Source organism: Bacteroidia bacterium, assembly GCA_041391665.1.
In the GTDB taxonomy this organism is placed as follows: domain Bacteria; phylum Bacteroidota; class Bacteroidia; order J057; family J057; genus JAGQVA01.
Genome location: JAWKNO010000003.1, coordinates 1,557,129 through 1,787,814, shown reverse-complemented (window position 1 = coordinate 1,787,814; position 230,686 = coordinate 1,557,129). Strand labels below are relative to the sequence as shown.

General features: G+C 46.1%; 195 protein-coding genes and 3 tRNA genes (1 of these 198 running past the window's edge). 105 read left to right on the top strand and 93 right to left on the bottom strand.

Annotated elements, in window-relative coordinates:
* Together R3D00_30050 and R3D00_30045 are read right to left on the bottom strand one after the other, a co-directional pair.
* On the bottom strand, positions 1 to 548 hold the 5' end (the start) of the coding sequence (locus tag R3D00_30050; protein ID MEZ4777457.1) for a TonB-dependent receptor. Its footprint begins 2,494 nt before the window's first position; 548 of the gene's 3,042 nt are visible here — the first part of the coding sequence; the start codon lies at positions 546 to 548; its stop codon lies off the left edge, out of view.
* A 44-nt stretch (positions 549 to 592) separates the two neighbouring features.
* Positions 593 to 2,653 (bottom strand): T9SS type A sorting domain-containing protein, encoded by a 2,061-nt coding sequence (locus R3D00_30045; GenBank protein MEZ4777456.1) that lies wholly within the window; start codon positions 2,651 to 2,653, stop codon positions 593 to 595.
* A 218-nt stretch (positions 2,654 to 2,871) separates the two neighbouring features.
* Here R3D00_30045 and R3D00_30040 point away from each other — a divergent pair, with 218 nt between their 5' ends.
* Together R3D00_30040 and R3D00_30035 are read left to right on the top strand one after the other, a co-directional pair.
* Positions 2,872 to 5,760: a two-component regulator propeller domain-containing protein gene (locus tag R3D00_30040; protein MEZ4777455.1), complete on the top strand. Its 2,889-nt coding sequence runs from the start codon at positions 2,872 to 2,874 to the stop codon at positions 5,758 to 5,760.
* Positions 5,761 to 5,978: 218 nt separating this feature from the next.
* The gene (locus tag R3D00_30035; GenBank protein MEZ4777454.1) at positions 5,979 to 8,636 is read left to right on the top strand and encodes a T9SS type A sorting domain-containing protein; all 2,658 of its coding nucleotides are present in this window, start codon (positions 5,979 to 5,981) and stop codon (positions 8,634 to 8,636) included.
* Between the two features lie 16 nt (positions 8,637 to 8,652).
* Here the strand turns inward: R3D00_30035 and R3D00_30030 are convergent, their stop codons facing one another.
* Positions 8,653 to 10,170 carry an agmatine deiminase family protein gene (locus R3D00_30030; protein ID MEZ4777453.1) on the bottom strand — a complete coding sequence of 506 codons (1,518 nt, stop codon included), beginning with the start codon at positions 10,168 to 10,170 and terminating at the stop codon, positions 8,653 to 8,655.
* Positions 10,171 to 10,351: 181 nt separating this feature from the next.
* Here R3D00_30030 and R3D00_30025 point away from each other — a divergent pair, with 181 nt between their 5' ends.
* From R3D00_30025 to R3D00_29995, 7 genes are all read left to right on the top strand, one after another.
* Complete coding sequence (locus R3D00_30025) at positions 10,352 to 11,116, top strand: geranylgeranylglyceryl/heptaprenylglyceryl phosphate synthase (GenBank protein MEZ4777452.1); 765 nt, start codon at positions 10,352 to 10,354, stop codon at positions 11,114 to 11,116.
* Between the two features lie 48 nt (positions 11,117 to 11,164).
* Positions 11,165 to 11,593 carry a hypothetical protein gene (locus tag R3D00_30020; GenBank protein ID MEZ4777451.1) on the top strand — a complete coding sequence of 143 codons (429 nt, stop codon included), beginning with the start codon at positions 11,165 to 11,167 and terminating at the stop codon, positions 11,591 to 11,593.
* Between the two features lie 50 nt (positions 11,594 to 11,643).
* Positions 11,644 to 12,255 carry a fumarylacetoacetate hydrolase family protein gene (locus R3D00_30015; GenBank protein MEZ4777450.1) on the top strand — a complete coding sequence of 204 codons (612 nt, stop codon included), beginning with the start codon at positions 11,644 to 11,646 and terminating at the stop codon, positions 12,253 to 12,255.
* Entirely contained in the window at positions 12,245 to 14,200 is a 1,956-nt protein-coding gene (locus R3D00_30010) for a M23 family metallopeptidase (protein MEZ4777449.1), read from the top strand. Before R3D00_30015 ends, R3D00_30010 begins: the two co-directional genes overlap by 11 nt.
* An 18-nt stretch (positions 14,201 to 14,218) precedes the next feature.
* Positions 14,219 to 15,475, top strand: coding sequence for a kynureninase (gene kynU, locus R3D00_30005; GenBank protein ID MEZ4777448.1), 1,257 nt, complete (start codon positions 14,219 to 14,221; stop codon positions 15,473 to 15,475).
* A 211-nt stretch (positions 15,476 to 15,686) separates the two neighbouring features.
* A complete protein-coding gene (locus R3D00_30000; protein ID MEZ4777447.1) occupies positions 15,687 to 16,793 on the top strand; it encodes a hypothetical protein in 1,107 nt (368 codons plus the stop codon).
* A gap of 34 nt (positions 16,794 to 16,827) precedes the next feature.
* The gene (locus R3D00_29995) at positions 16,828 to 17,733 is read left to right on the top strand and encodes an EamA family transporter (protein MEZ4777446.1); all 906 of its coding nucleotides are present in this window, start codon (positions 16,828 to 16,830) and stop codon (positions 17,731 to 17,733) included.
* On the opposite strand, the gene R3D00_29990 is transcribed toward R3D00_29995, so the two are convergent.
* Positions 17,708 to 20,476 carry a hypothetical protein gene (locus tag R3D00_29990; GenBank protein MEZ4777445.1) on the bottom strand — a complete coding sequence of 923 codons (2,769 nt, stop codon included), beginning with the start codon at positions 20,474 to 20,476 and terminating at the stop codon, positions 17,708 to 17,710. The two genes, R3D00_29995 and R3D00_29990, sit on opposite strands and share 26 nt — an antisense overlap.
* Positions 20,477 to 20,679: 203 nt before the next feature.
* Between R3D00_29990 and R3D00_29985 the strand changes: the two genes are divergently transcribed.
* Positions 20,680 to 21,960, top strand: a complete 1,281-nt coding sequence (locus R3D00_29985; protein ID MEZ4777444.1) for a metallophosphoesterase — start codon at positions 20,680 to 20,682, stop codon at positions 21,958 to 21,960.
* Here R3D00_29985 and R3D00_29980 read toward each other — a convergent pair.
* Both R3D00_29980 and R3D00_29975 read right to left on the bottom strand, forming a co-directional pair.
* Positions 21,957 to 22,535 carry a Uma2 family endonuclease gene (locus tag R3D00_29980; GenBank protein MEZ4777443.1) on the bottom strand — a complete coding sequence of 193 codons (579 nt, stop codon included), beginning with the start codon at positions 22,533 to 22,535 and terminating at the stop codon, positions 21,957 to 21,959. The genes R3D00_29985 and R3D00_29980 overlap by 4 nt on opposite strands.
* A 75-nt stretch (positions 22,536 to 22,610) precedes the next feature.
* A complete protein-coding gene (locus R3D00_29975; GenBank protein MEZ4777442.1) occupies positions 22,611 to 23,174 on the bottom strand; it encodes a hypothetical protein in 564 nt (187 codons plus the stop codon).
* A 146-nt stretch (positions 23,175 to 23,320) separates the two neighbouring features.
* Between R3D00_29975 and R3D00_29970 the strand changes: the two genes are divergently transcribed.
* Positions 23,321 to 23,404, top strand: a tRNA-Leu gene (locus tag R3D00_29970).
* Positions 23,405 to 23,463: 59 nt separating this feature from the next.
* Here the strand turns inward: R3D00_29970 and R3D00_29965 are convergent.
* Positions 23,464 to 25,068, bottom strand: a complete 1,605-nt coding sequence (locus R3D00_29965; protein MEZ4777441.1) for a M1 family aminopeptidase — start codon at positions 25,066 to 25,068, stop codon at positions 23,464 to 23,466.
* 18 nt (positions 25,069 to 25,086) lie between these two features.
* On the bottom strand, positions 25,087 to 26,400 hold the full coding sequence (murF, locus tag R3D00_29960) for a UDP-N-acetylmuramoyl-tripeptide--D-alanyl-D-alanine ligase (protein MEZ4777440.1): 1,314 nt from the start codon (positions 26,398 to 26,400) through the stop codon (positions 25,087 to 25,089).
* Positions 26,401 to 26,466: 66 nt separating this feature from the next.
* Between murF and R3D00_29955 the strand changes: the two genes are divergently transcribed.
* Positions 26,467 to 28,731, top strand: coding sequence for an FG-GAP-like repeat-containing protein (locus tag R3D00_29955; protein ID MEZ4777439.1), 2,265 nt, complete (start codon positions 26,467 to 26,469; stop codon positions 28,729 to 28,731).
* Between the two features lie 13 nt (positions 28,732 to 28,744).
* Here the strand turns inward: R3D00_29955 and R3D00_29950 are convergent, their stop codons facing one another.
* From R3D00_29950 to R3D00_29910, 9 genes are all read right to left on the bottom strand, one after another.
* Entirely contained in the window at positions 28,745 to 29,416 is a 672-nt protein-coding gene (locus R3D00_29950) for a hypothetical protein (protein MEZ4777438.1), read from the bottom strand.
* Positions 29,417 to 29,458: 42 nt separating this feature from the next.
* Positions 29,459 to 29,701 carry a hypothetical protein gene (locus tag R3D00_29945; protein MEZ4777437.1) on the bottom strand — a complete coding sequence of 81 codons (243 nt, stop codon included), beginning with the start codon at positions 29,699 to 29,701 and terminating at the stop codon, positions 29,459 to 29,461.
* A 21-nt stretch (positions 29,702 to 29,722) separates the two neighbouring features.
* The gene (locus R3D00_29940; GenBank protein MEZ4777436.1) at positions 29,723 to 31,015 is read right to left on the bottom strand and encodes a hypothetical protein; all 1,293 of its coding nucleotides are present in this window, start codon (positions 31,013 to 31,015) and stop codon (positions 29,723 to 29,725) included.
* Positions 31,012 to 31,635 (bottom strand): DUF4178 domain-containing protein, encoded by a 624-nt coding sequence (locus tag R3D00_29935; protein MEZ4777435.1) that lies wholly within the window; start codon positions 31,633 to 31,635, stop codon positions 31,012 to 31,014. The genes R3D00_29940 and R3D00_29935 overlap by 4 nt, the downstream gene beginning before the upstream one ends.
* Positions 31,636 to 31,721: 86 nt before the next feature.
* The gene (gene ispF, locus R3D00_29930) at positions 31,722 to 32,213 is read right to left on the bottom strand and encodes a 2-C-methyl-D-erythritol 2,4-cyclodiphosphate synthase (GenBank protein MEZ4777434.1); all 492 of its coding nucleotides are present in this window, start codon (positions 32,211 to 32,213) and stop codon (positions 31,722 to 31,724) included.
* 67 nt (positions 32,214 to 32,280) lie between these two features.
* Positions 32,281 to 32,715 (bottom strand): DUF4143 domain-containing protein, encoded by a 435-nt coding sequence (locus R3D00_29925; protein MEZ4777433.1) that lies wholly within the window; start codon positions 32,713 to 32,715, stop codon positions 32,281 to 32,283.
* A gap of 242 nt (positions 32,716 to 32,957) precedes the next feature.
* Positions 32,958 to 33,563 carry an HAD-IB family hydrolase gene (locus R3D00_29920; protein MEZ4777432.1) on the bottom strand — a complete coding sequence of 202 codons (606 nt, stop codon included), beginning with the start codon at positions 33,561 to 33,563 and terminating at the stop codon, positions 32,958 to 32,960.
* Entirely contained in the window at positions 33,556 to 34,509 is a 954-nt protein-coding gene (locus tag R3D00_29915; protein ID MEZ4777431.1) for a PfkB family carbohydrate kinase, read from the bottom strand. Before R3D00_29915 ends, R3D00_29920 begins: the two co-directional genes overlap by 8 nt.
* An 11-nt stretch (positions 34,510 to 34,520) precedes the next feature.
* Entirely contained in the window at positions 34,521 to 36,137 is a 1,617-nt protein-coding gene (locus R3D00_29910; protein ID MEZ4777430.1) for a sodium:solute symporter family protein, read from the bottom strand.
* Between the two features lie 80 nt (positions 36,138 to 36,217).
* On the opposite strand from R3D00_29910, the gene R3D00_29905 reads away from it, so the two are divergent.
* The gene (locus R3D00_29905) at positions 36,218 to 36,910 is read left to right on the top strand and encodes a CDP-alcohol phosphatidyltransferase family protein (GenBank protein MEZ4777429.1); all 693 of its coding nucleotides are present in this window, start codon (positions 36,218 to 36,220) and stop codon (positions 36,908 to 36,910) included.
* Positions 36,911 to 36,927: 17 nt separating this feature from the next.
* Here the strand turns inward: R3D00_29905 and R3D00_29900 are convergent, their stop codons facing one another.
* Positions 36,928 to 38,238 carry a hypothetical protein gene (locus R3D00_29900; GenBank protein MEZ4777428.1) on the bottom strand — a complete coding sequence of 437 codons (1,311 nt, stop codon included), beginning with the start codon at positions 38,236 to 38,238 and terminating at the stop codon, positions 36,928 to 36,930.
* Between the two features lie 209 nt (positions 38,239 to 38,447).
* Here R3D00_29900 and R3D00_29895 point away from each other — a divergent pair, with 209 nt between their 5' ends.
* From R3D00_29895 to R3D00_29885, 3 genes are all read left to right on the top strand, one after another.
* A complete protein-coding gene (locus R3D00_29895; protein ID MEZ4777427.1) occupies positions 38,448 to 39,269 on the top strand; it encodes a hypothetical protein in 822 nt (273 codons plus the stop codon).
* Between the two features lie 29 nt (positions 39,270 to 39,298).
* Complete coding sequence (locus tag R3D00_29890; protein ID MEZ4777426.1) at positions 39,299 to 40,105, top strand: hypothetical protein; 807 nt, start codon at positions 39,299 to 39,301, stop codon at positions 40,103 to 40,105.
* Positions 40,106 to 40,208: 103 nt separating this feature from the next.
* Positions 40,209 to 42,554: a TonB-dependent receptor gene (locus tag R3D00_29885; GenBank protein MEZ4777425.1), complete on the top strand. Its 2,346-nt coding sequence runs from the start codon at positions 40,209 to 40,211 to the stop codon at positions 42,552 to 42,554.
* Positions 42,555 to 42,561: 7 nt separating this feature from the next.
* Here the strand turns inward: R3D00_29885 and R3D00_29880 are convergent, their stop codons facing one another.
* Positions 42,562 to 43,257 carry an NAD-dependent deacylase gene (locus tag R3D00_29880; GenBank protein ID MEZ4777424.1) on the bottom strand — a complete coding sequence of 232 codons (696 nt, stop codon included), beginning with the start codon at positions 43,255 to 43,257 and terminating at the stop codon, positions 42,562 to 42,564.
* A gap of 160 nt (positions 43,258 to 43,417) precedes the next feature.
* Between R3D00_29880 and R3D00_29875 the strand changes: the two genes are divergently transcribed.
* The 4 genes from R3D00_29875 to R3D00_29860 all read left to right on the top strand — a co-directional run bounded on the left by R3D00_29875 (position 43,418) and on the right by R3D00_29860 (position 44,746).
* Positions 43,418 to 43,720 (top strand): SCP2 sterol-binding domain-containing protein, encoded by a 303-nt coding sequence (locus tag R3D00_29875; GenBank protein MEZ4777423.1) that lies wholly within the window; start codon positions 43,418 to 43,420, stop codon positions 43,718 to 43,720.
* Positions 43,721 to 43,849: 129 nt separating this feature from the next.
* Positions 43,850 to 43,940, top strand: a tRNA-Ser gene (locus R3D00_29870).
* Positions 43,941 to 43,981: 41 nt separating this feature from the next.
* Entirely contained in the window at positions 43,982 to 44,224 is a 243-nt protein-coding gene (locus R3D00_29865) for a GIY-YIG nuclease family protein (protein MEZ4777422.1), read from the top strand.
* 324 nt (positions 44,225 to 44,548) lie between these two features.
* Positions 44,549 to 44,746: a hypothetical protein gene (locus R3D00_29860; protein MEZ4777421.1), complete on the top strand. Its 198-nt coding sequence runs from the start codon at positions 44,549 to 44,551 to the stop codon at positions 44,744 to 44,746.
* Between the two features lie 122 nt (positions 44,747 to 44,868).
* Here R3D00_29860 and R3D00_29855 read toward each other — a convergent pair whose 3' ends face one another.
* Complete coding sequence (locus R3D00_29855) at positions 44,869 to 46,347, bottom strand: hypothetical protein (GenBank protein MEZ4777420.1); 1,479 nt, start codon at positions 46,345 to 46,347, stop codon at positions 44,869 to 44,871.
* Between the two features lie 95 nt (positions 46,348 to 46,442).
* Between R3D00_29855 and R3D00_29850 the strand changes: the two genes are divergently transcribed.
* The 4 genes from R3D00_29850 (at position 46,443) to R3D00_29835 (ending at position 49,651) form a co-directional block, all read left to right on the top strand.
* On the top strand, positions 46,443 to 46,799 hold the full coding sequence (locus R3D00_29850) for a nucleotidyltransferase domain-containing protein (protein MEZ4777419.1): 357 nt from the start codon (positions 46,443 to 46,445) through the stop codon (positions 46,797 to 46,799).
* A gap of 89 nt (positions 46,800 to 46,888) precedes the next feature.
* A complete protein-coding gene (locus R3D00_29845; GenBank protein ID MEZ4777418.1) occupies positions 46,889 to 47,863 on the top strand; it encodes an SDR family oxidoreductase in 975 nt (324 codons plus the stop codon).
* Positions 47,864 to 47,874: 11 nt separating this feature from the next.
* Complete coding sequence (locus R3D00_29840; GenBank protein MEZ4777417.1) at positions 47,875 to 48,846, top strand: sugar phosphate isomerase/epimerase family protein; 972 nt, start codon at positions 47,875 to 47,877, stop codon at positions 48,844 to 48,846.
* 34 nt (positions 48,847 to 48,880) lie between these two features.
* Positions 48,881 to 49,651, top strand: coding sequence for a ThuA domain-containing protein (locus R3D00_29835; protein ID MEZ4777416.1), 771 nt, complete (start codon positions 48,881 to 48,883; stop codon positions 49,649 to 49,651).
* 455 nt (positions 49,652 to 50,106) lie between these two features.
* On the opposite strand, the gene R3D00_29830 is transcribed toward R3D00_29835, so the two are convergent.
* Both R3D00_29830 and R3D00_29825 read right to left on the bottom strand, forming a co-directional pair.
* Positions 50,107 to 50,682, bottom strand: coding sequence for a gluconate 2-dehydrogenase subunit 3 family protein (locus tag R3D00_29830; GenBank protein ID MEZ4777415.1), 576 nt, complete (start codon positions 50,680 to 50,682; stop codon positions 50,107 to 50,109).
* 18 nt (positions 50,683 to 50,700) lie between these two features.
* Positions 50,701 to 52,380: a GMC family oxidoreductase gene (locus tag R3D00_29825; GenBank protein MEZ4777414.1), complete on the bottom strand. Its 1,680-nt coding sequence runs from the start codon at positions 52,378 to 52,380 to the stop codon at positions 50,701 to 50,703.
* A 111-nt stretch (positions 52,381 to 52,491) separates the two neighbouring features.
* On the opposite strand from R3D00_29825, the gene R3D00_29820 reads away from it, so the two are divergent.
* From R3D00_29820 to odhB, 3 genes are all read left to right on the top strand, one after another.
* On the top strand, positions 52,492 to 53,589 hold the full coding sequence (locus R3D00_29820; GenBank protein MEZ4777413.1) for a mannonate dehydratase: 1,098 nt from the start codon (positions 52,492 to 52,494) through the stop codon (positions 53,587 to 53,589).
* Positions 53,590 to 53,601: 12 nt separating this feature from the next.
* On the top strand, positions 53,602 to 54,066 hold the full coding sequence (locus tag R3D00_29815) for a VanZ family protein (GenBank protein ID MEZ4777412.1): 465 nt from the start codon (positions 53,602 to 53,604) through the stop codon (positions 54,064 to 54,066).
* A 65-nt stretch (positions 54,067 to 54,131) separates the two neighbouring features.
* Positions 54,132 to 55,382, top strand: coding sequence for a 2-oxoglutarate dehydrogenase complex dihydrolipoyllysine-residue succinyltransferase (gene odhB, locus R3D00_29810; GenBank protein ID MEZ4777411.1), 1,251 nt, complete (start codon positions 54,132 to 54,134; stop codon positions 55,380 to 55,382).
* Here odhB and R3D00_29805 read toward each other — a convergent pair whose 3' ends face one another.
* Both R3D00_29805 and dnaG read right to left on the bottom strand, forming a co-directional pair.
* Positions 55,383 to 57,827: a zinc-dependent metalloprotease gene (locus R3D00_29805; protein MEZ4777410.1), complete on the bottom strand. Its 2,445-nt coding sequence runs from the start codon at positions 57,825 to 57,827 to the stop codon at positions 55,383 to 55,385.
* Between the two features lie 40 nt (positions 57,828 to 57,867).
* Positions 57,868 to 59,874: a DNA primase gene (gene dnaG, locus R3D00_29800; protein ID MEZ4777409.1), complete on the bottom strand. Its 2,007-nt coding sequence runs from the start codon at positions 59,872 to 59,874 to the stop codon at positions 57,868 to 57,870.
* 120 nt (positions 59,875 to 59,994) lie between these two features.
* Here dnaG and R3D00_29795 point away from each other — a divergent pair, with 120 nt between their 5' ends.
* On the top strand, positions 59,995 to 60,318 hold the full coding sequence (locus R3D00_29795; GenBank protein ID MEZ4777408.1) for a hypothetical protein: 324 nt from the start codon (positions 59,995 to 59,997) through the stop codon (positions 60,316 to 60,318).
* An 8-nt stretch (positions 60,319 to 60,326) separates the two neighbouring features.
* Complete coding sequence (locus R3D00_29790) at positions 60,327 to 61,004, top strand: ElyC/SanA/YdcF family protein (GenBank protein ID MEZ4777407.1); 678 nt, start codon at positions 60,327 to 60,329, stop codon at positions 61,002 to 61,004.
* 8 nt (positions 61,005 to 61,012) lie between these two features.
* Here R3D00_29790 and R3D00_29785 read toward each other — a convergent pair whose 3' ends face one another.
* From R3D00_29785 to R3D00_29770, 4 genes are read right to left on the bottom strand one after another with little or no spacing between them, the layout of a single operon-like run.
* Positions 61,013 to 62,263: a TlpA disulfide reductase family protein gene (locus R3D00_29785; GenBank protein ID MEZ4777406.1), complete on the bottom strand. Its 1,251-nt coding sequence runs from the start codon at positions 62,261 to 62,263 to the stop codon at positions 61,013 to 61,015.
* 49 nt (positions 62,264 to 62,312) lie between these two features.
* The gene (gene purD, locus R3D00_29780) at positions 62,313 to 63,578 is read right to left on the bottom strand and encodes a phosphoribosylamine--glycine ligase (protein ID MEZ4777405.1); all 1,266 of its coding nucleotides are present in this window, start codon (positions 63,576 to 63,578) and stop codon (positions 62,313 to 62,315) included.
* A complete protein-coding gene (locus tag R3D00_29775; GenBank protein ID MEZ4777404.1) occupies positions 63,578 to 64,714 on the bottom strand; it encodes a T9SS type A sorting domain-containing protein in 1,137 nt (378 codons plus the stop codon). Before R3D00_29775 ends, purD begins: the two co-directional genes overlap by 1 nt.
* Before the next feature lie 36 nt (positions 64,715 to 64,750).
* Complete coding sequence (locus tag R3D00_29770; protein MEZ4777403.1) at positions 64,751 to 66,850, bottom strand: PAS domain S-box protein; 2,100 nt, start codon at positions 66,848 to 66,850, stop codon at positions 64,751 to 64,753.
* Positions 66,851 to 67,059: 209 nt separating this feature from the next.
* On the opposite strand from R3D00_29770, the gene R3D00_29765 reads away from it, so the two are divergent.
* The gene (locus R3D00_29765; protein MEZ4777402.1) at positions 67,060 to 67,557 is read left to right on the top strand and encodes a hypothetical protein; all 498 of its coding nucleotides are present in this window, start codon (positions 67,060 to 67,062) and stop codon (positions 67,555 to 67,557) included.
* 22 nt (positions 67,558 to 67,579) lie between these two features.
* Positions 67,580 to 68,584, top strand: a complete 1,005-nt coding sequence (yiaK, locus tag R3D00_29760; GenBank protein ID MEZ4777401.1) for a 3-dehydro-L-gulonate 2-dehydrogenase — start codon at positions 67,580 to 67,582, stop codon at positions 68,582 to 68,584.
* Positions 68,585 to 68,639: 55 nt separating this feature from the next.
* On the opposite strand, the gene R3D00_29755 is transcribed toward yiaK, so the two are convergent.
* From R3D00_29755 to R3D00_29745, 3 genes are all read right to left on the bottom strand, one after another.
* Positions 68,640 to 69,221: a YceI family protein gene (locus R3D00_29755; protein ID MEZ4777400.1), complete on the bottom strand. Its 582-nt coding sequence runs from the start codon at positions 69,219 to 69,221 to the stop codon at positions 68,640 to 68,642.
* Positions 69,222 to 69,299: 78 nt separating this feature from the next.
* On the bottom strand, positions 69,300 to 70,184 hold the full coding sequence (locus R3D00_29750) for an aldose 1-epimerase family protein (GenBank protein ID MEZ4777399.1): 885 nt from the start codon (positions 70,182 to 70,184) through the stop codon (positions 69,300 to 69,302).
* A gap of 32 nt (positions 70,185 to 70,216) precedes the next feature.
* Complete coding sequence (locus R3D00_29745) at positions 70,217 to 71,011, bottom strand: SDR family oxidoreductase (GenBank protein MEZ4777398.1); 795 nt, start codon at positions 71,009 to 71,011, stop codon at positions 70,217 to 70,219.
* Positions 71,012 to 71,182: 171 nt separating this feature from the next.
* On the opposite strand from R3D00_29745, the gene R3D00_29740 reads away from it, so the two are divergent.
* Positions 71,183 to 71,635 carry an Hsp20/alpha crystallin family protein gene (locus tag R3D00_29740; GenBank protein ID MEZ4777397.1) on the top strand — a complete coding sequence of 151 codons (453 nt, stop codon included), beginning with the start codon at positions 71,183 to 71,185 and terminating at the stop codon, positions 71,633 to 71,635.
* A 21-nt stretch (positions 71,636 to 71,656) separates the two neighbouring features.
* On the top strand, positions 71,657 to 73,546 hold the full coding sequence (gene dnaK / locus R3D00_29735; GenBank protein ID MEZ4777396.1) for a molecular chaperone DnaK: 1,890 nt from the start codon (positions 71,657 to 71,659) through the stop codon (positions 73,544 to 73,546).
* A 54-nt stretch (positions 73,547 to 73,600) separates the two neighbouring features.
* Here the strand turns inward: dnaK and R3D00_29730 are convergent, their stop codons facing one another.
* Positions 73,601 to 74,638 (bottom strand): LacI family DNA-binding transcriptional regulator, encoded by a 1,038-nt coding sequence (locus R3D00_29730; protein MEZ4777395.1) that lies wholly within the window; start codon positions 74,636 to 74,638, stop codon positions 73,601 to 73,603.
* A gap of 149 nt (positions 74,639 to 74,787) precedes the next feature.
* Between R3D00_29730 and R3D00_29725 the strand changes: the two genes are divergently transcribed.
* A complete protein-coding gene (locus tag R3D00_29725) occupies positions 74,788 to 75,603 on the top strand; it encodes an SDR family oxidoreductase (GenBank protein MEZ4777394.1) in 816 nt (271 codons plus the stop codon).
* A gap of 33 nt (positions 75,604 to 75,636) precedes the next feature.
* Positions 75,637 to 76,839 (top strand): mannonate dehydratase, encoded by a 1,203-nt coding sequence (uxuA, locus tag R3D00_29720; GenBank protein ID MEZ4777393.1) that lies wholly within the window; start codon positions 75,637 to 75,639, stop codon positions 76,837 to 76,839.
* Here the strand turns inward: uxuA and R3D00_29715 are convergent.
* Complete coding sequence (locus tag R3D00_29715; GenBank protein MEZ4777392.1) at positions 76,810 to 77,319, bottom strand: hypothetical protein; 510 nt, start codon at positions 77,317 to 77,319, stop codon at positions 76,810 to 76,812. The genes uxuA and R3D00_29715 overlap by 30 nt on opposite strands.
* Positions 77,320 to 77,344: 25 nt before the next feature.
* Between R3D00_29715 and R3D00_29710 the strand changes: the two genes are divergently transcribed.
* Together R3D00_29710 and R3D00_29705 are read left to right on the top strand one after the other, a co-directional pair.
* Positions 77,345 to 78,763, top strand: coding sequence for a DUF1080 domain-containing protein (locus R3D00_29710; GenBank protein MEZ4777391.1), 1,419 nt, complete (start codon positions 77,345 to 77,347; stop codon positions 78,761 to 78,763).
* Positions 78,763 to 79,797, top strand: coding sequence for a sugar kinase (locus R3D00_29705; protein MEZ4777390.1), 1,035 nt, complete (start codon positions 78,763 to 78,765; stop codon positions 79,795 to 79,797). The genes R3D00_29710 and R3D00_29705 overlap by 1 nt, the downstream gene beginning before the upstream one ends.
* Positions 79,798 to 79,891: 94 nt before the next feature.
* Here R3D00_29705 and R3D00_29700 read toward each other — a convergent pair whose 3' ends face one another.
* Positions 79,892 to 80,116, bottom strand: a complete 225-nt coding sequence (locus tag R3D00_29700) for a hypothetical protein (GenBank protein ID MEZ4777389.1) — start codon at positions 80,114 to 80,116, stop codon at positions 79,892 to 79,894.
* 299 nt (positions 80,117 to 80,415) lie between these two features.
* Here R3D00_29700 and R3D00_29695 point away from each other — a divergent pair, with 299 nt between their 5' ends.
* From R3D00_29695 to R3D00_29665, 7 genes are all read left to right on the top strand, one after another.
* Complete coding sequence (locus R3D00_29695; GenBank protein ID MEZ4777388.1) at positions 80,416 to 84,618, top strand: two-component regulator propeller domain-containing protein; 4,203 nt, start codon at positions 80,416 to 80,418, stop codon at positions 84,616 to 84,618.
* Between the two features lie 197 nt (positions 84,619 to 84,815).
* Positions 84,816 to 86,057: a hypothetical protein gene (locus R3D00_29690; GenBank protein MEZ4777387.1), complete on the top strand. Its 1,242-nt coding sequence runs from the start codon at positions 84,816 to 84,818 to the stop codon at positions 86,055 to 86,057.
* 140 nt (positions 86,058 to 86,197) lie between these two features.
* Positions 86,198 to 86,626: a DUF3421 domain-containing protein gene (locus tag R3D00_29685; protein MEZ4777386.1), complete on the top strand. Its 429-nt coding sequence runs from the start codon at positions 86,198 to 86,200 to the stop codon at positions 86,624 to 86,626.
* 234 nt (positions 86,627 to 86,860) lie between these two features.
* Positions 86,861 to 87,478, top strand: coding sequence for a hypothetical protein (locus R3D00_29680; protein ID MEZ4777385.1), 618 nt, complete (start codon positions 86,861 to 86,863; stop codon positions 87,476 to 87,478).
* A 13-nt stretch (positions 87,479 to 87,491) separates the two neighbouring features.
* Entirely contained in the window at positions 87,492 to 88,430 is a 939-nt protein-coding gene (locus R3D00_29675) for a fatty acid desaturase family protein (GenBank protein ID MEZ4777384.1), read from the top strand.
* Between the two features lie 128 nt (positions 88,431 to 88,558).
* Positions 88,559 to 89,011 (top strand): hypothetical protein, encoded by a 453-nt coding sequence (locus R3D00_29670; GenBank protein MEZ4777383.1) that lies wholly within the window; start codon positions 88,559 to 88,561, stop codon positions 89,009 to 89,011.
* A gap of 242 nt (positions 89,012 to 89,253) precedes the next feature.
* The gene (locus R3D00_29665; protein MEZ4777382.1) at positions 89,254 to 89,925 is read left to right on the top strand and encodes a bifunctional 4-hydroxy-2-oxoglutarate aldolase/2-dehydro-3-deoxy-phosphogluconate aldolase; all 672 of its coding nucleotides are present in this window, start codon (positions 89,254 to 89,256) and stop codon (positions 89,923 to 89,925) included.
* Positions 89,926 to 89,964: 39 nt separating this feature from the next.
* Here R3D00_29665 and R3D00_29660 read toward each other — a convergent pair whose 3' ends face one another.
* Genes R3D00_29660 through R3D00_29645 form a run of 4 tightly spaced genes read right to left on the bottom strand, consistent with a single transcriptional unit; the run spans position 89,965 to position 91,874 of the window.
* Positions 89,965 to 90,351, bottom strand: coding sequence for a RidA family protein (locus tag R3D00_29660; protein ID MEZ4777381.1), 387 nt, complete (start codon positions 90,349 to 90,351; stop codon positions 89,965 to 89,967).
* 18 nt (positions 90,352 to 90,369) lie between these two features.
* A complete protein-coding gene (locus R3D00_29655) occupies positions 90,370 to 90,684 on the bottom strand; it encodes a YbjQ family protein (GenBank protein MEZ4777380.1) in 315 nt (104 codons plus the stop codon).
* 20 nt (positions 90,685 to 90,704) lie between these two features.
* A complete protein-coding gene (locus tag R3D00_29650; GenBank protein MEZ4777379.1) occupies positions 90,705 to 91,088 on the bottom strand; it encodes a diacylglycerol kinase family protein in 384 nt (127 codons plus the stop codon).
* 33 nt (positions 91,089 to 91,121) lie between these two features.
* The gene (locus R3D00_29645; protein ID MEZ4777378.1) at positions 91,122 to 91,874 is read right to left on the bottom strand and encodes a HisA/HisF-related TIM barrel protein; all 753 of its coding nucleotides are present in this window, start codon (positions 91,872 to 91,874) and stop codon (positions 91,122 to 91,124) included.
* A 70-nt stretch (positions 91,875 to 91,944) separates the two neighbouring features.
* Here R3D00_29645 and R3D00_29640 point away from each other — a divergent pair, with 70 nt between their 5' ends.
* A complete protein-coding gene (locus R3D00_29640) occupies positions 91,945 to 93,066 on the top strand; it encodes a mandelate racemase/muconate lactonizing enzyme family protein (GenBank protein ID MEZ4777377.1) in 1,122 nt (373 codons plus the stop codon).
* 8 nt (positions 93,067 to 93,074) lie between these two features.
* Here the strand turns inward: R3D00_29640 and R3D00_29635 are convergent, their stop codons facing one another.
* Positions 93,075 to 95,453 carry a gliding motility-associated C-terminal domain-containing protein gene (locus R3D00_29635; GenBank protein MEZ4777376.1) on the bottom strand — a complete coding sequence of 793 codons (2,379 nt, stop codon included), beginning with the start codon at positions 95,451 to 95,453 and terminating at the stop codon, positions 93,075 to 93,077.
* Positions 95,454 to 95,647: 194 nt separating this feature from the next.
* On the opposite strand from R3D00_29635, the gene recJ reads away from it, so the two are divergent.
* From recJ to R3D00_29615, 4 genes are all read left to right on the top strand, one after another.
* Complete coding sequence (recJ, locus tag R3D00_29630; protein ID MEZ4777375.1) at positions 95,648 to 97,387, top strand: single-stranded-DNA-specific exonuclease RecJ; 1,740 nt, start codon at positions 95,648 to 95,650, stop codon at positions 97,385 to 97,387.
* A gap of 25 nt (positions 97,388 to 97,412) precedes the next feature.
* On the top strand, positions 97,413 to 100,001 hold the full coding sequence (locus tag R3D00_29625; protein ID MEZ4777374.1) for a T9SS type A sorting domain-containing protein: 2,589 nt from the start codon (positions 97,413 to 97,415) through the stop codon (positions 99,999 to 100,001).
* Positions 100,002 to 100,087: 86 nt separating this feature from the next.
* Positions 100,088 to 100,816 (top strand): LPS export ABC transporter ATP-binding protein, encoded by a 729-nt coding sequence (gene lptB / locus R3D00_29620; GenBank protein ID MEZ4777373.1) that lies wholly within the window; start codon positions 100,088 to 100,090, stop codon positions 100,814 to 100,816.
* The gene (locus tag R3D00_29615) at positions 100,816 to 102,345 is read left to right on the top strand and encodes a GH3 auxin-responsive promoter family protein (protein MEZ4777372.1); all 1,530 of its coding nucleotides are present in this window, start codon (positions 100,816 to 100,818) and stop codon (positions 102,343 to 102,345) included. The genes lptB and R3D00_29615 overlap by 1 nt, the downstream gene beginning before the upstream one ends.
* 3 nt (positions 102,346 to 102,348) lie before the next feature.
* Here the strand turns inward: R3D00_29615 and R3D00_29610 are convergent, their stop codons facing one another.
* The gene (locus tag R3D00_29610) at positions 102,349 to 102,999 is read right to left on the bottom strand and encodes a phosphatidylserine decarboxylase family protein (protein ID MEZ4777371.1); all 651 of its coding nucleotides are present in this window, start codon (positions 102,997 to 102,999) and stop codon (positions 102,349 to 102,351) included.
* Between the two features lie 60 nt (positions 103,000 to 103,059).
* Here R3D00_29610 and mce point away from each other — a divergent pair, with 60 nt between their 5' ends.
* The 3 genes from mce (at position 103,060) to R3D00_29595 (ending at position 107,839) form a co-directional block, all read left to right on the top strand.
* Positions 103,060 to 103,467 carry a methylmalonyl-CoA epimerase gene (gene mce / locus R3D00_29605; protein MEZ4777370.1) on the top strand — a complete coding sequence of 136 codons (408 nt, stop codon included), beginning with the start codon at positions 103,060 to 103,062 and terminating at the stop codon, positions 103,465 to 103,467.
* A 175-nt stretch (positions 103,468 to 103,642) separates the two neighbouring features.
* Entirely contained in the window at positions 103,643 to 106,741 is a 3,099-nt protein-coding gene (locus tag R3D00_29600) for an SLBB domain-containing protein (protein ID MEZ4777369.1), read from the top strand.
* A 21-nt stretch (positions 106,742 to 106,762) separates the two neighbouring features.
* On the top strand, positions 106,763 to 107,839 hold the full coding sequence (locus R3D00_29595) for a hypothetical protein (GenBank protein ID MEZ4777368.1): 1,077 nt from the start codon (positions 106,763 to 106,765) through the stop codon (positions 107,837 to 107,839).
* Here R3D00_29595 and R3D00_29590 read toward each other — a convergent pair.
* From R3D00_29590 to R3D00_29560, 7 genes are all read right to left on the bottom strand, one after another.
* A complete protein-coding gene (locus tag R3D00_29590) occupies positions 107,836 to 109,089 on the bottom strand; it encodes a hypothetical protein (GenBank protein ID MEZ4777367.1) in 1,254 nt (417 codons plus the stop codon). The genes R3D00_29595 and R3D00_29590 overlap by 4 nt on opposite strands.
* A gap of 11 nt (positions 109,090 to 109,100) precedes the next feature.
* Positions 109,101 to 109,646 (bottom strand): sigma-70 family RNA polymerase sigma factor, encoded by a 546-nt coding sequence (locus R3D00_29585; GenBank protein ID MEZ4777366.1) that lies wholly within the window; start codon positions 109,644 to 109,646, stop codon positions 109,101 to 109,103.
* Positions 109,647 to 109,807: 161 nt separating this feature from the next.
* Positions 109,808 to 114,247 carry a PKD domain-containing protein gene (locus R3D00_29580; GenBank protein ID MEZ4777365.1) on the bottom strand — a complete coding sequence of 1,480 codons (4,440 nt, stop codon included), beginning with the start codon at positions 114,245 to 114,247 and terminating at the stop codon, positions 109,808 to 109,810.
* Between the two features lie 9 nt (positions 114,248 to 114,256).
* Positions 114,257 to 114,793 (bottom strand): hypothetical protein, encoded by a 537-nt coding sequence (locus R3D00_29575; protein ID MEZ4777364.1) that lies wholly within the window; start codon positions 114,791 to 114,793, stop codon positions 114,257 to 114,259.
* Positions 114,794 to 114,949: 156 nt separating this feature from the next.
* On the bottom strand, positions 114,950 to 116,539 hold the full coding sequence (rny, locus tag R3D00_29570) for a ribonuclease Y (protein MEZ4777363.1): 1,590 nt from the start codon (positions 116,537 to 116,539) through the stop codon (positions 114,950 to 114,952).
* Positions 116,540 to 116,635: 96 nt separating this feature from the next.
* Positions 116,636 to 116,938, bottom strand: a complete 303-nt coding sequence (locus R3D00_29565; GenBank protein MEZ4777362.1) for a cell division protein ZapA — start codon at positions 116,936 to 116,938, stop codon at positions 116,636 to 116,638.
* 26 nt (positions 116,939 to 116,964) lie between these two features.
* Positions 116,965 to 117,252 (bottom strand): hypothetical protein, encoded by a 288-nt coding sequence (locus tag R3D00_29560; GenBank protein ID MEZ4777361.1) that lies wholly within the window; start codon positions 117,250 to 117,252, stop codon positions 116,965 to 116,967.
* Positions 117,253 to 117,757: 505 nt separating this feature from the next.
* On the opposite strand from R3D00_29560, the gene R3D00_29555 reads away from it, so the two are divergent.
* The gene (locus R3D00_29555) at positions 117,758 to 120,016 is read left to right on the top strand and encodes an aconitate hydratase (GenBank protein MEZ4777360.1); all 2,259 of its coding nucleotides are present in this window, start codon (positions 117,758 to 117,760) and stop codon (positions 120,014 to 120,016) included.
* A gap of 68 nt (positions 120,017 to 120,084) precedes the next feature.
* On the opposite strand, the gene R3D00_29550 is transcribed toward R3D00_29555, so the two are convergent.
* Together R3D00_29550 and R3D00_29545 are read right to left on the bottom strand one after the other, a co-directional pair.
* Entirely contained in the window at positions 120,085 to 120,651 is a 567-nt protein-coding gene (locus R3D00_29550) for a DUF3109 family protein (protein MEZ4777359.1), read from the bottom strand.
* A 53-nt stretch (positions 120,652 to 120,704) separates the two neighbouring features.
* The gene (locus R3D00_29545; protein ID MEZ4777358.1) at positions 120,705 to 121,796 is read right to left on the bottom strand and encodes a DNA alkylation repair protein; all 1,092 of its coding nucleotides are present in this window, start codon (positions 121,794 to 121,796) and stop codon (positions 120,705 to 120,707) included.
* Between the two features lie 67 nt (positions 121,797 to 121,863).
* Between R3D00_29545 and R3D00_29540 the strand changes: the two genes are divergently transcribed.
* Positions 121,864 to 122,718 carry a glycosyltransferase gene (locus R3D00_29540; GenBank protein ID MEZ4777357.1) on the top strand — a complete coding sequence of 285 codons (855 nt, stop codon included), beginning with the start codon at positions 121,864 to 121,866 and terminating at the stop codon, positions 122,716 to 122,718.
* 7 nt (positions 122,719 to 122,725) lie between these two features.
* On the opposite strand, the gene R3D00_29535 is transcribed toward R3D00_29540, so the two are convergent.
* Positions 122,726 to 123,715: a hypothetical protein gene (locus tag R3D00_29535; GenBank protein ID MEZ4777356.1), complete on the bottom strand. Its 990-nt coding sequence runs from the start codon at positions 123,713 to 123,715 to the stop codon at positions 122,726 to 122,728.
* 131 nt (positions 123,716 to 123,846) lie between these two features.
* Here R3D00_29535 and R3D00_29530 point away from each other — a divergent pair, with 131 nt between their 5' ends.
* From R3D00_29530 to R3D00_29500, 7 genes are all read left to right on the top strand, one after another.
* Positions 123,847 to 125,712 carry a DNA topoisomerase IV subunit B gene (locus R3D00_29530; protein ID MEZ4777355.1) on the top strand — a complete coding sequence of 622 codons (1,866 nt, stop codon included), beginning with the start codon at positions 123,847 to 123,849 and terminating at the stop codon, positions 125,710 to 125,712.
* Positions 125,713 to 125,728: 16 nt separating this feature from the next.
* Positions 125,729 to 126,619 (top strand): MBL fold metallo-hydrolase, encoded by an 891-nt coding sequence (locus R3D00_29525; GenBank protein MEZ4777354.1) that lies wholly within the window; start codon positions 125,729 to 125,731, stop codon positions 126,617 to 126,619.
* 211 nt (positions 126,620 to 126,830) lie between these two features.
* The gene (locus tag R3D00_29520; GenBank protein MEZ4777353.1) at positions 126,831 to 127,208 is read left to right on the top strand and encodes a hypothetical protein; all 378 of its coding nucleotides are present in this window, start codon (positions 126,831 to 126,833) and stop codon (positions 127,206 to 127,208) included.
* A 119-nt stretch (positions 127,209 to 127,327) separates the two neighbouring features.
* Positions 127,328 to 128,047: a glycosyltransferase family 2 protein gene (locus tag R3D00_29515; GenBank protein ID MEZ4777352.1), complete on the top strand. Its 720-nt coding sequence runs from the start codon at positions 127,328 to 127,330 to the stop codon at positions 128,045 to 128,047.
* The gene (locus tag R3D00_29510; protein MEZ4777351.1) at positions 128,044 to 128,808 is read left to right on the top strand and encodes a class I SAM-dependent methyltransferase; all 765 of its coding nucleotides are present in this window, start codon (positions 128,044 to 128,046) and stop codon (positions 128,806 to 128,808) included. The genes R3D00_29515 and R3D00_29510 overlap by 4 nt, the downstream gene beginning before the upstream one ends.
* A 49-nt stretch (positions 128,809 to 128,857) precedes the next feature.
* A complete protein-coding gene (locus R3D00_29505; protein ID MEZ4777350.1) occupies positions 128,858 to 130,441 on the top strand; it encodes an AAA family ATPase in 1,584 nt (527 codons plus the stop codon).
* Positions 130,419 to 132,071: a VWA domain-containing protein gene (locus R3D00_29500; protein ID MEZ4777349.1), complete on the top strand. Its 1,653-nt coding sequence runs from the start codon at positions 130,419 to 130,421 to the stop codon at positions 132,069 to 132,071. The genes R3D00_29505 and R3D00_29500 overlap by 23 nt, the downstream gene beginning before the upstream one ends.
* 3 nt (positions 132,072 to 132,074) lie before the next feature.
* Here the strand turns inward: R3D00_29500 and R3D00_29495 are convergent, their stop codons facing one another.
* Together R3D00_29495 and R3D00_29490 are read right to left on the bottom strand one after the other, a co-directional pair.
* Complete coding sequence (locus R3D00_29495; GenBank protein ID MEZ4777348.1) at positions 132,075 to 133,070, bottom strand: 2-hydroxyacid dehydrogenase; 996 nt, start codon at positions 133,068 to 133,070, stop codon at positions 132,075 to 132,077.
* Between the two features lie 9 nt (positions 133,071 to 133,079).
* Positions 133,080 to 134,993, bottom strand: a complete 1,914-nt coding sequence (locus R3D00_29490) for a carboxypeptidase-like regulatory domain-containing protein (GenBank protein MEZ4777347.1) — start codon at positions 134,991 to 134,993, stop codon at positions 133,080 to 133,082.
* 59 nt (positions 134,994 to 135,052) lie between these two features.
* On the opposite strand from R3D00_29490, the gene R3D00_29485 reads away from it, so the two are divergent.
* Complete coding sequence (locus tag R3D00_29485; protein ID MEZ4777346.1) at positions 135,053 to 137,077, top strand: carboxy terminal-processing peptidase; 2,025 nt, start codon at positions 135,053 to 135,055, stop codon at positions 137,075 to 137,077.
* 141 nt (positions 137,078 to 137,218) lie between these two features.
* On the opposite strand, the gene rlmB is transcribed toward R3D00_29485, so the two are convergent.
* Positions 137,219 to 137,974 (bottom strand): 23S rRNA (guanosine(2251)-2'-O)-methyltransferase RlmB, encoded by a 756-nt coding sequence (gene rlmB / locus R3D00_29480; GenBank protein ID MEZ4777345.1) that lies wholly within the window; start codon positions 137,972 to 137,974, stop codon positions 137,219 to 137,221.
* Positions 137,975 to 141,004 (bottom strand): DUF2723 domain-containing protein, encoded by a 3,030-nt coding sequence (locus tag R3D00_29475; protein ID MEZ4777344.1) that lies wholly within the window; start codon positions 141,002 to 141,004, stop codon positions 137,975 to 137,977.
* 126 nt (positions 141,005 to 141,130) lie between these two features.
* Here R3D00_29475 and bcp point away from each other — a divergent pair, with 126 nt between their 5' ends.
* Genes bcp through R3D00_29460 form a run of 3 tightly spaced genes read left to right on the top strand, consistent with a single transcriptional unit; the run spans position 141,131 to position 143,765 of the window.
* Entirely contained in the window at positions 141,131 to 141,607 is a 477-nt protein-coding gene (bcp, locus tag R3D00_29470; protein MEZ4777343.1) for a thioredoxin-dependent thiol peroxidase, read from the top strand.
* 20 nt (positions 141,608 to 141,627) lie between these two features.
* Positions 141,628 to 142,698 (top strand): DUF1611 domain-containing protein, encoded by a 1,071-nt coding sequence (locus R3D00_29465; GenBank protein MEZ4777342.1) that lies wholly within the window; start codon positions 141,628 to 141,630, stop codon positions 142,696 to 142,698.
* The gene (locus tag R3D00_29460; GenBank protein MEZ4777341.1) at positions 142,695 to 143,765 is read left to right on the top strand and encodes a dipeptide epimerase; all 1,071 of its coding nucleotides are present in this window, start codon (positions 142,695 to 142,697) and stop codon (positions 143,763 to 143,765) included. The genes R3D00_29465 and R3D00_29460 overlap by 4 nt, the downstream gene beginning before the upstream one ends.
* Here R3D00_29460 and blaOXA read toward each other — a convergent pair.
* Positions 143,762 to 144,568, bottom strand: coding sequence for a class D beta-lactamase (gene blaOXA, locus R3D00_29455; protein MEZ4777340.1), 807 nt, complete (start codon positions 144,566 to 144,568; stop codon positions 143,762 to 143,764). The genes R3D00_29460 and blaOXA overlap by 4 nt on opposite strands.
* A gap of 263 nt (positions 144,569 to 144,831) precedes the next feature.
* Here blaOXA and R3D00_29450 point away from each other — a divergent pair, with 263 nt between their 5' ends.
* The 9 genes from R3D00_29450 (at position 144,832) to R3D00_29410 (ending at position 154,431) form a co-directional block, all read left to right on the top strand.
* Positions 144,832 to 148,677 carry a PKD domain-containing protein gene (locus tag R3D00_29450; GenBank protein MEZ4777339.1) on the top strand — a complete coding sequence of 1,282 codons (3,846 nt, stop codon included), beginning with the start codon at positions 144,832 to 144,834 and terminating at the stop codon, positions 148,675 to 148,677.
* Positions 148,678 to 148,867: 190 nt separating this feature from the next.
* A complete protein-coding gene (locus tag R3D00_29445) occupies positions 148,868 to 149,230 on the top strand; it encodes a hypothetical protein (protein MEZ4777338.1) in 363 nt (120 codons plus the stop codon).
* Positions 149,227 to 149,886 carry a hypothetical protein gene (locus R3D00_29440; GenBank protein MEZ4777337.1) on the top strand — a complete coding sequence of 220 codons (660 nt, stop codon included), beginning with the start codon at positions 149,227 to 149,229 and terminating at the stop codon, positions 149,884 to 149,886. The genes R3D00_29445 and R3D00_29440 overlap by 4 nt, the downstream gene beginning before the upstream one ends.
* A 232-nt stretch (positions 149,887 to 150,118) precedes the next feature.
* Entirely contained in the window at positions 150,119 to 150,667 is a 549-nt protein-coding gene (locus tag R3D00_29435; protein MEZ4777336.1) for a hypothetical protein, read from the top strand.
* 321 nt (positions 150,668 to 150,988) lie between these two features.
* Entirely contained in the window at positions 150,989 to 151,195 is a 207-nt protein-coding gene (locus tag R3D00_29430; protein MEZ4777335.1) for a hypothetical protein, read from the top strand.
* A 284-nt stretch (positions 151,196 to 151,479) separates the two neighbouring features.
* Positions 151,480 to 152,352: a M91 family zinc metallopeptidase gene (locus R3D00_29425; protein ID MEZ4777334.1), complete on the top strand. Its 873-nt coding sequence runs from the start codon at positions 151,480 to 151,482 to the stop codon at positions 152,350 to 152,352.
* A gap of 15 nt (positions 152,353 to 152,367) precedes the next feature.
* Complete coding sequence (locus R3D00_29420; protein MEZ4777333.1) at positions 152,368 to 152,808, top strand: hypothetical protein; 441 nt, start codon at positions 152,368 to 152,370, stop codon at positions 152,806 to 152,808.
* 196 nt (positions 152,809 to 153,004) lie between these two features.
* Positions 153,005 to 153,886: an RHS repeat-associated core domain-containing protein gene (locus R3D00_29415; protein ID MEZ4777332.1), complete on the top strand. Its 882-nt coding sequence runs from the start codon at positions 153,005 to 153,007 to the stop codon at positions 153,884 to 153,886.
* A 20-nt stretch (positions 153,887 to 153,906) separates the two neighbouring features.
* The gene (locus tag R3D00_29410) at positions 153,907 to 154,431 is read left to right on the top strand and encodes a hypothetical protein (GenBank protein MEZ4777331.1); all 525 of its coding nucleotides are present in this window, start codon (positions 153,907 to 153,909) and stop codon (positions 154,429 to 154,431) included.
* Between the two features lie 597 nt (positions 154,432 to 155,028).
* On the opposite strand, the gene R3D00_29405 is transcribed toward R3D00_29410, so the two are convergent.
* Positions 155,029 to 155,292 (bottom strand): hypothetical protein, encoded by a 264-nt coding sequence (locus tag R3D00_29405; GenBank protein MEZ4777330.1) that lies wholly within the window; start codon positions 155,290 to 155,292, stop codon positions 155,029 to 155,031.
* A 370-nt stretch (positions 155,293 to 155,662) separates the two neighbouring features.
* Here R3D00_29405 and R3D00_29400 point away from each other — a divergent pair, with 370 nt between their 5' ends.
* The 3 genes from R3D00_29400 to R3D00_29390 are packed head-to-tail and all read left to right on the top strand — an operon-like array spanning position 155,663 to position 157,417.
* A complete protein-coding gene (locus R3D00_29400) occupies positions 155,663 to 156,331 on the top strand; it encodes a hypothetical protein (GenBank protein MEZ4777329.1) in 669 nt (222 codons plus the stop codon).
* An 8-nt stretch (positions 156,332 to 156,339) separates the two neighbouring features.
* Complete coding sequence (locus R3D00_29395) at positions 156,340 to 156,864, top strand: hypothetical protein (GenBank protein ID MEZ4777328.1); 525 nt, start codon at positions 156,340 to 156,342, stop codon at positions 156,862 to 156,864.
* Positions 156,854 to 157,417, top strand: a complete 564-nt coding sequence (locus tag R3D00_29390; protein ID MEZ4777327.1) for a hypothetical protein — start codon at positions 156,854 to 156,856, stop codon at positions 157,415 to 157,417. Before R3D00_29395 ends, R3D00_29390 begins: the two co-directional genes overlap by 11 nt.
* Before the next feature lie 417 nt (positions 157,418 to 157,834).
* On the opposite strand, the gene R3D00_29385 is transcribed toward R3D00_29390, so the two are convergent.
* Positions 157,835 to 159,256, bottom strand: a complete 1,422-nt coding sequence (locus R3D00_29385) for a sulfatase (GenBank protein MEZ4777326.1) — start codon at positions 159,254 to 159,256, stop codon at positions 157,835 to 157,837.
* Positions 159,257 to 159,279: 23 nt separating this feature from the next.
* Positions 159,280 to 160,446 carry a pyridoxal phosphate-dependent aminotransferase gene (locus R3D00_29380; protein ID MEZ4777325.1) on the bottom strand — a complete coding sequence of 389 codons (1,167 nt, stop codon included), beginning with the start codon at positions 160,444 to 160,446 and terminating at the stop codon, positions 159,280 to 159,282.
* A gap of 141 nt (positions 160,447 to 160,587) precedes the next feature.
* Between R3D00_29380 and R3D00_29375 the strand changes: the two genes are divergently transcribed.
* From R3D00_29375 to R3D00_29365, 3 genes are read left to right on the top strand one after another with little or no spacing between them, the layout of a single operon-like run.
* Positions 160,588 to 161,148, top strand: a complete 561-nt coding sequence (locus tag R3D00_29375; GenBank protein ID MEZ4777324.1) for an RNA polymerase sigma factor — start codon at positions 160,588 to 160,590, stop codon at positions 161,146 to 161,148.
* A gap of 14 nt (positions 161,149 to 161,162) precedes the next feature.
* Positions 161,163 to 161,960 (top strand): hypothetical protein, encoded by a 798-nt coding sequence (locus R3D00_29370; protein MEZ4777323.1) that lies wholly within the window; start codon positions 161,163 to 161,165, stop codon positions 161,958 to 161,960.
* A 3-nt stretch (positions 161,961 to 161,963) separates the two neighbouring features.
* Positions 161,964 to 162,887, top strand: coding sequence for an outer membrane beta-barrel protein (locus R3D00_29365; GenBank protein MEZ4777322.1), 924 nt, complete (start codon positions 161,964 to 161,966; stop codon positions 162,885 to 162,887).
* 44 nt (positions 162,888 to 162,931) lie between these two features.
* On the opposite strand, the gene R3D00_29360 is transcribed toward R3D00_29365, so the two are convergent.
* From R3D00_29360 to surE, 5 genes are all read right to left on the bottom strand, one after another.
* Positions 162,932 to 164,146 (bottom strand): glycosyltransferase, encoded by a 1,215-nt coding sequence (locus tag R3D00_29360; GenBank protein ID MEZ4777321.1) that lies wholly within the window; start codon positions 164,144 to 164,146, stop codon positions 162,932 to 162,934.
* Between the two features lie 12 nt (positions 164,147 to 164,158).
* Positions 164,159 to 167,407: a hypothetical protein gene (locus tag R3D00_29355; protein MEZ4777320.1), complete on the bottom strand. Its 3,249-nt coding sequence runs from the start codon at positions 167,405 to 167,407 to the stop codon at positions 164,159 to 164,161.
* Positions 167,408 to 167,554: 147 nt separating this feature from the next.
* Positions 167,555 to 168,616 (bottom strand): FAD-binding oxidoreductase, encoded by a 1,062-nt coding sequence (locus tag R3D00_29350; GenBank protein ID MEZ4777319.1) that lies wholly within the window; start codon positions 168,614 to 168,616, stop codon positions 167,555 to 167,557.
* A 1-nt stretch (position 168,617) separates the two neighbouring features.
* The gene (lpxB, locus tag R3D00_29345; protein MEZ4777318.1) at positions 168,618 to 169,700 is read right to left on the bottom strand and encodes a lipid-A-disaccharide synthase; all 1,083 of its coding nucleotides are present in this window, start codon (positions 169,698 to 169,700) and stop codon (positions 168,618 to 168,620) included.
* A 4-nt stretch (positions 169,701 to 169,704) separates the two neighbouring features.
* Positions 169,705 to 170,475 (bottom strand): 5'/3'-nucleotidase SurE, encoded by a 771-nt coding sequence (gene surE, locus R3D00_29340; protein ID MEZ4777317.1) that lies wholly within the window; start codon positions 170,473 to 170,475, stop codon positions 169,705 to 169,707.
* Between the two features lie 140 nt (positions 170,476 to 170,615).
* On the opposite strand from surE, the gene R3D00_29335 reads away from it, so the two are divergent.
* A complete protein-coding gene (locus R3D00_29335; protein ID MEZ4777316.1) occupies positions 170,616 to 171,044 on the top strand; it encodes a phage tail protein in 429 nt (142 codons plus the stop codon).
* Positions 171,045 to 171,094: 50 nt separating this feature from the next.
* Here the strand turns inward: R3D00_29335 and R3D00_29330 are convergent, their stop codons facing one another.
* The 5 genes from R3D00_29330 to R3D00_29310 form a co-directional block, all read right to left on the bottom strand.
* Positions 171,095 to 171,238, bottom strand: a complete 144-nt coding sequence (locus R3D00_29330; protein ID MEZ4777315.1) for a hypothetical protein — start codon at positions 171,236 to 171,238, stop codon at positions 171,095 to 171,097.
* A gap of 40 nt (positions 171,239 to 171,278) precedes the next feature.
* A complete protein-coding gene (locus R3D00_29325; protein MEZ4777314.1) occupies positions 171,279 to 171,425 on the bottom strand; it encodes a hypothetical protein in 147 nt (48 codons plus the stop codon).
* 184 nt (positions 171,426 to 171,609) lie between these two features.
* Positions 171,610 to 172,785: an acetyl-CoA C-acyltransferase gene (locus R3D00_29320; GenBank protein MEZ4777313.1), complete on the bottom strand. Its 1,176-nt coding sequence runs from the start codon at positions 172,783 to 172,785 to the stop codon at positions 171,610 to 171,612.
* Between the two features lie 13 nt (positions 172,786 to 172,798).
* Positions 172,799 to 175,252 carry a 3-hydroxyacyl-CoA dehydrogenase NAD-binding domain-containing protein gene (locus tag R3D00_29315; protein MEZ4777312.1) on the bottom strand — a complete coding sequence of 818 codons (2,454 nt, stop codon included), beginning with the start codon at positions 175,250 to 175,252 and terminating at the stop codon, positions 172,799 to 172,801.
* Positions 175,239 to 175,700: a MarR family transcriptional regulator gene (locus tag R3D00_29310; protein MEZ4777311.1), complete on the bottom strand. Its 462-nt coding sequence runs from the start codon at positions 175,698 to 175,700 to the stop codon at positions 175,239 to 175,241. Before R3D00_29310 ends, R3D00_29315 begins: the two co-directional genes overlap by 14 nt.
* A 173-nt stretch (positions 175,701 to 175,873) precedes the next feature.
* Here R3D00_29310 and R3D00_29305 point away from each other — a divergent pair, with 173 nt between their 5' ends.
* Positions 175,874 to 176,356 (top strand): hypothetical protein, encoded by a 483-nt coding sequence (locus tag R3D00_29305; protein MEZ4777310.1) that lies wholly within the window; start codon positions 175,874 to 175,876, stop codon positions 176,354 to 176,356.
* A 70-nt stretch (positions 176,357 to 176,426) separates the two neighbouring features.
* Here the strand turns inward: R3D00_29305 and R3D00_29300 are convergent, their stop codons facing one another.
* Together R3D00_29300 and R3D00_29295 are read right to left on the bottom strand one after the other, a co-directional pair.
* Positions 176,427 to 178,277: a metallophosphoesterase gene (locus tag R3D00_29300; protein MEZ4777309.1), complete on the bottom strand. Its 1,851-nt coding sequence runs from the start codon at positions 178,275 to 178,277 to the stop codon at positions 176,427 to 176,429.
* A gap of 96 nt (positions 178,278 to 178,373) precedes the next feature.
* The gene (locus tag R3D00_29295; GenBank protein ID MEZ4777308.1) at positions 178,374 to 180,095 is read right to left on the bottom strand and encodes a beta-xylosidase; all 1,722 of its coding nucleotides are present in this window, start codon (positions 180,093 to 180,095) and stop codon (positions 178,374 to 178,376) included.
* A 218-nt stretch (positions 180,096 to 180,313) separates the two neighbouring features.
* Here R3D00_29295 and R3D00_29290 point away from each other — a divergent pair, with 218 nt between their 5' ends.
* The 5 genes from R3D00_29290 to R3D00_29270 all read left to right on the top strand — a co-directional run bounded on the left by R3D00_29290 (position 180,314) and on the right by R3D00_29270 (position 185,299).
* Positions 180,314 to 180,799 (top strand): hypothetical protein, encoded by a 486-nt coding sequence (locus tag R3D00_29290; protein MEZ4777307.1) that lies wholly within the window; start codon positions 180,314 to 180,316, stop codon positions 180,797 to 180,799.
* Between the two features lie 172 nt (positions 180,800 to 180,971).
* Positions 180,972 to 181,604, top strand: a complete 633-nt coding sequence (locus tag R3D00_29285) for a hypothetical protein (GenBank protein ID MEZ4777306.1) — start codon at positions 180,972 to 180,974, stop codon at positions 181,602 to 181,604.
* Between the two features lie 62 nt (positions 181,605 to 181,666).
* Positions 181,667 to 182,005 carry a hypothetical protein gene (locus tag R3D00_29280; GenBank protein MEZ4777305.1) on the top strand — a complete coding sequence of 113 codons (339 nt, stop codon included), beginning with the start codon at positions 181,667 to 181,669 and terminating at the stop codon, positions 182,003 to 182,005.
* 300 nt (positions 182,006 to 182,305) lie between these two features.
* Positions 182,306 to 184,810, top strand: a complete 2,505-nt coding sequence (locus tag R3D00_29275) for a glycoside hydrolase family 2 TIM barrel-domain containing protein (protein MEZ4777304.1) — start codon at positions 182,306 to 182,308, stop codon at positions 184,808 to 184,810.
* 48 nt (positions 184,811 to 184,858) lie between these two features.
* The gene (locus tag R3D00_29270) at positions 184,859 to 185,299 is read left to right on the top strand and encodes a DinB family protein (GenBank protein MEZ4777303.1); all 441 of its coding nucleotides are present in this window, start codon (positions 184,859 to 184,861) and stop codon (positions 185,297 to 185,299) included.
* A gap of 31 nt (positions 185,300 to 185,330) precedes the next feature.
* On the opposite strand, the gene R3D00_29265 is transcribed toward R3D00_29270, so the two are convergent.
* From R3D00_29265 to R3D00_29240, 6 genes are all read right to left on the bottom strand, one after another.
* A complete protein-coding gene (locus tag R3D00_29265; protein MEZ4777302.1) occupies positions 185,331 to 187,163 on the bottom strand; it encodes a pyruvate kinase in 1,833 nt (610 codons plus the stop codon).
* 36 nt (positions 187,164 to 187,199) lie between these two features.
* Positions 187,200 to 187,745, bottom strand: a complete 546-nt coding sequence (locus R3D00_29260; protein ID MEZ4777301.1) for an HD domain-containing protein — start codon at positions 187,743 to 187,745, stop codon at positions 187,200 to 187,202.
* Between the two features lie 29 nt (positions 187,746 to 187,774).
* Positions 187,775 to 188,134, bottom strand: a complete 360-nt coding sequence (locus R3D00_29255; protein ID MEZ4777300.1) for a hypothetical protein — start codon at positions 188,132 to 188,134, stop codon at positions 187,775 to 187,777.
* Between the two features lie 61 nt (positions 188,135 to 188,195).
* Positions 188,196 to 189,407, bottom strand: a complete 1,212-nt coding sequence (locus R3D00_29250) for a PAS domain-containing sensor histidine kinase (GenBank protein MEZ4777299.1) — start codon at positions 189,405 to 189,407, stop codon at positions 188,196 to 188,198.
* A gap of 56 nt (positions 189,408 to 189,463) precedes the next feature.
* Positions 189,464 to 190,114, bottom strand: coding sequence for a bifunctional 4-hydroxy-2-oxoglutarate aldolase/2-dehydro-3-deoxy-phosphogluconate aldolase (locus R3D00_29245; protein MEZ4777298.1), 651 nt, complete (start codon positions 190,112 to 190,114; stop codon positions 189,464 to 189,466).
* Between the two features lie 33 nt (positions 190,115 to 190,147).
* Positions 190,148 to 190,900 (bottom strand): methyltransferase, encoded by a 753-nt coding sequence (locus R3D00_29240; GenBank protein MEZ4777297.1) that lies wholly within the window; start codon positions 190,898 to 190,900, stop codon positions 190,148 to 190,150.
* Between the two features lie 35 nt (positions 190,901 to 190,935).
* On the opposite strand from R3D00_29240, the gene R3D00_29235 reads away from it, so the two are divergent.
* Positions 190,936 to 191,616 carry a hypothetical protein gene (locus R3D00_29235; GenBank protein MEZ4777296.1) on the top strand — a complete coding sequence of 227 codons (681 nt, stop codon included), beginning with the start codon at positions 190,936 to 190,938 and terminating at the stop codon, positions 191,614 to 191,616.
* A gap of 113 nt (positions 191,617 to 191,729) precedes the next feature.
* Here R3D00_29235 and R3D00_29230 read toward each other — a convergent pair whose 3' ends face one another.
* Complete coding sequence (locus R3D00_29230; protein MEZ4777295.1) at positions 191,730 to 192,545, bottom strand: DUF6089 family protein; 816 nt, start codon at positions 192,543 to 192,545, stop codon at positions 191,730 to 191,732.
* Positions 192,546 to 192,738: 193 nt separating this feature from the next.
* Here R3D00_29230 and R3D00_29225 point away from each other — a divergent pair, with 193 nt between their 5' ends.
* Positions 192,739 to 193,182, top strand: a complete 444-nt coding sequence (locus tag R3D00_29225; protein ID MEZ4777294.1) for an Hsp20/alpha crystallin family protein — start codon at positions 192,739 to 192,741, stop codon at positions 193,180 to 193,182.
* A gap of 203 nt (positions 193,183 to 193,385) precedes the next feature.
* On the top strand, positions 193,386 to 194,360 hold the full coding sequence (locus R3D00_29220; GenBank protein MEZ4777293.1) for a hypothetical protein: 975 nt from the start codon (positions 193,386 to 193,388) through the stop codon (positions 194,358 to 194,360).
* Between the two features lies 1 nt (position 194,361).
* On the opposite strand, the gene pyrF is transcribed toward R3D00_29220, so the two are convergent.
* Complete coding sequence (pyrF, locus tag R3D00_29215; GenBank protein ID MEZ4777292.1) at positions 194,362 to 195,174, bottom strand: orotidine-5'-phosphate decarboxylase; 813 nt, start codon at positions 195,172 to 195,174, stop codon at positions 194,362 to 194,364.
* A 72-nt stretch (positions 195,175 to 195,246) separates the two neighbouring features.
* On the opposite strand from pyrF, the gene R3D00_29210 reads away from it, so the two are divergent.
* Positions 195,247 to 196,815, top strand: a complete 1,569-nt coding sequence (locus R3D00_29210) for a hypothetical protein (protein ID MEZ4777291.1) — start codon at positions 195,247 to 195,249, stop codon at positions 196,813 to 196,815.
* On the opposite strand, the gene R3D00_29205 is transcribed toward R3D00_29210, so the two are convergent.
* From R3D00_29205 to R3D00_29170, 8 genes are read right to left on the bottom strand one after another with little or no spacing between them, the layout of a single operon-like run.
* Positions 196,788 to 197,414, bottom strand: coding sequence for a DUF4276 family protein (locus tag R3D00_29205; protein MEZ4777290.1), 627 nt, complete (start codon positions 197,412 to 197,414; stop codon positions 196,788 to 196,790). The two genes, R3D00_29210 and R3D00_29205, sit on opposite strands and share 28 nt — an antisense overlap.
* Positions 197,411 to 198,664, bottom strand: coding sequence for an AAA family ATPase (locus R3D00_29200; GenBank protein MEZ4777289.1), 1,254 nt, complete (start codon positions 198,662 to 198,664; stop codon positions 197,411 to 197,413). Before R3D00_29200 ends, R3D00_29205 begins: the two co-directional genes overlap by 4 nt.
* Positions 198,665 to 198,691: 27 nt before the next feature.
* Positions 198,692 to 201,505, bottom strand: coding sequence for a TonB-dependent receptor (locus R3D00_29195; protein MEZ4777288.1), 2,814 nt, complete (start codon positions 201,503 to 201,505; stop codon positions 198,692 to 198,694).
* 31 nt (positions 201,506 to 201,536) lie between these two features.
* Positions 201,537 to 202,871: a DUF58 domain-containing protein gene (locus R3D00_29190; protein MEZ4777287.1), complete on the bottom strand. Its 1,335-nt coding sequence runs from the start codon at positions 202,869 to 202,871 to the stop codon at positions 201,537 to 201,539.
* Between the two features lie 21 nt (positions 202,872 to 202,892).
* The gene (locus R3D00_29185) at positions 202,893 to 203,867 is read right to left on the bottom strand and encodes a MoxR family ATPase (protein MEZ4777286.1); all 975 of its coding nucleotides are present in this window, start codon (positions 203,865 to 203,867) and stop codon (positions 202,893 to 202,895) included.
* 29 nt (positions 203,868 to 203,896) lie between these two features.
* On the bottom strand, positions 203,897 to 205,120 hold the full coding sequence (locus R3D00_29180; protein ID MEZ4777285.1) for a DUF4350 domain-containing protein: 1,224 nt from the start codon (positions 205,118 to 205,120) through the stop codon (positions 203,897 to 203,899).
* A complete protein-coding gene (locus tag R3D00_29175; GenBank protein MEZ4777284.1) occupies positions 205,117 to 205,794 on the bottom strand; it encodes a DUF4129 domain-containing protein in 678 nt (225 codons plus the stop codon). Before R3D00_29175 ends, R3D00_29180 begins: the two co-directional genes overlap by 4 nt.
* A complete protein-coding gene (locus R3D00_29170) occupies positions 205,794 to 206,759 on the bottom strand; it encodes a stage II sporulation protein M (protein MEZ4777283.1) in 966 nt (321 codons plus the stop codon). The genes R3D00_29175 and R3D00_29170 overlap by 1 nt, the downstream gene beginning before the upstream one ends.
* A gap of 80 nt (positions 206,760 to 206,839) precedes the next feature.
* Here R3D00_29170 and R3D00_29165 point away from each other — a divergent pair, with 80 nt between their 5' ends.
* From R3D00_29165 to R3D00_29155, 3 genes are all read left to right on the top strand, one after another.
* Entirely contained in the window at positions 206,840 to 207,586 is a 747-nt protein-coding gene (locus tag R3D00_29165; GenBank protein ID MEZ4777282.1) for an RDD family protein, read from the top strand.
* A 253-nt stretch (positions 207,587 to 207,839) separates the two neighbouring features.
* Positions 207,840 to 208,703 (top strand): hypothetical protein, encoded by an 864-nt coding sequence (locus R3D00_29160; GenBank protein ID MEZ4777281.1) that lies wholly within the window; start codon positions 207,840 to 207,842, stop codon positions 208,701 to 208,703.
* A gap of 130 nt (positions 208,704 to 208,833) precedes the next feature.
* The gene (locus tag R3D00_29155) at positions 208,834 to 209,571 is read left to right on the top strand and encodes a phosphatase PAP2 family protein (protein MEZ4777280.1); all 738 of its coding nucleotides are present in this window, start codon (positions 208,834 to 208,836) and stop codon (positions 209,569 to 209,571) included.
* Here R3D00_29155 and R3D00_29150 read toward each other — a convergent pair whose 3' ends face one another.
* Complete coding sequence (locus tag R3D00_29150; GenBank protein ID MEZ4777279.1) at positions 209,572 to 211,230, bottom strand: T9SS type A sorting domain-containing protein; 1,659 nt, start codon at positions 211,228 to 211,230, stop codon at positions 209,572 to 209,574. It abuts the gene before it with no gap.
* Positions 211,231 to 211,411: 181 nt separating this feature from the next.
* Here R3D00_29150 and R3D00_29145 point away from each other — a divergent pair, with 181 nt between their 5' ends.
* Positions 211,412 to 212,191 carry a DUF547 domain-containing protein gene (locus tag R3D00_29145; GenBank protein ID MEZ4777278.1) on the top strand — a complete coding sequence of 260 codons (780 nt, stop codon included), beginning with the start codon at positions 211,412 to 211,414 and terminating at the stop codon, positions 212,189 to 212,191.
* A gap of 57 nt (positions 212,192 to 212,248) precedes the next feature.
* Here R3D00_29145 and R3D00_29140 read toward each other — a convergent pair whose 3' ends face one another.
* Positions 212,249 to 213,544 carry a replication-associated recombination protein A gene (locus R3D00_29140; protein MEZ4777277.1) on the bottom strand — a complete coding sequence of 432 codons (1,296 nt, stop codon included), beginning with the start codon at positions 213,542 to 213,544 and terminating at the stop codon, positions 212,249 to 212,251.
* Between the two features lie 100 nt (positions 213,545 to 213,644).
* Here R3D00_29140 and gcvT point away from each other — a divergent pair, with 100 nt between their 5' ends.
* The 5 genes from gcvT to R3D00_29115 all read left to right on the top strand — a co-directional run bounded on the left by gcvT (position 213,645) and on the right by R3D00_29115 (position 220,762).
* Positions 213,645 to 214,730, top strand: a complete 1,086-nt coding sequence (gcvT, locus tag R3D00_29135; GenBank protein ID MEZ4777276.1) for a glycine cleavage system aminomethyltransferase GcvT — start codon at positions 213,645 to 213,647, stop codon at positions 214,728 to 214,730.
* Positions 214,731 to 214,901: 171 nt separating this feature from the next.
* Positions 214,902 to 217,961, top strand: a complete 3,060-nt coding sequence (locus tag R3D00_29130; protein ID MEZ4777275.1) for a serine hydrolase — start codon at positions 214,902 to 214,904, stop codon at positions 217,959 to 217,961.
* An 86-nt stretch (positions 217,962 to 218,047) separates the two neighbouring features.
* Complete coding sequence (locus tag R3D00_29125) at positions 218,048 to 219,583, top strand: glycosyltransferase family 39 protein (protein MEZ4777274.1); 1,536 nt, start codon at positions 218,048 to 218,050, stop codon at positions 219,581 to 219,583.
* Between the two features lie 47 nt (positions 219,584 to 219,630).
* Positions 219,631 to 220,368: a hypothetical protein gene (locus R3D00_29120; protein ID MEZ4777273.1), complete on the top strand. Its 738-nt coding sequence runs from the start codon at positions 219,631 to 219,633 to the stop codon at positions 220,366 to 220,368.
* Positions 220,369 to 220,489: 121 nt separating this feature from the next.
* Complete coding sequence (locus R3D00_29115; protein MEZ4777272.1) at positions 220,490 to 220,762, top strand: hypothetical protein; 273 nt, start codon at positions 220,490 to 220,492, stop codon at positions 220,760 to 220,762.
* 233 nt (positions 220,763 to 220,995) lie between these two features.
* Here the strand turns inward: R3D00_29115 and R3D00_29110 are convergent, their stop codons facing one another.
* The 5 genes from R3D00_29110 to R3D00_29090 form a co-directional block, all read right to left on the bottom strand.
* Positions 220,996 to 221,301: a type II toxin-antitoxin system RelE/ParE family toxin gene (locus R3D00_29110; protein ID MEZ4777271.1), complete on the bottom strand. Its 306-nt coding sequence runs from the start codon at positions 221,299 to 221,301 to the stop codon at positions 220,996 to 220,998.
* Complete coding sequence (locus tag R3D00_29105; protein ID MEZ4777270.1) at positions 221,274 to 221,576, bottom strand: hypothetical protein; 303 nt, start codon at positions 221,574 to 221,576, stop codon at positions 221,274 to 221,276. Before R3D00_29105 ends, R3D00_29110 begins: the two co-directional genes overlap by 28 nt.
* Positions 221,577 to 221,626: 50 nt before the next feature.
* Entirely contained in the window at positions 221,627 to 223,897 is a 2,271-nt protein-coding gene (locus R3D00_29100) for a hypothetical protein (protein MEZ4777269.1), read from the bottom strand.
* Between the two features lie 239 nt (positions 223,898 to 224,136).
* Positions 224,137 to 225,519 carry a class II fumarate hydratase gene (gene fumC, locus R3D00_29095; GenBank protein MEZ4777268.1) on the bottom strand — a complete coding sequence of 461 codons (1,383 nt, stop codon included), beginning with the start codon at positions 225,517 to 225,519 and terminating at the stop codon, positions 224,137 to 224,139.
* 10 nt (positions 225,520 to 225,529) lie between these two features.
* On the bottom strand, positions 225,530 to 225,979 hold the full coding sequence (locus R3D00_29090; GenBank protein MEZ4777267.1) for a hypothetical protein: 450 nt from the start codon (positions 225,977 to 225,979) through the stop codon (positions 225,530 to 225,532).
* 96 nt (positions 225,980 to 226,075) lie between these two features.
* Here R3D00_29090 and R3D00_29085 point away from each other — a divergent pair, with 96 nt between their 5' ends.
* The 5 genes from R3D00_29085 to R3D00_29065 all read left to right on the top strand — a co-directional run bounded on the left by R3D00_29085 (position 226,076) and on the right by R3D00_29065 (position 230,447).
* Positions 226,076 to 226,537, top strand: coding sequence for a regulatory protein RecX (locus tag R3D00_29085; GenBank protein MEZ4777266.1), 462 nt, complete (start codon positions 226,076 to 226,078; stop codon positions 226,535 to 226,537).
* Positions 226,530 to 228,437, top strand: a complete 1,908-nt coding sequence (locus R3D00_29080; protein MEZ4777265.1) for a tetratricopeptide repeat protein — start codon at positions 226,530 to 226,532, stop codon at positions 228,435 to 228,437. Before R3D00_29085 ends, R3D00_29080 begins: the two co-directional genes overlap by 8 nt.
* 168 nt (positions 228,438 to 228,605) lie before the next feature.
* Positions 228,606 to 229,445 carry a translation elongation factor Ts gene (gene tsf / locus R3D00_29075; GenBank protein ID MEZ4777264.1) on the top strand — a complete coding sequence of 280 codons (840 nt, stop codon included), beginning with the start codon at positions 228,606 to 228,608 and terminating at the stop codon, positions 229,443 to 229,445.
* A gap of 132 nt (positions 229,446 to 229,577) precedes the next feature.
* Positions 229,578 to 230,294, top strand: coding sequence for a UMP kinase (gene pyrH / locus R3D00_29070; protein ID MEZ4777263.1), 717 nt, complete (start codon positions 229,578 to 229,580; stop codon positions 230,292 to 230,294).
* Between the two features lie 80 nt (positions 230,295 to 230,374).
* Positions 230,375 to 230,447, top strand: a tRNA-Phe gene (locus R3D00_29065).
* Positions 230,448 to 230,686: the final 239 nt, after the last annotated feature.

The following is a 230,686-nucleotide window of genomic DNA, read 5'->3' as shown; positions in this document are numbered from 1 at the left end:
CCATCCACTACGTACAATGGTTCACTGTCGCCAATGGTTCCAGTACCTCTGATTCGTACGGAAAGTGCGCTGCCCGGAGATCCGGAGTTTTGAGACACCTGGATACCCGCTGCACGACCCTGAAGGGCCTGCTCAATTCGCAGGTTGGGAAGCTCTGTGAGTTCTCCGGCATTGATCGTAGATACAGAACCCGAGATCGTACTTCGTTTTTGGGTACCATATCCGATCACCACTACTTCATCCATCAAGGCGACATTGATTCCCAATTCGACATCAATAACTGTACTTTCGCCAACAATCACTTCCTGCGAAGCAAGTGTCACATAGGAAAAGATGAGGGTTACACCTTTTTCCGGAACATTTATGCGGTAGTTGCCATTATCGTCTGTCAGGGCTCCTATGGCGGTATTTTTTACCCGGACGGTGGCACCGGCAATGCCTGCGCCATCCTCACCCGAGGTCACCTGTCCGGTGATGGTAATGTCCTGCGCGAGCAGAACATTACCAATCATCAGTCCGAACAGGAGAAAAAGACTGAACTGTTTCATCAAAATTTTTTGTAGCAATTAGTATATCAGCAAAGAGGAAGAAACTATTGTCTTACCACTTTTTTGTAAGCGTACTTAGTACCAATCTGAACATGGATGAAGTACATGCCACTGGCCAACGCACTCATATCGAGGTCGTAGGTGCTTTCTGTACCACGGATATTCAGGTTGAATAATACTTGTCCTGATGTATTGATGACTTTGACCATACGATCCTGACGCAGGCTTTCTGTGAAAGTGAGTTTGGTAGAGTGATCAACCAATGAAGGAGCTGCTGTGAAAAGATCTTCGGCAAAATCGTAGTCTTTCAGACCAGTTGTACATGCTGTGTTATCAGAACAAACAGCAAAGCAGGTGTTCATCGTTGTATCCTGAGTTACTGGATTGAGCCAACGGTCATTGAAGTTTTCAGGACGGGCACAGCTTTGGCCTGAAATATCTTCTTTACAGCTGAAGTCAGGACAGTTGCCATTAGCAAATGAGTAGTAACCTGAGAAACCTTTGTTACGCTCGAAGGTAATAGAGTAAACACCGTCATTGTCGTTGTCATTCATTCTGAAACGGCCACCCGGAGCACCAAACTCAGCACCACCTACGAGATAAACACCTCCTGAGTCAGCATTAGCTGTTCCCAGACCAAGATTGATGGTGATCATCGCAGCTTCTCCACATGCATAACAGCTGTTGAAACATACGGTATCCATTTCCATGTTTCCTGAAATCACTGCACCGCGGTTGACAAATTGTCCGGATGGATCTCTTACTGTACATCCAGCTTTTTCTGTGCCGTTGAATTCTTCCTGACCGGCCCAGTTGTCATAGGTAAATTTGTACTCGATCGTACCTGTAGGAATGGTGAGGGTTGTTGACCATACGCCATCGTTATCGGGATCACTCAGTGGGTTTGCATCGCCAGACCATGCGTTGAAAGTACCGCTGACATAAGGCTGGGTAAAACCAGTTACGTTGTTCATGTCCACGGTGAATGTTACATCAGCAGAGGTTGGCAGCGAAGAAGTTTTCAGACAGAAATCGTCGAGGTAAGTCGTATCAGCCGTAGGCGAATTAGAACCCAGATCTACAAAGAAAGTAATTCTGGCGTAAGTAAAACCGGAAGCTGCGCTAAAAGGAGCTTCAACAGAAGCCAGGCTGGTGTTGAAACAGAGTTCTTCCCAGTCTCCGACAACCGTGTTTGGTACAGTAAGCGCCCAGTTAGCACCGCCATTTGGGGAGTTTTCAAGCTTCATAGTTACACTACCGATATGGGTCATGTGCACTTTTACACAGATTTCTCCACCATTTGCAAAGTTGAGAGGAGTAGCCGGGTCGGGATTGGAAAATGCACCCGCCCAGGTCTGTGAGTTTTCGGGTTTGATATACTGAAGCACAGTATCGCTGGCATTACCTGCAGTTGGGTTGGGGTTAGCAACCACTGAAGTCAATGAGCCATCAAGGGTACTGCCGAAGTACTGGAAAGTTGTTCCGGTAGCGGGAGTTTCGAAGTCAAAAATGGAGTTACAAGTCTGCTCAGTAGTAGTAAGCGTCATATCATCCATATAGAATACCAGGGTATCTACGCCGTTTCCAGCTGTGCCTAGTCCGAAGAAAACAGTTACTGTAGGGAAAACATTTCCTGCGGCGATCTGGTTAGGGCCTGCTTCGGAAGCCATATTCAGGTCAAAGCAAATGGTTTCCCATGCGCCGGTACCTGAAGGGGTCTGTGTTTGCTCCCAGTTTGCAGTCGTTCCGGAGTTCTCCAGTTTGAGTGTCATGGGATAAAGAGAATCCATGTACACGGTTACACATACCTGATCATAGGTAACACCATCTACAGATACGGTAGGGTTAGGATTGGAGAAAGCACCGGCCCATGTCTGTGCGTCCTGGGGCTTTTTAAACTTGACCACATTGGCACTGGTATTAAGCCCTGATGGATCGGGGTTAGCTGTTGCGCCGGTCAGAGAGCCGTCCAGAGCGCTACCGAAATACTGGAAAGTTGTACTTGTTGCACCTGATTCGAAGTCAAGCATTACCTGCTGTGCAAACAGGTTGCTGCTGGCAATAAAAAGTGCCATCAGCGAAAATAGAAGTAATCGCTTTTTCATAATGTGAATGGTTTTGATTAGTTAGATTCGTTTAATTCAAATTTATCAATCAAAAAACCCACTTGTATCATTAACTACTACACCATAGTTACGACACTTAAAAAAAACACTACACCACGGTTACGACACGGGTTTTTTCTGCTTCATGATTTCTACGCCATTACTACATCTACTATTATTATTATTATATTACCTCCTTATTATCAACGGATTATTATATGCTCTTGCGCACCTGGCTATACTTCATGATTTTTGGCATGACTTTGAGTGCTTCTGCTCAGAAAAATAACCTGGGTACTCCATTTATTATCAATCATCTAAAAGATGAGTACAAAGCTGCCACTCAAAACTGGTATATAGACCAGAGTCCTTCAGGTATTATGTACTTTGCCAACAATGAAGGACTGCTCAGTTATGATGGTACGCGCTGGATGTGTGTGCCATTACCCAACCGAACCATCGTCAGGTCTATTGCAATTGATTCGTCAGGGAATATTTATGTAGGTGGCCAGGACGAAATGGGGGTTTTTCGACCGGATGTTAAAGGAGATATGGTATTTCACTCTTTGAAGAACCTGATCCCCGAACCATATCGCAGTTTTGAGGATGTCTGGGATATCATTTTGGATGGACCAACTGTGATTTTCCGCACTAATTATCATTTATATCAGCTTTCTTCCGGCACATGTAAGGTGCTTTCTGCCCAGACTACTTTTAGTTCACTTTTTAAGGTGGGCGATAAAATTTTTGTTCAGGATGAAGGGGGCTTATTTCTGCTGGAAAATGGCGCTCTATCTGCGTTGAAAGGCACAGAATTGCTTTCTCCATTGACTGTTAAGGGGATTGTTCCTACAGAAACAGGCGATATGCTGATTGTTACTCTGAAGCAAGGTATTTTTCTCCTCAAAGAAGATAGGCTTACGCGTTGGGAGACAAAAACACATGCGTTTATCGGCTCGGGGAGAATGCACGCTGCAGCCCTTCTGCCTGATGGAAAAATTGCGATTGGAACCTCTCAAAACGGGCTTATCATTCTCGATTCTTTTGGCAACCCGCTGTATCAGATCGACAAAAGAAACGGACTTCAAAACAACAATGTGCTTAGCCTGTTTCCCGACAAAGCGGGCAATCTATGGCTGGGGCTCAACAATGGGATTGACTTTATTGAAACCAGTTCCCCGTTTTCTTCGATTTATCCCGACGCAAACCTGAGAGATGCCGGGTATTCCGTCAGTATTCACGGCGATAATATTTTCTTTGGTACAAACAACGGCCTTTACCAGGCCAGTTGGCAGCCCTACACCGATCCCTTTCAGTCGGGGCGATATCATAGGGTAGAAAATACTTCCGGACAAGTATGGGGAACGGTTTCTGTTGATGACAATCTGTTGATGGCGCACCATGAAGGCGCTTTTTCTATTCTCAACAATCAGGCTCGCCGGATTTCACCGCCTGCTTCAGGCGGAGCCTGGACATTTTTGAGGCTCAACCGATTTCCCGGATATCTTATCGGTGGTACTTACAATGGGGTCAGTCTCTATCAAAACCGCAATGGGAACTGGGAATTTGTGAAAAAACTTGACGGTTTGGATGAATCCTGCCGGATTATGGCGCAGGATAATGATGGCAATATCTGGGTTTCTCATCCTTATAGAGGAATTTACCGCCTGAGCTTTCCAAACCGCCCGGACTCTATGACGGTGCGATTTTATCAGTCCGGAGATGGACTCCCGTCTGATAATTTTAATCAGGTCTCCCGCGTAAGAGGGCAGGTGATGTTTGGTACAGCCAAAGGCGTATATGACTATAACCCCCTCACTGAGCGCTTTACGCCCAACCAGGCTTTTGCCAATGTCCTGGGCTCTGAATGGATAAAACTGTTGAAGGAGGATAAAGAAGGAAATATTTGGTTTGTCGTAAACCATGAGGTAGGCATAATACACGTGGAGCAAAAAGGTGTGGAAACTCGCCTCCGCCGGCAGGATTTCCCTGAGTTGCGCGACAGACTCGTAAAGGGGCACGAGTTTTTGTATCCATATGACCGGCAGAATGTATTTTTTGCTGCTGAAAGCGGTTTCCTTCATTACAATCCGGAGGCCCCCGTTTTTCCCGATACCAATCTTAAAGTGCTGCTCCGCTCCTGCTATCTTATGCAGGAAAAAGACAGCCTGTTTTTTGGCGGAACTTTTTCAGTAAATGGGTTACCCGTCGATACACAACCAGATTCCCAAAAACCAGTGTTTAACTACCGGGAAAATGCTTTTCGTTTTACTTTTTCTTCCCCAATGTTTCTTGAGTCGGGGGGAATTGAGTATCGGTTTTATCTGGAGGGGCTCGAAAAAGAATGGGGTATATGGACGACAAAAACGGAAAAAGAATATACCAACCTGAGCCCGGGTGTCTATCATTTTCATCTTCAGGCCCGGAATACGCATGGCATTATAAGCGAAATTTTAACCTATACATTGACCATATCCCCCCCATGGTATGCATCTCCTACTGCACAGGGCTTATATTTTCTCGCGGTGGCCATGTTGCTCGTAGGCTTGCTATTAATTCCCCGCATCCGCTTTAAACGGGAAACACAAAAACTGCAGGGTATCATGAAGCAACAGGAAGCAGAGCAGGAAGCGCAGATTTCCCGCCTCAATAATGAAAGACTGGAAGAAGACGTAAGGCATAAAAACCAGGAACTGGCATCCGCTACCATGCACCTCGTACAGAAAAACGATATTCTTTTTAAAATCCGGGGAGAACTGGAAGAAATATCCTCCATTTCTAAAGATATTTCTGCCCGTAAAAAAATCAATGAATTGTTGGGTTTAATCCACTATGACCGGCAAATTGATCAGGATTGGGAGCAGTTTGCCTTTCACTTCGATCAGGTTCACCGTGATTTTTTGAAAAGATTAGGAGAAGAATTTCCCCAACTTAGTCCCACTGACCACAGGTTGTGTGCATATCTCAGAATGAATCTTTCCTCCAAAGAAATCGCGCCGCTGATGAATATTTCCGTCAGAGGCGTCGAAACCGGTCGTTACCGGCTGAGAAAAAAAATGGAACTGGACCACGACATCAACCTGAATGAATTTATGATGAAGTTCTGATATAATAATAAGATGCGGAGATTGGCAAATTTTTTATTAAAAAATGTACAAAATATAATATTTACGGATTGATGTAATATAATTACTGGTTACTGATTTTAACTTTGGCGATCGGGTGGGATTTTTGTATTGTCCTTAAATAACTATTAAACCACCCGATTATGTTTTGCGACAGGAATAAGCTGTTGCTCTTGGTCGTCTTCATATTACCGTCTTTCTTGTACAGTGCTCTATCGTCTCAAATCTATTTTGAGGAAAATCTCGGTCAGTTTGGGCCCGAAATCCGCTATCAGTCTTTTGTCAACGGCATACAGGTGCGTTTTTTACCTACCGGTATTAGCTATGCTATGATCCGGGAAGTAGAAAATGAATCGGAGGAAACCTATGAAAAACACGAAAACTACCGATGGGCAGGCGAGCAGGAGTTTGACCATGAGGCGCTTGTATGGAATACCCGGTTTGTCGGTATATCGGACCAGACTCATATTGCGGGTATAGAGCAGATGGCAGGGGAAATCAACTACTTTAAAGGCGATGATCCCGGAAAATGGGTGACAAATGCTCACCGTTTCAGTGAAATCCGCTATAACTCGATATATGAAGGCATCGATCTTCGCTATTATGGGACAGATCAGCATCAGATCAAATACGATTTTATACTTCAGCCTTATGCAGATGTGGGCCAGATAAAAATGGTTGCCGAAGGAATTACGGGAATAGAAATCAATGCTGCAGGCGAATGTATCATACACACTTTGTGGGGCACAGTTACGGATGCCGCACCTTTTGCCTGGCAAAAGATCAATGGAAAAGATATAAAAGTTGATGTCCGTTATCAAAAAATTGACCCGACAACGATAGGTTTTCAGATAACCGGCGCCTATAACCCGGCGGTTTCATTGGTAATTGATCCGCTCACGCTCAACTGGAGTACATTTTTACATGCAAGTACTTCCGATGATTATGTCATTGCTGTGGACAGAGACAGTGCCAACTATGTATATATGACCGGCTACACCAAATCGCTGGCTTTTCCGATTACCCCGGGTGTTTATCAGAATATCTATCACGGGGGAATAGATTGTTTTGTTACCAAAATGGATCCCAATGGCACTGCACTTGTCTTTTCTACCTATGTGGGCGGTTCTGACTGGGAGCTTCCTTATGCCATTGGCGTTACAGCCAATAAGGAGCCGGTCATTGCCGGGTTTATGAATTCCAACAATTATCCGGTCACGCCAGGTGCGCTTCAGCTCTCGTCCGGGGGCGGGTTATCCGAAGGGTTCGTAACCAAACTTTCCGCCAATGGGAGCGCGGTGATTTACTCTTCCTATTTTGGCGGAGAGGACCGCGACTATATCTACGATATGGTGCTCGGGCCGGCAGGAGAAGCCTATGTGACGGGTTATACCCTTTCCAACGATTTTCCGCTGACTTATGGCTCATACAGCAATGTCATAGGAGGTTATGGCGATATATTTGTAGCCAAACTCAATACCAGCGGCAGTGCGCTGAGTTATTCTACCCTGATATCGGGTGCCAGTTATGATATCGCCAACACGATTGCTGTAAACAGTGCAGGGGAAGTTTTTGTGGGAGGAAATACAGGGTCTGACAATCTGCCTGCCACCAGTGGCGTTTTTCAGAGCACAGGCAATTTTTCCGGGCCGGGAATGCCAGAGGATGCATTTGTATTAAAACTATCTGCCGATGGCTCTGCATTAAAATACCTGACATATCTCGGGGGAAGTGACAGCGATGTGATCTACGGCCTTGACATCAACGACAATGGGGAAGTATTTGCCACAGGTGTCACCTTTTCCGCCAATTTTCCTGTCTCACAAAGTGCATATCAGGGCAGCCCTTCTCCCGGCTTCGGGATGGGAGACCTGTTTGTCACCCGGCTGAATGCTGCTGGTTCGGCACTCATTTACAGTACCTACCTGGGAGGTTCTGATGTGGATTTTTGCAAAGCTATTCGCATCAATGACGCCAATGAAGCCCATATTCTTGGAGCTACACGTTCTCCGGATTTTCCTGTTACCTCCGGTTCTGCCGGGTATAACGCCATGTATGACGTTACGCTTTCTGTGCTGAGCTCAGACGGTAGCAGCCTGTTGCACTCAGCCTTATACGGGGGGAGCTACAATGAGTACCCCCGAGCCTCGGGAGGTTTGTACCTCAATGGAAATAAGATGACGATAGGTGTCACCACTCACAGCCCTAATATGCCTATGACTGCGGGTACCTATCAGGGGGTAAAAACCAATGGTACTTCCGATGCACCATGGATTGCAACGGTAGAGGTCGGTACGGTTTTACCGGTGGCGATGCGTAATCTCTCGGTCATTTGGCAACCCGAACGGAAAAATACTGATATTCGCTGGCAGGCAGAAGATGCCGGAAATTCTCATACTTTCTTCATCGAAAGGAAAACCGAAACGGGTTACTGGACAGAGATCGGCAGGAAAAGCGGAAATACCGGACCTCATGTGCAGTATGATTTTGAAGACTTTGATGCTGCAAACCTGCCCGGTCAGTTGTTGTATTACCGGATCAGTTATCAGACCGATGAAGGTAACAGATATTATTCGGGAATTGCCCAGGTGCTGATCCCTTCTGAAAGCCCTGTCAGCCTTTCTCTATTTCCCAACCCGGCAAGTGATCTGTTGAAAGTGACATGGACTTTTTCACCTGATCTTGTGGCACATCTCGAAATTGTAACCATGTCGGGGCAGACCGTGTACAGAAGTGCTGGGATAAATATGGGAAGCCGGCGCCAGATAGACATATCGGGCTGGTCGAAAGGTATTTATTATGTAAAAATGACTGTGCCCGGTCATTCTCCGGTGGTAGAAAAACTGGTGGTGGATTAACCCTTTTCGGCAGAAATCACCGGACAGACGGATCAAGTACCGGATCGGGGCGCTGGCGGATTAAAAACTTCCACCAACCGGCAGGCGCAGGAAGAGGACGCGAGACTTGTTTGCCTGAGACAGACTCTGCCTGTATATAGTAATAGAGGGTAGTGCCCGGGGGATAGGCAGGGATAAAGGCTGTCCAGATATTTTCTTCCGGAATGGTTTCCCGCATTTCTACAGGCTGGAATCCCGAAAGGGTATCAGAAGTAAAAAATACCTGAGCGGAACGAATACCAGAACGGTGGCGTATGACGGCATTTACCTGATAGGGTTCACGGGTTGCATAACGGTCGCGCAACTGTCTGTGCTGGATCAGCAGGGGATCCCTTACGCCAATTCCCCGCGTGATACAATGCAAAGCCCCTCCCGAGCGAATGATCTGATCACAGTTGATGCCTACGATTCGATATCCTGGCAATATCTGTCTGTAGATGCGCAGTGCGGTGGTGTCAAGGGATTCGCCATACACAGGAACCAGCACCGTTTTATTGATAAAAACGGCATTGGTATAAGTGCGGTAGCTGGCCCACCAACTGTCGGGATATTCGCCTTGATGTGGGGGCATCGGAATGCGCACCAGCTCGTAAGGAAAACCAAAGCCGGAGGAGTGCCCGGAAATGAGATCCCGAAGGTTCTCTTCAATCTTTGGGCCATCTGCTACTCCGGGCGGATATTGGCCTACCAGCAGCGTTTCCTCATTCAGTAGTTTCATGTGCATATCAATATGGTGGATGCCATCGTATGGCAGGACGTCCATTTTGATATAGCGGTTAATACCCATGAATCTGCGCATCACTTCATTTACCTCAGCCTCAGTTTTGGAGGAAAGGTTAAATTTTCCCTCGACAGAATTTTCCTCCAGTACCAGGCGTGAAGAAAAACCTGTACCCATGCCGTCAGTCATAAAGTTTCCGCCAATATTTACCAGGTCAAATGGCGGGCGGGTAGTGGAAAAAAGAGGTTTATTGAGGTAGCGCGACAAAAAGGAAGGAATATGATCGTCATCCGGCCTCGGGCGGTTGTATATCCAGTCCATGAGCCATAACGAATCAACCCCCTGAGCATAGACCGAGCTGGCTCCGTAGTCGCGAATCCAGACACTGTTGACGCGGGATTTTAGCAAAATCACCCCTTCTGTAGAGACATCACCCGCTTCGAGATAAGCTCTGATACCCGTTGTGTCCTGGCATAAAATGATGACTTTGCACTCTTCCCTTCCGTAGCGGACAACTTCCCGTAACGTCGGCAAATACTGAACCCACGAAATGACGAGGTATTCAATTTCCTCCCACTCGGCCATTGTCCTGACAGGAAATTCCGGCGGGGTGGAAATTCCTCCTGTGTTTTTGGTACGGGAATGCAAATACCTGCGGATGAAGGATTTTTCCTTTGGTGCAAAACCCCGTGGCAGGTCTGTAACCTGAGCGTAAGTATCTGGCCCAAAAATAAGGATAAAACAGAGGAGAAATAATGCAGGTAAGCGGTGCATAATGGCATACTTAACAGCTAAATGTACGATTTTTTGCGAAAAGCAGCTATCAAATCTTTACCATGTGCGAAGACCAATGTGTTAGAATATGGACTAAAAACCCCTTCGCTTAAGGTAAATTTTCTTAACTTCGCAACAAAACCAAACCCGGATTCAGGAAAGGTTTTGGACAAAATAACGGATGAACTCTACCCTTATTCACCAACTTCAGGAACTGAAAACCTTTGGCCGGAAAGCCTTTGCGATTTTGATTGACCCTGACAAAGCGGGTGGCAACCATTTAGATAAAATTCTGGATCGTGTGGAAGCCGCAGGCGCAGATTTAATTTTTGTAGGAGGAAGTCTGGTAATGGGTGGAGAAATCCATGCGCTCGTACCGCAGATCAAGTCCCGCACGAATATTCCGGTTGTCTTATTTCCGGGGAGTTTGTATCAGATCGTACCCGAAGCAGACGGTATTCTTTTCCTCTCTCTCATCAGTGGCCGAAATGCCGACCTGCTGATAGGCAAACATGTGGAGGCTGCCCCCATTCTGCGTCAGACACGGCTGGAAATTCTTCCTACCGGCTATATGCTGATTGACGCCGGAAAGGCTACCACCGCCAATTATATCAGTAACACCTTTCCTATTCCCTCAGACAAACACGATATCGCAGCCTGCACAGCCCTGGCAGGTGAAATGCTTGGACTGAAAATGATCTATATGGATGGCGGCAGTGGGGCACAAAGGACCATTTCCCCCGATATGGTTCGTGCTGTCGCAAAAAGCATCAATATCCCTCTGCTGATCGGAGGTGGCATACGCAAACCCGAAGATGCCGGCAAAATTTGGGAAGCCGGGGCAGATATGATCGTCATCGGCCACGCCGTGGAATCTGATCCTGACGGAGACCTCATTGCCCGTATTGCCGCAGTAAAAGACCAACTCAATTTAAAATATAGTTAATCCTGAAATTCAGTATCAACATTTGCCCGGATTTCCTAATTTTACCCTATGAAGAAGTATCTGATCCTTACATCCCTGGTCTTCGCCGGAATATTATCCATTACCGGTTGTGGACCGCAGGCACCCGCCGAAGCTGAAATTCGCGCCATGATTGTCGGTACCTATTGTGAAGGCGATTATCGTCTGGAACTGACTGACAGTACCTACATGAACCGCAAGTTTGTCAAAAGTCCGCTACGCAGCGGGATGGTTCGGGAAGCCTGTAATGGCACTTATACCCTCGTTTATGAAAATGAAAGCTGGATCCTCCGCTTTGAAGCTGACGACTCCCCCGGCAACTCTCTGTTTAATGACTGCAAACAGGATATCGTCGTATGGAATAAAACCGATCAATTTCTTATTGGTACAGAACCCGTCACACTCACAGACCTTTTTGACCAGGTTGTTCTTACAAAGGATGCCTGTGATGATTTGTAAAATGCGTATTTGACCTGCTACCCCATTTGACCCCTATAGAAACCAGAGTTATGAAAATTATTTGTGTTGGAAGAAACTACCGGGAACATGCCCTTGAACTCAACAACCCGGTTCCGGAATCTCCGATGATTTTTTTTAAGCCTGATACCGCAGTATTGCGCGACAATAAAGATTTTTATTACCCAGACTTTACCAAAGATCTTCACTTTGAATGTGAACTGGTTTTCCGTATCGGTCGGGAAGGAAAACACATTCAGGAAAAATATGTACCTTCTTATATTGATGGTATAGGACTGGGGATTGATATGACCGCCAGAGATCTTCAGGCAGAAATTAAGAAAAAAAGCTGGCCATGGACTCTGGCCAAAGGCTTTAATGATTCGGCGCCTGTATCTGAGTTTCTGTCTCCGGAAGAGTTTTCCGATTTTCAGGATATTCACTTTACCTGTGCCATCAATGGTGAAACCCGCCAAACCGGCCACTCTGCCGATATGATCTATTCTGTAGCCACGCTGATTTCCTATATCACTCAGTTTATTACGCTCAAGAAGGGTGATCTGGTATTTACCGGTACGCCTGCCGGTGTCGGTGCGCTCGCCGTTGGCGACCGGATTGAAGGTTACCTTGAAGGAAAAAAATTGCTGGATTTTAATGTCAAATAACCGCTCCAGACTGTTAACTTCGCTCTTCGGCATACTCGCCGTTGTTCTTTTGGCCGCCATTCCCGCAGAATCCTACCGCTACCCGATGGATGGCTATTATGCGCTGGCTGGTACTTTTGGGGAGCTGCGGCCCGATCATTTCCACTCGGGAATTGATATAAAAACGTTCGGCAAAACCGGCGTTCCTATCCATGCTGTTCAGGATGGGTATGTGTACCGTATCAAGGTCAGCCCTTTTGGCTTTGGTAAAGCGGTTTACCTCAGACATCCCGACGGCCGCTATAGTGTATATGGCCACCTCTCCCGGTTTAGCGATGAACTGGAAGCATATACCCTCCGCCAGCAATATGCTTCCGAGCAGTTTTCTCAGGAAATTTATCTCACCAGTACTGACTTTCCAGTCAAAGAAGGGGACATCATCGCATTCAGCGGGAATACCGGATCTTCTGCCGGCCCACACCTGCACTTCGAAATTCGCGATAAGGAGGAGAGAATTCTAAATCCGCTTATTTACTATAAAAATCTCATTAAAGATTCCCAAAAGCCTGTTGTTCAGGAAATCGCCATCGAGCCGCTGGATATCAATGCCCGGGTCAACGGCGAATTCCGGAAAGTAAAGCTGATTCCTACAGGCACGGACGGCAACTATCAACTCTCCGGCCCTGTGTACATCTCCGGCCGTGCCGGCATCGAGTACCGCGCGTATGATCTGCTCGATGCCGCTTCCAATCACTGTGGCATTAACCTGGCCCGCCTGTATCTGGATGACCGGATGATCTACGAATTTGACCTTCGCCAGTTTTCTTTTGATGATAAAAGGTATATCAACCTCCATATGGATTATGCCAATTACAAAGAGAAAAAGGAAAGGCTGGAAAAAAGTTATGTAGAACCCAATAATCATTTTGAGGCATATACGCCCATTCCCCAACAGGGCATCATCGAACTTACCGACGACCGGCCGCACAATTTCCGGCTGGAACTGGCCGATGTACATGGCAATACAAGCACCGTAACGGGTAAGCTGATACGATCAGTTGCCGGCGACCCGTTTCCTCCTGCGCCGGCCTTTTACCCTGTCCCCAAAGTGAGTTATGAGATCAGGCGGAATGTCATGGTGCTGACCGCCTCCCGTGCGCACAAATCTTTCATGGATGGCCTGAATTACCGGGATGCTTTTGGTGATCAAAAAAAGGTCAAACCAGCTTATATGAAAGGTTCCTCCATGGTTTTCCTGCTTCCGCTGGCCAGATTTGATTATCCTGTGGAAATGTGGGACAATGAAGGCGTATGGAACCAGAAATTTAATCTGGTGGAAGAAATTACACAGGAAAATAATAACCTCGTCGAATTTGAGGAATTGCAGTTGTTTTTCCCTTACGAGGCTGTTTTTGACCGGGTACATCTGGAAGTAGTCAAAAAACCTGCGCTTCCGGGTATGTACAGCGATATTTATCAGGTTGGAAATGAAAATATTCCGCTAAATAAATCCTATCTGGTTTCTTTCAGGCCCAAAGCTGCCGCATCCCGTGACCACCTGATCGTCGCACAGCGGATCCGAGGTGAATGGAAATATGCCGGAAATACATTAGGGGAAGATGCGAATGTGTATGCAGCAATGTCTGAATTTGGCGAATTTTGCCTGATGGCCGACAATGTTTTGCCTACACTGGAACCTATCGATTTTGCCGATAATGTAAAAATCCCTGCTTCCCAGCAGAAAATCAATATCAGGGTTGACGATGATTTTTCCGGAATCGACCACTACGAGATACGGGTTACACTCGACGGGCAGTGGAAATTGTTTGAATACAATTATAAAAACAATACCATTACCTGGGATCTGAAAAAAGATCGTCCCGCGCCGGGAACATATATTCTTTTGGCAAAAGCCAAAGACAAAGCAAATAATATTGTTCAAAAATCGTGGAGGGTGTTATTTTAGCACAAACTACCTCCATGTATGCATTTTGAAAATTCTTTATCCTTTGCCCGTGAGCGCGACACGATGGATCCGCTTCGCTCCTATCGCGACAGATTTCACCTTCCGCGCCGCCCCAATGGTGAGCCATTTATCTACTTCTGCGGCAATTCTCTCGGGCTTCAGCCCAAGTCTGTTTCATCCTATATCGCAACTGAACTCGAAGACTGGGCAAATTTGGGTGTAGAAGGGCATTTTCATGCACGAAATCCATGGATGCCCTATCACGAATTTCTTACCGCATCGACTGCACGGCTGGTCGGGGCAAATCCTGAAGAGGTGGTGGTGATGAATAGTCTTTCTGTCAACCTCCATCTGATGATGGCTTCCTTTTACAGACCCGATAGCGGGAGGTTCAAAATATTGATTGAGGCCGACGCATTTCCTTCAGACATTTATGCGGTAGAATCGCAGATCAGATTCCACGGATATAATCCCAAAGACGCACTGATCAAACTTCGACCGAGGGAGGGAGAATATTGTCTTCGCACAGAGGATATCGAAAAAGAAATCGGCCGGGCAGGCGAATGGCTTTCACTGGTTCTTATGGGCGGCGTCAACTATTACACCGGGCAGGCATTTGATATGGAAAGGATTACTGCCGCCGGCCATGAAGCAGGAGCATTTGTCGGGTTTGACCTGGCACATGCCGCAGGAAATCTGGAGCTAAAACTCCACGACTGGGAGGTAGATTTTGCCTGCTGGTGTTCTTACAAATATCTAAACTCAGGTCCGGGTGGTGTGGGAGGATGTTTTATTCATAAAAATCATTTCCGCGACAGGAGTATGCCGCGTTTAGCCGGATGGTGGGGACACAATAAGGAAACCCGCTTTAAAATGGGGCCCGACTTTCAGCCGATTCCTACAGCCGAAGGCTGGCAACTGAGCAATGCGCCCGTGCTTGCTATGGCTTCGCTGCGCGCATCCATGGAAATTTTTGATGAAGCCGGTATCCCGGCGCTTCGCGAAAAGTCGCGCCAGCTGACAGACTATCTGGAATTTGTACTGGCAGATGCAGAAAATTTTGGCATAAAAATCATCACGCCTTCCAACCCTCAGGAGCGGGGTTGCCAGCTTTCCCTGCTTACGGGACACAACGGAAGAGAACTGTTTGACCGGATTACCCAGGAGGGCGTAATCTGCGACTGGCGGGAACCCAATGTCATTCGGCTTGCGCCTGTGCCGCTGTACAATACTTTTGAAGAAGTGTGGCACTTTGCCCGTTTACTCCTCAGGTAATATTCCGGTGAGGACACAACAAAGGCCGATGTTTTTTTTTATTATTTCCAACATGGGCCGCCTTTTAAAGCCCGAAAAGGCTCTTTTTGAGGTTGCGGGGCACAATTTTGACAATTGATCTTGTGTCAAAAAACAGGAATAATCAATTAGTAAAATATATTTTTCATGATGAATTTGCCTTTTCGAAATAAATAACGAAATGAGGCCTTGCATGAATAATATTTCTACATCTACCCGCTACTGGCTTGAGATATGGACGGAGGAGAGCAACTATAAAGAGGTCAACCGGGTCAAGGGAAATAAAAACCCTGGCGAACCCCGGTCTATTTTGCGTTTGTATGAAACCACCCAGCCTGACGAACCGCAGTGGTTTGAGGTCAATACCTTCCTCGATATTCTGGACGACAAGTATGAGGATCTGGAAAGAGCGGGAATTCGCAGGAACCAGATTTCTATCTGGATCAACTGCCAGTCAGAGGACAACGAATGCCGGATTTCGCTCGACCCTCTGACTATTCTTCGCCTGGGGCAGGAAGGTATCCGGCTTTGCGTCACGTGTGATCAGGATGAAATGGGAGGGTTGACAAACGAAGATTATCCCCAGCCATTCATTTCCCGTCTGGTGGAAATCAGCGAAATCCATATTGAAAATGAGGCGGAGGATACAATTGATTCGGGATTGGCGAGCACAGAGGTGATGGTTTGTTTTGATGACGGAACCGTATGGAAGGCAAACTATCTTTCTGTTCGTCAGATCACTCTTCTGATAGCCGCTGCACGAAATCATACAGAAAACAATCAGAGTCGCTATTTTTGGCTCCCTAATATGGTCATTGTCGGTGAATTGAGCCGCGACGAAATCGAGCGATCTGTCATTCACCTGCTGCGACTCGGAAAATTTGAACAGGCATTTGCGGTGGAAGAAGGGCTGGGCGAAACAGAGCCGGAAGAAATTGTAACAGAGTTAAGCATGATTCACGAATCGGGTTTTATGCTCAATATTGAAGAAATTCTCGATATGCATGAACCCTATATTATGTCCTCCTGCAACTTTTGGGCAGTAAAGAAAATCCAGACCACCAGTCAGCCTTCTTCGGACAACATCACCTATTTTCTCAATTTACTGGAGGGAAAATACAGCGCGCTCGCCAATGCGGGGATTCAGCGACGTGACATAGCGATCAACTGGAGTTATCGTTATGGTGAGCACTGTAATCTGGAATTTCCTTCCGAAGTGCTGGAAAGATTAGGGAAAAACGGGATCACCCTCAACCTGTATCTTCGCCGGGCGGCAAAGGTTGTCGTGCGGGAAGTGTAAAAGGCATTGTAGAAAATCATACATTTGCCGCGTTATGATCAACAACGAGCGTGGCCGCGCATATCTGCTTTTGCATATTGCCATTGTCCTGTATGGGTTTACAGGTATTCTGGGCAGGCTGATTCAGCTTGAGGGAGTTGTATTGGTCTGGTACCGGATGGTGATCACCCTGATCAGCCTCTGCCTGTTTCCCGGACTGATAAAAAAGGCCGTTTCCCTGCCTAAAGCTACTATTCTGAAAATCACCGGATTGGGTGTTTTGCTTTCCATTCACTGGGTGACTTTCTTTGATGGTATTCGTTTTTCAAATGTGAGTATCACGCTGAGTTGTCTGGCTTCCACTGCATTTTTTACGTCTATTTTTGAGCCGTTGGTATTCAAGCGCCGCATTCAATGGAGGGAAATGCTGCTGGGGGCAATTGTGATTGTGGGGTTTGTGTTTATGTTTAATGCTACGGGTGGAAAATACCTTTTTGGAATGGGCATTTCTATACTTTCCGCAGTGATCGTGGCACTGGTGGGGGTGGGAAATAAAGTGCTGGTTTCAAAAGAAGATCCGCTCTCAATCACGCTGCTGGAATTTGCCGGTGGGGTGTTGGGCTTGACGCTGATGTTGCCGGTGTACCTGTATTTTCTGCCGGAAACCGTCCTTATTCCCCGGACGATAGATCTGTTTTACCTGATCATATTGGCTTTGTTGTGTACTACGCTTGCCTATAATCTGAATATGTACGCCATACGGCATATTTCGGCTTATACTTCGGCGTTGTCTATTAATCTGGAGCCTATCTATGCGATGATTATGGCCTGGTTGATTTTCCGGGAGGATAAAGAGCTTAGCCCCGGATTTTACGCAGGTGCGGCCATTATTTTACTTTCTGTTTTTCTCAATGCCTGGTACGAATGGCAAATGGCTAGTTCCCGCCGGAAGCTTGTTTGATCCGCTGCTCGCGTAGATCGAGATTTTTTTCCCGCTCCAGCAAATCCTGATATTTTTTCTCCTGAACGGCAAGGTCTGCCATTCGTTGTTTTATATAGGATTCGCGTTGTTCGGTAAGCCGGGCGCGTTCTTCCAGGCGAATTTCCAGCTTTTTGAGTTCGGCTTCCCTTGCTTCTATACTGTTGATCCGGGAAATATTCACCTGCTCCATAGCCGCCAGTTTTTTCTTCTCCTGGTTGATGCGAAGAATCTCATTCTGCAAAGAATCCCGCGCCATTTTTTCAGTCGCTTTTTCCTTTTGAGCAGCCAGCTGATATTCGACAAGTTTGGATTCTGCCTGATTGAGTCGCTGGCGATAAACCAGCATACTGTCTGTCCAGCTTACCTTTGAAACTTCCTTTATGGAGCGATCCAGTGAATCGCGAACCGAAGAAAGCCGGGCAATATCAGATAACTGACTGCGAATTTCTGTTTCCAGTTGCTGCTGTTGTGCTACGGTCTGGTCGAGATAAGAAAAGCTGGAAGAGAGCTGATATTTCAGACTTTGGTTTTTGACGAGTAGTTCGGCGATACGACTTTCGGCATCTTCCAGTTCTCGGGTGAGGGTAATGACTTCTTTGCCTACCGACATGTCTCTCTTGCGGCGTTTCAGCCGGTCGTTTTGAGCCAGCAATTTTTCTGCTTCAGCTTTTGCCAGGATGATCTGTTGTTCCAGGCTGTTTTCATTTTCCGCCGAATGTTCAATGGTAAACTCCATTTGCTCGCGGAGTTTGTTATTGTCGTAGGAAATTTCCTCGATTTGTTGCTGGTACGCTTCAATACGTCGGGCTTCTGCGATTGCCTGCGCCTGTAGCTGGGCCTGATTGGCGGAGATCTCAGCCTCTGCGGAGTCCAGTGCGTTTTTCAGGCTGGCTGTCAGTTGGTTCGACTCATTGATTTTCTCATTCAATAAGTTTTTTTCTGCTTCATGTGCGAGCTGGTGCGCCTGGTTTTCGTTCGCCAATTCCTGCAACTGTGCTTCCAGTTCCTGCTGTTTTTGTTTTGCTTCCTCAAGTTCTCTGGCGCGTTCTTCTGCCAGTAATTTATATTCCCAGACTCTGCTGTCTTTTTCCTGAATTTTGGTTTCCAGCACGGTTACCTGCGAGCGCTGATAGGCGATATTTGAGGCAAGTGAATCGCGGCGTATACGCTCTTTCTTTGCAATTTCGGCGCGCAGTAGCATCAGCGTGTCAGCCAGTGCATTATTTTGTTCACTTTTGTATTTGGCTTCTGCCTGGGCGGTATTAAACTTCAACTGATCCAGTTGTTGTTTATTTTTCATAGCTTCTACCACTTTGTGAATGGAGTCGTTTTGAACTTTCAGCTTGGTTATTTCTTCATTACTGGTTGCCATTTCCACTTCCGGGCAATCTTCTGTTACCTTTTGGATCACAATTTCCGGTTGCCTCTGTTTCAGCGAACTGAGCGAATCATTGAGCGCTTGTTTTTCCTTTCTCAGCCGGCTGTTTTCTTCATTAAGCAGCGCGATTTCGTTTGCATCTGCTACGACTTCTGTTTTTCCGGCTTCTTCCAGTGATTTTTCGAGACTGACAATATATTTTCTCTGGCGAATCGTTTCAGCCAGGAGGGAATCTTCTTCAATTCGGGCAAGTCCTGCTTCTATGCGTAGGTAGCGGATTTGTTTTTCGAGCTCAGCAACTGCGGAATTATTATCTGCCGGAGTGTTCGTTTTGGGTGTTTTTACACTATCCTGAAGCGCACGCATTTTCATTTCCATCTGGCGAATTTGCGCGGCATAGCGGCTGTTGGCTTCCCGGAGAGAATCAGATTTATCTTTTTCTTCTCTGTGTCTGCTTGCGTATTCCGTATGTAACTGATCCATGGTCTGCTTCAGGGAAGCAATTTCTTTCTCCAGGTTGGCGACAGCTCCGAGATCGATGATTTCAGGCGCAGCAGCCGGAGCAGGTTTGGGTGATTGAGATAAACGTGCAGTGGGGGAAGCCGGAGAAGCATCTGCCAGCGGCGGTGTTACAGGTTCCTGCGGTGGCTCAGGCCGGTCGTACCGGGGAAAAACAATCCGGTAAACCTGGGTTTCGATCCCTGTATTGTTTTTTATAAAGGATTGGTGGTTGGTGCGCCAGTTATCCATCTGCTGGAAAGCCTTTGTCTCTTTCATATTGTAAAAGAGCGTGGCTATTGCTGCATGTTCGGTGAGGAAGATCATGTTGCGGTGAAGGGCGCCAATAAGCTCCGGTTCATCATCAATAATACCTTTCTGGCTTAAAATTTTTTCGATAGTCTCTGTATGTTCCCGCACCCAGATCAGATTGCCCAAAAGCTGGGTTACCAGTTCGGGGTGACGGCGGAAATACTGGGGTTTGGCATCTGCAAAATAAGGGTATTTCTGATTGAGCACTTTGAGTTGGAGCGATTCCTGTTCGGCGCGGAATGCCTGGGCTTCGCCCATAAAGAGCCGCATTTCTTTGCGGTCAAGGGCGCCGCTTCCATCCCGGTCTGCTTCCCGGAAATTGGCCTCATCGAGAAACCATCCCAATTCGCGTGAAAATGGCTGCAATTCGCCGTGCACGACCTGATCATTGACGTCGCGGTCAACTGCCTGGAACATATGCTCCATATACCAGTCGGTGACCGTCTCCTGTGACGGCGCGCCCTGTGCGCTGGCTTTCTGAGAGAAAGCCAGAATCATTAAAGCAAGTGGAAAAGCGTAAATCTTCGGGTTCATGCTACGCCAGGTAAACCCTGGAAACAACCAGGAGACAAAGATAAAATATAATAACAAAACTTGTTTGCCAACAGTTATATTTCCTGTACATGCGGATTTCATCAAAAAATCTGCCGAAATCTTCTCAGCGTATAAAATATTCTCCCGCCAAGTCAGTCACTACAACAAAACCATCCTGTTGTTTTTAGATAAGCAATCTTTTTATGAATAAACTTCTCGTCATTCCTTTGCTGGCGCTCATTCTTCTGACTATCGATTATTACGTGTTTCAGGGAATCAAAACCGCGACGCAGGGATTTTCCGATACAACCCGCTACTATTTGCACGCTGCTTACTGGGGTATAACTGCCCTCACGATGATCGGGCTGTTTGTCTATCATTTTGTGGATCCTTACTGGCTGGGGAGAAATGTGCGTACAGCGATCATGGTCGGTATTTTTACCAACTATGTCTCCAAGTTTGTCATGATATTTTTCCTGTTAATTGACGAAATCTGGCGGGTGATCCAGTGGATATATTACAAAATAGCAGGAACAACTCCCGCACCCGTTACGGATGTCGCACCGCCCGCTCCTGTATCGGATGTGCCGGTGATCTCCCGATCTGAATTTCTGGCCAAAGCAGGCGTGATTGCTGCTACTGTGCCAATTGCGGGTATTTCGTGGGGGATTATCAGTGGTGCGCATGACTATCGGGTCAGAAAAAAAACCATTTTCCTGCCCAATCTTCCCAAATCCTTTGACGGAATCAGCATTGGCCAGATCAGCGATATTCATTCAGGCAGTTTCTGGAACCGCACGGCCGTAAAAGGAGGGGTGGAAACCTTGATGAAAGAAAAACCAGATGTGATTCTTTTCACCGGAGACCTGGTCAACAATCAGGCTGACGAGATGCGGGATTATATTGAGGTATTTAATAAAGTCTCCGCCCCGCTTGGTGTGTATTCCACTCTGGGCAATCATGACTACGGCGATTACGTTTCCTGGCCCAGTGCACAGGCCAAAGTCAAAAATCTTCAGACCCTGATGGAGATTCACCGGGCGATGGGTTGGGATATTTTGATGAATGAACACCGTATTTTGAAAGAAGGTGATGATAAAATTGCGATTCTGGGCATTGAAAACTGGGGGGCAAAAGCCCGATTTCCAAAGTATGGAAAAATGACAGAGGCGTACCGGGGCACAGAAAGTATTCCTGTCAAAGTTCTGCTCTCACACGATCCGAGCCATTGGCGGGCAGAAGTCATTCCCCAATACCCTGACATAGATCTGACCTTTTCGGGTCATACGCATGGGATGCAGTTTGGCGTTGAAATCGGCGATTTTAAATGGAGTCCGGTTCAATATGTTTATGAAGAATGGGCGGATCTTTACCGGCACGAAAACCAGTATTTGTATGTAAACCGGGGGTTTGGGTATCTCGGTTTTCCCGGTCGAATAGGCATACCGCCGGAGATTACTGTGATCGAGTTGAAGCGGGGTTAAGCACTTTCTATAATCACAGCGATATTGACGTTGGCAGATGGCAGGACTTCAAATTCTTTATTCCATGGGAAAATCTGCCAGTCCTCTCCCTGAGTTGCAACCATGATTTTCTGGGTATCAGTAAATATCCATATGACTTTTTCTACACCAAAACTCAGGAGTTGGTCCGTCTTTTCCTGGTAATATCCCAATGGATTCTGAATCTCATCCATCTCGGCTTTGGTATCAATCTCGATGACTACTTTGGGAGGTATTTCGAGGTATTTGTTTTCGATAGGAATATTGGCCAATTGATCCTTTTCATAGATCGCTATATCTGCAGCCCTCCATGATTTTTTACTGAATTTAAGGCCAATTTCATTGGAAAGTATCCGAAATTTTGCTGGGTCAAGCAACTGGCTCAACAAAATAATCAGTTGTGTACTGATAAGCGCCTGTAAATAACTGCTACCCATAATTTCATCAAGGTTTTTTGTTCCTTTCAGATAATCCTTGTAACCCCGGTAATAAACCGGTATTCCGTTTACCATTTCGTAAACGAGAACTTCTGAGATATCATTTACTGCGCTTTTCATTCAATCCAGTTTTCTATCTACAATTTAGAAAATAACCGGGAGATCGTAAAGCAATTTGAATATTTTGGCAATTCGCTATTCCCAGCCGCGATCCCCTTCGACGATCGGTTCCATGGCTCTTACCTGCCAGCGGCGGTCGCCGCCGACTTTGTATTTGTCTCTGCCGATATACCTGACAATCAGGCCGCTGAATAGTATTCCCGTGGCAATCAACAGACTCTGTGGGTCGGGCATGTCATTTTCCAGCAGGGTGTTGATACTCGTACCTCCGATCAATACTCCGCCAGATACCATGGCTGTGGCAGAGTACATATTTTTGAAATATTGCCAGTAGGTTTTTTCGGTGTTGTAAACCACCCCGATCTCCCGAATGGGCACATAGTCTTTGTAGGTGGTATTGGTTTCGTCACCGGAGTTGGCATATTTCACCGTTTTGATCAGCACCAGCATAGAGTCGTCCACGCTTTCGATAATGCCGTAGTATTTTGCGTCGCCATCTCTTCCCTGAAAACGTATATAGTCGCCGGGAAAATACTTGATCCTTTTGAGCTTATTGACATTCTCCAATGCCAGTATTTTCTGGCTGTATCCTGTGAAGGCTACCAGGAAAAACGAACATACAAGTATCAGTTTTTTCATCGGTGGCGGGTTTGGTTAGGTAAAAGTAACGATTTATTCCCTACCCTGTTAAAACAACGCGCAGATGGTCACAATTCATACCCGAAATTGAAAAAATTCTTGCTCAGTTCAGGTTTTTAGTCATATATTTGCAAACCCTGAAAAAAGCGGATGTGGCGGAATTGGTAGACGCGCTAGATTCAGGTTCTAGTGGGAGTAATCCTGTGGAGGTTCGAGTCCTCTCATCCGCACAAAAACCAAGGCTGTCTGTTCTGACAGCCTTTTTTGTTTTCCGATTTTTTCTGATTGTTTATTTCCCGACTTCAAACAGCAGCTTCACACCGGGGTCCAAAACGACTTTCGCTGGTTGGGTTTTTACACTTAGTTCGAATGTTTCCTGCTTCTTTGATACGGATATTTTTACTATTTCGGGTGTATCATTTCCTTCATATAACAAACCGATCTCAAGTGGAAAAACAAATGGCGCTGCGGCCTGTGTCTGGTTTATCGTTACGACTAGTTTTTTCTTTTTGGTATCGTATTTCCACCCTGTTTCCAGCTTCGGATTTCCGGCGCGGAACAGCCACTGGTCAAAAAATGGTTTTAATTCTTTTCCCGAAACCTCTTCCATTACCTTCCTGAAGTCATCTGTCAGCGCATTGTTCAGTTTGTACTTGTCGTAATAGGTGCGAATCCCCTTGTGAAAGGCTTCATCGCCTACTTCTTGTCTCAGCATATGCAAAACCCATCCGCCTTTTTCATAGGAGTTTACATTGAGCAGGTGATTGAGATTGGTGATATTTTCGTTGACGATGGGAACGTTGGGCCCGCTTTGAAAAATGGTTTCTCTGTCAACCGCCATGCCTTCTGCCAGTTTCTTCTCCCCATAAGCGGCTTCCATGTACAGGTGTTTCAGGTAGGTGGCAAATCCCTCACTGAGCCAGATATGGTACCAACTCGCTTCTGAGGCTGAATTTCCAAACCACTGGTGGGCAATTTCATGTGCAATCAGTTCTTCCGATGTGCGCTCACCGGTAATGGAATTTTCTGCATAAAAAATATTGGATGCGTTTTCCATTCCGCCGTAACGGGTGGTGGATTGTACGTTGGCGAGTTTTTCGTAGGGGTAAGGCCCGATATATTCATCCATAAAGGTCAACACCTTCATCGCGAGCGTATAGTCATAAAAGCCTGCTTCGCGGTTTTGGGGGTAAACCCAACTTGAAACGGGTATATGGTGGAGGTCTCCGATATATTGGACCGCAAACTCCGCTGCACCAAAAACCATTACTTTGGTTGGAAGGGGCACATTGCTTTCCCAGCGGGTAAGGCGGGTGCCATCGCCCAGATCGGTCTCTTCTTTCAGTGCGCCATTGGCGATGACCTGATATTTTTGCGGAGCGATGATCTCAAAGGAAACCAAGGCTTTATCCAGCGGATGATCGACTACCGGCAGCCAGTTGTGTGCGCGGTTGGGCCAGTTGTCTCCAAAAAAAGTTTTATTCCCGTACAGATTTTCAGAGATGATGAGCCCGTCAGCGGGAATGCCTTCGTATTGGATGACAAATGTTTTTACACTACCGGCCGCGGGTGATGTCGCCAGCTGAATCTCGATACGGTTCATCCGATGGGTAAAAGCGACTTCCTGCGAATCAAGCCTGATTGTGGTTACTTTCATGCCCTTTTTGACCGTAGCCGAAGATTGATTGACCAGGTCGAGGGAGAATGTCTCAATGCCCTCCTTTGTAAACCGAACCGCTATCGTGGCTTTGCCTTTGATTTCGGCGTTTTGATCATTGATTTCCAGTCTGAAAACGTATTGTTGTACGTCAATGGCCGGATCGGGAAAGGGCTGGGCAAACGCGGCTGCAACCAGCGATACCCCAATTATACAGAATACCAGAATTCGTTTCATAATCTAAAGATAGGCAAATCAGATATCTCCTGCCAATCGCTCCAAAGCCATTCCGCGTGAACCTTTCAGCAGAACCAGCTTAGCTGTTTTGACCGCAGTTACAACGGCTTCTTTTGCTTCATCTACACCTGGAAACCATTGTTTCGGTCCATTTACCTTAGCAATGGTATGTTTCATCAGCGGGCCAATGCCAATTGTCAATGCTGGTGAAAACTGATTGACAAACTGTCCCAGTTCTTCGTGGAGGGGGATCTCATTTTCTCCCAGCTCAAACATATCGCCGAGAATAAGTACCACATGATCTTGCTGAATGGAAAACAGATTGGAAATCGCCGCCCGCATCGAGGAAGGATTTGCATTATAGGCGTCGAGCCAGATTTTGTAAGTTTCGCGTTCGACGATCTGGCTCCGGTTGTTGGAGGGAATATAGGCTTCCAGCCCATCGCAGATATTGGTTTTGCTTATACCCAGGGTATCTGCTACCGCTACGGCCGCGAGGATGTTCATACAGTTGTGAAGCCCTGTGATTTTGGCATGAATAAGCCAGGGTTCCGGGTTATTTTTTTTCCATACTTCCACGGTCATTTGATGGAGGGAGTGCTCCCGGAGCTTATAAAAGTAGTCAGAAGATTCTGTACCAAAGGTTACTTTGGCATCAATACCCGCCGCAACTGTTTTTACCCGCTCGTCGGTTTCGTTGAGGAAAATAGTTCCCCCATACTGGCGGATATAGTCAAACATTTCTCCCTTTGTTTTCTGTACACCATTGATGCTCAGAAATCGCTCCAGATGGGCATAGCCTATATTGGTAATCATCCCATGGGTAGGTTCGGCAATTTCCACCAGTTCTTTTATATCTCCGGGCTGATTGGCCCCCATTTCTACTATCGCGATTTCTGTGTCGCGGGGCATCCCAAGGAGGGTGAGCGGTACGCCGATGTGATTGTTGAAATTTCCGGAAGTGGCCCACGTTTTTTTCCCCTTTGAGATGGCTGCATAAACCAGTTCTTTACTGGTGGTTTTGCCATTGGTACCGGTAATCGCCAAAACCGGAATATCAAAGCTGCGACGCCAGGCCCGGGCCAGATCCTGTAAAGTTTTCAGTGAATGGTCAGTGAGTAGGTAACGATCATCGCCCGGCACAGCATAATCGGGATTATCGATGACAGCTTTGACTGCTCCTTTTTCAAGTGCCGCAGCAGCATAGGAATTGCCGTCAAATTTCTCTCCGCGGAGCGCAAAGAAAATATCGCCAGGCTGCACTTTCCGTGTATCGGTGGTTACGGAAGGGTATTTATGAAATAATGTAAGTAGTTCTGTGATCTCAATCATAGATGCGAAGTTAGGGCTTTGAGTAATTTGCTTGTAATTCTTTTGTATTTTTAACACAAAAACAAGATGCAGCTTCTTCGATTTTTCCTTTTTTCCACGGCCATTGTTATGCCATTGTGTTTTCAGGCACAAAATTATCATCTGAGTAATGGGATTTCTGTAAAAGATGAAGCCGGCAAAAGCCTGAAGTATGCCTGGGGTGGTGGAAATAATAATACACAATTTGCCAATGTTGATCTGAACTTTGACGGGAAAAAGGATCTTGTCGTATTCAACCGGGACGGCGAAAAATTTACTACCTACCTCAATACCGGAAACGTGGGGGAAGTTCGCTACGATTATGCACCCGCCTATGAATCGCGGTTTGACAGTTGCCATTGTACCCAGTGGATGTTACTGGCAGACTACAACGGCGATGGAAGGGAAGATGTTTTTTGCGGAGCAGGTTCCGGCGAAAATATTGCGGTGTATAAGAATATCATTTACGGCGGGGATTCTATTGGTTTTGAACTCGCCTATGACCGGCTAAAATCCCTTTCCAATAACCTTCAAACTCTCTATCAGGACCGCACAGATATTCCTGCGATTGTGGATGTGGATTTTGATGGAGATCTTGACGTTATCGGGACGCAGTCTGGCTTTAACCTTGTTGCCCTGCACCGCAACCGCGCAATGGAAGATTTTGGTACACTCGATACAATGGTTTTTGTCAAAGAATCATTCTGCTGGGGGCATTTTATTGAAAGCAATTCTACCAATCAGTTGACGGTCGCGGACACGACCTTCTGTCCTCGTGGCGGAGATGGCGGAGGTGTAGGGGGATCCCGGCATTCGGGTACAACCCTGCTGGTACTCGATACCGATGCCGACTCTCTGGTGGATTGTCTTATTGGAGATGTTTCCTATTCTACCGCAGCCCTGCTGAAAAATGGCGGTGAAATTGACCATGCGTTTATGACCTCGGTGGAGTACGATTATCCGCAGTCAGATTCTTCCATTGATGTGCAGATGTTTCCCGCATTTTTTCACCTGGACCTCAACAACGATCAGATCCGCGATCTGGTCATTACGCCTAATGAACCTACAGTAGGTGAAAACATCAACGGTTCGGTAGTCTATCTCAATGAGGGACTGGACAATTTTGTGGACTTCCGGTTTGAAGAACGCGGATTTATCACCGGCGACCATCTCGATGTGGGAGAAAAAGCGGCTCCTGCCTTTTTTGACTATAACAACGACGGGCTGATGGATTTTGTAGTTGGCGGAGGCCTGACGATTTACAAATTTCAGGATACTTTTAAGATGGAGATTCAGTTTCATCTTTACGAAAATATCGGTACGCCTGAAGTACCCGCCTTTAAACTCAAAAACCGCGATTATCTGGGGTTAAACAGCCTTACGCAGCAGATTTATTTTGCGGCGCCTGCTTTTGGCGACCTGGATGGTGACGGCGACAAAGATCTGGTTTTGGGAAATTCCCTTGGGACTTTGGTGTACTTTCAGAATGTGGCTTCACCGGGCACTCCCGCCAATTTTCAGCTTGCTGCAGACCCGTTTATTCGCACGATCGATGGTGATTCCATTGATGTTGGATCGCTGAGCGGGCCGACTTTTTATGATATCGACAAAGATAAAGACCTTGACCTGTTTGTCGGCAATGCTTTCGGGCAGATATATTTTTACCAGAATAATGGCGATTCTACCTCCATGCAGTTGAGTCTGGTCACCAAAGAATGGGGAAAAATCAAGGAGGCCAATTCATTTGGCTCGTTTTTCTCAGGTGCAGCGAAGCCCTTTTTTATCAATATCGATGATGATAGTGATGACGAATTGCTGGTCGGAGCAGAAGCCGGTAAGGTGTCGATATATGAAAATTTTTCCAATGCGCTGACTGATACGGTATATCGGACCGGCTATCTCAGCGACTATCAGTTTGGCTGGTATTCAGCCCCTGCCGGGGCAGTTCTTGACACTTCGGGCAAAAACACGCTGCTCATTGGCAATGAGCGCGGGGGCATTATGCTGGCTACCCGAAGACCTGACACGATGCAGTCCGTCGCGATCGGCCGCGAACTGAACCGAGAAACCATAAAGGTGTACCCGAATCCTACTGCGGGTGTCATAGAAGTGGTGTGGGACAGCAGGTATGCGGTTACGGGTCAGTCTGAAATCACCCTATTCACGGCGATGGGGCAGAAAGTGGGCGAAATGCGGGGAATGGGCAGCCAGTTTCAGCTCGATCTTTCGGGCCAGGCTCCGGGTGTGTATTTTCTTCGGATCAGCAGCGAAGCGCATGTTGGACTGGTAAAAGTTGTTTTGGCGGGGAATTGATAACTTCCGCCATTTACCACAACAACACTCCGATCCCGATATTAATGGAAAAGCCAAATATTCCCCGGAGGCGGGTAGTGGAAACGTCTTTCAGGTGTTGCTCCTGGTCGGATTGCCGTTGATTGTCCAGGGCTTTAAACAGCCAGGCGCTATGCAATCCCCAATGGTAGGTAATGTGATTTGCCAGGACATGCTGGGTTCCGAAAGTGATGGCTACAATAAGGTCATCTGACCTGCCGAGGTCTGTGCGCGCATCTGAATAAAACAACCGGTCAAGGTCCACCATGCGGTAGCGGGTGTACAGAAACTCCAGCTTCTGGTAGGGACCAATCGGCGCGATATTTCCCCGCTGGCGGAATGTATAGGATTTTAGGAAAAGGCCCGTGTCTGATCCATCTATTCTCATGAGCCCATAACTTCCCCTGAAGTGGTAGTCGGTTTGTGTCTGATAGCCGTTAAAAACTCCCCCAACAGAAAATCTTCGGGAAAGTACGTATTCGCCAGAAACGCCCATCCGGTAATTGAAACGGAAGGGATAGGATTCATCTAAGACCAGAAAAAGGTTGGGGAATGAATAGGTGTCGAAAGAGAGAATCGCCCGCTTTCCCACATACCCTGGCGGCTGAGCCGAAAGGGAACCACCATACAGAATAGCCAGGAGCAAAAATAACAGCAAATACCGCATCCGGTTTATGGTTCATGAGCCAGGGTATCTCTGGACCGGCAATTATTTGCCGCTGCCAAAACTGCCGCCACGGGTGCCGCTCATGAGGTAATAACTTCTGAAAGTTGTACTCAGGCAGTCTCCGTTTCGGTTTCTATAATAATCAGGGCAATTGTCCCGAATCTCCTTCATGGTTTGTTTGTCTTTCAGGGAACCAACGCCCCAACCGACGGAGGAGGCTGCATAAGTTGCAATGCCAAATCCGCCGAAAATCAATATGATCAATATTTTTGTCAGGCCACTCATAGCTGCATTTTTTTGAGAGTTTCAGGAGCCTTTGCGTGAATAAGCAATAAACAACGGTATGAAAAGAATAATCAGCGCGATAATAAAATACCGGCTGAGTAAAATCCCCTGCTTCATTTCCACCCGAATCGTACCTGTGGGTGGCAGGACAGTATCTTCCACATTTTTGTAAAGCTCCAGGCGATAGGTTCCTGGTTCTTTAAGGCGAAATACTTTCGAAGCCGAAAGTTCTTTTTCAGTCCAGCTTTCTCCGTCTTCGTATCCGGCATAATAGTAAAAATCGCCCTCCAGGGTATTGATCGCCCCCGAATCAGCGTCCATAACATAGGCGAAGGCGTAAAATTCGCTGTTTTGGGTCATCTCCGGCACGTTTAGTTCCAGGCTGAAAAGCCCGCCTTCGCTGACGATAATATCTTTGGTAGCTACGGGAGTATTGGAATTCAATTGCTGAATTTCAAACGATTCCTCATATATGGTTTTTCCACTACCCATAAACGAGTAGAGCAGGAAAAGCAGCAATACCAGCCAGGTGCCGCCGATGACCTGAAACACGTACCGCCAGTTCCCTTCGGTAACTTTCAGCTTCTCGATTTCTTCATTATTGCTGAAAGCTTCGAGAAGTTTGCGGCGTGAAATGGGCACTTCCCTGAAAAATTCAATTTCTTTGATCGACTGTGCATCGTCGGCCATTCGCCATTCGACACTATATTCGATGCCTCTGTCGCGATACATCGCAAACCGAAGCTGGTCGCCGGTGGTGATTTTGTAGTTGGACTCCCCTTCAAAATGAATGACTTCTGCATTTCCATATTCCCGCACGATCTGAGGAGATTGCTGGCGGAAAAAACTCATTTTCAGATTGGAAGGGAGCAGACCGGGCGTTTCGGGGACGATTTCTTCAGAAATGAGGTACCCCTCTTTATCTTCAATGAGATAAAAGTACGTCCGGTTGGCGTCGATCATCAGCCATTCGTCAAATATCCAGACTTCATTGGAATAGCCGGTTTCACCCTCTTCCGCCCAGTATTCTTTGTACTTCATGCGGAGGCGCGTGCGGGCGATGACCTGATAGGTTTTTCCGTTGAAATTCCCGATCATGCCGAGGCGGATGAAGGACATGGGCGCGTAGCGGTCGGGTTTACCGAGGGCGGTCAGGATTTGGTGTTCTTCAGAATTTACATCCAGCACGGATCCGCAGTACTGGCAGGCAATATTTTTTGCGCGGGGATTGATGACACTGAGCGAAGCGCCACAACCGGTGCAGTTAAACTGTTTAACTGTCGCAAGTTTTTCCTGGGTGGTGATTGCTGTCATAAGGCCATTTCCTCCAAACTAAATATCTTTCCCGAAAAAAGCACTTTTTCATCGGGGAGAAGTTCTACACTGATAATTTTGCCATTCCATACTCCATCGACGAAGTCGGCGGGTTCGCCAGGGATGATTCTGAATGGCAGTTCTCCTTCGCCGCCATTGATAGTTGCCTGGCTTTTGGAGGTGATAAATACCGGTTCCCAGTTTCCGCAGAAATCATTCCATTCACCTACCGTCATATCTTCCAGCAGGAGTGTGTCGCTGATGCGTTTTTCTTTTTGGAAAAGCGTGAAACTGCCGTCATCTTCCTGAATCCAGCCCTCGCTGCCATCGTCCATATATTGAATATACCATTCGTCCCAAAACCCGTCTTCATAGTCAATCCTGATTTTACCCAGAACCATAAACTCTCTCCCCCGAATGTTGCCGGTCTGGCCGATAGCCAGCACAGAACCGTAATCAATGAGGAGATGTTGTTCTCCGGCAGCCTGAAGGGTATTTGCATTGAGATGACTGGTCTGTCCACAGTGATTGCAGAACAGTGTCCTGGAGCCGGCGTGTTTTTGTTTTACCGGTGCGCCACAGGAAGGGCATGTAAATTCTCTTTCAAACATAGTTGTCATGAGGAAAGGTTTCCTGACAAAAGATTATGCTAATCTGTAAAAGGTTGTTAAAAATACATTTGAATCAGGCCACTTCCAAATGAGAGTTAATCCTCCATCTGAGCAAAAAGCAGTACTACTGCCTGTGCGATCATGCTTTCCTCCCTTCCTGGGGCGTCCATTTTTTCGTTTGTCGTGGCTTTGATGGAAATATTATCAATGGAGGTTTCCAGAATTTCCGCAATAATTTTTTGCATGGCGGGGACGTGCGGGTTGATTTTGGGTTTTTCGGCAATGATTGTGCAGTCCATATTTCCAAGCAAATAACCTTTTTCTTTGACGAGTCGGTAAGCGTCTTCGAGAAATATCCGGCTGTCAGCATTTTTATAGCGGGGATCTGTATCGGGAAAATGGAAACCAATGTCGCGAAGGTTTAATGCGCCGAGCATTGCGTCGCAAATGGCATGTAAGAGCACATCTGCGTCAGAGTGCCCAAGCAGTCCTTTGGTATGGGCGATTTCGACGCCGCCGAGAATGAGTTTTCTCCCTTCAGTCAATTGATGGGTATCGTAGCCAAAGCCAATTCTGATTGGATTCATGACAAATGTATTTTCACAAAACTAGAGAAAAATACGACAGACCACGCTATGGTTCGTTAGGCGAATTTTATTTTTCAGTTATCCATTCCAGGTAGTTTTCCGGGTTGATCACCTTAAATTCCGCATTTTCGTACTCTTTTGCCCAAGCTCCCGGAGTTTTTACTTTTTTATCAGGATTCCATTTGAATTCATACCCGTACAACTTGCCCCCTCTTTCTTCCACCCAATCAATCTCTTGTTGGTCGTAGGTTCTCCAGAAAAAATTGTTTACAATCATTTGTGAATAATGCTGGAATTTTATCCTTTCACCTATAATATAATTCTCCCAGAGGGTTCCTATATCATTTCTAGATTCCAGCGGATTTACATTGGCTATCAATAAGTTTCGAAGGCCATTATCATAAAAATACCATTTGCTATTCTTCGTTACTTCTTTTCGTAGATTCCTACTTTTCCATAACTTGAGCCAACAGGACGGTTTTACCCACCCTTCGGGGTCCAAGTAGAACGACTACTTTATTGGAAACAAGGCTTTTGACGATTTGAGGTTCTATTTCCCGCTTTATTATATCCATTTGCGTCAATTAATTGACTCAATTTACGTTTTTTAAGTCAATAATTAAACGGAAATATTCTTTTTGGGGGCTAACGGTTTGCAATTTTCTGAAGGGCGGTGGTAGTAACCCCCAGAAAAAAGAGAGGGGTGCGGTCCGTGTTTGATAATTCCGCTACGATTTACACCCCTTACGAAAAATGTCGGTAGAACCCTTCGTCTGCCCATGCGAGCATGGGTTTGTCTCCGGAAGTGTCGCCGTAGGCGTATTTTTTTTCAGGAGATGTACCTGCCAGTATTTCTTCAATCCTACGCACTTTCTCCCATCCTTTGCAATTGACTCCGCGTATTTTTCCGTAAAAAATGCCTTCGGTTATTTCCGGCATTGTGGGAATCAATATAAACCCCTCTTTCTCTGCCCAGGCCCTTACCCAGAAGCTGAGTGAGGCGGTAACCAGAAAACAAACATGCCCTTCGGCCTGGTGCCAACGGATACGTGCCATGGCTTCTTTTCGAAGCATGGAAGGTATTTTTTCGGATGCAAACCGTTTTCCGGCTTCCCAAAGGTCTTTTGCCGGCATTCCCCCTAAAAAAAACTTTAGCAAAATTTCCTTTGCACGCTTTTCCGAAAGAATTTTCAGTTTGTAAGAAATAAGTACTGGCAGCAAAAAAGCCATTCCCTTCCAATAGAATACGTCGCCCCTTACAAATCTGATAAATTCCAGCATGGAATCCTTTCGGGTGATTGTCCCGTCAAAATCAAAAGCTGCAACAATATACCCACGTGAATCAGGCACTTTGATCGAGGAAATCGCTCAGGTCGCGGGGGATAATTTCAAAATTGGCGAGTTGGACAAACTTGTTGACGCGGTTGTTGATCTCTGTTTGGGTGAGTTGCTGTAATCTTTCTGGCCCAAATTTTTCCACACAGAAACTTGCCATAGCACTGCCGTAGATAATGGCCCGCTTCATATTGTCAAAGCTGACGCTGCCGGAGCGGGCAAGATGGCCGATAAAACCACCGGCAAACGTATCTCCTGCACCTGTCGGGTCAAATACCTCTTCCAAAGGCAGGCCGGGTGCAGAAAAAATATCATGCCCATGAAAGAGCAGCGCACCGTGTTCCCCTTTTTTGATGACGAGGTAAGACGGGCCGAAAGACATAATTTTATGAGCGGCTTTGACGAGCGAGTATTCTCCGGAAAGTTGCCGGGCTTCTTCGTCATTGATCACCAGGACATCAATCAGTCTGAGGGTTTCCATCAGGCTGTCGAGGGCGATATTCATCCAGAAGTTCATCGTGTCCATGACAATGAGCCGGGGCCGCTTGTTGAGGCGTTCGATAACCTGGCGTTGCACATCGGGAGAGAGGTTGCCCAGCATAAGAAACTCACAGTCCTGATATTCATCGGGGATCACCGGATCAAACGTGCCCAGGACATTGAGCTCTGTCGCGAGGGTATCACGGGTATTCATATCGTTGTGATAGCGTCCGGCCCAGAAGAATGATTTTTCGTCAGTTTTTACCTGCACGCCCCGAAGATCTACTCCGTGGTCGCTCATCATCTTCATATCTGCTTCCAGGAAATCATATCCCACCACAGAAACCGCTTTTACCTTATTGGAGAAATAGGAAGCTGCAAGAGATATATAAGTGGCGGCACCACCCAGGATTTTATCTGTTTTGCCAAAAGGCGTTTCAATCGCATCAAAGGCCATGGACCCAACTACAACAAGACTCATATCAATATTGGTTACACGTTTGAATCAGGCGACAAAGGTATTGGATTTTTTACCATGGACAGCACTTTTGCCGGGTATTTTTTCTGAGTAATTCGGGAAATAACGATAATCGTAATCAATCCGCTGATCATGGAGAGCGTTCGGAAGGGAAATAAAACCATTCCATCTTCGATCATGGGGTAAGGTAAAATCACGGGTAACCCAAGTGTGGGATCCCCTCCGCCAAATCTTAAAAATGCTGCGACAGCAAATCCGGCTACAGCACCCGGGGTATTGGCTTTGGGATCAAACATGGCGCATACCAGCGCCGGAAACAAGAGACAATACACAAAATCGCTGCAAAGCGACCATAAGGCATAGACAGAGTCCACTTTCAGTGAAAGTATGGTTGCAGATACCCCGACAATATAGATCGTGCGGCGAATGATTTTTTTCAGATCAACGGCTGAAAGATCGGGTTTGATCAGCGGTTTGTAAACATTCCAGGCGGCCAGTGAGCTCGCCGAGAGAATCGATGAATCAATCGAAGACATTACCGCTGCAGCAACGGTGGCAAGACCAACCAGTGCCATGATCGGTGTCGTCAGATTTTGGAATACGTAAGGCAGGGTTGCCGCTCCGCTTTCCGGGCCGGAAAGCCCCAGCGCAGCCCAGTCTGTCGTGCCGCCGATCATACCAATAATTGCTGCGGGAACAGCGACAATGAGACAAATTGCCCCAGCCAGAATAGACAGCCACATAGCTGCAGATTCGCTTTTTGTAGCGAGTACCCGTTGAAAATAAACCTGCCAGGGGATTCCTCCCAACATCAGCAGCAAGGCAAAATCCCACCAGTTCCAGTAGTAGTTGCCCATACTGGCATGATCTGGAATCGGATAGGCGGCGGCACCGTGTTTGGCCAGGTATGTTTCCCAAAGGGTTTCCATCCCTCCCGCGTGAAGAATGATCACCGGTAATACTACAAAAAGCCCCACAATCAGCATAAAAAGCTGTAAGACATCGGTATATGCTACAGAGCGCAAACCGCCAAGGGTGGTATAAATAATCGCCACCGCCGCCGAAACGATGATCGATACCTCTATACTTAACCCCAGAATAATAGAGAACGTTGTGCCTAATGCCGTGAGAATGGCGGCTGTCCAGAAAATTTCGCCAGAGACGGCGGGGAGAAAAAACAGCGCCGTGGCTTTGGTGCCATACCGCTGACTTAGCGGGTCAAGCATGGTCTGGAACTGAAACCTCCGCATCTTTCTGGCAAAAAATATTCCGCCGATGATCAGACTCATCGCATATCCCCAGGGTGCCTGCACCCAAACCAGCCCGTTTACCGCTGCATACTCAGCAGTTCCGTTGATATAACCTCCGTCAATCCAGGTGGCAGCCATAGTCATGATGGCGACCCAAAGGGGAAGTTTCCGGCCCGCCAGCAAAAATGAATCGGGGCCGTCGCCGGGTTTTTCTTTTCCTGCCCATATTCCGACTGCAAAAATCAGGAAGTAAAAAATCATTACTACTACCAGCCCCAGCCAGTTAAAATTGGCCCTGAAATAAGTCGCCACTCCCACACCTGCGCAGATGATCACGGCAATTCCAATAATCCATTTTCTCTTAAAATACTGAGTTGGCATAAATATTTCGGTTTTTTGTAACTTGCCTGCACAAGGCTTACAAATTGTCAGACACATTTAAAAAAATAATCGCCTGGGGTGTGCATATTTTCACATCTCTGGGGCTCGTTTCGGGGTTTATGGCACTAATTGCAACCGGTGAAAAAAACTGGCAGGAAGCGTATGCATGGCTTTTTCTTTGTTTTATCATCGATGGCGTTGACGGTACATTTGCCCGTAAATTTAATGTAAAGAATGTTTTGCCCTATATGGATGGCAAAAGTATTGATTTTGTGATTGACTTTGCGACGTATGCGATTATTCCTGCCTACTTCTTTTATCAGGCTGAAATGGTACCGGCAAATTGGATGTACCCGTGCCTGGCGATTATTTTGATTGTATCGGCCATTTACTACGGAAAAGAGGGGATGGTTGCCGACAACCAGTATTTTGTGGGATTTCCGGTTTTATGGAATGCGGTAGTTTTTTACGCATTTTTTGTCTTCCACAATCATCCTGCACTGACAACGGGGATGGTAATATTTTTCGGGATTCTGCATTTTGTTCCCATCAAATTTGCTTATCCCAGCCGTAGTCGTAAATATTTTTTCCTGCATCTGTTGGTTTCCGTGGCGTGGTTTGTCTCCGGAGGCATCATTTTATATGCCTATCCCGATCGATCTGTAGTCGGAGAATGGGTTGCGATTGCTGCTGCTGTGTATTTTGGTGTGATTGCCGTATTGGACACCTGGGGCAAAAAAAAACCGTCGGAGACCATGCCGCCGACGGTTTAGCAAAGAAAATAGTATTGCTAGCGTACTACAGCAATTGTGCTGAGTAGTTTGATGTTTTTAGGATCAGCATAATCATACTGGGCGATTCCATCTTTACCCACCATGATCAGTACACCTTCATTGGGGATTACGTCATATCCTTCCATTGAAGGGAAATTGGCCAGTTGGTTGTTGCCTACTTTTTCAGGATTGGAGGCATCAAATACTCTGAGGCCGGATGCTCCGTCTGCGATAAACAGCATGTCCCCATCAAGTCCAAGTCCTGCAGGTGCTGTCATCGGGAAAGATTGTACCAAAAATGGCAATCTTGGCTCAGAGATATTCACCACATCCAGCTGGTTGGCAAATCCATCACCACAAGGATTGTCATCGCCTCCACGGAGGGTGACATAGGCATATCCGTCTTTCGCAGTTACAGGATCACACGCTGTTACGTGCTGAAAGTTGGAGAGGTAATTAGGCCTTACCGGATCAGCAGCGTCATAAATCATCATACTGTTGGTAGATCCGATCATCAGAAGATTATCCATACTGAAAATCATTTCGGCTTCACCCCCCCAGAGATTTTCCAGGTCAAGGGTATTCATCCGTGAAGGACTTTCACATACAGATGCATTGTATACAACCATCTGGGTAGGGGTAACAACATACATGTAGTCATCTTTCACCGCAAAGCGGGACATAGAGCCGCCTTTACCAGGTGTAGCAGGATTAATGGTGCGGGAGGTCGAACCGTTCATCGAAGCGATAGTGGAGGCATTCGCCTGATTGTCTTCCCAGATTGGGGGTACACCGGTTTCGCAGTTGTACTTTTCTGTAACCACTTCCTGAATCCACTCGACCACTACGCCTTTATTGGCATCGGCTGTATAACCGCGGTAGAAAACGATATGAGGCAGCGCGTTTTCGATGCGATTGATCAGTTGGGGTTGTGCGGGATTGTTCATGTCAAATACCAGCAAATCTGTACTGGAGTCTACATATAGTTTGTCGCAATTGAAAGCGATGTCGTAGTTGCCGGGAACATTGATAAAGGCGAGTGCAACGGGGCTTTCAGGGTTTTTGTTGTCAAAGATATGTACACCTTTTGCGACTTCGGATACAAACAGGTAGTTGTCCTTAACGTAAATTTTTCCGGGGTTTTGTACTGCATGGGGGGCTTCAACAGAAACAGCATTTCTGAAGGCTTCAGGAGACATGTACACGGGGGAGTATTTGCTGTAGGTGTATTCGAGATCACACTTGTCTTTGATACATCCCTGAAGGGAGAGAGACGCCAGCAATACTAATGCTGTGAAGGCTCTCATAATGTTCGTGCTGATTGTCATAGGTTAAAAATTAATTGGATAAATTGTAAGCAGCGATTTTGATTAAGCAGACGTCTGTTGAAATGAAAACGCTGCCAAATCATTAGAAATTCTTTATTATTCCCAAAGTAAACATTTTCAGTTCGCCTAAAAAATGGTATTTTTTTTACCTCAGCAAGACTTCTGTTATTCTGTTATGTTTGTCTGACGCTATCTCTAACTAAAACGATATGAATCAATTCCTCTGTTTCCGATATCTTTTTCTGATGGTGGTATTACTTGCAGGAGTTATCTCTCCTGTCAGTGCCCAGCGATTTTATGAAGAGGATGTGATTTACCTGAAAAACGGGAGCATTATCCGAGGACAGATTTCCGGGCAGGTAGTCGGTGGAATGGTTACCATCGATCTTATTGGCGGGACTACCCTGTCTTACTCTTCAGATGAAATTGAAAAAATCACCCGTGAACCGGCCAAATATACCTATGTCAAACTCAAACTTAGAAATATCTACCGCCCCATAACTTTTCGCGATCATCGACTTTATGGTATGCTTTCCTTTGGAATGGGGTTTAGCAGTGGCCGATGGGGACCCGAAGGGGTGCCTACCATCCAAATCCGTACAGGTTACCATTTTCACCGGCTGCTGAATGTGGGGGTAGGTACTGGTATTGATGTGTATGGCCGGGGTACAGTTACACCTTTTTTCCTGGATGTTCACGGCGAATTGTTTGAAAAACGAGTCTCTCCCCACTATTTTGTAAATGCAGGATATGGCAGAGGGACTTTCCCCAACTGGGGTACCCGGGTCTTTGAAGGAGGGTTAATGGGCCATGCCGGACTTGGCGTCAAACTCAATACCCGCTCCCGCAATGAATGGTTTTTTACTATCGGATATAAATTCCAACACACTTATATGGAATTTGAAGACTGGGACATTATATGGCGAACCTGGGACTGGAATAATGGCGCACCTAATGTAGTTGATGCTCCGATTGTCAAAGGAACTACCCTGTATCAGAAAATTGTGTGGCAAATCACCTGGGGATTCTGATGAAATTGTTTGTCCAGAAACTGAATTCAATGAAGAATTACAGCCTTATGAAAAATATCGTATCGTTTCTTTTCAAATTGGTTTTTGTCCTGATCGTGCTTACCCCATTTTCGGAGGTGAAAGCGCAGTCTTACCATATGGAAAATGTCATTTATCTGAAAAATGGCAGTGAAATCCGTGGTTGGATCCTTGAGCAGATACCGGGAGAATATGTCAAAATCGAACTGGTTGGGGGTAGTATCCTGGTCTACCAGCAAGATGAAATTGAAAAAATCACCAGTGAACCCACACAGTACGCCCAGATCATCCGGAGAGTCAATCGCAAACGTGCAGGCATCCAGTACCGGGACCGTGGGTTGTATAATTTTGTAACCACAGGTTATATCATCAACGAAGGGAGATGGACGCAAAACCAACTGGATTTTTCTTTTTATTACCGTGCAGGTTATCGGTTTAATCAATATCTGGGCGTTGGACTGGGTACGGGTATCGACGAATATCAAACCGGGATAATTATACCGATAATGGCAGAGGTAACCGGTGATTTTCTCCACCGCCGACAGACACCTTTTTATCTTGCGCAGGTTGGTTATGGTTATGGCGCAGCCAATACCTGGGCTACAGAGAATTTTGAAGGAGGGCTTCTTTACCACGCAGGTCTGGGTTTCAAAATTCATACCCGTACCCGGGTCGAATGGACTTTTAGCCTGGGCTATAAATCCCAGCAATTAACAGAAACACTGGTAGACTGGTGGGGGTGGAATGGTGAGCCTGTACGCACGGTACGCGAACGCACGGTACGCGGTTTCCTCTATCAGTTTTCTATAGGTTTTTGAGGTTTTGAGTTTCGCCTGTTGTTTTGGCTTTTTCGCAGAATATAGTACAACTCTGCGCAACGTTTTTGCCATGAACTATGTTCTGTTGGGTAAACCGAGAAACATGAGATTCAGAATTCTTATACTTTTTGCCCTCATTTCAGGCATTCATCCTTTATTTTCCCAGCAAACCATTCGGGGTACTGTTACCGACAAACAAACACTGGCGCCGCTTGTCAATGCCAGAGTGATTTTAATGGAATCAGAACCGCTCCGTGGAGCGCTTACCGACGAAAGCGGCGCTTTCCGTATAGAAAATGTTCCATTGGGCCGGCAGACAATTCAGGTGAGTTATGTGGGGTATCATCCTGTAACCCGCGCCAACCTCATCGTCAATATTGCGCAGGAACTCATCGTAAATGTGGAAATGGAGGAGAAAGTCAACACTGTAGATGAAGTAGTCATCACCTCCAAAGGCGATAAAGAAAAACCCCTCAACGAACTGGCAACCGTGAGTGCCCGCACTTTCAGTGTGGAGGAAGCGCTTCGTTTTGCAGGCAGCCGCAATGACCCGGCCCGTATCGCACAAAACTTTGCGGGTGTGAGCAATGTTTCCGATAATCGAAATGATATTATCATTCGTGGCAATTCTCCTACAGGCGTTCTCTGGCGAATGGAAGGCATTGATATTCCCAACCCCAATCACTTTGGCGCATTGGGAACAACCGGTGGCCCCGTAAGTATGGTCAACAACAACAACCTCAGCGACGCCGATTTTATGACTTCGGCTTTTCCCGCCGAATATGGCAATGCACTCGCGGGCGTATTTGACCTCAACCTCCGCAATGGCAACAATGAAAAGCGCGAATTTATGGGGCAAATCGGGTTTAATGGGGTCGAAATAGGAATGGAGGGCCCGTTTTCATCCAAAAGTAAAGCCTCCTATATCGCCAATTACCGCTATTCGACACTTGGGGTTTTTAAGGCTTTGGGAATAAATTTTGGTACAGGAAGTGCTGTTCCCGAATATCAGGATCTGACTTTTAAAATTCATCTTCCTACAGACAAAGCCGGGAGGTGGGTGCTGTTTGGTCTGGGGGGGAAAAGTGCTATCAATTTTCTCGACAGCGAGTCTGAAGGGAATATTTTTAATGGTGGTGGGGAGGATTTATACAATAAAGCACGAGCCGGAGTCATCGGATTATCCCATACTTATCTTTTCAGCCCTACCGCTTATGGAAAACTCGTCCTTGCCGTTTCGGGTACAGGCGACGGGGTGGAGATTGACCGGTTTTTGGATTCTACGGAAACCCCTTACCGCTTTTATGCGCGGTCTTTCAATCAGATAAAATATTCCGCCAATTACCAGTTTAACAAAAAATTTAATGCCCGGAATCACCTTCGTGCCGGAGTTATTTTTGATCTGGTCAATTATAGCCTGATTGACAGCGTAAGGCGCAATACAGGAGAGTACCGGATCATTCACAACAGCAGTGACCAGACGGCCCTGCTTCAGGCATATTCGCAGTGGCAGCACCGTTTTTCAGATCAACTGACCTTCAATGCAGGCATCCATTTCCAACAATTTTTTCTCAACCAGTCTCAGGCAATCGAGCCCCGGGCCGGGCTCAAATATCAATTTAGCCCCAAACATTCCCTTAGTTTTGGTGCCGGTCTTCACAATCAGATGCAGCCGATTCAGATGTATTTTATCGAAACAACATTGCCGGGCGGAGCAATTGTACAGACAAATAAAAACCTCGGATTTACCCGAAGTATGCAGCTGGTAGCAGGGTACGACTGGAGTATAAACCAAAATCTCCGGTTAAAAGCAGAGACCTATTATCAGTGGCTGGCAAATGCGCCTGTGGAAACGCGCAATACCCCCTTTTCGCTGTTGAATGCAGGAGCAGATTTTGCATTTCCTACTGTAGATAGTCTGGTAAATGAGGGTACGGGAAGAAATTACGGACTGGAGATGACGGTAGAAAAGTTTTTTAGCGAAGGATATTATTTTCTGTTTACTACCTCGCTGTTTGATTCCAAATATACAGGAAGTGATGGGGTGGAGAGGAATACCGCATTCAACGGGAATTACATATTTAACCTGTTAGGCGGGAAAGAATTTAAGCTGGGGAGGAACAGCCTTTCCATTGACGGAAAAATCACAACGGCTGGAGGAAAAAGATTTTCGGCGATTGACCTGGCCGGGTCGCGTTTACGGGGCGAAACCGTAAGAAATACAGACAATCCCTGGACAGAGCAGTATCCCGCTTATATTCGGGCAGATTTGAAAACTACTTTCCGGCTCAATGGGAAAAAATTTCTGCAGGAATGGTCCGTGGACCTTCAGAATGTCACCAACCACAAAAACGTATTTTCCCAGGACTATGATCCGGCTTCTGATTCTATCAAAACTACCTATCAGATTGGTTTGTTTCCGGTAGTACAATACCGGATTTTGCTATAAACCAACGTCAGAGAAACTGTTCTTTCAGGATTTGTGCGAGGCGGGGTACGCCCGTTGAGCCGGGTTCCTGAATAAAAAACACACGGTTGGAGTTGGGGATTTCGGGTTTGTGGGGGTCGATGACAAAGATTGGCGCAAATTCCGGGGCAAATTCAAGCAGACCTGCAGCAGGATATACGACGAGAGAAGTGCCGATGACGGCAACAATGTCTGCACCGGACATAATTTTTGAAGCTGGAACAATTTGCGGTACTTCCTCTCCAAACCAGACGATATGTGGGCGGAGTTGTCCACCGTCGGGCGCTTTGTCTCCCAGATGTATATCGCCATCGGTTTTGACGATATAGGAGGGATCCGTTATACTTCTCACCTTGTTGAGTTCACCGTGGAGGTGGAGCACAGCGGCAGAGCCAGCTTTTTCATGCAGGTCATCTACATTTTGGGTAATAATGATTACCTCAAAAGAATCTTGCAGTTCAGCCAGCGCGAGATGGCCTGCGTTGGGTTGAGCGAGCCGTGCCTGGGCGCGGCGTTCATTGTAAAATTTTAATACGAGTTCAGGATTTCGCTTAAAACCAATAGGAGAAGCCACGTCCATGATATTATGCCCTTCCCATAATCCGTCAGAGCCTCGAAAGGTTTTGAGGCCACTTTCGGCGCTGATTCCTGCACCCGATAAAACGACAAGTCTTTTCATGATAATTTTCAGCCTGTTTACTTATTGCAAAGATAATTGGATAAGACTTTCAGACAAAAAAGATAACCTGAAAGGAAAATATGGGAAAAGTTATATTTTCCATTTCCTTTATATTGATTGTTCATTAGATTTGTCTGATCAAATGATTTGAAATAAATTTAAGCATATGACATTAGCAGATACGACAGCCAAAGTTGCCAAGCTGGCAGCAGCAGCAGATAGCATTGGTTCTACAATCAAATTCTCTTTTAAAGGAGGTGAAGGCGTTGTTTATCTTGACGGATCATCCGATCCGAATGTAGTTTCCAATGAAGATAAGCAAGCGGATTGTACGGTGAATGTTGCTTTTGATGACTTTAATGACCTGCTTTCGGGTAGTTTGAATCCGATGGGAGCTTTTATGAGTGGCAAACTGAAGATTGACGGTGATTTAAGCGTCGCGATGAAGCTGAGTTCATTATTTGGCTGATCCTATTGTAATGAGTTTTTCTCAAAGATCATGAGCAGGCAGGTTGTCTTACAGCAGGGCAGCTAAAAACAATTTTGCAATTCACTTTGGGAAATGATAGGGAAACACTTAACTTTGCATCCCATATAAAGAGAGATGCCGGAGTGGTCGAACGGGCTCGCCTGGAAAGTGAGTATACTCCAAAAGGGTATCGGGGGTTCGAATCCCCCTCTCTCTGCCAGAAGCTTCACGAAAGTGAGGCTTTTTTTTTGTTATAAAACCATGTACAGCACATACATATTGCGAAGTCTGTCGACGGGCCGGCACTATTACGGGCAGACGAATAACCTGGAAGTTCGTCTTGCGCAGCACCAGTCCGGGAAAGAAAAATCTACCAAAAACCGTGGTCCGTGGGAGCTGATTTATTTTGAGACATTCAAGACACGTGCAGAGGCTATGAAGCGGGAGAAATTTTTCAAGAGTCCAGCGGGATGGGGCTGGCTGAAGGCGCAGAAAATCATTTAGGCGGAAAGTTCGGTCATACTTCCCAAGGGTATCGGGGGCTGAAAGTGCCTGCGGCATTCGAATCCCCCTCTCTCTGCCAGAAGCTTCACAAAAGTGAGGCTTTTTTTTTGTTATAAAACCATGTACAGCACATACATATTGCGAAGTCTGTCGACGGGCCGGCACTACCCACCCCCAAAAAAAAAGCGGCCGCCGACGATTAATCCCTGTCAGGAGTCGCCGGCGTTGTGCCACTTATTCTCTGGTAAAGTTTTTACGGGTATGCACAAGTGTATCCTGCTGTAAATTTTACAGATATTCAGGATGTGTTGAGTCATCGATTTTATGAAAGCCGGTTTATTCTATATAAAGCAAAAGTGTGTGTTTACCGGCAGAGTTGATAGTAACAACACCTTGTATTTCCATGTTGATAAGACAATGTTACCGTCTTTGGTGGAGGCAGGCAATGCGATTTTGAGAAAAATTTTGGCTAAAATCCCCTCGGAAAAAGAAGTTCCTGGTCTTGATTTACCAGAGAAATAAGACCCCAAGCTGCCTGATCTACTTATTTGTAAAATAAGTATGTATGCAAGGTGTTGATAATCAGCTGTTTTAGATCAATTGGTGGTTTTGTGCCCATGCTATTGGACAGAAACGACTATTTCCTATTGAATCCCCTGCAATTCGCCAAACTCCCTCTCCAACCGCATCCGGATTTTCTCCAGTATCCACAACTTTTCGTCCATTTTTGCTCCGTTTTCAATATAACTCTGCAGGGTTTTTAGTGCGCGGGCAGTTTTGGCCTGAAGCAGTTTTAATATGACCTTCACTGTATTTTGGAAAAGTTCTTTGTGTAGCTCCGGAAGATTTTCGTGGGTGCGTATAAACCCCGCAAGAGATTTGCAATTTTGTATTAAGACCTTTCTGTCTTTCATCCATTCAGATATATCTTCGGGGGTATAGTTGCATTCATAGGTGGCTTTTATCACATATATCCGCAACTGAACCTCATAAAATGGATGCATAATCTTTACCTGTCTGCCAAGCTTTAATACTAGCGGATAATCTCCGATGAAAAAATGATAGATAACCTTCATCAGGCTAAACATATCTTCCCGAAGGTCTGGAAGTAACAGCGTCTTCCACGTAGTCAGATAATGATGAGCCTCTTCGTATTTTTTCTCTTTCAGACAGCCCAGGATGATAGAATAATAATGGGTTTCGTGAAGATATCCCTGCGAAAAAAGAAATTTGTGTTTAATGCCAATCGCATACAACTTCATAAAAGCCTGAAAAGACCGTTGGGTATCTGTAGTTTTATTGTGCAGCGTGGTTATCGTATTGAAAAACAGGCTGAACAGTAATGTCGAGTCCGCAGCAGGAAGCTTTGGCGCCAGTTTTTCCAGGTTGGAAATCGCTTCATCCAGATTGAGCAGAGAATCACTCGTTTGAATCTCATACAGGTCCCGGTAGATGCCATATAAGGGGATTTCCTTTCGGATATCAGACTTGTCCCAAATGGCTATCAACTCTTCGATAAACCTTGTTTGTATCTGCTTTTCTGCCGGGAAGTTGCTGTTGGTCGAATGATTGATACACGCAAAAATGATCTTTTGAAGTATCCAGTAGTGGTCAAATTTTTGATTGATTTCCCTGACATGACTCCTGTATTTGGGATTTTTCTGCCGCATGGAGTGATTGTGTTTCTCTTTCCACGCTTCAAATAAAAAGTGGATCTGTTCGGGCGAAGCAACTTTGGTTTTTTCTAGAGGGAGGATCTTTGCCTTCCAAACCTTATCAAACTCATCAGAAAGTTCGGTCCGGTTTACAGACTGAAGTTCCAGAATTGCTTTAATATCGGGATTTTGATTTAATCGCTGATTGCGGAGAAATTCTTTGAGCCGGAGAAGAAGATCACTGAGATAGCCATTGAAAAGCTTCTTATTAAAGGGAGTTGTTTTTATGAGTTTTTCCCAGATTTGTTCGGGCTGCCACTCCAGTGCCTGATATTTTTCCAGAATATAAAACAGTCTGACAGGGATGGTTTTTTCTCCTTTGAAATAACTTTTCAGGTAAAGTGCAAATTCCTTTCGTTCCTTCTGATCCAAAGCAGAGACATACTTGCCGAGCAGCGTATCTTTCATAATTAGTCAGTATTGTAGGCAATGAGGCGCTACCTAAAGTTATTTCATGATACGATCATAAGCTGAGATTTCCCAAAATTTCCGTAAATTGAGGCATGGAGCAGTCTTCCCAGATATTGCCGGAGATTTTGAAGAAAAACCTTCTCAAAATCCAGGACCTTTGCCGCAGGCATAAGGTAAAGCGACTGTGGGCCTTTGGCTCTGTCCTGTCTGATGCCTTTGGTCCGGATTCAGATGTGGATTTGCTGTATGAGTTGGATGAATCTGACATCACAGATGATGAATATCTGGCCAATTGGGATAGTTTTTTTGTTGAACTTTTTCAGATTTTTAGTAAAAAAATTGACCTTGTCCACTATCCCAGTTTGAAAAATCCCTACTTCATCGAAGATGTAGAAAATACAAAAGTGCTTCTGTATGGCCAGAAATCTGATCGGTTGCTGGCCGAGTAAACGTATTTCCCGCCCCGTAAGATTTCCAATTTCCACAATCTGTGTATATATTTCCCATTCACTGATCCCTTATCCCAAACCCCTCTGCAATGGAAATTCTTATCACCGGTGCCGCTGGCTTTATTGGTAAAAAACTGGCCCGAAAATTACTGGAAACGGGTACTGTTTCCCTCAATGGCAACGAAAAAAAACGTTTCGACCGCCTCATCCTCTTTGATATTGCCGCGCCTGAAGGACTGCCCGACGATCCGCGTATGGTCATCAAAACGGGCAATATCTCCGATCCTGCCACCGTATCTTCGCTTGTCAATCCCGATACTGCTGTAGTATTTCACCTCGCTGCCATTGTCAGCGCCAACGCCGAAGAAAACTTCGACCTCGGTATGGCCGTCAACGTGGATGGTACCCGCTACCTCCTCGAAGCCTGCCGCAACCTGGGCACACAGCCCATGATGGTTTTCTCCAGCTCTGTGGGTATCTATGGGGGCGATCTTCCCGAAGTTGGGCAGGACAATATGATTATCACACCTACCATATCATACGGCACGCAAAAAACCATCGGCGAACTCCTCGTCAATGAGTACAGTCGCAAAGGGTTTATCGACGGACGCTCCCTCCGCCTGCCTACCATTATGGTCAGACCCGGTAAACCCAACCGCGCTGCCTCTACTTTTGCCAGTTCGATTATCCGCGAACCGCTGACAGGCCAAAAAGCTATTTGCCCGGTAGATCCCCAAAACCGTATGTATATCCTTTCGCCCCGAAGGGTAATCGAAGCGCTCATCAAAGCGATGGAACTACCTGCCTCCACCTGGGGCTGGAACCGCATGCTCACACTCCCCGGTATTTCCGCAAGTATCCGGGAAATGGTGGACGCGCTCGAAAAGGTCGCAGGTAAAGAAACTGTCAGTCTTATCGAATGGAAACCCGACCCGATGATCGAAAAAATTGTCTCTGGATGGCTCCACGACTACGATGCCCAAAGGGCAAAAACTATGGGTTTCGCCGCTGATAATAGTATGGAAGAAATTATTCGTGCGCATATTGAAGATGAACTCAGTTAAACCTGAAAATTATGTCACACAACTACTCTCCCTCGCGAAGAAACTTCCTCCAGACTTCCTCTCTGGCGGCGGCCTCTGTATTTGTTCCGGCTGTTTTGTCCCCTGTTTTTGGGCAAAATATATCAGAACGAAAATTTACCCTTTGTATCAACCCCGGAAACATCGGCGTCAAAGCCAACCAGAAAGAATTGCTGCAAATGGCGATTCAGCATGGCTATCAGTCAATGTCTCCTATGCCTGATCAATTGATGGCTTTTTCTGAAACGGAAATGAAAGATTTTCTCGGACAAATGAAGGCCAAAGGCATTTCCTGGGATTCGACCAATATCACCGTCGATTTCCGCAAGGATGAAAAGACCTTCAAAGAAGGGCTTTCCCAACTCCCCGAGTATGCAAAAATTCTGGAAAAAGCGGGTGCAACGCGGATGAATACCTGGATATCGAATGCACATTCCGACCTGACTTATTCCGCCAATTTTAAACAACACGCCGACCGCCTCCGCGCCTGCGCTAAAGTATTGGGCTATCACGGCATTCGCCTTGGACTGGAATACGTCGGGCCCAAATCTTCTATGCTTCGCCGCAAATATCCTTTTATGCGCACAATGGCGGAGGCCCGCGAACTGATTGCCGCTATCGGCGAACCCAATGTCGGACTCGTACTGGACAGTTTCCACTGGTATTGCGCTGAGGATACTGCCGAAGATATCCTCGCCCTCGACAAAAGCGATATTATCACCTGTGATATCAATGACGCAAGAGCCGATCTCTCCCGTGAAGCTCAAATTGATGGCACCCGCGAATTGCCCTGTGCCACAGGTGTTATTGATTTAAAAGCTTTTCTGGGTGCATTGGTACAAATCGGATACGATGGTCCGGTGAGGTCAGAACCCTTTAACCAGCCGCTTCGCGATATGGATGACCAGGAAGCGCTGAAAGTCAATTATCAGGCTATGTCCAAAGCTTTTGCTTTGGTTGATTAACTATTAATATTTTAAATCTCCTCAAAAATCACTTATGAAAATCCTCAAAAGTTTACTGGCTACGCTCGTAGTTGTTCTGCTTTTTTCTGCTCAGTCTTATGCACAGAATATGCAGTTTCGCGCCCTCCTGTATACCAAAACCGCAGGTTTTCACCATGAATCTATTCTCGCTGGTGTAACAGCCATCAAAAAACTGGCCGAGCGCCACATGTTTGCCGTTGACTGGCAGGAAAATGCCTCCGTATTCAATGACCAGAATCTGGAAAAATATCAAGTCGTCATTTTCCTCAATACGACCGGTGATATTTTTGATGAAAACCAGCAGAAAGCAATGGAAAAATTTATCCAGTCCGGGAAAGGTTTTGTCGGTATTCACAGTGCTTCTGATACCGAATATGACTGGGAATGGTACACAAAGATGGTTGGACGAATGTTTCATATTCACCCGCAGATTCAGACTGCGATGATCGATGTGGTGGACAGCAATTTCCCCGGCCTGGAGAGAATGCCCAAACGCCTCCTTTGGACGGACGAATGGTATGAATTTACTCCTCCCAAAATCGATGACCTGCACAGCCTCATTACCCTGGATGAAACCACTTACGACCCCAATGTAAAGTGGGGCGAAAAAGTAGGCAAACCTATGGGCGTACATCCTGTCTCATGGTATCACCTCTACGATGGCGGAAGGGCATTTTATACCGCATTGGGACATGTTCCCGCTACCTTCAGCGACGATGTCTTCACCGACCACCTGTACGGCGCGATCTACTGGGCTGCAACCGGGAAAGGAATCAAAAAATAACGGAATAATAAATCCCCGCTGCGTGAACCCTCACGATGTTGATCGGAGATCATCCCCTGCTTTTGAACGCAGATTAACGCAGATTACCACGCAGAGGAACGCAGAGACTACAGCACCCTTTGCGTACTCTGCGTGAACCTTCGAGATGTTGATCGGAGATCATCCCCTGCTTTTGAACGCAGATTACCACGCTGAGAAACGCAGATGCCTTTGCGAAACTCTGCGATTCCTTTGCGTACTCTGCGTGAACCTTCGAGATGTTGATCGGAGATCATTTCCCTGCTTTTGAACGCAGATTACGCAGAGTACCACGCAGAGGAACGCAGATGCCTTTGCGAAACTCTGCGATTCCTTTGCGTACTCTGCGTGAACCTTCGAGATGTTGATCGGAGATTACTCTTCGCAGACATATATGTCTCTCAGAACTTCATCTCCTGATTGTAATTCCGAAATAATTACCCCGAAAAAGCTTTCTCTCCCGGCGCATAAGGAATGCACGGATCAAACCGCCCCGGCACTGCCGAATACCGCATGGCCTGGGTAGAGCCAATTTCCGAAGTCAGAAATCCCAGGAGGGAAAGCTGTTTCATCATTTTGTAATAGTGAGCTTCCGGGTCGTCCGGTCCTTTTTTGCTGTCGTAGTCTTTATTTTCCGCTTCCAGGCGTAGCAATAATTCATGCCTTTGTTCCGGGGTGATTTTTAAGAAACTTTTTCCAAAAAGACTGCTGGACGTTTCCTCCAGCTTAAGGATACCATCCATAAAAATCTTTTGCTGTTTCTCATCATAACACTCAGTTACAACGACATTCATAAATCTGCCGGTTTTCGCTGCCTTAGCGCCGGGAGAGGTTTCTGTTGTGGGCAAAATGGTCTCCGCCAGTTCGTCCATCAACCGCTCATAATCATTGGGCGTAAGGAGTCCCTGATAAGCGGGTTCGCCTGGCATACATCCTGAAAGGAATGCCTGTGCGCCGATGACAGTTCCACCCATGATGAGGGCTACGGTAGATATGGCTTCTCGTCTGTTCATATTTGGAGGGTGAAAGGGTCAGATATTTTGTTTGTTTAATTCTTTTACTGCATAGTCTACCGCCCGTGCAGTGAGGGCCATATAGGTGATGGACGGGTTCTGGCAGGCGGAGGAAGTCATGCTGGCTCCGTCGGAGACAAACACATTTTTTACTGCATGCATCTGGTTAAATCCGTTGAGAATGGAGGTTTTTGGATCTTTCCCCATACGAGCGGTTCCCATTTCATGAATACCTCTTCCCGGTGCGCCTTTCGTATCGGTTTTTACAATATCCTTCATTCCTGCAGCTTCGAGCATATCTGCACCATCGTCCAGAATGGCTTTCAGCATGTTTTCTTCATTCTCCCTGTATTCGCACGAAATCTCTAGTTGCGGAATTCCCCATTTGTCGGTCTGGTCTGCACTGAGTTTTACGTAGTTGTCGTAGTGGGGTAGATGTTCGCCCATTCCGGTCATCCATATACTCCATGGCCCCACTTCCGTCAGTTTTTCCTTAAACATCGCCCCGATTTTGGGATCATTTTCGGTGAGGTTTCCCCGGCCTCGGGAAGCGCCAATGGAATAGGCATAACCACGCAGATAGCTGTCCTGTTTGTCATTGGCAAAATTGCGGTATCGGGGAATATAACCCGCCGCAGGTCTTCGGCCAAAGTAGTATTTGTCCAACATTCCATCATAAGACGCGCTGAGTTTACCCCGGTAGTTGTGATCCATGAGATAATGGCCCAATACGCCGCTGTCATTGCCGATTCCGTTGGGAAAGCGGGCGGAGATTGAATTGAGCAGAATAAGCGTAGTGTTCAGCGTACTGGCATTGACAAAGATAATTTTCGCAAAAAACTCCACCGATTCCATCGTTTCGCTGTCGATGACTCTGACCCCGGAGGCCTTTTGTGTCGCCTCATCGTAGATGATGGAATGCACGACGGAAAAAGGCCTTACCGTCAGATTTCCCGTAGCTATAGCTGCCGGCAGAGTGGAAGAGTTGCTGCTGAAATACCCGCCGTAAGGGCACCCACGGGAGCAGCGGTTTCTGTACATACATTGTCCCCGCCCGTTGTGGGGCTGGGTAAGGTTTGCCTGGCGGGACATGATAAGTTTTCTTCCGGGAAATGCGGTCTCTACCTGCGATTTAATATGTTTTTCCAGACAGTTGAGCTCCATGGCGGGCAAAAACTCTCCGTCGGGGAGTTGGGGCAGATTTTCTTTGCTTCCACTTACCCCGATAAACTTTTCCACATGCGAATACCAGGGAGCAATATCTTCATACCGGATGGGCCAGTCCACACCATTGCCATCTTTGGCATTGGCTTCAAAATCGAGGTTGCTCCATCGCTGCACCATCCGTGCCCACATCAGTGACTTGCCGCCGACCTGATATCCTCGGGTCCAGCTGAATGGTTTCGCTTCGATGTAGGGATGTTCTTCCCGCTGCACAAAAAAGTGAGCATCGGCTTCAGACCGGCGTCCCTGCCCGAAAGTTTGGAGGCGGTAGGGAAATTCCCAGACTTCTTTGTTGGCGGTGGGGTAGTCTTTGATGTGTTCGACGTTTCGGCCTCGTTCCAGAACGAGGGTCTTGAGGCCTTTTTCGCAAAGCTCTTTGGCGGCCCAGCCGCCGCTGATGCCGGAACCTATGACGATGGCGTCATAAGTGTGGTCTTTTTTCGCCTTGACGTTGATGTTCAGGGTGTCGGGCATGGTTCGGATTTTTGAGGTAGAAAGGAAGTCGTTAGCGTGAATAAGTTGCGAAGAAAAATTGTAACTTCCCAAAGTCATTATTCCTCCCACAACCCTCAAATTTTGCTTCTTATGCCTCGTTCCCGCAGAAATTTTCTTAAAAAAAGTGCTTCGCTGGCGGCATTATCGACGGTTGCGCCTGCTTCGTTTGCCATTCATCCACCCCGACCCAAACCGATCAAAGAAGACTTCATGCAGCTCTGTATGTCTTACTTTTTTGGTTTTGAAGAAAACAAAATGGCTTACTCCCGCCAGATGGGGGTAACGGGTGCGGTAACTTCTGCTAATCCCACTATGGCTGGACTTCCTGGCAAAAAACCCTGGGATCTCGAAGTACTGACAGCCATCCGCGACCGGTTTGCCAAAGAAGGTCTTCAGTTTCGTGTACTGGAAGGTCCGCCTTCGCTCGACAAAACCAAACTGGGGCTGCCTGGCAGAGATGAGGAGATCGCCAATTTTATCACATTTATCCAAAACCTCTCAAAAGTGGGGGTGGATACCATTTGCTACAACTGGATGCCTGTGATCAGCTGGCACCGCACTGACAATGAGCGCAAAGGCCGCGGCGATGCCCTGATGACGGCTTTTGATTACGAAACGGTAAAGGATCAGCCATTGACCGAATATGGCGAATTTTCTCACGAGACCATGTGGAAAAACCTTGAGTATTTTCTCAAAGCAGTCGTGCCGGAAGCCGAAAAAAATGGTGTCAAACTGGCCATGCACCCCGACGATCCTCCAGTGAGTAAAATAAGGGGGATATCGCGGATTCTGACTTCTGTCGATGCTTTCAAACGGTTGATCGATCTGTACCCCAGCCCCAGCAATGGCATCACTTTTTGCCAGGGTACATTTGCGACTATGGGAGAAGACATTCCTGCCGCCATTCGGTATTTTGGGAAAAGAGAGAAGATATTTTTTGTACATTTCCGCGACGTTCAGGGCGATCCGGCGAATTTTACGGAATGTTTTCACGACAATGGAAAAACGGATATGTACGAGGCAATGAAAGCATATATTGAGGTGGGTTTTAAAGGCCCCATCCGCCCTGACCATGTACCTACGATGGCCAATGACAGCAATGCGCATCCCGGTTACAGTGTACTTGGCAAACTATTTGCCGTTGGCTACATCCGGGGGCTGATGGAAGCTGCCGCTAAAGAATCCTGACGAATATCATTGATGATTCAATCCTCCAAAACCCAATCTCTGCTTTTCTACTGGCTCCCTGTGCTTGTATGGATGTCGATAATTTTTACCCTGTCCAATCAGACGAAAGATGAATCGCACGGGCTGAGCGACCTGTTTTTGGCGATTTTTCATTTCCTGGGATTGGATCCTGTCAAAATGCAGGCATGGGGCATACCGCATCTGATTCGTAAAGCTGCGCATGTCACGGAGTATGCTATTTTATACCTTCTGGTTCACCGGCTGGTGTATTTCTATTCCCCCCAATCAGCCTCTCTGCTTTGGGCGCTGGTCATTTGTGTTGCCTATGCAGCGTCTGACGAATATCACCAGACTTTTGTCGAAGGCCGGGGTGCACAGGTATCGGATGTGGGGGTTGACTCCATCGGAATGCTTCTGGCATTATTGTGGCGATGGAAAAAGTATGGAAGGAGAGAAAAAGAAGGAAAAAATACCTAAATTCGCACAAGCATTCTGAAATAGGTGTTGCTGTTGTTCTGCACCCCGAAACGCAAAATAGTATCATGAGCATAGAAGTAAAAGTCCCCAGTCCGGGCGAATCGATTACAGAAGTAGAAATTGAAAGCTGGCTGGTAGAAAACGGCGCTTTCGTCGAAATGGATGACGAACTCGCCGAGATCAACTCCGATAAAGCTACGCTTACCGTCAATGCCGAAAGCTCCGGCACGATCGAAATCCTCAAAGAGGCTGGTTCCACCGTCGCCGTAGGCGAGGTCATCGCAAGGATTAATCCTTCCGGTGATGCGCCCGCACCCAAAAAGGAAACCGCCGCTGAGCCGGTCAAAGAGCAGGCTGCCTCCAAAGAACCTGTCGCTGAAAATTCTTATGCAAAGGGAGTCCCTTCAGTTTCGGCAGAAAAAATGATGAACGAAAAGGGGATTGACCCTAAGCAGGTAGACGGAACGGGTCGCGATGGCCGTATCACCAAAGCTGATGTCGTCAACCTGAAAAATACGCCTCAGGTTCAGAAAACGGAAAAACCTGCCGCAAAAGAAGAACCGAAAAAAGATTCCCGGCCCATCCCCGCTATGCCAATCGTGGGTAATGGAGGTGGCCGAAATGAGCGCAGAGAAAAAATGTCTTCTCTTCGCCGTAAAATCGCCGAACGCCTCGTTTCCGTCAAAAATGAAACTGCCATGCTCACCACTTTCAATGAAGTGGACCTGTATGAGCTGATGGAAATACGCAAAAAATATAAAGACAAGTTTAAGGAAGTACATGGTGTCGGCCTGGGCTTTATGTCCTTTTTCACCAAAGCCGTAACAATGGCGCTCATGGAGTTCCCTGCCGTAAATGCTCAGATAGACGGCCAGGAACTGGTATTCCACGACTACGCAGATGTGGGAATTGCGGTCAGTACAGAACGTGGACTCGTGGTGCCTATCATTCGCGATGCGCATCTGATGAGCCTTGTGCAAATTGAACAGGCAGTACTTCACTATGCACTGAAAGCCCGTGAGAATAAAATCTCCATTGAGGATATGACGGGTGGAACTTTTACCATTACCAACGGCGGGGTATTTGGCTCGATGCTTTCAACGCCGATCCTGAACCCGCCGCAAGCGGCTATCCTCGGTATGCACAATATTGTGGAAAGACCCGTGGCCATCAATGGCCAGGTGGTGATTCGCCCCATCATGTACGTGGCGCTTTCTTATGATCACCGCCTGATCGACGGAAAAGAAGCGGTAAGCTTCCTCTTCCGTGTCAAAGAAAGACTGGAAGATCCGTCCCGTATGTTGCTGGGTGTCTGATCACTCTCCACATCCAATCGGTGATCCATCAGGCAGTTCCGGCGCTTTCGGCAGCTGAAACTTCTCCGGGCTGTGCCGGAACTGCTCAATTTCCATCAAAGACATATTGTAATGCGCCAGACGGTCTTCGTTTTTGACCGTCGGAAGGCTGCTGTTGATCAGGTCTTCGATTTGCGCTATTTTCAGCATGGCAATGGCGCTTACCTGTGGCACCGCCTTTGTATCTGCCGCCAGATCCATCAGGTGGTAAAGTACTTGTTTTTCGATTACCCGGTTGATTTCTGCCAGATAGGTATTGTCAGGCGAATTTTTCCATGTTGCCTGAATTACCTGGTCAATCACGGTACTTAAGCCCGGATACTTGCTGTCCCGGGCGTGGAACTCTACCAGTCGCGCTGCTCGTTGTGGGTGCAGCAATAGTGCCAATGTATGATCTGCCGCTGCCGAAGCTGCACTCAGCGGATCGAGTGTATAGCCTGTGCGTATGTGGAAATGTTCCCTTCCCCGCTCATAACCCTGGGGGCGCGGCGGAATCATGGTAAGTAAATTTTCTGGTATCGCCAGCACAGACGGGTCGAGTGTGGAAATTAATGCTTTCAAAGCAGCCATCTGATCCTGTGGAGATACAATTTGGTTGCCGGGAGTTTTTTCTGCCCTGATTGCATAAGCGTAATCCATTCCCCCGACCAGCGTTGCTGCTGCTTCTGTCTGATAACGATGGGAGAAATACAGTGGCACCAATACATCTTCCAGCATAGCCATAGGCGTCCCCTCTGGGATATTGGCTTCGCCAAACTTACTCATAGCCAGTTTCCTGACCTGAAGGACCCGATCAAGTTCTGCGGCTGCATTTAGTCCATTATCCCACAAATGGGAATAGGGATGGGCGCTCCCATAAGACCGGGAATCCTGATCAGTGATATACCGCAGTCCCATCGACTGGTTGCCGTCAAGGGTGTGTTCCAAAAATTCTGCTTCATCATCCCCGGCAGGGATGTCCTGATAGCCGTACAATATGGCTCGTTTGTCCCATGCACCAATGCCGATGGCATAGACTTCGGTAAAATCCATATTGCCAAGATCGTTGATTTTCACCAACGGGTGTGGGTAATCCATCACGGAAGCCCGGCGGTTTGTACTTGCCGCAAAGTTGTGGGCAAGTCCAAGGGTATGCCCTACTTCATGGGCTGACAATTGCCTCAGCCTCGCCAAAGCCATTTGTTTCATTCCCAAAGAGGGTTCCTGACCGGTTTCAAATGGTTGTAACAGTCCCTGGGCAATGAGGTAATCCTGCCTTACGCGCAACGAGCCCAGCGAAACGTGGCCTTTGATGATCTCTCCTGTGCGGGGATCTGTAACGGTATTTCCGTAAGACCAGCCCCGGGTGGAGCGGTGCACCCATTGAATCATATTGTACCTCACATCCATTGGGTCAGCATCCACGGGCAAAACCTCCACCCGGAAAGCATTGAGATAACCTGCAGCTTCGAATGCCTGGTTCCACCACATGGCTCCCTCAATCAATGCCGACCTGACAGGTTCCGGCGTGCCTCTGTCCACATAATAAATAATAGGCTCCTCAGGTTCGCTTACGCTTGCAGCCGGATCTTTCTTTTTGAGCCTGTGCCGGGTAATGAACAATTTTTCCAGCGGCTCATCTATCGGTGTGGCATAGTCAAACCATGAAACCGGATAGTAACCTGAGCGGGGATCGTAAGTCCTGGGTTCGTAGGCTTTGTCGGGTAGCTGCACAAATGAATGATGCTGCTGAACCGTAACTGCCTGAGCCGTTGGGGTTACTTCTCTGATATACCCCCCCTGAGGCATTCCTTCAAAAGTAATCATCGCCTCAAATTCGGTGTTTTGCGGGAAATTTCGGGTGTTGGGTAAATAAATCACGGACCGCCGGAGATCAGGCTGATAATTGCCCTGCCCGGTTTGTCTGAGTACTTCCGCTACCCCGTGCGCATCCTTTAGAAAAAAATCAGTCGCATCTACCAGCACGCGGTCCTTTTCCTCGCGCTCGACGGTAAATCCTGCAAGTACCGATTTGGCAAATGCTTCCTCTACCGACTGTTTTTCGTCGGGGTTCAGACTGTTTGCCCGGTACTTATAGTTGGGCTGAACCAGCAATATTTTGGGGCCGCTGCGCATAAACTTCACAATTCTCTCGCCGCCAATCTGCCCGCGGTCAAGGCCGATGTCATTGGAACCTACCCCTGCGCGGAGGGAGTGGACGTAAAGAAATTCGTAATCAAACCGATCGATCTCCAGCCATATTTTGCCGGTTTTTTCATCCCAGAAAAACGGAAAAAAACCAGGGTAGGCTTTCATTTCACCGGTAAAAGCGGCTATTGTTTCGGGGGGTGGAGTTGTTACGACTTCTTTGGATGAGCCGCAGGCCATGAGTATAATAGCCAGAATGAGCAAGTATTGGCGGTGCATATTGGGGTGGTGTTGTTTGTTCAAATATACAATTATCCTTTCACAATCTCCCGTCACCGCTGCGAATTGCTCCTTCAGTCCCGATTTTTTTGTGAATGGTTTTTCTCATATCCAGAAAATACATATAAACTTCCAGCAGCCGGTCGGACTCCGCTGCATTTCCTTCAGCTTCAGCGGCTTTGAGCTGGTCTTTACATTCTGTCAGCAGCCGCTCTACTTTTCGGTATTTATAATGGTAAACGGGCCCTTCGACTGTTTTCCTGATATCGTCATCCAGATCAATGACAAATGCTCCGTGTTTTTTCCAGCCCGGACTGATTTCATAGGGGGAAATCATCAGGTCTGAAACGGTTTTCCGAAGGGCATCATCGTCATGGTTGAGATATCGCTGAATATTGACGCTGCCCATTTCTGTATATTCGGTGAATATCTGGTTTTTCAGCTCTTCATACGTCTGGTTTTCAAAGGTCAGCCCTTCGAGTTCTGCGATAAGATAATCAAGCAGTGGAAACTCTTCAACTTCTATCGGCGTTCCATCCGGAGTTTCTCTCGGTCCTTCGTAAGTAGAAAAATGTTTGTCGTAATAATTCACAATCACCCGGAGCAGTTCTTTTTCCTGGCTGGCAAGCGGGAGTTGTTCAAATCCTTTGAGGTCTTTGACTGGTGCACGATTTTCTTCAGGTGGAGTTACACTTTCTTCTCTGCGTCTTTCGCGTGATTCGAGCTTACTGGTTTCCCGCCGGGCATCTTCGACTGCATGAGTCATCAGGGCTTCTGTGATGTCCACCTGCTGGGCTACATGTTTGATGTACATTTGCCGCTCGACCATATCGGGAATATGCCCGACGGTTTCGGCCAGTGATTTGATCAGTTCGGCCTGATGCCTCGGATCATTTTTGGGTTTGCCTTCGGAAAGTACCCTTATTTTGAAGTCGAGAAAGGAGAGCGCTTCTTTTTCTGCAAAATCGGTAAATGCTTTTGCCCCAAATGTATTGACATAGGAGTCGGGGTCGTGATTGTCTGGCAATACGAGCACCCGGGCATTCATGCCTTCTTTGAGCAGCAGATCAATTCCCCGTAACGCTGCCTTCACTCCCGCTGCGTCTCCGTCGTAGATCATCAGCACATTTTTGGTGAAGCGGCGAATCAGTCTGATTTGCTCCGGCGTCAGTGCTGTTCCGCTCGATGCCACCACGTTTTTGATGCCGTTCTGATGAAGAATGACGGTATCCATATACCCTTCGGTCAGAATACACAAATCCAGGTCGCGGATCGTTTTTTTTGCCTGAAAAAGCCCGTAGAGTATCTGGCCTTTGTGGTAAATTTCTGATTCGGGCGAATTGATATATTTGGCGATATCCTGCGCTTTGCCCAAAATTCGTCCGCCAAATCCTACAATTTTCCCGACAGGATTGGCAATCGGAAAAATCACCCTGCCCCGAAACCGATCGATGAGATTGCCGGTTTTCTCCGAACGACTGACCAGCCCCAATTCAATCAGATATTCTTCTTTATAAAATTTTTCAACTGCTGCTTTGGAGAATGCCTCCCATTCGTCGAGACAATACCCCAGCTGAAATTCTTCAATGGTGGCATCCAGAATGCCCCGCTCTTTAAAATAGGAAAGGCCGATCTGTCTGCCTTTGGGAGATTCGGTGAGTTGCTCATAAAAATACCTGGAAGCAAACTCATTGACGACAAACAAACTCTGTCTTTTGTCCCGCTCTACCTTCGCTTCTTCAGTTTCTTCTTCCTCCTCAATTTCGATATTATACTTTCTGGCTACGTGTTTTAAGGCGTCGACATATTCGTAACCCTCCATTTCCATGAGAAAATTGATGGCATTTCCACCTTTCCCCGAACTAAAATCCTTGTAAATTCCCTTGACCGGGTTCACCGCAAAAGAAGGCGTTTTTTCATTGTTGAATGGAGAGCGTGCCCAATAGTTTGCCCCCCGCTTTTTCAGCGGGACATAGTCAGATACGATGTCCACGATGTCCATGGCATTATAGATCTGATCTACGATATGTTGGGGGATACGTGCCATAACTTACCCGAATATACATATACATTTTTTTACAGACTGGTGATATTTTTCAGTTTGTTACGTCCAATACAGGGAAACACAACCACCTTGCAAATATACCGTCCTTTACCATCGATTATCTTGCTCTTTTTTGCTCTGTTAACTTTAGCCAGCCAAACACCGGAGAAAACAGCCGCTCCTACAGTTTACGTCCATGAAAAACCTGCTGATCAGTATTGTGTTTCGTTTGATCGCAGGGAAAAATTGATTGTCATACAAACCAGTACGCCAGGGCCTGTACGGATACGGGTGTTGGACAGAGAAGGTCATATTACCTTCCTGCAAAAAGTAAAACAAACCAGCCCTTTACACAAAATTGATTTCAGCCGCAACTTTAGTGGCTGGTATTATGTACAACTACAATTGGCAGACGGAAGATTTTGCGGAGATTGGGTAAATGTGTAAATTGAAGAGTGTCTGATATCACCGACATGAAGAATACCCGGAAAAAGCGATTTCTTAGAAAATCATCCCTTGCTCTTCTGGTTCTTTCAGCCGGTATTGCAGTTGTTCTGATCTGTAACACCATTGTTGTCCGGAGCACCTCCGGAAAACTTTTTGGCTTAGCCGAAAACACTCCCAAACATAAAGTGGGGCTGCTGCTTGGTACCAGTAAATACGTCAAAAACGGCCAGATTAACCTTTATTACCGTTATCGCATTGAGGCGGCGAGAAAGTTGTACGAGGAAGGAAAAATCGAATATATCCTTGTCAGTGGCGACAATGGTACGATTCAGTACAACGAACCCCGTACCTTTCGAAAGGATCTGGTTGCAGCGGGAATACCCGAAGACCGGATTATTCTGGATTTTGCCGGATTCCGCACGCTGGACTCTATCGTCAGGGCGCAGAAAGTATTCGGGCAGAATGAACTGATCATTATCTCCCAGGCGTTTCACAACCAACGGGCCGTTTATATAGCCCAAAGCAAAGGCATCGAAGCCGTAGGGTTTAATGCACAGGATGTAACGTTGGGATACGGGTTTAAAGTTCAGTTCCGCGAACTACTGGCCCGCACGATGATGATGTTTGATCTCTATCTGATCAACCGCCAGCCAAAGTTTCTGGGCGAGCAAATAGTGATTGGGTAGGATGTTTTTTACCGCGCCTTTTCCCCCAGCAACTCCTCCACAAATGCTGAATACTCTTTCACAAATTCCTCGTAGGGTTTGCCTGTACCAGGCCCGCTGAATCCTGTATGGATTCGCCGGATGTTCCCTTTCCTGTCGATGAATATCGTGGTCGGGAAAGCCATCACCTGATTGAGCATGGGTAGTTTTTCGCTCGCTTCGATCTTGTCGTCACTATTTTGTGCGAGGAGAATTTCATAACTCACCGCAAAATAGTCTGTCAGCCGTTTGATGCTTGCCGCAGCGGCTTCCGGGGTTTTTGCGCGCTCAAATGCCAACCCGATTACTTCCAGTCCTTCTTCCCGGTATTTGTCATACCAGCGCGCCATGAGTTTGGTTTCGTCCATACAATTGGGACACCAGGAGCCCATTAGCTGCACAATGACTACTTTTCCCACATAACGAATATCGCTGAGCGAAACCGGATTGCCCTCCAGATTGGGAAACGTAAACGCAAACTGGCTGTAGCCAGGTTTCAAAAAGGTTAGCGAATCGGCATCCCTCAGCACTGCTTCAGGGTCGGGAACTGCCTGCCAGGTTTCTTCCCAGTGATTGCCGGAGAAAAACTTTCCGGAGAGAGATTCGTCTGGCTGCTTTTCTGCAAGAAATAGAAACGCGTGTTCGCCATCGAACGCTGACAATTTTAGGCTGTCTCCATCGACCGCTCCTTCCAGATATCGGTAATCGCCGATTTCAGTGAGGAAGGTGCCCGTTAAATGGTGCCCGGTTTGGGAAAATTTGCCTATGGCAACATAGGGTTCCTCGGGTGGCATAGATGCGAAATCAGCCTTCCAGGTATTGTCGATTACGGCCGGGGTTTTTTGTGAAATAAGCGGAAACCGCAAATTTTCTCCTGCCGTAGCCCGAAAAGCAATTTTATAGTCATTGCTTCTGGAGTAATTATGCCAATCGCCACTAAAAGAACCTGCGTCCCTAATTTTTCCGACAAACTCTGTATCAAATATTGGCATCCGGATAAAGATCGAGTCACCCTGAGTGCGGATATCATCTACCTTGATTCGCTCTTCACTGTTGATGATGGTGATCGTATAATCATTTTCAGACTTTTTCAGCTCAAATGTAAAAGGCAGAGTAGCGCCGGGAAGAAGAAAAAGCTCCATTCTCCATATGCCTTCCTGCAATGTCACAGAAGTGGTTTTGGGCTGGCAACTCAGAAACAAACTGAGCCATAAGATATGTAGTATTCCGGTAGATTTCATGGATATTATCCTTAAAAATTGTAAACCAGATATGTATAATCCATCAACTTTACGACATCAAGTCCCGGCCTATATCCCTGCGAAAATATTTGCCTTCAAACTGAATCTTTTCTGCATTTTTCAGGGATTTCTCCACGGCTTCTTCAATAGTTTTTCCAAAGGAACTGATTGCGATAACCCTGCCGCCATCTGTAACCACCTGGCCATCGGCAGATTTTGTTCCGGCGTGAAAAAGTATGGAATCCTGTACCTGCTCCATTCCTGTCATGGTTTTGCCTTTTTCATATGAACCGGGATAACCCCCACTCACCAGCATCACAGTTGTGCAGGTTTGCGAATCAATCTCAAAAGCTTTCTGGTCAAGTGTTCCGGTTACGACACCTTCACATAAATCCACCAGATCTGCTTTCAGGCGGGGCATGACAACCTCCGTTTCAGGGTCTCCCATGCGTACGTTGTACTCCAAAACCCAGGGCACGTGATTGACAACCATTAACCCGATGAAAATAAATCCCCGGTAGGTAATCCCTTCCTGCTGAAGTCCGTGGAGAGTAGGCCGGACGATTTCTTTTTCTACCTTATCGATAAAGGCCTGATCTGCGAATGGGACGGGAGAAACGGCACCCATACCCCCGGTATTGAGGCCGGTATCGCCTTCTCCGATACGTTTGTAATCTTTCGCTGAAGGTAATATTTTATAGTGTTTGCCATCTGTCAGCACAAAAACAGAAATCTCGATTCCGGTCAAAAATTCTTCAATGACAACCGTTTGTCCGGCAGAGCCAAATGATTTTCCGCTGAGCATATCTGTCACAACTTCCTTGGCATGGGCATGACTTTCACAGATCAGTACACCTTTACCTGCCGCAAGTCCGCTGGCCTTGATGACCACAGGCAGCGCCTGCTGATCGACAAAGTCGAGGGCTTCTGTTAGTTCACCGGATGTGAAAGAGCCATAAGCAGCCGTCGGGATGCCGTATTTCTGCATAAATTTTTTGGAAAAATCTTTGCTCCCTTCCAGTTGCGCTCCGTGGCTGTTTGGACCTACTACCGGGACACCTTTTTCTGTGAGGAAATCGGCCATTCCATCTACGAGCGGTTGCTCTGGGCCTATAAGTACAAAATCAATGGCATTTTCCTGTACGAAGCGATATACCTCAGGGAAGTGGGCGGTGTTTATCGCCACATTTTTCCCTGCTGATGCAGTACCCGCATTACCAGGCGCGATATAGAGATTTTGACAACGGGGAGACTGGGCCAGCTTCCATGCAAGCGCATGCTCGCGTCCGCCTGATCCGATTAGTAATATATTCATTATTGAAGCAGGATTTTTCCGGCAAGGCTGTATTTACCGGTAGATAGTTTGTAATAATAGACTCCGGAAGGAAAATGACTGTTTTGCCAGGTAAAGGTATGTATGCCCGGCGAAACATTGCCAGAGAAAGGTACGGCGATTTCGCTGCCGCCTACATCAAAAATGGTTAGCCGGGCATCTGTAAATATGGTCGAATTTATAAAAAATACGGTTTGATCCGTTTCCCTGAAAATTTGGAGGGTAAGTTCAGATGGTGATAATCCTGGTTCAACGGCCGTCATCAGGCCCGGGCCAAAAGTAATGCTGTTGGGGTAGGAAAGTCCGCCGGTGTTGATGAATGTTTCGTGTGTATTGTTGGGAATATTGTATCGTTTTACCTGATTTGCACCGGGCTCACAGAGATAAAGGAGACCTGCCGGATCGTACATATGGCCTTCAGATCCTGAAAGACCTGTTGCCGGTTTGCTAAGCAGCGTTTTGTCGCTGGCGTCAAAAATAATGATTTCCCCAAGCTCAAGATCCTGAACCAGCATGTCCGGGCCGCGAAACCAAACATCAATAGGGCCTTTGACTATGCCATTGGGGATAAAAATCTCCTGAAGAATGCCTGCGGTATCAAACTTCAGTACATTCCCGTCAAGTCCCTCTGCATGAACGGCTACGTATAGATTGCCAGCACTATCCCAGGCATGTCCCCCTGCCTGATTGAGGTTGGCGTTGGTAAATTCGTCAATAAAATTACCCAGGGTATCGTAGCGTACGACTTTACTTTTTGTGATTCCCCACTGACTGATATACAGGTATCCGTCAGGTCCCCAACTCATTTTTGTGCCATTATCCAGCGGGTAGTTTTTGGTGAAATTACCGATGTAGGCTCCTGTCTGGCCATTGTAGATTTTTACGGCATTATTGAACCTGCCGGTTACCAGGAGGTTTCCGTTGGGGTGGAAAAGTACTTCCTGCGGGGAGTTGAGTGTGCCTGAGTTGGGGGTTACGAAATCTCCTATATACTGGCCGGTATTTCCATTGTACCTTTTGACGGAGTGGGTTCCCCGGCTACTTACAAAGATATCGGGCAACTGTCCAAGAAGGAAATGAGGTAGAAACAGAATAAAAATCAGTAGTCTGAAATGCATAGAATCAGGATTACTATGCGGCAAACTTACAAAAAATTACGTGTTTAAGTCTGCTTCAATATCTTTGGCAATGGTAAAATAGAACTGACTGCCATCGCCGGGGGTAGAGGTTACCCAAATGCGTCCATTATGCTGTGCGACAATCTTTTTACATAAAGCCAGGCCTATGCCTGTTCCTTCGAAATGATGATTGTTGTGCAGGCGGCGGAAAAGGAGGAAAATTTTCTCCTGGTACTCTTCAGGTATTCCGATTCCGTTGTCTTTGATGCAAAAAAGCCAGTCATCTGGCCGCGTTTCGCAGGAGACTTCAATTTCCGGGCGTTTCCCTTTTGTTTGAAATTTCATCGCATTGGTCAGGAGATTTTGGAATAGCTGATAAATTTTTGTCCGGTCTCCTCTTATATCCAGCGGGCATTGTCCAATATGAATGGTTGCATTTTTTTCGTCGATAACTGGTTTGAGTTCAAGTTTTATGTCGGATATGATTTTTTGAAGATTCAGCTTTTCTAAACGAATTTTTGTCGTATTGACACGGGAAAGTGTGAGCAGATCCCGGATTAGATTATACATATTGTTGGAAGCGGAAAGAATAAATCCCATATATTCTTTCTCTTCTTCATTGAGTTTGTCCCCCATTGTGCGATGTAGCAGTTGGGTAAAACTGATGATGGATCGGATGGGGGCCTGGAGGTCATGGGAAGCGATATAGGCAAAATTTTCCAGCTCCAGATTGGATGTGATGTATTTTTCCAGTTCCAGGTTTTTTTCATTCAGGTTGGTTACCTGCTTTCGGATGATTTTTTCCTGCCAGATTCTTTCGGTGATGTCCTGAACGGTTGCAATTGCTGAGATAAAGTTTCCGGAAGCATCGTAGATTCCTTTTACCGCTGCAATAGCATGGAAATGATCTCCATTTTTACGCACGTATTCTTTTTCCTGAGTGAATGAGAGGACCTCTTTCCTTACTAGTTTTTCAAAATTGCGGATGCTGTAATTTACATGAGACGCTTCTGTGAGTGAGACAACACTTTGCGCTTTTAGTTCTTCCTGATCGTAACCCATCATGTCCATGAAGGCTTTGTTGAAATCAAGAAAACGAGTTTCCTGATCAAGCAGCGCGATACCATAAAGGTTATTTTCAAATAAACTACGGTATTTTTCTTCTGTTTGCGTCCTTGCTATTTCGGATTCCCGCTCTGCTGTAATGTCTCTGATAATGTCGCGTGAGCCAATAAGTTTTCTGTTTTCATCAAATATGCCGAGCGAACTTACTTCAAGGTATTTGGTTTTCCCTGAAGGAAAAGAAAACTTACTTTGAAAATCTGAAAATCTCCCTTCTGTTTTAAGGATTTTGAAATATTTACTGGCATTTTCATTTTCATCAGGGTGAATCAGATCCAGTACATGCACAGGATACTCTCCCGATATTTCCAGCAACTCCCGCGCAGCTTTGTTACTGGCAATAATTCTTCTTTCCTTATCTATCTGTACAATTCCTTCATTGACATTTTCAAACAGATCTCTGTATCTGGATTCGCTTTTTACCAGATTTTTTGCGTTGTTTTCAGAATCTTTCAGCAGATTGGTATACAGGGCTGTCAGGTTGAAAAGTTTGGTGAAAATCACAATAAAAATCATCAGGATGACAATCTGATTGTAAATAATAAATGGCCCTTCAACTATCGGCGGACTTTCTACAAACAACTCAATCGCCAGCATCGTGATGCCGATTGCACAAAGCGTTAAAAAAAATCTGTTGGCAATTTTTTTGTTTTCGAGATACAAAAACGAAGAAAGGCCTATGGGCAACATCATCATCGATTCGTATCGGATCGCTGGAAGGACAATAGCTGCTGAGACTACAAGAAATACAGATGTCGAAATAAACAGGATGACACTAACTGCCCTGTTTTTATGATGGAAAAACCAGATGCTCAGCGGATGGAGAATCAACGGGATTCCCAAAAAAACATATACTGTAACACTTCCGTATCCGGTAAGCACTAAAATCAGGAATATTGCTACATCGGTAATGACAGCGCTCCACGTGTCTAATAAAAATATAGATCTTCTGTTGAGGGATTCTAAAGAGCTTGCAGGGATTAGCCTATTGATATAATGCGTTTGTCCAGGCATAGGCAATTACAGTAACTTTTATTGATGATAAATAGTACGTCCCGAAACACCAGGTTAATTTACCAAAAGTTAGGATTATGTTAAATCCTCCCCCATGATTTATTTTAAATAAGCGATAGCGCTACGAATTTTCGTAATGGTGCAAGTGCAGTTTTTGTTCCAACTTTAAATGGTTTGAAAGAACCAATTTAATACAAAATTCTGCTTGTATGAAAAACTTTGTATTCATCTTCACTTTTTGCCTTTATGGAGCCTGCTATGCTCAGTATTTCCCCGCATTCCAGAATGAGTTTTTTTTTGGAAGAATGCCGGTGGTAAAGATAGATAAACATACTCTGGCGGAAACCACAGTTTCAAATTTTGGTCTCGCACTGAGTCTTCTTCCCTCTTACATTTACGCTTCCTCTCTCACCGATGGCGCTTATGGTACTGCTTCAATCAGGGCTACCTATATGCCTGTACTTGCTACCAAAATAAAGCATGCCAACAATACACCGGAATGGAAGACCCTTACCGTGCATCGCGTGGAAGCCGGCGGCCATTTCGATTTTCACTACGAACGCACCGTCAGCCTCGTCACAAACGGATTTTTTGTCCGTACCTGGAGTAAAGACGAAACACTTTTCAGAGAGGGAAGTAATGATTGGAAACCCAATGGGGATGTTTATTTCGGCACAACTTACTATCTTAGGCGTTTGAAATTATAAAACGCTCCCTAAGATTAGTTGTATGTCCAGGATATCTTTTCTGCGTATGCACCAGGAATTAGTCCGGGTGTTGCGTAAGTTTGACTTTTCGGCTGACCGTGCCGATACCTGTGCCCGTTTATTTTCAGAAGCCAGCCTGGATGGTGTTTATTCACATGGGTTAAACCGGTTTCCCCGCTTCGTCGAATATATCCGTAAAGGGTATATTAATGTAGATGCCATCCCCGAAAAAATTGCCGCCATCGGAGTGATAGAACAATGGGATGGCAACCTGGGGCCGGGAAATCTCAACGCACAGTTTTGTATGGATCGTGCCCTCTCTATTGCCAAAACAAACGGTATGGGCCTTGTGGCCCTTCGCAATACCAACCACTGGATGCGGGGCGGCGCATATGGCTGGCAGGCGGCTGAGGCGGGTTTCATCGGTATCTGTTTTACCAACACCCAACCCAATATGCCTCCATGGGGCGCAAAAAATGCCGTCCTCGGTAATAATCCTTTGATCATTGCGCTTCCAGCACCTGATCATCCCATTGTGCTGGATACTGCTATGACCCAGTTTTCTTTTGGCAAAATAGAAGCCTATCGCAGAGAAGGAAAACTGCTCCCTGTGCCAGGTGGTTTTGATACCAGAGGAGAACTCACCGTTGACCCGGGTGAAATAGAAAAATCGTGGCGTGCCCTTCCTTTTGGGTTCTGGAAAGGATCGGGTTTGTCGCTGGTGCTTGACCTTGTGGCGAGCGTTTTGTCCGGGGGAATGTGTACGGTACAGGTTGGGGAACAAGGATCTGACGAATATGGACTGTCCCAGGTATTTTTAGCGATTGACCCACATTCGGTTGGCGATCCGGTCCATTACCAGGAAGTCATAAAAAAAACGCTCATGGCAGTCCATGACGCCGAACCGGCCCGGGAAGGTGAGCAGGTGTATTATCCCGGTGAAAGAACCATTCAGACCCGTAAATATAATATTGAAAATGGTATCCCTGTAGATGACCGTTTCTGGGAAGAAATCTGTGCGATGTAGCACAAAAAAAGCCACTCCGAACCGGAGTGGCTTTTTTTGTAAGTCTTCAGTAGTCTTACTTCGCTACTACTTCATTCAACTCGACATTGCAGGTAATGGTGATATCTTCCCCCACCACCAGTCCGCCGGCTTCCATTGCGCTACTCCACGCCAATCCGTAATCAAATCGGTTGACAACGCCTGTAATCTTAAATCCAGCCTTCTTGCCACGTGAGCCAGATATGGTGCCATTGTAGGCTACGTCAAATTTCACAGGCTTGGTTGTCGCTTTCATTGTGAAATCACCTTCCAGAAAATATTTTTTGCCTTTTTTGACGATTTTTCCGACAAATTTGATCTCTGGATATTTTTCTGCATCAAAAAAATCCTCGCCTTTCAAATGGCCATCACGTCGCTCATTGCTTGTGTTGATCGAGGCAGTTTTTGCAGAAAATTCGACAGCAGCACCATTGAAGTCCTCACTTGTACTGGTAACTGTGCCGGCAAAGTCATCAAACTGACCTTCTACCTCAGAAATCAGCATGTGGGTGGTGGTAAACTTGATACCCGTATGGGACTTATCCAGCGCCCAGTTGGTTTGTGCCTGTAAGCCTGCTGCGAGGCAGATAAGAGTGAATAAAGTTGTGATTGTTCGCATTCTTTAGTTTTAATTTTAATTGTTTGGATAATGACTGGCTCTCCAATACTGGAAGATTAGACACTTGTTGCGTAGTTTCTATTCCTCCAGATTCATAATCTTTATAGAAAAGGTTGCCATAAACGTTTTTCCGGGCAAAAGGGATAAAATCCCCTCTTTGTTTTCAATTTGCTGGTCGGTATCCACACTGTCGGCAATTCCCAGCCAAGGTTCAATACATACATAAGGTGCCTGAGGTTTCGCCCATATGCCCAGATAAGGCCAGCCATTAAAATCGACCTCAAGTACCGGCCCGTTGAGATAATGATTCAGACTTACTGATGCAGATCGCAGGTGTTTGAATATCAGTGCATCATGGTCAAACAGGTGGCGATCTAATGGTAGCTGGTCGCTGTTATCCAGAACTACTCTTCCTTTTTGTGTGATAATGCCCCCGCTGTTCAAATCCCATGTGGTGGCGTTTTCTTTCTGATCAAAATGCAGATAATAATCTTCATAAGTTTCCCCCTCGTTCAACGGGCATTTGAATGCAGGGTGCCCTCCAACGGAAAAAAACATGGTCTCATTACCGGTATTCCTGACTTCATGAGATATATGCACACTTTTTCCTTCGAGGGTAAAAGCGATCACCATTTCAAATTCAAATGGATAAACTTTCAGCGATTCTGCATCACTTTTCAGCGAAAAGGCAAGCTGGTTTTCTGTCTTTTTTACCAGCGTTACTTTATCATTTCCCCGAAAAAAACCATGTCTGAATAACTGATAGGATTTTCCATTATACAGGTACGTATTGTCTTTCAGGGTTCCTACAATCGGAAACAGAACGGGTGCGAAACTCCCCCAGATAGCGGGATTCCCTTCCCACATATATTCTTTCCCGGTAGCCAGAGCCTGGATGCTGCAAAGCTCTGCGCCTGAGGGTTTAACAGCGATACGCAGCGTATCGTTTTGAATGGTTTCCATAGAGGTAAAGTTGAGATCAATATTTAAAAGATTTATCGGGCGCTTATCCGCGTAGCGATTTTCCTGAATAATCCAGGCACAAACCGCTTTAAATATACCATCACAACTTCCTTGCCGCCAATGGTTACTTCAGCTTTATTTTTACGAATGGCTGCAATGATTTTTTGGGCACAAACTTCGGCGGTCATCCCATTTTCCTGCCCGGGATCCATGATTCCCTGGGCTGTGCCATCTTCCTTAAGAGCGTGTAGGGATATCTGGGTGCGAATCTGCCCGGGATTGACAACCGTAACATGTATATTTTCTGATTTTAACTCAAGGAGTGCGGTTTCAAAAAAACCGTGGAGGGCGTGTTTTGTGGCGGCGTATGCAGAGCGGAGAGGAAAACCAAACTTGCCCGTCAGACTACTTACAGCTACGAGATGCCCTCTTTTTTGCTTCAACATCCATGGTAAAACCGCTTTGGTAAGGGCTATTTGGCCGAAATAATTTACCTCCATGATGCGACGGTCCAGTTCGATCGGTGTATCTTTTATTAAAGACCGCTGACTGATACCACCATTGTTGATGAGGATATCGATTTTCCCGTGCAATTGAACCTGGGCATTGACTATGGTATCCACATCTGAAGTGTCAGCCAGATCCAGCGGAACAATGGTTACCTGATTTTGTTTTTCACCACAGGCTTTGCGCACACGCTCCAGTTCATTTACCCTCCGGGCAGAAGCAATGACCGTTGCCCCAGCCTGTACAAAGGCGTAAACCAACGCCTCGCCTATACCGGAAGAAGCGCCTGTGATCCATACTATCTGGTTGTTGAAACTCATGCCGGTTGCTTTTCTGCGAATTAGGTTATCTCTATTGAAAAGTGCGGTAATATAGGAAGGAAAGTGCTGTCATACTGCCATATTGACAAGTATTTTCAGTCAAAAAGGCAACAAAACCCCCATGGCACTAGGATTGCGGACGTAATAAAACCAATATAACCACCTGTCTAAATGAATAATGAAAACAAACCTGAGGATTTCTTCCAAAGTTTTAAGGAGGGGTTTTCAGACCTGCAAAAAAAAGTCGGCGGGTTTATGGATGACGTATTCAGCGGCGATAGTACAGGGTCGGAACTTAGAGTCCGTACCGATGTATATCTTACCCGAGACCAATACGTGATTGAACTGGAAATCCCCGGAGTGAAAAAAGAAGATGTTTCCATACAGATTCATGACGGGATTCTTAATGTGAAAGGCACAAAATTTCCGGTGCAAGGTTCTGAGAATTATGTATATGAGAAGCAGGAACGTCAGTATGGCAATTTTATCAAATCATTTACCCTGCCGGTAAGCGCGGTGATAGAGGAGGTAAAAGCCAAATATGAGATGGGTTTGCTTTTTATACGTTTTCCCCGGAATACCGGAGATGAGACGGAAGATACTTCTAAAATAAATATCGAATAATTATATCAAAATAAGCATCAGATGAGTAAGATTATAGGAATAGACTTAGGAACTACGAACTCTTGCGTAGCCGTAATGGAGGGGAATGAGCCGACGGTGATTGTAAATGCAGAAGGAAAAAGAACGACTCCTTCTGTGGTATCGTTTTCCAAAGACGGTGAGCGTATCGTAGGCGAACAGGCAAAACGCCAGTCCCTCGCCAACCCGCTGAAAACCATTCGTTCGATCAAGCGTTTTATGGGTGCTACTTACCCTGACGCAAAAAAAGACAAAGGGGGCGTATCCTATGAAATCGCCAGCGGTAGAAACAACCTGGCTGTAGCAAAGGTCGATGATCGTACCTATACCCCGCAGGAAATTTCTGCCATGATTCTTCAGAAAATGAAGAAAACTGCTGAAGATTATCTGGGTTATGAAGTAAAAGAAGCTGTAATCACGGTTCCTGCTTACTTCAACGACGCACAGCGCAATGCAACCAAAGAAGCTGGTGAAATCGCCGGCCTGAAAGTTCGTCGTATTATCAATGAGCCTACTGCTGCTGCATTGGCTTATGGTCTCGATAAACAAGACAAAAATATTAAAGTTGCCGTATTTGACCTCGGTGGTGGTACATTCGATATATCTATCCTTGAATTGGGAGACGGTGTATTTGAAGTGCTTTCAACCAATGGTGATACCCATCTGGGTGGTGATGACTTTGACCAGATCATTATCAACTGGTTGGTTGCTGAATTTGCGCAGGAGCACAATGTGGATCTTACCAAAGACCCTAAAGCCATGCAGCGTCTGAAAGAAGCTGCTGAAACTGCAAAAATTGAGCTTTCTACCACCAGTCAGTCTCAGATCAACCTGCCTTACCTCTCTATGGACGCCAATGGCCCCAAACACCTTGAGAGAACGCTTACCAAGGCGAAATTTGAGCAACTGGCTGACAAGCTGTTTGACCGCTGTCTTACTCCTTGTCGCGAAGCACTCAAAGCTGCCAAGCTTTCTGTAGAAGAAGTGGACGAGGTGATCCTCGTAGGTGGATCTACCCGTATCCCTAAAGTACAGGAACTGGTCAAAGACTTTTTCAAAAGAGAACCCAACAGGAGCGTAAACCCTGACGAAGTGGTTGCTATTGGTGCTGCGATTCAGGGCGGTGTTCTTTCCGGTGATGTTACTGGCGTATTGCTTCTCGACGTTACACCCCTTTCTCTCGGTATTGAAACCATGGGCGGCGTATTTACCCGTCTGATTGAAGCCAATACCACCATCCCGACCAAAAAATCGGAGGTATTCTCAACAGCGTCCGACAGTCAGACATCAGTGGAAATCCATATTCTGCAGGGAGAACGCCCCATGGCGATGGACAACCGTACGCTTGGAAAATTCCACCTCGATGGCATTCCACCAGCACCTCGCGGTATTCCTCAGATTGAAGTTTCCTTCGACATTGACGCCAACGGTATTCTTCATGTAAGTGCCCGCGATAAGGCGACCGGAAAAGAGCAAAAAATCCGGATTGAAGCTTCCACCGGCCTGAGCGATGCGGAAATTGAAAAAATGAAGCGCGAAGCGCAGGAAAATGAAGAAGCCGATCGCCTCAGAAAAGAGCAGGCTGAAAAACTCAATGCAGCTGACGCACTGATCTTCAGTACAGAAAAACAACTGAAGGATCTGGGTGATAAACTTTCCGAAAATCACAAATCTGCAATTGAAGGTAGCTTGAAAGAATTGCGTGCAGCACATGAGGCAAAAGACCTTAGCGCAATTGATGCAGCAATGGCTGCGCTTAACACTGCATGGCAAAATGCATCTACCGAGTTGTATCAGGCTGAGCAAAATGGCCAGGCACATGCAGGAAATGCAGCTTCAGAGCCGGAAAGTGATGTTACAGACGTCGAATACGAAGAAGTCGACGACAAATAATAAAGTGAGATTTTCTTTCTCCAGTGGGTCCGCCGGTTTGGCGGACCTTTTTTTTTATAGCTCAGCATCGTTTTTCCTCCGGGTTGATTCCCGTAATACGAGTGAAGATTTTAAAACCTGCGGGACACAGGAAACAGGTTCTTCCGGATGCGTGATCTGTCGCAACAGCATACGTATGGCCTCCTGCCCAAGGGCATACATCGGCAATGAGACCGTCGTCATTGTGGGTTTGACAAAGCTGGTGAAAATTTCATCATTGAAACCCGAAACAGCGACGTCTTGCGGGATTTGCAAACCACGTTCCTCCAATATCATCATAGCCCCGGCCGCAGCGCTGTCAGATACTGCCAGAATGGCATCGGGGGGGTGCGGTAGCTGTAAAAAAGCCTCTGCAGCCTCACGCCCATTCTCAATCCGGAATCCTTTGTAAATGATCAGATCACGGTCAACAGGGATTCCGTATTTCTTCAATGCAACTTCATAACCCCTGACACGCTGGTGACTGACGAGGAGCGCCTCCGGCCCCGCTATATGGGCAATTCGTTTATATCCCTGCATGATCAGATGCTCTGTCATCCGAAACGCTGCATCCGTATTGTCCATCACAACTTTTGGTACATTTACTTCTTCCATCACCCGGTCAAAAAGGACCAGCGGCACCTTTTTTCGCAGAAGTTCCCGGATATGTGAATCGTCTCGGGTCTCAATCGATATCGACAAAATCAACCCGTCCACGCGGTTGGCGGTCAGCGTGCGGATAACCGCTTTTTCGGTTTCATAACTTTCGTTGGACTGGCAGATCATAATCTGGTACCCGGCTTTGGAAGCGATTTCCTGCATACCACTCACGGCAAGAGAAAAATAAGGAAAGCTGAGGTTGGGCACGATTACACCCAAAGTAAAGGTTTTGCGATTTAACAACCCCAATGCTACAGGGTCAGGGTGATAGTCAAGCGCAGTGGCAAGTGCTGTTACAGCCTTTTTCGTTTCCTCTTTGACATTGGGATGATCGCGCAATGCCCGGGAAACCGTGGATTTGGAAATTCCCAGTCTTCGGGCAATATCCTTGATCGTGACCGCGTGATAATCCATATTTTAATATATTGAATTTGGACAGAAAAAACCTTTTCCTGCAACCGTTCCCAAACACATAATCTTAACTTATTGAGAATAAACCCTTTGTAATTGCTTTTTCTTTTATTAAATCGTTGCTGGAAATTACACAAAAGTTTAAGCAGTTTATGCAAAACCCATTTGATGTTTCAGGTAAAGTCATTGCTATTACCGGTGGTTCAGGTGCTTTGGGCGGATCTATGGCTCAACGTCTGATACAGGCTGGTGCCCGTATCGCCATTCTCGATTTGCGATTAGAACTGGCACAAAAAAGTGTAGCCGAACTCACGAAGGAAGGTGGCGAAGCCATCGCGATTGAAGCCAATGTCCTGGATAAAGATAACCTCATCGCTGCAAAAAATGCCATAATGGCCCAATGGGGCAAAATTGACGTGCTGATCAATGCCGCAGGAGGAAATATGCCAGGTGCTACCATTGGCCCCAACCAAACCATATTTGATCTCTCCATCGAAGCATTTAAAAAAGTTTCTGACCTCAATCTCAATGGATCTGTCCTTCCCGCGCTGGTGTTTGGGGAGCAAATGGCTGCACAGAAACAAGGCGTGATTATCAATATCTCATCTATGACTGCCCAGCGGGCAATCAGCCGGGTAGTAGGTTATTCTGTTTCCAAGGCGGCGATAGATAATTTTACCAAATGGATGGCGGTAGAACTGGCGCTGAAGTTTGGTGGTGGAATCAGGGTGAATGCCATCGCTCCGGGATTTTTTATTGGCGATCAAAATCGCAACCTTTTGCTCAATGAAGATGGCAGCCTGACCGACCGGGGAAAAACCATTATTGCGCATACTCCGATGGGCAGATTTGGCGAAGCCGAAGAACTGAATGGCACGATTCAGTGGTTGTGTAGTGATGCTTCAAAATTTGTAACCGGTATTGTGGTTCCCATTGATGGAGGATTTAGTGCCTGGAGTGGTGTTTAATCTGTATATTGCCTCAACATAATATCTAATCATATGCTTCAATCCTGGCGCTGGTATGGCCCCAATGACCCTGTAAGCCTCTCCGATGTAATGCAGGCTGGCGCAACGGGCATAGTAACCGCCCTTCACCATATTCCCAATGGAGAAGTGTGGACAATCGATGAAATTAATCATCGCAAACAAATCATCGAATGGGACGAGGTCAACAACAAACCCCGCAATCTTCGCTGGGAAGTTGTAGAAAGCATACCCGTTCCCGATCCCATAAAAACCGGTAGTCCCGAACGTGTACGGATGATCGAAAACTACAAGCAGAGCATCCGAAACCTCGCAGCCTGTGGTGTAAACATTGTCTGTTACAATTTTATGCCTGTGTTGGACTGGACCCGCACTGATCTTAAATACGAAGTTGCCGATGGCTCCAAAGCGTTGCGGTTTGACCGGATCGCTTTTGCTGCTTTTGAGTTGTTTATGCTCAAAAGACCGGGAGCAGAGGGGCTTTATTCTGATGATGACAGGCGAAAAGCAAAAGAGTATTTCGCCCAACTGGATGATGCTGCGAAAACTCAATTACAACAGAATATCATTGCCGGTTTGCCCGGGTCTGATGAAGGATATACGCTGGATCAGTTGCAAACCGTACTCGATGCCTATAAAAATGTGGATGAAGACCGTTTGCGCGAAAACCTGGCATATTTCCTCGGAGAGATCGTTCCTGTTGCTGAAGAAGCCGGCGTGCGAATGGCGATTCACCCCGATGATCCGCCGTATTCTATCCTTGGGTTGCCGCGAATCGTAAGCACGGAAGCCGATGCCAATTTCCTCATTCATGCGGTAAAGTCTCCATCCAACGGCCTCACTTTCTGTACCGGCTCCTATGGCGTAAGGGCAGATAACGATCTGGCGGGAATGGTAAAACGACTGGGCGACCATATTCACTTTATTCACCTGAGAAGTACCCGCCGCGATGCAGAAGGCAATTTTTATGAAGCCGACCATCTCGATGGTGATGTCGATATGTATGAAGTCGTAAAGGCATTGGTTGAGGAAGAGTCCAAAAGATCAAAAGCCGGAAACCCCAACAGCGCCATCCCGATGCGCCCTGACCACGGGCACCTTATGCTCGATGATCTCCATAAAAAAACAAATCCCGGCTACTCTGCCATCGGCAGGTTACGCGGCCTCGCCGAACTTCGCGGCCTGGAACTAGGCATCAAAAGAGCCTTTAGCTATTAGCCATTGGCCTTTAGCTATTAGCCAACAGCCAACAGCCAAAAGCCAACAGCCAAAAGCCAACAGCCAAAAGCCAACAGCCAAAAGCCAACAGCCAAAAGCCAACAGCCAAAAGCCAACAGCCAAAAGCCAACAGCCAAAAGCCAACAGCCAACAGCCAAAAGCCAAAAGCCAACAGCCAAAAGCCAACAGCCAAAAGCCAAAAGCCAACAGCCAACAGCCAACAGCCAACAGCCAAAAGCCAACAGCCAAAAGCCAACAGCCAACAGCCAACAGCCAAAAGCCAACAGCCAAAAGCCAACAGCCAAAAGCCAACAGCCAAAAGCCAAAAGCCAACATCCAAAAGCCAAAAGCCAACAGCCAACAGCCAACAGCCAACAGCCAACAGCCAACAGCCAAAAGCCAACATCCAAAAGCCAACATCCAAAAGCCAACATCCAAAAGCCAACATCCAAAAGCCAACATCCAAAAGCCAACATCCATTAACCATTAACAATTAACTACTACTATGCGACATTTTCGAATTTCCCCCCTGATCACACTTTTTCTATGTCTGTCTTTTTCTGTTTTCGGGCAGGGAGAGTGGAAAACCCTTTTTAACGGTAAAGATTTTACCGGCTGGAAACAACTCAACGGCCAGGCAAAGTACACCGTGGAAGATGGTGCGGTTGTAGGAACTACCGTGCGTGGTACACCCAACAGTTTTATGGCCACGGAAAAAATGTACGGCGATTTTATTCTGGAGCTTGAGTTTTGGGTAGACCCTGAAATGAATTCCGGTATCCAGATTCGCTCCAACAGCCTTCCTGAATACAAAGAAGGCCGGGTGCACGGCTACCAGATTGAAATTGACCCATCAGAACGCGGATGGAGCGGCGGTATTTATGATGAAGCAAGACGTGGCTGGCTGTACCCGCTAGATCAAAATCCTGAGGGACGCACAGCTTTCAAAAATAACCAGTGGAACCATTACCGCGTCGAGGCTATCGGGTCTTCTATCCGTACCTGGGTAAATGGCATCCCGACCGCAGATCTGATTGATGATATGACCGCAGAAGGTTTTATTGCCCTTCAGGTGCATGCCATCAGAGAGGAAGATCCGGAAGGAAAGCAGATCAAGTGGAGGAATATTTTTATCCAGACCGAAAACCTGAAACCCAGTCCATGGACAGATATTCATGTTGTCAATAATATACCCAACTACCTTTCTCCTCAGGAAAGAGCGCAGGGCTGGCAGCTGCTTTTTGATGGTAAGACCACCCAGGGATGGCGCGGTGCACATAAGACATCATTTCCTGCCAAAGGGTGGAAAGTTGAAAATGGCGAGCTGATTGTCATGTCATCCTCCGGAGCGGAAGCTCAAAATGGCGGAGATATTGTTACGATGGATGAATACAGCACGTTTGAGTTCCAGTTAGACTTTAAAATAACCCCCGGCGCAAACAGCGGGATCAAATATTTTATTACCGAAGAATATCTCAAAGGCAAACCCAATGCAGGTTCTGCTATCGGTCTGGAGTATCAGATTCTTGATGATGAAAAACATGCGGATGCGGCCCTGGGAGCCGGAGGAAACCGTAAGATCGGATCACTTTATGATCTCATTCCCGCCAATAAAGGCAAAGTAGTAAATGCGCCCGGAGAATGGAATCATGCGCGTATTGTGGTAAGCGGGACAAGGGTGGAAGAATGGCCGAAAGGCAATAACCTGGAAAAATCGGAATTTGTCGGTGCACATGTCGAGCATTGGCTCAATAACCGTAAAATTGTTTCCTATGAGCGTGGTGACCAGGCTTTTGGCGCGTTAGTTGCCCGGAGTAAGTATGCAGAATGGAAAGATTTTGGCAACTGGCAAAGTGGACACATTCTCCTTCAGGACCATGGAAACGAAGTACACTTCCGCAGCATTAAAATCAGAAAGCTATAATGAAAAAAGTAGTAACCTTTGGCGAAATCATGCTTCGCCTTTCCACACCGGGATTTCAGCGCTTTGTCCAGGCTTCCTCTTTTGAAGCGACTTATGGCGGTGGCGAATCCAATGTCTCTGTATCCCTTGCTAATTATGGTATTCCGACCGAATATGTAACCCGCCTGCCCAACAACGACCTGGGACTGGCTGCCGTAGCCAACCTCCGCAAACACAATGTAGGGGTAAATCATATCGTATTTGGCGGTGACAGGCTGGGTATATATTTTCTCGAACACGGCGCCGTGAGCCGCGGCAGTAAAGTGGTCTATGACCGTGCCCATTCCTCTATTGCAGAAATCAAGAAAGGAATGCTCGACTGGGAAAAAATATTTGCCGATGCCAACTGGTTTCACTGGACAGGTATTACGCCTGCCATTTCTCAAAGCGCAGCAGACGTTTGTCTCGAAGCGATACAGACCGCCAACCGGATGGGCATCACCGTTTCTACCGACCTCAATTACCGGAAAAACCTCTGGAAATACGGCAAAAAAGCCAGCGAAGTCATGGCAGAATTGGTCGAAGGTTGTGATGTCATCCTGGGTAATGAAGAAGATGCTGAAAAAGTATTTAATATTCACCCTGAAGGAGTGGATGTAACCAAAGGCCATGTCGAGGGAGCTGCCTATGAGTCGGTCGGACGTCAGTTGATGGCGCGTTTTCCCAGAGCAAAGAAAGTAATCATCACCCTGCGTGGTTCTGTTTCTGCCTCACACAATAGCTGGTCAGGGGTATTGTGGGATGGGAAACAATTATTCAGTGCCCCAACCTATCAGATCACCCATATCGTGGACCGTGTGGGCGGCGGAGACTCCTTTATGGGCGGACTGATTTACGGTTTGCTGACATATCCAAATGATGATCAAAAGGCACTTGATTTTGCCGTAGCAGCTTCATGTCTGAAACATACTATTCACGGAGACTTTAATATGGTAACTGTGGATGAGGTAGAAAAACTCATGGAGGGTGACGGATCGGGAAGAGTAAGCAGGTAATACACGGGCTTTCATCAGAAATGCTTATGTTTTTGCAAACTTCGGTGTGTACTGCATCGCCATATTCGGAAAAATGAGAAGATGATATGACGGTCTAACGTGCTTTCCGGCGATGATTGTCTGGATTCATGGCGGAGTGCTGATTTGGAAAAGTCGGGAAGATTTGCCGCAGGAGCAAATGGCGTTTTATCTGGAAAATGGCTATTGAATAGGTGCCATTGACTACAGACTTGCTCCGGCAGCAAAACTGCCCGACATTCTTCCGGATATTACAGATGCGGTTGTATGGGAAAAAGAAAATGGAGAAAAACCGCCCCATTTTCTGAAGTTTTGGAACTCGTCCTGTGGTTGGCCGAAAACAATATAAACCATCATTTCATTGAAATGAAGAGGTACGGGCATGAATTTGAATGCGGGTTAAAAAATGCGGAGATCAAAAAGACATTTGAGGCAATCATTCATTTTTACAAATTTTACTAAAAGCTCAATTGAAAAAGTTTAAATTGTAAGAGGATAATCTGAAATTTTACAACAAAAACGAAAAACTAACTACTGAGCATGTGCCTTAAAGAGAACAGGCATTTCCCGCAAGGCTGGGGGCTTGTATTTCTTAGATTTGTGAATATCATTTTACATGAGGCGGTATTGCTGGCTTTATTGCTACTGGTATGTCCTTTGGTTTTTGCACAAAACATTCAGTTTGAGCGCATTCCAAATGAACTGGGGCTTTCGCAAAACTATATTTCTGCCCTATGCCAGGACCGGGCAGGTTTCATCTGGGTAGGCACCAAGGACGGCCTGAACCGCTTCGACGGCTATAACTTCAAAACCTTCATTTACGACCCTTTCGACTCCCTCTCGATTTCCAATAATTTCATTTACAGCTTGCTGGAAGACAGTGAAGGCCGTCTGTGGGTAGGTACAGAAAAAGGTCTGAATTTGTACAACCCTCAGACCGCGTCTTTTACCCGGGTAAACTTTCCGGCCTCCGCTGATTTTCAAACCCCGCTTGCCGATATGACTATCTTCTGCATTACGGAAGACAGGGATAAAAATATATGGCTGGGCACCATAAATAATGGGGTGATTAAAATGGCATTTGCCAACTCAAATCGCGAGGTCGCAACAGCACAAGTTTCCGTTTATCCACCTACGGTACTGTATCCGGATGAAACCGGAGTTAATCTGGTTTTCAGGTTGAATGCTGATACGGAAGGTAATATCTGGGTAAGTTATTATCGCCATATCACCCTCATCAAATGGGACGCAACAAAAAATGCCCATACAGCTACAGATCTGGATTGGGAGGATATACTCGATGAAAAATGGAAACCCAGAAAGGTAACCGACTATCCGTATAAACCCAGAGATGTCAACTTTGATCCTAATACCTTTTCTTTGTTCTCAGGCAATGATAAAACCCTGTGGATCAGAACGGTTGAGGGTATCGGAAGGTGGAATCCCGCCAGCGGTCGCTTCGATTTTGAACCGTTGGATTTTGACCGGAGTGATTATTTCAACTCCCCGTTGGTAGGAACCGCACATATCAGCCTGGAAGACAGCCGGGGAAGACTTTGGATAATTGGAAATTTTAACATGGCCGTTTACAATCCTGCCACACATCAGGTAGAATACAGCATGAAAACCATCGGCCCCAATACCGGACCTATTGACCTTCCGGTAGGCGTGAAATGTTTATTGGAAGATAATGCCTCAAACATCTGGGCCGGGACACTGGGATTAGGGCTATTCAAATATTCTACCATCAACAATAGGTTCAGGAGAAAAAGCTGGAATGTAGGGGCTACCGATCATAGTATAAGAACCCTCTGCCAAACCGCAGACGGTACGGTCTGGCTTTCAAATGGTATTCAGGTGCTCAGATGGAACAGACAACAAGAAAAAAAGCCACAAGTCGTTGGATTAAACAACCCCTGGGCGGGGAATTCATCTGACAAGATGATCGGGACGTTTTATGCTTTTTGTGAAGACAGGCAGGGCAACCTCTGGGTAGGGGGAGTTCAGTCTGTACTCACAAAATGGGTACTTAAAAACGGGCAGATCACAGATTACTCTTTTTACAAGGTGGGCCCGGATGGAGAAGATATTTTCGATATATATGAGGATACGACAGGGCAAGTCTGGCTCATCACAAACAAACGGTTTGGGCGGTTTGACGAAAGCAGCAAAACTTTTCAGGGAAAGCCTTATCTCGATGATCCAAAGCTCAATCAGGGTCTGACAGGAACACCTGTCATCCACCAGAGTGCCGACGGCACTTTCTGGCTGGGCACGAACGAAGGCCTGAAACATTACGACCCAGTGCAGGAGACTTTCACCTCCTATGTCAATGACCCGAAAGATCGGAACAGTCTGTCCAACAACAGCATTAAAACGATTTGCCCTGACCCCCGGTATCCTGAAAAGGTATTATGGATAGGCACAGCCGGAGGTGGGCTAAACCGCTTTGAAATAGCAGACCAGACCTTCACCCACTTCAGCAAAGAAGACGGACTGCCCGACAACGTCATCTACGGCATTCTGACCGATGAGGAAGGCTGGCTCTGGATGAGCACCAATCAGGGGATCGCCCGATTTGACCCCACCTCGCATATATGTTTGACTTATACCAAACAGGACGGCCTTCAGGACAACGAATTTAATTCTTGTTCCTACTTCAAAAGCCCGTCAGGGGAATTGTTTTTTGGTGGCATATACGGCTTCAATTCCTTTTTTCCGGGCGATATACAAAACAGCACATTTAAACCCCCGGTCGTTATTACCGACCTGTTGCTCGCCAACAAAAAAGTCAGGTTTGGTATGCCCGGCTCTCCTTTGGAAAAACCAGTCGATCAGACCTCCAACCTTGTCCTGTCTTATCAGGACAAAATATTTTCCTTCGAATTTGCAGCCCTGGATTTCACTGCGCCGGACCGGAATGAGTATGCCTATATGCTGGAGAATTTCGATAACGACTGGCAATACATCAACAACCAGCGTAACGCCACGTTTACCAATATCAGCCCGGGTACTTACACCTTCAGAGTCAAAGCGAGCAATTGCGACGGGGTGTGGAATGAAGAAGGCACAAGCCTGGAAATCACCATCCTGCCCCCCTGGTGGGAAACGTGGTGGGCCTGGTTGAGTTATATATTTATATTAGGTGGGGCAACTTTCTGGTTTTACAAATTCCAGCTAAACCGCAGGTTGGAGCAGGAAGAGGCAAAAAAAATCAGGGAAATGGATGCGCTGAAAAGCCGCCTTTATACCAATATCACACATGAATTCCGTACGCCGCTGACGGTCATCATGGGCATGACCAACGAGTTGAACGATCTTATTCAACAATCTTCAGCCGGGGTAGCTGATAAAGGGAAATTTACCAAAGGTTTTTCCCTGATTCGAAACAACAGTCAAAACCTCCTTCGTCTGATCAACCAGTTGCTCGACCTTTCCAAGCTCGAAAGCGGTATGTTGAAGCTGGAGATGACGCAGGCCGATATCATCCCCTATCTGGAATACCTTACAGAATCATTTTCAAGCAGGGCGGTAGAAGATGGGATCAGGCTATTTTTCTATACTGAGGTGAAAAGCCTCGTCATGGATTTTGACGAAATAAAAATACAGCACATCGTCTATAACCTCCTTTCCAATGCCCTTAAGTTTACCGAACCCGGAGGCAAAGTCGTATTGCACACACAACAGCAGACAGAAGCCGGCCAGCCCTATTTTCAACTCAAAGTCAGCGACACCGGCATTGGGATCTCCGAAGAAAATCTGACTCATATCTTTGACCGCTTTTATCAGGTGGACAATACGGTTACCCGCAGAGGAGAAGGAACCGGCATCGGCCTGGCGCTGACCAAAGAACTGTCAGAACTGATGCAGGGCCGCATACAAGTAGAAAGCAGGCTGGGAGAAGGGACGGTCTTCACCCTATTGCTGCCCATTCGCAACATGGCGGTAGCGGAAGCGATAAACGTTAAGCCCACCGATATTTTGCAAGTGTCTGAGCCAGAAACGGTTTCGTCGTCTTTGGATACCGAAGAATCTTCGGCTGGCAACCCCCTGCTACTGGTGGTGGAAGACAATCCCGATGTGACCTACTACATCCGCCAGTTGCTGGCAAAGGAATACCAGATCGAAACAGCCGCAGACGGGCAGACCGGCATAGACAAGGCCTTTGAGCTTATTCCCGACATTATCATCAGCGACGTGATGATGCCCCGGAAAGACGGCTTTGAAGTTACCGAAACCCTTAAGAACGACACACGCACCAGCCATATACCCATTATTCTCCTTACCGCCAAGGCCACCGAGGAAGACCGGATTGCCGGGCTAAAAAGCGGTGCAGATGCTTACCTCCAGAAACCCTTCAACAAGGAGGAGCTTTTGGTAAGGCTAGAGAAGCTGGTAGCATTGCGGAAGATGTTATTGGAGCGTTATGCCCAGGTGAGTCTGCAATTACCTTCAGGTAGCCTCCTAATCAAAGGCGAGCCGACGCTTGATGATATTTTCTTACAAAAAATCCTACAGCTAATAGAGGATAAGATAGATCAATCTGACCTTGGTATTGAAGACATGTGTAGGGTAGTCGGCCTCGGTCGTACCCAACTCTTTCGCAAGATCAACGCATTGACCGGTGAAAGCCCCATCCGCTATATTCAAAAAATAAGGCTTAAAAAAGCGAAAGAACTGCTGCTTACTTCAGAACTAAATGTCTCGGAAATCGCCTATGAGGTTGGATTTTCTGACCCTAACTATTTTGCAAGAGCCTTCAGCAAAGAATTTGGCATCCCTCCCTCTGCCGTCCGCAAGTGATTGATTTTTAGATATTTAATTTGTTGAGTTCCATCTCGATGGAACTCATGTGCTATTGTTTTTATGAAGAGATGGTAGCCATGTACAGATATTCTGTACGCTCATCCAGTAAGATAATTGAAGGTCGCCTCATCTTTGGGTTATCAAATGGAAATACATGGAATAATCATTTTTAGGCACTTTAATTACTAGTTATTATGGAAAATTTTCAGAGTATTTTGGAAAACTTTTATTTCCACATTACCCACACAAGTGGTAAGAACCTTCGCGTATGGGGATCGCCGACAGATGTCCCGAGAGCATACCTTGACAATGCTACCTCGATATTTACCTACTTCAAATTTGAAGACATCGTTTTGAAAGCTTGGAATAAAGATGCTAAGGGAAGAAGTATAAGTGGATCCTGGAGTTGTAGCATTCGCATCATGCAATCAAACAAATATCTGACCCTGGACTGGAAAGATGAAGAGCCTGTTTATTGGACAGGAGCAAGCGATAACAAACGCACAATGCTGATAAGTTTCTCAGCGCAGGAAGGTAAAGAAGTCATCTGGTCCATTCAGGACGATTACGCCAGGCACTATTTGAAAGCTGATGAGCCGAATAATAGTCATGCACCTGTGCTCTATAAGAAAAATGAGCCTAACGCCGATTGGAAAATTACTCCTGCCAGGCTTATGCTGGAGTATCAACTGATGGATATCGAATACGAGCAAGGGGACTTAGATATGTTGTCACCTCCTGATAAATCTGCCGGTGGAAATACTACCGTAGCAAATACTGGTGAAAATAGCGATAAAAATCGTACACGGACGGATGTTCTTTTTGTGAAAGAAGTAGATCTGGATCCCCAGTTAGGGGTTACTGCTGATGATACTTCAACTGTAACAAAAAGTAAAGTGAGCACCTTCGAGTTTGGGTTCTCACAAACGCTGGCTGTAGGCGCTACGGTTTCGACCTCCGTGTCAGCACCATTCGGCATAGCTGATGTAGAAGCAGAGCTCCGCGTGGATGCGACCTTTAGCGCTAATCAAAACGTTGCCGTCACCACAGAGGTTGAATATCAATTTTCTACCGCTATACATGTCCCTGAGAATGAACATGTAAAGATTATAGGGACGATAGACTGGGTCGATGATGCTGAGGTTGGGTTCACCTCTACGTGGGCAGTGCGGGGGTTTGCTGATAAGATTAATGAATATGCTCCGGACGGCGGCGATCCTCTGGAAGAAGAAGAAATTTTAGCCATTCTCATTTCCAAAGGCTTTAACGGTACACCTGCGAAATCTTCTTTTAATTCATCTGCTCTTGTGAAAATAGCGGGTACGCTAATCGGTGCTTTTGGATTCCATGCAACAACAAAAGTTGTGGCAGCAGACGCCCTGTCGGGAAATGATACGCAGGCTTTAGGTAAACAGGAGTCTGGCGAAGATGAATGATCATTTAATATTTCTAAAAGTCGACCACTCAGAAGCGTTGTTGCGCTGAACCATGCTGTAAATTCTCTCCATTCTTTCTTTTTCAAGGAGTCTGGATCGAGTTCATATCTTTTTTTCAACTGTTTAAAATAACAACTGTCATGAATATCTATTGGAAAGTTGCCTCAAAAGGCAATATACCCGAAGGCGCTATTGTCGCTGGGTATGAAAACAATTTGAACCCTCTTTTTCTTTGCCGTGCCAAAACAGGGCAAGGTTTGTATCCGGGAAAAGTAAGGCTGCGATTCGGTGCGGCCAATATTGGCTGGGGAGGCCAGGAAATTAAAGTAGAAGAATATGAAGTGTATTGCGGCGGAGGGAAATGGGTGACAGCCTCAGAAGGCCAAATACCGGACGGCGCCATTGTTGTAGGCATTGAAGTCACAGGCGCACCAGTCTATGCAGCACGCGCATTCCTCGAAGGGGGGTTGCATCCGGGGCAGATCAGATCAGGGCAGGGGGGGGCTCTTATTCCGTATGGGCACAAAGAGCATTTGTTAAAAGTGTACGAGGTTTTGGTGGAAAAGTGATCTGGCAATAAATAGCTATTCTGATATTCTGCCATCAACATGGGCCCACCTAATCAGACTGATAGGAAAGTGGTTTGCGAATCAGCAGTGATAGAAATAACCATCCGCAAAAGCAGATACGAATAAATGTCGGATGAAAGCCAAATTTTTCGTAAACCATTTTCCTTTAAGTATAGCTGGGAGTGAGCTGCCTAAAACCCATTTAAAAAACCTTATTACAACAAACCTTTTATTATGAAACTCATTAGCATCCCCCATCTCAAAAAACTTACCCGGCAAGACGACCTGACCCAATATGGAGAAATCTATTTCAGGTGTTCAGGACTCCAGGTACCTGAAGCATATCTCTCCGGCAGCGGCAACCGGGTATATGGTATTTATTACCAGAAGCAGATGATCGGAGGTTTTATCCTTGGAAAAGGTGAGACTCTGCGTACTCTGGAGGTTTTTGCTAACCCCGATGCCCGCGAACAGTTGTACCATGAACTTGGCGCAATCGGCGATTGCACGGAGATTACCTGTTTCTGGATTGCCCCGAAGGTGAGAAGGAATACCGCACTCAACACTTTTGTGTGGATGTGTCTGGGTTTTTCCCTGAGATGGTATGGTGCCAAAAACATCGTTTTTGGTACCTGTTCGGCCTCTCTGGCACGTTTGTACAGCTCAACCCCCAGATCTGTCCTGATCCACCGGGATATGGTAAACGACAGGAAAACCTTCATTTTCCGTGGCGACCGCCATATGTGTCTTCACGCTTTTATGGAGATTCTTAGCTATAAGTGGGCGCGTTTGACCCAGATCCGCAACTATCAGACTTCGCAGATTTTGTCATCCACCAATCATTCATCTTAAAAAACCGATAAATATGAGAACATTTGATGCAAGTGAGTTAGGCTTTAAACTCAATCCTTCAGAGCTGAAACCACTCTATAAAACCAAATCCTGGCTTCACGGTGCTGCCATGTTGATGGACTGGATCCTGATTTTTGCAGCGATCTTTCTCTACGTTCAATTCCCGGCGCCCTGGGTGTATTTTTTTGCGGTATTGGTCATTGGTGCCAGAATGCATGCGCTGGCAATCCTGATGCATGATGCTACGCATTTTCGGTTTTTGAAAAACAAAACCCTGAATGACCTGTTTTCCAATCTGTTTATCATGTATCCCATCTTTTCGTCAATTGAAGTTTACCGAAAAAATCACCTGGCCCACCACCAAAAACTGAACACGGAGGAAGACCCCGACTGGGTAGCCAAACTGGGGAATCGCGCATTTACCTTTCCGAAATCCCGGCTGGAATTTTTTCTCATGCTCGGCTCATACCTCATCCTTTATCAGGGAATCATGGATTCCATCTGGTTTTTCAAAAGATTTGGGGGAATGGGGAAAAAACAAAACTCACAAACAAAAGGAACGCCAGTGAAACTCATTTTTTACCTTGTGCTTTTTGGTACCATCACGTGGCTGGGAATCTGGAAATATTACCTGCTCTTTTGGATCGTGCCCTACCTCTCCACTTTTTTCATGTTTCAGTATATACGGAGCGTGGCTGAGCATTTTGGTGGACTGGCCTACGATAATCTGCTTTCTTCAACCCGAACCGTAAAACCCAACCTTCTTGAAAGTTTCTTTATTTCCCCTCACCAGGTAGGTTACCATTTGGAACACCATCTATATCCGGGCGTTCCATTTTATCATCTGCCCAAACTGCACAAGCTACTCCGGAAACAGGAGGAGTTTGTGGAAAAAGCCCATTTAACTCAGGGATATACTACCGGTTTGATACAGGAACTAAGCGGAGGGTAATAATATGATTCTCACGTTATTTAATGAAACTCCCCTTCCCGGAACATTAAAGCCCTGAAAACCTCCATTTTGCCCACGGGAAATTTTAAAATCCTCCGTAATTTTCCTTCGGAATAATCATTAGAACTATGGCTTCGAAAAATCCGGACTGGAAAAAAGGCAGAGGAAAATTAGGGGTTCTGACGCCTCTGTTGGGGGAATGGCACGCTGAGGCCGATTCTCCCATGGGAAAGGTGATGTGCACCAGAAAATTTACCCAGGTACTCGGAGGGAAATATGTACAATTGGATGCAGAATGGAATTTTGGAACACAGTCCTATCGGGAGCACGCACTGTACGGGATCAAAGATGATCTGATTACGTTCTGGTCTTTTACTTCAGACGGGAAAAATTCATCTGGCAGACTGTCTGACGGCACCGACATCCACCCTGATGCGATATGTTTTGAAGCCATAATGCCCGCCGGATTGGCCCGGATGATATACTGGCCGGCAGAAACCGGGATGAACTGGGCGGTGGAATCCAAAACAAAAAAAGGCTGGAACAGATTCACCCTGCATCATTACAAAAAAATCGTGTAGGTATATAGCAGGATGTACTTTATTTCCCCATTCCAAATCCTCCCTGATAGCCGTCGGCGGTGAGGTCAGAGATTTCGCTGATGCCGGTGAGTAACAATTAAGGAAAAGAGCAGAAGAGTCAATGTAGGATGCATGACAATCGTAAAAAATAGCGGGAGCGTTTCTGCCAACTTCAATTGTAATATTGGCAACCGTTCTATACCTTCGGAGTTTGTTTAAACGGAGTAGAAAAACCTATAATCATGGCACGTTTTACACGAATTCAGGTAGCGACTACCTTTCAGCAGATGGGGATACTTCCACTGTTTTATCATGCAGACCTTGAGCTCTGCAAAAATCTGCTTAAAGCTTGTTATGACGGAGGTATCCGTGCACTGGAGTTCACCAACCGGGGTGATTTTGCCCATGAGGTATTTGGTGAATTGAATAAATACGCAGCGAAAGAACTGCCTGAAATGATTTTGGGCATAGGTTCGGTGCTGGATGCCGGCACTGCTTCATTATTTATTCAACTGGGCGCCAATTTTGTGGTTTCCCCTGTACTGAACCCCGACATGGCGAAAGTCTGCAACCGCCGCAAAATTCTCTGGGCTCCGGGTTGCGGGAGTTTGTCTGAAATCAGCTATGCGGAAGAATTGGGGGCTGAAATTGTGAAAATTTTCCCCGGTGCGGAAGTAGGCGGCCCCAGCTTTGTAAAAGCGGTGAAAGGCCCGTGTCCATGGTCCAGTATTATGCCCACCGGTGGGGTAAGTCCTACCCGTGAAGGACTGAAAGAATGGTTTGACGCAGGCGTTACCTGCGTAGGCATGGGCTCACAACTGATCTCCGCAGACATCATCAAAAACCGCGATTACGCCAGTCTGACCCAAAAGGTAAAAGATGCGCTGGCTTTGGTTAAAGAAGTGCGCAAATAGATATTGACAAGTTGTTTCCGGTGCTGACTAAAGTGAATATCACACAGCGTCGGAAACAGCGATTACGGAAATTTCTACATTTACATTTTTGGGCAGAACCGAAACTTCTACGGTTTCTCTTGCCGGGAAATCTGCGGTAAAATATTGCCCATACACTGCATTTACCTTGGCGAAGTCATCCATACTGTTGAGAAAAATGGAGGTTTTGACAATGTGTGCATAAGAAAGACCGGCGGCCTGCAGGATCGCACCTATATTTTTCATTACCTGCGCGGTCTCCTCCTGAATTTCATTTGTAATCATCGACCCGGAATCGGGATCAATGGCAATCTGTCCGGAGACATAGAGGGTATTTCCTACCTGTACAGCCTGGCTGTAAGGGCCGATGGGTGCAGGTGCGTGAGGGGTATGGATAATTTTTTTCATATGAATAGCTGGAAAGTATCAGGAAACAATAACGGCGGTTCCGTAAGCGAGAATTTCAGAAGTACCCGCAGCAATCGAGGAAGAAGCCAGGCGCACATTGACGATGGCATTGGCACCGAGTTTTTCAGCTTCGTCAATCATACGATCGATTGCCTGGTCGCGGGCGTCGGTGAGGAGTTCTGTATATTCTGAAATTTCGCCACCTGCAAGCATTTTAAAGCCTGCGATAATATCTCTTCCGACAAACCGGGCCCGGGTAGTACTGCCGCGTACCATACCTATGACCGTTTCGATTGTTCTTCCGGGTATATCAGGGGTATTTACAACAAGCATAGTCGTGTAGTTGGAAAGGTTTATTTAGCCAGTAAGGTAAGAATCTTTGGGATAAAAATAATTCCCCAGACAACCGCACAGAAAATCACACTGATCAGTACGGCTCCGGCAGCAACGTCTTTGGCTTTGCCTGCCAATGGGTGTGGATCGGGGGAAACCAAATCTGTCAAAAATTCCAGCGCGGTATTCATGCCTTCTGCCACCAGTACCAATGCCATACAAATCAGAATTAAACACCACTCCGTGGCATTCAGCCCAAGATACCATCCGAGTAAAGAAATAACCAATACAGCCAGCAGATGAATTTGCGCATTCGCCTGGGTACGGAAAAGTGTGGCTATTCCCTTAAAAGCATAACCAAAACTGCGAATACGGGATCGTAAATAGTTGGCAATGGCTGACATGTCGAATTCCCTTTTGCAAAGAATTACAGGATATTAATTTTTGTTTTCCTTTTCATCTTTGCGGTTATATTCTGAAATCTGGTCAAGCAGGGAAAAATCTCTGTATATAGAATTCCCCACAATTGCTTCTTTTATTCCGACGGCTTTGAGATGGTCAACATCTTCGAAAGTATTAATCTGACCTGAAGCGGCAAATATTGCTTCGGGAAACTGTTCGACCAACTCTTTGTAAAAAAGAATATCGGGACCTGATTCTCTGTGGGTGGAATTAATATCCGTACAGATAAAACGCGTAAATCCCTGATCCAAACATTTTCTTATCATTGAGCGCATGGTAGAATCATCGGCAGGGTCGGTCCAACCGTGGCATGTCAGTTGTCCGTCGAGTAAATCAAGAGAAATCATGATTTTTTCGTTGTGGATATGTTTTGCCTCACTGATTTCTACCAGGAAATCAAAATTTTCAAAAACCACCGAACCAAGCACAAAATGGTCTACCCCCGAATATTGTAAAGATTTGAGGTAGTCCATATTGTTAATCCCTCCGCCGACTTCCAGGTCGGGGATGGTCGTGTTGGCAAGGGAAGCAATGAGCGCCTTGTTGTCCAGACCATTATCTATGGAAGCATCTACATCTACGAGATAGATACGCTGAACATTATGGCGCGATATCTCATCGATCAGATCGTAAGGATCATAAGGGAGAAATTCGAGCCGTTCGTAATCACCCGGACGGTATATCGCCGGTTTTCCTTCTTTGATGTATAGGGCGGGAATAATTTGCATGTACCAATTAACAATACAACTGAGAGATCTCAAAAAAATTCCTAAATTCAGTTTACAGACCCCCCAAAAAATGAAAATCACAAAAATCACCTCAGAGGTTTTTGAATGGGCTCGCCCCGGGCATTGGAACGGTAGTCACTTCTACGGAAATGCCAGCCTCCACAAAATCACACTGTACACAGATGAAGGTATCACCGGCATCGGTTGGAATGGCGGTACGGCTGCTACGCGTCCACAGCGCATTTTTCCGTGGTTTGCCAACTTTTATCGTCCTCTGCTGCTGGGCAGAAATCCTATGGATACCCGGCAGTTGTTGCAGGATTTATGGGTAAAACAAATCAAGATTCTCGGTTCTTCGGGATTTCACACCCAGGTACTGGCTGCGATTATGATTGCCTGTTGGGATATTAAAGGAAAAGCGGAAAATAAATCCGTACATCAATTGCTGGGAGGTGCCAAATCAAAAATCCCCGCCTATATCGCCGGAGGGTATTATGCCGATAAAAAAGATTTGAAAGCCCTTCAGGATGAGATGTTGTATAATGTGGAGATCATGAACGCCCGGGCGGTAAAGATGAAAATTGGCGATCCCAGGGCCGGTTTCTCCGGAGATATGGCCAGAGTCGCGGCGGTAAGAGATGCCATTGGCCCCAACGTAAGCCTTATGGTGGATGCCAATTGTGCGTGTGACCTTTCTACTGCGATGTCATTTGCAAAGGAACTAGCCCATTATAACATCTACTGGTTTGAGGAGCCGCTTACAGTGCCAGATTTTGAAGGGTATAAAAAGCTCCGCGCAATGTCTCCGGTAAGGATTGCCACCGGCGAAAATTACTATACACTCGCTGATTTTCAGATGTTGACCGACCGCCAGGGGGCAGATGTGCTGAATGTAGACGTGGCGATTTGCCCCGGTTATGATGTCGCTGTTGATGTCGCTCACCTTGCCGAATCAAAGGGTCTGACTATAGCGCCACATGGCTCACAGGAATTACAGCTACCATTGGTAGCCGGCGTTTCCAATGGAGAAATTCTGGAGTACTACCCCATCGAAGTAGATCCGCTTCGCAGTAAGATTTTTTATCCCCAGATAGAACTGGACAGTGAGGGATATGTAAACGTGCCGGAAAGACCCGGTATCGGTTTTGACCTGAATATGGAGGTTCTCAACCGATACCGGGTTGATATTTGAAAAATATTTTACCGGAGAAGGGTGATACTGCCACTTCTTTCGATGCGGTTGCCGTCAAAGTCAGTACCTGAGAAGCGGTAAACGTAGACACCTTCCTGAACCGGGCTGCCTTTGTATGTACCATCCCAGCCATTGTCAATGGAAAGTGTGGTAAACAGTTCGGTACCCCAGCGGTTGAAAATGCTCAGCTGGAAGTCTCGGATAAACCCTCCCTGTATGAAAAAGACATCGTTGTGCCCGTCGTTGTTGGGCGTAAAAGCATTGGGAATATATACCCGGGGTATAAAGGTATAACAAGCGACATTGGACCAGGACTCCACGCCACAGCCGGGGGAAGATTCTATAGATTTGACCTGATAGCAGTATTTTCCTTCTTCAAGAATCACCGTTCGGTCGGTATAGTTTCGGGTGAAAGTCTCAAAACTCCCCAGCAATTCGTCATTGCCTTCCTCCGGAATAGAAAATAATTCATGGCCGCCGATACCACTAATCCAGCCCCGGTAGTTGCCCCAGTTGAGGAGGAGTTCGTCATTATTTTCCCGGATACTCAGGAATATGGTGCAGTGCGGCTGAGACAGAAGTTCGGAGCCACAGGCATCTACTAAAGCGAGTCTGTAGCACCATGAACCATCGGAGGCCTGGTTCATAGTATCCAGCCAGCGGCTGGCGTTGGGGTCAAAAATTTCGTCAGCGAGTTCGTAGCCCTGTTCGTTGTCTCCTTTTCTGTAAATGCGGAAACTATTAAAAGAAGATATCGAGAGCGGATTCCACACTACTTCGACCCCTGAGTCGCGTGTAACACTTACCCTGCAAAGTTCAATGTCATTCCCAGAAGTAGAGCACAATTCCTGTCCGGGGTCGCTGACCAGAAGATCTGGACAGAGTTTGATTGTTTGAACCCGGTAACAATATTGGCGGGTATCGGTATTGCTGGCAGTGGAATCTGTAAAAGAATGAACGGCAGGATCTGTGACCGAGGCGAGCGGAATCCATTCATTTCCTTCCTGCCGGAATATCTGATATTCTTGAAATCCGAGTCGGTTGCCGGCATTCAGACCTTGCCAGCTTATTTCTATTGTATTATTGTTGAGTACACTTACGCACTCCATGTCTGGGGGGAAAACAGTTCCCGGAAGTACTTTGATATACAGCGTATCGAGGGTAATATTGGGACCCGGGCAGTCGTCATCATCTGTTGCCTGAATGATGATCATCGGGTTAAATACATTATCAATTTCGCAGGAGGGAGCCCAGCACAGTGAGGCATTCAGCGGGGCAAGGCCTTGTTCGGAGTTAAATCGGGCACCCAGTTGGAATACCTCTCCGCTGGCTACTACCTTTACCTGATCCTCTTTTACCCCCGGGCCGTTGAGGTCGAGAATTTTAAAGTCAAAGCAGGATTCCACACCCCGGAAGAAAATAAGGGTATCGCCATTTACCTGAGAGGAAGTCGGGCGTTCTACTTCAGGCGGCAGGTTGATCGGGCAGTCGATGACATTGATCTGGATGTCCCGTTTGACTTCACTGAGTAATACACCGTTGCGGTATTCATATACTGACAGCGAAAATACGTACTGACCAGTCTGCCTGGGTCTTACCCGCATAAGGCCTGTGCGGGAATTGACGGAAAGATTAGGGCTGCCATTCATGACATTATTTATGCCGTAAGGCGGGCGCCAGTTGACCGCCTGGTATGGCGGAGCCGAAGGGATGGGGAAAGGATTTGCACGGTCACCTGCCGTAAAGGGTACGGTTAGGGCATAGACGAGAGAATCTCCGTCCGGGTCTATGGCGCTATGGTCAAATTCAAATAATTGATTTACACAAATATAGGTAGGTAAGGTCTGCACAAACTCGGGAGAATTGTTGCAAACATCTGTATTGGGGATAAAAGCCGGAAGAATCATACCCGAAGATTCGGGTTGAAGAATATTTTGTATGGTGCGGTTACGGCAACATCTTGCCCAGGCGAGAAAATATCCATTTGGATTATCCGGCAGGGTAACGGTATTTCTGAATGTAGCAAGGGCATAACAGAGCCCGCTCGGAGGAGCCACACAGGTATCACTCGTGGTAAGCTCCAGAATCACCGAATCGCGAAAGGGAATATTCAATTGCCTGACCGGGTTAAATGTGCGGCCATCGCGGATATAGATGGTTACATTTTGATCAAAAGGGGTATTACTAATCGGGAACTGCAATGACGGGATACAATCGCGGTAAACATAAAGCGTAATCTCATATTCATTCAGTCCGGAGGCGGTTTTTCCCAGACAACGATAGGTAAGATCACCACCTACCAGGTGTTCTCCCCAGACCTGTCCGGCAGAAAATACCATGACAAGGAGGAGGAAAAAAGACCGAAGAGGGTTTGAAGGAAAAATCATGTTTGTTTGTTTAAGATCATTAAACCATGAGAACCGCTTTTTCCTGAAATTTAGCAATTACCGTTGTGACAGAAGCTGTAGAAAAAAAATCCCGATTCTTGAGTGGTGAAGACTAAATTTGAGAAAAAATTATATATATACTAATACGAGTACAACTAAGTAACGAACAACCATAACACACATATTTTTTTCGTATGAAATGGATTCTTCAACCTAACCCTCCTTCAGAAAACATTGAGCAGATGGCTGCTTCTCTCAGCAGTAAGCATACATTTCCCCATTCCCTCGCCAGTATTCTCCTGCAGCGCAATATCTCATCATACGAACTCGCCAACGCATTTTTTGTTCCGGACAGTTCCCTTCAGCACGATCCATTTCTGATGAGAGACATGAAAGAAGCGGTAAACCGCATTATCCGGGCAAAAATGACCGGAGAGAAGATTGTGCTGTATGGCGATTACGATGTGGATGGCACTTCAGCAGTTACGCTTTTGGCGCTATTTATGAGCGAGTGGGCGTTTAACTTCTCCTATTACATTCCTGACAGATATAAAGAAGGGTATGGGCTTTCTTTTACAGGCGTGGACTCTGCGAAAAAAGAAGGCGCCGGACTGATCATTACCCTGGATTGCGGAATAAAAGCTGTAGAGCAGATACGATATGCCCAGACTCAAGGTATTGATGTCATTGTATGCGACCACCACCAACCGGGCGCAGTACTTCCCCATGCGGTAGCTGTATTGGATCCCAAGCGGGAAGGTTGTGATTATCCATTTAAAGAACTTACCGGCTGTGGTGTCGGACTCAAGCTGATACAAGCGATTACACGCAACTTCGCAGAGAATGGTTGGCTTTCCTCCCGACCAGATTACGATCCATTCCATTCATACTGTGACTTAGTAACGCTCAGTATTGCCTGTGATATTGTACCCATTACCGGAGAAAATCGAATCATTGCCTATCATGGGTTACATAAGTTGAGAACTCAGCCTCTGCCCGGTATCAAGGCCATCATGGCACAGGCTTCAGAACCTCGGGATTGGGACATATCAGACCTGGTATTTTTTATTGGGCCGCGGATCAATTCTGCCGGTCGCCTTGGCGATGCGAAAGATGCGGTAGAGGTATTGCTGGGTAAACACGACGCGCTGGAATCTCTGGCGAAGGAATTGCATGACTCCAATGAACTCCGCAAAACGCTGGACCGCCAGACCACGCTGGAAGCGTTGGAAATGATAGACCAGGACAAAAGGTATGCGCAAAAATCTACTACTGTATTATTTAACCGGGAATGGCATAAAGGAATTATCGGTATCGTAGCTTCACGGCTGATTGAGCAGCACTACCGTCCTACGGTGTTGCTCGCCATGGCAGATGGAAAGCTGGTCGGATCAGCCCGGAGCGTGATCGGCTTTGACCTGTATGCAGCGCTGGAATCCTGCGAAGAGCTATTGCTGCAGTTTGGCGGCCATAAATATGCGGCTGGCCTCAGTCTCCGCCCCGATGATTTTGTAAGATTTGCAGAAAAATTTGATCAGATTGTGAGCGAAACGCTTACCGAAGAACAGCGAACGCCCGTTCTGTATATCGACCAACCTCTGAAATTTTCCGAAATAGACAGCCGGTTTATTCGCCTGCTCAACAGGATGGAACCTTTTGGGCCGGGCAACCGGAGACCGGTTTTTATTTCACGAGGGGTGAAAGTTTTGCATGCGGTTGTATTAAAAGAGGCACATGTTCGTTTTGTCCTGCAACAGGAAAATATTATGTTGGAGGCGGTCGGTTTTAATCTGGCAGCCCAATGGGCAAAGATGCCGGAAGGACTGTTGGATATTGCCTTTCAACCGATGTTTAATACCTGGAATCAGAAAGTCACAATTAATCTTAGAATCAAGGATTTCAGACCATCAAATGAACCTAATGCAACATATTAAGTTTTTCGTAATTGCTCTTTGGCTAATGAGTACTGCCGCCTCCCTGAAGGCGCAGATTCTCACATGGGAATATGAAAATATCATTGACGACACCTATGAATCGGGCGCAAATCCCGATATGGTGAAAGATGCCAGCGGTAACCTGCATGTCTCTTACTGGAACAAAGAAACCGATCGGCTGATGTACGCTTTCAGACAAAAAAGTACGGGCAAATGGACGGCCGAGTCTGTGAGCAATAACGGCACCCTGGGCTTTGCTTCCGCAATTACAGTAGATGGTTCGGGAAATGTACACCTCGCCTATATTCAGGACGAATCGGGGCGGGCATATCTTCGCTATGCCAAACGTTCGGGCGGTGTATGGACTACGGAAACTGTATCAAGCGAAGATTTGGGTATTTATGGTGCGGACCTCAATTTCCCAACCTACGTCCACCATTCGCTGGATATTATGATCAATGCGGCCGGTGCGCCAGTGATTCTTTTCTTTGATGGAAAAGTTCAAAGCCAGGTTTCCTGCCCGGCTCCCATTAATCTGATCTACAACAACTATGATCTGGATATGAATGTCGCCATCAGAACGGGCACCAACAACTGGCAGGTCTCGGGTTTTGAGGATATCCCCGACAGGAAAGGGACTGGCTGCCTCGCCGACGGCGACAGGTTTGGTGAATTTTGTCGGATCTTACCTTCCGCCGGAGGAAAATATCAGGCAATCACCAATTCTTTTCACAACCACGATCTCCTGCTATTTTCCTCACAACCCAATGATGTCAATAACTGGAACCTTACGCGGGTAGATTCTACCAGCAGACAGTATATCGTGGAGGCCCGCCACTTCCGGGAAAGTTTTGACTACATAGATGCAGCGATGACCGGAGACTCTATCCTGCATGTGACTTATGGACTTTCCACTTTTTATGGTCTGTTGAGCTCAGAGCCGACAAGAAAGACATTTTATTATGCGCAGATCAATCTCAACAAATTGGGCACACCCGGCTATACGCCGTATATTTTTCGCTTTCTTCCCAATACCATTTACCGGAGTTATTATTCTATCGCTGCTCACAGCAGCGATTCGGTATATCTGACCTATTACAGTGTGCCTGACCGAAAGATGGTCGTTTCGTACTCCTACAACGCCGGTGTCAGCTGGCAGTTTGATACAGTGATGCAGGTCATTACCAATACCTATACCCGGACACAAACCTACGGTGACAGCCTGTTTGTTCTATCTTATGAGGCGGACAAAGATTATCTCATACTTTCTTCCCGCAAGCGAACCGGAACCGTATGGCGGCATGAGACTGCCACTACTTCAGAGACAAGGGGAAATTATATGAGTTCCTATATGGTGCGAAATGGCACCGACGATGAAGCACATATTTTTTTCAATGAATATCAGGAAGAACAGTTGTACTATGGAGAGCGGATGAATGACAACTGGAGTTTTACACCCGTAGATGCCCCTGGTAAAGGCGGTGCAAATGTGGCCTTATACCAAAATGCACAGGGAGAACCCTGCGCGGCTTATGTGTTTACCCGCACAAAAGAATTGCGATATGCCCAAAGGCAAAACGGAATCTGGTCAACGAATCTTGTGGATGCCGCTTCTAATCCACGCGAAGTCGTATTGGCCACAAAAGGTGATTCCATTCATATCTGTTATTTTGATCTGAACACAGGCCATTTAAAATACGCCCGCGCCAGTTCGCCTTCCGGTCCGTGGAATCTTTCGGTACTTGACAGTTCGAGTGCCATTGTCGGACAGCGTCCCGATCTGTATGAAGATGCTGCGGGAAATCTCCACCTTTCCTATTTTGATGCTTTTCAGGCAAAGCTGAAATATGCCCGTAAGCCGTTAGGCGGAGCATGGGTAAAAGAAACGGTTACGCCTGCATCTAATTACAACCCCTCGTTTAGCTCAGTCAGAGTAAATAGCCAGGGTGATCCTATCATTGCCTTTCGCGATGCCAACAACAACGCCATCTTTCTTGCCGAAAAAACCAGTCCGGTAAACTGGAACATCAATGAGGTTGTCATAGGAGATATCACCAATCTGATTGGATCTCCATTGAAACTGATTATCGATACCGAAAACCGGCCATGGATTCTGTATAACTACAGCTCCAACCACGACGACCTGCGTCTTGTGCGTCGAGACGGAGCGGGCGTCTGGAATCCCGTATCCGTTACAGACAATAGTGCAGAAGTTTCCAATGTTTTTGATTTTCACCTTGTGGGAGATGATTTTTATATTCTGGGTAAAAAAAATCAGCCCGAAAATATCGGGTTAGGTTTGCTTTATGCCTCACAGGGAGTACGTACGGCAATGGAATCGGAGTTGAACAGCCGGGAGCTGAAAGTTTACCCCAACCCATTGAGCAGCGGTATGGGTACGATCTCGTTTGACTTACCTGTGGCCGACAGAATTTCTATAGGGATTTACAACCTTTCAGGACAAATGATATACTCTGTCACAAAAGACGAACCAGTTGCCGCGGGAAATCATCAGAAAACCTGGAATGCAGAAAATATCCCGGCAGGTGTGTACATTTGCAGACTTTCCGGAGAAAGCTTTACTACCTATCGTAAATGGGTATTAATTCGATAATATATAGTTTTAGCATACAGAAAAGCGATGCCTTTCCTGGTGTCGCTTTTTTTTGTAACTTATGTACAGCATAAAGTGTGATAATCATGATCTTGACAGCCAGAAATCTTGTCAAAAAATATAAACAACGAGCAGTCGTCAATGATGTTTCTCTGGAAGTAAAGCAAGGAGAGATTGTAGGGCTTTTAGGGCCAAATGGTGCCGGGAAAACGACTTCTTTTTATATGATCGTAGGGTTGATCCAGCCACAAGCGGGAAAAATATTCCTCGACGATAATGATATTACCCGTATGCCAATGTACCGAAGAGGTCAGCTGGGGATTGGTTACCTCGCGCAGGAAGCATCAGTATTTCGCAACCTGACGGTGGAGGATAACATCATGGCTGTACTGGAAATGGGCTCTTCACTTACTAAAGCAGAGCGCCAGCATCGCGTAGATCAACTGTTGGATGAGTTTAGTATCAATGAGATCAGACGAAGCCCGGGAAAAGTACTTTCCGGTGGCGAACGCCGTCGCACTGAAATTGCCAGAGCCCTGGCCGTCAACCCTAAATTCATCCTGCTGGATGAGCCTTTTGCCGGCATCGACCCGATTGCCGTGGAGGAAATCCAGCACCTGGTCATGAAGCTGATCGAAAAAAATATCGGCGTGCTGATCACCGACCATAATGTGCATGAAACCCTGAATATCACAGACCGGGCTTACCTGCTATATGACGGTAAACTCAAGCTGTCAGGCACTGCCGAAGAACTGGCATCCAACCCGGAAGCGAGAAAGTTATATCTTGGTGAAAACTTCCAACTCAAGCGGTAATGTTGTTACTGGTTCATAAAATCGCCCACTGGATTCTCCGACGAAGGATTGAGTATATCGAGAATTTTGTGCTGAATCCCGCAGAAACTCAACATCGGGTTTTCCGGCATCTGCTGGAAAAAGGCAGAGATACCGTGTTTGGGAATACCTATGGATTTCCCCACATTCAATCACTGGAAGACTTCCGGAAAGAAGTTCCGATCAGTACATACGAACAACTGTTTCCCTATATAGACCGGGCATTTAAGGGTGAATCTAATATCCTTTGGCCGGGCAAAGTCCACTGGTTTTCCAAATCTTCGGGCACAACCAACGATAAAAGCAAGTTTATCCCTCTTACTCAGGAGTCTCTGGATGATTGCCATTATCGCCTCGGGCAGGATATGCTCGCAATTTACCTCAACAATAAGCCCGAAAGTAAGCTGTTTACCGGAAAATCGCTCTCCATTGGTGGCAGCCTTTCTGAAAACCCCAACAACCGGTCTATCCACTTTGGCGATGTGAGCGCCGTTCTTACCGAAAATCTCCCTCGGTTTTATGAACTGGTGCGCACGCCGGGAAAAAATATTGCCCTTATGAGCAGTTGGGAGGAGAAAGTTGTCGCCATGGCCCGCGAGGTAATGCATGAAGATGTAACCAGTCTCGTCGGTGTTCCCACCTGGACGCAGGTGCTGATTTATAAGATCTTTGAACTCCTCGAAATGAAGGACCACAACCTGCTGGAAGTATGGCCCAATCTGGAATTATTTCTCCATGGCGGAGTGAGTTTTGATCCGTACCGGGAACATTTCAAGACCCTGATTCCCTCAGATCAGATGACCTATATGGATTGTTATAATGCCTCAGAGGGATTTTTTGCGTTACAGGATGATTCTTCCCGCCATGATCTGTTGTTGATGTTAGATTATGGGATATTCTTCGAATTTATCCCTGTTGAACATCTGGATGAGGATCATCCAAAGACATATACTATCGAAGAAGTAGAAACCAATCGCAACTATGCGATGGTGATCACCACAAACGGCGGTCTGTGGCGTTACATGATCGGTGATACGGTCATGTTTACTTCTCTTTATCCTTTCAGAATAAAAATTACCGGGAGAACCAAACATTTTATCAATGCTTTTGGGGAGGAGCTGATGGTAGATAACGCTGAAAAAGCTATCAGTGAGGCTTGTTTGGTTACCGGTGCCCGGGTGGAAAATTATACGGCTGCGCCCATATTTTTTGATGGTGGCAGCAGGGGGGGGCACGAATGGCTGATTGAGTTTGAAAAAACCCCCGAAGATATCGGCAGATTTGGCGAGGTACTCGATGAAATGCTCAAAACGGTCAACTCCGACTATGAAGCTAAACGCAAGGGAAATCTGGCGTTGGGGCCTCCGGTGATTCATGCACTTCCCTCAGGCTCTTTTATCCGGTGGATGAAAAAAAGAGGGAAACTCGGCGGACAGCACAAAGTGCCCCGCCTGGCCAACAACCGCGATTATCTGGAAGATATTTTGAAAATGGTTGCCGTCGGCAGTTGATCGCTACACAGTAGCAATCAGTGAAAGCCCGGCTTTTACCGTATCGCCCAGCTTTACCTGTGGTTTGCAGGATACGGGCATCAGAATATCAATTCTGGATCCGTACTTGATAAAACCATATTCGGCTCCCTGAGCGACTGTGTCAGATTCTTTGATATACCACCGAATCCTGCGGGCGAGAAAACCTGCAATCTGCTTGTAAGCTACGGTAACCCGGTCATTGGCAGTTACCACATAGGTTTGCTCATTGAGAGAGGAAGATTTGGGGTTGAATGCCATAAGGTATTTTCCGGGAAAATATTTTACCATCTTTACCGTCCCGCCAATTGGATTTCGGTTTACATGCACATTCAGCGGAGACATAAAAATGCTCACCTGAATGACTTTTCCGTTGAAATATATCTGGTCGTCGACTTCTTCGATGACGACGACTCTTCCATCACAGGGAGAAAGAATATGGGCATCATTGGGGGTTATATTCAGATCAGGGTTTCTGAAAAAATTGAATACCAGAAAAACCAGTATCAGTGCGGGGAATAATAAAATATACCCAAGCGTTGTATGCAGCCAAAAACCTACAGCCAGTAAAATCCCTATAACTAACATGGATACCGGAATAGTGGTTTTTCCTTCTTTATGTAACTTTAAGGTCATAATGAATGGTTAGACTACAAATATAAACACCACAGACCATTCCTGAAGCGATAAATTTATTTGAAAATGAAAATTGAACATATTGGGATCGCCGTACAGTCGTTGGATACCGCAGAAAAGTTGTACACCATTCTGCTAAATACTCCTCCTTACAAAAGAGAAGCCGTAGAAAGCGAATCTGTGATCACCAGCTTTTTTCAGGCTGGAGATACCAAAATCGAACTGCTGGAAGCTACAGATGAAACCTCCGCGATAGCCCGCCACATAGCGCGCAGGGGCGAAGGAATGCACCATATCGCGATTGAAGTAGCAGATATCCACAAAGAAATGGCCCGATTGCGTGCAGAAGGCGTGCGGTTACTCAACGAATTCCCCAAAAAGGGGGCAGACAATAAGCTGATCTGTTTTCTCCATCCCAAAGATTGTGGAGGGGTATTAGTGGAAATTTGTCAGGAAATTCGCGAATAATACGAATCTTCGTTTGATCGGATGCGCAATAATCATTCATATTTACAGTTTATTCAGCAGGTTGTTAAATATTGATCCGCCATTTCCCAGGTAAGAATCAACTACTTATTGTAGTCTCTTTCATGAGGATAAAACCAGGGTTTTAGTAGATTTGCAAAAGTATTCTTATGTTACCATGAGCCGACTATTTCCCGCTTTTAAAATATTCCTGATAGTTGCAGTTTTGACCCTTTCGGGCCAGATTTTTGCCCAGGACCCCCAAATACCTCCCCAGTCAAATCCTGCGGGTACCTCCATTCCTGAAAGTCAGTTGCCCGATCTTCAGAATCGTATTCAGCAGCTCCGCAATGCGGGTGTCCCTGACTCTGAAATTCTCAAACGACTTCAGTCTCAACAGGGCGGAATTCCCGGTATCACTCAGCCGCTTTCTCCCGGCCAGGGATCAACAGGCTTGCCTGCTCAGCCAACTATCGATCCGCAAAATGTCCAGTTGGAAGGCACACAGGATGTACTGGATGAAGAAAATGCTGATTTTGACGATAAACCGGAAGAAATTACCCCGGTATTTATTCCGCCAGGGGCCCCCAGCAATATCTTTGGCCACCAGATGTTTCAGGATACTACCCAAAACTTCATCAAATCACCGGCACCTTCTCCTTCCGAAGACTATATCGTAGGGGCTGGCGATAAATTTACCATTACAATATGGGGCTGTTCCGAACTGTCTGAAAGTCTGACCATAGCCGCCGATGGCGCGGTTTATCGTACGTATATTGGCAAACTCTACCTCGCGGGCCTTACTTATAAAAAGGCTGTTTCGATTCTGGAAGAGCGGTATAAAAGTATCGTTTCCTCCTGCTCAAAAATTGAGGTTTTTATGGGACGCAGTCAGCGAACCATCAGCGTAAATATTGTAGGGGAAGTGTATCGTCCGGGAGCCTACCAGATCAATGCGGCTATCCCGGCGTTTAATGCTTTGTTTGAGGCCGGCGGCGTTACCAATATCGGCTCTGTACGTAATATTCTTATCAAAAGAAACGGACGTACAATACAGGTGCTCGATATTTATGATTATCTGGTTAATGGTGAGGATAAACCCATTTACCTTCAGGACAATGACTTTATCTATGTTCCGGTTCAGGAAAAAGTAGTTACTGTTGAGGGCGCTGTCCGCCGGGCCATGGATTTTGAACTGAAAGAAGGTGAAAATCTCAAAGATTTGATCCGGTTTACAGGAGGACTCAACTATGACGCACTTCGCAGCGATGCTCAGATCGCCCGGCTCGAAAATAGCAGAGAGGTGCTTATCAATTTTCATATTGATTCTATTCTTACCAGCCCTAACAAAGATTTCAGAATCCTCGGAGGAGACAAGTTGATTATTCGTACCCTCAATAAAGGCGCCTTTAATATTGTGCAGGTTTTTGGCAACCTCGAATATCCCGGGACTTATCAGTTACTGCCCGGCGAAAGGGTTTCTGATCTCCTCCGACGTGCCGGCGGGCTGGGCATGGATGCCTATCTTGACCGTGCATATATTATCCGGATTGTTCCGACCTCCGATGAAGTCCTTTACATACCTGTCAATCTCAATGGTATTTTTGACGGAGCCAGCCCCGAAAATAATATCGAGTTGCAATATTTTGATGCACTGATGGTCTTTTCCAAATCAGAATTTCGCGACCAGCGGTATATACAGGTAACTGGTCAGGTGCGAAAACCCGGCACTTTTCAGACACATCCTACCATGACACTCAAAGATTTGCTTTTCCTCACCGGGGGCTTAAAGGAGAATGCAGATTTCAATAACGTAGAATTATTGCTGGTTACCAAAGCCGATGATGTATCTGAAACCAACCTTATTCCCGAAGGCGGAGATGCCGGGGCTGAAGTGGTTGAAACATCCGTTGCAGATGAGACGCCCGGCCCCGAAGATCAGATCATCAGACGTATCGCCATCGATAAAAACTGGCAGCAGGATCCTGCTATTGATACCCTGCTCGTTCATGGGTACAATATGCTTCGTATCTACTCAGTGTTTGATTTTATTCACTATAAGTTTATAGATATTGAAGGTGCGGTAAAAAATCCCGGTCGTTTCCAGATATCTCAGGGCATGACGGTAAAAGACCTGCTATATTTGGCCGGCGGACTAACGCAGGATGCAGATGTAAATGAAGTGGAGTTATACCTCGACATTGATCCGGAAGAAATGGGGCTATACGGAACCGGAACAAATAAGCGGGAGATAAGACGAATTCGTATTGATAAAAACTGGCAGCAGGGAAGTATTGTTGACAGCATCCAGGTTGCCGGTTACAAGAAAATGGTCATCCGCTCCGAAAGAGACTTTCTCAGTGAGGGTTTTGTAGAGGTAAAAGGTCTGGTAAACAAGCCCGGGCGGTATGAAGTTCGCCCCAATATGTCACTGCTGGATCTGATCTATATGGCCGAAGGTGTGAAGATGGAGGCTGATTTTGAAAATATCGAACTCTCCCGGATCATAGAGACGGTGGATGAAACCGGTGAAATAATCCCTGTACCCTGGTTGTTGAAAAAGGTTTCTATTCAACAAAACTGGCAGGAAGATTCGCTGCTGGACCAGATCAAGGTCAACTCCTTTGATCAGGTATTTGTCAGGAAAAACCCTTATTTTGAGCTTCAGGAAAGCGTTTTCATTACTGGCGAAGTGATTAATGAAGGTGAATATCTCAAGGCGCAGAAAGACGAACCACTGAGCTCGCTGGTAGGCAGAGCCGGAGGTATTACTGCCCTGGCTGATCTCAAAGGATCTTATCTAAACCGGGAAAGAATCGGGAAAGTGGCTCTGCGACTCGAAAAAGCGTTGCGCCACCCTGGATCAAAATACGATATTCACCTGCTGGAAGGAGATACACTGGTGATTCCTCCAAGACTCGATATCGTGCGTATTTCGGGGAATGTACTCAAGCCCGGCACTACGGTTCTCTTTGAACCCGGTAAGAAGAAACTGAAGTACTACGTAAATCTCGCTGGCGGGTATGACCGCAGAACCCAGCGAAGGATGACGACCGTCTCTTATGTAGATGGCCGGGTAAAACGAACCAAACGGATACTTTGGGTTAAAGATTATCCGAAAATCGATCAGGGATCAGTGATTGAGGTTGCCGTAAGGCCGGAAAGAGAGAAAAAACCTTTTCGCCCCTGGGAAAAGATTCCTATTTCAGAAATCATTTCCACTACTACATCTTTGCTGACGTTTATCCTTTTGATCGATACGATCCGAAATCGCTAGAAAGCATCTGATCTGCACAATATGTTTGAGCAACAACAACTGGAACTGATATTAAACCGGCTGCGCGAATACGGGCAGATACTTCGAAAGAAGAGATGGCTAATTATTGCCGGAGGTTTGGCGATTGGGGTATTTTTAGGATTTTTTGCTTATACATCTGCAGTCTATTTTAAGGCAATCACGATTTTTCATCCGGAGACCTCAGGCCAGCAGGCTGCCGGCCTGAGGGCAAATCCGTTATCTTTTATTCTGGGGGGAAGCGGAAAAGAAGGTTCTGAGGCTGGCTTTATGATCGGGATATTAAAAAGCCGAAACATCACAGAATCGGTGGCAGGAGATACCATCGATTTTCACGGTTCGAGAAAACTTGTGGCAGATGCAGTTTTTGAGGCTTTTCCCAAAAGTATATCTCCGGTTGCGATTTATCAACGCCTTTTTATGAAGTCTCCGCTTCTTCTGCCTCTCGACAAAAAAGTCACCAATGTGGGGCTGTATATGCGGGAAAAAATGTTCATAGAAACCACTGAGGAGGGATTTATCCAGTTTGAATTTTCCTTTGTGGACGAAGAACTGGTCAAATTGCTGAGCGAAAAATGTATGGCCAAACTCGATGAATATTACCGCAACCAGAAAACTGAAAAGGCCAGGCAAAATTATCTCTTCTTCGAATACCGCACTGACTCCGTCAAAAAAGAACTCGATAAAGCCAACCGCGCTGTGGCCAGGTTTTATGATGAATCAAAATTTGGTATAAAAGCCTCCAGTGAAGTTTTTCTCCGCGACCAGGAGGCCAAAATCCAACTGCTTACAGAGCTGTATGTCGAACTGGAAATCAGTAAAGAGCAGGCAAAAGCCCAATACCAGAAAGATACGCCTGTGATTCAGATTCTGGATTTCCCCAATCCACCTTATGAAAAAGAGGAACGTTCGGTTCCCCTTTTCGCTATTCTTGGATTTCTGATTGCAACGATTCTCCTGGTCATCTTTTTTACCAGAAGGCTGTGGATGGAAGATTTGGGGGCCGTGATCCAGGCCCAACTGATCAAATCGCCTCAGGATCAGACTGAAAAAGAATCCACTGAAGAATCAGAAGATTAGAAGCGGGATTTTGTGTTTTTTCTCCATCGAAGCGGGCCCCTTGGACTTGCCCAGAAAAGCGAAACAGAACCACCATACTGGCGGCGCAATGAGCCTACAGATAAAATGCCTTTTTGAAGAGTTATAAAACCATTTACCCGAAGTCTTAACGCAGTCGTAAGCCGCTGCTCTGCGCCAACCATAAACCGGAAATCCCGGTACAGAAAGGAAACGTTATTCTGGGAAAGGATTTCTACTAACGTACTTCCATCCTCCATGTTAAGAGAATATACTTCTTTATATCTCGTCCAAACTTGCTGCCTCAAGCCTACGCCTACCCACACCTGGGTATTGGGGTCCTGTGGAGTTATGAAAAACAGGAAATCCAGCGGAATCATCAATTGATTTTCTGCATCGCGTAAATTGATCGCCTGTACTTGTTGGGTATCGACTGCTATACCGAGCGATTGGACCGTTCCGTTGATAAAATCCCGTGAAGTTTTTTGCTGCTCAAAATCTGATGCTATTCGCTGCCATACGATTCCCGAATTTACACGTAAACGATGGCTGATGGCCCATTCCCCAATTCCTTCTATATGGTAGATGTCTGTATAAGGATTCGCTCGTCGTATGATTTTATTATAAAAATCTGCAGCACTCAGCCTCACTCCAATCTGATAATCCCAATCATTTCCTTTTTTCCGTTTTTTTATAGATTTTTTCTTTTCGAAATCAGGGCCGTCAGTTGAATCTGTTTCCTGAATAAAGGGTCTTGTATTTTTCTGAACAACAAGTGTTTCTTCATGAGTTTCTGAGCCGCTTTCTGAGTCTGTTTTATCAAAAATGGGCACGGATTCATGCGATGGTGAGGGAAGATTTGTTGTTGTAATAGAATGATTTCTGGTGTCCCGGTTCCTCGAACCTAATCCATAAGATATGGCAATCTGTTGATCTGGTATTTGGTGGTTTGCCGAGGCAAGATAGAATTTCTCCAAACAGTCTTCCTGCTCATCGCAACTAGAAGATATTTCGGTGTTAAATGGGGCCAATACCTGCTGGGAGCTTGTGTCCTGTAGCAGGAAAATTACAACTGCTATAGTGGTAATCGGAAACAACCCCAAAAATGCGATGGCCGAGGCGGAATATTTTCTATTCTTAGCCCATTTCGATTCCAGGCTTTCCCATACTTTTTCTGAAGGCACTTCATCAAGCTGAGATAGCTGCTGAATGATATATTGCTCAAATTCGTTTGAATTATTCAGTGGATTCATGACTTTGATTGTTAAGAAATGGACTCTTTTTGTAGCATCTTTTGTAAAAATTGACGTGCTCGTACGTACTGAGAGCGTGAGGTGCTTTCTGTGATATTTAGCAATTCACCTATTTCCTGGTGAGAATACCCCTCTATGGCGTACAGGTTAAAAATTGCCCGATATCCTGGGGGTAAGGTCTGCAACAAGCGCATGATATGGCTGGCACCCAGGTCAGCTATGATATATGATTCGCCGTCGTATTGATGGTCGATATTCAGGTCTTCCTGCCATATATTTTTAGCGTTTTTTCGGAGATAGGTCAATGCGGTTCTGACCATTACCTTATGTATCCAGCCGCCCAATGCTCCGTCTCCCCGAAATTGATGGATGTCTTTAAATACACTGTAAAATCCTTCCTGTAACAAGTCCTCTGCAACTTCCTTCGAAGGCGCATAACGCAGACAAACCCTGAACATTGCTACCCGGTAAGAGTCGTACAGATAACGCTGAGCCTTTCTGTGCTCTTTGATACAGGCCTTTATCAGTACTTTTTCATCTTTAAATGGAGTTTCCAAGTTGGTTTTTCTCCTATTGGTGTATAAATGGCTGTTTTCGCTGCATGGGTTATGCTATAAAGTGGAAAATCTCTGTTTTCCTATAATTGAAAAGGCTCCCTTTCCTGCAAAAAGCAAAAAGGGAGCCTTTAAATATAGTTTTTAAATGCTGAATGATTTTTTTACCTCACCAGCGTAACATTACCTGCATAGTTTTTGTCGCCGATGGAGATGGCGTAGAAATAGACGCCTTCCGGAGCCTTGTTGCCATTTTCATCGGTACCTTCCCAGGTTTTGTTGGGTGCATCGGCCGTGAAAAAGCCTCTGCCCCACCGGTCAAATACCTTCACCGCAAAGGGCTCATTGCCATTGTACTGCACCCGGAAGACATCATTGATGCCATCGCTGTTGGGGCTAAACACATTGGGAATCATCACTTCAGGTATGACCACTTTGTAGCTGCTGTATTCTACCGTTTCGACACAGCCATTGACATCCGTAACAGTCAGCTTGACGGTGTATTCTCCGGGCTGCTCATAGGTATGGGTAGGATTGGCATTTCTCGACACATTGCCATCGCCAAAGTCCCAGAACCAGGACACGGCGTTTTGCGACAGGTCAATAAACCCTACCGTCGCCCCTGGCAAGGATAAGGTCTCGTTGGCTGCGGGCTCGGAGCGGAAATCGGCGAGCATATCTTCGGATACTTCAATGGTAGCCATCGTGATCTCATCGCCACAGCCGCCCACGCCAATGGCCTTGAGCGTTACGGTATAACTGCCCGGCAGTTCAAACACATGGGTGGGGTTGGGCCCGTTGACCACGCCGCTGCCATCGCCAAAGTCCCACTCAAAGCTGATGGCGCCTTCGGCATTTTCCATAAACGAGACCACCAACGGTGCACAACCGCCCGGTGCCGAGGTGAAATACCCGGCCTTGGGGGTCGGGTTGACATCAATGGTAATATCTGCCGTATCAGCACAGGCACCCTCACTGACAATGACGGTGTAAGTGGTCGTCGTATCGGGGCCTGCCATCGGCGTCGCTGTGCCGGCATCGCTCAGACCCGTGGCGGGCGACCAGGTATAGGTCGCATTGCCCAGTCCGCCCGTGGCGGTCAACAGCGTTTCTTCATCACTACAAATCCGGGTGGTGTCGGCACTCACGCCCGCCACGACTTTCGGACTCACTGTTACCAGTACCCGGTCAAAGGTCGGACAGTCCGCCGAAGCCACCGAAGCCTGCACCGTGTAAAGGGTCGTCTGGGTCGGCGAAGCCGTTACCTGGGGCAGGAAAGGCGAACCGCTGATCTGGTTGGCCGGGGTCCAGGTGTACACCACCGGACTGCCGGTGGGGGTTGTCCAGCTATGGGTCGCCCGCAGCACGATTTCATCGCCTTCGCAGATCACGGTGTCGGCACTCAGGGCCTGCACCTCCGGCGTCGGCTTGACCGTGATGACAATCACATCCTGGTCGGAGCCACAACCGAAGTTGGAACTGGCTTCGAGGGTGTAGGTCGTCGTGGTCGAAGGGCTGGCCAGCGGCTGGGCAATATTCGGATTGCTCAACCCCGTGGCCGGACTCCAATGGTAGGTGTAGAACGTCGCATCGGGGTCGCCATCGGCTCGGCCCGGCAGGATCACACTGTCGCCCAGACAGATCGATTCATTCTGACCGGCATCGACCGTCGGCTTGGTATCGACGATCACATCGATCTGATCGCCTTCACTGTAACAGCCATTGGACAATACCACCAAGGTATAGGTCGTCGTCTGCAACGGCTGGATCGTCGGCGTCGCAGAGTTGGGGTTCGAGATCGTTCCCGGCGTCGCCGGGGTCCAGAAGTACTGATAGTTGGGCCCTGCGCCGGAGGCAAAACCCTGCAGCTGAATCTGGTCGCCCACACACATCGCCGTGTCCGGTCCGGCCGAAGCCACCGGCAGCGGATTGACATGTACCGTTACCGTGCTCAGCGTATCGAGGGTCGTGACATCCGAACTACACCCATTCACCGATGTGCCTACCAGCGTGTAGATCGTCGTCTGGGTTGGGCGTGCATACGGATTGGGCACATTCGGGTCGCTCAGGCCCAAAGAAGGCTGCCAGTGGTAGCTGATCGGTTGGGGCGCATGGTTGGTAGCGGCCACACTGCCGTTGAGGAAGTCGCCCAGTCCTTCTTCGCAGAGGAACACATCCGGACCCGCATTCATCCGAGGTTTGGCTTTCACCGTTACCTGCACCGAGTCGATATTGCTCACACAACCATTCACATCATTGACAATCAGGTAGTACACCACCGTGTCGGTCGCCTGGGCCACGTGCGGGTTGGCCGTCGGGTCCTGAACCGCATTGCTGCTCAGTCCGCAGTTTGGCGGGTCGCTACACGTCCACGAGTAGAAATATGGCGCAGTGCCCCCCGTTACCGAGGCGTTGATCAGTGCGCCTCCATCTCCTTCGCAGAACGCCACATCCGCCCCTGCGCTGATCTGTGGACGGCCTTTGACCGTGATTTGTGTGCTGCTCGTCGTCGTACAGCCTTTATACGTTACCGCCAGACTCACCGTACGCACCCCCGGTGTCGTAAAGTCCACACACGGCGGATTGATCAGACTCGAGCTCGGAGGAATCGCCCCGCTGCCGAAGTTCCACACATACGACTGATTCGCACCCACCGGAATTCCGCTATAACTAAACGTGATACACTCATCCGAGCAGATCTCCGTCGTCGAGGTCGTGAAATTGGCCGATGGCTCAGGGATGACTTCAAAAGTTACTTTCGCTGTGTCAGACACACATCCGTTGCGCGTAACGACCACCGATACCGTTTTCACACCCGGATTGAGGTAGCTGACGGCTCCCGGATTCTGGCCGCTGCCTACCGCTGGGTTTGCGTCCGCACCGAAGTTCCATGCATAACTATCCGACACATCTCCGTTATACACAAAGTTGAAGCTGTTTCCGCTCAGACACTGATTGGCTACCGGTGCGATTGAGGGTTGCGGAATACCATGAACCAGAACAGTATGACATTTGAGGTTGGATACGCAACCCTGGTTATCTACCTGAAGGCAGATATTTTTATTTCCGCTTGAGCTCCATACAACTTTATAAGGGCCTTGTCCATTGATCGATTGGTTTTGGACAAAAGTAGCACCACCAAAGCTCCAGGAATAGTTGGCATTTAGCGGGCTGGTACCGGTAAAGGTAAAATAAGCAGTGTCGCCGACACAGACAGATGTAGGGAAAGAAAAGTCAGAGACAGGTACTTCAATGACATTGATCGTCTGGCTGGTAGGTATGCCAACACATCCATTTTTAATTACATTCAGGCTTACAGTATATTGCCCGGGATTGTTATAACTGATCTGGTAAGGTCCGGAATTGGTACCAATTACCGTATTTGCTCCTCCAAAATCCCATTGAAAAACAGAACCCGTGGTGTTGCCGCCGGAGTAGGTAATGGTGGCAAACTGATCTTCACAAACCTGAGAGGGGATCGTAAAGAAAGTTACCGGTAGCGGTTTTACATCTACCGTAACAGTTCCGGTGCGAACGCACCCTGCGGGGTCGGTGGCCGAAACGGTATACGTGGTGGTTGTAAATGGAGAAACTGTAATGGTAGGAGCTGTGCTATTACCGGGAGTCCAGAGGAAAGTATATCCGGGAGTGCCGGCAAGATTCGAAGTCAGCGTCGTTTGTGCACCCTGGCAAATGGAGTTGGGAGATGCCGAGGGGATGACCTGATTCAGACTGATAAAAACAGTTTTTGAATTGAAGATCGCCACGTTGCCGCAGTTGTCGAGAACCGTATCTACTACGGAAATGGTAAACGAGCCCTGAGTGGTAATGGGGGGTGAAGTGATCAGCTGGTAGTCATTTTCGAAAGTTCCACCAACCTGACAGGTTGCGCCGATAACCTGAGTAACCGTATAAGGGCCACCGGGGCCGGTTACGGTAAAGTCGCCCGGATCAACAGAGCTGCAAACCACATTCTCATCAAAGCTGATGCTGATACTGGTAGAGCCGCAAGCAACGGTGGGTTGCAGCATTTCCGGGGGGATATTATCAAAAATCACCGCAGTGGACGGGCTGAAGTCAAGCGTATATCCGGAGGTAGATCCCGTGAAGTTGCTGATGTTTACGACATACGTTTCACCAGCGTTGACAGGGATGACGGGGTTGAATGGATTAAATCCGCCGGGACCCGTTCCATTTGGTCCGGTTGCGCCGGGTGTACCGGAATAGTTACAACTTACTTCAAGGGCAGCATTTGTTGCAATAGCCGCACAGTTGGCGTTGGTCAGGTTATATACTGCCCAGTCATAGTCATCAGACAGTGTGGCAGGAGTAATGGTAAACGCCACATTTCCTGCAGTCTGCGTGGTGAAAATGTACCAGGTATCATTTCTTTCACCTGAAGCGAGGCAGGAGATAGAGGCGGTAATTTCATTGGGATTCAGCCCTTCGTCCTGATAGGAGTTAGGTTGAACGAAGATATTCTGACATACCGGAAGCGCATTGATACAGTCCTGTTCCGGCTGATTGGGAGGTAATTGCGCGAATGCTGTCTGGTAAATCAGAACCGACAGCAGACTGAAAGTAAAGCGTAGATGTTTCTTCATTGGAGGAAATTATCTGCGGGTAAGCACCGCCTGGTTTACAGCAAGGGAAATATGGGAGTCGTATATTTTTTTCTCTTCTTCTGAAAGGACAATGGCGAGAGAAGAGAGTGCGATGTCAGTTTCCGCGGAAACGGCTAAGGTGTTTCCCTGTTTTTCAATGGAGGTAGGAACAAGGATTGTTACGGTGTGCTCATTGAAGCGTACAGTGAGCGGGAGGTTGATGGTTTTGGAGAGGAAATCGCCAGAGCTGATTTCTGGAAAACCGTTGAGATCAAATTCCAGGGAGAGCAATGGATTGGCTTCCATCAGGAGCACATCATGGAGAAAGGATTTTGCGGCATCATCTGCACTGAGAGACAGGGAGTGCGTTTTCACCATAAATGACAGGACATGTTGATCAGGTATAAATCTTCCCACCAATTGTTCACTGGAGAGAGACAAATCTTTTTGGGTTAAAGAAATAGAACCCACACCTGAATAGTTCTGGCTAAATGCAGAGAATACAGAAAGGCCAGTTATGAGGAAAAAGAGTAAAAGTGAACGCATAGGGTATTTATTGAGTGAAGCAAAAATAGAAAAAATTATAAGGAAATAGTTGAAGTATTCAAATAGATAATGTCTTTGGCAATGGATTTCCCTAAAAGAAAGCGCCCCCTAAGGTGGGGGCGCAGAGAAGTAAAGACTTTATTTTGAGAAACGCGTTTATTTTGCGTAGGCAATTGCCCGTTTTTCCCTGATAACCGTGATTTTAATGTGGCCGGGATATTGCATTTCTTTCATAATTTTTTGAGAAATATCGAAAGCGAGGTTTTCTGCTTTTTCGTCAGTAACCTTTTCACTTTCTACAATCACCCGAAGTTCCCGTCCGGCCTGAATGGCGTAAGTTTTCATGACACCGGGATAGGTGAGTGCGAGTTGTTCGAGGTCTTTGAGCCGTTGGATATAACTTTCCACGATTTCGCGCCGGGCACCGGGGCGAGAACCACTGATGGCATCACATGCCTGTATAATGGGCGAAATGATCGAGGTCATTTCAATCTCATCGTGGTGAGCACCGATGGCGTTGCAGACTTCCGGGTGTTCGTTGTATTTTTGGGCGAGTTCCATTCCTAGCAATGCGTGAGGGAGCTCAGAATTATCTTCCGCTACCTTACCGATATCGTGAAGGAGTCCTGCACGTTTTGCTTTTTTGACATCGAGGCCAAGTTCTGCGGCCATTGCTGCGCAAAGGTTGGCTACTTCGCGGGAGTGTTTGAGGAGATTTTGTCCGTAAGAAGAGCGGTATTTCATTCTTCCGACCATACGGATAAGCTCAGGTCTAAGACCATGAATACCGAGATCGATGACGGTTCGTTCGCCGATTTCAATAATTTCTTCCTCTACTTTTTTGGCGGTTTTCTTCACCACTTCCTCAATTCGTGCGGGGTGAATTCTTCCATCGGTAACGAGTTTGTGCAGCGAAAGCCTGGCCACTTCCCGTCGTACAGGATCAAACCCTGAGAGGATGATTGCTTCGGGCGTGTCATCGACAATGATTTCGATACCGGTGGCCATTTCCAGCGCACGGATATTCCGTCCTTCGCGGCCGATAATACGACCTTTGATTTCGTCATTTTCGAGCGGGAAAACCGTTACCGTATTTTCGATGGCATGTTCCGCCGCAGTACGTTGAATCGTTTCAATGACAATCTTTTTGGCCTGTTTCGTAGCAGTAAGATTGGCTTCCTCGACAATTTCTTTGATATGCGCAGAAGCCTCGGTTTGCGCTTCATGTTTAAGCGCTTCGATCATATTTGCTTTGGCTTCTTCAGGAGAAAGGCCAGCGATCTTTTCGAGATCTCTTACCTGTTTCTGGCGGAGCTGTTCAAGCTCTTCCTGCTTTTTTTCAATGATTTCGAGTTGTTTGGAAAGATTTTCCTTAAGACTTTCCATCTGGGCTTCCAAGGTTTTCGCCTTATGTGCATCTGCCTTCAGTTTTTCAGCTTGCTGATTGAGGGTAAGTTCCCGCTGCTTCAACTTGTTTTGAAAGCCATCCAGTTTTTCCTTGGTTTTGTTTGCGTTTTGTTCAAACTTAGACTTGAGCTGAATGTACTTTTCGTTGGCTTTGGCGATTTTATCTTTCTTAATATTTTCGCCTTTCAGCTCTGCCTGTTCGACAATACTTTCCGCTTTTACTTTGGCCGCTTCTATCATTTTTGTATTGGCCTGGGAAAGAATCAACCGGTTGATAAAGTAGCCGACGATGATGCCAGCAATCAGACCGATAGAAACCCCGATAATTATATCCGTCATATGATGCGAATGTTATGGGTTTAACAACGAGGTGACCCTGTTACTAACACAAAGGGTAATAACAAACGCATAAAAAAGCGAGGAGAGCCCGAAAAATTATTTATCTCCGGACAGTTGTAATGAATAATCCAGTTTCTGCTCCAGAATTGAGAGTTCGTTGAGGAGTGCAGCTACGCTCTGTTGACTTTTCGCTTTGTGAGTCATATACTCAGTCATTATATCCAGACAAGTCATAATGGCTATGTCGAGATCGTCCTGAGTTTTATATTCAGCCCTGAAGGCTTTTATTCTTGCGTTTATCAACCGGGCAGACGCTTCAATTACCTCTGCCTCCTCACTGTCAACCCTGGCAGGATACTGACGTCCGAAAATATTTATATTAATGGATTTCTTGTCCACGTGATCCGTCTTCTTGCCAGTTTATGCTAATCACCAAAATTCTTTAAACAAATATCTATTTCTTTTATATAGTCGTCAATTTTTGCCTGTACAGCCTGTAAATCCTGTCCATTGTTGATACTCTTGACAAGTTTTACGGCTTCATACTTCTCAGTTAATGCTGCCATTTCACGGTCCTTTTCCTCAAGCGCCTGCGTCAATTCCTCAATTTTTTCCTTCATTTGATCATGTTCCTGCCTCAATCGAAGCAGCAACCGCTCAAGTTTGGCAGCTTTCTGGTTCGTTCCCTGAAATTTATGGAGTAATTCATCCATAGTGTTCATACGCTCCAAGCACTCAAGTACTGTAAATTTCCGGATTAATCCAAGTTGTAAAATATAATTACTGTACTACTTAAGGAAGATAACCGCAAGTGGCTAATAATAAAGGCTTTGTAAATCGGTAAAGGCCACCCGGGGAGGTGGCCTTTTTTTCAGAAGCGTGGAGTCAGTAAGTTGACTGAGCCGTAGTGGCTGGTGAAGTAGGATTTATTTTTTCTTTTTCGTGGGGGCTGAGTGTATCGCTCTGTTTTAATATGTACCAAAGATAGAAAAATTTATTTTATAAAAAATATAACATATGTATAATCCGATTGTATGTTGTTGTTTTTGGTGATTTTGCGTGGGTGAGCTGTCAAAAGCAAATCCGCGGTACTGTTAATCTTTTTCTGAGGATTTTGCGGCTGATTTGGCAGTTGTAAAGATGAATTCCTTTCTTTTCAGGTGGGTTCTTTCGAAAAAGAAATGTAATTTCGGGTTCAAATTGAAAACTTACAGAACTATGGTATTTGACTTAGATATGATCCGGGAAGCATACAGCAAAATGCCCGGTAAAATTGCCGCAGCCCGCAAGGTTCTCGGCCGCCCGCTCACGCTCACCGAAAAGATACTGTACTCCCACCTTTACCCCGGTGTGGAGCTCGAAGATTTTGCCAGGGGTAAGGCTTATGTGGATTTTGCGCCCGACCGGGTAGCTATGCAGGATGCCACAGCTCAAATGGCGCTCCTTCAGTTTATGATGGCGGGAAAAGATAAAGTTTCTGTCCCCTCCACCGTACACTGCGACCACCTGATTCAGGCAAAAACCGGTGCGACCGAAGACCTTAACACGGCTATCGATACCAATAAAGAAGTTTATGACTTCCTCGCATCTGTATCGAATAAGTACGGTATTGGTTTCTGGAAACCCGGTGCAGGGATTATTCACCAGGTTGTGCTGGAAAATTATGCCTTCCCCGGTGGAATGATGATCGGTACCGACTCGCATACGCCTAATGCCGGTGGACTCGGTATGGTTGCCATCGGTGTAGGTGGCGCTGATGCCGTAGATGTCATGGCCGGTATGGCATGGGAACTGAAAATGCCCAAAATCATCGGTGTGAAGCTGACCGGAGAACTTAGCGGCTGGTCTTCTCCCAAAGACGTCATCCTGAAAGTGGCTGGTATTCTTACGGTTAAAGGTGGAACCGGTGCCATTGTCGAATATTTTGGCCCCGGTGCTCAAAGTATGTCTTGTACCGGTAAAGGTACTATCGGCAATATGGGTGCTGAAATCGGTGCTACAACCTCCACGTTTGGCTACGACGAATCGATGTCCCGCTACCTGCATGCTACCGGACGTGCCGAAGTTGCTGTACTGGCAGATCAGATTGCCGAGCACCTCACCGGCGACCCTGAAGCGTATGCCAATCCTGAAAAATATTTCGATCAGGTAATAGAAATCAACCTTAGCGAGCTGGAGCCTCATATCAATGGCCCATTTACTCCTGACCGTGCCTGGCCGCTCTCTCAGTTTGCCGATGCCGTTCGTGAAAACGGATTTCCCCAAACGCTCGAAGTCGGCCTGATCGGTTCCTGCACCAACTCTTCTTATGAAGATCTTGACCGGGCCGCATCCCTGGCAAAACAGGCAGTAGCCAAAAACCTGAAGGCTCGTTCTGAATTTACCATTACACCTGGCTCAGAGCAAGTGCGCTTTACGGTAGAGAGAGACGGATTGCTGGATGCTTTTGAGCAAATAGGTGGTGTAGTTCTCGCAAATGCCTGCGGCCCATGTATCGGTCAATGGGCGCGTCATATGGATAATCCCAACCGGAAAAACTCCATTATCACCTCCTTCAACCGCAACTTCGCCAAACGCAACGATGGCAATCCCAATACGCATGCATTTGTGGCTTCGCCTGAAATTGTAACGGCACTTGCCATCGCCGGAGATCTTACCTTCAACCCGATGAAAGATACCCTGATCAATGAGCAGGGGGTAGCCGTAAAACTCGATCCTCCCACAGGCGAAGAACTCCCATCCAAAGGCTTTGATGTTGAGGATGCTGGTTTTATAGCACCTTTTGAAGATGGCAGCAAAGTACAGGTAAAGGTAGCTCCTGATTCGACCAGACTACAACTGCTTACGCCGTTTAATCCCTGGGATGGTGCCGATATCAAAGGCCTTTCGATTCTGATTAAAGCATTTGGAAAATGTACGACTGACCATATTTCTATGGCTGGCCCATGGCTTCGCTACCGCGGACACCTGGACAATATCTCCAACAACGTTATGCTGGGTGCTATCAACGCATTCACCAAAGAAGCAAACAGCAAAAACCCGCTCACAGGCGAATATCTCGAAACTCCTAAAGTCGCCCGTGCATACAGAAATGCAGGCGTTCACTCTGTGATTTTTGGCGACGAAAACTATGGTGAAGGTTCTTCCCGCGAACATGCCGCCATGGAACCCCGCCATATGGGTGTGAGAGCCGTAATTGTGAAATCTTTTGCCCGTATCCATGAAACTAACCTGAAAAAACAGGGCATGCTGGCGCTTACTTTTGCTAATCCGGCAGACTACGACAAAATTCAGGAGGATGATAAAGTGGATATTCTTGTTGCTGATTTTGCTCCCGGCAAACAGGTGAAAGTCGTGTTAAATCACGCTGACGGAAGTACAGATTCTTTCCTCTGTAATCATACTTACAACGATGCGCAGATTGACTGGTTTAAAGCAGGAAGCGCACTGAACCTGATTCGCCAGCAAAAAGCGTAGAAGGGTAATAATTATACCTTTAATCTTAAAATAGAAAAGCCCCTTGTCTCAAGGGGCTTTTCTATTTATTATTTGTAATTTTCAGCAGCGGCCTCCAGCGCAGCGTAAAATTCTTCCCCATATTTGCGGATAATGGCATCCTTTACAAATTTGTATACAGGTATGCCTGACGCTTTGCCTCTGACACATGCTGCCGCACATATGTCCCACCGGTCATAATTGAGCACTTCATGATACCGGGATTTCGAAATTCTGATAGGATAAAGGTGGCAGGATACGGGCTTTCGAAAATCAACTTTCCCGGCTTCATACGCCTGCTCGATGCCGCATAATGCGATCCCTTCTTTTGAGAAAGTCACGTATGCGCATTCCCGGTCATTGACCAGCGGCGTGGAGTACCCACCTGTAATATCATAGACAGAGGTTCCTTGTTCGGCAATGGCCTGTATTCCTTCCTCACGGAGGAATGGCTCTACCTTATCGTAGATATCGGCCAGGATATGAAGTTCGTCATCTTCTAATGGCGCGCCAAGGTCTCCCTCTACGCAACACCCTCCTTTACAGCGTGCAATATCACAGGCAAATAACTCATCCAGCACTTCTCCGCTGACAAGTTTATTTTCAATTTCAATAATACTGGATGAACTGGCCATATTTTAAAGTATAGTTTGGTAAAGTTAATGGAAAATCAATTCTGGTTGACGTCAAACTGTGCAGCAATTTTTTCTTCTCCATTGATAATAATGGCGAGTTTGTGTGTGCCTGAATAGTGGGTGCGGGTAGTCATATCCCGAAAAGTGTATTTTTTTGAAAAGGACACGGGCATTCCACCGTCAAAGAAATTCTCCGTTATCTGGAAAATTTTACGCGAAAGGGAGCCATTTGCCCTGACAAACCAGATCGCAAATTCAATTCGCAGTTTCTCCGGCTGTGGAGAATCGTGAACCACTTCAAAAGAGAAGTGTATTTCTTCGCCCATATTGACCGTGTCTGGTTCCAGCTTCAGGTTTTGTGCTCTGACAGCGAGCGGATTTCCAAAACCAAACAATCTCAATGCCCGGCTCTCTCCATTTTTGAGCATCGTGCGGCAGGCTCTTTTGAGAATCCAGTCGGTGTGAGCGTGTTTGCCATGCCAGTTTTCGGCTGTTTCCAGCACGAGCATCGGGTGATCTTTGGAGATATCATTCAGGTTATTGGCGACACTTTTTCTCACATAAAGGGACTCATCAGCTTTCAGGTTTTCAAGAATCGGAAGTATGGGGGCCGGATCTTTTTTAAAATCAGGAAGGGCAACGGCCCAGGGCAGTCTTGGGCGGCAACCTTCACTGGAAAGACGGCGGATGTGTTCATTTTCATGCGCAGACCATTCCAGCATTTGTTTCATCGTTTTTTCCGGCCGGGCAATGATAAATGGCCTTATGGCAAATTCGGAGCTGGAATAACGGGTGAAAAACGCAAGCGCCGGAAGCGACGCATCCCAATCTTCCATTCCATACAACGCTACAAAGTCCGGGAAAAACAGATATTCGAAGGCGTAGCGTTGTTTTGCAGCTACAGGCATAAGAATTTCCAGTGCTTTTCTGTATGGCAATTGAAGCGTAGTGTGGAGTGAAACCGTAATATGGCGCAATCTGTCTTTCAATTCCCGCTTTTCCCACAGGTCGTCATAAATGCGGGCCATAAATCCTTCTGCGTCGAAGTTGGGATACACAGAAAGAAAATCATTGACGATGGAACGGAAAAATTTGTCGTTGTATAGGTTTTTGAGTGGTTCGGGCATGATGAGGGTTGCTTAACTTTCAAAGCTAATCTTTTTTTATATTCGCAGCACAGAGATATTTTTCACTATGCCTCCGCTTCGAATTCCACCCTGGATACATGCTCATCGTTTTGCTTATACAAGTCTGGAAGATGTGCCGGAAAGCGAGCTTGTGCGCATACGTATGGAGTTGATGCGGTTTCGGGTGAAAAAGCCAGTGGTTTCCATCGTCATTCCTGCTTACAATGAGGCCGCAAATATATTGCACACGCTTTCTTCTCTGTCTCATTTGCGGATCGCAGACATTTACCCGACCGAAATCATTGTAGTGAATGATGCCAGTACAGATGAAACACAAAAAATACTGGACACACTCGGGGTAAAATCGATCGGGTTGAAGGAAAACCGCCGCCCGAAAGGCGCCAGGCAGGTAGGGCTGACTATGGCAAAAGGCACGTATTTGCTTCAGGCGGATGCAGATACGATTTATCCGGAGGGATGGGGAATACCCTACGTCGAAGCCTTAAGAGATCCTGCTGTTGCATTGGTCTATGGAAACCACGCGTTTATCCCTGGTAAAAATAATTCGCGGACAGCTATGTTTTTTCATGAGCTGCTAGGCGAAACCCTATACCGGTTGCGAAAGCGAAACAGGGAGTATATCAATGTGCATGGGTTTAATTCTGCTTTCCGCAGGGAAGATGGCATTCATCACGGAAGTTATGACCATACCCCGACGGGGAGCGAAGACGGGCATATGGCTTTATTGCTTTCCAGGATCGGGCGCCTGGAGTTTATCGACACACCTGCTACACTGGCTTGGACCAGCGACCGGCGTATCATGGCTGATGGAGGGGTGTGGAAAGGGTTTTCCAAAAGGTTTAAGCGAGAGGGTAAGCGTCTGATTGAATATATATTTGCCGGAAAAAGAACAGATCCGTGAACATTGATTATCGTAGGGGTTGGTTTTTATCATTAAATGCTCTGCCTTCCGGTATGACTTCTCCTGCCCAGACTGTCCAGCCCCTGCCAAATGCTTCAATCGTTTCCAGCGGGGCATAGCCAAACGGAACAGGCTTTCTCGATCCGCCGCCCTGAAACCAGGGCATATCGTATTGACCGATCCCAAATGCCGGTTCACTTTCCCTGAAAATCAGCCCTTCCCTTTGTCCTACCATTACCCATTTGCCTTCCTCATAAGCGGGATTTGCCACGTAGGCATGGATATACCCGTCTGCTACAGGATTGCCGGAACCATCAAAGCTATTAAGCCTTACGATTTGTGTAAGCCCCCACCATTCCCCTTCCGTAAGCCTGACGCCGCTGCCGTCGGGCCAGGTATAAATCTCCCTGTTGCCGTAAATTCCCCCTTTTTGAGGAAGAGACTGAACATATGAATAGTCTCCGACGGCAGCAGTTTGTCTTGCTGTATCCATTTTTCCCGGCGGAATAACTGCCCCATATTCATCCACATCCGCCCAGAACATGACGATAGAGGCAAAGCCATCTCCCTGCATAGAGTCAAGGGCCACATCCTGCCGGGATTTGAAAGAGTTGGGGAGTTTGCCTGCACGTGTACTGGCAAAAAAACCTTTGGGGAAAAATATATACATCTGACCGGTATAAGCCGCCGAATCCCCCTTAAGGTTGGCGTTTACATACCAGAAATCCCCGCTGGAGCCGATATGCCCTTTTTCCATTACACGCACGGCAACTTTCATACTGTCAACTGTTCGCCAGAAAAAGGAACCGGGCTTATAGTTTTTGATCAGCTCGCCTCCCTGTTGGAGGAGCGGATCCGTATCCGAAGGGATAAATTCGCGGTCAGGAAAAGTATCGATAAGCCAGACAAGCTCAGGCAGCGATGCGGTGGATAGCTGTGCTTTCAACAGTTGTGGAAAAACAATAAAAAAGATAAGGATGCACGTTTGTATATTCATGCTTGAAAAGTATCTGTAAATTGAACGAACACCTGTAAAAGCAGGATTTAAGGTAATACGACTACTAATTTTTGTTGCAAAAAGCTATTTTATCTGTTAAATTGCTTCTGTTTTTAGTAAAAAATTAATTTATGTCTGCAACACCTGTATATAACGAAGATAGTATAAAATCCCTTGACTGGCGCGAACACATCCGGCTCAGACCGGGTATGTATATCGGGAAACTTGGAGATGGAACCTCTCCGGATGACGGTATTTATATATTGGTGAAGGAGGTGATAGACAATTCCATCGACGAATATGTGATGGGTAATGGAAAACGGATTGATATTGAGGTCAAAACCGGGGAAGTGGTTGTCAGAGATTATGGAAGGGGTATTCCGCTGGGGAAAGTCATCGAGTGTGTGTCTAAAATAAATACCGGTGGTAAGTACGATTCTGAAGCCTTCAAAAAATCGGTAGGATTAAACGGGGTGGGTACCAAAGCTGTGAACGCACTCTCTTTTTATTTTCGGGTAGAATCTGTGAGAGATGGCAAAAAGAAAGTGGCAGAATTTGAAAAGGGAGAGCTTGTAAAAGATCATAAAATCGTCGCTACAGATGAAGAGCAGGGGACGACCGTCATTTTTCGTCCCGACCCTGAGATTTTCCGCAACTACCGGTTTATCCCCGACTACCTGACCAACCAGATATGGAATTATGCCTACCTGAATGCAGGTCTCTCTCTTTATCTCAATGGCGAAAGATATTACTCGAAAAATGGACTGCTCGATCTTCTGACCAGAAAAACAGAGCAGGAGGAAGTCCGTTATCCGATCATTCATCTTTCCGGATACGATATAGAAGTCGCGATTACCCACGGCAATTCTTATGGAGAAGAGTATTACTCATTTGTCAACGGGCAGTACACTTCACAGGGGGGAACGCACTTGCAGGCATTTCGCGAAGCAGTGGTAAAAGCTGTTCGTGATTTTTACAATAAAAACTTTGACACTACCGACATCCGCGCTTCTATCATTGCAGCGGTGAGCGTGCGTGTGCAGGAGCCGGTGTTTGAGTCGCAAACCAAAACCAAGCTGGGCTCAATCAATGTCGCACATGATGGGCCGACGGTCCGTACATTTGTGAATGATTTTATCACAAAGGAGTTGGACAACTATTTGCACAAACATCCGGAGGTTGCGGAGGCTTTGCAAAAAAGAATTCAGCAGTCGGAGCGGGAACGCAAAGAGATCGCCGGAATTAAAAAACTCGCCAATCAGCGTGCAAAAAAGGCCAACCTTCACAATAAAAAACTCAGAGATTGCCGTATCCATTTGTCTGATAAACGCGGCGACGATGAAAAGAGACTGGCGTCTACCCTCTTTATCACCGAGGGAGATTCCGCGAGCGGCTCGATCACCAAAGCGCGTGATGTCAATTCTCAGGCAGTTTTCAGTCTTCGCGGAAAACCACTGAACTGTTTCGGACTCACTAAGAAGGTCGTGTATGAAAATGAGGAATTTAACCTCCTCCAGCATGCGCTCGATATTGAAGACGAACTCGACAATCTTAGGTACAACAACGTAGTAATTGCCACAGATGCCGATGTGGACGGTATGCACATCCGACTGTTGTTGCTTACCTTTTTCCTTCAATTTTTTCCCGACCTTGTGAAATCCGGGCACCTGTATATTCTGGATACTCCCCTTTTCCGGGTGCGTAACAAGAAAAAGACGATCTACTGTTACTCTGACGAAGAAAGACTTGCCGCGATTGAAGAGTTGGGGGCAAAACCTGAAATCACGCGATTTAAAGGATTGGGGGAGATCTCTCCCGACGAGTTTGAGCAGTTTATCGGAAAAGATATCCGGCTTCAGCCGGTAATGCTTCAGAAGGAAACTTCTATCCAGAATTTGCTGAGCTATTATATGGGAAAAAATACGCCCGACCGTCAGGACTTTATCATTGCAAATCTGCGTCTGGAGAAAGATACCGCAGAAATCGTAGCAGTGTGATAAATAGATTAACAGGATGATACATATTCTCGATCTTCAGTTTTTTTCGGATCAGACGATCGCGGCTTTTGTGATCGAGACAACCGAAGGCCCGGTACTCATCGAAACTGGGCCATACTCCGCATTTAACAATCTGGTGAAGGGATTAAAAGATTTGGGATATGCACCAGAAGATGTAAAACATGTCCTGTTGACGCATATCCATTTTGACCATGCCGGGGCAGCCTGGGCTATGGCAAAAGCGGGCGCAAAAATATATGTTCATCCTTTCGGCTATAAACATATGCTCAATCCGGAGCGGTTGTACAATTCTGCCAAACGGATTTACGGCGATATGATGGAAACCCTCTGGGGAGAAATGTTTCCCATTGCGGAAGAGAATCTCGTTGCCGTAGAAAACAAAACAATCATCACGATTGGCGACCAAAAGATTCAGGCGCTTCATACACCCGGCCATGCCAATCACCATATTGCATGGAGGTTGGGTAAGGTCATATTTACCGGAGATGTAGGAGGTTGTAAAATAAACGGAGGCCCGGTCGTGCCGCCCTGTCCGCCGCCGGATATCGACATTGGAGAGTGGTTTGACTCACTCGAATTTATTGAGTCTTTTGGCCCCGATAAATTATATCTGACGCATTACGGAATCGTAGAGGATATCTCAACCCATATTCACGATCTGCGCCGCATGCTCAATGAGTGGGGGGACGTCATCAGAATGTATATGAATCGCGGCGAAACCGCCGAAGAAATGACCCCCAAATTTCGCGCGTATGCGGAAAATCAGCTACGAGAAGCCGGGTTGGATGATGCCATGGTTGCCAGATACGAAGCTGCGAATCCAGCCTGGATGAGCGTGGCCGGTCTGATCCGCTACTGGTCAGGCAATCCTTCACCGAGGTTGTGAATGGGCGAAACCCGCTAAACCAAACCCGAAATTTTAATAGCAAATTTCCTGACACTTCTTCCTGACAAAACTGCAAAAAGCGAAGTTTTTGCAGCAAGTGCAAGCTTTTTGCGCCGTTTTTCGTGTATTTACGCCAATGGTACAATTCCTGCAAGTTGGTATATATACAGGCAGAAACTGTCATAAAGTCAAACCATAAAAAATAAATATCATGGAAGATCTGTTTAAAAAATTCTTTTACACCGGCGTAGGTATCGCTTCACTGACTGCCGAAAAACTTCAGGAAGTTGTGGACGAACTCATTGGCAAGGGAAAAGTGAGCAAAGAAGAAGGCAAAAAAATCGTTGACGATTTTAAAGATAAGGTGGACGTAAGGAAAGAAGAAATCGAAAGCAAAATCAAAGATCTGGCTGGAAACCTGACCGAAGGACTCAATATCCCCAAGTTTGTAAGCAAAGAGGATTTTGACGCGATGATGAGCCGAATCGAAGCATTGGAAGCCAAAGTAGGCCTGGGTGCTACCGAAGAAGTAAAAGAAACAGAAAAAAAGAGCACAGCTTCTGAAAAAAAGAGCACAAAAAAATCCTGATCATTCGGGGTTAAAAAGTTAGGGTAACATTAGTAGTAGTAGTAAGTATGTACATCGGGTCTGGCTTTGCCGGCCCGATATTTTTTTATTAAGCCAGATTTGCCCAATTTTGGCCCACTATGGAGGTAAAGACCCTTAGCATCATCATTCCTGCGTACAACGAGGAAAAAACGATCACCCGGATTCTGGATCGCGTGAGGCAAGTAACGTTGATCAACGATATTTCCAAAGAGATCATCGTCGTCAACGACTGTTCGACTGACCAGACCCAGGCGCAGATTGAATCTTATATCCGCCAATATTCTGACCTGAAAATACGCCTCCATTCTCATGAAAAAAATCAAGGAAAGGGCGCGGCGCTCCACACCGGCATCAAAGCCGCTACCGGCGACTTTGTCATTATTCAGGATGCAGATATGGAATATGACCCCCGCGAATACAATCTCCTGCTGAAACCTGTGGTAGAAGGTTTTGCCGACGTAGTCTATGGTTCCAGGTTTATGGGGGGAAATCCGCACCGGATTCTTTTTTTCTGGCATTCACGGGGAAATAAGCTGCTGACGTTTCTCTCGAATATGTTTACCGGACTGAACCTCTCCGATATGGAAACCTGCTATAAATTATTCCGCCGGGACATTATTCAGTCGCTGAACCTGCAAGAAAAGCGGTTTGGATTTGAACCTGAAGTAACGGCCAAAGTGGCCAGGGTTTCTGGTGTGCGTATTTATGAAGTGGGAATTTCCTACTATGGCCGTACCTATGAAGAAGGTAAAAAAATTGGCTGGAAAGACGGGGTAAGAGCCATATACTGTGTGCTGAAATATAAAATCATCCGATGAGCGAAGTAAAAAAGTTTGCTTATAAAGAACTTGACCAGGAAGGGTTGGAAACACTGGAGACCATCGCAGCGGCAGATCGGTTTAATCAGTGGATGTATGAAACCGTCGCAACCCATCTGGTCCCCGGCACCGTGCTGGAAGTCGGCAGCGGGATCGGCAATATTTCCAAAGTATTTCTGAATGCAGGGTATCAATTGACTGTCAGTGATATAAGGGAAAACTACTGTGGCTATCTGGAAGAAAATCTCAGCCATTACCCCAATCTCAAAGACATTATCAAACTCGACCTCGTTCACCCCGAATTTGAAAAAGTCTATGCAGAATACCTTGGCCAGTACGACAACCTGTATGCGCTCAACGTAGTTGAGCATATCGAAGACGACGTACTCGCCTTGAACAACTGCCGTAAGCTGGTGCGCCCCGGTGGGCGCATCGTGATACTTGTACCGGCGTATCAGGCTTTGTATAATAAGTTTGATGAAAACCTCTTTCACTTCCGCCGGTATACAAAGACTACGCTTTCATCTATATTTTTGAAAAACAAGCTGACGATTCTGAAAGCCTTCCATTTTAATTTTATCGGAATCCTGGGCTGGTTTTTTTCAGGCAGTATTCTGAAAAAAGAGACCATTCCCTCCGGCCAGATGAATCTCTACAACCGACTGGTTCCCATTTTCAGACTGATCGACCGTATGATTTTGCGCCAGATGGGGCTTTCTGTGATTGTTGTGGGCGAAGTGCCGTCAACTTTTGCAAGCTGACCGTCCGGAAATTTGCGAATCTGTTTACGTCGCCGTATTTTCCCGTTATATGGCGAATCTCTCTGAAAACAGCCTTCCGGTAAGGGAGCGAATAGACCAACTCATCAATCAATTGAGTCAAAACCTTTTTGAAAAAGAAAAGGTAATTCGGCTTACTCTGCTTTCCGCCCTTGCAGGGCAAAGTATTTTTCTTCTGGGCCCTCCCGGCGTGGCAAAAAGCATGATTGCCCGAAGGTTGAAGTTTGCCTTTGCGGGAGCGACCTCCTTTGAATACCTGATGGGAAAATTTTCCACCCCTGACGAGGTATTTGGGCCGGTGTCAATTTCCAAACTCAGAAATGAGGATAAATACGAACGACTCACCGACAAATACCTCCCCGGTGCCAATATTGTATTTCTCGATGAGATATGGAAAGCCAGTCCGCCTATTCAGAATGCCCTGCTTACTGTACTCAATGAAAAGATTTACCGAAATGGAGAGCAGGAGTTTAAGGTGGATATTCACGGGTTGATCTCAGCTTCCAATGAGTTGCCCATAAAAGGGGAAGGACTGGAAGCGCTTTGGGACCGGTTTCTGATTCGTGTGATTATTTCCAATATCGAAAACGATGAACTCTTCAATAAAATGATTTCGATGGCAGGCAACCATGACTATGAAGATATGGTTGCAGACGGAATGAAAATTACCAGTGAGGAATACGATCAATGGGAAAAGGAAATTGAAAATATCGATATCCCCGCGCATATATTGGGTCTGATTACCCATTTGCGCAGATCGATCCGCCAGCGGAATACCAAAGTGGAAGAAAATAATATCATGTATGTCTCCGACCGCAGATGGAAAAAAATTGCCCATTTGCTTCGGGCTTCTGCATTTCTCAATGGACGCCCGTCGGTAGATTTGATGGATTGTTTTCTGATCTCCGATTGTCTTTGGGATCACCCCGGACAGGTAGGTGAGGCGCAGGATCTTGTGTCGAAAGGCATTGCCTCATTTGGGTACAATCGGCTTATTCGCGCCGACCGGATCAGAGAAGAGCTGGAGACACTCCTTCACGAAGTGGAAGGAGAGACGTATGTCACCAAATTTGAAAAGATCAAACAGAAAAAGGCGTATCACGACAAATCGGAGAACGTATATCACAAAGTGTTCGACTTCTGGGGGGCAGATTCTGCTGCCTATGTACGCCCCGAAGACCTCTCCAAACTTGAAAAAGAGAAGCTGGTTTTTATCCCGGTATTTGAGCAGTCGGGAAAATCATTCAGGCCTTTCCAGACCTATGGTGTACTTCTCAAATCAGAGTATGTGATTTTCAACAACCAGCGCGAACTGAAAATCGAAACCGAAGAAGTTGAGCGGGAACTTCGGATACAAAAAAAGCCCAACGAAAGTATGATCCGGATATGGAATAGTCAGGTAGATCTTCTGCTCGAAACCTGTGAAAAAATGCTTAGTAAAATTGAGGTTCAGAAAAAAAGTGATGAGCCCAACTTCCACAACCATTTATTTGTTCCGAAGGCGATGAGTGCGCATATATCGGCCAGCCTGGATATAGTTACGAATGAATTGCTGAACCTGAAACTGGACATAAAAAAAGCACGCCACAGTTATGAATCTCTTAACGAGAATTGAGGACGAACTATCGGGGTTTATCGATTATGGCGGAATAATGACCGAAAAACTGCGCCGCGAGGCGATAGAGATGGTCATTATGTACTTGTATGAACCGGAATACGATGCCATCACACCGCTAAATGAAAGCGGCATTCAGTTTAATTATCCCAATTGGTATGGGCTGTTGTTGCGTTTGTTTAGTTATCCGGAGTTGCGAAAAATTACCAGAAGCAATGAGGATCTCACGTTTAGCATTGCCAAAGATACATTTGCCTGGGCGCGCAGAGTCGCCAGGCAGTTTGAAGCCAATCATGAATATTTCGAAGAAGAAGTAGAACTAAAGTATATACTGGAAAATACCCGCGCGGTAAAAAAGAGCCGATGGCCGCAGATTCTACTAGATCTGAAAGACCGGTATCCAACACATAGTCTGAGCTGGGACTTTTACCGGGAATCCATGTCTGATATGTCTGCCAGAATGGATGCCGAATCAGATGAGTCCACACGGCAGCGATTGGCTCTGGATCTTGAGGTGCTGCGAAATAATATCCTCGAAGACTGGAACAGTTTTTTCTACAAAAAAAAACATGCATTAGAGGAATCTTTCCTGGACAGTGCTTTTTCCCGCTATTCGGCGGAGCTTTCTCAAAAAGTCGCCCAACTCAATGACCTGGGCGATTTGCTTGCGCCTTTTTACAATTTCCTCGGTCATATTTGGAATGACTCAATGGGGGCCTGGGAAAAAATAGACTGGGATAAACTGGAAGAATATGCCAAAAATCTTCAGCGGGATCCTCAACTCCGGGAACTTGCAGAACTTCTGGGCCGGTGGAAAAATGCCGAAAAGCAGGTGGAAACCTTTAAATTGCTACAACCCGTACCTGATCGGGCATGGAAACCTAACCTCTATGGCAAATCGGAAATAATCGGTATCCATCACAGCGATGATATCGGTGCGATGCTGCCTTCGGAAGTCGCATTGCTGAGTTCGCCGGAAACAGAACTGATCCTCTCAAAAAAGTTTGTAGAAAAAAAGCTGCTCACTTTCCAGTACAGATCAGAAAACCTCAGCGCTTCACCAAAGATGAAGCAGGAAATGATCCAAATGACTGAAATCAATGAGCGTGGGCCTATGGTGATCTGCATTGATACGAGTGGATCGATGTTTGGCGGGCCGGAGCGAATTGCCAAAGCTTTGGCACTCGCGATTTTGGAAATAGCACTTAAGCAGAAACGCCGCGCTTATCTCATCTCTTTTTCCACCGGCATAAAAACCATTGAGATGACGGGAATGGAAGCCAATGTAGATAAAATGGTCGATTTCCTGCGAATGAGTTTTCACGGAGGGACAGATATACAACCCGCTCTGGAAGAGACGATTAAAGTGCTTCAGGGGGAAGCTTTCGCAAAAGCCGACGTGTTAATTATTTCAGATTTTATCATTCCCCGCATCGAAAGACAAATGTTTGATGACATCCTGCATTTGCGTACGGAGAAAAAAACCAATTTTCACAGTCTGTACGTTACCCGCAGGCACGATCCACGGGTACCGCCATTACCGATATTTGACAACCACTGGGTCTATGACCTCGACAATCCGAAAGTCATGCGGCAAATGGTCGATCATTTTGAAATCTTTGCCGAATAAACCTCAGGAATATTTCACCTCGTTTTTGAGTTCGCGCTGATGTTCAAAATCGCTTAAATTATTGATCGTCGTGATGGCAATCTGAGACAATGCATCACGCGTAAAAAATCCCTGATGGGCAGTAACAATGACATTGGGGAAAGTCATCAGACGACTGATGACATCGTCAGAAATAATGCTGTCGGACAAGTCATTAAAGAAAATTTTGTCTTCCAACTCATAAACATCAATGCCCAGATATCCCAGTTTTCCATGTTTTAAGGCTGTGATCGCAGCCCGTGTATTGACGAGTTTTCCTCTGCTGGTATTGATGAGCATTGCGCCATCCTTCATTTTGTCAAATGCTTTTTTATCAAGCAGATGATGTGTCTCTGGTGTCAATGGACAATGCAGGGAAACAATATCTGATTTGGCTAGCAATTCATCAAAAGGAACATAGTCAACGCCTTTTTCCTTAAGTGCGGGTGATTCAAAGACATCATAGGCAAGCACTTTACAGCCAAAGCCCAACATGATTTGGGTAAAAGCAAGGCCGATCTGACCCGTGCCAACGACGCCAACGGTTTTTCCATGAAGGTCAAAACCGAGTAGTTTTTCCAGTGAAAAATTATTTTCACGTACACGGCTATAAGCTTTATGGATTTTCCGGTTGAGGGTCATGATAAGCGCTACGGCATGTTCTGCTACAGCATAAGGTGAATAGGCTGGCACTCGCACTACTTTTATACCCGCTTCTGCGGCAGCCGGTATGTCTACCTGATTAAAACCTGCACATCGCAGGGCAATAATTTTTACCCCATTGTCGCGCAAAGCAAAAATTACCTCACGGGTAATATTGTCATTGACAAACGCACATACTGCCAAATAATCTTTGGTGAGATTGACGGTTTCTTCATTCAGGGAAGCTTTAAACCAGGTAAAGTGATGATGGCCTTCCTGATTGTATTTTTCAAGGTATTCGCGATCGTAAGACTTTGTACTAAAAACTGCAACTTTCATGGGGCAAATCTAATGGATAAATTTATGGGAACGAATTTCCTTTTCCGTCATTTCCTTTACAATTATGTCGGTGGTGTACTCAACCGCAGCGCCATTGCTGATGTTGTCGTAGCTTATGGTCATGCCCGGTTTCTGAAAATAAGGAATCCTCATTCGCTTTACCCTTCCTTCTCCGACAAATGAAAATAACATCACCTGTAAATCTCCTTTTTCGCGCACAATGCTCAAAGCCTGGCCCGGATATATGGTTTCTCCTGCCTGTACAAATACGTGCGAAGTATCGAGGTGTTGATATACCATTACCGTTCCATCTGCATGCAGGACTTCAAATGACCCCGCGCCACCGATTCGGTCAACGACTTTTCCCATACCCGCTGTAGCGGTTACAACCCCTTTTCTCATGGCAAATACCGTATCTCCTGCTGCCATGATAAACTGATCTTCATAGTAGGCCTGCGCCGAATCGTTAACCATTGCCTTCCGGCTATTCCCAACCGGAATCAGGTAGGCAAATGCGTCATCCGGCCTCGCATCCGGGTCTCCGATCAGTTCTTTTACGGAGAGCTCGTAGTGATAATTGGCGTCAGCACGATCTGTAACGGTAAGCACCAGCAGGCGATTGACTCCCGGAGAAAGGGTATAAGTTTTTCTGCTGACGACGGGCTCAAGATTGTGAATTTTACTAAAATCCATGATCAGTTCGTATGGATAGTGCGTCAGGTTGTAAGCGAAAAAAGCAAGCTGGTTTTCATTGCGGTGGAGTTCGATTCGTATTGGATCGGCAAAACGTGTATGCAGATCGCTTATACCTGAAATCGGATACGCTATCGAGTCACTGGAAATATTCACAGTTGAGACCGGATTCCTTTTGTAGTAAGACAAAAGCGCTTCTTCTGATGGCTCGTCTTCAGATTCTATTGTATCCGCCAGCGTGGGGTGTGGTTGGTCACTAAGGGTAACACTACCTGCAAGTACTGAAGTGCCGGGTATCCATCTGCCAAAGCTGTTGAGCCGGTAGTAAGACGTTTGTTTATTGAGTATGGAAGGGGCAACCGAAATGCCGAAGGACGTTCCCAGGTAAAAATTGCCCTGATAGTTGTAGTAGGGAACCCTGACACCGTTGATGATGCTATAATCAATAGAAACCTGGCTCGGGTGTTCGGCGCGAAACTGTTCGTATTGCTGGTAAAGATGGCTGCGGTCTTTTTGTTCGAGTATCCATTCAAATACAAGGAAAAAATCGCGATCCATTTTCAACTGGTAGGAGGAAAGGTCTATTTTCAGCCATCCGTCAGCTATTTTCGATTCGACAACAACACTTTGGTTGAGCAAATCTTTCCCCGGCATGATTAATCCTTTGATATTTTCGGCCTCAAGCAGTCGCACACGAATTTTAAACTCGCGGAACGTATTTTTTACAATTCGCAGTTGCGCGTCCTGAATATATACCGGGTAACGAAACTTTGGCGATTTGTTTTGAATCAGTAAAGCCATTGCCGCACCGGCCATGACTGTATCTGCATAGAGACTTCCTCCGTCAAATTTGCGGTTGCCAGCCTTATATATTTTGGCTTTGACCCGCTCTGCGGTCAGCATAACTTCCGATAAAGCATAAGGCGCTTCTCTGAGATAAACCGTTAACTCCGTTTCCCGCGTAAGTTCTGAGACCGGAATAAATATTTTCGAATAACCCAGGGCCGAAAAAAGAACCGAATCATGCGAAAAGTAAGAGGGAATCTTAAAGGAAAAACTTCCGTCTGTATTGGCAATTGTGCCTATGGAGGAGTTGATAATGCCTATATTAGCAAAAGCGATGGGCTGTTTGTCGGGAAGACTTACGATTTTTCCCTTTATCGGAATCTGTGAAAAAGAAGTGATGCTGGTCAGGCAAAAAAGAATGAAAGAAAATAGTCTGGTACGCATAGCGGGTAATTTCGCAATTAATCCGGATGTAGGATGGGTATTTTTGTAAAAGTAAAGTCATGAAAATGAAAATATGGGTTATAATTTTTCTTTTGGGGCTGTGTCTGTTTCTTGGGTTCCTCCATCCACAAACTGATAATCCCTCTCCGGTGATGAGACAGATTGTGGAGACAGTCAGACTCAACCATCTGACGCCAAGGGAGATCAATGATGATTTGTCAAAAGATCTTTTTCAGTATTATCTCGATCAGATTGACCCGGACAAACTATTTTTCACCCAAAAAGAAATCAACAAACTCAAGTCTTATGAGCTGATGCTTGACGACGAATGGAAAAATGCATCCCTGGCATTTTTTGATCAATCGGCAGAGCTACTGAAAACCTGCATCACAGATGCTGAAAAATCTTGTCATCTGGCACTTTCGGAAGAGATGAATCTCCAGCAAACAGAAACCCTGGAGACCCAATCCGCTAAGCTGGAATTTGCAAAGGATGAGGATGAACTGAGAGAGCGGTGGCGGCAGGTAGTAAAAAAGCATGTACTGGAGGTACTGTTGGCTCTGGAGGCAAAATACCCAAACGAAAGCTTCGAAATAAACCAGAAAAATGCGATTGCCCGTACCGCAAAATTGTACAGCAAAGAATTTGAAAATCTGAAAAATCGCGAAAAAAACACCTTGTTGGAAAGCTATATGAATGCCTTTCTGAAAGTCCATGATATTCAGTCTGAGTATTTGTCACGAGAGCAAAAAGCCAGGTGGGAAGCCGAATTTGCCAGAGCTTTTTTCGGAATCGGGGTTGAGTTGAAAATCGCTGACGGGTATCCGAAGATTGACGAACTGGTTGCCGGGGGGCCAGCATGGAAATCAAAGCAACTGGAACGGGGAGATGTGATTACGCATATTACCGCTGCTGATAATCTGGCTGTTGAAGTTGGTGGTTTGGAGTTAAATGAAGTCATTAACCTGCTTAAAGGTGAAAAGGGTACAGCCGTACAACTGACCGTAAAAACCACTTCAAACGAAATCCGGGAAATCTCCCTGATCCGGGACAAAATCGACATGGATATGACCATGGCCTTTTTGTTGCAATATCCATTAAATGAAAAAAATATAGCCTATATCCGTTTGCCGAGATTTTACGACGGAGAGGAAGGCTGTGCAGCACATATTTTACAGGCGATTACCCGGTTGAATGAAGCCAAAGCAGAAGGCATGATATTAGATTTAAGAGACAATCAGGGGGGATCTGCGCGGGAAGCTATTAAAATCATGGGGTATTTTCTGGAAAATGGCGCTGTCATGCAGGCTGAATATCAAAATGGAAATCACCGGGTATTTGAAGATACTGACGGTGTGGCTCAATTTGAAGGGAAACTGGTTGTACTGGTAAATTCAAGCAGTGCGTCGGCCTCCGAATTATTTTCCGGTACGATGCAGGATTACGGCAGAGCGATTGTCGTGGGGAGCCATGCTACTTATGGAAAAGGAACAATCCAGCGGTTCTTTGATTTAAATGAAAATCTGCGTGATGATGAATTTTCCTATGGAGAAGTAAAGCTCACCATTGGTAAATTTTTTACAGCAAATGGCCGCACGATTCAGTACAAAGGTATTCATCCCGATATCGTATTACCTGCCGAAAACCAGTTTATTCCGTCGGGTGAGAGGGGTTTTCCTTATGCATTTATCGTTGAGGATTTGCCGGTTACCCCTGTCGCTCAATCTGTCTGCACCTATAGTGATATAGAAAAAATCAAACAGTTAAGTATGGACCGGGTAAGTCAGGATGGCCGTTTCCAGATTATATCTCAAAGAGCAGAAGTGGTCAGGGATAATAATACCAACTCCGTGATCAGTCTGAACTATGAAAAATACAAAGCGGCAAAAGACAAAGAGCGTGTATCGGCTGAGTCTGTGAAAAATAGTTTTATTGAAACCGACGGGTTTGCGGCTATTCCCCAAATCGCGAATATACAGGATACAGCTTCAGTGATCCGCCATGAAACGTGGAAAGAAAAAATTCAAAAAGACCCTTATATACTGGAGTGTTACCGGATTATGAATGATCTTTTCTATATCTGAACTCACTCTATGTGGAAGATGGGAAATCAGTTCCCCTCACAAAGGGGAAACTTCAGATTCAGAGCGAAGCAGCAGAGGTGTATTTTAAGGATATTCAGATCCAAAGCCTGGCTGGTTTGCCATCGGAGTATGCAACGTATTTCACTTCCGCTGCCGCCTCGCCTCAGCCATAATCACGCCTGCGGCTACGGATACATTCAGGGAGGATACTTTTCCATACATGGGTATTTGCGCCAAAAATCCCACGCGTTTGAGCAGGCTGGTAGAAATTCCTTTGTCTTCCGCGCCCATGATGATGCAAAGCGGGGCAGAAAAATCCATATCGTAAATACTGGCTTCGGCCTTTTCGGTGCAGGCTATGGTCGTGATGCCATAGGCCTGCATGAGAATGACTGCATCTACCAGATTATTGATCCGGCTTACGGGCAAATGGTGAAGTGCCCCGGCTGATACCTTTACTGCGTCAGCATTGATGGCCGCCGCACCCTGTGCGGGGACAACGATGGCATGGAAACCCATACACTCTGCTGTCCGGGCAATGGCGCCGAAGTTGCGCACGTCAGTTACGCTGTCGAGCATCAACAGCAGGGGTGTCTCTCCCCGCTCCTGTATGCCGAGGATTATTTCCTCCAGCGGCTGATATTCGACAGACGCAATAAATGCCGCTACGCCCTGGTGGTTGCTGTCCCGGGGACATATTCGCTCAATCGTAGCTTCCGGAACCATTTGTATAGGTATCTGCAATTCTTTCGCCCGATTGCGGATTTCTCCCACACGGCCATGGTTATTGCCCTGCCGGATCATGATTTTGTCCACGGGTTTACCTGCATCTAATGCCTCTACAATGGAATGTACGCCGTAGATCAGGTTATTGTATTGTTTCTGTCTCTCTTTCATTTACTGCTTCATTTTTTCAATAATCTGAAAGCCTATCGGCGAATCAGTTGCATTCTGTATTTCTGTGGCAATAGCATTGGCCTCGACATCCATGCCTCTGCGGACAAATATCTGAATGGTAATCACAGCGGCTCTCAGGGAAAGGGTATTTTGATCTATGTCGAGATCATTTTCGGCTCTAAACCGCAAATCTGCGAGTGCAAGGGGTTTGAGCCTTATAAATTCATCAAGCGCCAGTTCGGAAAGCCCTATCTGCTCCAGCATCTGCCCCTGCGTGATGAGCAATGTCAGGCCTTTGGGTACGACAGAATGGGGCATCTTTTGGTCGGCAAAGGTGATAAGCGCTTCAATTTGGCTTTTCAACTTGTCGATTTCTGCTGTATGATCCGCCGAATCTGCTTCCATTTTGATGATCTGCTCCGTATAGCTGTTGCAAAGCCTGAAAAAGCAGTTGCGGTAGTTGCCGATAATGACTTCGCGAATATGCTCATCAAAATTGACGGAGGGATCGTCCATACCGGTGTAAAGAAAATCTTGCGTCAGGCGCTGGGTCATGATCTCCTGATCAATTCTGCCAAAATAGATGTCGTTGATCGTGGCTTCGCTTCGTTTTACCGGCAGCACCCGAAAGGCCATTCCTTCCATGCGGAAATAATCCTGCAGGTTGACAAAGCTGGACGGCGGCATGGTATTAGCGAAATAAACCGGGCGTTTCCATCCGTCATTCGCAATGTTTCTCATCATGTTGATGATCACAGAGTCTTTCCGCAGGATATAGGGATTCCTGCTTCCGCCCCGAGATTTAAATTCCCATACCATCTCGTCTCCGGCAAATTGTGCTTCTTCCGGTGAGAGGACTCCATTGGCGACCAGTTCTTCTTTATTGACAGGAAGCGTGATGGCCCTTGAGGGAAAATCATAAATCACGAGCCCTTTTTCGCCTACATAGTCTTTCTTTTTCATGGTAATGGGCAGGGCTTCCGACTCGTTTTTCGGTTCCGTCATTTGCTCGATATACCAATCAGAAATCAACAGCTCAAGGTTGACTACCCGTACATCAGTCCGGAAACCTTCTACCTCCTGAATGTACCAGAGTGGGAAGGTATCGTTGTCTCCTGCGGTAAACAGAATGGCGTTTTTTTCGCAGGAATTGAGGAGGTTTTTGGCAAATTCGATATCTACGTATCGGCCCTTACGTGTATGATCGTCCCAGTTATAGCCCATCATCAGCATGGGGGCAATGAGGGCAATTGCTCCGGCGACCCAGACGGCATATTCTTTGAGCCAGCGTCTCAACTGATCCGTTAGAAAAAGTACCCCCAGCCCGATCCATATACAGAAAGTCTGAAAAGATCCTGCATAGGAATAATCTCTTTCCCTTGGCTGGTTGGGATACTGATTGAGGTATAGGATAATGGCTACGCCTGTGAAGAAAAACAACAACCCAACTACAAAAGCATCCTTTCGTTTCATCACAAACTGCCAGATAAAGCCCATTACTCCAAGAATCAGTGGGAGGAAAAAATAGTGATTGTTGCCTTTGTTCCCAATGTTGTGCGCCGATGTGCGGAGAAACAGGCCGTCTTCCCAGCGGGCTTCCTGCTCGTCGCTGGCTCTTCCTGCAAAATTCCAGAGGAAGTAGCGGATATACATATGGTTGAGCTGGTACTCAAGGAAAAACTTAAAGTCTTCAAAGCGGGTAGGTTTGTCGTCCAGCGGGCTTTCTTTATCGGGCCCCAGCCTTTGGACAAAATTGATATAACTGAAAGGACCCGCATTGGTATAATGGCCGGGCTCATACATTCTCGGAAAAAGCACAATATCTTCAGCTTTGTACAGATATTCCACATCCTCCATATCCTCGACATACTTGGTTTTGCCTTCGAGAAGGGTGTATTTCATCCCGTTGGATTTTGTTTTGGGGTATCCTCTGGAGTCCAGGTCAAAACCTGCATTGTAGAGCGGGCCCCGGAACAGGGGGCGGTCGCCGTATTGTTCCCGCTTCATATAGCTGAGGAAAGTGAGGATATTTTCGGGATTGTTCATATCCACCGGCGGATTGACTTTGGAGCGAACAAAGATGACGCCGTAGGAAGAAAAACCAGTTGTGATCAGCGTAAAGGCCAGAATAGCTGTATTCAGTACAACCCATTTTCGCTTGTGGCTGATGATAAGTGCCATTGCGACCAGCGACAGGATGATCAGGGTAAATATGGCTGAGCCTGTACCCATCGGAAGGCCCAGTCCGCCAAGGTCTTCACCAGCTCTGGAGAGGGTTCCGGTAAACAATTTTTCAAATCCCCACGCCGCACTAAATGTATATTGAATAATGCCGTAAAGGATAAAACCCAAAATTACGACCGATATCCCCAGTGTTGCCAGAAGGCCTTTGACAGAGAAAGGAAATTTGCGGAGGTAGTAAATGACCGCAAGAGCGGGAATCGTCAGCAGATTGAGCAGGTGGACCCCAATAGAGAGCCCCATGACATAGGCGATAAGCAAAATCCAGCGGAGGTGGTCAGGCTCGTCTGCCCGCGCTTCCCATTTCAGTATAAGCCATACGACAATGGCTGTGAAAAAAGAACTCATCCCATAGACTTCTGCTTCTACCGCATTAAACCAGATGGAATCGGCAAAAGTGCAGGCGAGGCCACCGATTACCCCGGAAATCATGGCTGCAATCAACTTGGTCTGATCGTCCATGTCGGAGGCTTCAAGGCTCTTTTTTGCCAGAATCGTAATCGTCCAGCAGGTGAAAAGTGCTGTAAATGCACTGGAAACTGCGCTGAGAAGATTCACCATAAAGGCAACCCGCGTCACATCTCCAAAAGAAAAAAGACTGAAAATGCGCCCGAGAATCAAAAAAAGCGGCGCTCCCGGGGGGTGGGTAACTTCGAGTTCGTTGGCACAGGCAATAAATTCCCCGCAGTCCCAAAAACTAGCCGTTGGGGCCATGGTCAAAAGATAGACAACCAGCGCAACAAAAAATACGCCCCAGCCGGTCAGGTCATTAATCCTCTTTTCGTTCATAACATAGTATTGAAGGCACTTTGTCGGTTTTACCCGCAGGCAAAGTAAGGGTTCAAATCTACATCTATTTACCCGAACCTGCCAACTCCATTATTTTCCCTACCTTTGTAGAAAGGAGGTATTCGTATGAATGAACTGAAAATAGATGTAGGTATGTGGGTTCCTGATGTCTCGCTCACTGATCAGGATGGGAATGCAGTCTCGCTCCGGGACTTTTCCGGGCAAAAAGTGATTTTGTTTTTTTACCCCCAGGATGATACCCCAACCTGTACTACGGAGGCCTGTAATCTGAGAGACAATCATCTGTTGTGGGTGGAAAAAGGATATCAGGTCATCGGCGTAAGCCGCGATACCGAAAAATCTCATCGGAAGTTTATCGCAAAATATAACCTGCCCTACCCGCTGCTGTCCGACCCGGATAGAAAGCTGATCGATGCGTTTGGTTTGTGGGGGGAAAAATTGTTGTTTGGCAATCTGGTTATGGGTACTTACCGAACCACATTTGTCATCAATGAAGAAGGAATGATTACACACGTTGTCCGGGAAGTAAAATCCAAAGACCACACCAGCCAGCTTCTCGAAATGCTGGGACTGGAACAGTAACTTCAACCATTTACGTATTTATGCACGGAACTGCTATCGTGTTGACTCAGGGGTTGCTGCATACCCCCTCAGCAAAAACTGCCCACGGACTGATCCGTGGTTCGGAAAGATTTCACGTCCAGGCTGTCATCGACAGCGTCTCCGCCGGAAAAGATGCCGGAGCGGTGCTTGACGGAAAAAACCGTGGCATTCCTGTTTTTGCCTCGGTTGCTGAATATCTGCAATCGCAGCCTTCCCCGGTCGCGGAGTTTTCGATTTTGGGTGTGGCTCACGCCGGTGGCTCGATCGCCCCTGAATGGATGTCTTCTATACGGGAATCCATTGCCGCAAATATGTCTGTCGTGAGCGGGATGCATCAGTTTCTGTCCGAAACGCCCGAAATGGTAAGCCTGGCGGAAAAACACGGCGTGCAGCTGATCGACGTCAGAAAACCCAAACCACGTGAGGAACTGCACTTCTGGTCAGGGGAAATCCATAACGTTACTTGTGGAAAGATTGCGGTGTTGGGTACAGACTGCGCCGTTGGAAAACGCACGACTGCACGGTTTCTGGTGCAGGCTTCCCGCGAAGCCGGCCTGAAATCGGAGATGATTTACACCGGTCAGACCGGCTGGATGCAGGGAGGGAAATATGGTTTTGTATTCGATACGACCGTCAATGATTTTGTCTCGGGCGAAATCGAACACGCGATTGTAACCTGTTTTCGCGAAGAAAATCCCGACGTGGTATTTATCGAAGGACAGGCAGCGCTCCGCAATCCGAGTGGCCCCTGCGGGTCCGAATTTTTGGTCTCCGGCATGAGCGACGGCGTCGTACTGGTACACCCTCCCGGGCGAATTTTCTATAAAGGATGGGAAAAAACCGGCAGAAAAATATTCCCACTTTCAACCGAAATAGACTTAATGAAAATGTATGGCGTCCCTACATTGGGCATCGCTTTGAATACGCAAGGGCTTACACTGGCCCAGGCCAAAGACTGGCAGGCCCGCTATGAAGACGAACTGGCTTTACCAGTGGTACTTCCTGTAGAAGAAGGCGTCGAAGGCCTGATCCCTGCCATCAAGCAAAAAATTTCTGACATAAAAGCATGAAAATAAAGGATATAACTGTTCGTCGCGTTGAATTGGATCTTACCCGGCCCTACACGATTGCCTACAAAACGGTAACCGATGTCGAAATCTGCTTTGTAGAGGTGAAAACCGAATCAGGGCTTATCGGTATGGGCGCATCCAATCCGAGCAAGCAGGTGGTGGGAGAAACCATGGACGACTGTATGGCGGCTTTGAGTGGCAATAATCTGGACAGATTTATCGGACGAGATATTCGCGAACTTGCCTCACTTTGTGAAGAATTGCATACCATTTTTCCCAAAAATCCCGGTGCAAAAGCCGCACTTGATATTGCCTTTCACGATGTATTTTCTCAATATCTTGGCGTGCCTTTGGTGAAATATCTTGGGCAACAATTGCATTCACTGGCTACCTCTATCACCATTGGCATTAAAGGCGTGGATGAGACGGCAGAAGAGGCACAGGAATATCTGGAGCGGGGATTTAAAATCATTAAGGTAAAACTGGGCCATTCGCTCGATGAAGATCTGGAGCGGCTGAAAAAATTGAGGCAGGATTTTGGTAAGCGTCTGGGAATCCGTGTGGATGCCAATCAGGGGTATTCGATGGAAGAGCTTACCCGCTTTTATCACGAGACCCGGAGTTTTGATCTCGAACTGGTGGAGCAACCCCTGCCCGCCTCACAGGTAGATGAGATGAAATCCCTCCCATGGGAAATACGGCAAATTATCGCTGCGGATGAGGCGTTGGTGCGTGCGGAAGATGGCTGGCTACTCGCCAATCACCCCAAAGCCTGCGGCATTTTTAATATCAAACTCATGAAGTGTGGCGGCATATTTCAGGCAAGAAGAATTGCAAACACAGCCCGCCTGGCCGGAATAGACCTGATGTGGGGATGCAATGATGAAAGTATCATCAGCATAGCCGCCGGGTTGCATATAGCGTTTGCCTGTCCGCATACCCGGTTTATTGATCTTGACGGAAGTCTGGATCTCGCTGAAGACCTGGTTTCAGGTGGCTTTACGATCCGCGATGGACGAATGTATCTGACTGATCAGCCAGGACTTGGGGTAAAAAGAAGAGATTAGCGGGCATGCTGTCCGGCTAATTCTTCAAACACAGCTTTGGAAATAGCCAGACGAGCGGCAGCGTCTTCATCTTTGCGAATATCTATATTCATGGCAAAAAACCAGACATTACCCTGCCTTTCCATCCAGCCAATCAGCCACCCAATGTCGGGGTCAGGAGCGTCTGCCCAGCCGGTTTTATACCGGAAAATATAATCATCCCCCTTTTCCCGGATCATAATATCCTTCACGATATCCATGCTCCTTTGAGAAAAAGGCAAATCGTTGTGATAAAGACGCTGCAAAAAAGCCACCTGTTGGGGGGCTGTTATCCGCAAGCCCCCGTTGAGCCAAAACATATCAATTCCTCCGGAGATATCCTGATTGCCGTAACCCACAGTATCAATCCAGTGTTGCATTCTCTGTTCACCGACACGACGGGCAACTTCCTGATAAAACCATACGGCCGAAAATTCAAAGGCAGAGCGTAAGTTATGGTCGCGGTTCCAGGAAGCTACCCGTTTGGGAATACTGTCCCATGGGAAAATTTCATTTTCGTCCAAAACCGCCTTTTCCTCCAGCGCAACGAGGGAGTTAAATACTTTGAAAGTCGAAGCAGGCAGGTAAGCAGAATCAATTCTGGGTGAATTCCATTCGTAGTAGTGGTCTGCATTCATATCGTACAAAAGAAAACAGCCGTGAATCTGCTGGTCAGCAAAATGTTTTTCAAAGTCGGGTCCTTTGGGAATATTTTCCTTACAACCCGACGCCAATAAAACGCAAATGGATAACAGGTAAAAAGACAGATCAGGCATATTTTTCATATCAGGCAGGATAATTTCTTACATCCAAAGGTAAGCGGTTTTTGAATGTGACAATTGCCAAAATGACGAATTTGAGAGCCTTTTTTTTAACTGATTTGCAACATGATGTGGAATATGTAGGTTGATGATCTTTTTTTGTACTAAAATTACCATTATCTTGCATGCGCAATCCCAATTAACACCGTAATCATTCTGGTACTTTTTCCAGGTGGAATTATTTCCCACTGCGGTCGTTTGTTCAAAATTACAACACACTCCCCCACATGAAGACATTTACCAATGTTGTTTTTGCTCTTGCTATTCTGTTTTTGCTAAATGCCGGGAAACTGTTTTCTCAGCCTGCCGGCTTTGTGGACCAGGTCTATTCGACCGGATTTACCAATGCCATCGGCATCACCTTTGACGCCAATGGCAGGATGTATGTATCCGAAAAAGGCGGAAAAGTCTGGATCGTAGAAAATGGAATAAAATCTGCCTCACCGCTGCTTGATATTAGTGAAGAAGTGGGCAACTGGCGAGACTTTGGGCTTTTGGGAGTGGCGCTTGATCCTGCATTTCTGAGTAATGGTCATATTTATTTGTTGTACACCGTAGATGCTCACCATCTGTTAAACTACGGTACGCCGTCATACAATGCTGCCACCGATCAGTATTACGATGCAACCATCGGGCGAATTACCCGCTACACCGCCGAATCTGCCACTAATTTTACTACTGTTGACTACAGCAGCCGGCTGGTTTTGGTAGGTGATTCTGCACACAACGGGTTTCCCAGTCTTCACCAGTCTCACCATGTGGGGTCTCTGGTTTTTGGCACAGATGGCACGTTGATGGCTGCCTGCGGGGATGCTGCGAGTTACGAACAGGTAGATCAGGGTGGACAGGTGAGTGGGGGTTGGGTAAATAACGGGCTTACCTACGGCATTATCACAGCTGCCCAGAATATCGGCGCTTACCGCAGCCAGGATTCGACATGCCAGGATGGAAAAATTTTGAGAATCAACCCGGCAAATGGCGACGCGATCCCCAGTAATCCTTTTTATGATGCCGCTCATCCACGCTCGCCCAAATCGAGGATGTGGGCGATGGGCCTTCGCAATCCCTACCGGATGAGTCTCAGACCCGAGACCGGCAGCCATAATCCCACAGATGGAGATCCGGGTACGCTTTACATCGGAGATGTGGGCTGGAACAGTGCAGAGGAACTAAATGTATGCGACGGCCCGGCACTAAACTTTGGCTGGCCCAAATGGGAAGGAATGACGTATCAGCCGGGTTATAACAACGCCACCTATACACCCGCAGTTCATGCGCGCCCCAAACTCGACTGGCGGGGCGGTACAGCCCGTGGTCTGGTGAATGGCACGATATATAATATTGGCAGCGCACAGATTCCCGGCTCCAACTTTACGGGCAACTGCGCAACGGGCGGTGTCTGGTATTTGGGAGATGACTATCCGGCAGAATACAAGCACACGTATTTTCTTGCCGATTACGGCGGACAGTGGATTCGCAATGTCACATTTGATGCAAACAATAACCCTACGGTTATCAAAGAGTTTCTCGCCGGAGGCGGAGCGATTACTGCGGTTAACTCCAGTCCGGTGGAAGGCTCCCTCTTTTATGTCAATAATGGAAGTTCGGTGAGGGTGATTCGCTATTCCCCTTCCAACCAACCACCCAAAGCGATCATTCGGTCAGACATCATTTACGGTACTTCTCCGCTGACTATCCCGCTTCGGGGAGACCGGTCCTATGACCCTGAAAATCACCCTCTCACCTATACCTGGGATTTTGGCGATGGTACACCCGCAGGAACGCAGATGAATCCAATACATACTTTTAACAGCGGGAATTCTACTCCTACCTCGTACACCGTGATCCTCACAGTCGAAGACGATCAGATGGTAACAGCAAAAGATACGCTGATTGTTTCGCTCAACAATACCCCTCCCAGAATTGTGTCCACCAGCGTTGATAATATAGACTACTTCTCCGGGAATGTAAATCAGCCGCTTTCAGCGGTGGTAAACGATGCCGAACAGTCCGGCGCGGGGCTTTCTTATTCCTGGCAGGTCAGTCTTTACCATGGCAACCACCACCATCCGGAACCCGTGGATACCAATCCTTCTACCACAACCCTGCTGACACCTGTGGGTTGTGATGGAATTTTGTATTTCTTTCGGGTCGAACTTACGGTTACTGATGATGCAGGGCTTTCAGATTACTATTTTAAAGACATTTACCCCGATTGTCCGGGCATGGAAGATCTGCCTGTAGCTGCATTTACTGTCAAAAACAGTCCACGCCTGCCTATGGGATTTGACTTTGATGCCAGCAGCTCCTATGATGTAAATGGCCCTATTCAGTCATACTCATGGGATTTTGGAGACGGGAATACAGGCGTAGGAATGACTCCTGCTCATGTATATTACACTTCGGGAAATTATACCGTAACGCTGACCGTAACAGATAGTGCAGGTTCGACAGATGATTTCAGTAAAGTAGTCGCTGTATATTGCGGGAACAGTGCGCCGGAAGGATTTATCACTTTTGAAACCTGGACAGGTATTTCCGGCACAAATCTTTCGGCGGTAAACTGGAGTTCGGCTCCATCAACTTCTTCCACACTAAATATTGCGCAAATACCCGTCAACACCGCTGACAATTACGGTTCCCGCATCAGGGGATATATTCATGCACCGGAGACTGGTGCTTATATTTTCTGGATATCCAGCGACGATGAAGGCGCTTTATATCTCAGCACAGATGAGGATTCGACGAATATGTCTTTGATTGCTTCAGTTCCCGGCTGGACCAGTTCGCTGGAGTGGAACAAATATCCCCAGCAGCAATCTATTGCCCAGAACCTGATTGCGGGGAGAAAGTACTATATCGAAGCCCGCATGAAAGAAGGCGGAGGGGGAGACAACCTCGCCATCGGCTGGCAGCTTCCTTCCGGCGGACAGGAACGTCCGGTTCCCGGCAACCGGCTTTCATCGATAGCCAATGGCGGCCCGTTAATTGCAGACTGCGGTACTTGTGGGAGCATCTCCGCTAGTGATATCGCCCTTCGGGGAGAATATGGCGCATGCGAATCTGTCTTTAACAATGCGATTCTGGAAATTCAGGATGAATATGAAGATGCGCTGATTGGCATCAATGACAACAACCAGGACCTGGGGCAGGTGCGGGTATCTACATTTGATCACGGATTTACAGCAGGTGTTTTCAGCAATGGTTTTCCTTTTTCCAACCGCAGCTTTTACATTTCCACTGAAAAAACACCATCTGCAAATGTAACCGTTGACCTGTACATCACCCCGGAAGAATTTGAAGCATTGGCGGCAGCTTCCATTTATGTAAGCAGCCTTGGCGACCTTCGTATTGCCAAATTTTCGGGAGGGATACCCGGCGTTCCGGGTACAGGCACACCAACCGTTATTATTCCTTCATCCACTTCACAGGGCACAGGTCCGGGCGGAAGCCATGTTATCACATTTCAGACCACCAGCTTTTCCACGTTTTATCTTACGGGGCCTGATACCAATTTTCCTGTAGAATGGCTGGATTTTTCGGCAGTACAGCAGGGGGATGATGCGAAGCTCACCTGGGCTACCGCCAACGAAACAAACAGCAGCCATTTTGTCATTGAGCGGTCGGATGATGCGACCGACTACGTCCAGATCGGCCTTACGCGGGCAGCAGGCAACAGCAGTAAGGTTCTCGAATACAGCTTTATTGATCCATTGATTACCCGGCAGTCATCTTCGCATTTGTTTTACCGGTTAAGACAGGTAGATCTCGATGGAAGTTTTGACTACAGCAAAGTAGAGGAAGTAGTACTTCAGTTTTCCAATACCCGATTGAGCCTTTTTCCCAATCCGGCGACTGATGCTTTTACGGTTTTGGTGGAAGCAGAAAAACCGGCAGTGGCACGTATTCAGGTGATGAGTCTGGAAGGAAAACAAGTAATGGATTACCAGTGGCAGCCGAAAGAAGTACGGGAAAAAACAGAAATTCAGACCAGAGACTGGGCGAGAGGGATCTACTTTGTGAGGATGAGTTGTGGATCAACCGTGAGCACGGTAAAGTTGGTGGTGGAGTAGCGCTAGGTCTCGTCCTAAAATAGGTTGACACAATAAATCACAAAATGCGTCAACAAAAAACGAGAAAAAACCAGTATTATTCAGATACCTTAAGGCCGAATTGGTCAAACAGATCGTAAGCGGGAAGCTGTCGGTGTTGGTAGCCTCCCGGCAGTAAAAAAATCGCTACCTTGAAGCTGGATTTTGTTCTTTGAGGTTTGTGCTGGGGTGGTATGATTATGGTTTTCGGTGGTATGGCCCGGAAGAGGCGCGGTTTGTAAGCGTGGATCCGCTGGCGGAAGATTTTGCGCACATGACTACGTATCAGTATGCGAGTGTAGATAAAGATGTGAAAACAGAAACTAAGGAAGAAGTGGAGATGTCTGCAACAGTTAGAGGTGTAACAACTTCGGCTAAATCAGCGTTCTCCGAAAATATGGATACAGGAGAAAGCTCCTCGAATGAAGAAATTAATGTTGGGATCATTGTGCCTGAAGCAGGAATTGAAAAAATAGGAGCTACCAATGAGTGGGAATTTAAAGCAGGTTTTCGAATTATGCAGATTAAAAAATGACGAGAACTCAACTTCTGGTTATAGTCCTTAGTTATCTATGGATTTTATCCGCTTGCAGTTTTGAAAAGGAAAAGCCTACAACAAAGGATGGGTATATTCCAGTAACAAAATATCATTTAAAATCGGGGGATTCTCTTACCTCCGAAAATTGGAAGTGTTATAAGGTTAAGGAGGATCTAATCTGTATCCCAAAAGTTTGGAAACCCCTGAAAACAGAAAATCTTTTCTTTTATGCAGAGTTGGGAAATCTTAAGGCAAATGAATTTTTTGTATTGCTAAAATATGAGCATTCCACTACCCACTTGTCTGAATACTTGCAAAAGGCCATTCAGCAATTTAAAACCCCTGGGACAGAACAAACAATGGAGTGTAAAATTATGGAGTTTCTGTATGAAGACAATCGGAAACGCTACTTTGTGGAATTCGAAATACAGGATTCCTTAAATACCTATCATGGATACTCAACTTATTTCGTTCAAGAAGACAACCTTTATAATATCACCTTGAAATATTTGTCATCAAAAGATCGAAATGAATTTTATGATCTTTACCATGATATTTTATATAATTATCTATCAAAGGATAAACCTGTTGTGGATGTCTATGAGCGAATAGAGAAACTTCGCCACATTGATCTAAATAATCCTGATTTATGAATAGTATGCATAGCCCTTTTCGCCATTGGTCGGGAAATTGGCAACGGTATAATTATCTATCTGCAGCAACAAGGAATAGTTACCATTGAAGATTAATCTATAACCGGATGATATAATTTCATGTGAAATGAACAAGAAAGTTGCGAATTGGCATTTCTATATATATTGTGGAGGATTACTATTTGTTAGTATTTTTTCCTGTGGATCGAATCAGGTTTCGAACACTTCCCGAATGGCCTCACCTACATTGCCCCCGGGAAACCCAATGATAGAAAAACTCTATAAGTTACAAGATCAGTTTGGGGAAGATCTTTTTTTTGCGATATACTCATTGCCTGAATTAACTGGCTACATAACGAATAACCCAAAACAAGCAGAGATGCGTTGGGATTTAATAGACAATTCTATATCCTCGTTAAGCGAGAGTGCAAAAAACGAAATACTTGAAAATATTGCCCATGAAATGATACAGATGGAAACCACTCAGGTTAATCTTCTGTTAGCCAAAATGAAAGCATGGTGTATCGGAAAATCACAGTTCAGGCTCTTCGCTGCCTTTGATTTCTTTTTTACTGAAAAACTCATAGAATCATTATATCTTCAGAACCCATTCAAAAAGCTTATTGAAAAGGAAATTCTACTGCAAGGTCAGAGTATTGAAGGCTTATCTTCTTATCAAATGAATGAGGTGTATTATAAGTCGCTAAATCTACTAGCAACCATGAGAGAAGAACAACAAGCGGAAGTTTTTGCGAATCTATACTTAGCTTTAAGTAAATAGGGGAAAATTATATTCCCTCAACAAATTCAGACCACAGGTCAAGATGATAAAAAGTAAAGTATTACCTTATGGCTACAATCAACTAATGTAGTATCTCCTCAAAAACCACCAATCCCCCATGCACCTCCCCGCCCAAAGCCTGATCGTGACGTAGGGTGAACACGTAGAGCCAGATTATTATCTGGCTCTACCAGGTGGGTATATTTTGGTCCGTCATTACCCAAAGATACTTTTTCACCGGCGGGGGTTCCTGTTCTCTTTTCATCCCCAACCTTGGAATATTGGGCATATTTTCCGACCTTAGAGGGAAATCCATGCAGAATGAAAGCATTTGTCATACGACTAAAAGACAGGAAATACCGAAACTTTTTGACCGAGCTTTTGTCTCGCCTGGATTTTATTGAATGGGCTACGGATTCAGACGCCTCCGTTGAAAAAACACACGATCTTTTTGCTTCTGCGGGTATGTGGGCCGATTATGAGATAAATGCACAAACCTTGCGAAAAGCGGCATGGAAGAAATCGTGATTTGTGATACCCATGTTATGATTGATATATTGTTTACTTGGCTAAGAGATGTGCTTTTAGAATTAATCTTTGATGGATTAAGATGGATTTTAAGTTGGGCCAAAAGATCTCTCCTTAAAATTAGCAGATTGTTTCGATCAACCTGAATTTCACAGATATTTCAACTTCCCCATAGACTGAAAAATTTACCAAAGTGGATCCCTTCGGCCTGCGCATGGCCTGAGAAAACGCCCTCGTCGCTTCGCCCTCCAATCAATTTCTCTACAACGGAAAAGAACAACAGGATGAACTCGGGCTGGGGTGGTATGATGGCGTTTACCCTGAGCGATCGTCGAAGGGGGGCGCGGATGTATGCGCCCGATGAAGGGCGGTGGAAGGGGGGGGATGCGCTCGCGGAGAAGTATTACGCGATTTCTCCCTTTGCTTATGTAGCCAATAATCCTTTACTATTTACAGATCCGAATGGTGAAGAAATATGGGTTGTTTTTTCGGAAGTAGTTCGAGATGAGAACGGGGAAGTTATGGAAAGGGAGGGAAAACCCGTTACTCAAAATTTTCGATATATGTATGATGGCGAGAAATTGGTTGATGAGGACGGGAATGAATATATGGGGACAAAGGATTTTGCAGTTAATGCACTAAAAGCATTAAATCATTTGAAAGCTTCAGGAGCTTCCGAAATTGTTTTTGGAGAGGGAGAGTCTGCGAAGACAATTGATATAATAGATGAATTGATGAAGACAGGGGAAGAGGTACAAATATCCTACAAAAGTGGTATTGCGGAGAGTGCTGATATGGGGGGTAGACTAATTATTATTGGTTTTGACCCCAGTCAAGGAATAGATTTCCTCAAAGATTATTCTAAAATGTTTCCAACTACTGAGGATAGAGGAAGAAACTCAGCTACAGCCCGATTAGGTCATGAATTGATACATGCATACAATCGCATTTTTGACTATGATGCATATATGGCGAGACATGAAGAAAAATATGACAAAACGGTCTTTCCATTTTTTCCCAACGCAGAGGAAAAAATGACGACATTAAATTGGGGAAATCAAATTAACCGGAAATTAGGGGAAGATGAAAGAACAAACTATCGAAGGATTGCATTCCCTACAATTAGTCCTACATCTACCGAAAAAAAGAAGGAATAAAATAATTGATTCGACATGAGATATATCCCAATAATTCTAGTGATTGGTATTTTTACACTACTATCTTCCTGCAAAGGTTCCCTAAAAATCTATTTCTATAATCTTGATAAGACAAAAGTTGATGATGGAGAATTATGGGGTGATTCGAGATTTCTACTGTTTCTGGAAGAAAATGAAAGGATTGAAACGAAAGTATTAAAGGAGTCGGTTATTGCTAAAGAGCTCAATACAATATTGAAAGCAATTAAATCTTGCAATCCGAATATTCCTGTTTTTGATGGACTTTTATATGATGACGGGTATTATGAATATGCTTTTGTTTTTAATAAGCAACCGGATACTTTATACACGAATGATTTGTTTGATGAATGGAGGTATAAAGATCAAAAAATGAAAGTTAAAAATAGTATGAAAGATTTACTTAAAACCATTATTCCGGGAGAATTAGGGTTTTAAAATAGTTGGGATTGTTCCCTTCCCCTAAACCCCAACAGGTCTAAAGTAGAAATTCTGCTTGAAAAATTCTTCGATCTCCTCAATCAACTGCCCAGCAAAAACCTCGGTTACGACGCCGGGACGCAATTCCTCCGGCAGTAAAAAAATCGCTACCTTAAAGCAGGGGATCGTTCTTTGATATCTGCGATGGGGTGGTATGATGAAGTTTACCCTGAGCGATCGTCGAAGGGGAGCGCGGATGTATGCGCCCGATGAAGGGCGTTGGAAGGGGGTGGATGCGTTGGGGGAGAAATATGTGGGATGGAGTCCGTATAATTATGTGATGGGAAATCCTATTAAGTTTATTGATCCGGATGGAGAGGAGATTTGGATTATTGGAGAGGATAATAACCGATACAGATATGATGGGGGAAAGATATACAATGCTTCAGGTGATGAAGTGGATCAGGACAAAGTTGAAGAAAAGATTCAACAGTTAATCGGTCTTTTCAACCAAATCGGAGAAGCAGAAAAGGGGGGTGAAATCTTAACTCAATTAACAACCTCCAGTTCTAAATATAATTTTAATTCTCAAAAAGACCCTAATGCAAAGGGTGGAATGACAACAATTAAACAAAGTGATGGTGGGTTAGTAAATTTTTCCAACTTAGCAAATATAATTGAAAAAGCTAAAGGAAGCTTTGGGAAAAATATTGCAAACGTAGCAGGGATTGATGCAGTTGCAAATGAACTATTCCATCTATTTCAAATAGAACACGGTGAGTACGAATCCTCTTTAAGTTCAGAGTTACAAAGCACAATTTTTAGCCGAAGCATAGTAGAAAGTGTAGAGGGAGATGGTCGGTATTTGTCAATGACATCGAATTTTGTATTTGGAACGGGAAAAAAAGGAGAAGAATTACGAAACATAGTACAAAATATTGAAAACTCCAATGAAATAAATCCAAGTTCTTTCAAACTGGCTATTAGGCTATATAAGGCTAGTACAGAGGGAAGAAACCACCAAATGAATCGTATGCTTAAAAAAGGAGATATAAATGCGCCTACTCTAAATAGGCTTCTACCACTCAAGAAATAGAAAAGAAAAAATACATTGATATGAATAAATTAATGGTTTTCATTATATATATATGCTTTTCCTTTCTATATGTAGGATGTAAGGCTATTCGGATGATTCCATGCAAAGAACTCCTTCAAGATCAGGATATCAAACTTCCTGCTAGCTTTTCAGACATAATGCTAGATCATGCCAATAGCCCTTTCATGCTAGATTCCTTGTTTTATCTTGATATTATGCTTCCTGATAGTTTAAAAGGAAATAAAGTGAGTGGATGGGCATATGTCAATATATTATTTTCTCCAGAAGGGTACATTCAGGATATTCAACCAATTTGGATTAATATAAAAAATGATAAATGGGGAAGTCTTTATTATGACTATATTCCCTCTTGTCAGAAAAAGCCGTTGAAATCCAAATATCATGAAAAATTAATGAATTATCTAAAAACCGAATTGAGTAAACGACCAATAAGTCAGATTCAATCCTTTTTCGAAACGGAACATACCTCTAAAAATGTTTATTTTTTACCGTTCTACATAAACATATCACCTTTAGTAGAGTAAACGGTAAAAGAAGAATCCCTCACCCCATTCCGACCACCGTTAACGAGAGAAAAACAAATTGCTATCTTTGGATTGGATTATGCGAAAATCAAGTAGTATCTCCTCAAAAACCACCAACCCCCATACACCTCCCCGCCCAAAGCCGGGGCGTGACGTAGGGTGAACACGTAGAGCCAGATAATAATCTGGCTCTACCAGGTGGGTATATTTTGGTTAATCACAATCAACTATCGAATCCGATTATTTCTCCCTACTCCTCCTCCGGGTCGCTTCGGATGGGTTGGTCACTTCTAACGGGCCATAATTGAAAGATCACGACTTTCTCTTCGAGTTCATAAATTTTGTAAATCAGAAGATAGGGGAAAGACCTGGCGTAAGCGTCTTTACGATTATTGGCTTTTAATTGCCGACTTCTAATATCCGGATCTTGTTCAGAACGTCTTTGCCCAGATTCAGGCATCGTAAGAATCCCTTCTATCGTATCGTCAAAAGCTGTAAGAAAATCTGCTGCCCCACTTGTAAACTGAGATTCAAAATATTCTACTGCATGGTCAATCTCCTTTGCGGCTTACTCGGTAATTTCATAGATATAGCCCATCAAGCCCCAAATTTATTCTTGAGATTTTCACGAAAAATGTTCCCGGAAAGGGTTTTAGCCTTTCCTTCTTCATAATTCCTTACTCGTCTAAGGACTTCGGCTTCATCTTCCCGGGAGAAAATCGCTTCCGGAGAAAGAGGGGTTGTACCTGGAAAAACATTTTTTTGAGAAAGAAATTGACTGAGGGCAGCAATTAGGGCTAATTGTTCCTGCGGGCTAAGAGCCTTGGCTTCCAATAGGGCTTTTTGAAATGCTTTACTCATGCCTAAACTTATGATAAATTGGGGAAAAGGGCTAATGGAAATGTTACAAAATTACTTTTCCTCGTGGCGCCAATATCAACCCAAAAAATTCGCTACCTTAAAGCCGGGAATCGTTCTTTGATATCTGCGATGGGGTGGTATGATGGCGTTTACCCTGAGCGATCGTCGAAGGGGGGCGCGGATGTATGCGCCCAATGAAGGGCGGTGGAAGGGGGTGGATGTGCTCGCGGAGAAGTATTAGGCTTGGAGTCCTTATAATTATGTCGGAAATAGTCCTCTCATCGGTATTGACCCGGATGGGAGAGATTGGGTGATTGCAAGGGACCCCGATAATAAAAATCATATCTTTATCACTGTTAATGCGGTGATTATGAATAGCTCGGATAAAGAAATATCCATGTCAGCTTTTATGAAAATGATCACATCCGAGGTAACAAATTTGTTTTCCGGAAGTGACGAATTTACAGGGGTATCGTTTTCCATGACCTTTAATCTACGTGAGATTTCTTCAATAGATGATTTATCCTCCACCGAACATTTGTTTGATATCCGAAATGGGAATGAATTTGGAAAAGGAGTTGGGGGGTTTGCTGAAATCGGGGGACTTAACATTGCCCTGAATGCAGATTATATCACCGAAAAAGGCGAATGGAGCGCAGGTGCAGGAGGTACCGCCGCACATGAGTTGGGACATACGGGCGGGCTTATTCATCCGAGTGAGTTTGATAAATTACCCCAAGACGATCAGCAATGGTTTAATCCTAAAGATCCCCAGAATGTAAAAAACTTCATGGAATGGCGACAAGTGATAGCAAAAAACGCAACCCAAGCGGGATATTCTATTGATTCGCAAGATTTCGACAAGTACCTCAATGCTAGATCCAGAGCTACTTCTGGGCAAATTCTAAGTGTTGAACAAAAGTTGGAAGAAGGAGAATTGAACCGGCAAAATAATTTTGTGGTTCGCCCCTTTCCCACTCCTTCGGGCAATCCCTACAAAAGAGTTAAAATTATTCACAAATCTCCTAGGATGGAATAAAAAGAAATATGGATATGCTTAGATATTTGGAATGGATAATAATTCCCTTTATTTTGATGGCTTGCCAGAAGTCTTGTGTTCAGAACAAAGACTTCATACCCTCGGAGATAAATACTTCGGAAAAAGTTATTCCTGTTTTTTTTTCCGTAGAATCATATCCTAATGAGAGCATTTCGCTGACGGTCAATCGGCAAATATTATATGAAAAAGTATCAAAAGATCGAATAGATTCTGACGGGGTAATTGTGCGCGATACATTACACTTTAGGTGTTTAAACCAAGATTCTCTTTTAACAATTCACTTAAACGCAACTCTTGATGAAATCCTGCTTGTTGATACAACTTTTCAGGAATCACTTAACGGCTTAGAAGATTTTGGAATTTGGGTAGGCCCACCTTTACCGCTTCAAGAAGCCTGGGATAACCGACACCTGCCGCTGGGAGAATATGCAAAAACCTATAAACGAAAGATAGGCTTAACAAGAAACTACCAGAAAGAAGTTATCGAAAAATTACAGCCCCATGATAATTGAAAGAACCAAGCTACACCTTATAGAAAACCCTCTAAATTACGTCCTTTCCCTACCTTTAATTTTTATGATTCTTCTGATGTATTACGGATGTATTCCCGAAAAGAAGATGGGAAATGTTATTTGCACAACCGGCAGGTACGATGAAAAGCCCTGCCTACCATTGTTTTTCTCTGTTGCAGCCTCTCATACCGGGGAATTGCTTAGACTAACGGTAGATAGCGAAATAGTTTATGAAAAGATTTCTCACTCCCGGTTTCATTCGGATGCTATTTCGATATATGATACGCTATATATAGATCGATCAGTACTGAGATCATCAGTAGAAATTCATTTGGATGCTTTTTACGAAGAAATACGTTTAATTGACACTACTTTTTATGAGAGCACAGAAGGGTTGGAAGATATCGAAATATGGGTAAGCAGGCCACTACCCATACAAGAAGCGTGGGATAACCGCGCAATTCCCATGAGACAATACGTAAAAAAGTACAGGCGCAAAGTAGGCTTGACCCGAAATGCCTGGAAGGAAGCATTAGAAATGCTAAAACCATAACACATCTGAATTACGAGTATTAATAAAGCACCCATAATAGGCACTCAAGTTTTTGGGGGATTGAAACTCCCAGCCTCCCCCCCTGCGGCATTGAGTGAACTTTCTCCAAATGTTAGACAAAAGATTAAGCTGATAAAAAGTAAATGATTACCTTATGGCTACAATCAAATAATATAGTATCTCCTCAAAAACCACCAACCCCCATACACCTCCCCGCCCAAAGCCGGGGCGTGACGTAGGGTGAACACGTAGAGCCAGATTATAATCTGGCTCTACCAGGTGGGTATATTTTGGTTAATCACTATCAATTGATGTTTCTCCACCCTGGGGATTGTTGGGTCTTTTGAGGTGGTCCCCAATCTTTCGTGGAAGACAGCGTATCTGATAGCTTATATTTTTCGGGCATTTTTGAGGGTGTCACTCATACGTCCACTTATAGATCCAGGGGTCGCCGGTATTTTCCTGAAACTGTTTGAGCGAAACCTTCATGCTGCTCAACAACTCGCTGTACTGGAGGTTGTCTGCCAGATTTGTTGTTTCCCACGGATCTGTCTGAATATCATACAGCTCAAACTCCGGGCGGTGGAGAAAACTGCTTATGTCCTTTCCTCCGATTTTGCTGAGATTCCGGCTCTTTATGCTCTGCCAGGTTTTGGATTCGTAAAGGTCAGTGGAAAATGGGTACTCGAGGCCGGAAGCGAGGTTCATAATCAGTTTATACCGCTCTCCTCTGACCACCCGCATGGGATAATACATGGTTATTTCGTGAAAAGTATGGGAAGCATACACGGCAGTTCGCTCCAGGGGTGTTCCATTTGTGAGATGATCCACGAGCGAAATGCCCTGAATCGCAGAGTCCAGCGGTGCTTTTGCGATGTCAACCAGCGTTGGGGTAATATCAGTCCAGCTAATCATGGCATCTGATACAGACTCTGCTGTCTGCCCGGGCATTTTGATGATGCAGGGCAGTTGCATGCCTGCTTCATAAAGGGTCGTTTTCGCTCCGGGGAAAGCCATGCCGTTGTCAGAAATATACATGACCAGGGTATTGTCAAATTTTCCTGATTCCTGCAATATATCCAGCAGGCGGCTTACGCCCTGATCGAGTCGGGAAACCGACTGATAGTATTGGGCAATTTCGGCGCGTGTTTCGGGTGTATTGGGAAGAAACGGCGGGACAATAACCTCATCGGGACTGTATGTAACTTCCGTAACGCCGGGATAACTTCCGGGACGGTTGCCAAATCTGTCGGGCTGGTAGGGAAGTTCTTCTGCGAATCCGCCACCTCTGTGTGGATCCGAAAAACAGAAATAGAGGAAAAATGGTTGCTGCTCATCTGCCTTGATAAAATCTTCTACGGTATTGGCCATGACTACCGGACTGCGGCTGTCAGCTTCAAATCGCTCCTGGAAATGATAAACAGACTCCGGACTTACATGGTATTTGCCAATCTGCCCGGTGCGATACCCAGCTTCTTCCAGTCTTACCGGGAGGCTGCGTATATTCTCAAACGAGCTGAAATGGTGAAAGTCGTGGGAATGGCCGTACTGCCCATTGGCGTGATTTTGCATGCCGGAGAGAATAACAGAACGGCTGGCACTACAACTGGCTGTTGTGCAGAATGCGCGGGTAAAGCGCGTGCCTGTGTGTCCGAGACGATCTATCCCCGGCGTCTTGATGACGCTGTTTCCATAAATACCAATAGCATCTTTCCCGTGATCATCGGCGACAATCACGATGATATTTGGGCGGGAATCTATGGCTGTTTGCGCTGATTTCTGCTGACTGGGTTTGCAGGCAACAAAAACCATGAGGAGGAGGAAAAACCATTTATTCATAACAACAAGGATTTATCTGTTGTTTATCCCACAATTTCCGTCAGGCCCTTTACCAGTCTGCCGATTCCTTCCCGGGCAGTGGTTTCGTCCACAGCGCCAAAGGACACGCGAAGTCCGCATTCATCTTCCATTCCAAAAGCTTCTCCCGGAATCACTGCTACCCTGAATTCGCGGATCAGCCGCTCAGCCAGGGCCAGTGAGGACAGGCGAGTTTTGGGTTTGATCAGCGAATAAAAAGCACCAGAGGTGCGGGGAGATTCGCAAATGTCTCTAATTTCATGTAGCGCTTCATGGAAGATTTCCCGCGATTTGCGAATAACCCCAAACTTTTCATTAAAATATGCTTTTCCAGCTTCCATTGCCCCTACGGCGGCAAACTGTGAGATCACGGGCGGACAGATCAACTGGGTATCCTGAATTTTCCTGACAGACTCAAACAAGTGCGCCGGAATAACCATATAACCAATTCGCCAACTGGCAAAACCGTAAGCCTTGGAAAGTGAAAACAGCGAAATGGTATGTCCTGCACTTTGAGGAATAGATGCTGCGGAAAAATGTTTGTGATAGTCGAAGTTAAAATATTCGTAGGCCTCATCACTGATATGGAAAATATTATTTTCCCGGCAGAGATCATTGATGAGCCGGAGGCTTTTTTCGGGATAAACCACACCTGCCGGATTATTGGGAGAAACGGTGACAATCGCTTTGGTGCGGGGGGTGATGGCCTTTCGTATCAATTCAGGCTGAAGCTGATAGTTGGCATCTGTAGGCACAAGTACCGGAGTACAACCTGCAATGGAAATCGCCATTTCGTGGTTGAAATAATAGGGCACGGGCAGAATGATTTCATCTCCCGGATCAGTAATCGCAAGGATAGCGTGGGAAAATCCCATATTCCCCCCGGCGGAAACAACCAGGCGGTTACTGTCATCAATGGCGATTCCGTTTTCGGTGCGCAGTTTTTCCGATATTACTTTGAGCAGCGGTGCGATACCTTCTACAGCCTGATATTTGTGGTTGTTGGAGGAAGCGTAAAATTCCTTGATCTTTCGCAACGATTCTTCCGGAGGCCCATAATAAACCACCCCTTGTCCCAGAGAGATGGTACCGGGAAAAGCCTGGATGAGTTCGGCGATAACGGGGATAATGGGTGGTTGAACCCGTTGCATACGATCAGAAGGCATTGGCATAGCAGGAGGTGTTTTTAGTATGGTGCAATTATACGGAAGATTTTTTAGGAGAATTTTTTTTTTACCCGATGCAACCCTTTTTGGTTCCCCTTCATCTACCCTTTATAATTGCAAAATAAGATAGCCTGATAAAAACTTTACATGATAGTTGCTTCCAAATATTCAGAGGCAGAGCTGGTCGAAGGATGTAAACGTGGGGAACCCGTTTACCAGCGGGCATTATATCAGCACTATCACAGGTTGATGTTTGGTGTATGTCTTAGATATACAGACAATCACGACGATGCAAAAGATATTCTGCAGGAAGGCTTTATCAAGGTCTTTAAATATATATCCTCTTTTGAAGGGAAGGGATCATTTGAAGGCTGGATACGGAGGATAATGGTACATACTTCGATCGAACATTACCGCCGCAACTCCCGCTATTTTATGGTTGACATAGAAGAGGCCCGGCAGGTACATCTGAATACAGATATGCTGGAGTCGCTTTCAAGAGAGGAGATTATGGGGTTGATCAGGCAATTGCCCGTGGGGTATCGGACCGTGTTTAATCTGTATGCGATCGAAGGATTTTCGCATCAGGAGATCGCAGAGATGTTGAATATCTCTGCAGGAACTTCCAAGTCGCAGCTTTCACGCGCAAAAAAGCTGTTACAGGACCGAATAGAATATTTGAATATGAGTGAGACCGGCAGTGAGTAGAATGATTGTAAACTATGGAAGAAAAAGATATCAAAGGCCTGCTTAAACCAAAGTTTGAGCATTATGAGGAGGACCCGGGTGCCGACCTCTGGCTGGCCATCGAAGCAGAAATTCATCCCGGACGCAAGCGTCGTGCAGCCTGGTGGATGTATGCAGCGGTTGCAGCCTCAGTGGCGATTCTTTTTTTCAGCCTCTTTTGGTTGCTCGATCAGCCCTCTTCCACACAAAACAACACTTCGCCCATCGCTGAAACAGACTCTGTACCCGGTTCTGGTACAATTACCCCGGAACCTCAGTTGACCGATGACCCGCATACACCGGAAAGTTTGCCCGATAATGTCATAGAAAGAGCGCCTCAGTTTCAAAAAACAGGCATGGGCGCTCCCGAAAAAAAATCGTTGAAGCAGCTTGCGAAAGATTCTTCTCAAAAAGATGTTTCTCCGGCCAAAAAACAGATTGATGAAAACTTTGCTTCTCTTAATATAGAAACACTCAACAACCCGGGATTTTCTCCCCTTACAGCCAGCCCGCTTCCCGCAACGGCTCCGGCAAAGGTGAAAACACCGGTCAGAAAAAATAATCAGCCTATCCATCAGGATATCACTTCTTCTCACAATACGATCAATCTAAACGAACTGAAGGTTGAGGATGCGGTATCATTTGCTTCCAATACCCTTGAAAAATGGAAAAATTCGCCGATTGATGTGTATCAGGAAAAAGGCCCTGACGGTGAAACGAAAACTTACCAAGTAGATATTTTTAACCTGAGGATTACTAAAAAGACGCACAAACGCGTCGTCAAACAACTGTAAATTATGAAACGGAAAATGGATATTACAAAATCATTCAGCCTCCTGCTGGCTTTGCTGATGACAGGTTTTGTCGCAATGGCTCAGACTGAAACTCCTGAAAATGAGGGAGACAAAGAAACCATTATCATCACCAGTGATACTACTGAGATTCTGCTGGGAAAACGCAAATTCATCATCATCTCCGACGATGAAGGCAAAAAACTGGAAGTCAAAAAATCGTCTGATGACGACTGGGATGATGATGAAGATTCTGATGACGACGAAGACTGGAATCCCGACTACGAGAAAAAAGAGTCTAAGAAAAAATATTCTGACGTTGGTTTTCTCGCATTCGATTTGGGCCATACCGACTATTTTGTTGACAACAAATATGGCGTAGATGCTGCTGGCAATCCTGCGCTGGAACTGAAAGCTTTCCGCCCCGGATCGCACGTAGCACTGCACTTTCTGCCTACTACGGTAAGTATGGTTCGGGGTGTGGTAAACCTTAAGGCAGCGGTTACGGTTGACTGGAGCAACTATTATTTTGTCAATGATATTACCCTTCGCGAAGGCACAGAATCGCTGGACATTGACACAACCGGTATAAGCTTTGACAAAAACAAACTGACGGCTCGTTATGTACAGGTTCCGCTGCTCCTCAATATCAATACTGATCCGGGAGGCGATGATGGTGTGAGTATGTCATTCGGGGTGTATGGTGGTATTCTGTGGAAATCATGGACCAAGCAGGTAAGCAGCGAATTGGGAAAAGTAAAAGTAGATGGCGATTACAACCTCAATCCTTTCCGTTATGGTCTGATGGCAAGATTGGATTTCAAATGGTTTGACATCTACGCCATGTACAACCTGAGCACACTCTTTGATGAAGGTATATCCCCCCAGACGCAGACGCTTGTGGCCGGGATTAATATCATAGATTTTTGAGAATAAAGCGTTTGACTGAGAAGCCGGCCAATGGCCGGCTTTTTTTATTTTCCCCGCTTCACAACCTTCTCACAATCCCTCAAAAATATGCGGATATTGCGATCCAGCATCGCATGTTGTGTGATCCACTTTTGGTTGACCGGCGCAAATCGTGTTTTTAATTCGTCCATTTGCGGTATCATCCCCAATATCTCGTCTGCCAGATGCTGCGGGGTAAACGGGCTGACCATCACACAGTTTTTGTTGTGTGCCAAAAACTCCCGATGGGCAGGGATGTCATTTACAATGGGTATGGCACCCGCATAACGCCCCTCTCCGAGGGCGTTGGAGTACCCGTCGTAGACGGGTGCATTCACAAATGCATCAACCACTGACCAGAGGGCAGTAACCTCCTCACGGGGCAGGATTCCCCGTTCGTAGTGGAAATTCTCAAACTGCGAATCGAGCAGCCGGGCTTTCTTATCGACCTCTGGTGGAATGTCATACCCCGCTGAAAGCATGATGAGTTTCGCATCTCGCATGCCTCTTCTCAACAGCATCTCAAAACTATCGAGTATCACATCTCCCTGATACACGGGTTTCATGCCCCGCGGACTGAGGACTACTCGCTGCCAGTCTCTGATTTTATATTTTTTGCGGATTTCCGCTTTCTTCGATTCGCAAACGGCAAACATTTCCGGCTCAACCCCCCATCGGTTGAGTTTTAGCTTTTTTTCTTCCACACCAAACCAGTCCCGCATGGCGTGAATCAATTGAAGATTGTCTCCGGTGATGAGCGCGGATGCGTCTAGTGTATCTTGTACCTGCTGCCGGAAAACCCGCCATTTCAGTCCATAAACTATTTTCCGTACCGGCCCGGCCGATGTCTGCTTGCTCGCCCAAGTACGGGAAACCGGGATCGCAGACATTTCCTTTTGCGGCGGATATTCGAGGATATCGGCTCCCATGGCAATACTCACCATCGGTCGAAAACCACTTCGGGTAGCCCAGACTCCGTAAGGGGTAATATTGATCGGGTTCACCAGATCAATCTTGTGTTTTTCAAGCGCAGATCGCAGACTGTCTCCCGAATATAAAAAGCTGGCGTAAGTGATTTTGCCATTCAATGTCCAGGATGGCATTACCTGTACACAGGGAACCTTTTCGAAGACAAAGTTCGAAAAGCTGAATATCGTAACTTTTGCGCCCGCGGACTGAAGTGCCGAGGCCCATTTTTGTGTGTGGAAGTTGGCCGGATCAGAGAGAACGGCTATATGCATGTCGGAAAACGATCAAAAGTTTTTGGCTACAGTAGTGGTAAGCATCGGTTTCCGGAGGGTATAATCGTCTATTCCCCAGGCCATATCCATACGCAAAGACCAGGTCAATATCTTCGCGCGTATCCCTGAGCCAAATCCTATCAGAAAGGGGCTTTTCAGTGTCTGAAGTTTCACTGTTATAACCCCGGTACTGATGATCTGCGTATCTGTCGGTTCTTTTTTGGAAAATGGATTCCCTTCCACCCATACTGTACCGGCATCAATAAAAGGAATAATTTCCAATTTGTACAGCGAATTTGTAGTTAATGAATGTTTTGCCAGCCGGGAGATCGGAATTCTCAGTTCTACATTTGCCAGCAGATAACGTGAGCCATCGCGTGTATTGGGCCTGAATCCGCGCATATTCTGGATAAATCCCAGATAATGAAACGAATACAACGACGTATCGATGCTGTTGTTCCGCACAGCAAGTGAAGTCTCTTTTGGAAAAACAATCGGTGGGTGAATGCGGTCGTCCACTCCGCCCATATAATATTGTGGGAGGGATTTGGGAAAGTTAAATGCTGTGATAAACCGGGAAGCCAGCACCATTTTATTGTACACTTCTTTGTAATGGCTCACCTGGAGACTCGCTCTGTGGAAGATAAAGTCGGTTTTGGATGCGGAGAAATAACTTTCAAATCCTGCATCCAGGCGTACGCCTCTGTAGGCAAAACCTTCTCTCTCCAGCGTATTGTCAAAGGTAAATTTTACACCGGCGCGCATTACATTGTCGTGCTGATTGAGCAAAGCGACATGTAATAGTTGAAGATCACTGCGTCTGATCGACTGGTAACCCAGACTCGCTTCAACAGCCGCGAAAGCAGACAGTGGATACCGGGCTCCGGCATTAAGCCTTAACTGGTCATAGCGGAAAATCATGGAGTCGTTTTGAAATGCTGTCGGCTCCCGAAACATCCGGTTGGTATAACCCAACTCCCCAAAAAGATCTATTTTATGTTTCAGATAGGAATAGCGTACGTCTGAAATGGAGTTTCTCAGATTGAAGAATGGCTGTACGCGGATGTCTAGTTGGTGGTTTTTGAACAAATCGGTAAATCCAACCTGAAACTCCATGCCCATTTTTGCCAATGGGTCGTAATTCATGTTCATTCCAAAATAACTCGCCATCCAGGGGTTTCCGGCAGTCGTACCCCTACTGGTTTCTACATCCTGAAGTAAGGGTTTGGGAGTGGAACCAAAAACGGTATTCAGGTTGTTTTTCAACGGATTTTCCACCTGACCAAACAAATTCCGCTCAGGTTTTCTGGCTTCGTACGGTTCGTCATCTTCGTCGAAGATATAATATTTTACCACCGGCACCTCGTCTGTTTTTGAGGCTTCTTTTTCCTGTTCTTTCAAAAATTCTACGATAGCCGCAGCCGAATCTTTTGCCATATCCGGATCAGCTTTTTCTTTTAATTCCCGGGCCTTCCTGATTTTGGCTTTGTTGATGAGATCCTGATAAATAGCCGAGTATTCCAGTTTGAGCAGAGTCGGCTCCGGAAGCCGAATGGCGGTAAAGGCACTTGAAGGGATCAGGTATAAACGGAGTTTTCCCGCTTCAGGTGAAGAGATGGCAATCATTCGCTCCGTCGTCTGCATCCGGTAAATGCCGTAGGAGAGATCGCTGAACGGGGTGGTGAATTTCTGGAAAATATTAATTTGCCCAAGATTGTATATACCATTTTCGTCATTGACATACACCAATTCAAAACTACTGGTCGCATAGGGCTGCCGTTCGCTGATTTCTGGTGTAAGCGTGAGCGCTTCTACGATGGTTTCTCCTTCCGTGCGGGTGTATTTGTAGAGGTCAAAATTCTTTCGGAAGTATTCCTTTTCCAGACCGTCCTCTGTGTCTGATCGGTTGGAACTGAAAAAAATGGTTTCATCATCAAAACTCCATGCCGGGTCGAGATCGTCGTAAATGTCATCGGTTATGGGCTGAAAATCGCTGCTTCCCACCCTGACGGTAAATATATCTGCCTGTCCGTCGTGAAAGCCTGATACGGCCAGGCTGTTGCCTTTATGCGACCATGCGATCTGCATGATTTTCTGTATATCACCGGGTACTTTGGTATAGTCGATTCGTTTGGTCTCGACGTTAAAAATGGCTATTTCATATTTTCCATCTCTGAATACCGTCGTTGCGAGCTGTGTGCCTTCAAAATCCCATGCGACAGGTGGAGAAAACTGATAGAAGCGAGATTCATTGGTCTGAAACCCTGATTTTAGTCCGGTCTCGGTAAAATGCCCTGTTTCCGGGTCATAGAGACTTACCGATTGGCTGCCATTTTTGTTGAGCCATACTGCGGTGATATTCCGGCTGCTATTATAGGCAAAGCCTGTCAATTCATTTTCCCCCTTTACCGGAACAAATTCTCCATTGGCGATCTGTCCGATTTCTGTCCGGTTTTTGACCTGTTCATAAAATCGGGCTACCGTATATTCCCGCCATCTTTCGGTAAGGGTATCGAGCGTAAGCCCCAGCACAGCAATGATTCCTGATTCGATGGAGTGAGAAATATTAATCAGATAAAGGATTTCGGATATTTTTTGTTCTCCGTATTCATGCGTAATAAAATGCCAGATGGACTTGCGGGCGATTCGGTTCATCGTCCCTTCGCCTTCAAGGGCGAGTTCCAGCATATCGGTCTGGCTGTTGACGATGCTGCTCATCCACATTTCGTCTTCATAAGTCCAGCCGTAAGCTACGTATTCAGCCAGTCCTTCTCTGTACCAGGGTGCGCTGTAAAAAAGGAGTTCGGACTGAAGCGTACTGCCCAGACGGTGGCCATAGGCAAATTCGTCGAGAATCAGCAATGCCACGGCTTTTTTTGTTTCAGCAAACCATTCATTGCTGGTGCCGGGGTGAACCACAATCGAATATTTTTCAGGAAGATTAAATACGCCCGGAGAAAGTTTTTGGCCGCTCTGGCGGATATTCGAAGTCATCATCCCCATCGCATCACTGGCATACAAAAGGGTATATCGTTCTGTCGGTTTAAAATCAAACAAAACCCCGATCTCGTATCGGGCGATTTCAGCAAACTTGGCCGTGCGAATGGCGCCCGCTTCATTGTTGCCTGAATAATATACATCAAAATTTTGGGAGGTCACTACCTTCCAGTCCGGAGCATTTGCAAAAGGGGTTTCAGCCTGTGAAAACAAAGATGTGGAAAGCCCTCCAAAAACGATCATCCATATGACCAGCCTGCGCATGAGATTCGTTTGGTTAATGTTTTGTTTATGAATCGGGAAGCGGTCCCATTACTATTTATAAGAGTAATAATCGGGAAAGTTTCCACATGTTCATAATAGATGAATATACGGAAAAAACCCAAACTTAATCGAATAGAAACTTACAAATCAGAATCTCGCAGGTCTCACCTCATCTGGGAGTATATTTTTTTCTCCGCTGATTTCTCTGGCAAGCAACATTGAAAAGTGGGGGGACAATAAAACGCCTTTTGTGCCAAAGCCCGTGAATACATATACCCAGGGCAAATCTGGATGTGCTCCGGCAATCGGGCGTCGGTCTGCGGTCGTAGGGCGTAATCCTGCACGGTGGTCGACGATCGAATAGGGTATTTTCAGCACCTTCCGGAGATTGTCCTCAATCATTGCCCGGCCTTCTTTACTGGGGTGGGGATGTGTAAATTCATCGAGATAGATGGAGCCGGTAACGTATTCGTTGTTTCCCTGTGGGATCATGTATGCTTTGCCCGAGAGAATGAAGGGTAGTTCCAAATCGGGAACCTTGATGGTCAGGATTTCGCCCTTGTTGGGGATAACGGGAATGCCCTGAAACCAGGGGTTTTCCTTTATCCTGACGCCTTCGCAAAATACGATCTGGTCAAATTCGATGGTATCGGAAGAAAGATTGATCTGTTTTTTGTGGATGTCGATTTGCCGGTAGTCAATCGTTTCTCTCACCAGGCGCATCCGCATATCGCGAACAAGCAGCCATTGAAGACTTTCCAGAAAGTCATGAATCGCAATCCATCCGCAGGAGAGAATGGTGATTCCTCCGTGAGGATTTTTTATTTGTCCGGGAAAAACCGGTGATTCCGAAAAGTTGACAAGATGAGCAAAAGCCGGGTCATATTGTCTGGTTTGCCATTTATTATATTCTTCCACAGCCTTAAACGGGCGGTAAATGGGCTGCCAGGTGATATGTTCTGCAAGAGATTCAAATGCCGGTATTTGCAGAAATTCATGCAGGGAGTTTAGTAATTCATCTGCCATCCACGATTTTGCCCCAAACTTCCCGGTGATGACGTTAAACATTCCCGCAGCAACCGCAGATGCACTCCCTTCTCTGAAATCGTCGATCAACGTTACGTATTTCCCCTCCAGGCACAACCTTGCAGCCAGAAATGTGCCTGCCAGGCCTCCGCCAAGGATTGCGATATGAGGGGAAGTATTCATATCAGTGATTTATTAGCTGTTGAATAATGGCCGCTGCTTTGGCAGATGCGCCACCGTCGCCGAGCTTTTTATGCAGTTCTTCATATCCTGCGAGCATTTCCTGCCGGTTTTCGGGTGTCAGTATTTTCCGCAATTCTTCTTCCAGCCGATCTGCATGGAAGTCATACTGAATCAGTTCTTGCACGAGTTTGCGGTCGAGGATAAGATTTACCAGGCTGATAAATCGCACGTTGACCAGCCTTTTTCCTATTTCGTATGAAAACGCAGAACCTCTGTAACAGACTACCTGTGGCACCTGGAAGAGCGCCGTTTCAAGCGTGGCAGTTCCGGAAGTGACCAATGCGGCTCCGGCATTTTTCAGCACAGAATAAGTCTGGTTCATCACCAGCTTTGCGGGTGAATCACCCATAAACTGTTTGTAAAAATCTTCGGTCTGGCTGGGCGCTCCGGCAATGACAAACTGATAGCCGGGGAACTTGCCGACCATCTCCAGCATCACCGGAAGCATCCGGCTGATTTCCTGTTTGCGGCTGCCGGGAAGAAGCGCGATGGTTTTTGTTTCAGTTACAGATGGGGTGGACTGGCCGGTTTCATCGAGCAAAGGATGGCCGACAAAATCAACCTCAACACCTTCCTGTTCGTAAAACTTTTTCTCAAAAGGCAAAATCACCAGCATGCGGTCCACATACCGGCGAATGGTTTTCACCCTTCCTTTTTTCCAGGCCCATATCTGGGGAGAGATATAGTAAAAAAGTTTGATTCCCAGGCTTTTGACAAATTTCGCCAGCCGAAGATTAAAACCCGGATAATCGACCAGAATCACGGCATCGGGTTTCCACGAGCGAATATCCGCTTTGACTGTGCGGAAGAGTTTCCGGATCGTTTGCAGATTGCGAATTACTTCCAGGAACCCCATAAAATTGATATCGCGGATATGTGCGACCAGCTCGGTTCCTTCGTCTTTCATTTTGTCGCCACCTACTCCCCTTGTCTGAAGATTCGGGTAAAGAACCTTCAGTTGGCGGATCAGGTTTCGGGTATGGAGATCGCCTGAATCTTCCCCTGCGACAAAGTATAACTTCATAGGATCAGTCAAAGGACCATTGTTGCATGCGGCTCATTTCGTCGTAGGCAGTAAGGTCGTGGGTCATCGGGGTAATGGAGACATAACCCGCGTTGAGGGCAAATTCGTCGGTATCTTCGCGGTCATCCTGGCGGGCATATTTTCCTGTAAGCCAGTAATATTTTTGTCCGTAGGGATCGACGCGCTGGTCAAATTCTTCGACCCAGCGTCCCATCGCCATGCGGGTGATGCGGAAGCCTTTGATCTGATCAAAGGGGAGGTTGGGAATATTGACACTGAGCAGGGCTCCGGGGTTGAGTTTGTGGCGAAAGGATTCCTGTAGGATCTGTTTTACCACTTCGCGGGAGGCTGTCATATCAGCTTCGTGGGAGTAGTTGCACAGCGAAAAACCAATGGAAGGAATCCCCTGAATCGCCCCTTCTCTGGCAGCGGAAAGCGTACCTGAGTAAAGGCTGCTCACAGAGGAGTTTGATCCGTGATTGATTCCCGAAAGGATCAGGTCAGGCGCTTTTTCCATCAGCACACCCGTAGCGATTTTCACGCAATCGGCGGGCGTACCGGTTACGGCGTAGCCCGTCATGCCGTTGGAAATTTCTTCTTTATACATGCGGAGCGGTTTTCCCACGCTGATGGCGTGTCCCATGCCGCTTTGGGCGCTGTCGGGCGCGACGATGACTACATTGCCAAATTCACGGGCCGCTTCCACGAGATTCAAAATCCCCGGCGCGTGAATGCCGTCGTCGTTGCTGATAAGTATAGTAGGTGTTTGATTCATGACGGGGGCAAAGATAGGGGATTTTTTTCTGGCTGGCACAGGGAAGTATATAGAGAGGAAAATTTTGTTTTTCAAAAAAATAATACTTCATTGATTGTACATGACATTTTATGACACCATAAATAACAAATAATTAAGATATGGAATGGTCACCTACCCGAAGCTTCTATTTTGAAGTAAAGCTCTCTGGTTCCGGTAATGATGCTACATTCATGGAAGTATCGGGGCTGGAAGAACAGTTAATATCGACAAAGCCCGAGGAAGGCGGCAGCTTCCATGGCCATAAAGTGCCTCAAAGGATTGTGTCTAAAAACATTACCTTAAAGCGGGGGGTGCTCAAAAATCCGGAAATCCCCAATTGGTGTGAAGATGCGTTAGTAAATGGTAAAATAGTTCTGAAGGATATTCAGATATCATTGTCGGATGAAAGTGGGACAACGCTGGCATCCTGGTTGATTAAGAATGCCTATCCCATAAAGTGGTCTGTTTCCCAATTCAACTCTTTGAGTAACGAAATTGCAATAGAGCAATTGGAAATTTCATTCGAGTATTTTACAAAAACATTATAACCAGCCAAAGGCCAGCAAGAAGTTCGATCTCAGATTGATCAAACAAACCCCTACTCTTCGCCTTTGATAAGGCCGGTTGTATTCCCACCTTCTCTCATTTCCTGATCGGCTGTGGGAGGGATAAGGGTAGTGCGGCGGCGACGAATAGTCTTCAGACGCCCGCGTGAAGGGAGAATGCGAACGCTTCTTTTCATAACAATAACAGGTTAGTAAACGGAAAAAGCAAGTACAGGATTAGTCCCAATCCTCTCGTACCATCCAGTCCGGAAGATGTGGCGAACGGTCGTCACTCTGGTTTTTCTTCATGGTGTCTTTTGTGCGAACTTTTGCAATGCGGACTTTGGACTGAGCACTTTTGGGTTTGGGTACGTATCTTTTCATTGAGGTGATTGATGTAAGATTGTTAATTTTATGGGGTATTATGCGTAATATGTTCCTAATTTAATAGAAAATTTTAATAAATGCTAATATTGGCTAAATATTTTGAAAATTATTCAAAATAAAAGGCGGTAAATCCTTACGTGGATTCACCGCCTGTAACATTTCTCCGAAATGTAAAATCTGCCTAGTTCAGCACCTCAATAATGCCGGCTACGCCCTGTCCGCCGCCTACGCAGGCTGTTACCATTCCGTAACGCTGCTTACGTGCTTCCATTTCGTTGATAAGTTGTACCGTAAGCTTACATCCGCTGCATCCCAGCGGGTGTCCCAGCGCGATTGCTCCGCCATTGACGTTGGTGATCGCGTGATCGAGTCCCAACTCCCGCATCACTGCCAGAGTCTGTGCGGCAAAGGCTTCGTTTAACTCTACCTGCTCAATGTCGCCCAGCTTCATCCCGGTTTGTTTTAATACCTTCGGAACTGCCTTGATCGGTCCCATGCCCATGATGCGGGGATCCACACCTTCAGTAGCATACCCCACGAGCCTCGCTCGTGGTCTGAGGCCCAGCTCTTTCACCATTCGCTCTGACATCAGCAGTGAGAAGGAAGCGCCGTCCGATGTCTGGGAGGAGTTCCCTGCGGTTACGGTTCCATTCTGCCGAAATACCGGACGGAGTTTTGCCAGGGCTTCCATACTCGTGTCTCCCCGTGGTCCTTCATCCGTATCTACTACGTATTTTTTCGATGCCCGGCGCCCGTTTTCATCTACATAGATGTCTTCGACTTCGATCGGTACAATCTGGTCTTTAAATCTGCCGCCAGTGATCGCACTGATTGCCCGCTGATGGGAGTGGTACGAATATTCATCCATATCCTGCCGGCTGATTTTGTAGTCAACCGCTACTTCTTCTGCCGTAAGTCCCATGCCCAGATACCAGTCGGGGTGCTGGCTGGCGACGTTGTAGTTCAATGCGGGTTTATGCCCCATGACGGGAACCATCGACATGCTTTCGATGCCTCCGGCAATGATGCAGTCTGCCATTCCGGCTTTGATTTTGGCAATGCCCATAGCGATGGTCTCCAGTCCCGAACCGCAATAGCGGTTTACGGTTACGCCCGACACGTTCATCGGGAGTGACATGAGGGCAATCATTCGACCGACCTGCATGCCCTGCTCGGCTTCCGGCACGGCACAGCCTACAATTAAATCGTCGATACGGGTAGGGTCCAGCTCGGGTACGCTGGCGACGAGTTTGCGGATGACTTCTGCACCCAGATCATCCGGACGTACATTTTTTAGTCCGCCACGGTTGGCTTTGCCTACGGCGGTGCGGAGTCCGGTTACGATATATGCTTCCATTGTTTGATTCTGTTTAGTTTCTCAAAGGTTTTCCTGTCTGCAACATATGCTGCATGCGTTCCATTGTTTTTTTCTCACCCGCAAGGCTGAGGAATGCTTCGCGCTCAATGTCGAGGAGATATTGTTCTGAAACTTTATTTCCTTCTCCGGAAAGGTCTCCGCCGCAAAGGACATAGGCTATTTTACGGGCAATCAGACCGTCGTGTGGCGAGGCAAAATGTCCATACTGCATGCCTGCAATCGCTGCATAGAGTGTTCCAAGTGTATTTTTGCCCAGCACCGGAATGTCTGTTCTCGGCTGCTGTGCGATGTATCCGGCTTCGGCAAGTTCGAGTACGGTATCTTTGGCATCCTTGATCCTCCGGCTGCTGTTCATCGATATTTTGTCGGTGCTGCGGAGAATGTCCATTCCTCTGGCTTCTTCCGCAGAGGTCGCTACTTTCGCAGTGGCAATGTTCATCAGGTATTTTTCCAGTACGCTTACTCCTATCGCTCCTTGTTTCGAATATTCGAGTGAAGCGCGAAGGGCCATTTCTTTGGTTCCACCGCCTCCGGGAATCAGGCCAACGCCTACTTCCACGAGTCCGATATAGGTCTCTGCACTGGCTACGGCTGCATCAGAGTGGAGGGTAAATTCACAACCTCCGCCAAGAGTCATGGCATGTGGGGCAATCACCACCGGTACGGCTGATGTGCGTATGCGCATGGAGGTATTCTGGAAAGTGCGTACGGCAAAGTCGAGCTGTTCCCATTCGCCCTGGGTTGCCATCATCAGCATCAGCATGATATTGGCGCCTACCGAAAAGTTGGGTGCTTCATTGGCAATGACAACGCCGTTGTAGCTGTTTTGCTCTGCATAGTCTATGGCATAGTGAATGGCTTTGAGTGTGCCTTCGCCGATGGAGTTCATCTTCGAATGGAATTCCACATTCAACACGCCGTCGCCCAAATCGATGACTGATGCATCGCTGTTGCCCCAGATGCGTTTTTCATCGCGAAGGGTATCGAGGAGAATGAGTGACTCTGTACCGGGAATGGTTTTGTACGATTTGGAGGGAATGTCGTAGTATTTGCGGACGCCGCCTTCCACTTTGTAGAAGGTGGTATGGCCTGCGTCGAGCATTTCTTTTACCCATGCTGCGGGGGAAACACCTTCAGCTGCAAATTTGTCCATCGTATCTGCCACACCGATCAGGTCCCAGTTCTCAAACGGGCCTTTGTCCCAGCCAAATCCTGCCCGGATGGCGTCGTCGATCTGGTAAAGATGATCGGCAATCTCCGGTAGTCTGTTTGAAACGTAGGCAAACAGTGCGAGACTTGATCTGCGCACAAATTCTCCGCCTTTATCTTCGGCGGCAAACAGTGTGCGGAGTTTCTTACCAAGATCTGTGGTATTTTTTGTGAGTTTCAGGGATGGGATTTCGGGTTTGATATTTTCCCGGTATTCGAGGGTGTTGAGATCAAGGGAAAGGATCACCCGTTCGCCTTTCTCATTTTGTGTTTTTTTGTAGAATCCCTGGCTGGTTTTGTCTCCTAGCCATTTATTTTCGACCATTTTTTGCACATAACCGGGTGCTTTGAACAGGTCTTTTTCTTCGTCGTCAGGACAGTTTTGATTGATGCCGTTGAGTACGTGTACGGTTGTGTCAAGCCCTACGAGATCGCTGAGGCGGAAGGTGCCGGTTTTGGGTTTGCCGGTCGCGGGTCCTGTCAGGAGATCTACTTCTTCGATCGTCAGCCCCATTTCCTCAACCAGTTGGAAGATTTTGGCCATTGCATAGATCCCCACACGGTTGGCGATAAAGGCCGGGGTGTCTTTACAGAGAACCGTTTCTTTACCGAGAAACAGATCGCCGTAGTGTTTCATAAATGCCACGAGCCCGGGATCTGTATCGGGACCGGGAATGATTTCCAGCAGACGGAGATAACGCGGAGGATTAAAAAAATGGGTGCCGAGGAAATGTTTGCGAAAATCTTCGGAGCGGCCTTCGGCGATCATATGGATCGGAATACCGGAGGTGTTGGAGGTGATGATACTACCGGGTTTGCGGTATTTATCCACCTTTTCAAAGATGATTTTTTTGATGTCGAGGCGTTCGACCACGGCTTCGAGGATAAGATCGCAATCTGCGATTTTTTCGAAATCGTCGTCAAAGTTGCCCGTTTTGATCAGTTGGGCAGACTCGTTGACAAACAGGGCGGCGGGTTTTCCTTTGACTGCGGCGGTAAGCGCATCATTGACGAGGCGGTTGCGCACAGCAGGGTGTGTCAGGGAAAGGCCTTTTGCCTGTTCGGCGGGGGTGAGTTCGCGGGGGACGATGTCGAGCAGCAGCACTTCTACGCCAATATTGGCGAAATGGCAGGCGATCCTCGAACCCATAACTCCGGAACCCAATACAGCCACCTTCTGGATGGAGCGCTGTTTGGGCCGTGTGGTTTTGTCTGAGGGTTTTTCAGCTACCAGCATGGTTATTGGTTTTAATGATTTCGTGAATATGATCGAGTACGTTAAAAAATGTTTCCAATTGCTCTTTCGGGATGTTGTTGTAAAGGGTTTTGTTAAACGCAATTACTACTTCTTTCGAAATAGCTTTTTTGCGTTTCCCTTCTTCTGTAAGGAAAATGCGAACCATCCGCCGGTCGGTAAGGTCAGGCACGCGGTAGATTAGTTTTCGCTCTTCCAGCTTGGCAAGCATCCGGGTCAATGAACGTGCCTCCATTCCCATAATGGGGGCGATTTTGGTCGCAGGTGTTCCATTCTCATCGATATGCAGAAGTACAAAACCGATGTTGGTGGTGATGTCTGCCATCTCTGCCTGGGTATTGTACATCCTGGATATGGCAAGCCACGCGACTTTTATGTCGAAGCAAATGGCTCGCTTCTTTTCTTTCTGTCTGACTTCTACGGGTAACATAGGGTATAGTGGTAAACTTGTCTAACCTGAAAAATGTTATGCAAGCATACAATTTTAGGGAAATCACGGGAGAAAATCAAATGACAATCAGCCGCGTATGTTACATTTTTCTAACGCCGCGGAACTTACATGCAGGAATTATTTTCATCTTAACGAACACTAAAACAAAAGTCATGAACACGTTGAAGAAAACCCTGCTGTTCAGTTTTGTGGGAAGCCTGATCTTTGCGGCACTGGTCGCTTTCCACCCGGCACCTCCGGTACTTGCCAATGTTACCCGTACAACCAATGGATTTAAGTTCACAAACATCAATGAGGCTGTGATTAAGAAAGAGCTGGGAAACGGATTCCGGGTCGTGGAAGTAGATTTCCATTACCTTGACAGCACTTTTTTCCTCGTAAGGAAAGTCGTGGGCCCCAAGGGGAAAACCGGTTTCCTTTATTCGGAAGTACAGCGTTCGCAAAACAAGATCCTCCCCCCGATCGTGAAAGTCGAAAAGTTTTTTGCCTGTTGGCAGATCGCTTCCTGTCAGTGTACCCGCCCTACGCAATACGCAAAGTGTAGCTGCAATGGCAGTGGGGGTTCTGATGGTTGCTCTACAGAATCAGGCCCGGTTTTATGGGAAAGTTTGTTTCTTGACCCTTTTATTTTCTGATCAGAGATTTTTTATTGTATGATAAGGTGATTAAGTAAAAAGGTGAAGCTGTTGACTTCACCTTTTTCTTTTATTCTTTCCTGAACATTCCCGATCCTAACAGCGGATCTTTTCCTCTCCAGTCTGGCTGCCAGAAGAGCGAAGTCTTGTGTTTACCTTCCCTGTCTGAATCTGATACCACGACATTGAGCCGGAAGTGTTTCCAACTGCCTCCCTGAAGATCATTGAGGTAACTTACGGGTATCGCTACTTCCGCTGTATATCCTCCGGAAACTGCCTGTGTGGCAACAGCGACTCCATCCGGGAGGCGGTCTTTGCGATATATCTGAGGGTCTTTATTTTGAGGCAGCGGTACGGCTATCATCAGGTAGTCTTTGAAAATATCACCTGATGGTATGCCCGCGCTTTCTTTTAACGGCCGTGCGTCCAGGAAAATGGCAAATGCTTCCTGACTGGTGATTCCTCCGCCTGTAACGGATTCCAGTTGGTCATCTGTTACTTTTATGGCTGCATAGACAAACTCGTCGTCATACCGCACCCCAAAGTCAAACGAACAATCTTCCGTACCTTTATGGGAGAATGGATCTGCGATGACAATGGCCGCATCTCCGACCGTATTTTCCAGTTTGTCCCAGTCCTTCAGGTTTCCGTCCACCTGGATCTTTTTTTTCTGCCGGGAAATGTTATGCCACATTTCAGGCTTTATAGCGAGGGTCTGATTGAGTACCAGCTCCGGATATTTGTCGGAATGGTAGGTCATGGTGGTTTTAACTTCCATCGGCGCAAAATCTGCAACAGCCTGAGCGCCGGAAGTTTTTACAGGAATAGTGACCAATTCGACGGAGTTGGGTTCTATGGTTTTGGTAAATCCGGCGGTTGCCGCCCAGAGTTTTTCGTTGGAAGAAACCGCCACTTCTGCATCCATGGGTATATCGCTGTCATTGGTGATTCGCAGATTGAGTGATCCCTCCGAAAATGTATTCCCTTCTACCAGCATGGCTTCTATTTCGAGTGGGTGTTTGGCGAGAATTCCTTCCGTGAAAAGGTGCATGTCTTCTGTATTGACATTTTCATCCCAGATGCCGTTGAGCAGCAGGTTGGCCATAATAGGGCCGTCGTCGGTCATGGTGATCCATACTACATGGTCAAATTCGCCAAAACGGGGCCCTCTCAAATTACTTCCGCCACCGGTTGTCGCGAGGATAAAATACCGGTTATTGTTGCGTTCATATTTGACATAGCGGTGTCTGTGGCCGGCATAGACGGTATGTTTGCGGCCTTCGAGTAGTTTTTCCACTTCCGGCCATTTTCCGTTATCGGCCTGGTCCCAGAGTGGTTGGTGGAGGAATAAAAGTGTCCACCTGACATCCGGATTTTCTTTAAGAGCTTTTTCGATATAAGCCAGTTGGGGTTCATCGATATAACCTTTTCCCGATCCGCGCATTTTTTCTTCAGAATTGAGGCAGAGGAAAAGTACATCTTTATAGACAAAGTGGTAATAGTCTTTGCCGTAGCGTTTTTTCCATTCGGCGGCCATAACCGGATTGATATAGTCGTGATTGCCAGGAACGTAAAAAAAGGGCATTTGAAGGTTGCCAATGAAACCATTAAACTCCTTCCATTCCTCCGCGATGACAGTTGTATCTTCGGTATAACCCGAAATCAGGTCGCCGACACTCATGACAAATTCGGGCTGGAGGAGATTGAGCTTATTGACAGCGTCGGGGAAAATGCCGCGGCGCAGTCCGCCTGTGCGGTCAGTCACAATCGCAAACTGGAAGGTTTCGGGGCCGTTGTTGACACGGAGATGATTCCAGGGGTGGACGTCTCCGTCCTGATTAATAATGATCTGTGGAGGCGTAGTCTGGGCAAAAGCACCAATTGTCGCCAAAACACTGAGTAAAAGTAGTAGTTTTTTCATAAGAAATAATTATTCACCCCAAAATAAGGAATTGCGGATTAAGGGAGGATTAGGGCAGCGTAAAAGCTGAAAATTTTGGTTGGGTTGTTGGCCGGTTCACGGTTTCCCCCAACTCAATTGTATCAACGAAACTCCTTGTAGCGGTAAATCAAAATTCAGCTTTGTTTCTCCTTTTTCGGCATTTTTCCATTCTGGCGAGGTGAATAGTTGCAGATGGCCTGCGCGCTCAAGTTCCTGGTACTGTTCGTCCGAAATTTCCTGCGGTTTTCCCATTGCTTTCCACCTTTCAAATGAATTGCTGAATTGTGTATCTACCCGGTAATGCTGGACTAACACCTTCTCTCCGGTATTTTTTACAGTAAGTGCTACTTCCGCAGACGGGCCTTTTATATCATCGTCGTGATAATTCCAGACCATCACCCATGCCGAATTTCCGTTTCTACTCGCCAGTGCATTTATGTCGTTCTGCTGTCTTACGCCAGATGTGATAATGTCTTTGGCCGACAGTCCATTTTCGCTGCTAACAGCTACTCGTTGCCCCTGCATCATGCCCAGCATGCGGAAAACATTCAATACGGGTTTATCAATCCCATGTGTGGCCAGCTCGCGGAAACCGGCAAACCACTCCTGATCTTCAAACTCAAATGACCAGCTTACCGCACCCCGGAGATTGACTTTTTGTGCGTCCATGAGTTCATATATTCTGGCAAAGGATGCTGCTGTATAACTGGCGTACATGGTTCCGTTCCGATAACCATATTTGGGGTCTCTTTTCTCCGAACAGGCCGCACAACCTTCCGGGTCGCATTCTCCGATGATGATAGGAATGTCTTTCAATTCGGGAAATGAGTTCACTGCCTCAAACGCCCGCTGGATGTCTGTCAACTGTACTCCCATATTCATCCGGATATGGTCATCGGCAAACTCAGGCGATCCCTTTGCGTGAAAACCAATGTACTGTAAAGGGGTACCGACTTTGCCTGTGGCGTAATTTTTACCCCGAAGGCAGTGCTCGATAAAGTCTGTAAGGTACTTGTATGCCCGCTCACTTCGCGGGCTGGTCGTATGTGGCCCGCCAATCGTACATTCCGGACATGCCTTTTTTAACCCGTCTGCTGCATAGTCATACAACTTACAATACTCCTCAAATGTGCCCGACCAATAGGGAATATCGGGCTCATTCCATACCTCCCACAACCAGGTACTCACTTCTTCTCTTCCATACCGCTCCACGGAATGTTTTACCCACTGATATACCAGTTCTCTCCATTTATTGTAATCTTTGGGCGGATAGGTCCAGCCTGTCCAGATATTGCCGCCCTGGCTCCAGGTGTGATCATATGGCTCGGGCTGAGAGGACAAATCTCTGGGCATAAAACCGATTTCCATCAGTGGTTTCATGCCTCTTGAAATATAGGCATCCACAATGCTGTCGGTGACGGTCCAGTTATAGACAGGGTTTCCCTTTTTATCTTCTTTGTAGGCATCGGTATATCCCCATTTCAGGTCAGGCCCCTTGCTGTTTCCACGGGAAGTGAGCAGGTTGTGAGTTCTTACATACACAGTTGCCGGGCTGAGTTGGGCTAACTCGGTCAGCAGTTTCTGCCCGTCTTTTCGGGTGGTATAGTTGGGCTCGTCGTATCCGAAAAATGACCAGAAAGGCCGCATGTCCCCCACCGGGTTGTTGATATCCACCTCTATGGCGACCTGAGACCATAGTGGTTGAAGGTTCAGCACTAACCCCACGATTATCATACAGACCGATAAGCGAAAATTATGGTTACCTGAAGATGTGTATTTGTCTTTACCCGTTGCCATGGATTTGAATTTTATTTTCACAACATCGGAAAATTTTTTGAAACGCTTGCTTCAGCCTTGTATCGTGTTGAAATTTAGTATTAAATATTTTAAGCCCGCGATAAAACCAAACGGACAATATAATTTTGGAACCCATGATGGCAACATTTTTAAAAGCAAAACACTGGCAATTATTCCTGTTGACTTTTGGAATACCCATAATCTTACAATTGATATTGATGGGAACAATGCTTGCGAATATGGGGAATAACCCTGACCCTGATCTTTCACTTATGTTTACTTATGTCAAAATCTTTCCCGTCATAATGGTTCTGTTTATGGGAGTATTTTTTGGCTGGTTTTGGTCAGTGGCCATCGGGCTTCAACCCCAGGTGCCCGAAGAGGTGAAAATGAAAGTCAACAAGTTTAAAGTGTTTTTCTTTACGCCATTGATTTATATTCTGCTCTTTGTGGGTGTTTTTTCGACTATAGCGACCGGTAATGGCCGAAACCCCGGAATTTTTGCCCTAATCGTTCCCCTGCATTTGTTCTCAATGTTTTGCATGTTTTATATACTATACTTTGTCTCAAAGACCATCAAAACAGTAGAGCTTCAGCGGGAAGTGTCATTTTCGGACTTTGCGGGAGAGTTTTTTATGATTTGGTTTTTTCCAATCGGTATCTGGATCGTGCAGCCTAAAATCAATAAAATGGCTAAACCATAGCCTCTTTATTATACTTCCCCTTATATTCTGCGGGCGACATCCCTGTAATTTTTCTAAACACTTCACGGAATGCATATATTATCTTCAAAAAAGATAATAGGTAGGAGGCCAAAAGATTGAGGGAATGATATATCCTGTTGATGAATTATACAAGGAGACCAAATTGGTCAGGATGGGTCGGAAAACACTCTGCCGGGAATATCATGAGTTAGCAATCTGGGCTAAGGTTGAATTGGGAATTGCGGTTCTCAATATTTCTTATCATCAGATCAGGGTCGGCAAAGTCAAAACCAATCCGGGGATAAAGGTAGTACTGGAGTTTCAGGAAGATTATGACCAGGTGGTGGAGGTTCAATCCGGGCGGGAAAAGTGGGACATTCAACAAAAATTTGCAGAACAATTTCGGACAATTGTCAGAGAAAATGGAATTAGTGGATATGAAAAAGACAATCTGAATGAGTTGATGGTCAGTTATGCCGCGTTTTCCAAAGTATCTGTTGTTGAAAGCCTGCAAGAAATCGACAGAGATTCGCTCAATCTATTCAAGAAAAAGTATGCTGGCAATCATCTATGGGAGATTTTAATAAATGTGGGACAGGTAATCATCTTCTATATAAAAGAAAGTGATTACCTTGATAATCAGAAATCGGGTATCAACGATCAAATTGAAACCGAACTCGTTGCACTTGCCTCTCAGCATGACGAATTTGGGTATGTGAATAGGGCGTCGGTTTCATTCTATTATGACAGTAAGGAGAATTTCGACCAAATGTATGAAGGCAAATGGCATTACTATTTTAAGTGAAATATGACAGGTTCTTTCGACCTGTACTCTGGCAAAAACCTCTTCATATTTAATTATCAGAAATGAATCAAGACCTTGTTAATAAAGTATATCTTGAAGCATTGAAGTTGAAAAAAACTTCTTTGTCAGAGATAGAAATAAAGGAAAGGTTAACTCATATGGGATTTCCTGAAGAAATATCTGCAAATGCTGCAAAAGATATAATGTATGAGCGGGGAAAAGTATCAAATCAAGCGGGAATGGAAGGTATCATTTTGGGAGTTGCTATTATGCTCCTTGGGATATTGGTATCAATTGGATTTACACTTTTTTCTGAAGAAAAAATATTTTTTGATATTGGGATAATCGCGACAGGAGCAGGGATTCTAATCAGAGGATTGGTTCGAAGGTATTCTAAATAAAATATTAATGGAAAATTAAAAAGTTCGATTGATAGGTTATTGGCATTCAGAAGATGATCCACTATATTCTGATCCTGGAAAGTTTGTGGATCATAATTGGACTCAGGAGGAAAAAGAAGAAGTGATCAATTATCTCAAATCCGGGGAATTCGTTTGGGGTTATCGAGGCATGAACTGGTGTAGATTTCGTTGTGGAGTTGTAGCTAATGGTGCCCGCGAATTTTCTGATGGATATTATTTATGGCCAGAAGGATTGTTACATTATATTATGAACTGATTTAAACAGTAAAAAATCAAGCCATGGCCATAAAAAATTACCTCATACTGTTATTCGTCATCCCTTCAGTAGCTATTAATTTTTCATGTAGTGTGCCGAAGGCTCCGGAAGAAAGTCACACGTTGTCGTTTGATGATAACTGGCATTTTGCCAAAGATGCTCCTGAAGAAGCTGCACTCCCTTCTTTTGACGACTCCAATTGGCGGTTATTGGATCTTCCGCACGATTGGAGCATTGAAGATCTGCCCAATCAGTCTGACAGTGTAATGGGTCCTTTTTCAAAGTCTTCTGTTGGCAAAATGAGAACAGCCTATACGATAGGGGGAACGGCCTGGTATAGGAAAACCTTTACCATAGGCGAGGACGACAATAAAAAAATTGCCTATCTTCAATTTGATGGCATATTCATGAATTCGGATGTGTGGATCAATGGCAGACATGTTGGCAATCACCCCTATGGCTATACTTCTTTTTATTACGACATTACCTCATACCTAAATCCGGCCGGGCAACCCAATGTGGTTGCCGTACAGGTAAAAAACGAGGGAAGTAATTCCCGCTGGTACTCCGGCTCAGGTATATATCGCCACACATGGCTTACGCTTGTAAATACCACTCATATTGTGCCATGGGGGGTATTTGTCAAAACACCTTCAGCCAATGACCAATCGACTGATGTCAGCATCATTTCAACGGTTGTTAATTCAGGCCCTGAAACAGCAGCAGTAAAGCTGAATGTGCAAATTATGGATAACCAGGGAAATGCCGTAGCCTCTTCTGAAACTACTGCCAATATTCAATCTGGAGAAAAAAAAATTATTGAGCAGAATGTTGTCGTTGCTAATCCAAGGCTCTGGTCGGTTGATGCCCCGAATCTTTATACCGCAAGGGTAACCGTATTTCAAAACGATAATCTATCAGATGTTCAGGATACCAAGTTTGGCATTCGTTCGATTGATTTTAGTGCGTCAAAAGGGTTTCTGCTGAATGGTAAACCCATGGAGCTGATCGGTGGCTGTATCCACCACGACAACGGTCCTCTGGGTGCAAAAGCTATAGACAGGGCGGAAGAGCGGAAAATAGAACTATTAAAAAATGCGGGATTCAACGCAATTCGATGCAGTCATAATCCTCCCTCGCCCTATTTGCTTGATGTATGCGATAGGTTGGGTATTCTGGTAATCGATGAAATTTTTGATAACTGGGAAAACCCAAAGGTTTCGCCCGAAGATTATTCCAAAGATTTTAAACAATGGTGGCAAAAAGACCTGGAACTAATGGTAGTCCGCGACCGGAATCACCCTTCGGTAATTATGTGGAGCATAGGTAACGAAATACGCGAGGCACTTGATACGGCAGGGTTGCGAATAGCCCGTAATTTGACAGGGGCGATCCGCAACCTCGACAATACCCGGCCTGTAACAGAAGGTTTTAATGATTTTGCTGCAAAAAGAGGTCTGCCAAGCAAGTGGCACGAATCAGCTCCCCACCATGCACTCCTTGACGTGGTCGGATACAATTATATGTTCGAGAATTATGTCGAAGACCACGAAAAGTATCCGGAGCGGGTGATGGTTGCTACCGAATTTATGCCGCTATATTCGCTCGTAAACTGGAAAGCTGTGGAGGACTACCCGTATGTAATTGGCAATTTTGCCTGGGTAGCCATGGATTACCTGGGTGAAGCAGGTGTGGGTTTGTCCAGAGTAGTTCCGGATGTTCCTTCAACCGAAAGTGGAATGGGGGCTTTGGGTATGTTTTTTTCCAGAGACTCATGGCCCATATTTAATGATTTTCAGGGGGATATCGATCTGATTGGGAATAGAAAATCGCGGTACTATCATCAGTTGGTCGTATGGCGAAAAAGTAACATTGAAATGATGGTGCATGAGCCTGTACCCGCAGGAATGAAGGAGAATGTGAGTCCATGGGGTTGGCCGGAAGAATTAAAATGCTGGAATTGGGAGGGACATGAGGGGGAAACTATGCAGGTTCATGTTTATACCCGCAGCACTCTGGTAAAACTCGAACTAAATGGCAAAGTTATCGGTGAGCAATCGGTCGATGGAGAGACTTCCATTACAGCAACTTTTGAGGTGCCATTTGCGCCAGGCATTTTGATCGCCCGCTGTTATGACAACGGCATGGAAACCGGCGCGGATACGATTCAAACAGTTGGAAAACCTGCTGCCATAAGACTGGTGGCCGACCGTGCCAGTATCAAAGCCGATAGAAATGACCTCTCGTATGTGATGGCTGAAATCATAGATGAAAACGGGAATATTGTTCCCAACGCCAATGAGATAGTTGTTGATTTTAGTATCAGTGGCAAAGGAGAAATTGCAGGCGTTGGCAGTGGCAGTCCGATCGATATGTCGAGCTTTCAGCAGCCGCATAAAAAATCCTGGCATGGCAAATGTCTGGCGATTATTCGGCCAATAGAAAAAGGAAGTGGAATTATATCACTTGCTGCGAGTGCAGAAGGGTTGAAAGGTGCCGCGATTCAAATTGATTTGAAAGGCATTTGATTAGCCGGATACAGCATCTGTAAATGAAAAAAATCAATACTTGATCCTATGAAAGCATTCTTTAAAGACATATTCGAATACCACAATCACTTCAATCAAAAACTGGTCGAACTGTTGATGGAAAATAGTGACAGGATCAGTGAAAGAACCATTCCGCTTTTTTCTCACGTGATCAATGCCCATCAGATATGGAACTCCCGGATACTCAAAACTGCCTCGCTGGGCGTTCGCGATGTACATCCGCTCGAAAAAATCGGGGAACTTGACGCTGGAAATTTGGTCGATACACTCACCATCTTGTCTGACTTTGACCTGGGAGCCCATTTAAAATACCGAACTTCACAAGGCGGTGAATTTGAAAATTCTATTCAGGAAATTCTGTTTCACGTTGTCAATCATACCACCCACCACAGGGGGCAGATTATCTCTGACTTAAGGCAAAAGGGGATAGAGCCGATTGTGACCGATTATATTTTTTACAAACGATAAAAAGGGATACCGGAGCACAACGGGAGCGATATCACATTTTCGGAAAACCCGCCATTGGCGGTGTGTAGGCTGTCTTTTTCTCCTGGTATTCATCCATATTTCGGAGAATTGTGTCCAACAGGCGAATGGCATTGACGATGTACGGGCCCTTGTTGAGCATGACACACTCTGCCCGTTGGGCCATGGTCGCATCGGAAATCTCTGCGCGGGAAGGCAGGCCTTTTTTCGCCAGACTTTCCAGCACCTGTGTTGCCCATATATCGGGCAAATGTGCAGCCTGACACATCCAGAAGATTTCCTCCTGAATATAGCCCATATTGTCCCAGCCAGTCTCAATCGCCAGATCTCCACGGGCAATCATTACTCCTACAGGATAGGTCTGCATGCCTGCCAGCAATATGTCCATCAGATTGGTAAATGCCTGCTGGGTTTCTATTTTCATGATTATCCCCAACTTCCCAAAAGCATCCAGCTTTCGCAATTCTTCCAACAGATCTTCCACATCTTCAGGACTGTTGACAAACGACATATTGACCACGTCGGCATGTGCCGCAACAAATGCCAGATCTTCTTTGTCTTTGGTGGTGAGTCCTCGTATGCTGAGTTGGCTGTCGGGTAAATTGATGCCTTTGTCAGCGGCCAAACGGGCCTTGCCCTCGCTGGCTGCGGTAATTTCAATCTCCATCCGGTCAGGATAGGTTTTGCGTATTACCCCACTGATTTTCCCGTCGTCAAACAGGATTTTCTCTCCTATATTCACGCTGCTGAAAACCTCCGTTGAAGTACACGAAATATGTGCAGGCTGAATAGTTTTTCCGGCTTCGTCGAGCAGGGCATTTTCTCCTGGTTCTGGTGTGGCATGAAGGATGAGTTTGTCTCCCGGAACCAAAACCAGCGTCTGCTCCAAAGCAGGGAGATAACCAATAGCTGCGGGCTCTGTTTCAGGGTGATTGGAAATGCTGATTTCCAAACCGGTCATCACGTATGCATTTTTTTGGCATGAGGCGATTACCCCGCCGGGAAGTTTGTGAGTGACAGTAAGCGTGCGTTTTTTTCCTCTTGTATCGGAAAATTGGAGTTTATTTCCGGGTTTAAGGTTTTCTACCCAGGCTTTGGGCAGTGGGAGATGAATGAGAGAGGGGTCTGGGGTAGTGTTGGGAGACAGCCATACCAGTGCAGGCTGAATAACCTGTCCGAGGTTGTTTTTTTGTGTGCGCAAGCGCATCACCTGCGGGCCGGGTGCAATTGCTCCGGTCCGGATTTTGGGGCCGCCGAGATCCATAGTAACTTTGATCTGCCTTCGTGCTTTGGCGGCTGCCTTTCGGGCATTATGTATGAGTTTCTCCCATATTTCGGGGCCGTCGTGTGCACAATTGATACGGACCGTATTCATACCAGCGGCCATCATTTCGGCGACGAGCCGGGGGTTGGCGGCGGCCTCTGTGGGCTGTGTCACCATGATTCGGGTGCGGCGACCGGTACTGCTGTGCCCAAGGAGGGCGCGGGCATTGGCATTGACCAGTTTGCGGCCTTCTTTGATGGAAAGTCCGGAGCGTTTCAGCTTGAGCTGTTTGGATTTGAGAAATCCGCGCAAAATGCTCCGGGTAGTGAGCAGGCTGGTCATGACATGGTTTTCTGCCCGGGCAAGGCGCGAAAGTCCCAGGTTGCCCAATTGTCGCTGAAGCGAACGGATATCATGTTCCCGCAGCGATCGGTAGTGGAGGAGGTTGCGCGCACCTTTCAGGTACCTGGGATGGATTTTTGACAGTACGGTTTTGTACTGGTTTTCCATTTCTCTGGCTGAGGTTATCATCTCGTCCAGTTTGGCGATCATACGCCGTATTTTTTCTGTATTGGTTCGCATATTACCCGGAAAAACCTGAGAGCTTGGAGTAGGGATTTATCCTAACACTTTGCGGGCTTTTTCAACCCGCTCATCAAACCATTTTTCAAGGACAGGAGAAATTCCCCTGATCCGATCTACAATTTTTACAGACCATTCGACATAATCGCGTTTGCGATTGGTGTCCCAATCAAGAGGAAACGAGATAATGTCCTCAATGTTTGCGCCTTTGTCAGCGATACGTATTTTTTTTGCTTCAGGGGACAGATACGCAGCACCGTTTAGCTGTTTTTGTCTGCGCAATTCGTAGGGAAGCTGCATATCGTCGGTAAGTTCGGAGACGATATCTGCGACTCTCTGGCCAAACCTTTGGGTTAGGTCATTTGCGGTTATTTCAGAATCTTCGATGACATCGTGGAGGGCGGCAGCCGCAAGCAGATCATCGTCGGTCTCCTCCGCGACTGATTGGATAATACGGGTGACTTTAATCAGGTGGTTGATATATGGGAGCGGCTCATAGCCATTTCTTCTTTGAAACTGATGAACTCCGGCAGCAAAATGCAATGCGTCCAATACAAGGGTAAGTGTTGGGACTTTATTCATTACCATTGGTTGCGAACTGGCAGAAAGGATCATGTGAAATTGTGAGAAATGAGCGGATGATCAAAATAGTACTTTACTGCATTCAGCAGAATTTCTTCCGAAAATGGCATAGGGAGACAGAGATCTGCATGGATCTGGCTGGATGGTTGTTCGCCATCGGGGCTGAGAATGATCAGCGGGCAAATTTTTTCTCCCGGACTGGAAAATAATTGCCCATGAGCTTTTACATATCCGGTCTCGCAGATAATCATTCTTGGTTGCCCGTGATTATAATTTAGTTCAACAGCTTCTTTTTTCGACACAATCCATGGGTCGAATCCTTCAAGTTGTAGGATTTCATATATATTCTCACACAACTCACCTTCAGCAAGAAGCCATATCTTTTTCATAACCCAAAAAAACATTCAATTTCTTTTCTGGGAAATGAGTTATGTCATTTGAAATTATGAATTAAATCAATTCTTCTTCTTCAGGGGATTCCGGAAGGCCTTGTATTTGGGGGAGGGTAACGATAAATCGGGTACCTTTGCCTTCCTCACTGGTAAATGTGATTTCTCCCTGCATCAGATCTACATATTTTTTGACAATGTTGAGCCCGAGACCAGTGCCTTTAATCGACCCTACATTTCCTGCCCGGAAAAACATGCTGAATAGTCTTTCGTGATCGCACTCAGGAATTCCGATCCCTTCGTCTTCGATTTTCCAGCAAACGAGGTTTTCATTCAGACTACAGTGTACAGAGATATTTTTCCCCTCAGGCGTATATTTTACCGCATTGGAGGTGAGGTTGATAATAATGTTTTTTAGCAGTTTTTTATTTAAAAGTACTTCTGTATGTGCGGGGGCGGTTACCTCCAGTTTTTGGCCTGGCTTTAGCAATACTTCTATTTCCTCCATAGTTTCTTTCAGGAAGTGGTCAACAAAGAAAGTTTCAGGTGTAGAAGATACTTTCCCCTGGTTGAGCCGTTCAAGAGAGAGAAAATCGTTGAGAATATGAGTCAGCATGTGAACAGAAGACTTGATTCTTTCCACATGCTTTTTATGTTTTTCTATTTCTCCTGCATCTGCATATTTATCGGCCAGTGAAATGGAAGTCAGGATCGTACTTAAGGGCGTTCTGAACTCATGGGAAGCCAGAGAAACAAACCGGGACTTCATTTCATTGAGGTGCTTTTCCCGCTCAAGGGAGTCTACAAGATCGGCGGTTCTGGTTTTTACTTCATCTTCCAGTTCTGCCGCATATTTTTTGTCCATTTCCCGCGCTTTTTTGCGCTCTGTAATGTCATTGATAAAAGCGACAACAAAGGTCTGCCCCGCTGATTGATAATGGCTCAGACTGATTTCAACTGGCATGACTGATCCATCTTTCTTCAGCGCATGCAGATCCAGGCCGGAACCCATCTGGCGGTTGCGGGGAGTATGAAGGTACTTTTCCCGATGAGAGAAGTGCTGATTCCGAACGGCGTGCGGGATTAGGATCTCGATGGAATTGCCCGCCAACTCGGTATTTTTATAACCAAAAAGGTTTTCTGTATATGGGTTGACAATGACAATTCGACCCTTATGGTCAACAACGATAATCCCAACGGTAGCGTACTCAAATAACGTACGAAAACCCGCTTCGCTCTCAAATGTGATGTATGACTCCTGGTGATTAAGCATTAATTTGAGGGTCGGTTTTGTTGTTGTATTGGTTAAAGTTACAAAGAAAAAGAAAACTAGTCGATGCTTTTGGAGGAAAGTGCATATCCATTTTCTTTAAAAACTAACATATATTCGTATAGGGCATCCCAGTTTTTTGCTTCAATCAGGTTTTTGGGAAATAAATGACTGCCCATACCAAACCCACGGGCGCCTGCACGGATAAACGCTTCCATATTGGTGAGATTAATTCCCCCAGTAGGCAGAAGTGCAATCTGCTGTAGCGGTGCAAGCACTTCTTTGATATATCCCGGCCCCAGCACGCCTGCCGGAAATACTTTCACCATTGTCGCACCGAGTGCCCATGCCCGGTAAATTTCGGTAGGGGTAAAAGCGCCGGGAAATACAGGTACCCCCAGATTTACGCATTCGCTGATTACGGCTTCATCGAGTACAGGGCTTACGATAAATTGTGCCCCGGCAGCCAGCGCCTGCTCCAGATCATCAGTATTGCATACCGTACCTGCACCAATGGTCAGCCCCGATGTTTTTCCCAGACCAGCAATCGTTTCCAGCGCACCCGGACTATTGAGGGTAATCTCCAGAAAGGAGAAACCTGCACGGGAGTAACAGGTAGCAATATTTTCAATTGCTTCAGATTCAAACCCCCTGAGTATACCAATGATTACAGGTGTTTTTGAAGAAAGAAAAACGTCGCTGTGTTTCATATTCAGGGATTTTGGGAGATTTTTAATTGAAATTTAATCAAATATTACGTAAAACTCCTGTAGTATTTTTCGAAAAGCTTCCGTGTAAGTATGGGTGCCTTCATATTGTATAACCAATTCATTCTCCTTATTGTTATCTGAAACCTGGGCAGTCCGGGTAAGCGCAATCAGGTGACGTGAAATAGTTTTCTGCGGTTTTGTTCTGACCAGCGTACGTCTGTGTAGAATCCAGCCTTTCTTCTGTGCGATATTCACAAAGTTTTGTCCCTCCCTGTGAGGCAGAACCAATTGGAGCAAACCTTCATCCTTCAATAGCCTTTGGGAACAATCCAGTAACTCTTCAGGATTGAGTGTATGCGCCAGCCTCGCCAATTTCCGGGGAGAGTCAGGCATAGCCGGGCTATGTAAATAAAATGGCGGATTGCAGATGATCATATCAAATAAATGCGGTGGCTGAAAATCCTGTACAGGCAGGTGCCAGGCAGAAATTCGCTCCGGCCAGGGGCTTCGCAGGAAGTTTTGGCGAGACTGAATAAATGCCGATTCATCGACCTCCAATGCATCAATAATAGCGAAAGGGTTTCGTTGTGCGATCATAAGCGCGAGTAAACCTGTCCCTGAACCAATATCCAAAACATGCTGTTTTCCTGAAGTTTCTGCCCAGGCTCCCAGCAATACCCCATCTGTACCCACTTTCATGGCACAGCGATCCTGATATATGTCAAATTTTTTGAAACGGAAAGGTTGTGATTCTTCCATATGTTCGTTGATTTCAATTCTTTCCATATATTTACGGATCAATGCATATCAAGCTTAATTATATGAAACTTACAACTACCATTAAAGCAATTTCCCATAGAATGGGACTTCTTGCAATGATTCCCGCAGTCAGTGTGGTTTTGTTGCTCTCTTCCTGTGGTGGTGGCTCTTCTGAAAAGGCTACAGACGAAACGACGACAACTGAATCAGAAACCCCTGCCCAAACAGAAAATAAAGGTGGCATGACTTTTACAGAAGCGGATATCAACGCGCTGAAAGCTAAATTCTCCTTTGACGAAGCCGCTGGTTATTACTACCACAATCATTGGAACAAAAGCTGGCCCAAGCGCCGGACCCTTACTGCGGATGTGGCCAAAACGGGTTACTACTACCTTTGCAGCAATTTCTACGGAAATAAAGGAATCAAACACAACTATGTGATGGTGTCTTTTGGTGATCAAAAAATCTCTTCCGAGAAACTGGATCTCAAAAATGAAACCGAACACCGCGTTGGCAACACGCCCGATGGCAATGTGTATGAAGTAAACTATTACACCAATTACCGCGACAACAAGATTTTTGAAACCATCGCAAAAAGCGCAAGCGTTGATGATATCAAAGTCCGCTTTGTAGGAGCTACTTCTTATACCGAAGAGCCTCTGCCAAAGTCAGATTATGATGCCCTGAAAGATTGCTATCAGCTTTCTCTTGTACTTCGGTACGAGGCTGCCCAGGGAAAATAAACAGGCAGTAACCAAAATTTCTCAAGTGATCGGGGAAGGGAAACGAAAATTTCTGACAGGCAAATCGCCAGTGGGTAATTTTCAGTTCCTTTCCCTTTTGTATTTAATTCCTCTTACCGATTCCGTTCAAGATAATATACGACTGAAAAGGTGGTGAACACATAGCTGTCTTTTACGCCCGGATTGCCTCTGATCGAATTTGCCGGAAGTGGCCCGCCCGTGCGGTTGGAAAGTGCTGCTGCCAGTGCCCCGCCAGATGCAATCAACGCATCAGGTTCGGGATACATCGTACTCACATCGTCGAGATAGTCTGTAAAGGTAATGCGATAGCCAGCCTCCAGGCTGATGCCGATAAAATCACTCACCCGCAGACTGACTCCCCCGCCAAATGGGATTGCCGCTTGTGCAAAGGAATAAGGTCGTTTGCCATTATCTCCTATATACTGACCCTCTGTTCCCAATGGACGGAGCCTGACCCATTCTCCTTCATATTCGGCCCTGGGGTCAAATCCGAAAACCGCAATTCCTCCAAAAATATATGGGCTGAAATGCAGTTGATTGCGCCAGGAAACACCAAAATTGCGGTCAGGGATAAATTCATACACGCCGGTCAGACTCACTTCTCCTACCGGACTTCTAAAATGTAAATTGCGAAGTCTGCGGGTTTCGCTGCTCGCCTGTGCGTCTGAAGCCCCTACCAGGCCATACGAAACTCCCAGCCGAAGACTAAACACAGGCAATAAATATGCACTCCCCGAAATCTGTAATGCCGGGCGGAAAAAGCTGTTGGTAAAATTATCCGTCAGGTCACCATAGTAATAAGCAGTGCCGGTTCCCGCAGCTATACTAAACCTGCGCTGGGCATGAAGATTTACAAAAACAATGAAAATTAAACCAGCAATGAGAAGGGACTTACGAAGTGTACGCATAGAATAAGGGGTTGATTGTGAGGAAAAATGCAGGTCAAATGACAAAGATGACGAAGGATGTATAAAAATTACGCCATTATGGCATGTTCCGCCTTGTTGTTAATGCCATTTTGGCACTAAAAGGCCAGTGGCATTTACCTTGTTACATTACCTCCAAAAGCAAAAAATAACAAAACAAAAAAAGCGAAATATTATGTCAGTAGTTAGATTTCACCACCGTCCCGTTGTTAGGTTTGGCAACTTTTTCGATGACTTTATCACCCGCGATATGGCTCGGTTTGCTGCTGCAAATCAGTTTGCCTCTGTACCAAAGGTGAATGTGATCGAACAAAAAGAAAACTTCACGATTGAACTGGCTGCACCCGGATTGAAGCGTGAGGATTTTCACTTGAATGTACATGAAAATACGCTCAAAATCAGTGCAGCCGCAGAAACTGAGCAAACGGACAATACCGGCAATTACACCCAAAGGGAGTTTAATTACGCAAAATTTGAGCGTTCGTTTACCCTTCCCAAAACTATAGATCAGGACAATATCACTGCCCGTTATTCTGAAGGGATCCTGAGCATCAACCTGCCGAAACTTCCGGAAGCAATACGTCGGCCCAGTCGGGAAATAGAGATTTCTCAGGCGTAGAAGGCCATATACACCGTACAGTCGCTGACTGTACGAGAAGATGGGAATGCCTGTCCTCCTTGCCGGGGGACAGGCATTTTCCTGTGTTATCAGCCCGAACTTTTGATATTGAGTATGCCAGAACTTAAGATCAACTTCGTAAAACAGATTCTTTTTCTTATCGCGTAGGAAAGATTTGGATAAGGATTGATTAATTTTGACAAATGAAAAGAACTTACATCCTGATTGGCGTATTGGCGGTAGCCATGGTGTGCTACTATCTGTTTGTTTTTGACAGAAATGAATCCTCTCTCAATCCCAAAGACATAGCTTTTGCTATTGACGATACAAGTGCTGTCAAAACTATTGCAATGACCAAGGTGATCAATGGCGAAGATATTGAGCGGATTATTCTCGACAGACTGCCCAATGGTACCTGGCAATTGGACAAAAAATATCCGGTTTTTCAACCGCGTATCAACTATCTGCTCAAGACGATGCACCTCATTCATGTAAAGGAAAAATTGATTGATGAGGGGATTAATACAGCAGAACACATTCTTGAACTTACCCATACCCGGGTGGAAATATATGACCAGGATGGTCTTATCAAATCGTACCTCCTGGGTACGGAGGCCAAAGGAAGCCGCGGAACCCTGATGAAACTTAAAAATGCCAGATATCCCTATATCGTTGAAATGCCCGGGCTTCAGGGATTTATTAATACTCATTTTACGCTTGACCGGACCATCTGGAGGGAGAATCTTTTATTTGACGGTCATATTGATAAAATCCAAAGGATATCGCTGACTTATCCTGATCCTTCAAAAACCGTTCAGTTGTCGCGCGAAGCGATTGGCAGCGAGTGGCGACTTTTGGGAAACGAGTCTCCATTAAACCCCGACAATCTGGAAAAATATCTATCAAATTTCACCCGAAAGGTTTATGCAGAAAGTTTTGCGGGCGATACTTATCCCGGAAAGTTTGAAGATTTACAGGGAAAAACACCCTCCGTCACTTTTTCCCTCCAATATTTTTCCGGAGAAAACCGCACGGTCTATCTGTTTGAGCGTGAAGAAAATCCCAACAACTATTTTGGATGGGTAGAGGGAAATGACGAATTGCTTACCGTTCAGCACTTTGTCTTCGACAAGTTTCGGGAAGAACGTTCCTATTTTGTGAAAGGGCTGTTCGAATAGTTTACCCTTCTACAAATGCAGCCATTTCCTGTTGCAGCTCGCGGGCTGCGGCGCCTGCTTTTTCTGCAAAATCTTCTCCAGACCCTGCGTAAATAATACCCCGGCTGCTGTTGATCAACAATCCACCCAGGGAAGTCCGCCCATGCTGGCAGACAGTCTTCAAATCACCGCCCTGCGCACCTACTCCCGGTACAAGCAGAAATGATTCGGGTGCAATCTGGCGTACGCGCTCCAGGGCTTCTGCCCGTGTGGCTCCTACTACAAAACCCAGATGACCGGGGTATTGTTTTTCCCATTCGGTTCCTTTACTCAGTACTTTCTGATAAAGGGGTAAACCTGATTCTGTGTGATACTGAAAATCCTGTGCACCGGAATTTGACGTCAGGGCAAGCAGAAATACCCATTTATCCTCAAATTCGAGGAAAGGGGTTACTGAATCGAGGCCCATATAGGGCGCCACTGTTACTGCGTCAAAAGCAAAAGTTTCAAAAAAAGTCTGGGCATACAACCGGGAGGTATTTCCGATATCTCCTCTTTTTGCGTCGGCGATGACAAAAATATCTTTGGGAATAACTTCCAGCGTACGGGCCAGGCTATCCCAGCCTTTTGCGCCCAATGCTTCATAAAATGCAATATTGGGCTTATAGGCAACCGCAAATTCGCTGGTCGCTTCGATGATCATGCGGTTAAAGGCAAATACCGGGTCTTTTTCACCCTGGAGGGAGGCAGGGATTTTTTTTACCTCCGTATCGAGCCCTATACAAAGATAGGATCGTTTTTTTTGAATCTGATCAAAGAGTTTTTCCGGCTTCACAGTGAAAATATTAATTTAGCTGTAATTTGCAGGCAGTTGTTTCACCGTCAAAATTAAACCATTTCAACCAATTTGCTTCGGTTACTGACAAATATTCCCCTTCCAGTCCATGGTTTTCTGCTGGTGCTTGTGGTAATACTGCGTCTGCCGGTCTTTCATGCATCATATTTTCTTACAGAAGAGTCTCAATATATACTTTTGGCGGAGCAGATTGCGGGAGATAAACATCTCTATCTGGATGCCTGGTTTGCCGGGCCACCGGTAATGGTCTGGGTGTATAGCCTATTCTATTTCCTGTTTGGCGCAAATGCCTTATTTGCAGTCCGGATTTTCACTTGTCTGTACATATATTTTACAGCTGTTGTATTTAATGGAATGGTAGCCGAAAATAAGCCTTTCCGTCAATATGCAGCAGGCCTGCCTGCTATTCTTTTTGTGTTGATGGTATCGGCACCGTGGTATGCACAGCAGCTGAGCAGTTCGCTGTTTATCCTTCTTCCGGTAACACTGGCTTTTTATGCTTTTAATCAGGTCGGTGAAGACCGGCGTAACAATTATGGGCTGATGTTTGTGTCTGGTGCGTGGATGATGTTTTGTATCCTGGTGACTTATAAAGCGGCTTTCATTCTGGGGGGAATGTTGGTTGCCTATATTTTTCTCAAGAAACCACAGGCAGATGAGTTCCTTTCTTTGTTTGGTGGAATGTTTGCCATATTGGGGGGTGTTCTCCTGATTTTATTCTTCAATCAATCGCTGGCTGCATTCTGGGATGTGGGTGTTTTGTACTATTTTGACCGGGTCGGAAAAATGGATCAGACTATTTACCAATATCAGAGTGGGGAGGCTTTTTTATCCTGGCTATTTACGTGGGGGTTTTTGCTGATGATAGCGAGTATTGGATTTTTCCACTACCGGGTTCGTTTTTACAGCTACATCACAAAGATACGATCACTGGAACTTACTATGGCTGTCTGGCTGGTAGGGGTATTGTTAGTGCTGGTTTTTAAATTCAGGCGACTGGACCTTTCAGACTTTATTTTACTGGTACCGCCATTGACTTTTTACGCTTCCAAGATTACGGATTTCCGGTGGGGATATAAATTCCGGCTGATCATTTTGACGTTGTCTTTGCTGATTCCGGTGTTTCAGTATCTTAATTATTTTGGATTGGTATGGGAAAAAACACCTGAAATATTTCATCCGGGAAAAGACAACTGGCTGATGCATGGCGGAACAGAAAGCATCCTGAAAGGGACAGATCCTTTACTTGTATATTTTAAGGATAAAAAAATCACCAATGGAGTATGGCTGATGGAATATCGCCCCGAAATCCTTATGGCAGATCATCTTTCATATACCGGTAAATACACAGACTTTCGGATTGCTTATTACAAATTTGCCGTATTTGAGCAACGGCCATTAAAACAGCTAATGTCATCAGACGAGCCTGAACGCAATATTTTCCAGAATTTTAATTCTCATTTGCCCGAATTTATTGTCGATCCCAAAGATTATTTTCCCAATATGCAGGCGCGTTTTCCCGGTATATTCGATTCCTATGAAAAGGAGACACTGGGGAAATACACGATATATAAGTTGCAACCTGGTAAGGATCAAGGGTTGACTGGATCTTTACTTTGAGTCATATAATCGGGATGTTGTAACAACCTTAGGAAACGCCGGAAAGATCTGGAATTGCGACCCATTTCATCAGGATCACATTTTGCCGCAATCTCCTGCCCCCAGATACTTTTTCTCACTCGATTACCTTTTACAACTTTGTGTATTTCAGCTTCAGCATCTGTTATACTATCTGCCTTATTAGGTTCAATTTTTCGGATAAATGATTGAGAAAGTTCAAACCTTTTAGGCAAATCATTAAATGCACTGATAGCAGCCATCAACCAGTTTTCAAATTTTCGGTTTTTGATTACTACAAATATGGGAATTGATGAATATTTTTTTCGGAAATTATTTTCAAGAGTTTTCGCCCATTCTCCCGGGCATTCTTCCCTATCCTCTCTATCAATCAGTACAATAATCTGGCTGGCACCTTTTTTTATGCAGATATTAACGCGTGATTCAATGGATTTACCAATTTGCCCAGGAGAGGCTTTGGGCTGAATATCAGCATATAATGACGGTAAAATCTGAATCGATGATTTGATTGGAATTTTTGGCAGAATCAAATTCATGGCCTTTGTCTCTGCACTTCCATCTAAAATAATACCTATTTTCATACTGTGATTCCCGGAACGGCCTGAGGAATTAATCCAGAGTCAAGATAATCGGAAGTTTTAAAATCACCAGATTCCCAACCATCTTGTAAATCTGGAACAATTTCCACGAGGGAATTGATCCTTGTTTCCCCTTTCATTTTTGAGATAGTAAATACTTCCTCTGGGCGAACTCTGTCAATAAGAAGAGGTGAGTGAGTCGTAATGATAACTGTTTTTTCTTTGCTGGCAAAATGCCTTATTCTATCCAGGACTAACCGTAATGCCCATGGATGCAATGAGTTTTCCAGTTCTTCCAGTAGAAATAGCCCAGACCAACCATCTGATGAAGCCCCTCCAGCTGAACAAAGGCTGGCAAGTGCGAGAATAGTTCCATCCGACATATCGGATGCAATCAATGGTTCGTTCAAACCTTCTTCCAGAAAATGCAAAATTTCCCTTCTTTCCTCGGTGGATTTAACGACTATATCACTCAATCCCGGGCAAATTTCTTGCATCGTAAAAAGTATTTCCTGCCAGACATCAGGGTTTGTATTTTTTACGAGAGACGGAAGCGTTTCTTCCAGATCCGTCAGCCGGCTAAAACTGTATATACCAAAGTATGACAACGAATCTCTAATCTTTCTCAGCACTGAATTTCCAATCAATGGATCGTGAATGGCGAGGGAAGATTTGGGAATAAGGTTTTGGTTTGTTACACTTGTATCAAGTGAAAAACGTAAGCCTGGGAAAACTTCACGATAATCAAAAAGCAATTGACGATTCCCATTGGCGATAATATTTCCGTCGCGATCTCTTTTCAATTCAAATATCTGTACCAGTTCATCTTTATCTGTTATCTGACCTGATTCTGAGTTGCAAATTTTGATTGAAAGAGTTTCAGATTCAACCCCAAACCCCGAATTCTTGTGATCTGAATTAATAGCGAATGAATGAGAGAAAACAACTTGTCTACTTTCTGTTTTCAATTCATCAGATGATGCAAAACCTCCCCAGTTAAATGCGACTTTAATAGTAAACTCAAGTGGCGTACCCGTTTCTCTCCTTCTGTTAATTATATTTTCAAACCCACCAAAACGTTTTACGCTATCAACAAGCCCAAGCCGGTAAGTCTCTGACAAAAATCGAAGCGAATTTGCAAAATTTGATTTTCCCGCCCCGTTTGGTCCTATAAGAATTGAAAAATTGCGAGGATGAAAAGTAACATCTCGTAACGATTTGAAATTCTTAATAGAAATCTCGATGAGCTTCATAATATCAAAGATAATGAAATTATGAGATCAAAACCCAAATTCTGCGCCAAACCAGATATGTCTCGGGGTGAGATACCTCGCCGGATTCTCCGGCGGAAGACCGCGATCCTGCGGATCGGGATATATCGGATCCCGAAAACTAAGCGGAAGCGGATCGCCATACTCGTATCCTTTACCGGTTACCCCATTGACAATTGCCGCTGATTTGAAATTGGTGATATTCTCTACTTCAAAATTGAGCGCGAGATATGCATTTTTACCAAAGTGGAAATCTCGTGTTAACTTCATATTGGTCCAAAACCACGGACTGCCTACCTTCGCAAATGGCTGGTTTACCACAGGAATATACTCCGGTCTTCCGGAATCATCATTGATACGCCACAGGATATTGGGGGTGTATCGCAATCCCGATTTATAAGTTGAGGTAACCATCAGCCGGAATCCCTCAAGGGGTATACGACCGATAACAACGGATTCATCGGGTTTCAGAATCGCCAGAAACTTTATGTCAAACGGCCTGTCCCATGCGAGAAATTGCTCTTTCGTCGTATTTACAAATCCCTGGGCTTTGATCTGAAGGGCAGATTCTGCGGCGGTGTTGGACTTCCCTGTGGCAATCTGATATGAGCCTGTAAGGCTGGTGGTCAGCCATTTGCCAATACGCCGGGTAAGGCCAAGCTCCAGCCCTCGGATTCGGGCGTAGTCCTGGTTGATATAAAAGGTTTTTTCTACAAACCGGCCGGTCTGGTCCCGAACTTCCACTCTGCGACTTACGATATAGTCAAATTTGTCATTATAAAATGCCGTCGCCGTGAGGGCGAGGTCTTTGGTAAGCTGTGATTTCAGCCCGACTTCATAAGAAACCGTTACCTCCGGATTTAAGTTGGGGTTGCCAAGATTGGAAAGGAAGGAGCGATCCTGAAACACAGGATCGAGACCGGCATAGACAAATCGTGGGTGAGGCAATCGCATAGCATGGCTGTAGTTGAAGTACAGCACATTATTTTCCGTTACTGGAAAAGATACCCGGAGACGGGGCAGCAACCTTGCCTTCCATCTCCTTCCGGCCAGTCCGAAAGTTTGTTCCTTATACGACTCCCTGATCGCGTCCAATACGGGTGCAGAAGGATTTTCGACAGCGTCATCCACAAATGTACCGGGTGCCCAATAATTGAGGCGCATGCCGATATTCGCGATAATCCCTTTGTACTGGATTTCGTCGGAAACATAAAAACCTCCTGTAGCCGGGCGGGCATTCCAGTAGTCGCTCGTACTGCCCAGACTCGTTGAAGGGGTTGTCAGTGTATCATTGATTTTGATAGGTGCGCCTACCCAGGGTCTTTCAACATCAATCCACTGGTACTGCTGTTCTTTATGCTCTTGCCCCAGACTGAGGTAATGGACTTTATCTTTTGATTCAAAGGTGAATTTGGTCTTAAGTGTATATTCCTCTACATAGTGATCATGCCAACGGGTTGCAATACCGCCATTGTTGATAAGGCCCGGACCAGGGAATACATACACGACATCTCCTTCCGGGTTAAATACTGCCACCGGATCTGTAACAATGGAGGAGGGATCATATAGTTGATCTACGGTTTGGGTACGGAAAGGCAGGCCATTGGCATCTACTCTCAGGCTGGTAAACAGTCTTCCGGCTGAAGCATCGAGCGTCCATTGTGGGGTAAGAAGTGCGCGAACATTGACAACCGACAGATTGGAACTGTGGGTATAGGTGTTCGCATTATCCATATTGAGACTAAATGGGAACTGAAAACCGGGTGTAACCACCGCATCATTTCCGACAATCTGAAGAGAGCGGGTGCTTTGGTTTATATTCAGGCTATGCTGATTGGTAAGGGTGATTTTGAGTCCGGGACGAATGGTCCATGCGAGTTTCAGGGTATGCGACCAGCGATTGTCCTGGCGGGGTGCCCACAGTGAGTCATTGGTAAACAAAGAAGAATGCAGTTGGGTTGCGACTGCCCGGAAGTAATCGTCGGACATATAAAAACTTCCGCTGGTGAAAAAGCTGAGTTTGTCTTTAATAATCGGTCCTCCTATGGACAACTCGCCTTCATCTGTATTCCAGCTGGGGCCTTGGTTTACGCGAAAACCGAGATTATCTCTGCGATAGGTACCTGTCGCCCGCCATCGTTTGCCTCCTTCTCTGATTCGGGTAAGGATAACGCCCGAACTGCCATTTCCAAATTCGGCGTCTGTGCCACCGGTAATAACTTCGACGTTGTTGACGGCTCCTGCGCCTACATCTACCCCAAAACCCGTACCCGCCAGCGGATCCTGGGCGTTAATCCCATCGACCAGATATTCGGTTTCATAGATACGCCCTCCCCTGATCTGAATTCCGTCTGGTGAAAGATTTACCCCTACCTGAAGTGCTGCGATTTCCTGCACATTTTTCACACTCATCTCTGCGATTTCTTCCTGCCCAATTTTTACACTGGATTTTCCCGACTCCAGATCGATCAGCGTTTTCTGGCCTACAATTTCTACTTCTCCCAGCGTTGTGATGGAAGAATTCATGGAAACTACCAGCGTTGTACTCCCGCTAGCGGCGATATTCACTCCGTTATAGATTTTTTCGGCATACCCCACATAAGAAAACTTTACCGAGTAATCACCGGGTTTGATTCCTTTTAATTCAAAATTGCCTCCTGCATCCGTATAAGTTCCGGAATAGGTACCGATAATAAATACTGTCGTTCCTGCGAGTGGTTCTCCGGTCGATTCGTCTGTAACCGAACCTTTCAGCGTTCCGGTTTGGGAAAACAGGTTGTTGAGGAGAAATAAGAGGGAGAGAAAGGTAAAAGTATAACGCATGGGAGAATTTTGTGGGTTGGCAAAAAAATAGTCAGATCATTGCACGTGATTTCAGCTCGAGATATTTGTTTACAGTATTTACCGTGAGATGCTCCGGCGGTGTAAGAATAGAAATAATTCCATGTTGTTCCAGTTCCCGCACAATTTGTTTTTTTTCAAAAGCGAAGTTTTCGCCGATGGTTTTGATGTAAATATCCTCAAGTTTTTGAGGCGTATCGTCCAAGAGTTCGCGAAGTTCGGTATTTTCAAAGAAAATTACGACCAGTAAATGATGTTGAGACAATTTTATCAGATAGGGAAGCTGTCTCCGCATGGCAGATACCGATTCAAAGTTTGTAAAAAGAATGAACAGGCTCCGGTGAGCAATTTTTCTTTTGACAAAGGTATACAGCCTGGCGTAATCTGCTTCGAGGAAACGCGTCGTTTGATTGTACAAAACCTCCATGATCAGGCTCATCTGTGTGGCTTTGCTACTGGCCGGGACACTCGTACTGATTTTTTCTGAAAAGGTAATCAGCCCTCCTTTGTCTTTTCTGTAAATGGCGATATTGGACAAAACCAGTGCTGCATTGATGGCATAATCGAGGAGCGTCATGCCTTTGAAGGGCATTTTCATTACCCTGCTTTTATCTATCAGGCAATATACATTTTGCGCCCGCTCGTCAATGTATTGGTTCACCATCAGCTTGTTGGCGCGGGCTGTTGCTTTCCAGTTGACGGTGCGGTAATCATCTCCCCGGATATATTCTTTGATCTGCTCAAATTCGGTGGTATGTCCCAGCCTGCGGATTTTTTTCACCCCCATTTCTGTCAGCCGGTTGGAAATGGCCATTAGCTGGTATTTTCGCATTTGTATATAGGATGGATAAACGGGAACCATTTCCTTGATAGCAAACTGATAGCGCTTTCTGACCAGACCTAAAAAACCTGAGACAAAGACGTTTAGTGCTCCAAACCAGTACTCACCGCGGTTTACGGGCCGTATCAGATAGGTCAGTTCACTTTTTTTACCCGGGGCAGATTCTAGTTCAAATTGCAGGTCTCGCATTTGGAACTGCACCGGAACTTCGTCAATGATGATGAGTTTTACGGGAAAAGTATAACGGTTCTCCACCGTAATTTTTACGGGGTTTTGGTCTCCGTTTGAAAATTTTTCATAGGTCTCTCTTGTCGCAGAAATTCCGTCTTTTTCCCTGAATATGAGGAAAATATCGAGTACAGTAAATGCAGCGATCAGCAGCAGGCTTACTTTTGCCGCAGGCAATAATCCCGGAACTACAAACGCAGCCATAAACATGGCTGTATTGATTCCCAGCAAAAGGAAGAGTCGGTTGTTGAGATAGAGACGCTGGAAAAATAATATCATAGCCTGATTGTAAATGCGGGATTAACGGGGTACTTCGACACGTTCTACTGTCCGGATAATCACATCTTCCGGTGTGGCGCCTTCCATTTCCTTTTCGGGGGTAAGAATAATCCTGTGCTGAAGTACAGGACTGGTTATATACTGAATGTCTTCCGGTGTAACAAACGTTCTGCCCCTGATGGCTGCAAGCGCTTTGGAGGCGGTCATAATATTGATAGAAGCGCGGGGAGATGCGCCGAGGTAAATATCTTTATTATTTCGGGTGCTGGCTACAATCTCTACAATGTAGCGGATAAGATTGGGTTCGATATGGATTCCCCGTACAATTTCCTGAGCAGAACGAATCGTGGTGGCATTTAATACCGGCTGGACCTGGCTGATATCATTTTGGTTTTTTCGTTTCTGAAAATCGCTGAGGATACGCACTTCATCATCGGGAGAAGGGTAACCCACCTCGATTTTAAAAAGAAACCGGTCAAGCTGAGCTTCCGGCAGCCGGTAGGTGCCTTCTTGCTCGATCGGGTTCTGTGTGGCAATAACGATATATGGGGGGGCCATCTGATAGGTGATCCCGTCCATCGTTACCTGACGCTCTTCCATGACCTCAAACAAGGCCGCCTGGGTTTTTGCAGGTGCGCGGTTGATCTCATCTATGAGGACAATATTGCTGAAAATCGGTCCCCTTCGAAATTCAAATGCGGCAGTTTGTGTATTAAAAACCGATGTGCCCAGTACATCTGAGGGCATAAGATCGGGGGTAAACTGTATCCTGGAAAATCCCGTGTCAATGGATTTCGCCATGAGCTTGGCTGTCAGCGTTTTGGCTACGCCTGGTACACCTTCAATCAGGATATGACCGTCAGACAAAATCGCTGTGATTATCAGCTCTACCATTTTGTGCTGACCTACAATGATTTTTCCGACTTCCTGTTTGATTTTCTCCACGGATGCGCGGAATTCACCAAGCTCTGTGTGTGTATTAAAAATTTCTTCCATCAAAGATTTATGTTCCGTTTAATTAATTTTTATACCCTGTGATAAAAATCCTCCAGCAATTGATTGAGAGAGATTAATTGTTCTTCACTGATCGCCGTATGGTTTTTGATAAAGTCTATGGTTTCGCACAATTGGCGGATATCCGTTTCGGGGATTCCCGACTTTCCTGCCAGGTTACGGATAAATTCATCATCAAAGACCTTGGTTTTCAGGAAATAACGGGAGCGTACATACTCCAGAAAAACTTTAATTCTTTTTACAGCGATTTTTTGATGGTCTCCATTTTGGTAGTAGAGCCTTCCAATCGTTTCTGTAAAATCGAGTGTCGTATTGGGTAAGGGTTTGATGATCGGAACGAGGCGCTGGGTACGTTTGCTTTCAAAAACGGCGTAGATGAATATCGCTATCAGAAAAAGCCAGAATCCCCAGCGAAGCGCTTCCTGCTGCATGATATAGTCCCAGGCGGAAGGTCTTTCGCTATCCCCGTCATAGCCATTTTTAGACCGAAGATTGTTGATTTTGTAATACTCGTCCCAGAAAACCGTCTGCCCTTCCGGCAAAAAAGATAAAGCGTGTGAAATATATTGATGATTGCGGGGGTGCACCATATAATAGTTTGTAAATGCCCGGGGGTCAGTTGACAGAAAAAATTTTCCTTCCCCCATACGGATTTCTAGCAGCTTGGCTTTCCCGTCAATGGTTTCTGCCAATACAGTCGTGTGGTCTGCGTTCCACGATTGGAAATAATTAATCATTTTTACACCGGGAAAACGATACATTTCTCCGGCATGCGCTTCATCTGTAAATCGAATATCCACCGAATCTTCCTGACTTTGCAGGTAAGACAGGTTTTCAAAACCGAGGCGTTCTTTTAACGCGGGCGGAAAATAGTAAGCCGCGATAAAGATATAATTGCCTGCTTTGACAAAATTTACCATTTCATCGGCATCGGTTTCGTCTACCGGGAAGTTTTCATTGATGAAAATATAGCTGGACTGTTGATATTCTTCATAGACCAGTTGCTCAAATACGGGCTTATTAATTTCTTTTACAGAGTCAACTTCAAAAATATTTCCCAGCATCTCATACACCAGAAAGGTTCCATATGGGGCCTTGCTTTTGCGGGCAAAAGACTCGCTCCATGAAAATTTTTTGGGCCCCAGAGATTCCTGAAGTACGCCGTATAGGGTGATGACAGCAAGAATAATCCCGATCCCAAACAGCAATTTTTTATGTAAGGGTATCTGTTTCATTGTTTATACTCCAGGCTTGACTGAAATTGGCGGAATATATTTTCTACATATTGATACAACTGACTTGTAACAGGAAAATTTCCATACCAGATATATTCATAACTGATGGTAAGTCTGTCAAAATCTTCCTTTACACGTGTTTGTTGAAGTTCCAACTGATATTCCTGATTGGTTTTAAAGGGTTTCCAGGCGATCCATCCTTTGACCGTCAGTTTCTTGAGGGTTTCAAGATAAAGGAGCCTTACAGCGATTCGGTATTCTCCGTTTTTGATGGCATTTTCGATCATATCTTCAAACATCACCTCACGGATATCGCGTGTGTCCAGCCCGGGAATAAACTCCTGCTCTATCATACGGCTTTTCCTCCATGATATGGATTGCCGAAGCACAAAAAATATCAATACGCCAAGGGTTACAAAGATCGCCGCATAAATGAGCCATTGCAATACAATTGCGATACTCTTTTGCGGTGCAGCAAAATTAAAGTCTTCTTCTTCCGGTAAAGGCTCTGTTCCATAATTGAAATCCCTTTTCTGTTTGTAATCCGAAAGCTTTTCTTCTTCAAAGTTTCGGAAAACGGTTTCATCGGTGGGCGGCACAGCCCGGCATATATTGATGCCGGAAAGCAAAAATAGCAGAGTGGAAAACAGGATAATGGTGTGTCGCTGTCTCATCAATTGATTTTTTTCTCCACGTATCCGGCTTCACGGGTAACGGTTATCGGGTAGATAATATAATACCAAACCACAAAAGCCAATGACAAAATAATGATTAGTAGCTTAATTATCAGCGGCATTTCTGTTAGTCGGGTAATATAGGACTCCAGAAAAGCTGCCAGGAGGAAAACCGGTATTAATCCCACAATTATTTTTACTCCGGACTGGGCTGCCCGCTGTATAGAGTATATGCGGGTATGGGTTCCTGGAAAAAGAATGCTATTGCCCAGCATAAATCCGGCTCCCCCTGCAATGACAATTGCTGAAAGTTCGAGCGTACCATGGATATAGATTACCGGAAGTGCTTCCCAGATGATCCCTTCGGTATGAAACAGCATAAAAAAGGATCCCAGCATCAGCCCGTTTTTGAAAAGTATGTATATGGTGCCAAAAGAACAGAATATCCCCATGACGAAAGCCAGAAAAGAAACCTGAATATTGTTGTAGGCAATCCGCACAAACATGGGGAAGGAGGCTGAGTCTTTATATACGCCCATCGGGTCGCCGTTGTGAATATTTTCCAGCGTCATATCCACATAGTTGTCAGAAAGCACAATCCGGAGAAATTCTTCATCGCTGTAAGCGGTAAAGACTCCAACAATAAAAGTAAAGGTGAAAATCAACATGGAGTACAACATATACTTGTGCGACTCCCGGTATATGAGGGGAAGTTCCGTCGTCCAGAAAGTAAGGAGTCTGCTTCCCTTTTCTTTTTTATTTTTATAGATCGCCAGGTGCGTTCGTGCTGCCAGACCATTAAGATATTTTACCGTCTGGCTTTTGGGGTAAAATGTACGGGAATAAGCAAGATCATCGGTCAACTGAATATAAAGCTCCGCCAGGCGATCAGGGTCGATTTCTTCCTGATTTTCCTGAAACAGCATTCGCTCATATTCCAGCCATTTGTCCTTATTTTGTCGCAAAAAGGCAGGTTCTCTCATCGATTTTATGCTATATTTGTTTGCATAGTGCCTGTGTGAGAAAGATAAGAAAAAAAATATAAATGAATACGATCATTATACCAACTACGCAAAACATTGAGCTGGAATACCCTGTGGCGCAACTTGGCGATCGTATTGCAAGTGGTCTGATTGATCTTCTCGCCTTTGCATTGTATGTGTATGTCTGGGGTTATCTGATTGATAAGTATAATTACCACAGTGAATGGAAGGACTATCTCTCAGACACACTTACCATAATCTCACTGCTTCCAGCGGTTTTCTACAGCCTTTGGTGTGAATTTCTTTTTCAAGGACAGACGCTGGGTAAAAGGTTGATGAAGATGCGTACGATCCGTACCGACGGGGCTCCGGCCACCCTGTCTGCTTACCTGCTGCGGTGGATGCTTCGTATGATCGATGTCTGGCTGAGCGTAAGTATTGTCCTACTGCCGGGGGTTATCGGAATGGTGGCGATTTCCATGAATAAAAAGGGTCAGCGAATTGGAGACATTGTGGCCGGAACATCTGTGATCAAACTTCAACTGGTCACTACTTTTGGCGATACGATGTTTATGGATACTGCGGAAGACTACCAGGTGGTGTTTCCCGAAATACAGAATCTGTCTGACCGCGATGTATCCATTCTGAAAGAAGTATTTGATCTGGGAATTAAAAATTTTAATCCGGAACTGCTCGAAAAGCTCGCAAATAAGGTAAAAGAGGTATCCGGGATAAATACCCGGATGACAGATAAACAATTTCTCGAAACAGTACTACGCGATTACAACCATGTTTTCGGGAAAGATTAGCTGGATCATACTTTGAGCAAAGTGCTATTCCCTGACTAAAAATGATAGATTGGATTTGGTTGTATAGTGATATTTTTAGCAAAACCCTGCTCTGATTGGATAAATTGCAGAAAATAAGAGGTAAGATTTGATTATTCACACAAATAATGTCTATATTCAAACTCAAATCTGGATCGCCCCAATTTTCAGAAGATTTTTGAGTTTTTGTATCAGGCAAATCGATACAACAATAAACTTTAACCTAGTTGTGAGTATGAAGCACGTATTTACCCCTTTAATCGTATTACTTCTTGGAATAAATTGCCTGGCACAACCTATATCATTTTCCGAAAAAGTAAAGTGGGATGCTCCGCAATTCCCTAAGTCGTTTATTCTCCGCAATGATATCAAAGCGATCCATGTGAAAAGCTTTGACGGAAAAGTAGAACCCACCGGAAATTTCAGCGCTGGTACCAGCTATGAATATGATTCCAAAGGTAATCTCATCCAGGTCGTAGAGGTATCCAGCAAAGATACAAGCCGCATTTATGATTATAAATACACCACAAATGGTGTGTTGGGCTGGCAGCATTTGAAAGACAATGTCTGGAATAAAAGTTATAAGTCTGGCTACCGGTTTAATTCCCAGCGCAAAGTATTTCAGGTAAAATCCTATGAAATGCTTCATAATAATGAGGTCATGCTCCTGCATACAAAGGAGTATGTCTATGATGATGACAGCACCCTCATCGCTGTCCGCTGGATGGAAAACAATCGGGTAGTCAAAGTCAACCGCTATGAGTATCAAAAGGGGTTGATGAAATCCGAAATTTTTGAAAATGGCAATGGCGATTTGATTAAGAAAATCATCTATGATTACAATACAGATGGTTTAATTGCCAGGGTAACCACCAAACAGGAACAAAGTACGTTAGGAGAACAGTACGTCTATGAATACAATTCCCGCGGCGATATTACCCGGGTCGAATGGTCTTCAGAAGGTACGCTTCGCGGCACAGTTGCCTATACCTATGACAATACAGGGATGCTTGTAAGAATGAACAGAAATATCATTGATCCCAAATCACCCGATGCAAATCTTTGCCAGGTGTTTGAATATGAAAAATTCACCCGGTAATTATAGATATATACTACTACTCAATACTTGCCTCACGTGAATGACGTGTACAAAATCCCCGGACGAACCGGGGATTTTTTTTAGCCAGTATTTTCTAAACTTTTGCTTAAGGACAACTAAAATTAAAGCTGTGAAACCGATTATCTTCTTTCTGCTCTTTTCTGCTTCTGTTTTCTCTCTGTCTGCGCAATATTCTCCTTACAGAATTACTGCCAAAGGAGATCTGCCGATTACCCTGGGTGCTGTCGGCCTTTCTGCTGCCGGACAGCTTTTTCAGAATTCTGTACAACCTCTGACTGCCGGTGAATTGGCTTCACTCAACCGACTTCAGATCAACCGTTTTGATCGCCCCACGTCATTTAACTGGAATCTGCGGGCAAAAAAAACAAGTGATATTCTGGCTATGGGTGCAATTTTGCTCCCTGCAACCCTGCTTGCGTTTAAACCGGTAAGAGATGATTTTCCCGAGGTGCTGACCATGGGCGTTCAGGCGTTTTCGTTTACTTACGGACTTACAGGTTTTGCCAAGGCTTCTGTACACAGAAACCGCCCGTTTACCTATATCGATGCTACCGGCAACAGCGAGTTATATCAGGCACAGACTGAACGCGATGCGCGGTTTTCGTTTTTCTCCGGCCATGCGTCAATGACTGCAGCTTCTGCTTTTTTTCTCGCAAAGGTCTATAGTGACTATTATCCCCGATCCAGAGCAAAACCATTTGTCTGGACCGGGGCTGTTTTGGTTCCCGCTTTTGTTGGATTTCTGCGGGTAAGGGCCGGTAAACATTTTCCTTCGGATGTGATCACCGGTTATGTCGTCGGGGCAGCTGTGGGAATACTGACACCCCATTTACACAAAAACTTCTGACTAGCGGATAATCACCCTGCGCGAAGCCATCCCCAGCTCCGTGCGAATCTGAAGCAGATACATTCCGGCGGGTATGCCTTGTGCCGTTATATTTTCAGACAGACTGAGCACATTCGTTTTAGTCGATGATAATACAGACTTACCCGTAAGATCAAATAGCTGGATATTGACTTGTTGTACCTTGTCAAGCACAATTTCCAGCGTAAAAGCACCAGCGTTAGGGTTGGGGTAAATGCTGATGTCGCGGAAACCGGCAGCCAGTTCGTCTTCGATGCCTACGTAAGCGAAAATTTCTACGGTATCTGTAACCTCGCAGCCTTTGGCATCTGTTACCGTTACATAGAAAACACCGCCCGAGCTGCCGACACTATCAATACTGTTGGTAATATCCCCTGTATTCCAGAGATAAGTGTAAGGAGGTGTTCCTCCGGCAGGGGTTACCGTTGCCGATCCATATGGATTGCCAAAGGTGGGATCTATGGTTGTAAAGGAAAGTTCCAGAGAATCGGGCTGACTGACGGTTATATTCAGATCTTCGACACAACCCGCTTCATCGGTTACCAAAACCTGCACTACTCCGGCGGAAAGCCCGGTAGCCATCGCACCTGTTTGAGGAGGAGTAGTCTGCCAGTCATAAGAGTAGCTGCCAATGCCACCGGAGACGGTAACTTCAGCGGTTCCATCGGCGTCGCCATAACAGGAAACACTGTTTACCTGTCCGGGCGTAAGGGCAAGCGGAGTGGGTTCAGAAATCACATAAGTATCTGTGGAGGCGCAGCCCAGCGCGTCAGTAACTGTCACATTGTATGATCCCCCGGCAACTCCGGTGATGGTGGCGGTAGTATCGCCATTTGACCATGCGTATGAAAACGGTCCTGTTCCGCCGCTGACATTAATGCTGATGCTGCCCCCGGCACTGCCTGCACAACCTGTCCAGGTTGTTGTATCCAGTACACTGGAAGGCGCATTGCCGTTGGTACCTACGTTGGCAACAAAAGTACTGCTGCAGCCGTCGGGACCTGTAACCACTACACTATATGCACCTGGTGCGAGGTTGCCAATCGTAGAAGTTGTATCGCCGTTGCTCCAGAGAAAGGTGAAAGGCCCTGTGCCGGAAGGTGATACAAGTGCAATCCCATCAGTAGCGCCACAGTTGGCATCAGATACGGATACACTGGCAGTAACTCCTGCATTGACAATCAGGTCATAATAACCGGTAAAATTGGTAGGGATAACCTGTGGTGTACCAATGACTGTGAGGTAAGTATTGGTAAATATATTTATAGAAAAAGTGTCGGCGATGCTGCTGGTTCCAGATACCAGAATACAATAGCTGCCACCTCCCGGAAATGCACAGGTCGGTGGAACACACTGGTAGCTAAAGCCGGGAGGAAGCCCGGTAACACTATCCAGTACTACAGAGTCAATCGGTACGGTAATAGGCCCAAATGGCGACTGGAAAACAGTATCCAGCGGGACCACGAGGGTAATGGCAACCGAATAGGGCACGTTTGCACAGGCAGAAGGAAGCGTAGCCGGGTAAACGCCGGCAGCGGTAAAGGATGGATCCGGGGTACAGACCTGCGCGTGTACAAACTGTACAGAAAAAGCCAGGAAAAGCACCATTACGGTTGGTACAATGGGGATCAGTTTTCTCATGGAATTCAGGTTTAGTTAAATTTTCGCAAATGATATAAAAACAATTGAATTGAAAATGGAATTGGCTCGTTACATATTAGAATCAGCTAATATCACGTATAATGTCATATCTAAGACATTCAGATACGAAGATAGGTTGCTAATTCGTATTCAAACTATAAATTTTAAGCACATTCAATTTATGAAAAGCTCTCTTTCTTACCTGTTATTTATTTCATGCCTTTTGCTCTTTAGTGCGATCTCCTCTCTCTCTGCCTCCGGTGTTTCTGGTAATACTACTACGACAACGGAAGTTGCAAATACCCCATCTGTAGCTATTACGCACGCGGAGTGGGATTATTTGCTGAAAAAATATGTTTCTGCGGAGGGAAAAGTCAATTATCCCGGATTGAAGCAGGATAAGGCCAAACTGGAAGTATATCTGAAAAAACTGAGCACAAATCCTCCCGCTGCAGACTGGTCCTCAAAGGACAAACTTGCCTACTGGATCAATGTGTATAATGCCTTTACCGTCAAACTGATTGTTGACAATTATCCACTCAAAAGTATCCGCGACCTGGGCGAGCCCTGGGACAAAAAGTTTATACTTATAGGGAGTAAAACCTATAGCCTGAACGAAGTGGAAAACCAGATTATCCGCAAGGAATTTGCAGAGCCAAGGATTCACTTCGCCGTGAATTGTGCCTCTTTCTCATGTCCTGCATTGCTCAACGAAGCTTTTACCGGTGATAAGCTTGAAGATCAACTCACCCGGCAGACCAAAGCCTATATCAATAATCCTGCTCACAATACCATTTCTGCGAACAAAGCGCAGGTATCTCAGTTATTCAGCTGGTATGCAGATGATTTCAAAAAATCAGCAGGTTCTGTCTCTGCTTTTATCAACAAATATTCTACCATGAAAATCAAAGATGATTCGAAGCTGGAATACAAAGATTACGGCTGGAATCTAAACGAATAAGATGTAGTGGATCTTTTTCTAAAGCCGGCGCAGATTTCTGTAATCTGTGCCGGTTTTTTATTGGTATTTTTTCCCCCATTGTTTTTCCAGAAACTGTCTGATTTTCGCCTCACCGCCTATGGGTTTGGGGAAATAAAATTGCTTGCCCACCATTTCCTGCGGTAAAAATTCCTGATGATTTTCCTGCCCCTGAAAATCGTGGGAATATTTGTATCCTTTTCCATAATCCATTTCCCGCATAAGTTTTGTCGGCGCATTGCGAAGGTGAAGAGGCACCGAAAAAGCAGGCTGATCTTTGACAAAAGCCATGGCATCGTTGATCGCGATGTAGGCGGCATTGGACTTGTCGCAGGTTGCGAGGTAGGTAGTAGTTTGAGAAAGAATAATCCGGGCTTCCGGCAGTCCGATTACATTCACCGATTGAAAACATGCATTGGCAAGCAGCAGGGCATTGGGGTTGGCATTGCCAATATCTTCTGCGGCGAGGATAATGAGCCTTCGGGCAATAAATTTCACATCTTCGCCCCCGTCCAGCATTCTGGCCAGGTAATATACAGCGGCATTGGGGTCTCCCCCGCGAACAGACTTGATAAATGCCGAGACCAGATCGTAGTGTTGTTCCCCAGTTTTATCATATAAAGCGACATGTTCCTGTGCAGCAGCCAGCAACTCGTCATTGGTTACCACAATTTTTTCCCCTTCCGGATGGGTATTGACGAAGATTTCCAGCAATGTCAGGCTTTTCCGGGCATCTCCTCCCGCGATCCGGTATATGGCGTCAATCTCACGCAGATCGATCTCCCTTTGAGACAGAATTTCATCCTTCTCAATAGCATAGGAGAGCAACTTCCTGACTTCCTCAAAAGACAAGGGTTTGAGCGAATAGACCTGACTTCGCGAAAGTAACGCTGCATTTACTTCGAAAGAAGGGTTTTCCGTGGTGGCGCCAATCAGGGTGATTCGCCCTTTTTCTACCGCACCCAGCAAAGAATCCTGCTGCGCTTTATTAAAACGATGGATCTCGTCGATAAACAAAACCGTGCCCGGTCTTCCTTCGGCAAATTTCAGCACCTCGCGCACTTCCTTCACTCCGGCAGAAATGGCACTCAGCTGTTTGAACGGCTTTTGGGAAGAATTTGCAATAATCTGCGCCAGCGTAGTTTTGCCTACACCCGGCGGCCCCCAGAAGATCATGGATGGAATGCGGTTGCTTTGGATAGACCGCACAAACGGGCTATCCGGGAAAATAAGATGGGTCTGTCCGATCACCTCATCGAGGGATTTTGGACGGATTCGCTCGGCAAGCGGTGCAATATGGGCAGGACTGGTTGTCGGTGTGTGAAACAGATCCATAACCGGGACTATTTTTTGCAATTTACAAACTTTATCCCGGTAGTATTTTGTCAAAGGTTGTTTAAATTGCGTACACTTTTTGAACCCGTAACCCCGCATTATGTCCAAGAAAACAGAACTCCACGCAATTCACGAACAACTGGGCGCAAAGCTCATTCCATTTGCCGGTTATGATATGCCGGTCCGCTATCAGAGTGATAAGGCAGAACATCTGGCTGTGCGGGAATCGGCGGGACTGTTTGATGTTTCTCATATGGGCGAGTTTATTGTTCGCGGACCCAAAGCACTGGAGTTGATTCAGAAAATTTCTTCGAATGATGCCTCCAAACTAGAGCCGGGCAAAGCCCAATATTGCTGTATGCCCAATTATCAGGGAGGAATTGTGGATGATATGATCGTTTATTATATCCGCGAAGACCAGTATATGATTGTGGTGAATGCTTCCAATATTGAAAAAGACTGGAACTGGATCAGTGAAAGCAATACCATGGGCGCAGAAATGATCGATATCTCTGAAGAAACCTCTCTCCTTGCAGTTTCCGGTCCAAAAGCGGAGGCGATTGTTCAGAAACTTACCAGCTATGACCTTTCGACAATGGGGACATACTATTGTTTTAAAGATACTTTCAACGGCGCCGAAAAATCAATGGTCGCCACCACTGGCTATACCGGCGAACGCACATTTGAAATATTTGTGTACAACCAGCACGCGGTGCGAATGTGGCATGACCTGATGGAAGCAGGAGCGGAATTTGGATTGATTCCTACCGGCCTCGGAGCAAGAGATACCCTGCGTCTGGAAATGGGGTATATGCTGTATGGCAACGATATCAACGATACGACTACCCCACTGGAAGCCGGACTCGGCTGGATCACCAAACTCGGCAAAGGCGTATTTAACGGGTCTGATGTACTCAACCGCCAGAAGGCAGAAGGCGTGAAGCGTAAGCTCATCGGGTTTGAAATGATCGAAAAGGGAATTCCCCGCTCCCACTACAAAATCGCGCATCAGGGGCAGGAAATCGGTGAGGTGACTTCAGGCGGTATCAGTCCGGTGATGAATATCGGAATCGGTATGGCTTATGTCCCCGAACAACTGTCTGCCATCGGCACAGAAATGGACATAATTATCCGTGACAAACCGGTGAAAGCTAAAGTGGTAAAACGCCCGTTTCTTCAGAGATAGGCACCCCACTTTATAAATACCCGTTTTTAAAACTTCTACCCCCCGGATTCCGTATTTGCAGAGAGTGAAAAGCCCTTGCAAAATGGCATTACTCCTGCATTCTCCGTAAGATAATATTATAAAAAAACCGGTAATAAATCAGACTGGCTGACGAACTTTGTCTGACAACACATGCGGCAGAAACTTCCCATATTGATCACTATTGGGCTGGGCATAACGCTGGTCTTGCTGGCAACACTCTATTCGGTGGGGCCTAAAGATCGTTATGTATCTGCTCCTTTCCTGGATGAAAATCCACGATGGGCAGACTCTATGCTGAGAAAAATGACCATTAGCGAAAAAGTGGGGCAGCTTTTAATGGTCGTTGCCGAACCTGATACCACAGAACGGGAGTATCCGCTGACACATCTGCTGACAGAGTATAATGTTGGCGGAATTGTTTTCCGGGGGTATGATGCCACACAGCAATGGCAACGCACGCATATTTATCAGCAGGTTTCTTCCAAACCTTTGCTTGTTGGTATGTATAGCGACCCCACTCAGGATGATTTGGTGCGGCTGCCGGGAGATCTTTCTCTTGCCGCTATAGATAATGACTCTCTGATTGGTTTGGTCGGCCAACATCTTGGCGACCAGTCCAATGAAATGGGAGTACATATGTATTTTACGCCTTTGGTTTCTGAAGGGCAAAAACCTGAAAACCGAAGGCAGATTGTACGTAAGGTTTTGACCGTTTCCGAAGAATTGCAACATCACTGGGTATTGTCCTGCCCGGCCTATGCGCAAGTATATTTTCCTTTGGAAACGGATTCCCTGTTGCGGGACAGTCTCCTTTCTCCCTATGATACGCTTTCGAGGAAAGGTATTTCCGGTTTTTTGATCAATGCGGAGGAACTGGACAAGGTCAAAATCAACTCGGCAAAAGACGATCTGATTCGCAGTTACCTCTCCAGCCATATTCCGTTCAGTGGATTACTGATCGCAGAAGCTGCGGGCAACAGCGCCAATGAGGTCGAAGACCGGGCAAAAAAAGCCCTTAAGGCAGGCGCTGATCTGTTGGTCGTACAAAAAAAAGATATTCCCTATGTATATGATGTGCTGATTTCCCTGATTGGGAAAGAAAAGCTGCAGGAAGATATTTTGAATGAAAAAGTTCACCGCATTCTGCTCGCCAAATCCTGGGCACATGCGCCCAAACATTATGCAGATGCAGATTTTCGCCGCACATTGCCCGTCAACCCTCAACTCAACCGACTGCTCAACCGACAGGTAGAAGAGGCTACAATTACCCTTGCGCGTGATGACCATCAGCTGGTTCCTTTCAAACAATTGCGGGAAAAACGGTTTCACCTGCTTACGATTGGAGAAGAAACCATTGATCTGCTGAATCAGCTCCGCTGGTATGCGCCCTTCAGCCGGTCGCGACTCACACGCAAAAATGGCGGTCCGTTGCCCCGACTCGACGTCAGATTTTTTTCAGGCTATGATCCTGTAATTGTTGTCTTCAACAGTGAAATTCCCGATCCCGATCGGGATACGGTCTTTTTACAGACGCTGGCTCAGCTTCAAAGCCGGACGGAGGTTGTATTTGTACACTTTGGACAAGTAGAAGATCTTAAAAAATTGCCGGAAGCGGGTACAATTGTGCAGGTATATGGTCATAGCCATCAAAGTGAGGCACTGGCGGGGCAGATGTTATTTGGCGGAATTGCTTCTGGCGGGCGGCTACCCGTGCATATCAGCGATACCCTTTCTTATCGGCAGGGGCTGACACGCCCGGTTGTGCGGCTGGCATATACGCTTCCGGAAGCTGCGGGTATGAGCAGCAGTGTATTGTCGAAAATTGATTCGATTGTATATGAAGGGATGGGCTCGTTTGCCATGCCGGGCTGCCAGGTGTTTGTAGCAAAAGGCGGAAAAGTCGTGTATCACAAAGCATTTGGCCACCCAACTTATGCGTCCCCGGTTTGGGTAAACCCTACCGATCTGTACGATATTGCTTCTGTCACCAAAGTAGCTGCTACAACGGTCGCTGCAATGTATATGGCGGATAAAAAGCGTATCAGTCCCTATGATCCGCTGGGGCGGTTTTTTAAGGATCAGGTAATCATAACAGATTCTGTTTACCGGAGAGACACACTCTTTGTCATAGACTCTCTGTACCTCGCATCCACTTCTGAGCCATTTGAAGAGACAGACTCACTCAGCACGTCCGAATCACCTTTTATTCTGGTTGCCCAGCGTCAACCCGATCCATCTACCCGTATCGATACTTTCCGGAAGGGTGATTCGCTGATGGTTATTAAATCCTATCTGCGCGGAAAAATGCGGGTGCGTTCTCCTGTATTTTCGCTTACACTGGAAGAACTGATGACCCACCATTCGGGGTTGCCGGCTGGATTGCCCATATTGCCCTATATGCGTTACAGGAATAAATTTGTAGGAAGATATGACCGGTACTTCAAACCGAGGGCAGACAGCCTGTACTCCATAGAAGTAGCATCGGGTTTTTATCTGCGAAATGATTACCGCGATTCGCTCTGGCAGGCCGCCAAGGCCATGCATATTAACCCCAAAAAGACTTACGAGTATAGCGATGCAAATATGATCCTTGTTCAGATGGCGATTGATTCACTCAATCAGGAGCCCATCAATACTTTTCTCGCAAGAGAAATATATGAGCCACTGGGCATGCAGAATGCGCGGTTTAACCCTCGCAGCACCCTCGATCCGGAGCGGCTGATCCCTACCGAATACGACAACAACTGGCGCGGGCAGTTGCTCAAGGGAAACGTCCACGACCCGACAGCAGCCCTGCTGGGCGGTATATCGGGAAATGCCGGGCTTTTTTCCAATGCCAATGATCTGGGAATTCTTTTGCAGATGATACTCAACGGGGGAACCTACGGCGGAGAAAGGTATATGGATGCCCAGACGGTGGATCAGTTTACCCGTGCAAACAAAGGCAATCGCGGTCTGGGTTTTGACAAACCCCCTTTGTCAGGAGAGTATATCATCGGAAGCCGCGCTTCGAAAGCCTCTTATGGACATACAGGTTTTACCGGCACCTGTATCTGGGTGGATCCGGAATCAGAGCTTGTCTATATATTTCTTTCCAACAGGGTTCACCCCAAAAGCAACAACTGGAAACTCAACACCTTGCGCATCCGGCAGCGCATTCACGACGTGATTTATGAAGCGATAGACGCCGGTTTGGAAGCATCGCTGTAAAACGGTAGCTTTCAGGGAGCGCATTGTTTTTTCCCAATCAAATTTCCGGTTATATTGGAGACTTAGTCCCTCAAAAAGTCTGCCCGGTGCGTATTCCATTATTCTGGCTTTTTTTTTGTCTCCTGGTGCTGCTGGCATGTGGCCTGACCGACTGGATCAACCAACCACCGATGGGGGTACACCAATGGCGACAGGCCGACGGTGCTTCGCTGATGTGGTTTTATTACCAGGGAAATAGCTTTTTTCAGCCGGAAATCTTCAATCTGGAAACAGACGGATACGGATATGCGATAGGGGAACTGCCTTTCACGTACTGGATTGCCGGTAAAATTGCCTGTCTTTTCGGGTGGAATGTCGCAATTTTGCGTTGGGTTCACCTGCTGATTTTCCTGTCAGGTACCGGCAGCCTCGTCTGGATACTGCGCCAACTACTTAAGCCCAAACAAGCTCACCTGTTTTCTGCGCTTCTCGTAAGCATATTGGCTAGTACACCTGTATTTACTTATTACTGCGCCAGTTATCTGCCCGACAGTCCGGCGCTGAGCCTGGTGTTTTTGTCCTGGTCTTTGTTATTTTATGGGTATCGAAGTGATAGAAAGCGCTGGATATATGGGGCAGCAGTTATCGCTGCACTGTCTGCGTGCTTAAAACTCACCATGGCACTCAGCTGGGCTGCTACCGTTGTTGCCTTATTACTATTTCCGGGAAAATATCCGACCATCAGTGCCGCAATCCGGCGACATTTTTTATTGTCAACATCCATCTGGGGGCTGATGATTGTGGGTTGCAGATGGTGGATTATGCAATACAATGCTCAATACGACAGCAGTTATTTTCTTGCTTCCGTGCGCCCGGTCTGGTTATACTCTGCAACGGAAATTTATGAAATTTTGATGGGGTTGAAGTATGAGATGAAGGGCATACTATCACTGGGAACCGCCATTGGTTTGGCGGGGGTAGTTTATTTCTTTCTCAAAAACCGGAGAAAAATCCATGTGGGGATACTTTTATTCATCGTGCTGCACATAGCCGGAGCCGTGGCAGTTATTGTCCTGTTTTTTCGGATGTACAGGGAACATGATTATTACACTTTTGCGCTCTGGCCAGTGCCGGTGCTGATCGCATTGACGATGGCATCGTATCTCAGGCAACAGAAAAGGATTATTGTTTTATCCGTTTTTCTTCTGCTTGTCAATGTTTTATGGACGAACCGGGTTTTACATTTACGGGCAGAAGATGCCACTGCTCACCCTTTCACCCAATCGGTTTTGTATGGCGCAGAAGACCGCGACTGGCTTTCAAAAAGCGGCATTTCGCCAGCGGCGCACCTGTTTTGTCCGGAGGATCCCTCGCCCAATACACTGCTGTTTGCCCTAAACCGACAAGGCTGGACCGCTTACAATTTTGGCCTGCAGCCGGACAGTACCGCGCTTGAGAGCTACCGCTCACTGGGCCTGGAATACCTCGTGCTGACAGATACCCAGCACTACACCGGGATATATCCAGCACTGTTCCCCATGAAAATTATGGAGGAGGAGGGAATTGTGATTTACCAGAGTGGTAATTCCCCTATTCCCCCAAATCTTTTCAGGGAGAATAGCGAATCTGTGGTTTCCCCATAAATCCGTATCTTTCAGCCTGTATAACACTCATGCTAAAACGAAATGTAATGAATACGTTTTCTCTCAGGCTGCTTCTCGCTGTGTTATTGACCGTTTCCTGCTGCGGTGAAATCCTGGCACAACAGGAACCCGCCATTCACCTCAATTCCATCCGCCATTCTCCCTACAAAAAAAAGACAGAAACCGGAGTACAGGGCGACAGTGCTTTTCTGGAGTTTGCCATCAGAAATCTCCTTGACGGGCAGCAGGACCTGATATTTATTTCCAACCGCGATCTGCTAAGGCCTTTGTGTATCAAACATTGTGGCAGCTCGGAAGTGATGATTCACGATACGCTTATCGGGCAGTCGGAGGTGGACATTCACCTGAAAACCATTCCGTTTGATTCCGTTTCTCATACCTATACATGGTTTGAAGGAGAAGACAGTCTGGTGGAGACTATAGATGGACTTCCTGCATACGGCGGGGTTTATGGAAGGCCCAAAATGATGATTGATTCGCTCACCGTTTCCGTGGGGGGCAAACAATTGATTGTACCAAAGGAGGCATTTGCAGATTTGTACGATCCCAATCTTTGTGACAGTGATTTGTTTTTGCAACCCGTGATGGCCTATCCATCACTCAATGAAAAATTTCTGTATCTCTACATCTTCGGCGGAGCGAATGCCAATACCTACTTTGCCAAGCTGATATTTGACCAGGATCGGTATCTCAAAAAAATCGTGGCCGAATATGACGATTTGATTAGCTACGATTCTTTTCGTTGGGATTTTATTGGGTTTTGAGATAAAACGAGGTACAAGTATTTGAATATAAAGCTTAAAATGGATTATATTTAATCTGGATTACCTAAGCCCTTCTTCCGATGTATAAGCGCAGCATAAACCAGAAAACTTTAAATTATTTATGAGTAATATTAAATTATTCGAAAGCAAACAGATTCGTTCCGTTTGGAATGAAGCTGAGGAGAAGTGGTATTTTTCAGTCCAGGATGTTGTTGAAGTTTTGACTGATAGTACTGATGTTAAGCAGTACATAAAGAAAATGCTGAGTCGCGATGAAATGCTAAAGAGCAACTGGGGTACAATTTGTACCCTGGTAGAAATGGCAGCGGCATTCAATCTGTTCCATCACCGAAGGCAAACCGTATGCGAACGAAATTGTCGCGGAGATATGTAAGGTCCCTCCTCCCTTCGGTCGTCGGGATGACACGATGTGTCAATAAAAACGCGCTTCTACGGATGTAGAAGCGTATTCTGACGGCGAGGCCCGTCACCTCCGAAGGAGTCCTTGGGACCTGACGACCGAAGGGCGGAAGGGCCTTTTTGCTCTTGCACCAATTGGGTTTACGCCCAAACTATTTGGAGGAAAAAAAATCAAACAAAAAATTGAAAAGTTAAAGCATGCCCCCCTCAAGTTGGTAATTCCAACTCATGCAAAACCAGCAGGATTTCGACTTTGTCGCGGTGAATCTGGAAAACGACTCTGAATTCATCCGCAATACTGCCCATCCGATAATCTTTGGAACCCGACTTTATTCCTTCGCAAATGGGAAACTGCTCGGGAAACCGGGGAATTTCATCAAAGACTACATCCAGAAAATCGTTGATAAATGTTTCTGCGTAACCATTTTCCCCTTCAGATAAAAGATAGTCGTATATCTCTGAGACCTGTGCTTCAGCCAGTGCTTTCAGGACAACTTTTCTTTTTTCCGCCATTGGGGATTTTTTTGGAAAAATGACGATTCGGAAACATCTCCGCTGGCTTTAGATTTTCGGATCAACTGGTTAAACGCGCGTAATGTCATAGGCGCTTTGGCCGGATATGAAACCTTGTGGCCGGAAGGAGTGGTTTTATCAGCTTCCTTTACTCTTTTGAGTGTTCCAATAAGATGATAGATATCTGAGGCAAGATCGGGGTTTTCTCTTACATCCACCCTGATTTCTGTAATATTACCTTTTCGGTCTTTGATCAATTCAATTCCTTCTATCATAAAACGAGACTGTTTACTTTCTTAAATATAGCGTTTTTTCAGAAAAGCTGCTACTTTTTATCCGCCAACAGGTCATTTTGGAACAGCGACGACAACATCAGAAACGCCTCCTGATTTTGTTCGGTGAATATTCCTCTTCGGATATTGTCTTTTTCTCTCTGGGTAAGGTGGAGACTTAAGGATGCCGGGTTGCTGTTGGTCTCCCTTGAGTATTGAATCGGGATGACTTCAATATAGCCCCGGTACCATTCTCTGACAAACTCAAGAAGATAGTCGTTGGACATATCTTTAGATTCTGACATAGAGTAATATCCGCCATCAACCGGTGCTGTCAGCCGTCCGGTCAGCCCATTGGTGCTTTTATCTCTGATCGGGTCTTCGCGTTCATTGTCTCTGATTTGGACAAAAATCACCCCTTCGGTATTTTCTGCAAACCAGTCTTTAAATTCAAAAAGATAGCGAAGGGCAGTCTGTGTCCCATAATTGTCGATTGCACCGGCATCCATGACTTCCATTGGCGGTTCGCTGGGCAGTTCTACAATGGGTAATACGTAAGGAAACGTTGCATTCATCCTAAGCGCCGTTGTCATGAATAATGAATCGGCATCCTGCTCTGCAAACAATCTTCGAAATTCCACGCCCCCTGATTTAGAGATATGGCGGTCTGTGATGTGGTTGGGGCGTGTGAGAAATGAAACCGGACTTGCGGCTACATACAATTTTCTGCCCTGATTCAGAATGGTCGGGGTGAGAATTACGGGAGGAATCAGCCCCTCTGTTTCCAACTGGCTATATTCCCACAGCCTTTTGTTTTTTAGTTCGGGGAGGTTGATGGCCAACTGCTGGTCAAAGGAGTAGCCCGTTTCCCGGTCATAGGTTTTCCCCCCGATTTCTACCTGCCGGTTGGGGAGGAAAACGTCGGCGTATGTTTTAAAAAAGATACGGTTGAGTAAATCTTTGGAAATATTTTCCTGGTACCGATGATCTTCGATAGAGGTGATTTTACCCAGATCCCGGTTCATGGCCAGTTCCCGGTAATAAGTCAGTCCAAACATACCGCCCGAAGCGCCTGTCATCAGCCGTATTTCATCATAGATTCTGCCATTTGTCAGACTGTCGAGGTATTGCATGGAGCGAAATGTCCAGAATGCCGAACGCAGTCCTCCGCCGGAGGCAGTAACAAAAACCGCCTTTGGTTTTGCATATCTGCCGTATTTTGCCTGGTAATTTTTTTTCCAGTTTTCCAGCATGACAAGGGTCGCGGCCCGATCCTGATTATAAATTTCTTTTGAGGTGATTTTCTCCAGATTTTCCTTGGAGTAGTCTGCGGGTGTATTTTCATAGTTAAGACCGAAAGCCTGGTTTCTTTCACTGAGAAAATCTACCTGGTCATAAATTACGGCTGCACCCAACAAAATCAATAAGGTCAGAATACCTGATTTACGCACCCAGAAGGTAATGGCCCCGATGACCATCATTGCGAGGGAACAAAACAACAGGAAACTCGCCGAAGCAGGGATTTGAAAGTAACGATTTCCATCTACAAGGCCCAGACCTGCAATCAGCAGGAATGTCAAAATCTGCATCAGCAGTAATTTTCCGTGATGCTGGTGCAGGAATGCTACCACATTGTACAGTTCGGGTTCGGGCGTTTGTTCGATTTTTTTTACACAAAACGGGAATGCCAGATAATTGTCTGTACGTTGCGGATTTCGGATGCTGGCTCTGGCTTTTCCGATAATGACCCATCGGTTGTGCCGATTTTTTTTCCCGGTGATTCCCTCTTCAATTTTTTTCCCATATCGCTGAATGAAAGATCGGTTGGCAAAAAAATAAGTAGCCGAAATGAGAAAGATGAGGCCGATTCCCATCAGGAGCCCCACAAATTTTTCCACTACCGGCCAGGTGATTCCTCCGGCTACGGACGTATGATAATCCCAAAAGCGCCAGAAATAGATCAACAGCAAAGAGCCCGGGACAAGCAGATTGTTGTAGGAGAAAGTGTAGAAAGGACTTCTTGTTTTGGCTATAAAGTGGAAATTGTAGCTTTCATTGATGTAGAGTGTGATCATGTAGGCAAATAAAAAAGCACCCAATGCAGAACCTACAAGAAATACGCTCCAGAAATTTTCCCTGCCGAGGTATTCGGGATCGAGAAATAAATGAGAGCCACCGAAGCCTTCCCCAATTGCTCCGGAAATAAATCCCAGTGGTACAAACCAGAATGCAATCAGCGTTTTTCTATGTTGAAGTTGCCGGGCCAGTAACTGGACGGGGAAAGAATAGTAAACCGCTGTCGATATGTCTCTGAGTTTGTTCATTGATGGGTTTGTCCGGAAAAAATATTACACAAAAGAAATTCATGCGTTCCATACAATCTATCTGTATAGAAACGATTTCCCCGGCGAAATTCCTCACCGGAAAAATAATTTTCATAACGTGAATTATCCCCTTGTAAGATATTATAATTTATATACGCGAAATGTGCGGAAAGGGTAGCCCGTTCCGCACACAAATATTAACTTTTCAGACACGAAAATACAGTTTTGACGCTGACGAGTTAGCCAATCATATGTTCGGGAACAACGATTGTGTCAAATTCTTCTTCTGTCAGATATCCCAGCTTAATCGCCGTTTCTTTCAAGGTTGCATTTTCGGCGTAGGCAGTCTTGGCTATTTTTGCCGCCTTGTCGTAGCCGATATGCGTGTTGAGAGCCGTGACCAGCATCAGCGAGTTATTAAGGTTTTGCCTGATTCTTACATAGTTGGGTTCAATGCCCACAGCGAGGTGGTCATTAAAAGAATCACAGGCATCACCCAGAATCCTTGCAGACATGAGCAGATTGTAAATCATGACCGGCTTAAATACATTGAGTTGAAAGTGGCCATGTGTGCCTGCAACTGCGATGGCGGCATCGTTTCCGATTACCTGGGCGCAAACCATGGTCAGCGCTTCTGCCTGTGTGGGATTTACTTTTCCCGGCATGATGGAAGACCCGGGCTCATTTTCCGGGATAAGGATTTCTCCAATTCCACAGCGTGGGCCGGAAGCGAGGAGCCGGATATTGTTGCCGATAGACATCAGGCTCACTGCCGTGCGGCGGAGGGCGCCTGAAGCTTCGACAATCGCGTCATGTGCCGAAAGTGCCTCAAATTTATTAGCAGCCGTCACAAACGGGTTGCCTGAAAGCTGTGCAATCACTTCTGCCACTCTTTCGGCGTAACCTGCGGGCGTATTGAGCCCTGTGCCTACGGCAGTTCCTCCCAACGCGAGTTCGCGAAGGTGGCGTAGGCTGTCCTCAATGGTTTCGATGCTTCGCTGCAATTGAGTAGCATAACCGGAAAACTCCTGCCCTACGGTCAGGGGGGTTGCATCCATCAAATGGGTGCGGCCGATTTTTACCACATCCATAAATGCTTTGGCTTTGCCGGCAAGTGTTTCCTGCAAACGACGGATCCTCGGTAAGGTATGGCCAGCGATCATCTCATAGGCTGCAATATGCATGGCCGTAGGAAATGTATCATTGGATGACTGGGACTTGTTTACATCGTCGTTGGGGTGAATAGGTTTTTTACTCCCAATCTCTCCGCCCAGTAGTTCTATTGCCCGGTTGGAGATCACTTCATTGACATTCATGTTGGACTGAGTACCCGAACCCGTCTGCCACACCACCAGCGGAAAATGATCGTCGAGTTTACCTGCCAGAATTTCGTCGCATACCTGCGAGATGATGTCTGTTTTTTCCTGGGGAAAACCCGCAAGTTCGGTATTTGTAATCGCAGCCGCCTTCTTCAAAATCGCAAAAGCGCGAATCAGCTCAATGGGCATAAGATGGCCACCGATCTTGAAGTTTTCAAACGAACGCTGGGTCTGCGCACCCCAATACTTGTCTGAGGGAACTTTTACTTCCCCCATAGTGTCCTTTTCTATTCTATAGCTCATACGTCTTAACTTATTTCAACCGCAAGTCATAATAATCACCCTCTGTGAGGAAACTCACCCATAGCTCATTCTCTGTAAGCCGGAGAATATCCATATACAACAACCGGGTTTCGCCGCTGATCGGGTCTGTACCGTCCAGGGTGAGTTTGATCTGCTCTTTTACACTTGCAAGCTCCCAGTCAGCCGTAATAATCTGAGGGTCAACCTGTCCGTTTTTCTGAATGGTCCAGGTCAGACGACCTGCTTTGGAAAAAGTCATGGCGTAAACAGGGAAATCCTTGGTTTCGTCAATATCGTTTCGGAAAACCGCTTCAGCGCGCCAGTCATTGGCGACTCTTGACTGTTTGGAAAGGAAACTGATACTAGGACCATCCTCATACTTTCTGCATCCTGTGAAGATTGTGCTGAGGGTTAAAAGAAGGATTGAGACTCCTGCGATTATCCGGTTTTTATTCATCATATTTGGTTTTAATTGCTGGCGTACAAATATAGTAAACTGTCCCTTTTGACGGATTATTTTTTAGATAACGAAATTTACCTTAAAATTCGCACCTGTATGGAAGCGGAAATTCTGAAAAAAATCTATCAATACTGCGCTTATCAGGATCGCAGTACCGGGGAAGTTCGAAAAAAACTCACCGAATGGGAAGTCTCTGACGAAGATCAGGAAAAACTGATCGTTCATCTCGAATCAGAAAAATTTCTCAATGAAGAAAGATATGTGCGGAGTTTTGTAAGGGGGAAATTTTTCTACAAAAACTGGGGCCGCAATAAAATCCGCCACGAACTTCGGATGAAAAATATTTCCATGACCCTCGTTCAGAAAGTGATGGAGGATGAAATCGACGCGGATACCTACGAAAAAACAATTCAAAAACTGATCGGACAAAAACGCCAGCAGCACCGGGCCGATTCACCTGAAAAACAAAATGAAAAAATCTTCCGGTTTTTGCTCCAGAAAGGATTCGAAGGAGAATGGATACACACTGCGCTAAAAACCAGTTACGAACATGAATAGCTGGCGGAAACTTATGATCACGCTTGCCGCAGCGTTGCTTTTAGCCAACCTGTTGATCCGCTGTTCCCAGCAGCCTGCGGGTTATCTGAATCTTTCTCCGGAAGTAAAATATACCGGGATTCAATCTTGTCAGCCCTGCCACAAAAAAATCTATCAGTCATTTCTGGAGACGGGAATGGGGAAATCGCTGTACCGCCCGGACAAGTCGCGGATCATTGAAAAATTTGGACCAGACATCGTTGTGCCGGACACAAAAAACGATTTCGCCTACCATCCTTACTGGGCAGGCGATGAAATGTTTGTCAAAGAATACCGCATGTCTGGCGAAGACACCGTGTACCAGCGCACCGAAAAAGTGGACTATATTGTAGGCTCGGGGCACCAGACCCGTTCGTATCTGATCGAAAGAAACGGATACCTGTACGAGATTCCGGTTACCTGGTATGTAAGTAAACAAATATGGGATCTAAGCCCGGGGTACGATGAGCTGAATACGCGATTTTCGCGGGAGATCGGGCAGGAGTGTATGGCCTGTCACACAGGGTATATAGATTTTATTGAAGGCAGTAAAAACCGCTATCGTTTTGTATCAGAGGGAATAGACTGCGAAAAATGCCACGGTCCGGGAGAAGAACATATCCGACTTACAGAAGGCGGGCAGTTGATTGATGTAGGTGAAAAAATCGATTATTCGATCGTAAACCCCGGCAAACTTCCCCTGGGGCAGCAGTTTGACGTATGCCAGCAATGCCATCTTCAGGGCGTGAATGTCGTAGCCGAAGGAAAAAGCGTTACAGATTTTCGACCCGGGACCCCGCTTTCAGATACTTACGACGTATTCATCGAAAGACAGGAAGACGAAAACGCATTTGGAATTGCCTCGCATGCGGAGCGACTGCAACAGTCCCGTTGTTTTATTGCCGCAGCGGGGAAACTCACCTGCACGACCTGTCACGATCCCCATAAGAGCGTAAGTCTGACCGGGGAGAAAGTTTACATCAACCAGTGCAACCGCTGCCATGAGAAAATGAATACCCCCGAATGCCGCGCACCGGAAGAATCAAAACATGCAGTCAACAACAACTGTATCACCTGCCATATGCCCAGTGGCGGCACGAGCGACATTCCACATGTAAGTTTTCACGACCATAAGATCAGGGTTGTATTGCCACAGGCAGATACCAGTCTGGCTGCGACGAAAGCGTGGCTGAAGCTGGCGTGTGGAACACGCAAAGAGGTCGGAGACCCCATCTGGGGAGAAGCCTGGTTACTTTATTTTGAGCGACACAATCAGTCGGCAGAATATCTTGCCAAAGCCGCCAGTTATTTTCCCCAAATGAAACCCTACGACCAGGCCCGAATTGCCTATTATCAGGGCAACTATTCGCAGGCGATGGCGCTTGTAGAGAAGGCACTTTCGCAGCAGACTGGGCATGCGCTGAGTTTGTTTCTCAAGGGAGAGATTCTGGAAGCACAGGGACAGTATGCAGAAGCCGCAAGGGTGTATCAAAACTCATTCGAAGAAAACCCCGGGGGAATAGACGCCGGAATGAAAGCCGGAGTAATGAAATTGCGGGCAAGGCAGGGCGACCAAACCGTGCTGGACGAGTCGCGGGCGATATTTGAACAATTGCTGAAAACCAGACCCTTTGATGAGCGATTGCTGACCAATCTGGGTTTTGTGGTCATGAATCAGGGCGATTATGCGCAGGCTCAAAGCTATTTTGTGCAGGCACTTTCCTATGATCCAGACAATATTCCCGCGCTGGAGAATATGATCCTGTTACAGATAATCAGCGGCAATAAGGTTGTCGCGCAAAAATACCTCGATCACCTGGAAAGGAAACATCCCGACTATCAGGGTAGAGAGCGGCTGAAAGGAATGATAAATAATCATTGACGAATCGAAGATGAATCCGATAGAGGGAATGATAAAGAGAGATTTCGCTTTGTCATTCCTTGTTTAGTATTTGTAATTTTAGGTTCCTTCCTTGCGAATTGCCTTGGAAAATCCTAAATTCGCACCAGTTTTCAGGAATCATAATATTCATACTTATATTATAAAACAATGGCAATTACTGCAAATGAAGTAAACCAATTGCGGCTGGCAACCGGCGCAGGGATGATGGACTGTAAAAAAGCACTGGTAGAAGCAGAAGGCGATTTTGATCTGGCGGTAGAGATTCTTCGTAAAAAAGGACAAAAAGTATCAGCCAAGCGCGCTGACCGCGAGGCGAAAGAAGGCGCTGTTTTCATCAAGTCTGATGACAGCTCTAAAGAAGCAGTCATTATTGAGTTGAATGCTGAAACGGACTTTGTTGCAAGAAATCAGGATTTCCAGTCGCTGGGAGAATCGATTATTTCTCTGGCCTCCGCAGAAAAACCTGCCAATTTGGATGCATTGAAAGCACTTTCACTGGATGGAAGATCTGTCAGCGAACATTTGGTGGACGCTATGGCGCGGATTGGTGAGAAAATTGATGTAAGTAAATATGAAAAGATCTCCGGCGACCAGGTGGTAGCATATATTCACCCTGGTGCCCGTATTGGTGTGGTGGTTGCGTTTGCAAATATCAATGGCAAAGATGCTTCTGAAGTAGGAAAAGACGTGGCAATGCAGATCGCCGCTATGAATCCGCTGGCAGTAGATAAAGACGGGATTGATGAAAGTACCGTAAATAAAGAAATTGAAATCGGTATGGACATTGCCCGCAACGAGGGTAAACCCGAAGCCATGCTTGAAAAAATTGCCCGTGGTAAACTCAATAAATTTTACAAAGACAATACGCTGATCAATCAGGATTTTGTGAAAGACACTTCCAAATCAGTGGGTCAGTATATTAAAGAACAACTAGGTCCCGATGCACAGGTTCTCGGTTTCAAACGAGTACAACTAGGGACAAATTGATAAAGTAATGATTATAGAAAAAAGAGAGTTTAAAAAACTCTCTTTTTTTTTAACTACGCAGGAACGCTGGCGACATTTTTGATAGACTATCCTGTCTGGATTTTCCTCAGAACTTTGTAAATTCCTTCTATTATGAATCATACCACTAAATACAAACGCATACTTTTAAAACTCAGCGGAGAGGCCCTCATGGGTGAGCAGTCTTACGGGATTGAGAATGAAACCCTCCACAAATACGCGCGGCAGATCATCGAAATCACCCATCTGGGGGTGGAGGTTGCTGTAGTCGTTGGCGGTGGTAATATCTTCAGAGGTATCCAGGGTGTGGGTGTGGGCATGGGGCGTGCGCATTCCGATTATATGGGGATGCTGGCTACTGTGATCAACGGGATGGCATTGCAGGACGCGCTCGAAAGCCAGGGCGGGCTTTGCCGGCTTCAGTCAGCGATCGGTATGGAGAAGATCTGCGAACCGTATATTCGTCGCAGAGCCATCCGCCATCTGGAGAAGGGCCGCATTGTCATATTTGCTGCGGGCACAGGCAATCCGTTTTTTACAACTGATACAGCTGCATCACTGCGCGCCATTGAGATCGACGCCGATGTTGTACTGAAAGGAACCCGTGTGGACGGAATTTATACCGCCGACCCAGAGAAAGACGCTACGGCAGTAAAATTTGATGCTATCTCCTTTGCCGATGTGTTGGCCAACCGGCTGAACGTCATGGATATGACAGCATTTACGATCTGCCAGGAGAATAAGCTGCCCATCATCGTGTTTAATATCAACGAACCCGAAAACCTCATACGAATCGTGAAGGGCGAGACCGTGGGTACTCTGGTAAGCTAAAAAACCTGCAAAAAAAATCTCAAAACCCTTGCAGGATTGGATTGCACCCACTACATTTGCAAACCATTCTAAAAGAGGTTGGTGCGGTAGCTCAGTTGGTAGAGCAATGGACTGAAAATCCATGTGTCGGCGGTTCGATTCCGCCCTGCACCACAAGAAAAGACGATAACTCCCTGTAGATCGATGATTTGCAGGGAGTTGTTGGTTTTTTTGGGCACATTTACTGACAGTTTGCACCCTACGATACCCGCCAGTTCCTATTTCAAGAGGGCCGTCCAGGCTTCGAGTCTCCTTAGCCACCGGCGGAAGGGAGTTCGATTAAATCTCCAGCAAAAAATGCAAAAATTCGCTTTCCCGGGCGTTTCTTTTACGGATATTTCTTAATCCCTCTC

Bases quoted from the DNA above. Each gene is read 5' to 3' on its own strand.
- R3D00_30045 (MEZ4777456.1), bottom strand. From the start codon at position 2,653: ATGAAAAAGCGATTACTTCTATTTTCGCTGATGGCACTTTTTATTGCC.
- R3D00_30040 (MEZ4777455.1), top strand. From the start codon at position 2,872: ATGCTCTTGCGCACCTGGCTATACTTCATGATTTTTGGCATGACTTTG.
- R3D00_30030 (MEZ4777453.1), bottom strand. From the start codon at position 10,170: ATGCACCGCTTACCTGCATTATTTCTCCTCTGTTTTATCCTTATTTTT.
- R3D00_30025 (MEZ4777452.1), top strand. From the start codon at position 10,352: ATGAACTCTACCCTTATTCACCAACTTCAGGAACTGAAAACCTTTGGC.
- R3D00_30020 (MEZ4777451.1), top strand. From the start codon at position 11,165: ATGAAGAAGTATCTGATCCTTACATCCCTGGTCTTCGCCGGAATATTA.
- R3D00_30015 (MEZ4777450.1), top strand. From the start codon at position 11,644: ATGAAAATTATTTGTGTTGGAAGAAACTACCGGGAACATGCCCTTGAA.
- R3D00_30010 (MEZ4777449.1), top strand. From the start codon at position 12,245: ATGTCAAATAACCGCTCCAGACTGTTAACTTCGCTCTTCGGCATACTC.
- kynU (MEZ4777448.1), top strand. From the start codon at position 14,219: ATGCATTTTGAAAATTCTTTATCCTTTGCCCGTGAGCGCGACACGATG.
- R3D00_30000 (MEZ4777447.1), top strand. From the start codon at position 15,687: ATGAATAATATTTCTACATCTACCCGCTACTGGCTTGAGATATGGACG.
- R3D00_29995 (MEZ4777446.1), top strand. From the start codon at position 16,828: ATGATCAACAACGAGCGTGGCCGCGCATATCTGCTTTTGCATATTGCC.
- R3D00_29990 (MEZ4777445.1), bottom strand. From the start codon at position 20,476: ATGAACCCGAAGATTTACGCTTTTCCACTTGCTTTAATGATTCTGGCT.
- R3D00_29985 (MEZ4777444.1), top strand. From the start codon at position 20,680: ATGAATAAACTTCTCGTCATTCCTTTGCTGGCGCTCATTCTTCTGACT.
- R3D00_29980 (MEZ4777443.1), bottom strand. From the start codon at position 22,535: ATGAAAAGCGCAGTAAATGATATCTCAGAAGTTCTCGTTTACGAAATG.
- R3D00_29975 (MEZ4777442.1), bottom strand. From the start codon at position 23,174: ATGAAAAAACTGATACTTGTATGTTCGTTTTTCCTGGTAGCCTTCACA.
- R3D00_29965 (MEZ4777441.1), bottom strand. From the start codon at position 25,068: ATGAAACGAATTCTGGTATTCTGTATAATTGGGGTATCGCTGGTTGCA.
- murF (MEZ4777440.1), bottom strand. From the start codon at position 26,400: ATGATTGAGATCACAGAACTACTTACATTATTTCATAAATACCCTTCC.
- R3D00_29955 (MEZ4777439.1), top strand. From the start codon at position 26,467: ATGCAGCTTCTTCGATTTTTCCTTTTTTCCACGGCCATTGTTATGCCA.
- R3D00_29950 (MEZ4777438.1), bottom strand. From the start codon at position 29,416: ATGCGGTATTTGCTGTTATTTTTGCTCCTGGCTATTCTGTATGGTGGT.
- R3D00_29945 (MEZ4777437.1), bottom strand. From the start codon at position 29,701: ATGAGTGGCCTGACAAAAATATTGATCATATTGATTTTCGGCGGATTT.
- R3D00_29940 (MEZ4777436.1), bottom strand. From the start codon at position 31,015: ATGACAGCAATCACCACCCAGGAAAAACTTGCGACAGTTAAACAGTTT.
- R3D00_29935 (MEZ4777435.1), bottom strand. From the start codon at position 31,635: ATGACAACTATGTTTGAAAGAGAATTTACATGCCCTTCCTGTGGCGCA.
- ispF (MEZ4777434.1), bottom strand. From the start codon at position 32,213: ATGAATCCAATCAGAATTGGCTTTGGCTACGATACCCATCAATTGACT.
- R3D00_29915 (MEZ4777431.1), bottom strand. From the start codon at position 34,509: ATGAGTCTTGTTGTAGTTGGGTCCATGGCCTTTGATGCGATTGAAACG.
- R3D00_29910 (MEZ4777430.1), bottom strand. From the start codon at position 36,137: ATGCCAACTCAGTATTTTAAGAGAAAATGGATTATTGGAATTGCCGTG.
- R3D00_29900 (MEZ4777428.1), bottom strand. From the start codon at position 38,238: ATGACAATCAGCACGAACATTATGAGAGCCTTCACAGCATTAGTATTG.
- R3D00_29895 (MEZ4777427.1), top strand. From the start codon at position 38,448: ATGAATCAATTCCTCTGTTTCCGATATCTTTTTCTGATGGTGGTATTA.
- R3D00_29890 (MEZ4777426.1), top strand. From the start codon at position 39,299: ATGAAGAATTACAGCCTTATGAAAAATATCGTATCGTTTCTTTTCAAA.
- R3D00_29885 (MEZ4777425.1), top strand. From the start codon at position 40,209: ATGAGATTCAGAATTCTTATACTTTTTGCCCTCATTTCAGGCATTCAT.
- R3D00_29875 (MEZ4777423.1), top strand. From the start codon at position 43,418: ATGACATTAGCAGATACGACAGCCAAAGTTGCCAAGCTGGCAGCAGCA.
- R3D00_29865 (MEZ4777422.1), top strand. From the start codon at position 43,982: ATGTACAGCACATACATATTGCGAAGTCTGTCGACGGGCCGGCACTAT.
- R3D00_29860 (MEZ4777421.1), top strand. From the start codon at position 44,549: ATGAAAGCCGGTTTATTCTATATAAAGCAAAAGTGTGTGTTTACCGGC.
- R3D00_29855 (MEZ4777420.1), bottom strand. From the start codon at position 46,347: ATGAAAGATACGCTGCTCGGCAAGTATGTCTCTGCTTTGGATCAGAAG.
- R3D00_29850 (MEZ4777419.1), top strand. From the start codon at position 46,443: ATGGAGCAGTCTTCCCAGATATTGCCGGAGATTTTGAAGAAAAACCTT.
- R3D00_29845 (MEZ4777418.1), top strand. From the start codon at position 46,889: ATGGAAATTCTTATCACCGGTGCCGCTGGCTTTATTGGTAAAAAACTG.
- R3D00_29840 (MEZ4777417.1), top strand. From the start codon at position 47,875: ATGTCACACAACTACTCTCCCTCGCGAAGAAACTTCCTCCAGACTTCC.
- R3D00_29835 (MEZ4777416.1), top strand. From the start codon at position 48,881: ATGAAAATCCTCAAAAGTTTACTGGCTACGCTCGTAGTTGTTCTGCTT.
- R3D00_29830 (MEZ4777415.1), bottom strand. From the start codon at position 50,682: ATGAACAGACGAGAAGCCATATCTACCGTAGCCCTCATCATGGGTGGA.
- R3D00_29825 (MEZ4777414.1), bottom strand. From the start codon at position 52,380: ATGCCCGACACCCTGAACATCAACGTCAAGGCGAAAAAAGACCACACT.
- R3D00_29820 (MEZ4777413.1), top strand. From the start codon at position 52,492: ATGCCTCGTTCCCGCAGAAATTTTCTTAAAAAAAGTGCTTCGCTGGCG.
- R3D00_29815 (MEZ4777412.1), top strand. From the start codon at position 53,602: ATGATTCAATCCTCCAAAACCCAATCTCTGCTTTTCTACTGGCTCCCT.
- odhB (MEZ4777411.1), top strand. From the start codon at position 54,132: ATGAGCATAGAAGTAAAAGTCCCCAGTCCGGGCGAATCGATTACAGAA.
- R3D00_29805 (MEZ4777410.1), bottom strand. From the start codon at position 57,827: ATGCACCGCCAATACTTGCTCATTCTGGCTATTATACTCATGGCCTGC.
- dnaG (MEZ4777409.1), bottom strand. From the start codon at position 59,874: ATGGCACGTATCCCCCAACATATCGTAGATCAGATCTATAATGCCATG.
- R3D00_29785 (MEZ4777406.1), bottom strand. From the start codon at position 62,263: ATGAAATCTACCGGAATACTACATATCTTATGGCTCAGTTTGTTTCTG.
- purD (MEZ4777405.1), bottom strand. From the start codon at position 63,578: ATGAATATATTACTAATCGGATCAGGCGGACGCGAGCATGCGCTTGCA.
- R3D00_29775 (MEZ4777404.1), bottom strand. From the start codon at position 64,714: ATGCATTTCAGACTACTGATTTTTATTCTGTTTCTACCTCATTTCCTT.
- R3D00_29770 (MEZ4777403.1), bottom strand. From the start codon at position 66,850: ATGCCTGGACAAACGCATTATATCAATAGGCTAATCCCTGCAAGCTCT.
- R3D00_29765 (MEZ4777402.1), top strand. From the start codon at position 67,060: ATGAAAAACTTTGTATTCATCTTCACTTTTTGCCTTTATGGAGCCTGC.
- yiaK (MEZ4777401.1), top strand. From the start codon at position 67,580: ATGTCCAGGATATCTTTTCTGCGTATGCACCAGGAATTAGTCCGGGTG.
- R3D00_29755 (MEZ4777400.1), bottom strand. From the start codon at position 69,221: ATGCGAACAATCACAACTTTATTCACTCTTATCTGCCTCGCAGCAGGC.
- R3D00_29750 (MEZ4777399.1), bottom strand. From the start codon at position 70,184: ATGGAAACCATTCAAAACGATACGCTGCGTATCGCTGTTAAACCCTCA.
- R3D00_29745 (MEZ4777398.1), bottom strand. From the start codon at position 71,011: ATGAGTTTCAACAACCAGATAGTATGGATCACAGGCGCTTCTTCCGGT.
- R3D00_29740 (MEZ4777397.1), top strand. From the start codon at position 71,183: ATGAATAATGAAAACAAACCTGAGGATTTCTTCCAAAGTTTTAAGGAG.
- dnaK (MEZ4777396.1), top strand. From the start codon at position 71,657: ATGAGTAAGATTATAGGAATAGACTTAGGAACTACGAACTCTTGCGTA.
- R3D00_29730 (MEZ4777395.1), bottom strand. From the start codon at position 74,638: ATGGATTATCACGCGGTCACGATCAAGGATATTGCCCGAAGACTGGGA.
- R3D00_29725 (MEZ4777394.1), top strand. From the start codon at position 74,788: ATGCAAAACCCATTTGATGTTTCAGGTAAAGTCATTGCTATTACCGGT.
- uxuA (MEZ4777393.1), top strand. From the start codon at position 75,637: ATGCTTCAATCCTGGCGCTGGTATGGCCCCAATGACCCTGTAAGCCTC.
- R3D00_29715 (MEZ4777392.1), bottom strand. From the start codon at position 77,319: ATGGATGTTGGCTTTTGGATGTTGGCTTTTGGATGTTGGCTTTTGGAT.
- R3D00_29710 (MEZ4777391.1), top strand. From the start codon at position 77,345: ATGCGACATTTTCGAATTTCCCCCCTGATCACACTTTTTCTATGTCTG.
- R3D00_29705 (MEZ4777390.1), top strand. From the start codon at position 78,763: ATGAAAAAAGTAGTAACCTTTGGCGAAATCATGCTTCGCCTTTCCACA.
- R3D00_29700 (MEZ4777389.1), bottom strand. From the start codon at position 80,116: ATGGGGCGGTTTTTCTCCATTTTCTTTTTCCCATACAACCGCATCTGT.
- R3D00_29690 (MEZ4777387.1), top strand. From the start codon at position 84,816: ATGGAAAATTTTCAGAGTATTTTGGAAAACTTTTATTTCCACATTACC.
- R3D00_29685 (MEZ4777386.1), top strand. From the start codon at position 86,198: ATGAATATCTATTGGAAAGTTGCCTCAAAAGGCAATATACCCGAAGGC.
- R3D00_29680 (MEZ4777385.1), top strand. From the start codon at position 86,861: ATGAAACTCATTAGCATCCCCCATCTCAAAAAACTTACCCGGCAAGAC.
- R3D00_29675 (MEZ4777384.1), top strand. From the start codon at position 87,492: ATGAGAACATTTGATGCAAGTGAGTTAGGCTTTAAACTCAATCCTTCA.
- R3D00_29670 (MEZ4777383.1), top strand. From the start codon at position 88,559: ATGGCTTCGAAAAATCCGGACTGGAAAAAAGGCAGAGGAAAATTAGGG.
- R3D00_29665 (MEZ4777382.1), top strand. From the start codon at position 89,254: ATGGCACGTTTTACACGAATTCAGGTAGCGACTACCTTTCAGCAGATG.
- R3D00_29660 (MEZ4777381.1), bottom strand. From the start codon at position 90,351: ATGAAAAAAATTATCCATACCCCTCACGCACCTGCACCCATCGGCCCT.
- R3D00_29655 (MEZ4777380.1), bottom strand. From the start codon at position 90,684: ATGCTTGTTGTAAATACCCCTGATATACCCGGAAGAACAATCGAAACG.
- R3D00_29650 (MEZ4777379.1), bottom strand. From the start codon at position 91,088: ATGTCAGCCATTGCCAACTATTTACGATCCCGTATTCGCAGTTTTGGT.
- R3D00_29645 (MEZ4777378.1), bottom strand. From the start codon at position 91,874: ATGCAAATTATTCCCGCCCTATACATCAAAGAAGGAAAACCGGCGATA.
- R3D00_29640 (MEZ4777377.1), top strand. From the start codon at position 91,945: ATGAAAATCACAAAAATCACCTCAGAGGTTTTTGAATGGGCTCGCCCC.
- R3D00_29635 (MEZ4777376.1), bottom strand. From the start codon at position 95,453: ATGATTTTTCCTTCAAACCCTCTTCGGTCTTTTTTCCTCCTCCTTGTC.
- recJ (MEZ4777375.1), top strand. From the start codon at position 95,648: ATGAAATGGATTCTTCAACCTAACCCTCCTTCAGAAAACATTGAGCAG.
- R3D00_29625 (MEZ4777374.1), top strand. From the start codon at position 97,413: ATGAGTACTGCCGCCTCCCTGAAGGCGCAGATTCTCACATGGGAATAT.
- lptB (MEZ4777373.1), top strand. From the start codon at position 100,088: ATGATCTTGACAGCCAGAAATCTTGTCAAAAAATATAAACAACGAGCA.
- R3D00_29615 (MEZ4777372.1), top strand. From the start codon at position 100,816: ATGTTGTTACTGGTTCATAAAATCGCCCACTGGATTCTCCGACGAAGG.
- R3D00_29610 (MEZ4777371.1), bottom strand. From the start codon at position 102,999: ATGACCTTAAAGTTACATAAAGAAGGAAAAACCACTATTCCGGTATCC.
- R3D00_29600 (MEZ4777369.1), top strand. From the start codon at position 103,643: ATGAGCCGACTATTTCCCGCTTTTAAAATATTCCTGATAGTTGCAGTT.
- R3D00_29595 (MEZ4777368.1), top strand. From the start codon at position 106,763: ATGTTTGAGCAACAACAACTGGAACTGATATTAAACCGGCTGCGCGAA.
- R3D00_29590 (MEZ4777367.1), bottom strand. From the start codon at position 109,089: ATGAATCCACTGAATAATTCAAACGAATTTGAGCAATATATCATTCAG.
- R3D00_29580 (MEZ4777365.1), bottom strand. From the start codon at position 114,247: ATGAAGAAACATCTACGCTTTACTTTCAGTCTGCTGTCGGTTCTGATT.
- R3D00_29575 (MEZ4777364.1), bottom strand. From the start codon at position 114,793: ATGCGTTCACTTTTACTCTTTTTCCTCATAACTGGCCTTTCTGTATTC.
- rny (MEZ4777363.1), bottom strand. From the start codon at position 116,539: ATGACGGATATAATTATCGGGGTTTCTATCGGTCTGATTGCTGGCATC.
- R3D00_29560 (MEZ4777361.1), bottom strand. From the start codon at position 117,252: ATGGATGAATTACTCCATAAATTTCAGGGAACGAACCAGAAAGCTGCC.
- R3D00_29555 (MEZ4777360.1), top strand. From the start codon at position 117,758: ATGGTATTTGACTTAGATATGATCCGGGAAGCATACAGCAAAATGCCC.
- R3D00_29545 (MEZ4777358.1), bottom strand. From the start codon at position 121,796: ATGCCCGAACCACTCAAAAACCTATACAACGACAAATTTTTCCGTTCC.
- R3D00_29540 (MEZ4777357.1), top strand. From the start codon at position 121,864: ATGCCTCCGCTTCGAATTCCACCCTGGATACATGCTCATCGTTTTGCT.
- R3D00_29535 (MEZ4777356.1), bottom strand. From the start codon at position 123,715: ATGAATATACAAACGTGCATCCTTATCTTTTTTATTGTTTTTCCACAA.
- R3D00_29530 (MEZ4777355.1), top strand. From the start codon at position 123,847: ATGTCTGCAACACCTGTATATAACGAAGATAGTATAAAATCCCTTGAC.
- R3D00_29525 (MEZ4777354.1), top strand. From the start codon at position 125,729: ATGATACATATTCTCGATCTTCAGTTTTTTTCGGATCAGACGATCGCG.
- R3D00_29520 (MEZ4777353.1), top strand. From the start codon at position 126,831: ATGGAAGATCTGTTTAAAAAATTCTTTTACACCGGCGTAGGTATCGCT.
- R3D00_29515 (MEZ4777352.1), top strand. From the start codon at position 127,328: ATGGAGGTAAAGACCCTTAGCATCATCATTCCTGCGTACAACGAGGAA.
- R3D00_29510 (MEZ4777351.1), top strand. From the start codon at position 128,044: ATGAGCGAAGTAAAAAAGTTTGCTTATAAAGAACTTGACCAGGAAGGG.
- R3D00_29505 (MEZ4777350.1), top strand. From the start codon at position 128,858: ATGGCGAATCTCTCTGAAAACAGCCTTCCGGTAAGGGAGCGAATAGAC.
- R3D00_29500 (MEZ4777349.1), top strand. From the start codon at position 130,419: ATGAATCTCTTAACGAGAATTGAGGACGAACTATCGGGGTTTATCGAT.
- R3D00_29495 (MEZ4777348.1), bottom strand. From the start codon at position 133,070: ATGAAAGTTGCAGTTTTTAGTACAAAGTCTTACGATCGCGAATACCTT.
- R3D00_29490 (MEZ4777347.1), bottom strand. From the start codon at position 134,993: ATGCGTACCAGACTATTTTCTTTCATTCTTTTTTGCCTGACCAGCATC.
- R3D00_29485 (MEZ4777346.1), top strand. From the start codon at position 135,053: ATGAAAATGAAAATATGGGTTATAATTTTTCTTTTGGGGCTGTGTCTG.
- rlmB (MEZ4777345.1), bottom strand. From the start codon at position 137,974: ATGAAAGAGAGACAGAAACAATACAATAACCTGATCTACGGCGTACAT.
- R3D00_29475 (MEZ4777344.1), bottom strand. From the start codon at position 141,004: ATGAACGAAAAGAGGATTAATGACCTGACCGGCTGGGGCGTATTTTTT.
- bcp (MEZ4777343.1), top strand. From the start codon at position 141,131: ATGAATGAACTGAAAATAGATGTAGGTATGTGGGTTCCTGATGTCTCG.
- R3D00_29465 (MEZ4777342.1), top strand. From the start codon at position 141,628: ATGCACGGAACTGCTATCGTGTTGACTCAGGGGTTGCTGCATACCCCC.
- R3D00_29460 (MEZ4777341.1), top strand. From the start codon at position 142,695: ATGAAAATAAAGGATATAACTGTTCGTCGCGTTGAATTGGATCTTACC.
- blaOXA (MEZ4777340.1), bottom strand. From the start codon at position 144,568: ATGAAAAATATGCCTGATCTGTCTTTTTACCTGTTATCCATTTGCGTT.
- R3D00_29450 (MEZ4777339.1), top strand. From the start codon at position 144,832: ATGAAGACATTTACCAATGTTGTTTTTGCTCTTGCTATTCTGTTTTTG.
- R3D00_29440 (MEZ4777337.1), top strand. From the start codon at position 149,227: ATGACGAGAACTCAACTTCTGGTTATAGTCCTTAGTTATCTATGGATT.
- R3D00_29435 (MEZ4777336.1), top strand. From the start codon at position 150,119: ATGGCCTCACCTACATTGCCCCCGGGAAACCCAATGATAGAAAAACTC.
- R3D00_29430 (MEZ4777335.1), top strand. From the start codon at position 150,989: ATGAAAGCATTTGTCATACGACTAAAAGACAGGAAATACCGAAACTTT.
- R3D00_29425 (MEZ4777334.1), top strand. From the start codon at position 151,480: ATGAACTCGGGCTGGGGTGGTATGATGGCGTTTACCCTGAGCGATCGT.
- R3D00_29420 (MEZ4777333.1), top strand. From the start codon at position 152,368: ATGAGATATATCCCAATAATTCTAGTGATTGGTATTTTTACACTACTA.
- R3D00_29415 (MEZ4777332.1), top strand. From the start codon at position 153,005: ATGATGAAGTTTACCCTGAGCGATCGTCGAAGGGGAGCGCGGATGTAT.
- R3D00_29410 (MEZ4777331.1), top strand. From the start codon at position 153,907: ATGAATAAATTAATGGTTTTCATTATATATATATGCTTTTCCTTTCTA.
- R3D00_29405 (MEZ4777330.1), bottom strand. From the start codon at position 155,292: ATGAGTAAAGCATTTCAAAAAGCCCTATTGGAAGCCAAGGCTCTTAGC.
- R3D00_29400 (MEZ4777329.1), top strand. From the start codon at position 155,663: ATGAATAGCTCGGATAAAGAAATATCCATGTCAGCTTTTATGAAAATG.
- R3D00_29395 (MEZ4777328.1), top strand. From the start codon at position 156,340: ATGGATATGCTTAGATATTTGGAATGGATAATAATTCCCTTTATTTTG.
- R3D00_29390 (MEZ4777327.1), top strand. From the start codon at position 156,854: ATGATAATTGAAAGAACCAAGCTACACCTTATAGAAAACCCTCTAAAT.
- R3D00_29385 (MEZ4777326.1), bottom strand. From the start codon at position 159,256: ATGAATAAATGGTTTTTCCTCCTCCTCATGGTTTTTGTTGCCTGCAAA.
- R3D00_29380 (MEZ4777325.1), bottom strand. From the start codon at position 160,446: ATGCCAATGCCTTCTGATCGTATGCAACGGGTTCAACCACCCATTATC.
- R3D00_29375 (MEZ4777324.1), top strand. From the start codon at position 160,588: ATGATAGTTGCTTCCAAATATTCAGAGGCAGAGCTGGTCGAAGGATGT.
- R3D00_29370 (MEZ4777323.1), top strand. From the start codon at position 161,163: ATGGAAGAAAAAGATATCAAAGGCCTGCTTAAACCAAAGTTTGAGCAT.
- R3D00_29365 (MEZ4777322.1), top strand. From the start codon at position 161,964: ATGAAACGGAAAATGGATATTACAAAATCATTCAGCCTCCTGCTGGCT.
- R3D00_29360 (MEZ4777321.1), bottom strand. From the start codon at position 164,146: ATGCATATAGCCGTTCTCTCTGATCCGGCCAACTTCCACACACAAAAA.
- R3D00_29355 (MEZ4777320.1), bottom strand. From the start codon at position 167,407: ATGCGCAGGCTGGTCATATGGATGATCGTTTTTGGAGGGCTTTCCACA.
- R3D00_29350 (MEZ4777319.1), bottom strand. From the start codon at position 168,616: ATGAATACTTCCCCTCATATCGCAATCCTTGGCGGAGGCCTGGCAGGC.
- lpxB (MEZ4777318.1), bottom strand. From the start codon at position 169,700: ATGAAGTTATACTTTGTCGCAGGGGAAGATTCAGGCGATCTCCATACC.
- surE (MEZ4777317.1), bottom strand. From the start codon at position 170,475: ATGAATCAAACACCTACTATACTTATCAGCAACGACGACGGCATTCAC.
- R3D00_29335 (MEZ4777316.1), top strand. From the start codon at position 170,616: ATGGAATGGTCACCTACCCGAAGCTTCTATTTTGAAGTAAAGCTCTCT.
- R3D00_29330 (MEZ4777315.1), bottom strand. From the start codon at position 171,238: ATGAAAAGAAGCGTTCGCATTCTCCCTTCACGCGGGCGTCTGAAGACT.
- R3D00_29325 (MEZ4777314.1), bottom strand. From the start codon at position 171,425: ATGAAAAGATACGTACCCAAACCCAAAAGTGCTCAGTCCAAAGTCCGC.
- R3D00_29320 (MEZ4777313.1), bottom strand. From the start codon at position 172,785: ATGGAAGCATATATCGTAACCGGACTCCGCACCGCCGTAGGCAAAGCC.
- R3D00_29315 (MEZ4777312.1), bottom strand. From the start codon at position 175,252: ATGCTGGTAGCTGAAAAACCCTCAGACAAAACCACACGGCCCAAACAG.
- R3D00_29310 (MEZ4777311.1), bottom strand. From the start codon at position 175,700: ATGTTACCCGTAGAAGTCAGACAGAAAGAAAAGAAGCGAGCCATTTGC.
- R3D00_29305 (MEZ4777310.1), top strand. From the start codon at position 175,874: ATGAACACGTTGAAGAAAACCCTGCTGTTCAGTTTTGTGGGAAGCCTG.
- R3D00_29300 (MEZ4777309.1), bottom strand. From the start codon at position 178,277: ATGAAAAAACTACTACTTTTACTCAGTGTTTTGGCGACAATTGGTGCT.
- R3D00_29295 (MEZ4777308.1), bottom strand. From the start codon at position 180,095: ATGGCAACGGGTAAAGACAAATACACATCTTCAGGTAACCATAATTTT.
- R3D00_29290 (MEZ4777307.1), top strand. From the start codon at position 180,314: ATGGGAACAATGCTTGCGAATATGGGGAATAACCCTGACCCTGATCTT.
- R3D00_29285 (MEZ4777306.1), top strand. From the start codon at position 180,972: ATGGGTCGGAAAACACTCTGCCGGGAATATCATGAGTTAGCAATCTGG.
- R3D00_29280 (MEZ4777305.1), top strand. From the start codon at position 181,667: ATGAATCAAGACCTTGTTAATAAAGTATATCTTGAAGCATTGAAGTTG.
- R3D00_29275 (MEZ4777304.1), top strand. From the start codon at position 182,306: ATGGCCATAAAAAATTACCTCATACTGTTATTCGTCATCCCTTCAGTA.
- R3D00_29270 (MEZ4777303.1), top strand. From the start codon at position 184,859: ATGAAAGCATTCTTTAAAGACATATTCGAATACCACAATCACTTCAAT.
- R3D00_29265 (MEZ4777302.1), bottom strand. From the start codon at position 187,163: ATGCGAACCAATACAGAAAAAATACGGCGTATGATCGCCAAACTGGAC.
- R3D00_29260 (MEZ4777301.1), bottom strand. From the start codon at position 187,745: ATGAATAAAGTCCCAACACTTACCCTTGTATTGGACGCATTGCATTTT.
- R3D00_29255 (MEZ4777300.1), bottom strand. From the start codon at position 188,134: ATGAAAAAGATATGGCTTCTTGCTGAAGGTGAGTTGTGTGAGAATATA.
- R3D00_29250 (MEZ4777299.1), bottom strand. From the start codon at position 189,407: ATGCTTAATCACCAGGAGTCATACATCACATTTGAGAGCGAAGCGGGT.
- R3D00_29245 (MEZ4777298.1), bottom strand. From the start codon at position 190,114: ATGAAACACAGCGACGTTTTTCTTTCTTCAAAAACACCTGTAATCATT.
- R3D00_29240 (MEZ4777297.1), bottom strand. From the start codon at position 190,900: ATGGAAAGAATTGAAATCAACGAACATATGGAAGAATCACAACCTTTC.
- R3D00_29235 (MEZ4777296.1), top strand. From the start codon at position 190,936: ATGAAACTTACAACTACCATTAAAGCAATTTCCCATAGAATGGGACTT.
- R3D00_29230 (MEZ4777295.1), bottom strand. From the start codon at position 192,545: ATGCGTACACTTCGTAAGTCCCTTCTCATTGCTGGTTTAATTTTCATT.
- R3D00_29225 (MEZ4777294.1), top strand. From the start codon at position 192,739: ATGTCAGTAGTTAGATTTCACCACCGTCCCGTTGTTAGGTTTGGCAAC.
- R3D00_29220 (MEZ4777293.1), top strand. From the start codon at position 193,386: ATGAAAAGAACTTACATCCTGATTGGCGTATTGGCGGTAGCCATGGTG.
- R3D00_29205 (MEZ4777290.1), bottom strand. From the start codon at position 197,414: ATGAAAATAGGTATTATTTTAGATGGAAGTGCAGAGACAAAGGCCATG.
- R3D00_29200 (MEZ4777289.1), bottom strand. From the start codon at position 198,664: ATGAAGCTCATCGAGATTTCTATTAAGAATTTCAAATCGTTACGAGAT.
- R3D00_29195 (MEZ4777288.1), bottom strand. From the start codon at position 201,505: ATGCGTTATACTTTTACCTTTCTCTCCCTCTTATTTCTCCTCAACAAC.
- R3D00_29190 (MEZ4777287.1), bottom strand. From the start codon at position 202,871: ATGATATTATTTTTCCAGCGTCTCTATCTCAACAACCGACTCTTCCTT.
- R3D00_29185 (MEZ4777286.1), bottom strand. From the start codon at position 203,867: ATGGAAGAAATTTTTAATACACACACAGAGCTTGGTGAATTCCGCGCA.
- R3D00_29180 (MEZ4777285.1), bottom strand. From the start codon at position 205,120: ATGAAACAGATACCCTTACATAAAAAATTGCTGTTTGGGATCGGGATT.
- R3D00_29175 (MEZ4777284.1), bottom strand. From the start codon at position 205,794: ATGAGACAGCGACACACCATTATCCTGTTTTCCACTCTGCTATTTTTG.
- R3D00_29165 (MEZ4777282.1), top strand. From the start codon at position 206,840: ATGAATACGATCATTATACCAACTACGCAAAACATTGAGCTGGAATAC.
- R3D00_29160 (MEZ4777281.1), top strand. From the start codon at position 207,840: ATGAAGCACGTATTTACCCCTTTAATCGTATTACTTCTTGGAATAAAT.
- R3D00_29150 (MEZ4777279.1), bottom strand. From the start codon at position 211,230: ATGAGAAAACTGATCCCCATTGTACCAACCGTAATGGTGCTTTTCCTG.
- R3D00_29145 (MEZ4777278.1), top strand. From the start codon at position 211,412: ATGAAAAGCTCTCTTTCTTACCTGTTATTTATTTCATGCCTTTTGCTC.
- R3D00_29140 (MEZ4777277.1), bottom strand. From the start codon at position 213,544: ATGGATCTGTTTCACACACCGACAACCAGTCCTGCCCATATTGCACCG.
- gcvT (MEZ4777276.1), top strand. From the start codon at position 213,645: ATGTCCAAGAAAACAGAACTCCACGCAATTCACGAACAACTGGGCGCA.
- R3D00_29130 (MEZ4777275.1), top strand. From the start codon at position 214,902: ATGCGGCAGAAACTTCCCATATTGATCACTATTGGGCTGGGCATAACG.
- R3D00_29120 (MEZ4777273.1), top strand. From the start codon at position 219,631: ATGAATACGTTTTCTCTCAGGCTGCTTCTCGCTGTGTTATTGACCGTT.
- R3D00_29115 (MEZ4777272.1), top strand. From the start codon at position 220,490: ATGAGTAATATTAAATTATTCGAAAGCAAACAGATTCGTTCCGTTTGG.
- R3D00_29110 (MEZ4777271.1), bottom strand. From the start codon at position 221,301: ATGGCGGAAAAAAGAAAAGTTGTCCTGAAAGCACTGGCTGAAGCACAG.
- R3D00_29105 (MEZ4777270.1), bottom strand. From the start codon at position 221,576: ATGATAGAAGGAATTGAATTGATCAAAGACCGAAAAGGTAATATTACA.
- R3D00_29100 (MEZ4777269.1), bottom strand. From the start codon at position 223,897: ATGAACAAACTCAGAGACATATCGACAGCGGTTTACTATTCTTTCCCC.
- fumC (MEZ4777268.1), bottom strand. From the start codon at position 225,519: ATGAGCTATAGAATAGAAAAGGACACTATGGGGGAAGTAAAAGTTCCC.
- R3D00_29090 (MEZ4777267.1), bottom strand. From the start codon at position 225,979: ATGATGAATAAAAACCGGATAATCGCAGGAGTCTCAATCCTTCTTTTA.
- R3D00_29085 (MEZ4777266.1), top strand. From the start codon at position 226,076: ATGGAAGCGGAAATTCTGAAAAAAATCTATCAATACTGCGCTTATCAG.
- R3D00_29080 (MEZ4777265.1), top strand. From the start codon at position 226,530: ATGAATAGCTGGCGGAAACTTATGATCACGCTTGCCGCAGCGTTGCTT.
- tsf (MEZ4777264.1), top strand. From the start codon at position 228,606: ATGGCAATTACTGCAAATGAAGTAAACCAATTGCGGCTGGCAACCGGC.
- pyrH (MEZ4777263.1), top strand. From the start codon at position 229,578: ATGAATCATACCACTAAATACAAACGCATACTTTTAAAACTCAGCGGA.